Consider the following 161,771-nt stretch of genomic DNA (forward strand, 5'->3'; position numbering starts at 1 on the left):
TAGTCCTATGTAGAACGCACTCTGCCTTTACGGATGATGATTATATCTTGGCAGAGTATGGGTCAACAGTCGTAGCCATGGAAATCCTCCATATGCGGGCGGAAGAGGTTGAGCAGGAGGCAAGAAGCAAGGCAGTGGTTCAAGTTGCCATCGGTTCTTTGTCGTTCAGCGAACTGGAGGCAGTGGAGCATATTTTCGAAGAATTAGAAGGAAAAGAAGGACTTCTCGTTGCAAGCAAGATTGCAGATCGTGTCGGAATAACTCGATCGGTGATCGTAAATGCACTCCGTAAACTGGAAAGCGCGGGTGTCATTGAGACGCGTTCTCTTGGTATGAAAGGAACGTACATTCGCATATTAAATGATCAGTTGATTCAGGCGATTGAACAAGTTAAGTCTAAAATGTAACAAAAATTTCATACTTATGTATGAACCAAACGAAGGCCCATCTTCCTAAAGATAGGGCTTTTTTCTCATTGTCTATTTCCAGACTTTTCTTCATGATAATTTTAGCAACATTATTCTACATAATGTACACACTTTGAATAATCCTTGTGTCGAAGTTAGGAGGAATGTAAAGTTTCATTATGGAATTTAGTTTCATAAAGACATAAAAGGTGGGGTAACCATGTTCTTGCTAAACCAAGCCGGATTTCAGTGGATGGAGAAATCGCTGGATGCATCAGCTCTCCGGCAGCGGGTAATTTCCAACAATGTGGCCAACGCCGACACTCCTCATTTTAAAAGGTCAGACGTTCTGTTCGAGGAATTGCTTCAAGAGAAAATGACCGGAAACCAGCCGGTGTTGGAAGGCAGACGCACGAATTCGAGACACTTGCAAATTCCTTCTAATACCAACTTACCCGGCCAAGCGGTTGTTGAATCAGATCCGAACAGTTTGATGAACAACAATTTAAACAACGTCGACATGGATTACGAGATGTCATTGATGGCCAAAAATCAGCTTAAATACAACACGATGGTACAAGAGATGAATAACGAGTTCCGTAAACTGAAGATTGCGATGGATGGGAGAAGATAAGAGATGAGAATCACGAATAGCTTTGACATCAGCGCATCGGCACTAACGACGCAGCGTTTAAGAATGGATGTCATCTCTTCGAATATCGCGAATGCGGATACGACCCGGGCGTCATTTGTGAACGGGCAGTGGACACCCTATCAGCGCAAAATCGTTTCGGTAGAACCGAAAAACCAGCCAACGTTCGCTCAAATGCTAAACTCAGCAATGACGGACGGTACGGGACAGGGGGTTCGGGTATCCAGCATTTCCGGAGATACGACTCCGTTCAAGCAGGTATACAATCCTTCGCACCCGGACGCCAATCAGCAGGGGTACGTCATGATGCCGAACGTCGATGTCGCCAAGGAAATGGTGGATATGATTTCCGCCACAAGGTCTTATGAAGCAAACGTAACGGCTCTTAACGCAAGCAAAGGCATGATTAGCAAAGCGCTTGAAATCGGCAGATGATAAAAGATAAAAAAGGAGAATGAGTGTGGTAAACCCGACTTATCTAAATGCATTTTCTCCGGTGCAGACAATAAAGCAGCCGGTGGGGAGCGAGCCTGCAAGTGCCTCCCAATTTACAAAGCAGTTTTCCTCTTTTCTCAGCGAGGCCATGAACGGGTTGAATTCGGACCAGCATACGGTAGACGGACTCAATCAGCAATTCGCCAAAGGAGAATTATCGGACGTCCATCAATTGATGATTGCTTCCGAAAAAGCATCGCTCGGTTTAGAGTTCACCGTCCAGGTGCGCAATAAAGTCGTGGAAGCTTATCAGGAAGTCATGAGGATGCAGCTCTAACGGCGGCTGAACCATGATCGACATTGATTGAATCGGATGGGGTGACATTGTGAACGAAAGATTGCTCCAATATTGGGAGAAAGCCAAACAGTATTGGAATCAATATAGCAAAACGACCAAGCTTACTTTTATAGCTGCATTGTTCGTTCTCCTATTGACTATTGGAATCATCAGCTACAATCTCGCGAAAACCGAGTATTCACTGGCATATACGAATCTCCAACCGGCGGATGCCGCTGCGATTAAAGGGTATCTGGACACAGCGAAAATCCCTTATAACCTCAGTTCCGACGGAAAAAGCATTGAAGTGCCGAAGAACGAAGTCGCCAATGTCAAGCTGGGCATTGAATCGCAAGGCTTGAACAAAGGAAGTTCGATCGGTTACGACGCGTTCGCTTCGGACAGTGCCTTCGGAATGACGGACAACGAGTTTAAAGTGAAATATTTAAGCGCGGTGCAGGGAGAGCTTCAACAGCTTATCAATTCCAACGAAGCGGTGGATAAATCGAAGGTTCTGATCTCGATGCCGGATGAAACGGTATTTCTCGCCAACCAGAAGCAAGAAGCCACGGCGTCGGTTGTACTGAACGTAAAGCAGGGCTATTCGCTGGATCAGGGGCAAGTAGACACGATTTATAACCTTGTTTCACACAGCGTTAAAAATTTGCCGCTGCAGAACATAACGATTTCCGATCAGTACGGTCAGTTCCTGGCTTACTCGAAGGAAACGAACGGCGGTCAAAGCACTTCAGGTCTGGTTCAGAACCAATTCGACATCAGACGCAAGTTTGAAACAAGCGTACAGGGAAATATTACAAATCTTCTCAACAAAATGCTCGGTCCCGACAAAGTGGTAGTCAGTGTTTTCTCGACGATGAACTTCGACCAGAAGAAAACGACGGAAAATCTGGTAACGCCTCCTAATTTGGAAGACAAGAAGGGACTTGAAATTTCTACCCAAGAATCCTCCAAAACTTCTACGAGTACGGGAGGAAATCCGGGGGGAGTGGCCGGAACCGGTCAGACGGACGTACCTGGTTATCCGGGAGGAGCCGCATCCGGTAATGCCAACTCCGAAGAAAGCAGCAAAACGGTCAATTACGAAATTAACCGCATCACGAACGACATCATCCAGACGCCTTATGTCGTCAAGGATATCAGCATCAATATCGGATTTGATTCAACGGGGAAAGACCAGGCCGCGGTAGCGGAATTGAAAGGTCTTATCGAAGGGCAAATGGCGAACATTGTTCGTGCGTCGCTTGCCGACAACAAGGTGGAATACACACCGGCTCAAATTCAGGACAAAGTGAAAGTAGTTCCTCAAACATTCGTAACACCATCCGGAATTGCGGGTACGAATTGGCAGCAATATCTTCTGTACGGCGGAATCGGTTTGGCTGCTCTGCTGCTCGGTGCGCTCGGGATGTACGCCATCAGAAGAAAGAAAAAAGCTGGAGAAGAAGAGGATGAGCTTGACCTTCCACCGGCAAAAGTGGAATATCCTACGATCGATATCGAGAATGTCTCCAACGAAAATCAAGTACGCAAGCAATTAGAGACGCTAGCCAAGAAAAAGCCGGACGAATTTGTCAATTTGCTTAGAACCTGGCTGGTGGATGAATAGAGGTGTGGGTGTTTGGCAAGAGGAGCAATACAGCAGGGGTTAACGGGAAGGCAAAAAGCGGCGATTCTGCTTATCAGCCTCGGACCGGAAGTTTCTGCTCAAATTTTCAAGCATTTGCGTGAAGATGAAATTGAGCAGCTTACCCTCGAAATCGCAAATGTACGCAAGGTAGACGCCTTAGAGAAAGAATCGATTTTATCGGAGTTTCACCAAATTTGCCGGGCTCAGGAATACATCTCCCAAGGCGGTATCGCCTATGCGAAAGAAATTCTTGAAAAAGCGCTCGGTTCCAACAAAGCCGTCGATATTATTAACCGGCTGACGGCTAATCTGCAGGTAAGGCCGTTCGATTTTGCCCGAAAAGCGGATCCTGCGCAGATTTTAAACTTTATCCAAAACGAGAATTCGCAAACGATTGCACTCGTCCTGTCTTATCTTCAGGCGGAACAAGCCTCGATCATTTTGTCTTCCCTGCCGCAAGAGAAGCAGGCGGACGTTGCGAAACGGATCGCTCTGATGGACAGCACGTCACCGGAAGTGATTTCTCAAGTGGAGAGAGTGCTCGAACAGAAACTCTCGGCTACCGTTACACAGGACTACACATCGGCCGGCGGTATTTCTTCGATCGTTCAAATCTTGAACGGAGTAGACAGAGGTACGGAGCGTACCATTCTGGATTCGCTCGAAATTCAAGATCCCGAACTCGCCGAAGAAATCAAGAAGCGGATGTTCGTTTTCGAAGATATCGTCAATGTGGACAACCGTTCCATTCAACGCATCGTCCGCGATATCGAAAATGCCGACCTTCAGCTTGCGCTTAAAGTGGCGAGCGAGGAAGTCCGCGAAGCTATTTTCCGCAACATGTCCAAACGGATGGCGGAGACGTTCAAAGAAGAAATGGAATTTATGGGCCCGGTTCGGCTGCGCGATGTGGAAGAAGCGCAAACCCGGATCGTATCAACAATTCGCCGCCTAGAAGAATCCGGAGAAATCATCATCGCACGCGGTGGAGGAGACGATATTATTGTCTAACATCCTAAAGCCTTTCCATTATGCTCCAGCGGATGAGACAAACGCTTACCGGGTACCGGTCAAACCGATTTATACGCCGCAGGCTGAGCTTCCGGAAGATGAACCGCGGTTCACTCCAGAAGAAGAAGCGCAGCTGAGCGAAGCGGAAAGCTTAAAACGGCATATTCTCGAGGACGCTGAATCCTTCGCGCAATCCCATATGCAGCAGGCGATCCAGGAAGTATCCGAACTGAAAGAACAGACGGAAGCCGAGATCGAAGCTTGGTGGATGCAGCGACGCGAAGAAGATGAGCAGCATCAGGAGCAGGCCCGGACAACCGGCTACGAAACGGGTTATCAAGAAGGCTTGGATCAAGCCCGGCAGGATGTCAGCCAGCAGTACGATGAGATGTTATCGGAAGCGCGGCAGGTTCTCGAACAGGCTTACCGGGTGAAACAGCAAGTCATTCAGGAAGCGGAACCTTTTCTCATCGAATTGAGCTGCTCCATTGCGGAGAAAATCATTTCCAAGCAGCTTACCGTATCGCCTGAATGGATGATCGAAACGATTCGCAGCGTACTGGCTCGTCGAAAAGAGAGCGGAACGATCACGCTTTGCATTGCACCACGCCACTTCGCTTACATTCAGGATGCCCGCGAAGAACTGCTGTCGGCAATCGACTCGCAGGCCGAGCTGGAAATTATTCCGGATGCGAGTGTTCAGGACGAAGGCTGTGTAGTCCGTTCCACGTTCGGAAGCATTGACGCCCGCATCGATACGCAGCTTCACGAGATCAAGCTGGCCTTGCAGCGAATTGCCCTTCACGGTGAAGGTGACGAATCATGAGTCAAGGTAGCCCGAATGCAGGCAAATATGTAGATTTTCTAAGGCAGCTGGATCCTGTCCGGGTAAACGGCAAAGTGACGCAAGTGATCGGCTTAACCGTTGAATCGGAAGGTCCGGATGTAAGTATCGGCGAGCTCTGCCACATCTATCCTCATAAATCCAATCAACCGTTGATGGCGGAAGTGGTCGGATTCAGAGGCAATAAGGTCATTCTGATGCCGCTTGGCGAACTTGAAGCGATCGGCCCCGGATGTGATGTGGTCGGAACTGGCAAGCCGTTGACGGTGCAGGTCGGACACGAGCTGCTCGGCAAAGTATTGAACGGTCTTGGTCAACCTTTGGACGGTTCGTTCTTACCGTCAAGAATGGCTCATGTTTCTACGAACAATGTCCCCGGCAATCCTTTGTCGAGACCGCGGGTTCAAGAGCCGCTTGGCGTCGGTGTCCGGGCAATTGACGGACTGCTTACCGTAGGCAAGGGACAACGGGTCGGTATTTTCGCCGGTTCTGGGGTTGGCAAAAGCACTCTGCTCGGCATGGTCGCGAGAAACACGTCAGCGGACGTCAATGTGATCGCGCTTATCGGAGAACGGGGCCGTGAGGTTCTCGAATTCGTCGAGAAAGATCTCGGGCCGGAAGGCTTGGCGCGTTCTGTCGTCATTGTCGCTACGTCGGATCAACCGGCGATGGTTCGGATCAAGGGAGCTTTCATCGCAACGAGCATTGCCGAATATTTCCGTGATCGCGGGATGAACGTCATGCTCATGATGGACTCCGTAACCCGCTTTGCGATGGCTCAGCGCGAGGTCGGTCTGGCGGTCGGAGAGCCTCCGGCGACGAGAGGCTATACGCCTTCGGTTTTCGCCCTTCTGCCCAAGCTGCTTGAACGGTCCGGAACCGGGTTGAAAGGCTCGATTACGGCTTTTTATACGGTGCTGGTGGACGGTGACGATATGAATGAGCCTATCGCGGATGCGGTTCGTGGTATTCTTGACGGTCATATCGTCTTGGACCGGAATATCGCCAACAAAGGCCAGTATCCCGCCATTAATGTTCTTGCCAGCGTAAGCCGGGTGATGAAAGAAATCGTTACCCAGGAGCAGCTCGACGCTGCGGCTCATCTCAAACGAATGCTTTCTGTCTATAAGGATTCGGAAGACTTGATAAATTTGGGGGCGTACCAGAGAGGATCAAATCAAGAAATTGATATTTCGCTTCAGTATATGGATGAGATCCTTGATTTTGTTAAACAAAAAACCAATGAAAAAGTGACGTTGGAAGAAGCCCAACAGCGCTTGATCGATCATTTTTCGTTAGGATGAGGCTAATATGAAATTCCAGTATGCGTTTCAGCAGATCGTAAATTTGAAAAATAATGAGCGTTCGCAGGCGGAGTGGAATCTCTCTACTGCCATCGGCAACCTGAATCACGAAGAAAGCTCTCTTCAGGAGCTGATTCATCTCAAAAACGAAGCCCAGGAGAAAATGCTGGAAACATCCATGCGTCCGGTTTCCATGCTGGAGATTCGTCAGCTGCAGTCTTATGTGGATCACATCGAGCATCTGATTGCGCGCAAACGTCACGACGTCTCCAAAGCCCAGCGCCATGTGAATCACAACAGGGACCTCCTGAACGACAAAATGGTCGATGAGAAAGTCTGGACGAAAGCGCGGGATAAAGCGTTGGAGCAGTTTACCGGTTTTGTTCTGAAAAAGGAACAAGAGGCACTGGACGAAATTGCATCCAACCGGCATATCCGTTTGTCCTATCAGTAAACCCGCACGAAAGGAGGAGGCGTCATGGAAGAAGCAGGCACAGAGTCGTCCTCGGGCGGTAAATTGGAACGTTTTCTGGTCTGGTTTCTGATCCCGTTCGTGTTTACGGCCGTTCTTCTTGGTGTTCTTCTATCCGTTTTTGATTACGATGTGATGAAAACTGTCCAGCGGACGCTGAACAAAATCCCGATCGTGGGGGAAATGATTCCCCTGCCGAAAGAGGATGCGCAAAGCGCTCCCGCAGCTAAAGGGACGGAAGAAGATGCGGTAAAGACGAAAACCAAGGAAATCGAGCAGTTGAACAGCAAGGTGCAGGAGCTTAAAACAGAGCTGGATAAAGCGGATCAGACGAGTGCCCAGAAGGACAAAACGATTCTGGACCTCAAGCAGCAAAAGGCGGAGCTGGAAGATAAAGAGCTGGCCAAACAGGATGAAGAGTACGACAAGAAAGTACGGGAACTCGCTTCGGTTTATGCGAAGATGATGCCGAGTAAGGCCGCTCAAATCATCCAAAACCTGAGTCCGCAGGAAACGATTCTCGTTCTGAATGCGATGAAAACAGACGAACGGGTAAAAGTGCTTGAAAAAATGGATCCGAAGAAAGCGGCGGACGCTTCGATCGCGCTCAAGGATCTGACAACTTCCCAGGATCAAAAAATCGCGGCACTCCAGGATCGTCTCGTTCTCCAGCAAAAGCCGGATTCCGCGCAAAAGAAGATGACTTCGGCTGAGCTGAGCCAGACGTTCGCATCGATGGATGCGTCCAAAGCCGCGAAAGTGTTAACCGATATGTACGGGAAAAACTCGGCTCAGGTGTTAACCATCCTAAGGGAAATGGACACGAGCAAGCGTGCCGCATTGATGGGCGAAATCGCAGGCATCAGCAAGGAAACCGCGGCTTCCATTACCGGTAATCTAGTTCCATAAATCATCCATGAAAGGAGGTGAAAATAGACAATGGAAATGCCAGTAGCAAGTACGACTCCATCCGCGCCGTCAGCAGGATCTACGGCGGTTAAAGCGGGAACGGCAAAGACTGCAGCACCGGCCGCAACGTCAGCGGGAAACGGCAAGGGCGATGCGGGAACTTTTCAACAGGTGATGAACGGCCAGCTTCAGAAGGAAGCGGGTGAGGAGAATGCCAGCCCCGTCGATTCCATCCTGGCCGGTCTGCTTCAAGTGATTCCTTTCCTCCCGGCGCCTGTCCAGGAAGCTCTGAGCGATATGGAAGGGCAAACGGGAACGGACGGAATGGCGGATCTTTTGCTCAGCAGTATTCAGAGCAGTCCGGAGCTGTTCAGCCAGTTGAGCCAGTCCGATGCCATGCAGCAGTGGGCAAACGATGCTTCAGCTTTGCTTCAACTGTTAAGCGGGACGCAGCAAACCGGATTACAGGCCATTCAGCTTGACAGCGGCGACGCTTCGCTGAAACTTCAGAAGACGATTTTGGATTTGACGGCCATGCTTAAGCAGCAGCCGGATCATCCGCTTTTGCAGCAGTTGTCCGCCGAATTTAAGCAGCTTGTAGAATCGGCGCTGCCGTCGCTTGTGAACCAACAGCAAGCAGATGCAGCCGGTAAAGCAGCGGCTAAAGCGGCCGAAATGGAATTGACGCTGCCTGCTAGTGCAACTGACAGCAACCCTGATGCCGCGGCGCCGGTGATGACCGTCACAAAGACAGGAAGCGTCAAAGCTTCATTGGAATTGTTGGCTGCAAGAACCGGAGTCTGGAACTCGGTGAGACAAGCGGCTCATGAATCCGTTGAGGCGGTACAGACCTCCACTACCTCGGCATCCGAAAACGAGCCGGCAGCGAATGGTTTGACAGGACTTCAAGAAGGAATGAAAACAACTCTTCCGGAGCAGGCGGCCAAAGCGGCAGCTCCAACGATTTCAGCTCAAAATTTCGCTCAAGAACTAAGTCAGTTCATGGTGAAGCGCATGAGTCTGAAAATGGGGAACGGTTTCTCGGAAGCAAAACTTTCGCTCCGTCCGCAGCATTTGGGAACCATTGATGTGGTCCTTACGATGCAAAATGGGCAATTGGTTGCCCAGTTTACAGCGGATACGGCACTGGGAAAAGAGCTTCTCGAAAGCCAACTCGCACATTTGAGACAATCTCTACACAGTCAAGGCGTTCAGGTAGACAAGATGGAAGTCGGCCAAAACACCATGTCCTCCACAATGTTCCAAGATTCCAGACAACAGCAGTCTTCGCAGCAGTTTCTTCAGCAGCGCGGCGGCGGAAGCAATCAAGGCAATTCGGAAGAGCTTACGGAATGGAACGAAGAGTTGAAAATTTTGGAGGAAACAAGAAAAGCGGCTTTAGGAAATTCCTTCGAAACCTCGGCTTGATCAAGACTGAAATGACAGACTCAGCTTAGATAGGAGGTGCAGCAATGGCAGAACTTTGGGGAGATTTGACCAAAACGGGCTCTACGACGAACACGGCAAGCGCAGCTTCGAAAGCCAAAGACAAGAAGGACGGCTCGATTCTCGGCAAAGATGACTTTCTTAAAATTCTGATCACCCAGCTTCAAAATCAGGATCCTATGCAGCCTATGCAGGATAAAGAATTTGTGGCGCAAATGGCCCAATTCACTTCGGTCGAGCAGTTGTCAAACATGGCTTCCGAAATGAAATTGCTCCGGTCTTCGCTCGGATTCACTTCGAGTCTGATCGGGAAGGACATCAGTTGGATGGGCAAAACGGACAGCGGAGAAACGGTGATGTCGAATGGAGTCGTCGAATCCATAATCGTCCGGGACGGTGTACAGTACGCGACGGTCGGCGGGAAAGAAGTCAAGCTGGAGGAAGTCCTCAAAATTGAGAATCAGAAGCCGGCGGTTCCTGCACCATGACCGAACGTATAACGGTAGGAAGACTATATCCCACTCCTCCGGCACCTCTTCAGCGAAACGGCGGAGCCAGACCGGCTGCCGGACGCTCCGAATTCGATCAGCTCCTGCAAAGCGAACTGGTCAAGTTCAGTCATCATGCGGAAACCCGGTTGAAACAACGGGGGATTCAAATCGACAACGAGCAGTTGGCTAAGCTTGAAAACGCCATCGACAAAGCGGCCGCCAAGGGTGCCAAAGATACATTGATGGTGCTGGGTGGAACGGCCCTTATCGTGAACGTCCCGAACCGGACGGTGATCACGGCTCTGGACGGAGCCAAGCTGCAGGATCAGGTTTTTACGCAAATAGACAGTGCAGTCATCATTTCATAGAAACATTACCGAACAAAGCGGGCTGGACCCAACAGGAGGCCCTGATAGCTGCGGACCGATAGAAGCGGCTTTAAAGGAAGATGCCCACCCAGGCGGGCGACATAAGAGGAGGAACGACAAATGTTAAGATCCATGTACTCCGGTATTTCGGGCATGCGCGGTTTTCAGACGAAGCTCGATGTGATCGGCAATAACATTTCCAACGTGAATACGGTAGGCTTCAAAAAAGGCCGCGTCATGTTCCAGGACATTCTGAGCCAGACGGTAGCTGGAGAAACAGCCCCGACGTCTACGACGCAAGGGGGAATCAACTCGAAGCAAATCGGTCTCGGTGTAGGTACTGCTGCGATTGACACTGTGCATACGGGCGGAAGTGCTATGACAACAAACGTTCCTACTGACCTAAGAATTGATGGTAATGGATTCTTTGGAGTAACTCAGAACGGACAAGACCCACTATATTTGACACGAGCTGGGAACTTTTATGTCGATGGGGACAATTATATCGTGAACCCGGATGGTATGTACTTGATGTCAACAGATTCCGAGCCTATCCAACTTGATGCTAACGCCACTAAATTTTCAATTTCTCAAGATGGAACGGTGATGCAGGTCATAGGAGGAGTTCCAACTCCTTCAGATTATAAAGTGGCAGTTGTAAAAGTGGCCAATCCGGCTGGTTTGAATAAAGCTGGTGGTAATCTTTACGAATATACTCCTAATGCTGATGTGAATAACACAATTGATGTCGCCTATCTTTCGAACGCATTGCCCGCTGACCCGGTCACCGGCACAGGCTCCATCATCGCCGGACAGCTTGAAATGTCCAACGTGGATCTGACCGAGGAGTTTTCCGAAATGATCGTTTCCCAGCGTGGTTTCCAGGCGAACTCCCGGATTATCACCACGTCGGATGAAATTTTGCAAGAGATCGTTAACCTGAAACGCTAATAATAGGCAAAGGTAAAAGGTAAGGGGGCCTGGTCCCCCTCCTGGAACCTATGGAGGGAACCATGGTACGTTTGACCCGGATGAATGGCAAACCGCTAGTGATCAACGCGCTTATGATTGAAATGATGGAAGAAACACCGGACACCGTGATTACTTTGATTAATGGAAAAAAAATTATGGTCCTTGAACAAGAGGCAGTGGTCACAGAGATGGTGGAACAATTCTTGAAACGGATCGGTGCGGTTCAAGCAACGATCAAGTCGGCGAATACGGAGGGCTTGTAGTGCTTAAAAATCGATTTTTTCTGATGCTGGTTTCCATTCTTGTCGCCATCACATTGGTTCTGACGGCTGCATTTGTGTTATGGACGGTTATGGACAATAAACCGGAGGCCGGTGCGGAAAAGACGCAGACTTCGGCAGAGATCAAAGAAAACACCGTCATTATGAAAGACATTACGACAAATCTGGCCAGTCAGGGCAGTTTCGTTAAAATCAGTCTGGCATTTGAGCTGGAAAACAAAAAAGCAAAAACGGATTTCGAAAATCTGATTGATTCCCGCATCAAAGGAACAATCATCCGGACTCTTTCTGACATGAATTCCGATCAGATTTCAGGCAGCAAAGGGCAGGATAACTTGACCAACACGCTGATCAGCAAGCTTAATCCGCTTCTTAATGAAGGAAAAATAAGGCGCATAAATATTACCGACATTGTACTTGAGTAGCCTTTTACATAGATCGGATACGCACAAAGGGGGTGACTCTTATGGTTGATGTTATGTCACAGAATGAAATCGACGCTCTTCTGGCAGCTCTCTCTTCCGGTGAAATGGACGCAGAGGAACTCAAGAAAGAAGATACGCAGCGAAAAGTTCGATTGTATGATTTCAAACGGGCCGTACGCTTTTCCAAAGATCATATCCGGAGCTTAACGCGGATTCATGAGAACTTTGCCCGGTACTTGACGACTTATTTCTCGGCACAGCTAAGAACGTTTGTCCAGATTAATGTCGTTCAGGTCGAACAACTTCCTTATGATGAGTTTATCCGCTCGATTCCCAAAATGACGATCTTGAACATTTTTGAAGCAGAGCCATTAGAGGGAAGGATGGTTTTGGAAGTTCATCCGAACGTGGCGTACGCGATGCTGGACAGGCTTCTGGGCGGTGTCGGCGTGTCTCCGCAGAAAATCGCGGCTTTGACCGAGATCGAGACGATCGTCATGGAGCGAATTTTCAGCCGGGCGTTTGAGAGCCTCCAGGAAGCATGGAAAACGATCATTGATCTGTCTCCACGGCTCGAAGCTCTTGAAACGAATCCGCAATTTATGCAGATCGTTTCTCCCAATGAAACCATTGCCCTGATTTCGTTAAGCACCAAAATCGGCGACACGACCGGGATGATCAACCTTTGTATCCCGCATGTCGTTATCGAGCCGATTATGCCCCGTCTGTCGGTGCACCACTGGTTTGTATCCCAGAAAAAAAGCCGAGCTCCCGAGGAAGTCGAGATTTTGCAGGACAGGCTGACTCAGGCCAAACTTCCCATTATCGCGGAGCTGGGAGAATCGCAAATCACGATTCACGAGTTTCTGAATCTGCAGCCCGGGGATGTCATTACACTCAACAAGCCGGTAAACGAGCCTCTGAACATCAAAGTCGGTGAGAAGCTTAAATTTACAGGCAGCGCAGGTACAACCAAGAGCAAAATGGCCGTTCAGATCGGCGAAATTGTAAACGAAGGAGCAGAAGTACATGACGAGTAAAGATTATTTGTCGCAGGAGGAAATAGACGCGCTATTGAAGCAGGCGGTTGATGAGCGTTCCGACGATAATCCATCTTCTTCTCATTCTTCGAATATCGATGATTACTTATCTTCGCTGGAGCAGGATGCTCTGGGGGAGATCGGCAACATCACGTTCGGAAGCGCAGCGACCGCACTATCCACTCTGCTCGGTAAGAAAGTGGACATTACGACACCTAAAGTATCGTGCATTCCGCGCGTACAATTGGTCAACGAGTTTCCCCAACCGCACGTTGCCGTTCATGTCAATTATGTAGACGGCTTCGACGGCATCAATCTGCTCGTGATCAAGACTCGCGACGCTCAAGTCATTGCCGACCTGATGATGGGTGGAGACGGCCATGTGGAGGGCGACGAGCTGTCCGAAATTCACGTCAGCGCCGTTCAGGAAGCGATGAATCAGATGATGGGTTCGTCCGCGACTTCGATGTCCACGATATTCAACCGGTTCGTGAATATCTCTCCTCCGGGAATAGATATTTTGAATCTGTCGAATGGAGAAGGAAAACTGCCGAACGAAGACGTATTTATAAAGATATCCTTTAGACTGACTATCGGGGACCTAATCGATTCGACCATCATGCAGCTTCTTCCCGTCGATTTCTCCAAAGAAATGGTACACATTCTGATGGGCGGGGGTTCCGAAGAGGTTTACGAAGAAGCGGCGGCCGCAGTCAGCGAAGAAGTTCCGCCTGCTGGCACGGGCCAGGTGCAAGCGGACACGAACGCTCACGCTTATCAGCAGCCGGTTCCGGAACCGCCTTATACAAACCCGGCAGAAGCACCGTACACGAATCCTTCGATGGGGGGCAACCCGATGCCTATGAATCAACCGCCTGCACAACAGTCATACGCGCAGCAGCCGATGAATCATGCACCACAGGGAGGAAATTACGGAGGAATGAACAGGAATGTAAACGTACAACCGGTACAGTTCTCCAATCTTCAGCAGGGAGGATACAACCAGGCAGACGACACGAACCTGAATCTTCTGCTGGATATTCCTTTGAAAGTAACGGTCGAGCTAGGAAGAACGCAGAAAGTGATCAAGGATATCCTGGAGCTTTCGCAAGGTTCGATCATCGAGCTGGATAAATTGGCCGGTGAACCGGTAGATATTCTGGTTAACAACAAACTGATCGCCAAGGGAGAAGTTGTCGTTATTGATGAGAACTTCGGCGTTCGCGTCACCGATATCGTCAGTCAGTGGGATCGCATTCAAAAAATACAATAACTATCTTTTGGGAGGATTATTTTATCATGGGGAACAGAATTTTGATCGTAGACGATGCAGCATTTATGAGAATGATGATTCGCGATATTTTGACGAAGAACGGGTATGAGGTTGTCGGCGAAGGAAACGACGGCGTGCAAGCCGTAGAGAAATTCAAAGAGCTGCGTCCTGACCTCGTAACGATGGATATCACCATGCCGGAGATGGATGGAATCAATGCACTGAAAGAGATCAAAAAGATTGATCCTAATGCCAAGGTTATCATGTGCTCGGCGATGGGACAGCAGGCGATGGTCATCGATGCGATCCAAGCCGGCGCCAAAGACTTTATCGTGAAACCTTTCCAAGCGGACCGTGTTATCGAAGCCATTAAGAAAACAATGGGCTAAGCGTAAGCTTTTAATAAGGAAAGGAATGTGAAGCTTGAAGAAACAGGCAGGAAAGCTGCTTCTGGCAACGGCAGGACTGATCGTTCAGCTGCCGTTCTGGACTTCCGTTTGTTTTGGGGCACCTGAGCCGGGCGAGAACATAGTGCCCGGTTCGGGAGAGACGGGGAGTATCGATTCGATCGTGATGATCGGAAAGGTGATTTTCTTTCTCCTTCTTATCATCGGTCTTTTTTACGGCATTATGAAGATGTTGTCGAAAAAAAGCGGATTCCGCTTCGGACGTGCCATGCAGTCGCTGGGTGGGGTGCCGCTCGGCCAAAACAAGTCGATCCAAGTCGTCGAAATCGGCGATTCGCTGTACATCGTCGGAGTTGGGGATAACATCCAGCTTCTCGAGAAAATAGCCGATGCGGACGAGGCGGCGAGGTTGAAAGAGCAGATCACGGCACAAACCCGGGCGGCAACGGAATTTATTACAGTCGGCAAATGGCTCGAAAAAATACGCAAAAAGCCGGGTGAAAACAACGTGGTGGAAGAAGAAGAGCTTTCGCCGAATTTTCACCAGGTCTTTCAGGACAAGCTGCAGAATGTCGCCCAGCGCAACAAAAGCGTAGAAGAATGGCTGCAGGAAGAAAACGAACAAGATCGGTTGAAGTCAAATGAGCAAAAATAAAGGAACTCTTATTATTCTGCTTGCTTTACTTATGTTCATCGGATGGGCAGGGAATACGGCTTATGCCGCCCCGGACCCGCAAAATCCGATTCCCGGCATTAGCTTCAACGTGGATTCGGGAAGCGGAGCTTCCGGAGCCTCAAGCACGGTCAGCGTCATTTTGCTGTTAACGGTTCTGAGTCTGGCGCCTTCGTTTCTGATTCTGATGACCAGCTTTACGAGAATCGTCATTGTGCTGGGGTTCGTGCGCACGTCTCTAGGGACGCAGCAGATGCCGCCCAATCAGGTATTGATCGGACTGGCCCTGTTTCTCACCCTGTTTATCATGGCCCCGACCCTTGGGCAGATCAACGATACGGCCGTTCAACCCTACATGAAAGGGGAATTGAATCAGACGCAGGCTCTTCAAAAGGCGTCCGTTCCCATTAAGCAGTTCATGTGGAATCATACCCGGCCTAAAGATTTGAAGCTTTTCCTGGATTACACGAAAGCGGAAGCTCCCAAAGGAGTCGAAGATACACCGCTGACAGCCCTGGTTCCGGCTTATGCCATCAGCGAGCTGAAAACGGCGTTTCAAATGGGTTTCATGATTTTTATCCCTTTCCTGGTTATCGATATGGTGATCGCCAGTACGCTGATGGCTATGGGGATGATGATGCTGCCGCCCGTTATGATATCGCTGCCGTTCAAAATCCTGCTGTTTATTCTGGTGGACGGTTGGTATTTGGTCGTTAAATCGCTGCTCCTCAGTTACAGTACATGAACGCGGAAGCTGGAGGTCACCTAACATGAGTTCGCAATTTATCATTAAGCTGGCCGGCGAAGCGGTCTATACGGTGCTGAAAGCCAGCGCTCCGATGCTGGTGATCGCCCTGGCGGTGGGTCTTATCATCAGTATCTTTCAGGCTACGACTCAAATTCAGGAGCAGACACTTGCATTCGTGCCGAAAATCGTGGCGGTTCTGCTGTCGGTCTTAATTTTTGGACCTTGGATTTTGAACACGCTGGTCGACTTTACCTTCAATCTATTCAACAATCTTCATCAATATATCGGGTAGGCGGCCATGGAGCTTTGGTTTCAACTTTTACCCAACGCTATGCTAATTTTTTGTCGAATGACCTCGTTCCTTGTCGTCGTACCGCTGTTTTCGTCCCGAAATGTGCCGAGCATGTTCAAAATCGGACTCGCTTTATTTCTGACTCTGATCGTGACGGCAGCTCAAGGGACGTCCCAGCTGGTTCCGATGGACGCGCAGTATGTGCTGCTGGTCATTCGGGAAATAATCGTCGGCCTGCTGCTCGGTTTTATCGCCTATCTATTTTTTACGGCCGTACAAATCGCGGGTTCCTTTATCGATATGCAGATCGGACTCGGGATGGCCAACGTCATCGATCCGATGTCGGGAACTACCGTACCCTTGATGGGTAATTTAAAGTACATGCTTGCCATGCTGCTTCTGCTGAGCTTCAACGGTCATCATTTTATGCTGCAGGGCATTATGAACAGCTATGATTGGATTCCGCTGTCCAACAATTTGTTTGCCCAGCTCTACGGAGGACAGATTACCGAATTTCTGGTGAAAACCTTCTCGAGTGTTTTCTCTCTGGCGATGCAGTTGGCGGCTCCCGTAGTCGCAGCAATGTTTTTGACAGACCTCGGTTTGGGTTTACTGACGCGCGTCGCTCCCCAGTTTAACATTTTCGTAGTTGGGGTGCCGCTGAAGATTATCATCGGGTTTCTCCTGATCGCCCTGGTCATGCCCGAGCTGATCGGTCTGTTTCACCAATTGTTCGACCGGATGTTCGAAGCGATGCAAAAGCTGCTTAACATAGTGGCCGGCAAAGCGCTGGAAGCACCGTAGCACTTGTACGGGAAAGGAAAGGATACGTATGGAACCGCTCCGTTTGAAGCTGGACCTGCAGTTGTTCTCGCAAGAGAAGACGGAACCGGCGACACCGAAAAAGAGGCAGGACGCCCGTAAAAAAGGCCAAGTGGCGAAAAGTATGGAGCTGCCTGCTGCTTTTATCCTGTTTTTTTCGTTTCTATCGTTTTACATGATCGGCGGATTTATGAAGGAGCGTTTGATCGACCTGTTTTCGGGCACACTGAGGCACGATTTGCTTATGGATGTAACCATGGCGAATATCCGGATGTTATTTTACCAGCTGTTAATTCAGTTTTTGATTATGCTGGCCCCCATTCTAATCTTGACGATGGTCATTGCGCTGGCGGGAAACTATCTCCAGATCGGAATACTTTTTACAGGCGACCCGCTCAAAATCAAATTAAGCAAACTGAATCCCATCGAGGGGTTCAAAAAAATATTTTCGATGCGTTCGGCCGTTGACTTTTTAAAGTCCATGCTGAAAATGAGCGTGATCGGAATCGTTGTTTATACGACGCTGTGGGACGAGAAAGCGCAGCTTCTCAGCCTCAGTCATGTACCGCTGGAAAAATCGCTTCATTATATATGGTCACTGACGCTAACGTTGGGCCTCAAAATCGCTTTTATTCTGGTCGTGCTTGCCCTGTTCGATTACTTGTACCAGAAGTATGAATTCGAGAAAAGCATACGGATGTCCAAGCAGGACATCAAAGACGAATATAAGAAAATGGAAGGCGATCCCCTTATTAAAGGGAAGATTCGCGAAAAACAACGCCGGATGGCCATGCAGAGGATGATGCAGGAGATTCCGACGGCGGATGTCATTATTACAAACCCGACGCATTTCGCGGTTGCCATCCGGTATGATTCGGCCAATATGCAGGCTCCTAAGGTGGTTGCGAAAGGGACGGATCACGTGGCATTGAAAATACGTGAAATCGCGAAGGAACACGGCATTATGATTATGGAAAACAAGCCGCTTGCACGGGCGCTCTACGCTCAGGTCGATCTGGAAGAGTCGATTCCGGGCGATCTGTTCCAGGCCGTAGCCGAAGTGCTGGCTTATGTATACAAAATTAAGGGCAAAGTGAAGAACGCGTAGAAAGGGGGGCCGTACATGAAACCAAAAGATTTAGTTGTACTGATCGGGGTAATCGGGATTATTTTGATGATGGTGGTGCCGATTCCAACCGCCCTCCTCGATTTTTTGCTCATCATAAACATTACGATCTCGCTGATGATTATTCTGGTCGGGATGAACACGCAGGAAGCTCTGCAATTTTCCATTTTCCCGGCCCTGCTGCTTGTAACGACCTTGTTCCGCTTGGCTCTTAACGTTTCGACGGCCAGAAATATTCTGGCTCATGCCGAAGCGGGGGCCGTGGTCGAGACGTTCGGTAACTTCGTGGCGGCGGGTAATATCGTAGTCGGATTTATCGTGTTTCTTATTCTGGTTATCGTGCAGTTTATCGTGATCACGAAAGGTTCGGAGCGCGTAGCCGAAGTAGCGGCTCGCTTTACCCTGGATGCGATGCCCGGCAAGCAGATGAGTATCGACGCCGATTTGAACGCCGGCATGATCAATGAGCAGCAGGCGCGCGAGCGCCGCAGAAAAGTAGAACGCGAAGCCGACTTCTACGGAGCTATGGACGGAGCGAGTAAATTCGTCAAAGGAGACGCGATTGCCGGAATTATCATCCTGCTGATCAATCTGATCGGCGGACTGATCATCGGGATTTCGATGAAAGGCATGTCGTTCGGAGAAGCCGGACATACGTATTCAATCCTTACCATCGGTGACGGACTGGTCAGTCAGATCCCGGCCCTGCTCATTTCAACCGCTTCCGGCATTATCGTGACGCGCGCCTCTTCGGAAGGAACGTTCAGTAACGATATCGTCGGTCAATTGACCGCTTATCCGAAGCTGTTGTATATCGTGGCGGGAACGATTGCTTTTCTGGGTATTTTCACCCCAATCCATTGGTATACGACCATTCCGATCTCCGTTATTCTTGTGTTCGCGGCACGGAAGATGCAGCAGAACTTGAACCGGAAACAGGTTGAGGAAGAACAGATGGTGGAGGAACAGCAGATTGAAGAAGTACGGAGTCCGGAAAGCGTGATCAGCCTGCTGCAGGTGGATCCGATCGAATTCGAATTCGGTTACGGGCTCATTCCGCTGGCCGATGCCCAGCAGGGAGGAGATTTGCTCGACCGGATTATTCTGATCCGCAGACAATGTGCGCTGGAACTCGGTATCGTGGTTCCGGTTATCCGGATTCGCGATAATATTCAGCTTCGGCCTAATGAGTATATCATCAAAATTAAAGGCAATACGGTCGCGGGCGGCGAATTGCTGCTTAATCACTATCTGGCCATGAGCCCGGGATTCGAGGACGAATCCGTCACGGGAATCGAAACGACCGAACCTGCGTTCGGACTGCCGGCCCTGTGGATCGATGAGATGACCAAGGAGCGGGCGGAACTGTCCGGATATACGGTGGTAGATCCGCCTTCCGTAGTCGCTACGCATCTTACGGAAATCATCAAGAAGCACGCCCACGAGCTGCTGGGACGTCAAGAAACCAAGACGCTCATCGATAATGTCAGAGAAGCGTACCCGGCTCTTGTGGACGATTTGATTCCGAATGTTCTGTCCATCGGCGACGTGCAGAAAGTGCTTGTGAAACTGCTCCGGGAAAAAATTTCCGTACGCGATCTGGTTACCATCCTGGAAACGCTGGCGGATTACGGACCTTACTCCAAAGATCCGGATATTTTGACGGAGTATGTGAGGCAGTCTCTTTCGAGGCAGATCACGCTGCAGTACTCGTCTCCGCAGGATTCGCTCCGCGTCATTACCGTAGGACCGGGGCTGGAGAAAAAAATCGCGGATTCCGTTCAGCAGACGGATCAGGGATCTTATCTGGCTATCGACCCGTCTTCCTCGCAGGTGATTTATCACAAGCTGGGTGAACAGGTGAGTAAAATGGTTCAGTCCGGCCACCAGCCGGTTATCCTGGCTTCACCGACGATCCGTATGTATTTGCGCCAGCTTTTGGAGCGTACCATGCAGGACATTCCGGTTTTGTCTTACAGCGAGCTTGAACCGAGTGTAGAAATTCAGAGCATGGGAGTTGTCAACTTGTGAGAGTGAAACGTTACATTGTCGATTCAATGCCGGACGCTCTTCATAAAATCCGAACCGATCTCGGCAAGGATGCCGTTATTTTAAGCACGAAAGAAGTGAAGACCGGGGGGTTTTTGGGACTCTTCGGAAAAAAACGCATCGAAGTGATTGCAGCTCTGGAAGAAGGTCAGACCGGTTCAGGTAAAAGCGGTCCGGAAGGCGGCGCTCAGGCCCGCCCGTCCTCTAAAGCGGCGGCTGCCGCAGCGGTAACCGCCGTCGCCAAAGCGCGGCAGGAAGAAGCGGAGAAGGCGGCCGAGCAGCCCCGGCCCAATAAAGAGCAGGAGCTGAGGCAGAAAGAATTTGCGGAACTTCTGCTCAGACAATCCGCCTTGCAAAATGAAGCGGTTCCGACTTACGGAACCGGCGCCGCCGAGACGTTGGCTGCAAGGGAGACAAGCCTTCTCAAAAAAGAAGAGACCTCGGACGTTATGTCCGGTTCGGAGCCTTCCGGGGTTACCTCCAACGGGCAGTCGTTAAGCGGAGTGAGGGAGGCAGGATCGGACCAGCGTCAGGCACCGGGCCAGCAGTTCCCGCAGCCATCTCCCGCGGTCACCGACCGTCCGAGCGGCCGCCCGGACGCGGAGGAAGCGCTGCCCGTAATTCCGCAGCGTCCTCCTGCGGCTGCCGCAGCCGCTTACGCGCAGGCAAGGCCGGCCGCCGCCGAACAGCGGCAGAGCCTGTCGGCCCAAGCGGCGCCGCCCGTTCCGCCGCCGGCGGAAGCTCCGGCCGAGCCCGCCGCCGAAGCGCCGCAGAGCAGCGGCTTCGCCGACGAGCAGGCCGAGGCGCTGCGCGCCGCACTGGCCGCCTCCCGAGCGGAGGCGGCGGCAGAAGCGGCCGCTGCGCAGAGCGCGGCCCGCGAGGACCTGATGCTGGCTGAACTCCAGCATCTCAAGGCCATGATGGCCGGCCTAGCCCGGCCATCCGCGCAGCCCCAGCTGCCCCCCGTATGGGGGCGGCTGGAGGAGCATCTGCTGGCGCAGGAAGTGCAGCCGGACCTGGTCCGGCAGCTGATCGAAAGCGCCAGAAGAGATCTTGCCGCCTCGGCCGACGAGGCGGGGGCGCGGCAGGCGGCGGAAGCGGTCCGCAAGCGGATGCTTGCGCTGTTCCCGCCGCCGCAGGGCAAGCCGGTCTCGGCGGACTCCAAGATCGTTCATATCGTCGGACCGACCGGTGTCGGCAAGACGACGACGATCGCAAAGCTGGCCGCCGATCAGGTGTTGAAGCAGCGCCGCAAGGTCGGACTGATCACTTCCGACACTTACCGGATTGCCGCGATCGAGCAGTTGCGCACGTATGCGAATATTTTGGACGTTCCGGTGGAAGTGGTGTTTTCCCCGGCCGATCTGACGAGGGCTCTGCACAATTTGAGAGAGGCCGACGTTATCTTCATGGATACGGCCGGGCGTAATTTCCGCAACGAGATGTACGTATCCGAACTCAATACGCTGATTAGGCACCAGGGGCCGAGCGAAACGATTCTGGTGCTGAGCCTTACATCCAAGTACAGCGACATGAAAGCCATTACCGCTAACTTTTCCAAGTTTAAAGTAGATAAAGTTCTTTTTACCAAGATGGATGAAACGTATTCTTACGGCGCCATGCTGAATTTGCTGGACGAATTTCCGATCCGGCTATCCTACGTGACAGACGGACAGAACGTGCCCGACGACATCATGGTAGCGGACGAGAACCGGATTGTGGATGTGGTGCTGGAGGGTTACTCGTATGAGTGACCAGGCCCAAGAACTGCGTAAACTGATCCGGCTGAGGCATGAGAAGGATACGCCGTCCCCGGGATCCGCGTTAACCGGACAACCGGAGCGAAAGACGCGGATTATTACCGTCACAAGCGGCAAGGGCGGGGTAGGCAAATCGAATTTCACCTTGAATTTTGCTCTTTGCCTTCAGGCCCGGGGATACAAGACACTCATTTTCGATGCCGACATCGGGTTTGCCAACATTGATGTGCTCATGGGGATTTCCTCCAAAGCCAACCTGCTTCATTTAATTAAAGGGGAAAAAACGATCGGGGAGCTCGTTCAGACAGGACCTAAAGGCCTGCAGTTCATCGCAGGGGGATCGGGGCTCTACGATCTGGTGAGGCTGTCGGACTCCGAAGCGGATTCTTTTACCGACCAGATTCAGGAGCTTGGCGGAATGGCCGATTTTATCCTGTTCGATACGGGAGCCGGGCTTTCCAAAGAAACCCAGCGGTTCATAGCCGCTGCTCAGGAAACGCTCGTGGTGACTACGCCGGAGCCCACGTCCATTACGGATGCGTATGCGCTCATTAAAATGGTCCGCAGCGAAGATCCCGACGTAACCTTCAAGCTCGTGGTCAACCGGGCCGCTCACAGTCGGGAGGCAAAGGAAACCGCCGAGAAGATCGCCATGGTGGCCCGCCGCTTTCTGTCCGTCGAACTCCAGACACTCGGATTCGTGGAAGACGATCAGCATGTATCCCGGGCCGTTAAAGAACAGACTCCTTTCACTATTGCTTATCCGAATTCTCCTGCAGCCAAAAGCATGAATGTCCTTGTCGATCAATTTCTGGGCCAGCAGCCCAAAGCAGATTCAACCGGCGGGTTTAAAGGTTTCCTCAGCCGGCTGATCGGCCGCTAATTTATTCACATCTAGAGCCAATTCAGGAGGGACCCTATGGAGCCGTACCGTATTCTGGTAGTCGACGATTCGGTGTTCATGAGGAAGATCATTACGGATCTGATTGAAGAAGACCCCAATTTCCGTGTTATAGCCGTCGCGAAGAACGGTGCGGAAGCCGTAGTCAAGACAAAAGAGCTGAAACCGCACGCGGTTACGATGGATATTGAAATGCCTGAAATGAACGGGCTGGAAGCGCTGGAACGCATTATGGCCGCCACTCCGACTCCCGTTATTATGCTGAGCTCGCTGACGATGTCGGGAGCGGTTGAAACGATTCGGGCTCTTGAACTCGGCGCGATCGATTTTATCCGGAAGCCGTCCGGTTCGATTTCGCTGGATTTATTCAAGGTCAAGCAGCTTTTGCATGAGAAGCTGAGGATTGCGGTCAAAACACGCATGCAGCCGCAGCTTCCGATAGAACCGGCGAAACGGCCCGAACGTTCCGTTCAGCCGTCCGCTCCGTTCGTGAAGCCGCCTTCGGCAGCGGAGATTCCCAAGAGAATCACTGCGGCGGTGCAAGAAACGGGGAAGCCCTTGAGCGGTGTCGGCAGCGGCAGTTCGAAGGGTTTTCGGGATCTCGTGGCGATCGGCACATCGACGGGGGGACCTAGAGCGCTGCAGAAGGTACTGAGCGGCCTGCCGGCGGATTTTCCGGCTCCTGTTCTTATCGTCCAGCATATGCCTCCGAATTTCACCAAATCGCTGTCCCAGCGCCTTAACGATCAATGTGCCGTTCGGGTAGTGGAAGCGGAGGAAGCCCAGGTGCTCGAACCCGGTACGGCTTATGTCGCTCCCGGGGGACTGCACATGACCGTCGTCAAGGCCGACGACAAGAAATACCGGATTTCTTTGAGCAAAAGCGAGCCGGTATCCGGACATCGTCCTTCCGTAGACAAGCTTTTCCAATCCCTGCTTCCCTTAAAAGAGCTGACCCGGCACGCCGTCATTATGACAGGGATGGGCAGCGACGGAGCGAGAACGATCGGAGAACTCCGAAAGGACGGAGCGGCGACCACGATTGCCGAATCCGAAGAGACATGCGTCGTATACGGCATGCCGCGAGTCGCGGTGGAGAACGGAGCCGCCATGTTTGTCCTTCCTTTGGGGGATATCGCTCCGAAGCTTGTCGAACGGGTGACGGATAAAAACGGCAGCCGCTAAAGAAAGTACTCGTTAAATTGACGGAGGTGCAGTTCTGTGGAGTTGAATCAATATTTATCAATGTTCATCGACGAATCGAAAGAACATCTGCAAGCTCTTAATGACAACATGCTCAGTCTGGAAAACAGTCCCGACAATATAGATATCGTTCATAATATTTTCCGCTCGGCCCATACGCTGAAAGGCATGTCCGCGACGATGGGATTCGAAGATCTCGCTTCGTTGACTCACGAAATGGAAAACGTTCTGGACCTGGTCCGTAACTTGAAGCTGAAAATGGACCCGTTCATTTTCGACAGCCTGTTCCAGAGTCTGGACGCTCTCGATTCGATGGTCGAGGATATCGTTCAGGGCGGAACGGGCAAGGCCGATGTTACGGCTATTGTCACCGCTTTGAAATCCATTGTAAGCGGGGATTATCTCAAATCCGCTCCAACCGCCGGAGGCGCCGGAGCGGAAAGCGGGGAAGAAAGCGTTATTGCCCTGGATCAATTCCAGCTCTCGGTTCTCCAGCAATCGATTGACGCCAACATGCAGGTGTTTTATGTCGAAGTCACCGTCCGGGAAGATTGCGTACTGAAAGCGGCCCGTGCTTACATGGTCTTCGAAATTCTGGAGCGTTCCGGCGAAGTCATCAAAGCGACGCCTTCCGTACAGGAAATCGAACAGGAGAAATTCGACCGCACCTTCTCCGTGTATTACATAGCTAACGTCGGAAAAGCCGATCTGGAGAAAGAAATTTCGAATGTCTCCGAAATCGAGCATGTCCAGATCATTGTACTCGACCGCGAAACGCTGGACGAGATGACGGGAAGCGGCGCAGCCCAGGCGGAGGTCAGAGCGGGTGAAGCCCAGGCGGCAGCGGCTGCCGCACCCGCTCCGGCAGCCAAAGCGGCGCCGGCGAAGGAAACCGGCGGAGCTGCCAAACCGGCAGCGGCTGCAGGCGGCGGGCCTGTGGGAACCCGTACGATCCGGGTAGATATCGAGCGCCTCGATTCTCTGATGAATCTCTTCAGCGAACTGCTCATCGACCGTGTCCGCCTGGAGCAGCTGGCAAGCGAGATCAAGCGCAATGAGCTGACGGAGACGGTCGAGCATATGGCCCGCGTCAGCAGCGATCTGCAGAATATCGTTCTCAAGCTGCGGATGGTGCCGGTCGATACGGTCTTTAACCGGTTCCCGCGGATGATCCGGGATATCGCCAAATCGCTGGACAAAAAAGTCGATCTCGTCATAACCGGCGCAGAAACCGAGCTGGACCGCACGGTAATCGACGAAATCGGCGATCCGCTCGTGCATCTGCTTCGCAACGCGGTAGACCACGGACTCGAAACCGTGACCCAGCGTGTGGCGAAGGGCAAAAGCGAGAGCGGAACCGTTCATCTCCGCGCTTATCACAGCGGCAACAATGTCTTTATCGAGATCGAAGACAACGGTAACGGCATTAACCGGGAGAAAGTGCTTGCGACCGCTGTGAAAAAAGGGATTGTCGCGCCTGAAATGGCGGACAAAATGAGCAATTCCGATATCGATCAGCTGCTATTCGCATCCGGTTTCAGTACCGCGGACGTAATCTCGGACATTTCCGGCCGCGGGGTAGGCTTGGACGTTGTAAAAACGAAAATCCACTCGCTCGGGGGACATATTCATGTCGAATCCAATCCGGGCAGCGGTTCGATCTTCTCGATCAAGCTTCCGCTTACGCTCTCGATCATCTCGGCCATGCTGGTCAAAATCGGCAGCGAGAAATATGCGATCCCGCTTTCTTCGATCGTGGAGACGGCCCTTATCCAGCAGGCGCAAATCCGTTCCGTTCAAGGAAACCGGATGGTCGATTTCAGAGGCAGCATGATTCCGCTCGTTTCGCTCAGCTCCGTACTGGATATTCCCGACTACAGCGAAGCCGACGAGACTGAAACCGAAGTTGTGGTTGTGCGCAAAGGCGAGAAAATGGCGGCGCTCATGGTGGAGGAGTTTATCGGTCAACAGGAGATCGTCCTGAAAACACTGGGTAAATACTTTACGAAGCTGTTCGCGATTTCGGGAGCGACCATTCTCGGCGACGGTCAGGTCGCATTGATTCTCGATACGAATGAACTCATTAAATAATTCAGGTAGGGGAGGCCGTTCAAATGGCTGAAGATAAAAAAATTATCGTATTTGCGCTGGCGCATGAGGAATACGGAGTAGAAGTGGATAAGGTCAAAACGATCGAACGGATGCAGCCGATGACCCGCGTTCCGAAAACGCCCGCTTTCGTCAAAGGTGTTATTAACCTCAGAGGCGTGGTCGTGCCGGTTATCGACCTGCGCTCCCGCTTCGGGCTTCCGGAAACCGAGTATTCCGATAATACCCGTGTGATCATTGTAGCGGTTAACGAACTCGAAGTAGGGCTTATTGTAGATTCCGCTAACGACGTTATTGACCTGAACGAAGACAACATTGAGAATCCTCCCGAAGTTGTCGGCGGCATCAAGGCGAAATATCTGCATGGCATTGCCAAAATCGGAGAAGACCGTCTCCTGGTCCTGATGAACCTGGAACAGGTTTTGAACAGGGACGAAATCATCCAACTGGAAAAGATCGAGGCCTAAGCAAGTGGATACGTTCAGGCAGTTGGCGGATTATCAATTGGATGTGCTCAAGGAAATCGGCAACATCGGTGCCGGTCATGCGGCCACTGCTCTGTCCACCCTGCTGGACAAGCCTGTGGATATGCTCGTTCCGAAAGTCATGGTTCTTCCTTTCGAGGAGATTCCCGAAATCGTGGGCGGAGCGGAGGAAGTCGTACTCGCTATTTTTTTGCGGGTGGTCGGGGATGCTCCCGGCAATATGTTTTTTATTCTGAATCTCGAATCCGCCAAACGGATGCTGTTTTCCCTAATCGGGATGGAGCTTTCAGACAGCGGTGAATATACGGAACTGGAAATTTCGGCCTTAAACGAAATCGGGAACATTTTGGCGGGATCGTACTTGTCCTCGCTGGCGGATTTTACTCGGTTGTCTATGTTCCCTACCGTACCTTCCCTGGCCATCGACATGGCGGGAGCCATTTTAAGCTACGGATTGCTGCAGTTCGGGGAGATGGGCGATCAGGCACTGCTGATTGACACGAAGTTCTTGGAAGGAAACGAAGAAGTGCAAGGAAACTTCTTCCTTATTCCGGACCCGGAATCGTTTGGGAAATTATTTGCGGCACTAGGGGTAGAGGCACATGAATCAACAGACGATCATTAAAGTCGGTATGGCGGATCTTAATGTCGGCATGCCGGGGGGCGTGCTTAAAACGACGGGACTCGGTTCCTGCGTCGGGCTTACCTTGTTCGACGACTTTGCCAAAGTCGGCGGAATGGCGCACGTCATGCTGCCGACATCCGAAATCGCCCGAGAAGGCACCGTCAACATTGCCAAATATGCGGATACCGCCATTCCCGAATTGATCGACCGGATGACCCGTCTTGGTGCCTCAATCAATCGGATGGAAGCGAAACTGGCAGGGGGAGCTCAAATGTTCGCTTTTGCCGGAGGGGGCGATACGATGCGAATTGGACCTCGTAATGTAGAGGCATGCAAAGAAATGTTGATCAGATACAAGATTCGAGTCAAAGGTGAAGATACGGGCCAGAACTATGGAAGAACGATTGAACTTAACTGCGATACGGGCGTGCTGACGATTCGAAGCGTACAGCACGGCTTGAAGGATTTGTAGAGATGGCGGGAACGATTCGCTGGAACTTCATAGTCGGTGCCGTCTCCTTCGTCCTCACCTTTCTCCTGTCGTTAAGCAGCAACGTCTGGCTGACCACACTGCTGCGAAGCATTTATAGTTTTATCATTTTATTCGTTGTCACATTCGGCTTTCGGTTTATTATGGGCCTGCTCCTATCCGCTAACAGTACGGCCGTAAATGAAACGGCTGCGGCCGCCGCAGAAGGGCCGTCTCCGAACAAGAATCTCGGCCAGCATCTCGATCTGACTACTCCCGACGAAACCGCGCAGAAAGCGGCGGACGGAGTGGACAGGGAGGAAGCGGAATTTGCGCCGCTGCTTCCCACGAAGCTAGTTACCCGGAAGCAACCTGACACCGAGCAATCGGTCAGAGCCCTTCGTCAAATGTCTGAAGAATAAGGACGGTGTACAGCCATGATTGATAAAAAACCTAATCTGGCGCATTTCGATACGTGGAGACAGTGGAAGCAGGGCGGTTCCAGAGAAGCCAAGCAAACGCTGATTGAAACGTACCTGCCTCTTGTCGAATACGTATCGGGCCGTTTGGCGATTGGTCTCCCCAAGAACGTTTCCAAGGAAGACCTCGGAAGCTTCGGAATCATGGGTCTGATCGACGCCGTCGAGAAGTTTGATTACGAACGCGGTCTGCAGTTCGAAACTTACGCGTCCTGGCGCATACGCGGGGCTATTATCGACGGCCTCAGACAAGGGGACTGGGTTCCCCGTTCCGTACGCGAGAAGGCCAAAAAAATCGAGGAAGCGTATCAGAAGCTGGAGCAGAAATATCTTCGGACCGTGACGGATGAAGAGATCAGCGATTATCTCCAGGTTACGGAGGATGAGTTTCAGCACATGCTTCAGGAAATCGCCGTAACCTCCATTTGTTCCATAGACGAACCGATTCGTGAAGAGGAATCCGAAACCCGGCTTTCGCTTCTGGTGGACGAGCGTGCTAAAAATCCGGAATTTACCGTTAACGAATTTTACCTCAAAGAAACTCTTGCGCGGGCGATAGAGAAATTGACGGAGAAAGAACGGATCGTCGTTTCCCTGTTTTATTTCGAAGAACTTTCCTTGAGCGAGATTGCGGAAGTGATGAGTCTGTCGCCTTCCCGTATTTCTCAGCTTCACTCCAAAGCCATGCTGCGATTAAGAGGAGTTTTGAGTCGATATAAAGTTCAGTTGTTTGAAAAATAGAAGCTGCCGGGAAAGGTTGTCGATACAGGATGGACCGGATTTTGGAGTTGGACCAAATCATTAGGATTTCCGTCACGGACGATAAGTTGACATCCTTACTGAAGTTTGCCGATGTCGGGGATGATTTTACGGTCACGTTTGACGAGCTGCAAGGGTTGGCCAGAGCGAACGGCATCGTTCATGGACTCGATACGGAGGCGCTGCTCCGCATAGCGATAGATCCGCAGCCTTATCTGCTCGCCGAAACCGTGATCGCCCAAGGCACCCGCCCTGTTAACGGAACGGACGGATACGTCGATTATTTGTACGGGCGCAACAACGATACGCATAAGCCTGTCGAGACGGAAGACGGACGCGTTGATCTCAAAGAAGTATCCACCTTGAACAATATCAGAAAGGGCCAAATCATCGGCAAAAAGGTTTCCCCGACCGAAGGAACACCCGGCAAAGCCGTAACCGGAGAGCCGCTGCCGGCGCGCGAAGGCAAGGAGGCCAGGTTTAAACTCGGAAAAAATGTCGTAACGGATAACGAAGAGAAAGCCATTTACGCCGCCATCGACGGGCTCGTCACCTACACGGACCGGAGCAAAGTAAACGTGTTCCCCGTATACGAGGTGAATGGAGACGTGGATTACCGGACGGGTAACATCGATTTCGTCGGGACTGTCGTCATTCGCGGAAACGTGAGCCCTGGTTTTAAGATCAAAGCTTCCGGGGATATCCGCATAGTCGGCGGTGTGGAAGCGGCTGAACTCGAAGCAAGCGGTTCCGTTGAAATAACCGCGGGTATCGTGGGCAGGAACAAAGCCGTAATCCGGGCCGGGCACAATGTGAAATCTTCCTTTATCCAGGATGCGACAGTAGAAGCGGCGGATACGGTTACCGTTTCTCAAAGTATTCTTCATTCGACAATACGTGCGGGTAAAACCGTCGCTTGCAACGGGCCCAAAGGGCTGATTGTGGGCGGAACCGTTCAAGCCGGCGAGAAGGTGATCGCCAGAACGATCGGAAATTCCCTCTCCAACGCGACTGCAATCGAGGTGGGAGTGCTGCCGGAGCTTCGCAATGAATTGATTCAGCTTCGTTCCCAGCTCAAAGCGCTTGCGGAAAATCAGTCCAAGACGGACAAAGCCCTTATTTTGCTGGACCAGTTGGCGGCGTCCGGCCAGCTCGGACCGGACAAAGTAGCGCTGCGAATTAAGCTGAATCATACAAAACGCCAGTCCGGAGAAGAACAGCGTGAGCTCCGTGAACGGATTTTTGAAATGGAGAAATCGCTTGAAGACAGCGACCGCTCCAGTGTAGAAGTGATCTCTACCGTATATGGAGGAGCCAAAATCGTGATCGGCCGATACACGAAGTTCATCAAAGATCCGATGAGCCATGTCGTGTTCCAGCTTGTTGCAGGCGATATCGGGCACAGCGCCTATATGCCTAAGTAAAAGCTCTCTGATCAAGCCAATAACGAGCGAAAATGACGAGGTGGAACTTGTATGGATATGAAACCGGTCGATTTGCAGTTCGCGGTTCACAAGAACGATCAGGCCGGAATCCGGCAGCAGCAGTTGAACCACAAACCCGAGATGGATCAGGTCCTCTTGGGAGCGGAAAATGAGAAGAACGCCGAACATAACCGGAAAGCCAGCGAGAAAATCGGGGAGAGCGAGGAGGCTCAAATCCGCAAAGAGGGCCGGCAGAACGACGGTCAAGGCGGACGGGGCCGGCAGCAGAGGAAGGCCCCTCCTTCTCAAGAAGCAGAGCCGCCCAAGGCGGTTCACCCTTTTAAAGGCTCGCATATCGACTTGAGTCTATAAAGGAAGATTGGAAAGTACAGGTGATGTTAAAATGGAACCTTGGCAGATGATTGTTCTTCTCGGCCTCGTTATTGTGGTGTTTGCGGGAGTGATTCCCCGCTCGGCTGCAAAAAAAGGCGGGCAGGCGCCTTCGGCCCAGCTCGTAAAAGAGCTGGAAGAGAGCATGGCTCACTTTGCGTCCGACCTTGAGCAGCAGAACCAGGCGCTCATTGACCTGTTCAAAGAGACGCAGAGGGAGCACAAGCTCGAGGTCGCCAAATTGACCGCCAGGCTTGAAGTGCTGGAACGCCGCAGCGCGGACGGGAACGGGGCGGCGGTGCATGGAGGCCGCGAGTCCGAGTCGGAGCTTTCCCGGCACGGGTCCCGGAGCACGGAGCCTCGTGTCTACGGGGAACCTGCCGTTCAGACGCACGGGTCCGCCCTGTCAACGCCCCGTCCTTCGCAGACGGAGGAGTTCCCGGCAGAAGCTGCTGCCGCATCTGTCCAGCCGCCGCAGGAAGCTCCCCGAACGGAGCCGGACCTCTCCGTGCGCGCCCGGTATGCCGCCCTTTTTGAGCTGCATGACCAGGGAAGATCGACGGAGCAGATCGCCAAACAGCTCGGGATGAACAAAGGGGAAGTCATGCTGATCATGCAGCTGGCCAAACGGGAGGGACATTCCGATGAAAGTAAATAAAGCGCTGCTGGCCGGAATCGGCATCGGCATGATCGTGGGCTCGGCTCTTCTTCAGTTGATGATAACGGCCGCCCAGCCTGTCCAGCCGTTATCGCAGAATTCCGCTGTTTCCATTGAACAGATGGACATGAACAAGCTGAAAACCGAAGCCGGGAAGTACTATCAGGTTTTTGACAAAAACCAGCCCGTCTTCACGAAAGAGCAGCATGAACAGGAACTGCAAAAGCAGTTGGAGGCGGAGAAAGCGAAAACGCCTTCCACCCAGCCCGCTCCTTCGGCGCAGCCTCAAATAACCGCCCTCTACATCTCACCGGGAATGAGGTCGAGCCAGGTGGCCAAGATCGTTTTCGTGAGCGGGTTAGTCGAAAGTCAGGAGCAATTTGAGCAGGCGATGGCGGCTAAGGTGGCAACGGGAAAGATCAAGTCGGGCGTTCATAAATTTACAGGCAAACCGACGCTGGACGAGATCATTCAGAATCTCACCAGCAAGCCGGAATAAAAATAAGGCTCTTGCATCGCGCGAGGGTCTTATTTTACGTGCGGCCGGGAATAATGATACCGTCTGAAGGTAAGCTTTCACGGATTGAAAATCTTGCCGAAAGTTGTCTCCGAACGCTGTTGCATCCCGCATGCTACTTGTGGTATAGTTATTGACGGTGTTAAAAACACACGATGGTTAATTCGTATAACGGTGCTTGTCCGGGCTTTGCGCGCGGCGAGTTTTATACGGAGATGCGGCCATCGGAGGAGCATTACACTAAAACCATTTTATTGAGGAGGTGTGTGAGGATGGCAGTAATTTCCATGAAGCAGCTTCTAGAAGCTGGGGTACACTTCGGTCACCAAACCCGTCGTTGGAACCCGAAAATGGACAAATACATCTTCACTGAAAGAAACGGCATTTACATTATCGATCTACAAAAAACGGTTAAAAAGGTTGAGGAAGCTTACAACTTCGTTAAATCGGTCTCTGCTGAGAACGGTACGATCATGTTCGTAGGCACCAAAAAACAAGCTCAAGACTCCGTTAAAGAAGAAGCGGAACGTTGCGGCATGTTCTACATCAACCAACGCTGGCTCGGCGGCACGCTGACCAACTTCCAAACGATTCAAAAGCGTATCAACCGTCTTAAAGAGCTTGAAAAAATGGAGCAAGACGGCACGTTCGAACTTCTTCCTAAGAAAGAAGTTATCATCCTGAACAAGGAAAAAGATCGCCTCGATAAATTCCTCGGCGGCATCAAAGGCATGAAAGGCCTGCCTAGCGCCCTGTTCATCATTGATCCACGCAAAGAGCGTATTGCAGTTGCAGAAGCTCGCAAACTTGGTATCCCAATCGTAGGTATCGTTGATACGAACTGCGATCCGGACGAAATCGACTATGTTATCCCAGGTAATGACGACGCGATCCGCGCTGTTAAATTGCTGACTGGTAAAATGGCCGACGCTGTGATCGAAGCTAACCAAGGCGAACAAACAACGGCTTAATCGACATAAACGAACGTAACAGGAAAAGGGTGGTCTGAAGGCACTTGAGCCTATCACCGCCCTTTTTTTAAAATACTTACAATCTTAGGGAGGTCCCTATTATGGCAGTAACAGCTGCAATGGTAAAAGAATTGCGTGAAAAAACAGGCGCAGGCATGCTTGATTGCAAAAAAGCGTTGGACGAAGCAAACGGCGATCTGACGAAAGCAAGCGAAATCCTTCGTGAGAAAGGTCTTGCCGCTGCCGCTAACAAAGCAGGCCGCGCAGCTACCGAAGGCATTGTAGAATCTTACATTCATGCCGGCGGACGCATCGGCGTTCTGGTCGAAGTTAACTGTGAAACTGACTTCGTAGCCAAAACGGACAACTTCCGTGATTTCGTAAAAGGTATCGCCATGCAAATCGCCGCTGCGAACCCTTCCTACGTTCGTCGTGAAGAAGTTCCGACAGAAGAGCTTGATAAAGAAAAAGAAATTCTTCGCAACCAAGCGCTGAACGAAGGCAAACCTGCTAACATCGTGGACAAAATGGTTGAAGGCCGCATCAACAAATACTACGAAGAAATTTGTCTGATGGAACAATCCTACATCAAAGATCCGGACAAAACGGTATCCGTCCTGCTGAACGAAATGATCAGCACGATCGGGGAGAACATCTCCATCCGCCGCTTTGCTCGCTATGAGCTTGGTGAAGGTCTTGAGAAGAAAGTCGACAACTTCGTTGAAGAAGTAATGGCACAAGCTAAAGGCAACGCCTAATACCGAACGGACCAAAAGCGGGAACACATTGTGTTCCTTCTTTTATAAACAGAAACGGTACAAGAAAGATAGAAGCAAGCTGATTTGTCAGAACGGAGGGTACCAAAGTTGGAGCGACCTTTGTATAAAAGAGTAATCTTAAAGCTGAGCGGTGAGGCTCTTGCCGGACAGCAAGGATTCGGGATCGAATCGGACATCATTTCTTCTATCGCCCTGCAGGTGAAAGATGTGGTCGATCTCGGGGTGGAAGTTGCTATCGTCGTGGGCGGAGGCAACATCTGGCGCGGGATTGCAGGCAGTGCCAAAGGCATTGACCGGGCTACGGCAGACTACATGGGCATGCTTGCAACGGTCATGAATTCCCTGGCTATGCAGGACGCGCTGGAGAATATGGGCGTGCCGACCCGTGTGCAAAGCTCCATTTCCATGCAGCAGGTAGCGGAGCCGTACATCCGCAGAAGAGCGATTCGTCATCTGGAGAAGGGCCGAGTCGTCATCTTTGCTGCCGGAACAGGTAACCCTTATTTTTCCACGGATACGACGGCTGCGCTTAGAGCGGCTGAGATTGAAGCGGAAGTTATCTTGATGGCTAAGAACAAAGTAGACGGAGTTTACTCCGCGGATCCTTTCAAAGACGAAACGGCTGAGAAATACGAGACCCTCACTTATCTTGAGGTGCTTAACAAAAATCTCGGCGTGATGGATTCAACCGCTTCCTCGCTGTGTATGGACAACAATATCCCGCTTATCGTATTTTCGATCACAGAAAATGGTAACATTAAACGGGTAGTCCTCGGCGAAAAAATCGGTACCATTGTCAAAGGGAGTGTATAATCGTATGCCGCAATCGATTAAAAAGAATGCAGAAGAGCGGATGAGCAAGGCTATCGACGCACTCAAGCGCGATCTGGCCACTCTGCGTGCAGGCCGCGCAAACCCTGCGCTGCTCGATAAAATCCAAGTGGAATACTATGGCGCGATGACTCCGGTTAACCAGCTGGCTAACATCTCCACGCCGGACTCCCGCACGCTGATCATTCAGCCATGGGATAAAAGCTCCATGGGAGCTATTGAGAAGGCTATTCTCAAGTCCGAACTGGGCTTGACTCCGGCTAACGACGGTACGGTGATCCGACTTGTCATTCCGCCGCTTACGGAAGAACGCCGCAGCGATCTGGTTAAACTGACTCGTAAATACGGGGAAGAGGCCAAAGTTGCGATCCGTAATATCCGCCGCGATGCCAATGATGACATCAAGAAGCAGGAGAAAAACGGTATTTCCGAAGACGAGTCCCGTCGTCACCAGGACGATATTCAGAAATTTACGGACAAATTCACGGCTGAAGTCGAGAAAGTCCTGACAGGTAAAGAAAAAGAAATTATGGAAGTGTAAACGGCTATCGTCGCCCCCTGAAATACCGGGGGCTTTTCATCTTTCCATAGTGGGGGAAAAAAGATGTTCAATCAACTGAAAAAATGGCTTGGAAACGAGTCTGCACAGGACGAGAAGTCTCCCCATTTGGAGTTGGACAACGTTCCGTCTCATATTGCCATTATCATGGACGGAAACGGACGCTGGGCGAAACAGCGCGGACTTCCCCGTGTGGCCGGGCACCATTCCGGTATGAAGAATGTGAAGAAAATCACCATTGCAGCTGACAGCATCGGAGTCAAGGTGCTGACGATGTATGCCTTTTCCACGGAAAACTGGAAGCGTCCTAAAGAGGAAGTCGAATTCCTCATGAAGCTGCCCCAAGAGTTCTTTCCGCTGGAGATTGAGGAACTGATCGAGCGTAATGTGCGGATCCGCATGACCGGCTGGAAAGAAAGCCTGCCGGATTACACACTGAATGCCATTGAAGATGCAATCGAGCGTACAAAGAATAACACAGGCCTCATCCTAAACTTTGCTCTGAATTACGGTGGCCGCAAGGAACTGCTCGCCGGCGTTCAGGATGTGCTGAAGGATGTCCAGGAAGGCAAACTTCGGCCGGAAGAATTGACGGAGGAAACATTTTCTTCGTATATGCTCACTTCCGGGCTTCCTGACCCCGACTTGCTGATCCGGACGAGCGGAGAGCTGAGGCTTAGCAATTTTCTGCTGTGGCAGCTCGCCTATACCGAATTATGGTTTACGGAAGCTTACTGGCCTGAATTCTCGGAAGAGCATTTTTACCGGGCCGTTGCCGAATACCAACGACGGGCAAGACGATACGGAGGCTTGTAAGCATCGGTTTGGAGGAATGAAGCATTGAAGCAGAGGATTCTGACGGGAGCGATAGCCGGAGCCGGATTTCTGGGCCTGCTGGCTGTCGGCGGCAATTGGTTTGCCGCCTTGATCGTACTAATGGCCATTATCGGCTTTGATGAGTATGTGCGAATGAACAAGTTGAAAGACCACCGAATCACATGGCTGGTCGGCATGATCGCCTTGATTCTGCTGACCCTTCCATGGGAAATGCACCGGTTTACCTATGAGCTCAATGAGGTCGGCCTGATCTGGGGAGCCGCCTTCGTGCTGATGGCCGCGACGGTCTTGTCCAAAAACAAAATTACCATCGACATGGTGTCGCTTCTTTTTCTCGGAGTCGTGTACATAGGTGTCGGATTTCATTATATGATCATGACGCGGTGGATACCCGAGCATGGTTTGTTTTGGACGCTTCTGATTTTTGTCTGCATTTGGGCGACGGATTCCGGCGCGTATTTTGTCGGATCGAAATTCGGCAAACACTTGCTGTGGCCGGTAATCAGCCCTAAGAAATCGGTCGAGGGAGCCCTCGGCGGAGTATTGATTGCTATTGTAGCCGGACTCTGTTTTTCCCTGGCCCGTCCCGAACTTCTGTCTCCGGCTCGCGCGGTGCTGATCGGTGTCGTTATTGCCGTGTCGGGGCAGCTCGGCGACCTTATGCAATCCGCCTACAAGCGGGTGAAGGGAATTAAGGATACGGGGACCATTCTGCCGGGTCATGGTGGAATTCTCGACCGTGTGGACAGCTGGCTTATCGTTTTTCCGCTTGTCCACTGGCTAGCGCTGATTCCTTCCTGAATCCAAGTACCCGTCCAATAGACAGAATCGGCTCAGGCTTATTCAACGGGGGAGAATATGAATAAACGAATAGCGATACTTGGCTCGACAGGATCGATCGGCACGCAAACGCTTGATGTCATTGCCCATCATCCGGATCAATTTACCGTAGAGGCCCTTGCCGGCGGACGGAACGTGGAGCTTCTAGCCGAGCAAATCCGCCGGTTCAAGCCGAAACTGGCTTCCGTGGCCACCCGGGAACTGGCGGATCAGTTGTCCGCTTTAATACCCGCAGGTACACGTATTCTGTTCGGTGAAGAGGGGCTCCTGGAGACGGCGGCCGGAACCGATGCGGATTTTGTCGTAACGGCCGTAGTCGGCAACCAGGGGCTGGAACCGACGATCGCCGCGATTGAAGCGGGCAAAACGATCGGCCTTGCGAATAAAGAGCCGCTTGTGAGCGCGGGGCATCTGGTAACGGAAGCCGCGAACCGCAAAGGTGTGAGGCTGCTGCCCATCGACAGCGAACATTCCGCGATTTTCCAGTGTCTGAACGGCGAACGCCGGGAAGAGGTCAGGAAAATTACCATTACGGCTTCCGGCGGTTCTTTCCGGGACCGTACCCGGGCGGAGCTGGAAGGCGTTACGGTCGAGCAGGCGTTGAACCATCCGAACTGGTCCATGGGCGCAAAGATTACGATCGACTCGGCCACGATGGTCAACAAAGGGCTCGAAGTGATAGAAGCCCATTGGCTTTTTGACCTGCCTTACGATCAAATCGGTGTGATTTTGCATCCGGAAAGCATCATCCACTCTTACGTTGAGTTCAAGGATAGCAGCATTATAGCCCAGCTCGGAAACCCGGACATGCGCGTGCCGATCCAATATGCGCTATCCTACCCGAACCGGCTGCTTTCATCAGCGAAATCCCTGGATTTGGCGGAAATCGCTACACTGAATTTCCGGCCCATGGATTTCGACCGGTTCCCTTGCCTCCGGATGGCTTACGAAAGCGGCCGAACCGGGGGTACGGCGCCAACCGTGTTCAACGCGGCTAATGAACAAGCCGTTGCGAAGTTTTTGCAGGGAGAGATTCCTTTTCTCCGCATTGAAACCATCATAGAAGAATGTCTGCAAAGACACTCGGTCATGAGCAGTCCGCAGATCGGTGATATTTTGGAAGCCGACCGGTGGGCGCGTGAAACTGCGTCTCTGCTCGGCTGAGCCTCGATGAAGGATAAACCGACCGCTCCGGAAATTTTCCGGACGGCCGGTTTTTTAGTCTATGAGCTCCATGTTCCCGCGTATACTGACATAGGCGATTGCTTGTATTAGGCCGCTCAATAATGGTACATTAGGAACATACGTAAGCATAAACGAGACGGCTTTCAGGAGAGAAAGCGCCGGAGGAGGCAGATGCGGGTTGGGAAGCATTGAAACAGGACTGAAAATCGTCCTTATGTTCTTCGTCCTCGTTACGATTCACGAGTGGGGACATTTTTATTTTGCGAAACGGGCCGGAATTTTGGTGCGTGAATTCGCTATCGGGTTCGGACCAAAATTGTTCTCATATAAAAAGGGCGAAACTCGTTACACCTTGAGATTGCTCCCGTTCGGCGGATATGTCCGCATGGCCGGCGAGGATCCGGAAATCGTACAAATCCAGGATGGCCAGACGGTTGCCGTGAAGTTAAACAAGGACAATAAAGTAACCAAGCTATATTTGGACCAGCTTGATCAGCGGGCGAACGTCATCCAAGGCTCCGTGCAGCAGATCGATCTGGAAAAAGACCTTTTTGTAAAGCTAGAAGTGGGAGACGAGCAGGTCCGCTATGCCGTTCAGCCGGATGCCCTCATGGTTACCCGCGGCGTGGAAACACAGATCGCACCACTGGACCGACAGTTTGGCAGCAAGACAGTGGGCCAGCGTTTCCTGTCCATTCTGATGGGGCCGGTTATGAACTTTTTGCTGGCCGCGGTACTGTTCCTTACCCTCGTCATTATGCAGGGAGTTCCCACGAACGTTAAAGTCGACAAGCTGGAGCCAGGCCGTCCGTCCGAGAAAGCCGGGCTAATGGCCGGAGACGTCATCGTGTCCGTGAACCAGGAAACGATCGGGGACAATCGCGAGAATTTTATGAAAGTGGTCGGTTCCTCTCCCAACCAGAAAATGAACTGGGTGATCCAGCGGGGCGGCGCGGAGAAGAAAATCGAAATTACTCCGGACGAGAACGGCAAGGTCGGGGTTTATATTACGGGAGACAAGCGTTCGGCTTCCTTCGGCGAAACGTTGAAGGGCACCTGCAACTACGTTTCGACCTCTACGGTAGGGATTCTCGACGGATTCAAGAAGCTCGTGCTGGGGCAGTTCAAAATGGACGACCTGGGCGGTCCGGTGCGTATCGTGCAGGTAACCGGCGAATTCGCCAGCCACGGCAGTGAATCGTACATTTACTGGGTCGCGCTGCTCAGCCTGTATTTAGGGCTGTTTAACCTGCTTCCGTTTCCTGCGCTGGACGGAAGCCGGCTTGTATTCCTCGCCATCGAAGCGGTTCGCGGCAAGCCGGTTGATCCCAACCGCGAAAGCATGGTTCACTTTATCGGCTTTGCCATGCTCATGCTATTGATGGTCGCCGTGACCTACAACGATATTTTACGTTTAATTAAAAGCTAATCTGTATTATGATAGATAGATGTAACCGTTAGGTGAAACGATGCCTGTCCGTCCGACCTGGCAAAACTTGCGTTTGCCCCGCCGGATGGACTTCCGTAGGAGGATCCGTATGTCCAAAGATAAACAATTTGTCCGGGAAATCACACCGCAGGGTGAAGATTTCTCCCAGTGGTACATTGATGTCATCAAAAAAGCCGATCTTATGAGCTATTCCCCGGTTCGCGGGTGTATGGTCTTCAAGCCGGACGGCTACGAGATTTGGGAAAACATCCAGCGCGAGCTGGACAAGCGTTTCAAGGAAACGGGGCACCGCAACGCCTATTTCCCGCTTTTCATCCCGGAGAGCTTTTTCCAGAAGGAGAAAGAACACGTGGAAGGCTTCAATCCGGAACTTCCCTGGGTGACCGAAGCGGGGGGAGAGAAGCTCGAAGAGCGTCTGGCCATCCGTCCGACTTCCGAGACGATGATCGGTCATATGTATGCGGAATGGATCAATTCCTACCGTGATCTGCCGCTCCTAATCAATCAGTGGGCGAACGTAGTCCGCTGGGAGAAACGTACCCTGCCATTCCTTCGCACGACGGAGTTTTTGTGGCAGGAAGGGCATACCGCTCACGAAGACGAAGAAGATGCTCGCCGCGAAACGATGCAAATGCTCGAAATTTACAGAGATTTCGCCGAGAATTTCCTCGCCATGCCGGTCATCATCGGGCAGAAAACACCTTCCGAGAAGTTTGCCGGAGCGGTAGATACTTTCTCGATCGAAGCTATGATGAAAGACGGCAAAGCGGTACAAGCGGGTACTTCGCATTACCTCGGCACCAACTTTGCGGTTGCTTTCGATATTAAATATTTGAACCGGGAAAATCAGCACCAGTTCGTACACACCACCTCCTGGGGAGTAAGCACACGTCTGATCGGCGCGACGATTATGGCGCACGGGGACGACCGCGGACTGGCTCTGCCGCCTAAAGTAGCTCCTACACAAGTGATCATGATCCCGATAGGTCCTCCTAAAACGAGGGAGCAGGTCGTGGCACGCACGGATGAGCTGTTTGCCGAATTGAAGCAGGCGGGTGTCCGGGTAAGAGTGGACGACCGTGCGGACCTAAGCCCGGGCTGGAAATTCAACGAGTACGAAATGCGCGGCGTTCCGATCCGTGTCGAGCTGGGACCGCGCGATATGGAGAACGGGCAGATCGTTCTCGTTTCCCGGATTACCGGAGAGAAGAAAATCGTTCAGCAGGTCAACTTCGTTCAGGAAGTTCAGCAGCTCTTGGAAGAGATACACCAGGAGATGTTCAACCGTGCGAAGCAGCACCTCGAAGAGCATTTGATCACGGTAGACACGCTGGATGAGTTCAAACAATACTTGGAAACGAACCGCGGGTTTGCGCTTGCAGGCTGGTGCGGTTCGGAAGCTTGTGAAGCCCAGGTCAAAGAAGAGGCGGGAGCAACGAGCCGCAACATTCCGTTTTCGCCGCGGGAATCGAAAGAAACCTGTCTGGTTTGCGGGGATAAAGCCAAACACACCGTCGTTTTCGGTAAATCTTATTAAGCACGATTACAATGAAGGGCAAACGAGATTACTTTCTCTCTTTGTCCTTTTCTTTTTCCGGCCGGGTGAGAGCAAGGCGGCAATCGGAGCAAGCCGGAAGCTTGGGGGAGGGAAGACATGAGTCATACACCGGATAAAAGGCAGAGGTTCGAGCTTTTAATGAAGCAGGCGGACATATCGCACGAGATGTCGACGGTCCATTTTGCGGACGGGTATATCGACAAAGTAGAAATCAGCCGGAAAAACCGGGAGTGGACCTTCCACCTGGTAAAGCAGGAGTTGGTTCCGCAGGACGTGTACCGGTCTTTCTGCCGGAACGTTCAAGAAAAGTTCGCTCATATCGCCAAGACGCGATTTGTCATACACATGGAGAATGCCGAGCCGGGCAGGCTCGTGGAAGAATATTGGAGCCTTTTTTTGGAGTGGGTACAGCGCGAAGCCGTTACGGTAAACGGGTGGCTGAGCAAAGCCAAAACCGAAGTGCAGGGAAATCAGCTGACTTTGATTTTGCTGGATCAGATCGGTTTTGAACTCGCGAAGAAAAAGAACATGGATAACTGGGTAAAATCCTTTTTCCAGGATTATTTTAAAACCGAATTTACCGTGAAATATGCGCTCAATGAGAAAAGCACCGAGGAATTCGAACGGTTTGCCCAGCAGATCGTCGAAGAGGAGAAGCTTGTTACACAGGAAATTATGCAGTCCATCGAGCAGGAGCTGCAGGCTTCGGCCATCCCGGATGCGGATGTCCGGCTGATGGTCGGCTACGATATCAAAGATGCGCCTGTACCGATCCAGGATATTGTGGAAGAGGAGAAGAAAGTCACCATTCAAGGGGCTGTCTTCAATCTGGAAGTGAAAGAGCTGCGGAACGGCAGCACCCTTTACTCGTTTAATGTCACCGACTATACCGATTCCATTATGCTGAAATCGTTCGGGAAGACGAAGGAAGATGTGCGCATTCTCAATCTGCTTTCCAACGGCTGCTGGATCCGGGCGCGCGGACGTGTGGAATACGACCGTTTCATGATGGTGCCTGAGCTTGTCATGATCCCATCGGATATCAACGAAGTACTGCCGCCTAAGGGAAGAATGGATGACGCCGAAGAAAAACGCGTGGAATTCCACCTCCACACGACGATGAGTACGATGGACGGAATCACTCCGGTCGACCAGTACATCAAGACGGCTGCAAAATGGGGCCACAAAGCGATCGCCATCACGGATCACAGCGGGGTGCAAAGCTACCCGGATGCGAACAAGGCGGGCAAGAAAAACGGCATCAAGGTCATTTACGGCGTTGAAGCGAATGTGGTGAACGATTCCGTTCCGATCGTCTTGAACCCGATTGATGCGGATTTGAAGCAGGCCACGTACGTCGTTTTTGATATCGAGACCACGGGGCTGTCCGTTCTGAACAATAAAATTATCGAAATTGCCGGCGTGAAGGTACAGGAAGGCAAAGAAATCGACCGTTATTCTACATTTATCCAGCCGCATGAAAAAATTCCTTATCACATCCAGCAGCTTACCAATATCACCGACGAGATGGTAAAAGACGCACCGGAGCTCGCGGACGAGCTTCCCAAGTTCATCGACTTTATCGGCGATTCCGTGCTTGTCGCTCATAACGCGCGGTTCGATATCGGTTTTATCCAGGCCAACTTGAAAAGACTGGGCCACCCACAAATGACGAATGCGGTTCTCGATACGCTGGAAATGGCCAGACTGCTGTTCCCTTCCATGAAAAACCACAGGCTGAACACCTTGTCAGATAAATTTAAAGTAAATCTGGAAAACCATCACAGGGCGATTGACGATACGATTGCACTGGGACATGTTCTCCAGCATTTGATTAACGAGGCCTACGACCGGAATATCACGAATCTTGGACGTATGAATGATTTTGTGGGGAAAGATTTGTCGAACCAGCGTCCGTTCCACTGCTGCATTTATGCGGCGAATTCGGTCGGAAAGAAAAATCTGTTCAAACTGATTTCCATTTCCCATACGGAATACTTCAATAAAGTGGCGACGATTCCGAAAAGCAGGCTCATTGAGCTTAGGGAAGGGCTGCTTATCGCTTCGGGCTGCGAGAAAGGCGAGTTTTTCGAGACGGTTCTTAACAAATCGCAGGAAGAGGCCGAGCATGTTGCCGAGTTTTACGATGTGCTGGAGATCCAGCCCGTCAGTTACAACATGCATCTGGTGGATAAAGGGCTGGTCGGCAGCCGTGCCGATTTGGAAGACGCGGTGAAGCGGATTGTCGCCATCGGCGCAAAACAGGGGAAACCCGTTATTGCGACGGGGAACGTCCATTACTTGGAGCCCCGGGACAAAGTCGCGCGCGATATTACGATCAATGGCATCACCGGCTTTAGTCCCCTCAAAGACATGAAAAAGCCGGACGCTCATTTCCGTACGACGCGCGAGATGCTGGAAGAATTCCGTTTCCTCGGTCAGGAGAAAGCCCATGAAGTCGTGGTGCGCAATACAAACGATCTGGCCGACCGCTTTGAAGAAATCGAGCTGTTTCCGACCAAGCTGTTCACACCGATCATTGAAGGAGCGGACGACGAAATCCGCAACACATGCTATGATACGGCCCGTCAAATTTACGGGGATGAAATTCCTGAAATTGTCGTGCAGCGGCTTGAAAAAGAACTGGTGCCGATCATCAAATACGGGTTCTCGGCCAACTATCTCATTTCGGAACGGCTCGTTAAAAAATCCAACGAAGACGGTTATCTCGTCGGTTCCCGGGGATCGGTCGGCTCCTCCGTAGTCGCCACATTCCTGGGCATTTCGGAGGTTAACCCTCTCCCGCCGCATTATATTTGCCGCTCGTGCAAATTCAGCGAATGGTTTACGGACGGCAGCATTCCGAGCGGGTTCGACCTGCCGGATAAGACCTGCCCGACCTGCGGCGACAAGCTTAAAGGCGAGGGCCAGGACATTCCGTTCGAAACGTTCCTCGGATTTAAAGGGGACAAGGTTCCCGATATCGACTTGAACTTCTCCGGGGAGTACCAACCGGTCGCTCATAACTACACCAAGGTTCTTTTCGGCGAAAAAAGCGTGTTCCGCGCAGGCACCATCGGTACAATTGCGGATAAGACAGCCTTCGGTTATGTGAAAAAGTATGAGGAAGGCCAGGGCAAAAAGTGGCGGAACGCCGAAATTGTAAGGCTGGCCTCAGGCTGTACCGGCGTTAAACGAAGCACCGGACAGCACCCCGGCGGTATTGTCGTCGTGCCGGATTATATGGAAGTGGACGATATCACTCCCGTTCAATTCCCGGCCGACGATAAGAATTCCGAGTGGAAAACGACGCATTTCGACTATCACGCGTTTGACGCTAACCTGCTCAAGCTCGATATCCTGGGGCACGACGATCCGACCATGATGCGTATGCTTCAGGATTTGACCGGCATTGATCCGACGTCGATTCCGATGAACGATCCTAAAGTTATGAGTATTTTTCATTCGACGGATGCGCTTGGAGTTCCGCCTGAAAAAATCCGGACGCCCGTAGCCACCTATGGAGTTCCCGAGATGGGAACGAAGTTTGTCCGGCAGATGCTTCAGGAAACTCATCCGAGCAGCTTTGCCGATTTGCTGCAAATTTCCGGGCTTTCCCACGGAACCGGCGTATGGCTGGGTAACGCGCAGGAACTGATCAAGAAAGGCATTTGTAACATTAAGACCGTAATCGGCTGCCGGGACGATATTATGCTCTATCTCATTTATAAAGCCGGCATGGATGCGGGCCTGGCCTTCAAAATCACGGAGAGCGTACGTAAAGGAAAAGGCCTCACCGATGAGTGGAAGGAAGACATGAAGAAGCACAATGTGCCTGCCTGGTACATTGAATCTTGCGAGCGGATCGAATATATGTTCCCGAAAGCCCACGCCGCCGCTTACGTTATTTCCGCGGTGCGTACCGCTTACTTCAAGGTTTACCATCCTATCGCGTACTATGCGACCTATTTTACGGTCCGTGCGGAGGACTTTGATCTGGAACTGCTCTGCCAGGGCTACGATGCGATCATGAAAAAGCTGATCGAAATCGAGGAAAAAGGGTTCCAGGCTCTTCCGAAGGAAAAAGCGATGATTTCCATTCTCGAAATGGCGCTGGAAATGACCGCACGCGGATTCAGCTTCAAGCCCATCGACTTATACCGCTCCGACGCCACGAAGTTTATTATTGACGGCGATTCGCTTATTCCGCCGTTCTCGGCCGTACCGGGAATCGGGGAGAATGCGGCCCGCAACATTGCCGCTTCCAAGGACAGCGGGGACTTTCTTTCGATTGAAGATTTCCAAAACCGTTCGAAGGCGTCGAAGACGGTCGTCGAACTGTTGAACGGCATGGGTTGTTTCCGGGGACTGCCGGAATCCAATCAGTTGTCCTTGTTTTAGCGGACACGAAGCGCAGGGCTGACAAGGTGAGTAACTTTTTCTTACTATTGTCAACCTTTAGACGGTTATGGTATAATTTTTCTTGGCAATAATGAGGATATCGACTGTGAACCGGAGAGTGGGGAAACCCACTCTTTACATTTTGCTAAGACTTTTTGGCAGGTTCACCGGGAAGGTCATACAGGAGGGTAGAGAGAAAACCTATGAATTCACCAATTAAATCCGTCGTGGAAGATATGCTGCTGGATTATTTGAACGAGCAAGGCTTTGAGCTGGTCGACATCGAATATGTCAAGGAAGGAAGCAACTGGTTTCTCCGCGTATTCGTAGACAAAGAAGGCGGCATCGACATCGACGATTGCGGCCGCATCAGCGAATTCTTAAGCTCGAAGCTTGATGAGAACGATCCGATTCCGACGGCTTATTTCCTGGAAGTCTCTTCACCGGGTGCCGAGAGGCCGCTTAAGAAACCGGAAGACATTAAGAAGGCTGTTGGCAAACATGTATTTGTTACTACATACGAGCCAATTGACAATAGCAAGGAATTCGAAGGTGAGCTTCTGTCGTTTGACGGCGAGGAGCTTGTTGTGCAAACCCCGAAGAAACGCAGCGCCATTCCATACAGCAAAGTGGCCAGCGCGAGGCTTGCCATCGTATTCTGACGCGGTTCTCCGCGTCTGCGAACCATTGAAAGGGGGAACTCGGTTCAAATGAACATGGATTTTATCGAAGCGTTGGCTGAAATCGAAAGAGAGAAAGGCATTTCCAAGGACTTGCTGATTGATGCGATTGAAGCCGCGATGATTTCCAGCTATAAACGCAACTTTAACACAGCGCAGAATGTGCGCGTGGATATTAATCGGCAAACCGGCACGATCCGCGTCTATGCACGCAAAACCGTCGTGGAGGATGTGCTGGACCCGAGACTGGAAATCACGCTGCATGCCGCGCGGGAAATCAACCAGAATTATACGATGGACGATATTGTAGAGATTGAGGTTACACCGCGAGACTTCGGACGCATTGCGGCACAGACCGCCAAGCAGGTTGTGACGCAGCGTATCCGCGAAGCCGAGCGTGGACTTATTTACAATGCTTTTATCGAGAAAGAAGAAGATATCGTTACGGGTATCGTACAGCGTCAGGATCAGCGCCACTATTATATCGATCTAGGCAAGGTGGAAGCGGTTCTGCCTCTCACCGAGGTCATGCCCAACGAGAAATTCAAGCAGGGCGAGCGTGTTAAAGCGTATATTACCAAAGTGGAAAACACGACAAAAGGTCCTCAAATCATTTTGTCCCGTACACATCCGGGGCTTCTCAAGCGCCTTTTCGAGCTGGAAGTTCCAGAAATCTACGAAGGCGTCGTAGAAATCAAGTCCGTTGCCAGGGAGGCCGGCTTCCGTTCCAAGATCGCCGTGCATTCCCGCAATACCGAGGTAGACCCTGTCGGTTCCTGCGTAGGTCCCAAAGGTCTGCGTGTCCAGACGATCGTCGGCGAACTCCGCGGCGAGAAGATCGACATCGTACGCTGGATGGAGAGCGTGGAAGAGTATGTCGCCAACGCACTCAGCCCTTCGAAGGTGCTTGAAGTCAACGTGTTCGAGAACGAGAAAATGGCCCGCGTCATCGTTCCGGATTATCAGCTTTCGCTGGCAATCGGGATCAAGGGTCAGAACGCGCGTTTGGCCGCCAAGCTTACCGGCTGGAAAATCGACATCAAGAGCGAGGCGCAGGCGGAGCAGGAATACGGCCGTCCGAGATCGCAGATCGAGGAAATGCATCAAGATTCCGTCAGCTTTGACTGACGCCGGCGGGGCGAGGTGAGGATGACGTGAAACAGCGGAAAATACCTCTGCGCAAATGTGTGGCCTGCCAGGAAATGATGCCGAAGAAAGAATTGATTCGGGTCGTTCGTACCCCCGAAGGGGAGATCCAAATCGATCTGAAAGGCAAAAAATCGGGCAGGGGCGCTTATTTGTGCGGCAAAGTGGCTTGCTTCAGGCTTGCCAAAAAATCCAAAGCGCTGGACCGTGCGCTGAAGCAACCGGTGGGCGCTCCCATTTATGATCAGCTTGAACAGGATTTTATCCAGGTGGAAGAAGAATTCCACGCGGGCAAAGATGGGATGGACGATGACGAATAAAAATTATTTTTCAAACTTAGGTCTCGCCATGAGGGCCGGCAAGCTTGTCACCGGAGAAGAGAGCGTGCTGAAGGCTATCCGATCGGGTGAAGCGAAGCTGGTCATTCTGGCGGAAGATGCGGCTGACAATACAAGCAAGAAGTTTCAGGACAAATGCCGTTCATACGACGTACCTTTGCTGGTCCTGGGCAACCGTGAGGAACTTGGTTCCAGCATAGGGAAGGAAGCTCGAGTCACGATTGCCGTCGTTGACGACGGCTTCGCCAGGATGCTGAAAAAGTATCGGGTATAACCTCCGGAGGTGAATGGGTTTGACAAATAAACAAGATCCTAAGGATAAACTTCGGGTTTATGAATATGCCAAATCTTTGAATATGAGCAGCAAGGAAATTATAACGATCCTGAAGCGTTTGAATATACCCGTCAACAACCACATGAGCGTTATGGAAAACAATGCGGTCAGCAGCGTAGAAAATTTTTTCCGTGACATTAAAGCGAATGCGGCTGCCAAACGGGCAGGGTCAGATGGAGGTAACGTGAGTCCAAATTCAAATCAACCCAAACCAGACAAACAGTCCAACCCTAAAGCAGAGGTAAGCGCTAAGCAGCCTGTGCAGCAAACGGGTTCCGAGCAAGCGAAGAAAGAGGAGCGTCCGGCTGCGGAAGCACGTCCGCAAGGCTCCCAGGACAACCGTGCACCGCGTCCGAGCGGAGACGGAAGAACGGGCGCGCCGCGCGGCGATCGTCCGCAAGGCCAAGGCGCACCGCGCAGCGGCGGCCAAGGCGGCGGACAGCGTCCGCAAGGCGGCCAGGGCGGATACAACCGCGGGCCGCAAAGCGGCGGTCAAGGCCGTCCGCAGGGCGGTCAGCGTCCGCAAGGCCAAGGCGGCGCTCCACGGAGCGGCGGTCAAGGCGGCGGACCACGTCCGCAAGGCGGCCAGGGCGGCGGTTTCAACCGCGGACCTCAAGGCGGCAGCGGCGGTCAGCGTCCGCAGGGCGGCGGTCAAGGCGGCCAGAACCGCGGCGGATCAGCCGGTGCCGGTGCAAGACCGGGCCAAGCCCCGCGCAGAACAGACGGACGTCCGGCTGGAGGCGCGGATGCAGGCCGCGGCGGTCAACGTACGGGCGACAACAGACAGGGCAACCGCGACGACCGCAGCAAATCCAGCCGTTTCGACGACGGACGCGGCGGACGCGGCGGCGCAGGCAACCGTGGCGGCAACAACCGCGGCGGGCGCAATAACGGACGCGGACGCGGTCAAGAGCCGATGGTTAAGAAAGAAAAGATCGACAACACACCGAAGAAGATTATTGTGCGCGGCGCAATGACGGTCGGTGAACTTGCGAAACTTCTCCACAAGGACGTTTCCGAAGTCATCAAGAAGCTTCTGTTCCTCGGCGTGATGGCTACCATCAACCAGGAACTCGATCTCGACACGATTCAGCTCGTAGCCGGGGAGTACAATGTCGAAGTGGATCTGAAAATCCGCGTCGAAGACGACCGGTTCGAGTTGGAGGAAGAAGTGGACGATCCGGCGGACCTGAAAGAACGTCCTCCTGTCGTTACCATTATGGGTCACGTTGACCACGGTAAAACAACCCTTCTTGACGCAATCCGTCATACTAGCGTAACGGAAGGCGAAGCGGGCGGTATTACCCAGCATATCGGGGCCTACCAGGTTGAAGCGAACGGCAAGAAAATTACGTTCCTCGATACCCCTGGTCACGAAGCCTTTACGACTATGCGTGCACGCGGCGCTCAGGTGACCGACATCACGATTATCGTCGTAGCGGCGGATGACGGCGTTATGCCGCAAACCGTCGAGGCGATTTCCCATGCGAAAGCGGCAGGCGTGCCGATTATCGTGGCGGTCAACAAAATCGATAAGCCGGAAGCCAATGTGGAAAAAATCAAACAAGCTCTTACCGAGTATGAACTCGTACCGGAAGAGTGGGGCGGGGACACGATCTTCTGCGAAGTTTCGGCGAAACAGCGGATCGGCCTGGAAAACCTGCTTGAAATGATTCTTCTCGTGGCTGAGGTTCAGGAATATAAAGCAAATCCGGATAAACGCGCCAGAGGTACGGTAATCGAAGCGGAGCTTGATAAAGGACGCGGTCCTGTAGCCCGTATTCTCGTACAGCACGGTACGCTCAAAGTCGGCGACAGTTTTGTTGCAGGCGTATGTTTCGGCCGTGTCCGCGCAATGGTAAATGATAAAGGCAAACGTCTTAAAGAAGCGGGCCCTTCGACTCCGGTTGAAATCACCGGCCTCACGGAGGTTCCGCAAGCGGGAGATCCGCTGCTTGCCTTCGAAGACGAGCGCAAAGCGCGCGATATTGCCGATAAGCGTGCGATCACGCTCCGCCAGTCCGAGCTTACGGCGAATTCCCGCGTTACGCTGGATGATCTGTATAAGCACATCAAAGACGGTGAAATTAAAGATCTGAACGTCATTATCAAAGCGGACGTTCAAGGCTCTCTCGAAGCGCTGCGCGGTTCCCTCGAGAAAATCGAAGTGGAAGGCGTACGCGTGAAGATGATTCACACGGGCGTAGGTGCGATCACCGAGTCCGACATTATTCTGGCATCGGCTTCCAATGCCATTATCATCGGCTTCAACGTTCGTCCGGAGCCTGCCGCTCAAGTAACTGCGGATCAGGAGAAAGTAGACATTCGTCTGCACCGGATCATCTACAATGTGATTGAAGAAATTGAACAAGCCATGAAGGGTATGCTCGATCCGATTTTCAAAGAAAACATTATCGGGCATGCGGAAGTCCGCAACACCTTCAAAATTACGGGCGTGGGCACCATTGCGGGTTGCATGGTTACCTCCGGTAAAATCGCGCGTAATGCGGAAGTTCGTCTGCTTCGCAGCAACATCGTAGTCTACGAAGGCAAAGTGGACGCGCTGAAACGCTTCAAAGACGACGCCAAAGAAGTGGCGCAAGGCTATGAGTGTGGGATTTCCCTGGAAAAATACAATGATATTAAAGAAGGGGACATCATCGAAGCCTTCGTCATGGAAACAGTAGAGAGGTGATCAGCTATGGCTAGAGTTCGTGTAGGCAGAGTGGGGGAGCAGGTCAAGAAAGAGATCAGCCAAATTTTGCAGAGCGAAATTAAAGACCCCCGCATCGGATTTCTTACGGTAACCGGGGTTGACGTAACGAATGATCTGTCTCAGGCCAAAGTTTATCTCAGTGTGCTTGGTACGGACGAGCAAAAGGAAGGAACTTTAAAAGCCTTAAGCAGTGCGAGCGGGTATATCCGTTCCGAGCTGGGCAAAAGAATCCGATTGCGCAAAGTACCCGAGCTTATCTTTAAATTCGACACATCGATTGATTACGGAAGCCGGATCGAAAGTCTGCTTCATGATCTTAACGATGGGAAATCCGCTGAATGACGGCGGGCCAGTTTATAGGCGGCGGCGCCTCCGGCAGCTATTTGGAGCAGTTGGAGGCGGCAAAGCAATTCATGCACGATCATAATGATTTCCTGGTGGTATCCCATGTCCAGCCGGACGGGGATGCCATTTCCTCTACTTTAGCCATTGCTTGGCTGCTTGACCGGATGGGAAAGCGCTATACGCTTGCTAACGAGGGGGACATACCGGAGAAATTCAGCAGACTCTGGGGATTTGACGGCATTCGGACTTTGTCCCAACTGTCCGATCACCTGTCCTATGATACGGTTATAAGTGTGGATTGCGCCGATTTTTCAAGAATCGGACGGGTCAGCGAGAAATTTACCCAAGGTGCCAAGCTGCTCAATATCGATCATCATGCGACTAACGACCGCTTCGGGGAATGTTCCGTCATACAGGCTTCCGCCGCGGCAACCGTTGAAATTATTTATGATTTATCCAGGCACCTTCAAATGGAAGCGGACGTCGATTTCGGGACCTGTATTTATACGGGACTGCTGACCGATACGGGAGGTTTCCGGTATTCCAGCACGACACCCAAAGTGATGAAGACAGCGGCAGACCTTTTGGAATGGGGAGTAAAAGGATCGGAACTCGCCGAAGCTTTTCTGGAGAGAATGACCTTCCAGCAGATTCGTATTCTTCAGCAGGGGCTCGCTACGCTTGATTTTCATAACAATGGGCGGATATCGACAATTGTGGTATCCACCGAAGTGATTGAAGCGACGGGAGCCTCCAACGAAGATATGGACGGGCTGGTCAATTACGCCCGCAATGTCGAGGGAGTCGAAGTCGGGCTCTTGTTTAAACAAAGAAATGAATCGGCGGTTAAAGTGAGTCTGCGCTCCGCAGGTGCGGTAGATGTGGCTCAGATCGCACAGTCGTTCGGAGGCGGGGGTCATGTCCGCGCCGCCGGCTGTACGATTAACGGCTCCATTGAGGAAGCCCTCCGACGCGTTGTAGAGGAAGTAGGGAATAAACTGTCATGACGATAGAAGGAATACTTCCAATCCTCAAGCCAAAGGGAATGACTTCCCACGATGTCGTAGCGAAAGCGCGCCGTTTTCTTGGGATTAAGCGGATCGGTCATACCGGTACGCTTGATCCTGAGGTAACCGGCGTGCTGCCGCTTTGTATCGGCCGCGCAACCCGCATGGTCGAATACATCCAGGAGCTGCCGAAACAGTATGAGGCAGTCATGGTTTTTGGATTGGCTACCGACACGGAAGACCTGAGCGGGAACGTTCTGGAAGAAATTCCGCACGTTCAGCTTGCGGAGGACAAAGTCCGTTCCGTTATCCAGTCGTTCGTCGGAGAGATCAGCCAGGTTCCCCCGATGTATTCCGCCGTAAAAGTCGACGGAAAGCGGCTCTATGAGCTGGCGAGAGCGGGCGTGGAAGTCGAGCGTAAAGCCCGGAACGTAACCATTTACGAGATCGAGCTGCTCGAACTGGACCTGAACCGGTATCACCCGGAAGTCCGTTTCCGCGTGCTCTGCTCGAAAGGCACCTATATCCGTACCTTGTGTGTGGATATAGGAAGAGCCCTGGGCGTTCCGGCCGCGATGAAAGAGCTGGTCCGCTCTTCCACCGGACGAATCGGACTGGAGCAATGCGTGGCACTGGAAGACCTCCCTCGTTTGCGCGAGGAGGGTCTTCTGGATACAAAGATCATTCAGGCGGACCAGGCTGTCGATTATTTGCCTTCTCTCGTGCTGAATGAGCAGCTGTCCGTTTTTGCCCTGCAGGGACGCAAAGTCAGGCTCCATGAGAAGCCGGCTCTGCATGGTAGTCACGATAGCGAAACCGGAGTAGAACAGACGGGAATTATTCGTGTTTATGATCCTCATAAACGGTTTATCGGTCTTTTTTCCTGGAACGAGACCGAAGGACATCTTGCTCCCGTCAAAGTTTTTAATTAGGATGTAAGTAAGCCGGCCTTCGGCCGGAATCTTCTAACCCCTGGCGGTATAAAGCGGTTCAAGGAATAGTAGGTGAACTCGTACCCATGCAAACCATTCATTTGTCTTATCCCATCGAAAATGCGGAACTTCTTCCGCTGGCCGGTAAAAAGGTCATCGCCATCGGCGATTTCGACGGTGTGCATCTCGGCCACCGAGAAGTTATCCAACGCGCAGTCGAGAATGCCCGCGAGCTGGGAATCCCGGCCGCGATTATGACGTTCGACCCGCATCCGCGGGAGCTGCTTGGCCAGGAGAAGTATGCGCGGCTTCTGACGCCGACCTCCTATAAGATGGAGCTCTTCGAGAAGCTGGGCGTCGACTGCACGTACGTGCTCAAGTTCGATACGGCGCTTATGCAGGCTTCTCCGCAGCAGTTTGTCGATCGCGTCTTGGAGGCGCTTGGCGTTGAAACCGTCGTAGTCGGATTCGACTTTACGTTCGGTTACAAAGGCCGGGGCACGCCGGATACGCTCTGCGAGCTGGGGCACGGCCGCTTTGCGGTGGAGGTGATCCGCCCGTACCGGATGAACGGCGCCAAGGTTAGCTCCACGGCGATCCGTGAGGCGCTGCTCACGGGACATCCGCCGGGAGCCTCCGAACTGCTCGGCAGAGGCTACGGAATACGCGGTGTCGTCGTATCGGGCGATAAGCGCGGGCGTCAGCTCGGATTCCCTACGGCGAATCTGCGGATGTCCGAGAACTTTCTCGTGCCCGCTTCCGGCGTTTACGCCGTCCGTGCGTTTGTGGGAGGAAGCTGGTACCGGGCTGTGATGAACATCGGAACGAAGCCGACCTTCCACAGCGGTGAAGTCATGTCGCTCGAAGTGCATCTGCTTGACTTTGACCAGGACATTTACGGCAGTACCGTGTTTGTCGAGTTTGTCGATTATTTGCGCCCCGAGCGCAAGTTTAACGGCATCGATGAGCTGATTACCCAGCTCAAGAGAGACGTAGCAACGGCTGAAGCGAAGTTTGCGCAGATTCTGTAGGCGTTGGCATTTACTTCTGTCCATCATGTATGCTATACTGATTTACGTTGCTTCGGCATTGCCGTAAGCTTCAATTACGAACCTTGGCGCGGAGCCGCGCTTCACCGACGCACTCTGGGCCATAGGCGATTATATGAATAGGAGGTGATTGGGATGGCATTAACTCAAGAGCGTAAACAGGAACTGATTCAAACGCACAAAACGCATGAAAGCGATACGGGATCTCCCGAAGTGCAAATTGCTATCCTGACGGAAAACATCGTAAACCTTACGAGCCATTTCCGTACACACAAGAAAGACCATCATTCCCGTCGCGGACTTCTTAAAATGGTTGGTCAACGCCGCAAGCTGTTGGCATACCTTAAGAACAAAGACGTTAAACGCTACAGTGCTTTGATTGAAAAGCTCGGTCTGCGTAGATAAAATCCGCATTCAGAAAGCAACCCTGCTGTTCTCTGTGGTGGGCTCCGAGCCGAGCTTCCGCAGCGGCTTCGGGTTGCTTTTTGTGTATTTTAAATCGTTGCAAAGAAGGAAATACTGTACATACGCAGAAGTATTAGGTGATGCAGGAGGCACGAGCTTCCGCAGATCCTGCCGTTTTTACCGAATCGGAAACATTTTGCGCGGTATAGTTCGTTTCCCGCGTGTTTTGAGATAAAATTAGGAGGTTTAGTATGGAAAAACGTGTGCAAATGGATTTGGCCGGACGTCCGCTCATTCTTGAAACCGGTCGTTTAGCCAAGCAAGCCAACGGCGCGGTACTTGCCCGCTATGGCGATACAGTTGTGCTCTGTACCGTGACCGCTTCCAGCGAGCCGAAAGATCTTGATTTCTTCCCGCTGACGGTCAACTATGAAGAGCGCTTATATGCGGCAGGTAAAATTCCGGGCGGATTTATCAAAAGAGAAGGACGTCCGAGCGAGAAAGCGATTCTCTCCAGCCGTCTGACTGACCGTCCGATCCGCCCTCTGTTCCCGGAAGGGTTCCGTAACGACGTACAGATCGTCGCGGTGGTTATGAGCGTGGATCAGGAGTGTCCGCCGGAAATTACCGCTATGATCGGTGTTTCCGCTGCATTGTCGATCTCCGACGTACCGTTCAGCGGTCCGGTCGGCGGCGTCATCGTAGGCCGCATCGACGGTAACTTCGTCGTGAACCCGACGCCGGCGCAGGAAGACAAGAGCGACGTTCATCTCGTTGTAGCAGGTACCAAGGATGCCATCATGATGGTAGAAGCAGGCGCTGCCGAAGTTCCGGAAGACGTTATGCTAGAAGCGATCATGTTCGGACATGACGAGATCAAGAAAGTGATCGCCCTTCAGGAACAGCTCGTTGCCGAAGCCGGTGTTCCTAAAATGGAAGTGAAGCTTCATTCGGTAGACGGCGAAATCAGCACAGCCGTGCGCGAGTTTGCCGAAGCCCGTCTCGTTGAAGCGATTAAGGTTCAAGAGAAGCATGCGCGCCAAGAAGCGATCGACGCAGTCAACGCGGATGCCGTTGCGCATTTTACGGCGCTCTATGAAGAAACGCCGGAGAAGCTGAAAGACGTCAAAGAAGTGCTTCACGATATCGTGAAAGACGAAGTCCGCCGCCTTATCACGCATGACAAGGTAAGACCGGATGGACGCGCACTCGATGAAATCCGTCCGATCGACGTGGACATTAATCTGCTGCCGCGCACGCACGGCTCCGGACTGTTTACACGCGGACAAACGCAAGCACTAAGCGTATGTACGCTCGGAGCGCTCGGCGACGTACAGATCCTCGACGGTTTGGATCTCGAGGAAACCAAACGCTTTATGCACCATTACAACTTCCCGCCGTTCAGCGTAGGGGAAGCAAGACCGCTTCGTCCGCCGGGACGCCGCGAAATCGGACATGGCGCTCTCGGAGAACGCGCGCTTTCGTACGTGATTCCGAGCGAAGCCGAATTCCCGTATACAATCCGTCTCGTTTCGGAAGTTCTGGAATCCAACGGTTCGAGCTCTCAAGCAAGTATTTGCGCGTCCACGCTGGCTATGATGGATGCGGGCGTTCCGATTACGGCTCCGGTTGCCGGTATCGCGATGGGACTTATTAAAGAAGGCGAGCATTTCTCTATTTTGACGGATATTCAAGGGATGGAAGATCATCTCGGAGATATGGACTTTAAAGTGGCAGGTACGTCCAAAGGGGTTACCGCTCTTCAAATGGACATCAAGATTGACGGAATCAATCGCGATATTCTGAAGCAGGCCTTGGATCAGGCTAAAGCAGGCCGTACGTTTATCATGAACAAAATGCTGGAGCGCATCTCGGAACCTAAGAAAGAACTTTCCGCTTACGCGCCTAAGATTGTCGTGATGCAGATCAACCCGGATAAGATCCGTGACGTGATCGGAGCAGGCGGCAAAATCATCAATAAAATTATCGAAGAAACCGGCGTTAAGATTGACATCGAGCAGGACGGCAAAGTCTTTATCGCTTCGTCCAACGCGGAGATGAACGAACGTGCCAAGCAGATTATCGAAGGTATCGTACGCGACGTCGTTGTCGGCGAAACTTACCTCGGTACGGTAAAGCGCGTGGAGAAGTTCGGAGCTTTCGTAGAAGTGCTGCCGGGCAAAGAAGGACTCGTCCACATTTCCCAGCTGTCTACCGAACGGGTTGCCAAAGTGGAGGATGTCGTTAAAGTCGGCGATACGATTACCGTTAAAGTCACGGAAATCGACAATCAAGGGCGCGTTAACCTGTCCCGCAAAGCAACGCTCGTGAACAACGAAGTTTCCACTCAATCCTAATAACCGAATCGCACCAAACATACAAAGAGCCAGATCTATCTGTCTCTTTTTTGCATGTTTAAACCGAATTTTTACGTGCGCGGCTGTATCGTCCAAGTCATAACCCTGTCCGGCTTTGCATAAACTCTGACATAATCTTTACGGAGGAGTCGGAATCTCATGCAAAAAAAGAAGCTGGTACTGCTTGGCGGTATAACGGCCGGGTGCATATGGGTACTGCTGCAAAGCGAAACTGTACATACCTTTGTGGGAGCGATCCAGCAGGGAAAGCAGCCTTCCGTGGAGACACAGACGAAGCTTTCCAATGTTGCGGGAGGGCCGGAGAGTAACGAAAAGACCGCACAGCCGGCAGAGGATGCTTTGCTCGGACGGATCCGGGAAGAAGCGAAAGGCCTGTACATCGCCCCCATTGATGCGAAAGTGGACAGAATATGGAAAGCGGTGCCGGGTTATAACGGGCTGGAAGTCGATATCGACAAGACTTACGAGGCGGCCAAAAAGAATGGGGCGGGAGACAAACTGCCTTTCGTCATGAAGGAAGTCCCGCCTAAGGTTCACTTAAACGACCTTCCGCCGGAGCCTATTTACAAAGGGAACTCCAAAAAACCGATGGTTTCCTTCATGATCAATGTGGCATGGGGAGAGGAGTTTCTTCCGTCCATACTGGAGACACTCCGCAAAGAAAATGTAAGAGCCACGTTCTTTTTCGATGGAAGCTGGCTGAAGAAGCATGTGGACATTGCCAAAGAAATTCAGAAACAGGGACACGAGCTGTCCAATCATGCTTATTCACACAAAAATATGAGCACGCTCAGCCGCTCCAAAGCGTACGAGGAAATTGTGAAAACCGAGGATCTGCTCAAAAAGGAGCTTGGTGTCACCAATGTTCTTTTTGCTCCCCCCTCGGGAGATTTTGATGCCGAAACGGTGAAAATAGCCGCGGAGCTTAAATTAAAGACCGTCATGTGGACGCTCGATACTGTCGACTGGAAAAACCCCGGTGCCCCGGCGATTCTTGCCAAGGTCCGCAAAAACATAGAACCGGGCTCGCTCATCCTGATGCATCCGACCCAGTCTTCCAGCAGCGCGCTGCCCGAAATGATTTCGATTATCAAAGGTAAGGGGCTGCATCTGGGAACGGTAAGCGAAACGCTGTCTCCGCAGCGGATATCGGCCCCTGCTCCGGGAGCGGGCCAAGTGGGTGACGAGCGGTCAGGTTGAGTCACTTCGACATTTTTGTTAAAATCAAAGTTGAACTTAAGGGTTCCTAAGCGGACCCCATTGTGCGTACATTTGAGGAGGAACAGCTTGGTGAATAAAACCCATTTAAATAACGGGCTCAGAGTCGTGACCGAGAAAATTCCGACCTGCCGTTCGGTAGCGATCGGAATCTGGGTAAAAACCGGTTCACGGAACGAAACTCAGCTGAATAACGGAATTTCCCATTTTATCGAACATATGCTCTTTAAAGGCACAGAGCGTCACAGCGCGAAAGACATCGCGGAAGTGTTCGACGGAATCGGAGGGAATGTGAATGCTTTCACATCCAAAGAATATACATGTTATTACGCCAAGGTGCTTGACGAGCATCTCGGCATTGCGGTAGATATTTTATCCGATATGTTTTTCAATTCCGTCTTTAATGAAGAAGAGCTGGAGAAAGAAAAGAACGTCATTTTCGAAGAGATCGCCATGTATGAAGATACTCCGGATGATCTGGTTCACGATCTCGTTGCAAAAGCGGCGTACGGCAGCCATCCGCTGGGGTACACGATTTTGGGCACGCAGGCGCATTTGTCCGGCATGAAGCCAAACGATCTGCGGGCTTATATGAAAGAATGCTACACCATTGAGAATACCGTCATTGCCGTGGCGGGGAACATCGACGATAGCGTGTTCGAACTGCTGGAGAAGCATTTCGGTCATTTCAATGTTTCGGGTACGCAGCAGAACCAGGAAGAGCCGGCGTTTATGAGCGAGCGGGTTTTCCAGGCCAAGACGACGGAACAGAATCATATCTGCCTGTCGCTCCCGGGTCTTTCTCTTCGTGAAGAAAACCTCTACCCGATGGTGCTGCTCAATAACGCGATCGGCGGGGGCATGAGCTCCAGATTGTTCCAAGAAATCCGCGAGAAGCGGGGACTGGCCTATTCGGTGTATTCCTATCATTCTTCTCACATCGACAACGGGGTGTTTACGATCTATACGGGAACGGCTCCGAAACAAACGGAGGAAGTTCTGAAAGTGACGATCGAAATGCTGAACGATATCGCGGAGAAAGGCATGACGGATGCGGAACTAAGAAAAGGCAAGGAACAGCTGAAAGGCAGCCTGATTCTTAGTTTGGAAAGCACCAACAGCCGGATGAACCGGATCGGCAAAAACGAGTTGATGACCGGAAGGCATTACACGCTCGACGAAATGATCAACCGGATCGAAAGCGTTGAAATGGAGCATATTCACGCCTTGACCCGCAAGCTGTTCTCCAAGCCATTCGCCATCGCGATGGTCGGCAGCCGCGACGAGGCTTTGCAGTCAATCAGAGGAGATGAGCTTCTTGGAAAATAACACACCTGCATTCCCCATCCGCATTAAACGCCTGCCCGGCAGCGAAGGTCTTCCGCTGCCGGAGAAAATGTCCGCCGCGGCAAGCGGCTTCGATCTGCACGCGGCGAATATCGAACCCCTGGACCTGGCGCCCGGCGAGCGGGCGCTCGTTCCGACGGGGTTCGCGCTGGCGATGCCCGTGGAGCTTGAGGCCCAGATCCGCCCTCGGAGCGGACTGGCCTACAAGCACGGCATCACCACGCTGAATTCGCCGGGCACGATCGATGCGGACTACCGTGGAGAAGTCAAAGTACTCCTGATCAATCATGGCCAGGAGACATTCACGATCCGCCGCGGCGAAAGAATCGCGCAGATGGTGTTCCAGCTCGTGCCGGCCGTCCTATTGACGGAAGTGGACGAGCTGGATGATACCACGCGCGGCGCCGGCGGCTTCGGGCATACCGGGCTGACCACCGAAGCGCGGAAATAACCTGCGTTCCTGCCGGATTACAGGCGGGAACCGGGAACGGTCCGGGCTTGTCCGCCACAGTTGGCGGACCGCGCCATGCTCTTATCCGTCAAATGGCTGACCTTGCAAGGTGAAGTTTTAATGAAGAAGGGCCTCTATCAGTTTTTGAAGCTGATAGGAGGCCTTTTTTATGTCCGTTTGCCGGATTCGCCTTAAAAAAGGGATGAGCCGTAATGTGCGGATGCCCGGCAAGCGAATGTCACCCTTCGGTAGGCGGCGGCATACTGTATGTTATCGAGACGGATGCACGTAAGGGAGGAACGGAAACAGTATGCTCACCGGAGCGGAAGTAATTTTTATCGGCGGCGATGCCCGTCAGCTTGAAGTGATCGATAAGCTGATTGAGCTCGATGCGTCCGTGACTTTAATCGGATTCGACAATCTGCAGAAGCCATTCGCGGGAGCGGCGGGCAAGCGGCTTTCACCCGAAGCCCTGGAGAAAGCCGACGCGCTCGTTTTGCCGGTTGTGGGAACGGATGAACAAGGGCGTGTGGAAAGCATTTTTTCGGGCAATGAACTGACACTTACGGCGGATTTGCTGGGCGCACTTCCAAAACATGCCGTGATCTATACGGGTATGGCGAAACCTTATTTGAAGCAGCTTTGCGAATCGCAGGGCCTTAAACTGGTTGAGCTTCTCGAGCGGGATGACGTGGCGATCTATAATTCGATTCCGACGGCGGAAGGCGCTTTGATGATCGCCATTCAGAATACGGACATTACGATTCACGGCTCGCAATCAATGGTTTTGGGGTTCGGAAGAACCGGTTTAACGATGGCTCGCACCCTTCAGGGATTGGGAGCAAAAGTGAAGGTCGGAGTGCGAAAACCGGAGCATTTTGCCAGAGCTTTGGAGATGGGTTTTACGCCGTTTTATACCCGCGAACTCTATCAGGAAGTGGCGAATATTGACTTGCTTTTTAACACAATTCCGACTATGATAGTCACAGCGCAAATAATAACGAATATCCCGCATCGCGCGGTATTAATCGACCTAGCTTCCAAGCCGGGCGGAATGGACTTCCGCTTTGCCGAGAAGAGAGGGATTAAGGCGATGCTCGCTCCAGGCCTACCCGGGATCGTCGCACCGAAAACAGCTGGTCGGATTTTGGCGAATACGCTAAGTCAGTTGATGGTGGAAGACATCAGGAATGGGAGTGGTCCGGAATGAACTGGAACGGGGTAACGGTAGGGTTTGCGTTGACAGGTTCTCACTGCACCTTGGAAGAGATTATGCCGCAGATTCAAAGATTCATAGACGCAGGCGCCACGGTTGTACCGATCGTGTCCCAATCCGTTTTGACGACGGATACGAGATTCGGCAAGGCCGTCGATTGGCAGCAGCAGCTCAGAGACATGACGGGCAGCGATCCCATTACGACGATTGTCGAAGCGGAACCGCTCGGGCCTTCCAAGAAGCTCGACGTCATGGTAATCGCCCCCTGCACAGGCAATACGACAAGCAAGCTCGCGAATGCAATGACGGAAAGCCCAGTCCTAATGGCCGCTAAAGCACAGATGCGTAATCAGCGTCCGCTTGTACTGGCCATTTCTACTAATGACGGGCTTGGACTGAATTCCGCGAATATTGCGAAATTGCTCGTTGCGAAGAACATTTATTTTGTCCCGTTCGGCCAGGATGCGCCGGAAGCGAAGCCGAATTCACTTGTCGCCCGAATGGATTTGATTTCGGAGACATGCGAAGCGGCCCTGAACGGCAAACAGCTCCAGCCGATGATTATTGAGCGATTTCAATATTCTTAATTATAGATCATTTAAACAATGGGGGAGCAAACGATATGTCTAATGAAAAAACTTTTAACGTAGCAGTAGTCGGCGCAACCGGCGCCGTCGGAGAACAAATTATCCGCTTACTCGATGAACGCAATTTCCCCATTAAGGAATTAAAATTTCTTTCGTCCCCGCGTTCCGCGGGTACGAAAATTCGTTTCAAAGACAGAGACATCACGGTTGAAGCGGCAACGCCGGACAGCTTTAAAGGGGTAGACATCGCCTTGTTCAGCGCGGGCGGCGACGTGAGTAAAGAACTCGCTCCGATTGCGGCTGCCGGCGGTACGATCTGTATCGACAACACGAATGCCTTCCGCATGGATCCGCAAACACCGCTTGTCGTGCCGGAAGTTAACATTGAAGAGGTTCACAAGCATAAAGGCATTATCGCCAATCCTAACTGCTCCACGATTCAAATGGTGGCTGCACTGAAACCTTTGTATGATCGTTTCGGTATCTCCAAAATCATCGTATCTACATACCAAGCCGTATCCGGAGCAGGCAGCAAAGCGATTGATGAGATGCTTCGCCAATCCCGTGAAGCCTTGGCGGGCAATCCGGTGAATCCGGACATCCTGCCGGTCGGTTCCCTTCCCGTTAAACATCAGATTGCGTTCAATGCGATCCCGCAGATTGATAAGTTTCTGGATAACGGGTTTACAAACGAAGAAATGAAAATGATTAACGAAACGAAGAAGATTATGAACGACGAATCCCTTGAGGTTACGGCAACTTGCGTACGGATTCCGGTCGTATACGGTCACTCCGAATCGGTTTACGTGGAATTGAAGGAAGACTTCGAGCTTGAAGAAGTGCGCAGCCTTCTTGCGGACGCGCCGGGTATCGTACTCGTTGACAACCCGCAGGAGCAGCAGTATCCGCTTGCAACCGAAGCAACCGGTAAATTGGAAACGTTCGTAGGGCGTGTACGCCGTGATCTTCACAACAAACGCGCGCTTAACTTGTGGATCGTATCCGATAACCTGCTGAAGGGCGCTGCCTGGAATGCGGTACAGATCGCGGAATATTTTGCACAGAACAAGTAAACTCACACAATCGGCATCGTCATAAGACGGTGCCGATTGCTCGCATCATGATTAAACATCGACAAGAAAAAGCGAATAGGAAAAGAGGGAAGGACATGCGTATTCGAGTTCAAAAATTTGGTGGCACTTCCCTGTCCACACCTGAAGCCAGAAAACATGTGCTGGAACATATCCAAGCTGCGCGCAGTGAGGATTGTCAGCTTGTCGTGGTTGTATCTGCGATGGGGCGGCAGGGAGAGCCTTATGCTACCGATACTCTGCTCGGTTTGATCCGGCAGAACGGAGACCAGCTTCCTGCAAGGGAGAGGGATTTGTTGATGTGCTGCGGAGAATGGATTTCCGCGGCCAATTTGTGCAATTTGATTCAAGCGGAAGGCATTCCGGCGGTCGTTCTGACAGGCGGCCAGGCGGGTATCGAAACGAATGACGCCTACGGCAATGCCCAGATTGTTTCGGTTCAGCCGAAGCGGATTCTGGAGCATCTGGATCGGGGAGAGGTCGTGATAGTCGCCGGGTTCCAGGGGCAGACGGCCGATCATGAGTTTACGACACTCGGACGCGGAGGAAGCGACACGTCCGCTACGGCGATCGGCGGGGCGCTTAAGGCCGAAGTCGTGGACATTTTTACCGACGTCAACGGAATTCTGACAGCGGATCCGCGCATCGTGGAAGACGCTAGGCCTTTAACGCGCGTAAGTTATGCGGAAATTTGCAATATGGCCCATAACGGCGCCAAAGTGATTCATCCGCGTGCCGTGGAAGTGGCGATGCAGGCGAATGTCCCGGTCCGGGTACGTTCAACTTTCTCCAAAGAGGAAGGCACGCTCGTGACCAATCCCGATTCTTTGTACGGTGCGGAGAAGCGGGTCGAAGACCGCCACGTGACAGGGATTGCCCATTTTGGGAATATTACACAAATTCAAGTGCCCGCGGCGGAAGGCCAATACGACCTTCAGCTTCAAGTGTTTAAAACGATGGCGCAGCACAGTATCAGCGTCGACTTTATTAACGTAAATCCTTCGGGGGTTGTTTATACGGTATTTGATCACGTGGCGGAAAAAGCGCTTGACCTGCTGCGCGGGCTCGGCTATAAACCCACTTCACTGAGTGGATGCGCTAAAGTGTCCGTAATCGGAGGCGGCATGAACGGTGTTCCGGGCGTTATGGCCAAGATTGTCGAGGCGCTTACGGAAGAGAACATCCGAATTCTGCAATCCGCGGATTCCAACACCACTATCTGGTGCCTGGTACACGGGGAAGATATGGTTAGCGCGGTAAGAGCACTTCATAAATCATTCCAACTGCATAAATAGGCAAAAAGGACACGTAGGAGGCGGGAATTTTGGACTTCGGAAGAGTAATTACAGCAATGGTAACTCCCTTAAACGAACAGCTGGAAATCGATTGGGATCAGGTGGGTCCCCTGGTCGATTACCTGATCAACGAGCAGGGCAGCGAAGGGCTGGTCGTTTGCGGAACGACCGGCGAATCGCCGACCCTTACGGACGAAGAGAAGCTGAAGATGATTGAAGCCGTCGTGAAGCATGCGAACGGACGGTGCAAGGTCATTGCGGGAACCGGCAGCAACAACACGCATCACACGATCGAGTTATCGCAGGAAGCGGCAAAACTGGGCGTCGATGCGATTCTGCTCGTCGCTCCTTACTATAACAAGCCCAGCCAGGAAGGCTTGTATCAGCATTTCAAAGCCGTCGCCGAAGCCGTCGACGTGCCGATTATCTTGTACAACGTTCCAGGACGCTCCATTGTCAACATTGATGCGGATACGACCATCAGGCTCTCCCACATACCGAACATCGTAGCTACCAAAGACTGTTCCGGTACCGACCAGTTGACGATTGTAGCCGCCGGAGCGGCCGAGGGATTTACGGTATACAGCGGCGACGACAGTATGACACTTCCCGCGCTGGCCGTCGGCTGTCACGGTATAATCAGCGTGGCGAGCCATGTTGTCGGCAAAGAGATGCAGGAGCTTGTTGAAGCGTATACATCGGGTGATGTAAAACGCGCGGCCCGTCTCAATGCGAAACTGCTCCCGGTATTTACCGGTTTATTCTGCGCCCCGAGTCCCGCTCCGGTTAAGTACGCCCTTAATCTGAAAGGCGTGAACACAGGCAGCGTCCGTCTTCCTCTTATCGATTTAAGTGAGCAGGAGCAGGCTTTCGTGGCGTCGCTGTTCTAATCCAATCGCAAAAATTTCCTTATTACGACCGGTGCCTCCTGGCATCGGTTTTGTCATTTTAGGAGAGACTACAAATCATATACGCACCAACTTGTAATCGGGTAGATCTTTCCTGTATAATGGTGGCAAGTGACTGGTTCGGTTTCATTATAAAAATCGTCGTCAAATGAATTCAAGGAGGTTACTTTTTTGTCTAAGAAAAATAACGATAAAGTTCTGATTTTTGCCCTTGGCGGCGTGGGCGAAATCGGTAAAAATATGTATGTGGTGCAGTATGCGAATGATATTGTGGTTATCGACAGCGGTTTGAAGTTTCCTGAGGAAGATATGCTTGGAATCGACATTGTCATTCCGGATATCAACTACCTGCTCGAGAATAAGGACAAAGTCCGCGGTATTTTGCTGACTCACGGCCATGAAGACCATATCGGAGGGTTGCCTTACGTACTTCGGCACTTGAATGTGCCTGTTTACGGTACGCGACTTACCCTTGGACTTGTGGAAAATAAGCTGAGAGAAGCGAATCTGCTTGGCGAAACCAAGCGGATTCTGATCAATGCGGATTCCGAGCTCAATTTGGGAACGATTACAGCCACGTTCTTCAAAACCAACCACAGCATTCCGGATTCCGTCGGGGTTGCTCTTGAAACTCCCGAAGGAGTCATCGTGCACACCGGAGACTTTAAATTCGACCAGACACCGGTTAATGATCAATATGCTGACCTGCACCGGATGGCCGAAATCGGAAAGAAAGGCGTACTGGCCCTTCTTTCCGACAGCACCAATGCCGAGAAACCCGGATTTACGGGTTCTGAGAAAAGCGTCGGCGTTACTATCGAGGAAGTATTCCGCAAAGCCAAGCAGCGCGTAGTTATCGCGACTTTCGCTTCGAACATTCACCGTGTTCAGCAGGTTATCGACGCGGCTGAGGCTACTCGTCGTAAAGTTACGGTAATCGGGCGGAGTATGGTTAACGTGGTGTCGATCGCTTCGGAACTCGGATATCTTCGTGTTCCGGACGGCATGCTGATTGAACCTGAAGAGGTAAACCGTATGGCGGCCGACCGCGTGGTCGTTCTCTGTACGGGCAGCCAAGGGGAGCCGATGTCGGCTTTGACCCGTATGGCTCGTTCCACACATCGTAAAGTGGACATTCTTCCAGGCGATACGGTAATCATTGCAGCAACTCCTATTCCGGGTAACGAGCGCTACGTCGGCCGTACGGTAGACGAACTGTTCCGTTTGGGTGCGGATGTCATCTACGGACCGGGTTCCAAGACGGGCGTACACGTTTCCGGACACGGAAGCCAGGAAGAGCTCAAGCTTATGCTGAACCTCATGAAGCCGAAATATTTTATTCCGATTCACGGGGAATACCGTATGCTTCGTCTTCACGGTCAACTTGCCGAATCCGTCGGAGTGGACCAAGAAGATATCTTCATTCTGGATAACGGGGACACCGTTGAAATCCAGGGTGGAGTAGCTCGTAAAGGCGCAAGAATTCAGGCAGGCAACATTTTGATCGATGGACTGGGTGTCGGAGATGTAGGTAACATCGTCCTGCGCGACAGAAAGCTTCTTTCCCAAGACGGCATTCTGGTCGTTGTCGTGACACTAAGCAAACAGGATGGGACCATTCTTTCCGGTCCGGACATCATTTCCCGCGGCTTTGTATATGTCCGCGAATCCGAAGGTTTATTGGACGAAGCGAATCGTATCGTAACGAGTACGCTGAATAAGTTAATGAATGATAACGTAAATGAATGGGCGTCTTTAAAAACACATGTGAAAGACGCGCTTGGACGATTTTTATATGAACAAACCAGAAGAAGACCAATGATTCTTCCGATTATCATGGAAGTTTAGTCTCTCAAACTAGTCACTTAACCCAACCGAAACCAAAGCTCTCTCCATAACCGGAGAGGGCTTTTTTTAAATGCTGCCAGAGACCTCATTTATCGCTGCCTGAGAAGAGGGTGAATAAAGGTATAGCGTTCCTGCCCACACTAACCTCGATGATCAATTAGGAGGAATAGCTATGGGAAACGGAAATCGATATAAAGGACAACAGAATAGACCCGCCCACGCGGGAGCAGGTGTATCTTCGGAGCGCTATGCAGGCAGAAACGAATATCCGTTTCAACAAGCGAGTGCGAGCGTTTCAGCGGGCAGCGGCGGCTTTTTGAACAGAGGAAACGGGTACAGCGGTCAACAGGGTGCCGGACAGAATGCTTTTCCGGAAGTCGGCAATGCGAACCAAACCTATACAAGCGGTGCTCCAAGAGGCGCTTACGGGCAGACGACTGCCCATACATTTAACCCGGCACCGTACGGTCTGAGGCAAAACGATTCCTCCTATACAGCGGAAGAAACGGCTAACGATGCCGATGACGTTACGCTGCAGCAGGTGCATTTTGAAGAGTCGGGAGAGGGGACTGCTGCGTTTAGAGCGGACGCTTCCGTTACAAGCGACTACAGCCCGCGTCCCCAGGCGCCGTTTCCGGGTCCGGCTCCTTTCAACCAGCCGCCTTCTTTCAGAAGCGAAGAGCAGCCCTCGGAGGAACAAAAGAAGCTGGCAGCGGTAGAAACAATCCAGCAGCTCGGACAAATCAACACGCCGGCCGGCGAGTCGAACATTTACTGCATGAGCATCATCGGTCAAGTGGAAGGGCATATCGTACTGCCGCCGCAAAACAAAACGACGAAATACGAGCACCTGATTCCTCAACTCGTAGCAGCCGAACAAAATCCGAAAATCGAGGGAATCCTCGTTATTCTGAACACGGTTGGCGGCGATGTGGAGGCGGGGCTTGCTATCGCCGAGATGCTGGCAACGATTTCGAAACCTACGGTTACCCTTGTATTGGGCGGCGGGCACAGCATCGGTGTGCCGATCGCGGTAAGCTCAAACCGTTCTTTCATCGCCGAGACGGCCACAATGACGATTCATCCGATCCGGTTGACGGGACTTGTCATCGGTGTACTTCAAACATTTGAATATTTGGAGAAAATGCAGGAGCGGGTAACCCGTTTTGTCACGAAGCATTCCAAAATCTCCGAAGAGCAGTTCAAGGAGCTTATGTTCAAAACGGGTGAACTCACCAGAGACATCGGAACTACGGTTATCGGCCAAGACGCCGTTAAATACGGATTGATCGACGAAGTGGGAGGGATCGGGCAGGCAATGGCCGAACTGAACCGCAGAATCGAGGAACGCCGTGGTTCCCAGGGAGGCGGAACGGCATGACCCACTACACGATCCTGCCGGATGAAGTCATTTACGAAGGCTTGGATGAACACGAACCCCGCTTCCGGGATGTTGAAATCAGCGGCATCCTGATGCAGGTGGAAGCTGTCGATGAGAGCCGGGTGCGGATTGTGAGGCTTTACAGCCCGGAGCCAAAACATTACTTAAATCCGCTTTTTACGCCAGGAAGTCTGATTAATTACGTGCCCGGCCCGCAAGGGATCTAGGCACTGCCGCCCGTGTTCCGCCTACCGAAACTGTGGTATAATGATTTATCGGAGGTGGAATAGAGTGGCAAAACGCCGTAAGAAAAGCAAGACGGTCAAGACTAATCTCATGTTTGAGCTGTACGGTATTTTAATCCTGATTTTCTCGGTGATTGCGCTGGCCAGAGAAGGTCATGTGGGACGTTCGTTTCATTACGTTTGCCGCTTTTTCATCGGTACGTGGGATTTTCTGATCCCGCTGATCTGCATATACATAGCACTGCATGTTATGGTGAAGCGTTCATGGCCCTCACGATGGACAACCCGCAAAACCGGGGTTTTGTTAATTGTGGCGGGTCTTCTTGTCATGAATCATATTAATTTATTCCAGGCTCTTTTTCCAAAAGGCAACTACGAGGCGACAACGATTCTGTCCGTAACCTGGGACGCTCTGAAGCAGGGGCTGCAGCCCGCGAACGGCAAAATTCTTCTGAACGATGTAGGCGGAGGGATGATCGGAGCGGTCATCTACAGCCTGCTGTATTTTTTGTTCGACACACTGGGCGCCCGTCTCGTGGAATTCGCTTTATTTGCCATCGGGCTCATTCTGGTTACGAACTTGTCTTACGTGGAAGCCATGCAAAAGCTGCGTGCGCGCGGGAAACGCTTTTTTACCTTGTTGGAAAAGAAATTCCAGACCATGCAGCGCGGTAAAGGCAAATCCTCCTCGGCTTCTAAAACAAAAGGGAAGGCTGCCGTTTCCGCGACCAAAAGCGAACGAACCTACAAAGAGCCGGATTTTCCTTATGACGACGAATTCGACGAGGAAGTATACCGACCGGACCCCAAGCGGAAGAAACCCCGTTTTCTGCAGTTGTTGAAACAACCCGATCCGCAGCAGGATGACGACCAGGATGAGGACGACTTGGCGGTTTCCGGCACGGCCGGCGGTTATTCCGAGGAGAAAGTCGTATACAAGGTCGATTCCGGCAGAGATTCTGCGGCGCTGGACATGAACGATGAACCTCAAGCCGACCGGGAGTTTTCCACCGTTTTCCGGGATTTTCAAGAACAGGTGCAGAAGGAAGAAAAGGTCGTACCCTCCTCTCCGGCAGCGGAAGGTACGGTAGGACCCGCAGTTGTGGCTGGGAGCCCTAAAGCGGCCGCTTCCCTGCACGCAGAGAAGATTCCGGCCGATGAGCAGCTTGAAACTTTGGACGACCTTCAGCTGGTCGACACAGCCGTGCCGCCGGTTCTTCCGCCTTACGACCTGCCGTCTTTGACGCTGCTTTCGAAGCCGGCGGCCGGCAAGGGCTCCGAGATGGCGGATTACAAGGCCAACGCCCGCAAGCTCGAAGCCACGCTGGAAAGCTTCGGCGTGCGCGCGAAGGTGCTGGAAGTCGTCCGGGGGCCAGCGGTGACCCGGTATGAAATTCAGCCGGACGTAGGGGTGAAGGTGAGCCGGATCGTCAGTTTGACGGATGACATCGCGCTCGCTCTGGCTGCCAAAGATATCCGGATGGAAGCGCCGATTCCCGGCAAATCCGCGATCGGTATCGAAGTGCCGAATTCCGAAGTATCCGTCGTTACGATGCGCGAGGTGATGGAAACTTCCGCCTTCCAGGAAGCCAGTTCCAGATTGTCCGTCACTTTGGGCAGGGATATTTCCGGACAGCCGATCGTCGGCAATCTGGCGAAGATGCCCCATCTGCTCGTAGCCGGTGCTACAGGCTCGGGTAAATCCGTCTGTATCAACGGAATTATTACGAGCATCCTGTACAAGGCGAAGCCTAACGAAGTGAAGTTCCTGATGGTCGACCCCAAAATGGTCGAACTTAATGTGTATAACGGCATTCCGCATCTCATGGCTCCGGTCGTCACCGATCCGCGAAGGGCATCTCTTGCCCTGAAAAAGGTCGTCGTCGAGATGGAGAAGAGGTACGAGCTTTTCTCCAAGAGCGGTACGCGGAATATCGAGGGCTACAATGCCATGCTGATCGAAAACGGTACGGAAGCGCCCCTTCCGTACATTGTGGTCATCGTGGACGAGCTGGCCGATCTGATGATGGTAGCTGCCAACGATGTGGAAGATGCCATCTGCCGGCTGGCTCAGATGGCGCGCGCAGCAGGCATCCATCTGATTATTGCGACCCAGCGCCCGTCCGTGGATGTCATCACCGGCGTTATTAAAGCGAATATTCCTTCACGGATCGCTTTCGGGGTATCTTCTCAGGTGGACTCGCGGACGATTTTGGACATGGTGGGGGCCGAGAAGCTTCTCGGCCGCGGCGACATGCTGTATCTGCCTGTCGGGGCCTCCAAGCCCGTCCGTGTTCAGGGAGCTTTCCTTTCCGATCAAGAGGTCGAGACGGTAGTCAATTTCGTCCGGACTCAGCAGGAAGCGAATTACCGGGAAGATATGGTGCCTCAGGTGGAAGAGCAGCAGGAGCAGCAGGACGAGTTCGGCGACGAACTTTATGATCAGGCCGTTCAGATCGTCATCGAAGCGAAGCAGGCTTCGGCGTCTCTGCTTCAAAGACGGATGCGCATCGGCTATGCGCGCGCGGGACGGCTCATCGATTCGATGGAATCCAACGGAATCGTCGGGCCGCATGAAGGAAGCAAGCCCCGCGAAGTCCTTATTTCGCTGGAGCAGTTCCAGCACAACCGCATGAGTTCCTGATCCGAATTCAAGGACGCCCTGCCGGGTTTACGGCAGGGCGTTTTTGTTGCATAGAACGTTTCCTCCTTTCTCATAATAATCACTAACAGCCAGTCATCATGAGAGAAAGGTTGATAATGGAGCATGAATAAACGCATGAACAAACGTTTGATCGCTATCACGGTTTGCGTCGTATTTACGCTGTTTGCGGCTCTGCAGATTAAGCAGAACTTCACGACTGAGGCTACTTTCAGCAAGAATCTCATCAGTTATGGAGCCAAAGGCTCCGATGTCAATGAGCTGCAGGGACGTCTCAAGTTTCTCGGATTTTACACGGGGGCTGTAGACGGCGATTACGGCTGGAGAACACTCCGGTCCGTAAAATGGTTTCAAGGCGAGTTCGGTTTGAAAGTGGACGGCCATGTGGGCCCCAAAACCAAGCTTAAGCTGTGGGAAGCCACGAAGGACTGGAAGCCGACCGCGGCTGAAGCCGGCAATACAGGCAAAGCGGCAGGACCGGCTAACCAGGCCAATCAAGGCGGCGCGGCCGCTTCCGGATCGAATCTGACGCCGACGACGCATAAAGGATTTTCCAAATCCGACCTCGATCTGATGGCGAACGCCGTTTACGGCGAATCCCGCGGCGAGCCTTACATCGGTCAGGTGGCCGTTGCGGCGGTCATTCTGAACCGGGTGGATTCGGCCAGCTTCCCGAATACCGTTTCCGGCGTCATTTTCCAGCCGGGTGCGTTTACCGCTGTTGCGGACGGCCAAATCTGGCTTACGCCAAATGAAACCGCCAAAAAAGCGGTCCGGGATGCCATCAACGGCATGGACCCTACCGGCGGCTGCGAATACTATTTTAACCCCGAAACGGCTACGTCCAAATGGATTTGGACACGCCCGCAGGTGAAAACCATCGGCAAGCATATTTTCTGCAAGTAAGCTGAACTGAACAGAACGACAGAGGAAGTGACCGCTCGGTTGCTTCTTCTGTTTATGAAGGAATATAATGGGTATAGCCATTTGTAGAACCGAATAGTTTAGACCCAAGACGGTTGTGAAGGGAGAACGACAGCATTGAGCACCCAACAGTTTGAACGGAGTACACTGCGTCAGATCAGGCTGCATGTACTGCCTACAGACCGCTATAAAACATTCGCCATTTCCGCTTACATAGGACGCCCTCTTTCCGAGGAAGACGTAACGCAGACGGCATTGGTCCCTTTTGTTCTGAGAAGGGGAACGGAAAGTTATCCCGAAACGAAGCAGTTCCGAGAGCATCTCGACGATCTCTACGGAGCGGGCTTCGGTTTTGACATTTACAAGCGCGGAGACTACCAGATCGTTCAATTCCGCATGGATGTAATTAACGACCGGTTTGTGTCGTCCCCGGAGTCTCTTTTGGAGAAAGCCCTTTCGTTTCTGGGTGAAGCCATCACGAAGCCGGCAGCCGAGGGAGACGCTTTTCTCTCCAAATATGTGGAATCCGAGAAGGAAACGCTGCGCAAACGGATCGAATCCATTATTAACGATAAAATCCGCTTCGCCGCCGAACGCTGCATTGCCGAAATGTGCAAAGGGGAGCCGTACCGGCTGCATCCTCTGGGGGAGCTGAAGGATATTCCCGCTTCCACGCCGGAATCCCTTTTTGCCTATTTCAAAAAATGGCTGGCCGAAGCGCCTATCGACCTATACGTAGTCGGCAATACGACCCTCCAGGAAGTCGAGAACATCGTGAGCCGTTCTTTCCGGCTGGAGAGGGAGGAGAATCCCGGCTATACGCGCACCGCGCCTCAGCGCCGGACAGGGGAGACCCATGTCGTGGTGGAACGATTCCCCGTCGCGCAGGGCAAGCTGAACATGGGCCTGCGCACGCCGATTACGTACGGAGACGATGCGTATCCCGCCGCACTTATGTATAACGGCATTCTGGGCGGATATCCCCATTCCAAGCTGTTCTTGAACGTGCGCGAAAGGGCGAGCCTCGCTTACTATGCATCTTCCCGCCTTGACGGGCACAAGGGCATCCTGACGATCCAATCGGGCATCGAGATGCAGAATTACGAGAAAGCGGTTGATATTATCCGCAAACAGCTGGAAGACATGAGAACCGGCTTTATCAGCGATATCGAGCTCAGTCAGACAAGAGCGATGATTGCCAACCAACTGCGGGAAATGCAGGATTCCGCCTTCGAACAGATCGCTTTTGATTTCAATGCCGTTCTTTCGGGCAAAGAGCGCACCGTTCAAGAGCTGATCGACGGAGTGACGAACACGAGCATCGCAGAGATTCAGCAGGCCGCCGAGGGAGTATTCCTGGACACCATCTATTTCTTGAGGGATGAAAAGGAGGAAGCCAAGTGAACGTCATTCCCTATCCCCACTTAAACGAAACTTTGTACGAAGAAAAGCTTCCGAACGGCCTTCACGTATACGTGCTGCCTAAGGAAGGCTTTCAAAAAACGTACGCGACGTTTTCCACCCGCTACGGGTCGATCGATAACCACTTTCAAGTGGAGGGCGGGCCCGAAATCCGCGTGCCGGACGGGATTGCTCATTTTCTGGAGCATAAAATGTTCGAGGAGCCTACCGGCGATGTTTTCGCCACGTTTGCATCCCGCGGAGCTTCCGCGAACGCATTCACGAGCTTCGAGAGAACGGTCTATCTCTTTTCGGCTACGGGCCAGATTATGGAGAACATCACGACTCTGATCGATTTTGTTCAGAATCCTTATTTTACCGAAGAGAACGTCGAGAAGGAAAAGGGCATCATCGGGCAGGAAATCAACATGTACCGCGACAATCCGGACTGGAGAGCGTACTACGGCCTAATCGAAGCTTTGTACAGCAAACACCCGGTTCGGATCGATATTGCGGGCACCATCCCGTCCATTACCGAAATTACCAAGGATATGTTGTACGACTGCTACCACACGTTCTATCACCCGAGCAACATGACGGTCTTTATCGCGGGCGGCGTGAATCCCGAAGAAGTGATTTCGCATATCCGGGCGAATCAGGCGGCCAAAACCTTCAAACCTCAGGGGGAAATACGCCGGTTTTTCGAATCGGAACCGGAAAGCGTCGAGACGGAACACAAGGAAACGCTCCTGCCGGTATCGCTGCCTAAATGCCTGTTCGGTTTTAAAGAAAAAGCTCTGCATGAAGAAGGGGACGCGATCCTCAAACGAGAGCTTACGACGAAGCTTGTGCTGGAAGTCCTGCTGGGCGCAAGCTCCCCGATCTACCAGAAGCTGTACAATGAAGGGCTCATCTCGGACAATTTCAGTCATGAGTACAACTCGTCTCCGGAGTACGCGTTTTCCGCGATGGGCGGAGATACGAAAGATCCGGATCTTCTGCTGAGCAGAATCCGTGAAGAGTTGGACCGTGTGAAAGCTGAAGGGCTGGACGAAGAAGCTTTCGAAAGAAGTCGCAGAAAAAAAATCGGCGGATTTTTGCGGATGCTGAATTCCCCCGAGGCGATCACGAACGAATTTACCCGGTACCTGTTCAAAGGCGCCGATATGTTTGACATTTTAAAAACGTACGAATCCATCACCAAGGATGAGGCGGAGTCCAGGCTCCGGGAACATTTTGACTGGAGCCGCTTTGCCGTTTCGCTCGTGCGAAGCGAGCGTTCGTGACAGGGCTCCGGCCGTTTACCGAGCAGACGGTCCTCGTAACGGGCGGCAGCCGCGGAATCGGAGCGGCCGTCGCCGAACGGTTTGCCAAGCTGGGCATGAACGTGGTGATCCATTACCTGCAGTCCCATGAAGCCGCCAACGAAGTGGCGCGCCGCTGCATGAACCATGGAGCGAAGGTCATGACGGTGTGCGCGGATCTGAATTCGAAGGAACAGATTGTGGCTATGCGCGACAAATTGGAGCAGCGGGGCTTTATTCCCGATGTGCTGGTCAATAATGCGGGGATTTCCCACTACGGTCTGCTTTCCGATGTGACGGAAGAGGAGTGGGACCGGGTTATGGACATTAACCTGAAGGGTACTTTTCTGTGCAGCCAGCTTTTTATGGACCGAATGATCTCCCGGAAATACGGCCGCATTATTAACGTGTCTTCCATCTGGGGAATTTCGGGCGCATCCTGCGAGGTCATCTATTCCACGGCAAAAGGCGGCATCAACGCGTTTACGAAAGCGTTGGCCAAGGAATTGGCTCCTTCGGGCGTCACTGTAAACGCCGTTGCGCCCGGAGCGGTCGATACCGATATGATGTCCGGCTTCGATCCCGCGGAGAAAGAAGCGATCGCGAGCGAAATACCGGCCGGCCGTTTTGCGGCGCCCGACGAAATCGCCTCGCTGGTATATTTTCTGGCTCTGCCCGAGTCCGGCTACATTACCGGCCAGATTATCAGCCCCAACGGGGGCTGGCTGACTTGAACGGCGGCCTGCGGCATTCCCTTAATTACCAAGGGTTTGGATAGCTTCTCGGGAATATTTGATTGTCCGGATGCAGATATTACAGGTGTTCCTCTCATCCTAACAAATCAAAGGAGGCCCGACCCATGTCTACGGTACTTACAGTGTTTGACAGATGGAAAGAATTTTTGGCTGAACGGGTGGACCAAGCCGAGAGAGTAGGCCTGAACGACGAGAAAATTTCTAACCTTGCGTTCCAGATCGGTGAGTTTCTGTCCGATAAAGTGGATCCGGAAAACCGCGAAGAGCGCCTGCTCAAAGAACTCTGGGACGCAGGTGACGAGAACGAACGCAAGGTTATGGCCCGTTTAATGGTCAAACTGGTGAATAAAGAGTAGAATAGATGATGTACATGCGAAAAGCCCCACTTCAATGCGGGGCTTTTCCATGCCATCATTTCAGGAAAGGATTCGGTATCATGAGTTTCTCGCGGGTAAAACTTGCACTTTTCCTGCCAGTCATCACAGTCATGCTTTCTTCATGCGGGACTCGCGGGCTTCCGACGATCACCGAACAGCAGCTGGCGTCCAAACATTCGGTTCTGGTCGTAACGGCCTCGGATGTGACACAGGAAACGAAAACGAGCGTGGCGGCGGCGCTCGCAAAATGGAGAAGCGGCAGCGGGCTCACTTCGGAGTGGAAGCAGGACGCTGCTTTTGACAGCGCCATGGGAACACAGCTGGAATCGAAGCGCTATGATTATGTCGTTGTAATCGGCAGCAGTCTTGTTCCTCAAGCTTCGGCAGAGGCGGTCAGGCTCAAGAATCAGAAATTCGTCGTGCTTGCGGACCGTTTGGAAGATCCCGGTATGCAGGCGGAGAAGACGGCCCCTCCGAATACCGTTCTTCGTGGCGTAGATCATGCGATGATCGAACAGGCGATGAGCGGCTGGGTCAAAGACCAGGCGGACAAAAGAAAATCCATCGAATGGGTAACAAAATCTTCGGTTCCCATACCCTCAGGTTTATCCCCTTCCGGCTTATCCGGTCATACCGTAAATACGGACAACAATCCAGAATGGTTCGACCAGTTGAAAAAACAGGCCGCCGAGCATCGTTCAAGCTGGATTATCCAGTATACGGCTCTTCAGAAAACGGATCAGCAGAAAATCAAATCGCTCGGGATTCCCGTCGTGCCGCTGGATCAATCTTTTGCCGTACAAGTGAATTGGGAAGCCGTTATGGCGCAGGAGCAGAACCGGATGATTCAAGGGGATTGGAAGCCGGGTATACAGACCTATTCTGCGGAAGAAATGAAACAAGTCGAATTTCTAAAAAAGTCGTAGTTACAAAGAAGTTGGCAGGACTTTGTCAAACGTTGTAGAATAATAACTCGGAATGTCTAATTCGTGCCATGGCAAATGAGGTGCTTACGTTTTGGAAATCAAAGAATGGTACATGGAATATCGAATACATAAGAACCGTCCGGGACTTCTGGGGGATATCGCTTCCCTCATGGGGATGCTCGATATTAATATTGTGACGATCAACGGGGTGGAGGACCGCACGCGCGGAATGCTTCTTCAAACCAACGATGATGAAAAAATCGAGTTAATGGGTAAAATGTTAAAAAAGGTGGATAATATCACCATAACCGCCTTTAGAACCCCAAAACTGGTTGATATTCTTGCCGTAAGACACGGCCGGTACATAGAACGCGACTCCGACGACAGGAAAACGTTCCGTTTCACAAGAGACGAACTCGGACTCCTGGTCGATTTTCTGGGTGAAGTATTCAAACGCGAGGGCAATCAGGTGATCGGGCTCCGCGGAATGCCGCGGGTAGGCAAGACCGAGTCCATCATTGCAGGCAGCGTATGTTCGAACAAACGCTGGACGTTTGTTTCGTCCACTTTGTTAAGACAGACCGTTCGAAGCCAACTTTCGGAGGACGAGATGTCCATGAACAACGTTTTTATCATTGACGGAATCGTTTCAACTATCCGTTCCAATGAGAAACACTTCTCGTTGCTGCAGGAGATTATGGCTACGCCGTCTACCAAAGTAATCGAGCATCCGGATATTTTTATCAAAGAGTCCCATTACACGTATAACGATTTCGATTACATTATCGAACTTCGCAACAATCCGGACGAAGAAATCAATTATGACAGTTTTACGTATAACACAGAACCATTTTGAGGTTTTGTTCGTCTAAAAGGGGAAGGACCCGCTGAATTTACGGAGGTGAGAACATGTCGGAACTCGGTCAGCGATTGAAGCAGGCCCGATTGGAAAAGAGAATGTCTCTGGATGATTTACAGGAAGCTACGAAAATCAGAACCAGATACCTTGAAGCAATTGAAGAGGAAAATTATAAAGTTTTGCCCGGCAGTTTTTATGTGAGGGCTTTTATCAAAAGCTATGCGGAAGCGGTCGGTCTCGATCCGAACGAAGTTCTGAACATGTATCAGGGCACGGTACCGGCAGCTCCGCCGGAGCCGACGGTCGAAACGATCCGCACACCGCGCCGGAATTCAGCAAGAAGCACGGACAGACTCAGCAAGTGGGCGTCCACCATTATGGTCGTTTCGTTCGTGCTGTTGATAGCGGCCATTGTGTATTATTTCGTCGTGGTTAACAACAAGGGAGGCAGTTCGGGCGCGATCAATGAGCCCAACAGACTGACGGATACGGCGGATCCCAACGCGACGTCCGTTCCGAGTCCTGCTCCGGGCAGCGGAGGGGGCGCGACAGCCACAACTACGCCAACTCCTACACCGACGCCGAGCGCTACTCCTACACCGACCCCGACGCCTGGGGGAGCCTTGACGCTTGTTAACAGCAGCAACAGTCTGGACAATTACACGGCAGTGGGCGGTAAACTCGACATTACCGTGACGGCGGCAGGAACGCAGTGCTGGTACAGAGTCGACAGTTTCCCGAACAACAGCAAGAAAATGGAGAAACAGGGGACTTTGAAACAGGGCGAAACGGAGACGTTTTCACTGACGACTACCGCACAGATTCGTGTAGGCGCGGCCAACGCCGCTAAAATCACCGTAAACGGGCAAGAGCTCAACGTCGGAGATGCCTCCAACCCTAAGAACATTAAAATTACGCTGCAGCCGCAGCCTTGATCGTAAACTTGTGAGTGTAATTACGCAGGAGAGGACGAAGCCAAAATGAGTTCGGAAAGCTCTTTCGATATCGTATCCAAGCTGGATATGCAGGAATTAAACAACGCTATTACGCAGGCTAAGAGAGAAATCGAAACCCGTTTTGATTTCAAAGGCAGCAAGAGCGAGATCACATTGGAAAAAGAAGAACTCGTTCTTCTTTCGGACGACGATTTTAAGCTTCAGAACGTGATTGACATCCTTCACGCCAAGATGGCTAAACGAGGCATCGCCCTTAAAAATCTCGAATACGGCAAAATCGAGTCGGCTTCTTTGGGAACGGTCCGCCAGCGCGTTAAGCTGAAACAAGGAATCGAAGCGGATATCGCCAAGAAGATTAACATCATGATCCGGGACTCGAAGCTGAAGGTGAAGAGCCAAATTCAAGGAGACTCCATCCGTGTAACCGGCAAAAGCAGAGACGATTTGCAGAAAGTGATTCAAATGCTGAAAGGCGCCGATCTTCCTATCGATCTGCAGTTTGACAATTTCAGATAAGTAAAAGCAGCCCTCCGGTGTCCCGGTTTTCCCGCGGATATCGGAGGGTTTCCCTATTTTGACACTCGGATTAACGTTGTATTATACTTGTAAGGATGGCTTTGCTACGACGTTTGGAGGTTTCAGCATGACGGAGAAGGTAAGAGTAGTAACGCTTGGATGTGAGAAAAACTTGGTGGATTCCGAGATCATGTCCGGACTGGTCGATCAGCGAGGGTACAGCGTGGTCGAGAACAACGAAGAAGCTACCGTGATTATTGTAAATACGTGCGGATTTATCGATGCCGCCAAAGAAGAATCGGTTACTACCATTCTGGATATGGCCGATCTTAAAAGAACCGGGAATTTGAAAGCGCTAATCGTTTCGGGGTGTCTGACACAGAGGTACAAAGAAGAACTGATGAAAGAAATGCCTGAGATTGACGGGATTGTGGGAACGGGCGATTTTCACAACATCAATGCCATTATTGACGAAGCCCTGAAAGGCAAAAAGCCGGTCTATGTCGGGAATCCGGTGTTTAACTATGAGCAAGCGCTTCCGCGTAAGGTTTCTACCCCCCGGTATACCGCATACGTCAAAATCGCGGAAGGCTGCGATAACGCCTGTACGTTCTGCTCCATTCCGATTATGAGGGGGAAATTCCGCAGCCGTTCGATGGAGTCCGTTATTTCGGAAGCGCGGCAATTGGCGTCGCAAGGGGTTAAGGAGGTCAGCCTCATCGCCCAGGATTCCACCAATTACGGAACGGATCTGTACGATAAGTTCATGCTTCCCGAACTGCTCAATCGTGTGAGCGAAGTGGAAGGCATCGAATGGGTCAGGCTGCATTACGCCTATCCCGGATTTTTTACGGATGAGCTGATCGAAACGATGGCGGCCAATCCGAAGATTTGCAAATACATAGATATGCCGCTTCAGCACAGCTCCGACGCTATTCTCAAGCGGATGAGACGGCCCGGAAGAGAGAAGGACGCCCGGGAACTTATTCTCAAAATACGCAAAAGAATGCCGGATGCGGCTTTGCGGACTTCGCTTATCGTCGGATTTCCGGGTGAAACGGAAGAAGATTTCGAACACCTTGTGCAGTTCGTTCAAGATGTCCAGTTCGACCGGCTCGGCGTATTCACTTATTCGATGGAAGAAAACACACCGGCGTCACGCCTTCCCGGCCAGGTGCCGGACGAGGTAAAAGAATACCGCGCGGCCGCTCTGATGGAGCTTCAGCGCGAAATATCCAACCGCCGAGGGGGCCGCAGACTGGGCGAAGCGGTGGATGTGCTTATCGAGCGCTACGACGGCCGCAACGATGTGTATATCGGCCGTTCCCAATACGATGCGCCGGAAATCGACGGGGAAGTTTTCGTAACAGGTACTAATATCGGAATAGGCGGCGTTGTAAAAGTGCGGGTTACCCACTCCTTTGAATTCGACCTCTCCGGGGAGGTTATCGCATAATGAATTTAGCCAACAAGATTACACTTGCCAGGATTTTCCTGGTGCCGATTATTATGTTTTTCCTGCTTGTGAACATTCAGTTTCCACATATTAAAATTCAAACGTTTTCCATCACGTACAACCAGATTATCGCGGCGCTCATCTTCATTATTGCGGCGAGCACCGACAGTCTGGACGGATACATCGCCCGCAAAAACAAACTGGTTACGAACCTCGGAAAGCTGCTGGATCCGCTGGCCGATAAATTGCTTGTAACCGCCGTTCTGGTGTCCCTCGTTGAAATGGATAAACTGGGCGCGTGGATCGTGATCGTGATCATCAGCCGCGAATGGGCCGTGACCGGACTCAGGCAGATCGCTCTGCTGGAGGGGGCCGTCATTCAGGCGAGCAAATGGGGGAAAGCCAAAACAGCTGCACAAATCACGGCGATTATTGCGCTGCTTATCAACAACTTCCCGTTTGCGTTTATCAACGTTCCGTTCGATTTAATCGCAAGCTGGATTGCCGCGATCATCACGGTGTACTCCGGGCTCGATTACTTCATTAAAAATAAGCACGTGATTGATTTTTCCGAGAAAACACAGTAGATACTGTGTTTTCTTCGTCTCCGGGAACAAGCCGGGGGAGGTTAAGGGATAAGTGCGGCAGTGAATGTACTCTGTATGTTCACGCCAACTATATAATGAGCAGGGCTGTACGCCGGACAAGCGTACTGGACCGGACAAGCGGACGGATTTGTCCGGCGTTCATTTTTTCGGAAGTAAGCGGCAACCCGGCCGGCAAATGCAGGTCACACCATGCAGGTTTACATAAGTGAAGGAGGATCTACAGCATGAAAGCAGAATTGATTGCGGTCGGAACTGAGCTTCTGCTGGGGCAGATTTTAAATACGAATGCTCAGTACTTGGCGCAGGAATGTGCGATGCTCGGTATCGACTTGTACTTCCAGACCGTCGTAGGCGACAACCCCGCCCGTATCCGGGAAGCGTTGGAACAGGCCGGGAAACGGGCTGATCTCGTTATCACGACGGGAGGACTCGGTCCGACTCTGGACGATCTGACGAAGGATGTATTGGCCGATATGACCGGCCGCCGGCTCTATATCGACGAGATTTCCATGGCCAAGATCCGCGAGCTGTTCGATTCGCAGGGGCTTCATATGGTCGAGAGCAATTCCAGGCAGGCGAACATGATCGAAGGAGCGGAACCGCTTCCGAACGATACGGGATTGGCCGTGGGGCTCGGCCTGGATCACGAGGGGACCCGTTATCTGCTTCTTCCCGGCCCGCCGAAGGAAATGAAGCCGATGTTTGAGCGCTACGCCAAGGACTGGCTGAGCGGCCTGATGACTGACGAGATGCCTTTGTATTCGAAGATGCTCAAGTTTGCCGGGATAGGCGAGTCCTCCCTCGAGCATAAGCTGTTTGACCTCATCGAGAAACAGACCGATCCGACCATCGCACCTTATGCCAAAGAGGGTGAGGTGACGATCCGCCTGGCGACGAAGGCGCATACGGAAGAGGAAGCTCTCCGCAAGATGGAACAGGTAGAGAAGGAAATCCGCAGCCGCGTAGGGGAACACTTATATGCGGAAGAGGATATTCCGATCGAGGAAGCGGTGCTCGCGATCCTTCAATCCAGAAATCAGACCCTGACGACGGCCGAGAGCTGTTCCGGCGGACTCCTGAGCGATTTGATCACGTCCATACCGGGGCGTTCCTCGGTGTTTCTGGGCGGGGTCGTCTCTTATTCCAACGAAATGAAGCACAGTATGCTCGGCGTTCCTACGGAGCTGCTGGAAGGCGAGGACGCTCCCGGAGCGGTGAGCGCCGAAACGGCCGAGGCAATGGTGCGGGGGCTGCTGGAGCGCACAAATGGGGATTATGCCGTATCCGTAACGGGAGTTGCCGGACCGACTACCTCCGAAGGCAAACCGATCGGGCTTGTGTATGTCGGAGTCGGCTGCAAGGATGGAGATGTTCATGTTCAAAAGCTCCAGCTCCCCGGACTGCGGGAGACGATCAAGCTGCGTGCGGCCAAAACGGCTCTGCACCAGCTTTGGAAACTTATAAAAGCGGACGGCTGATCGGCGTTTTTTGTTGAAAAACCGCAAATTTTAAGCTATAATGAAAGCATGTTAACGGAAGAACCGTAGCGAAGAATTTGTCTTTGCTGCGGTTTTTATTTTTTTGCCGCGCAAGGACCGAAAGGAGCGCCGTTCCCTTTAAATTAAGAGAAGCTTCTGTCCGAATTCCTCACCGGGCGGCGATAGAGGGCTGTCACAAAAAAAACGAATGTATGTTCGAAAAAATGCTTGGCAACGGGTGAAAAAGAAGGTATGATATACCTATAACAGTTAAAGGAAGTGAGTGTATTGTCAGATCGTCGTGCCGCATTAGAAATGGCATTGCGCCAAATTGAGAAACAGTTTGGCAAGGGTTCGATCATGAAACTCGGAGAATCGACACACATGCAGGTGGAGACCATCCCCAGTGGTTCCCTTGCTTTGGATATAGCACTTGGAACCGGAGGTTTTCCTCGCGGTAGAATTATCGAAATCTACGGACCCGAATCTTCCGGTAAAACAACGGTCGCTCTTCACGCAATCGCGGAAGTGCAAAAGTCTGGCGGACAAGCCGCATTTATCGATGCGGAGCATGCTCTTGACCCGCTTTATGCAAGCAAGCTCGGAATCAACATTGACGAATTGCTTCTTTCCCAGCCGGACACAGGCGAGCAGGCGCTTGAAATCGCGGAAGCCCTTGTACGCAGTGGAGCGGTGGATATTATCGTTATCGACTCCGTTGCGGCTTTGGTTCCTAAGGCGGAAATCGAAGGCGAGATGGGGGACTCCCACGTCGGTCTTCAGGCCCGTCTGATGTCGCAAGCGCTGCGCAAACTTTCCGGCGCCATCAACAAATCGAAGGTTATCGCCATCTTTATTAACCAATTGCGTGAGAAAGTCGGCGTTATGTTCGGTAACCCTGAAACAACTCCGGGCGGCCGCGCGTTGAAGTTCTATTCGACCGTGCGTTTGGATGTTCGCCGCGTTGAAACGATTAAGCAGGGCAACGATATGGTCGGTAACCGTACCCGTGTCAAGGTCGTGAAGAACAAGGTTGCGCCTCCGTTCAAACAGGCCGATATTGACATTATGTATGGCGAAGGCATTTCCCGTGAAGGCAGTATCATCGATATCGGAACGGAACTGGATATCGTGAATAAGAGCGGTGCCTGGTACTCCTATAACGGCGACCGTCTCGGCCAGGGACGCGAGAATTCGAAGCAGTTCCTCAAGGAAAACAAGGAAATTGCCGATGTTATTGAACAAAAAATCCGGGAAGCGAGCAATCTCACGAATGTAGTTCCTCCGGCAGGCGTGGATGTAGACGATCCGGACGAAGAACTGGCACTCTTTACGGAAGAAGAAGAATAGGAACAAGGGCCGCCTCTTACGTACAGCGCAGGATGCGGCCTTGTTTTAGCTCCCTGGGGAGCTTTTCTTTGTTTATGGACCCATAGGGTGTCGAAAGGGGAAAAAGCTTATGAAAGACGAAACAGAGACTTCCGTCATTACGGGAATAGAACGGCAAAAGCGCAATAAGAAACGTTACAATGTTTACGTCAACGATGAATATGCCTGTTCCGTGCACGAAGATATCTTGATTAAGAACCGCCTGCTCAAAGGGGAACAGATAGATGCGCAGCGCTTGCGGCAAGCGCTGGAGGAAGACGAGAAGCATGAAGCCTACCTGAAAGCGATCCGTTTCGTGGCGGTCAGGCCGAGATCTGTCCAGGAAGTAAAAATGAAGCTTAAGGATCTGGGCTACGAAGCCGACCTGATTGATTGGACGGTGGGACGTCTACTGGAACAAAAGTACCTGGATGATGCCGATTTCGCAAAGCTTTGGACGGAACAACGTATTCAATACCAGCGTAAAGGCCGCAATGCGGTCCGCTACGAGCTCGCCCAGAAAGGGCTTTCCCGGGACGAAATCTCCAAAGCGCTGTCTGCGGTCGATACGGACGAAGAAATGGAAGGAGCCCTTATTGTGGGCCGTAAAAAATGGAAAACCGTGTCAGGCGAAAAGATGGACCGAAAAAGAAAAACGATGGCTTTTCTGCTTCGGCGGGGGTATCCGTCTTCGCTCGTTAACGATGTGATGCGCCGGCTTTCCGAAGAAGAGCTCGAAAATGAGGAGTAGCTGCCCCGTGAAAGCGCACTCAGTCACGGTTGACGAAGCCAATAGCTTGACAATGTTCTTTGTGAACAGATAAAATACAATTGTATATTTTCATAAAAAATCATCAGATTTTCTATGAGGTAACGGAAGCGATTTCCGCCAAGATTGCTTCTGCTCCATGCTGTTCCGAACAACCCCCGTTGTACGGACAAACAAACCGAACCATTTTCTAGCACGGAATGTGGTCCATACGGCTTGAACAAACGAATATCGGATTAAAAAAACCGAATCATCCCAAGCTAACACCTTGGAGGAACCAACGAGGAGGTGAACATGATGAATCCAATTATCTGGGTCCTGATCATTCTCGTTGTTGGCGTTATTTGCTTAGGGATTGGTTATTTTATCCGCAAGTCTCTTGCAGAAGCGAAAATTTCCAGTGCTGAAACTGCCGCTGCACAAATTGTAGAAAATGCCCGCAAAGAAGCGGAGGCACTGAAAAAAGAAACGGTATTGGAAGCCAAAGATGAAGTTCATAAGCTCCGGGCCGAAGCTGAAAAAGACATTCGTGAACGTCGAAATGAATCTCAACGACATGAAAGACGATTGTTGCAAAAAGAGGAGTCGCTGGATAAAAAATTAGAATCTCTTGAACGCAAAGAAGAGCAAGTCGCCAACAAAGAGAAGAGAATTGAAGAAACGCAGAATCAGATTGATGAGCTCTACCGCAAACAGGTTTCGGAACTCGAACGTATTTCCGGCATGACCATGGAAGAAGCGAAGACCATCATCCTATCCGGCGTTGAACAGGAAGTTCGTCATGAAACCGCACAACTTATTAAAGAAATAGAGCAGCAGGCCAAAGAAGAAGGCGACAAGAAAGCGCGTGAAATCATCACGCTTGCCATTCAGCGCTGCGCTGCCGACCATGTTGCCGAAACGACGGTATCTGTCGTAAGTCTTCCGAATGAAGAAATGAAAGGCCGGATTATCGGTCGCGAAGGCCGTAATATCCGAGCCCTTGAAACCTTGACGGGGATCGATCTTATTATCGACGATACTCCGGAAGCCGTTATTTTGTCCGGCTTTGATCCGATCCGCAGAGAAATCGCGCGGACCTCGCTTGAGAAGCTCGTGGCCGACGGACGTATCCATCCGGCTCGTATCGAAGAGATGGTGGAGAAGTCCCGCAAGGAAGTGGACGAGCGGATTCGCGAGTATGGGGAGCAAGCTACGTTCGAAGTGGGCGTACACGGTTTGCACCCTGATCTGATCAAAATTTTGGGACGTCTCAAATTCCGTACAAGTTACGGACAGAACGTTCTCAAACACTCGATGGAAGTTGCTTATCTTTCCGGTTTGATGGCTGGAGAACTCGGCGAAGACGTGACATTGGCGAAACGTGCCGGGCTTCTGCATGACATCGGTAAAGCGCTTGACCACGAAGTGGAAGGGTCACACGTTGAAATCGGTGTTGAAATCGCCAAAAAGTACAAGGAACATCCTGTCGTTGTGAACAGTATCGCTTCCCACCACGGAGACGTGGAAGCGACCTCGGTTATCGCCATGCTCGTCGGAGCGGCGGACGCATTGTCTGCTGCCAGACCGGGTGCGCGCCGGGAAACGCTGGAAACCTATATCAAGCGTCTCGAGAAGCTTGAGGGCATCTCCGAATCGTTCGAAGGCGTGGAGAAATCGTACGCCATCCAGGCCGGACGCGAGGTTCGCGTCATGGTTCAACCGGAGAAAATCGACGATGCGGAAGCATTCAGACTCGCCCGCGATATTACGAAGAAGATCGAGAACGAGCTTGACTATCCTGGTCATATCAAAGTTACGGTCATTCGTGAAACCCGCGCGGTTGAATACGCCAAATAAAAGAAGTATACTTGTGAAAAGTGGCTGCGTAAGCCACTTTTCCTTTTTTTAGCCGGAAAGAGAAAGAGGCGGGAGTGATGGGTTATTAAGATCGTATTTATCGGAGATATTGTCGGATCAGTCGGCCGGAATGCAGTAAAAACAATGGTGCCTAAACTGAAATTAAAATATGCGAACGCGGTATTTATCGCGAACGGTGAAAATGCGGCCGGAGGCCGAGGGATTACGTCGCAAATTACGAAGGAGCTCTATCAGCTCGGGATTCATGGAATAACGCTCGGAAACCACACCTGGGACCAGAAAGAAATTTTTGATTTCATCGACGATGAAGTTCAGATGGTGCGTCCCGCGAATTTTCCCGAAGGAGCGCCGGGGCGGGGACATACCGTTTTGAAGGTGCGCAACCAGGAAATCCTGCTTATCAATCTGCAGGGGCGGACTTTTCTGCCTCCGATCGACTGTCCGTTCCGTAAGGTAGACGAGATTCTCGAGGCGGCGAAAGGAAAGTACAAGCATATCTTCGTCGATTTCCACGCGGAGACAACGTCGGAGAAAATTGCCATGGGCTGGCATCTGGACGGCCGCGTTTCGGCGGTAGTAGGCACACATACGCATGTCCAGACGAACGATAACCGCGTGCTGCCGCAGGGAACGGCTTACGTAACGGACGTAGGCATGGTAGGCCCCCGGGACGGCGTACTCGGAATGGAACGCACAGCCGTTCTGCGTAAGTTTACGACGCAGCTGCCGGTAAGATTCGTCGTAGACGAGGGGCAGTGGCATTTCCATGCGACCGTTATCGATCTCGACGATACGACAGGCAAAGCGGGCAAGATCGAACTCATTCGGATTAATGAGGAAGATCTTCTTTTCGAATAGGAGCGTTCAACAGCCGGCTTTCTGCCGCAGATTTAACTTGTACCTCCCGGTGATGCCGGTTCAGGAATGTTTGATCACCTGTCCGAATAGGATGGAAAGAGGAAACCTTTATCCTTAATCCTTTATCCATCAACCCAAGGAGGTACTTTTCCATGGAAGTATTAAAAGTTTCAGCAAAATCCAATCCAAACTCCGTAGCAGGGGCGCTTGCAGGCGTGTTACGGGAGCGCGGGGCGGCGGAGCTTCAAGCCATTGGCGCGGGTGCTCTGAATCAGGCAATCAAAGCGGTAGCGATCGCAAGAGGATTTGTGGCGCCCAGTGGAGTCGACTTAATTTGTGTACCCGCCTTTACAGACATCGTCATTGACGGGGAAGACCGCACGGCGATCAAACTCATCGTAGAACCAAGATGATTCACGCGCGCTCCTCGGGTTGTACATACATGAACGGACCTGTTTACATACTCTGTAGACAGGTTTTTTTCGCATCGTGCAACAAAGGCAAGGCCCACTAAAGAGCCTGGAGGTAACCATGATTATCGATGCTCACTGCGATGTTTTGATGAAAATGTACCGGGATCCGCTGCTTGATTTTAACGCGGCCGAACCTCTATTGGACGTAAGCTACCCGCTTATGAAGCAGGGGGGAGTCAAAATCCAGTTTATGGCGGTCTACCTGCCGGAAGAAATCAAGAACCCCGATGTGGGGCACATTCTGGAGTATGTGGATATTTTACACAGAAGAGTGCTCTGCAATCCGGATATCGTCCTGATCCAGAGCCGCTCGGATCTTCAGCATGTGCTGACGACGGGCAAACGGGGTGTGCTGCTGACTTTGGAAGGAGCGGAAGGACTGAGGGGCAGCCTGGCTCAACTGCGCATGCTTCACCGGCTGGGGCTCAGAAGCGTAGGACCCGCCTGGAATTTCGCCAATTGGGCGGTAGACGGGGCCATGGAGACCCGAAACGGGGGCTTTACCCTGCGGGGGCAGCAGCTGATAAAAGAAAGTAATCAGCTCGGGCTGCTGTTCGATGCCTCGCATCTGTCGGAAAAAGCCTTTTGGGAAGCGGCCGACGTGCCCGGCCTGCATTTGTTCGCTTCGCATTCCAATGCCAAATCGGCATGCGACCATCCGCGAAATTTGACCGATGGACAAATCCGCTGCCTTATCGAACGGAAAGGAATGATCGGAATTACATTCGTCCCTTGGTTTGTGAAAAAGACCGGTTCGGTTTTCATTACGGACCTTTTCCGGCATATCGATCACATCTGCTCGCTGGGCGGTGAAGATTTTATCGGCTTCGGATCTGATTTCGACGGGATAGACAACTATATCCGGGGACTGGAGAACGCCGGCATGTACGTGAACCTGGCCAATGAACTGTACAAGCACTACACGCCCGTCCAAGCCCAGAAATTCCTTTGGCAGAATGGATACGCCTTTCTGGAACGCAGTCTGCCGGTGTCCTAGAGAGCGATCTCTTTTTGATATGGGTATGATCTAAAAAAGCTATCTGTTCCTTTTACGGAAAACCCTTGCAATTTACGGGGTCTAGGAATAGAATTTGGATAGCTTGAAAAAATTTTTTTATATCCTACAATCTATCATACAAGCATCGTTCTAAGCAGGGCTCGTTTTGCAAAATGGTTTGCAAGAGGCGGAGCAGCTCACCATCAAAAGGAGTGGACGCAAGGTGATTAGTCAGTTATCGTGGAAGATCGGGGGACAACAAGGGGAGGGTGTAGAAAGTACGGACCGTATTTTCTCGACGGCGCTTAACCGTCTCGGATACTATTTGTACGGCTACCGTCACTTCTCTTCGCGCATCAAGGGAGGACATACGAACAACAAAATCCGCATCAGTACGAAACCGATTCGCTCGATTTCGGACGATTTGGATATTCTGGTCGCTTTCGACCAGGAGACGATTGATCTGAACTCTCATGAGTTGGGAGTCCACGGCGTGATCGTCGCGGACGCGAAATTTAATCCCACCCTGCCGGAAGGCGTTAACGCGCGTCTGTTCCCGGTGCCGATTACGGCGATTGCGGAAGAGCTTGGAACTTCCCTGTTTAAAAATATGGCGGCTTCCGGCGCTTCTTGGGCGCTGTTGGGGCTGCCTTTAGATGTGTTCAACAAAGCGGTCGAAGAGGAATTCGGACGCAAAGGCGCCGCCGTAGTCGAGAAGAATATCGAAGCGGTGCGCAAAGGCGCGGAATCCGTGCTGGAGCTGGCAGGCGGTCCGATCGCGGAACTGCAGCTGGAGCCTGCGGACGGCGAGCAGAAGCTGTTCATGATCGGCAACGACGCCATCGCTCTCGGGGCCGTAGCCGCCGGCTGCCGCTTTATGCCGGCTTATCCGATCACACCGGCTTCGGAAATTATGGAATACTTGACGAAGGTGCTTCCTAAATTCGGCGGAGCCGTTATCCAGACAGAGGACGAGATATCGGCTTGTACGATGGCAATCGGCGCCAGCTACGGCGGCGTACGCGCCATGACGGCATCGGCGGGCCCCGGCCTGTCCCTGATGATGGAAGCGATCGGTCTGGCCGGAATGACGGAAACGCCGGTCGTGATCGTGGATACACAGCGCGGCGGCCCGAGTACGGGACTTCCGACCAAACAGGAACAAAGTGACGTAAACGCCATGATTTACGGCACGCACGGCGAGATACCCAAAGTCGTGCTCGCGCCGAGCACGATCGAAGAATGCTTCTACGATACGATCGAAGCGTTTAACATCGCGGAAAAATTGCAGCTTCCGGTCATTCTGCTGACAGATCTCCAGCTTTCGTTGGGCAAGCAGTCCTCGGAAGTGCTGGATTATAATAAAATCGTTATCGAACGCGGCAGCCTCATCGGGCAACCGGAGGAAGTCGAGGACAGCAAACAGCTGTTCAAGCGTTACGAGTTTACGGAGAACGGCGTATCGCCGCGCGTGCTGCCGGGCGTAAAGTACGGCCTGCACCACGTGACAGGCGTTGAGCATGACCAGGAAGGCCGTCCGTCCGAGAGTCCGGTAAACCGGAAGAAAATGATGGATAAGCGCCTGGAGAAGCTTAAGCATGTGGAAGTGACCAACCCGATTCTCGTCAATGCGCCTCATGAAGAGCCGGATGTTCTGATCATCGGCATGAGCTCGACGGGCGGAACGATCGAGGAGGCAAGAGGCAGACTGGAGAAGGACGGTCTTGCGACGAACCATATTCACGTTCGTCTGCTGCATCCTTTCCCTGCCGAAGAGCTGAAGCCTCATCTGGAGAAAGCAAGAAATGTAATTGTCGTCGAAAATAACGCGACTGCGCAGCTGGCGAATCTGATCAAGCTGAATGCAGGCAGTGCCGATAAAATCATAAACATGCTGAAATACGACGGAACCCCGTTCCTGCCGTCCGAAATTTATCAAGAATGCAAGGAGCTGACTGTAGCATGGCAACGTTAAAAGATTTCCGCAACAATGTAAAGCCTAACTGGTGCCCGGGCTGCGGAGATTTCTCCGTTCAGGCCTCCATTCAGCGCGCTGCCGCGAACGTGGGACTGGAACCGGAGCAGCTTGCGATCGTATCCGGTATCGGCTGCTCCGGCCGTATCTCCGGCTATGTGAACTGCTACGGCTTTCACGGAATTCACGGCCGTTCCCTGCCGATTGCCCAAGGGCTTAAAATGGCGAACCGCGAGCTGACCGTTCTGGCTTCCGGGGGCGACGGCGACGGATTCGCGATCGGTATGGCTCATACGGTCCATGCGATCCGCCGCAACATCGACATGACTTATATCGTCATGGACAACCAGATTTACGGCCTGACTAAAGGCCAGACGTCTCCGCGAAGCGGCGAAGGCTTCAAAACGAAGAGTACGCCGAGCGGCTCCATCGAAACGCCTCTGGCGCCTCTTGAGATGGCGCTGGCTGCCGGTGCGACTTTCGTGGCGCAGTCTTTCTCCAGCAACTTGAAGCAGCTGACGCACATCATCGAGGAAGGCATCAAGCACCAAGGCTTCTCGCTGATTAACGTATTCAGCCCGTGCGTCACGTTCAACAAAGTGAACACGTACGACTGGTTCAAGGAAAATATCGTGGATCTGGAGACGATTCCGGATTACGACCCGAGCAACCGGATCCAGGCGATGACGAAGCTGATGGAAACCGACGGCATGCTGACCGGCATTATTTATCAGAATAAAACGAAGCCAAGCTACGAGAACCTCGTTACCGGCTTCAAAGCAGAAGGTCTTGCCAAGCAGGATATGAAGCTGAGCCAGGCTGATTTTGACAAATTGGTTGCAGAATTCAAATAAGCGGCATAGAAAAGCGTGCAGAGTGCTCTGCGCGCTTTTTTTTTATTCGCGTAGAGGTTAAACTGAGGGGGAGAAGCTGATATAGAGACAGAGAATGGATACAGGAAGGGATGAAGACACAATGAAACAAATACCTATCGGGATTTCCGCCCGCCACATTCATTTGAAGCCGGAGCACATTACCCGCCTGTTTGGCGAGGGCTATGAGTTGACTGTTCTTAAGGACCTGTCCCAGCCGGGACAATTCGCCGCGGGCGAAACCGTAGCGGTCGTCGGTCCCAAAGGCCGGTTTGACAAGGTCCGCATCCTTGGACCGGCTCGGAATATTTCCCAACTGGAAATATCGCGCACGGATGCTTTTGCGCTCGGCGTTAATCCGCCGGTACGCGAATCCGGAAATATTGAAGGAACGCCGGGAATCAAGATTGTGGGTCCCAAAGGCGAAGTGGAGCTGGAAGAGGGCGTTATCGTTGCGGCCCGCCACATCCATTTCCATACGGAGGATGCGAAGAAATGGGGCATCGAGGACAAGCAGCGCCTGCGTGTCCGGGTGGAGACGGATCGTCCCGTAATTTTCGAGGATGTGATTGCCCGTGTATCGGACCAGTTCGCCTTGGATATGCATATCGATACGGATGAAGGCAACGCCGCAGGGCTTAAAACCGGCGATGTCGGAATTATTGTAGATTAGAAAGCGGGCCGGGACAAGTTGTCCGCATGCGCGCAGGGAGCCGGGTACGGGGAGCTGATTTCCTCTGCCCGGCTCTTTCTTCTTTTGTCCGGGGACCAGGCATGGTATAATCAGATTTATGAGTCTAGCATGGAATATTCAGGAGGAATGGCGAAATGACGGTGAAAACCGCTAAATCCGATAAGGATTTTTCGATCTATTTTCAACCTCCTTCTTATAAGGATGCGAAAAAACGCGGCAAGGAAAACATCGAAGTGCTGTATGATTTCAACATTCCGGAAGAGATGAAGGAGTTTGGCCAAGGCAAGCGGTACATGATCCGCACGTATGGCTGTCAAATGAACGAACATGATACTGAAACGATGAAAGGCATGCTCGAGGAGCTCGGCTATACCTCAACGGAAGAGAAGCAGGAAGCGGATGTGATCCTTCTGAACACCTGCGCGATCCGGGAGAACGCGGAGGATAAGGTGTTCGGCGAACTGGGGCACCTGAAGCACCTCAAACTGGAGAAGCCGAATCTGGTGCTCGGAGTCTGCGGGTGCATGTCGCAAGAGGAAGGCGTCGTTAAGCGGATCTTACAAAAACACGGGCATGTCGATCTCATATTCGGCACCCACAACATTCACCGGCTTCCGGCCCTTCTGCAGGATGCATACTTAAGCAAGGAAATGGTCGTGGAAGTGTGGTCCAAGGAAGGCGACATTATCGAGAACCTGCCCAAGAAGCGGGAAGGCATGCGCGCCTGGGTAAACATTATGTACGGCTGCGACAAGTTCTGCACGTACTGCATCGTGCCGTACACCCGCGGCAAGGAGCGGAGCCGCCGTCCGGAGGACGTATTGGCGGAGGTGCGGGATCTGGCCCGTCAAGGGTTTAAGGAAATTACGCTGCTCGGACAGAACGTCAACGCTTACGGCAAAGATTTCGAGGACATCTCGTATTCCTTCGGAGATCTGATGGCGGATATGCGTAAAATTGATGTGCCGAGAATCCGGTTTACCACTTCGCATCCGCGTGACTTTGACGACCATCTGGTCGAGGTGCTCTCGCACAAAGGCAATTTGATGGAGCACATCCATCTGCCGGTCCAATCGGGAAGCACGGAAGTGCTGAAAAGAATGAGCCGCAAATACAGCCGTGAACTGTATCTGGATCTTGTGCGCAAAATCAAGACGGCTATACCCGGCGCGGTGCTCAGCACGGATATTATCGTCGGTTTCCCGGGAGAAACGGATGAGCAGTTTGAAGAGACGTTGTCTCTCGTGAAGGAAGTCCGGTTCGATTTTGCCTACTCTTTCATTTATTCCCCTCGCGAAGGAACGCCGGCTGCCGCAATGGAAGACAATGTTCCCGAGGACGTGAAGAAGGAGCGTCTGTACCGGCTCAATGAGGTACTCGGAGCTTTCAGTAAAGAGAGCAACGAGAAGCTTCGCGGTGAAGTGGTCGAAGTTCTTGTTGAGGGAGAGAGCAGGAAGAATTCGGAGGTCCTCTCCGGACGGACCCGGACGAATAAGCTCGTTCTTTTCAAAGGATCGAAGGATCTGATCGGGTCTTTCGCCCATGTACGCGTGACGGAACCGCAAACCTGGCTTGTAAAAGGCGAGCTTGTCGCGGAGCCTTTGCAAATGTTAAGCTAAGAACGCCATAATGAAGAAGCGGAGTGTGCAGGATGGAGCATTACACGAATACCGAAATGATCGTAAGAGAAGATATTTTGGCGAAAACGAAGGAGCTGGCGGAGCTTCTGACCACCTCTTCCGAGGTGCAGTTTTTTCAACAGGCCGAAAAACAGATCAACCAGAACGAGCATATTCAGTCTCTGATTCAAGCCATGAAGAAAAAGCAGAAAGAAATTGTCGCTTTTGAGAAATTCGACAACGAAATCATGGTTAAGAAGATCGAGAAGGAAATCGAAGACTTGCAGGATGAGCTGGACAATATTCCGATCGTCAGTGAATTTCAGCAATCCCAGGCGGATATCAACTACCTGCTTCAACTCGTTATGGGCGTGATCCGGGATACGATTGCGGACAAAATTACGGTGGAGTCCGGTTCGGCACAACCGCCTTCCAGCTGCAGCGAATAAAGTGTCCCTGTTACAGAAAGGCCGTTTCCGGTTGCGGAGCGGCTTTTTTGGCGTACATTCCTTTTGTTGGTTAGTTGACAAAAAACAAACAATCTTATAGATTGTTTATATAAATATAAACGAAGATTGAAGGTGTTTGGTTTGAAAGATGTTTCAGAACTTTTTTGGAATGCGTCGACGGATGAAATCAAACGGGGATACGTTTTCTCGGATCAGGAAGAAGCTTATGTGTGTCTGGTTTGCGGGAAATCGTTCACTAAAGGGATTATTTACCGTGAAGACGAGACGTTTTACGAAGCCGAAAAGTTCGCGTCCCGGCATATCGCCGCCGAGCATGGGTCCATGTTCCATTATCTGCTCAACTTGAATAAGAAGTTGACGGGATTGACCGACCTGCAGAAGCAGCTGCTCGGATTTTTTCACGACGGATTGTCCGACAAAGACATTGTGGGAGAACTTGGCGGCGGAAGCACTTCAACCATCCGTAATCACCGGTTTACGATGAGGGAGCGGGAGAAGCAGGCTAAAGTGTATTTGGCGCTTATGGGGCTTCTGGACCAGCGGCCTGATACCGGAAAAACGTCTTCTTTTATTGCCGTTCCGAAAAGCGCTACGGTGCTGGATGAAAGATTCGCGATTACGGAACAGGAAAACGAGCAATTTCTGAAGCTGTATTTTCCGTACGGGGTAGACGGACCTCTCAACAAATTTCCGAAAAAAGAGAAGCGGAAGATCGCTATCCTGCGGCAGCTGGCAACAAGATTTGAAGCGGATCGGAAGTACACGGAAAAAGAAGTGAACGAGGTGCTGAAAGAAGCGTGGCACGATTACGTGACTATCCGCAGATACCTGATCGAATACGGCTTTATGAAGCGTCACGACGACGGCAGCGCGTATTGGGTAACCCGTTAAGAGAAACGGCAAGCGCGCCTTGGGTCAAATTCACTAAAAGAGGTTAATATCCGTATAGCAGCAGCTAGAGACAAAGGAGGATATAACCATGCCCCATGATATGACCCATGAAGGCGTTAACGAAGAAATTCAACGTTGTATCGAAGAATGTATAAATTGTATTAAAACTTGCAATTATTGTTTCGATGCTTGTCTGAAGGAAGAAGACGCTTCCCATATGGCCGCGTGCATCAGGCTGACCCGTGAATGCGCGGATATTTGTACTTATGCCGCATCGGCCATGACCCGTCAAAGCCCGTTCATTGTGGAAATCTGCAACCTATGCGCGACGGTTTGCGAAATTTGCGCCAAAGAATGTGCGGAACATGAACACGAGCACTGTAGGGAGTGCGCCAAAGTATGCCGCTCCTGCGCGGAAGCTTGCCGTAGAATGGCTGCGTAAGACATTTTAAATAAACGAGCGGCTTGAGATGCGGCACGTGGAGCAGGCAAAGTACGGCTCGATTAGTAAACGGTTAGAAAACAACGGCTAAAAAGGGAACCCCCACGGGTTCTTTTTTTAGTTTCCGCAAGAGAGGGAAGAAGCAAAACGAGATGTAAAAACTATTAAGGAATTCTAATAATTGGGTGACCGGAATGGGGCCGTTAAGGTTATAATGAGGGAAAGAATGCCCGAAAGTGCAACCTTCCTTCCCGCATTACGTCTATGACTGAAAGCCTGTTTCAATCCGCGCTTATTTGGGTAAATGTTGCTGATGCGCATGAAACCATAGTGAAGACCTAATTTTTGTCGCCTGAGGAGTTATCGTTTATGAAGGAAACTATTATTGTGGGCCTCCCGGCCTACAACGAACAGGATGCCTTGCCTAAACTGCTTCCGAAGATGGAACAATTGTCGGTGCAGTTTGGGGAGGCTTTTCGCGTGGTTGTGGTCAACGACGGAAGCTCGGACGGAACGGCCGAGGTCTTGAAGGAAGCATGCCGAACCTATGCATGGCTCCAAGTTATCGACCATGAGCGCAACCGCGGACTCGGGGAGGCCATGAACACCCTGGTCCGATTTGTAACGAGCGAGTACCAGTCGAGCGATGTGCTTGTGACGCTGGACGCGGACAATACGCATAATCCGAACCTGATCCCGGCGCTCGTCGCGAAGCTGAAGGAGAACAAGCTGGATCTGGTTGTGGCGTCCCGTTTTGCCAGAGGGGGCCAGGAACTGGGCTTGTCGTTTATCCGGAGGCTTTACAGCCGCGGGGCGATGGTGTTTTTTAAGTTGTTTTTTCCTATCGAGGGGGTACATGATTATTCGAGCGGCTTTCGCGCCTACCGGATCGGATATCTCAACCAGGCTATGAACCTTTACAAACAAAGACTGATCACGACCAGCGGTTTCGATTGCATGGCCGAAATGATGGCCCGGTTTAGTAAAATCGGGATTAAAGCGGGGGAGTATCCGCTCGTGTTGGAATACCATTTAAAGGTCGGCCGCAGTAAAATGAATGTAAAGCGGACGATTGCAGGCTATTTCCGTCTGTTGATGAAAGTTAAACCCCCCGTGCAGGGGACGCAAAAGAAAGTGAAGGGTACCGTATGAGCGCACTTTGGGTTATTTTATTATCGGTCGGTATGGGAGCGGTCGGGCAAGTTCTTCTCAAAGCGGGAGCGAACCGCCTGGGCGAACTCTCGCTGGCTCCGGCTACCTTGATTCCGGATTTATTCCGGATGGTCAAAACTCCCGAGATTCTGATCGGACTTATTTTATTCGGCACGAGCTTTCTGCTGTGGGTCAAGGTGCTCACCAAGGTCGAACTGAGCTATGCGTATCCGATGATGAGCTTGAGTTACGTGATCGTGTTCGTCATGTCGTTTCTTTGGTTCCAAGAGACGTTTACGATGCAAAAGCTGGTCGGTATGGCCGTGATTATAATCGGAATCATTATCATTAATAAATAAGGAGAAGCGCATGGAACACAAGACGCGCATTCCTGCGTGGCTCATAACCGCCCTCTTGTTTATTGCGATTGCTGCGCTGAGAATTCCATACATAACTAATTCACCGTATGAAATCGATTCATGGAGACAGTCGGATACGGAATCAATCGCCCGTCATTTTGTGGAAACTAAATTTAATCTTTTCTATCCGCAGTTCAATTATCAGGGGCCGCTTCCCAATTATGTGGAGCTGGAATTTCAGATTACCCCGTTTCTGATTGCGATTTTGTACAAACTGTTCGGGTATCACTACTGGCTGGCCAGGCTCGTGCCTCTGGCATTTTTTATGGGCTCGGCGTGGTTTCTCTACCTGATCGCCCGCACGTTCTATACGAAGCGGACAGCCTGGATCGCGGTTTTGCTGTACGGGATCTTACCGGTTGCGGTGACTTATTCCCGGGCCATTATGCCGGAAGCGGCGTCGCTGTTTTTTTACCTCGGCGCGTTCTATGCGTTCACGGTGTGGATCCGCAAGGGCGGCACGGCTTTTGTGCTTACCGCGGCGCTGTTTACGGCGCTGGCGATTTCGCTCAAGGTGCCGACGATATTCGTAGGCATTCCCATGCTTTTCATGGCGGCGGCGAAGTTTAAGTGGAAAATGCTCGTGAACTGGCGTTTGTGGCTGTTCGCGGCTCTGGCCCTCGGCCTTCCCGCGTTGTATTACGCCTGGGCCTCGTCCATAGCGGAATTCCAATTCGTATCGGGAATAGCGACGAAGCACATTTTCCCGAAAATGGCGACGGCGCTGTTTACTCCCGAGACCTGGGATTTTTTCCTGCGGGAGCTGCCGAAGGCTTTTTCTTGGCCGCTTCTGGCCCTGGCGGCCGCCGGTCTGCTTGCCGGCTTCCGGCAGAAGGATATCCCCATCCGCGTGTGGGGATGGGCGATGCTTCTGGAGCTGGCCACGATCGTGGCGGTGATCAAATTCGATTATTATTTGATCTTCTTTGCTCCGGTTGCGGCCTTGCTCGCCGCGAAAACGATCGGCCGGCTGACGGAGTTCCGGTTCGGCCGGATTTCCGCCGCAGTCGTCGTTGCGGGCATCGGATGGGCCTGCGCCCTTATGATGAATCCTGATTACGGGAAGGAGAAAACGGTCATTCTGGAGCAGGCCCGGGCGGTCGAACGGCTTACAAAGCCGGGCGATCTCATTGTCGTCGGCACCGACGATCCCTCGCTGCTGAACGCCAGTCACCGGGTAGGCTGGAGGGTGCTTAACTCCATCCCGGACGATCCGATCAAAGAGCTCGAATATTTCCGGGCGGGGGGAGCGGCCTATTTTGTTCCTCTCAAAGGGCAAATTGACGGAGATAAGGCCGGGGAACTGCGCCGTTATCTTAACGCGAAGTTCGAGAAAATTCCCGTAGAGGGCGGATATGACATTTACCGGCTGAACTGAAAAAGAAAGCAGGGCCTGCATGCAGGCCCTGCTTTCTTTTTTTGGTTTGCCGCTTAACGCAGCCGTTTATGTACTGCCGGGTGCCGGCGACTACTTGATCACGAGCACCGGAATTTGCGCATGCTGGACGACATAGTGGCTGACGCTTCCGAGCACCCACTCGCGCACTCCGCTAAGGCCGCGGCTGCCGATTACGATCAGATCCCGTCCGGTGCGCTCGGCGTGTTCGAGAATGGCCCTGCCCGGGTTGCCGTTCAGCAGATAAACCTCGGCCGGCTGGGAAAGTGAAACTAAACGCTGCTTAGCATCGTCTTTAATTTGTTCGGCCAATTCGTAATATTCTCCGGACATGCCGGCAGGGGTGGAAATGAGGGCTTCGCCAACGACAAGGTTAGGCATGTTCGCCACATGAACGACTTCCAGCTTGGCGGACGGGTTGCTTTTGGCAAGTCCGACGGCTTTTTCCAACGCTTTCTTTGATACTTCAGAACCATCATACGCGACTAAAATATTCAAGAATTGCATGATCGTCACCTCTTTGGCATAATGAATTAGGGAAGCTGTCGAATTTTTAACTTATTTGTAACTCTTTACTCCGGATTTCTCACTATAATTATACCGTCTACCGAACTATAATGATATCGTCCGCATCATACTCCTGTCTATACAATTCCATGGAACTGTATACCATACTCAAGAATTGAGGTTTTTAATTATGTCCGACCCTATTAATCCGAATTCAACCCCCGTTTCCGGTACTGATTCACGTAAATCCAAACTTAAGAAGAAAGCCAAATGGCCCTTATGGAAAAAAATAGCCGTAACCGGCGGCATTATCGTTTTGCTCCTTGTCATCGGCATCGGCACGTACGCCAGCTTTCTCATCAGTAAAGCCAATAACATCATCGACACGGTAGGAACGAAGGAAGTCGTCGCTCCGAAGGATTCCGCCAAAGTCAAACCGATCAGCATCTTGCTGATGGGCGTGGATTCGCGGAAAGAAACCGGCTCGTTGAACAGTGATGTGATGATGGCCATTTCGATGAATCCCGAGACGAAGTCCGCAACGATCGTTTCTCTGCCGCGCGACCTTGAAATGAAGCTTAAGAAGAACGGCGATTCTCATAAGGCTAACTATTTTTACCCGCATTTCACGTTAACTGAACCGGAAACCGCGATGAAAAAGACGAAGGATTTTTTCGGCAACTTTTTTGAGGTTCCTTTCGACTACATGGTGACCATCGATTTTGAAGGGTTTAAGCAGGTGGTCGATCAGCTCGGCGGCGTAACGGTCGATGTCGACCAGGATATGTATTATGTCGACAACTGGGACGGCACCAGAATCGATCTCAAGAAAGGCGTTCAGAAGCTGGACGGTAAAAAGACGCTCGACTTCGTGCGCTACCGCAAATCGAATCCGGGCTCGAAGTTCGAAACCCAGGAATCGAGCGATCCGGCGCGTAACGCGAGACAGCAGCAGGTCTTGAATGAAATTCTTAAAAACTTGAAAAGCCTGGGCGGGGTCACGAAAGCTTCCGGTATTTTGGAAGCGGTCGGTAACAACCTGAAAACGGATATCCCTGCCAGTCAGATTCACGATATGATTTCCCAATATATCACAATCGATACGCAAAATATTGAACTCATTCATATGGACGGAGATTGGATCAGCCCTTACATCGTCGTGAAGGATGAGGAGATCAGAGAGGCCAAAAATGCACTGAAGCTCCGTCTGGATCCGAATTGGGTGCCGAGCAGCAGCCCGAATTCCACCGATTCGTCTAAAGGTACCGACAGCAGAGGAAACAATACCAATTCGGATGGCAAAATAACGCCGACTCGCACGCCGAAGCCGACGGACGCCCCGACTCATACGCCGAAGTCGACGATCAAGCCGACACCGACGCCGACACCGAAAACGTCTGTACGGCCGAACCCGACTCCGGAAGACGATGATGTTGTACCGGGCTTGACACCGGACCCGACCCGCAAACCGGGGGGAAGCGTCACTCCGCCGCCGAGCGGGAAACCGACGACCCCTCCGAAAAATACGGAGCTCCCTAAACCGACACCGACGCCGACTCCGCAAAACCAGGAAGCGGCGCAAAAAACAGGATAACTTCCTAAATCCCCGCACTTCTCGTTACGAGAGGTGCGGGGATTTCTTTTTGCGGCGCTGGAGATCCTGAACTTTTTCCCCAGAGCTTGAGTTAGAAAAGAAAGTTGCGGGTAATATCAACAGGAGAGAAACTAACAAGGATGAGGTGTTCGTGATGAGCAAACATATTCAAGCCTATTTCCGCACGGAAAACGATGCGGAGGATGTTCGCATCCGGCTCCAAACTTATTCCGTCGAGCAGCTTGAAGTCGGAGAGACTCAGGGACGCGTATCACGGACCGGTTTGATTGCGCCTCCGGCCTTTGCGGGCGGGACGTCCGGAGCCGTCGGTGTGCCAGGTGCGACGATCGGCACCTCTCCGAGTCCGGGTGGCTTCATACCGGTCCGGGCGGCGGAGGATCGCCACGATCCCGACCGAACCATTCGTGGCGAAGACGATGGGCCGCTGAGCGATTTCATCTTAGGCGAAGGCGACGATGACTCCGAAAATCTGCGCTATGTGCTGTCGGCCAAGGTGCCGGATTCCGACTATACGGAAATCGTGGAGATCATCCGCAGCAACAAGGGATACGTTGAATCGATAGATTAAAACCGGATAAACGAAAAGGAGTGGAACAACCATGAGTAAAATCGCATTTTTGCTGGCACCCCAATTCGAGGATTCTGAAATGCAGGAACCTTATGAAGCTTTGAAGACCGACGGACACGAAGTCGTCATTATCGGATTGAAGCAGGGAGAGCTGCTTACCGGAAAAAACAAGAAAGCCGAATACACGGCCGATCAGGGCATCAAAGAAGCCAAAGCGGACGAATATGATGCCGTCGTTATTCCGGGAGGCTCTTCGCCGGAAGGATTGCGTCTGGATGCGGACATTCAAAGTTTCGTGAAAAAGATCCACGAGGCCGGAAAGCCTGTGGCCGCTATTTGCCACGGACCGCAGATTCTGATCAGCGCCGGTCTGATCAAGGGCCGGAAGCTCACCTCCTATCCGCCGCTTCAGGACGACGTGCGCAACGCCGGAGGGGAATTCGCGGATCAGGAAGTCGTGATCGACGGCAACCTGATTACGTCGCGGACTCCGAAGGATGAGCCTGCGTTTATCGCCGCCATCAAAAAGGCGATCTAAAGGGATTTCTTTCATCGGGCAAGAACGTCTGCGGCGCATGCTTGCAGGCGTTCTTGTTTTTCCTATATGATGGGGGTATCTCATCCGAAGGAGAAGGTATCTATTTATGCTGTTCGTCCGTCAAGAAAGCTTCAAGGAATACATACGCCGGTATCCGGTGACGAGTCTTCTTGTCCTAATCCATGTGGTGCTGTTTGTGCTGATGGAGGTAAACGGCTCGTCCACAAGCACGAGAACGCTTATCGAGTATGGAGCCTTATTTTCCGCTCCGGGTTTTGCGCCCGAGTGGTGGCGCTTCTTCACCGCCATGTTCTTACATATCGGCTTGTCCCATCTGCTGTTTAACAGCTTCGCCCTGGTGATTTTCGCACCGCCGCTGGAACGTCTGCTGGGCAGCGTCCGGTACGCGGTCTTCTACTTAGCCAGCGGGGCGCTGGGCAGCGCGTTCTCCTACTGGCTGCATACGGACTCTTATGTCGCGGCGGGGGCCTCCGGAGCCATTTACGGGATTTATGCGGCCTATCTCTACCTGGCCTTGTTCCGCAGGCAGCTTCTGGATCAGCAATCGAGACAGACGGTCATCATCATTTTGGTGAGCGGTCTGCTGTTTTCCGTGATCGTGCCGAATGTGGATCTATACACGCATCTGGGCGGTTTTCTGGCCGGTTTTATCTTGTTTGCCTTGTTCGTGGAATTTATCAAACGAAGCGGCAGAAGATAGAGCGGGCCTGATTCGAAGGCAGTGCCGGTTAACTGAAAAAAGGAAGCGGGAGTTCCGACGCCCCGCTTCCGCTGAAACCGAAAGAAGACTCCTGAGGGTTCCGTAGAACCGGGCAGGAGTCTTTTCTGTTTACTTTTAAAGGATAAAAATTAAGATTTCAGCACATCGTGGTCCACATAACGCTCGCCGTTCAGTTCACTGACGATATTGATGGCCGCCTTGGCGCCGTCGCCCGCCGTTACAATCGTATGTACGCTCATACCGGCAATCGTGCCCGCCGCCCAGATGCCTTCCACGCTTGTTTTGTTGTTCGCGTCCGTCTGAACGATCGTTTTGATCCGCGGCTCTGTGCCCGGAACCGTCGTAACTCCGATTTTGTCGGCAAGATCGGCCAGGACTCCTGTCGCGAGCAGGACGTGTCTGGCTTCGTAGCTGCCCTGATCCGAAGTGACGAGAAAGCCGTCGTTCTGCTTGTCGACCGATTCCACTTTGCCTTCCGCAATTTCCGCGCCGAACTTGGCCGCTTGTTTCTTGCCCAGCTCGACCATGTCGGGACCGCTGATTTCGGCGACTCCGTAATGGTTCTCGATCCAGGCGCGTTTCGTCATGCTCTGTCCGCTGTCGATAAGAAGCGTCTTTTTGCCCGCTCTGGCGGCAATCAGTCCGGCGCTTGCACCCGCAGGGCCCGCTCCGATAATAACAAGATCGTACATGCTCTTCTCTCCTTCGTATGACAAAATAAAAACTCTAGTCCAGTATAGCGGATGGACAGAAGGAAGAAAAGCAGGCGCTTACATCGTCGATCGGACCGAGTTTCCAAGACGAATACCAGCCTGTAGAGGAAGTATAAAGCCCCAGGGTAGAACCCGAGGCGGGCCCGGAATGTGGGTTTTTGTCTCCTTACATGTTATGATAGGAAGAGGATTCATCCACAGTAAACAGCGAAAAACCTTGAAAAGAAAAGGTGATCAAATGAACAATCGGCTCAAACAAATCAGCGATTATATCGAACAAAACAACCTAGATGCCGTTATCATTACGGTTCCGCGGCACGTGTATTATTTGACGGGGTTCGCCTCCGACCCGCACGAGCGCTTCTTGGGGCTCATCCTTCCGAGAGGAGAAGAGCCGTTTCTGCTCGTGCCGGCTCTGGATGCGGAAGCGGCCGCCCAGGCGTCCACGGTACAGCGGATTCATACACACAGCGACACGGACTCGGCTTATGAAGTGCTTCGCGGACTGCTGCCGGCTTCGCTCGGAAGCATCGGCATCGAAACCGAGCATTGGACCGTCAGCCGCTTTGAAGAACTGAAGAGCTGCATTGGCGTAAGCCGGTTTTCTTCGGTAGATGAGCTGCTGCGGGATATGCGGGTCATCAAATCCGAGGACGAAATCGGCCTGATGAAGGATGCCGTGACACTTGTGGAGGAAGTGCTGAGACGCGGCCTGCAGAAGGTGGCTGTCGGTGTGACGGAAATCGAGCTGGTCGCGGAACTGGAGTTCCAGATGAAAAAACTCGGGGCCCAGTCTCCCTCTTTTTCAACGATTGTCCTGACCGGTCCCGCTTCGGCGCTGCCGCACGGCGTTCCCGGAACGCGTAAAATCAGCCGCGGGGATCTGCTTTTATTCGATCTCGGCGTTTATTTGAACGGCTATGCGTCCGATATTACGCGTACCTTCGCGGTGGGAGAAGTGTCGGAGGAACAGCGCCGCATTTACAATGCGGTCCTGGCCGGCAACGAAGCGGCCATTCAAGCCGTCCGGCCGGATGTTACCTGTGCGTCCGTAGACGCGGCCGCAAGAAACCGGATCGAAGCGGGCGGCTACGGCACCTATTTTAACCACCGGCTCGGTCACGGACTCGGAATCGACGTCCACGAGTATCCGTCTGTCCACGGAAGAAACGAGGCGCTTCTGAAGGCCGGCATGACGTTCACCATCGAGCCCGGTGTTTATGTGCCGGGCGTGGGCGGAGTCCGTATCGAAGACGACGTTCTGGTTACGGCCGGAGGAGTCGAAGTGCTGACTTCCTTCCCTAAACAATTGACGGTTCTCGGCGACTGATCTGCTTTGCTTTGGTAAAAGCCTGCCCTGTGTATTCCTGACGGAATATCGGGGCAGGCTTTTTTTTGCATTCGATTAATTCTAAGCCCATAAGGTTAAACATACATAATGACCAAAACGAGAGGATGTGACAGCCATGCATGCACTGCGTAAAATGATGAATATCGTCGGCCTCCTCTTGGTTCTGATCGTGAATACGCTGGCTCAAGTGCTACCTATTAACGGGGTGACCACCGGAGAAATATCGGACCGGCATCATACATATGTTACTCCGGCCGGGTATGTTTTCACGATATGGAGCGTCATTTATTTGGGGCTGATCGGGTTCGTCATTTACCAGGCCCGCAAGGATACGGGGAACCGCCCGGCAGTGGAACGGATCAGCTACTGGTTCGTCGTCAGTTGTCTGCTGAATTCGGCCTGGATCTTTCTGTGGCATTATGAAAAAATCGGCTGGAGCACGCTAGTCATGGCCGCCCTTCTGCTGACGCTTATCGCCATCTATCAGAGAATCCGCTACGGCCGGGAATCGCGGGCGATCGGGGAATACAGCTTCGTGCAAGTGCCCTTCAGCCTGTATCTGGGCTGGATCTGCGTGGCTTCCATCGTAAACGTTACGGTATGGCTGCAGGACTTGGGCTGGAACGGATGGGGGATCGATCCCCGGATGTGGGCCGTCATTCTGCTGACGGCGGCAGGCGTGCTGGCTGTCGCTTTCAGCTACGGGAAGAAAGACGTGCCTTTCGCGCTGGTTTTCGTCTGGGCCTTCATCGGCATCGGCATCGAACAGCAGGCAGACACATGGGTACGCAATGCGGCTTGGTTACTGGCCGCCATCGTCGGAGCGGCAACCTTATGGCTCCTGGCCAAAGTGATCCGGGACCGCAAAAGATGGGATCAGTCCTATATCAGCCGGTAATGAAAACCTATTCGGGAAGCTTCTCTTGAAAAAGAGAGCTTCTTTTTTTGCAATCTGTCGAAAGAAGAAGAAAAAGGAGGTAATATCCAAAATAATGTAACATATAAGAAAAATATTCCAAAACCTCCAAAATGGTGCTACAATACGTGTAATCGGATTGGCAAACAGGGGAGAAAATAACAGGAGGTGATTAGCGGCTCAGCTTAACCTGCTCGGATGTTCTCCGTTTTTGTATGTCTGGAGCTAGTTTACACCTGAAGGAGGAAGATGACGGTGAAAAGATCTCTTCGCTCAAGCGGGCTGCTCCGCAGAACGCTGTTTGCTGTCCTGCTTTTGTCCGTTGCGGCTGCGGGCTGCCTTCCGCTGTACGGGATAGCCGGCGCCGCTCCAGGCTCGGCTGCGACCGAGGGCTATCCGCAGCATTCGGGACCTTACGGAGGCATCGCGGTTCCGCCCGACAGCCCGAAATCCGGGCCTGCCGATCAGGACCCTTTCCGTTCGGCGAACAAGCCCGGAACCCCTCTGCTTCCGCACACGTCTCTTGGCGTGACGGTAAATGAATCCGTTTACGGTCCTCATATCAAACTTCCCGACGGAACTCTGCACCCGGTAGCCGGAATGGATCAGGAGCGCAAAGAAGACGCACTGACCGTGTATACAAGCACGTACGGAACGTATACGCCTCCTTTCGATGACCGGACGATCGAGCTTATTGTGACGGAAGGCATTATCGTGGACAAAATCTCAGACGGCAAGAAAGGAACCTATCTGCCCCCAAACGGATACGTTCTTTCGGGTACCGCCAGTACAAAGGCGCTTCTGCAGCAGTTGAATGTGGGAGACAGCCTTACCGCCGTGAACATAAAAATTCCCGTCCTGCCGACGAAATATGTGAAGGTCGGCGATTTGATTATCCCCGTGGACCGGGTTAACGGGCCGCGGAATCAGGGTGAAGCGGTGCTTTTCGACTCGGGGTACGGAGCTTCCACCCGGACGAATCCTTGGGGAATCGAAGTGATTTTCCAGAACGGCCGGGTCACGGGAGTGAAAGGAATTTTGATGGATTCGGGCGGAAAATTTATCGACAATGACTCGCCGATTCCCAAAGGAGGTTACGTCCTTTCCGTGCAGGCGGCAAGTCCTTATTATGCCGATCTGTTGGCTCTGGCGGCTCCGGGACTTGCCGTATCTATGGAGTTGAATGCGTATCCCATGTATTTTGCGTCCAAAATGGCTTATGACGCGTTTAATCCCCGGACGAGGGAAGACAATCCGGCAGGGTGGGACGATACGAACAACAAGCCGTATCCCGGGCACCGCGGAGCGGAGCAGCTGATCGTATACGACAGCAGCTATGGCGCCGCCACCGGCACGAATCCGTGGGGAGGGGAGGCTGCCGTGAACGCGGACGGCAAAATCATAAGCAGCGGAGGCAACAACCGGCCCATTCCTGAAGGGGGGTACGTCCTTTCCGGACACGGTTCCAAAATGGCTTGGCTCTCGCGCTATGCGGCCATTGGGGCGACCGTAAAGATCAACCGGACGGAGAAGCAGGTGCTGCTTATTTTTACCCCGGAGTCTTATCTGGATAAGGCGCGGTTAACCGCCGCCTCTGCGGAGCAGGCAATGGAAGAGTCCAAACGCCGGTTTATGGATGTTCCTTATGAGGAAATCTCCAAAGAAATTCAGCAGGTGAAGCAGCTGGAGATACAGGCGGGCAAGCATCTGGAGGAAAAAGGCGTTGAAGGGCTGACGGAAGTGCTGGCGGAGCTGGATGGAAAAGCAACGCGCGTTCACTACATGAATGTGGAATCTAGAACCGTTGAAAACCGGGGAATCTGGATCCGGCCCAAAGAGAAGTCTCTTGAGGAAGTTAAACGGGCCCTGGATAAGATTAAGGCGGCTCACCTTAACTCCGTTTATTTGGAAACGTTCTGGAACGGGTACACCATCTATCCGACCAAAAACAACATAACGGCTCATAATCCCATATACGGCGGGTTTGATGTGCTACAGGCTTATTTGGATGAAGGGAAAAAACGGGGCATCGAAATCCATGCCTGGGTCGAAAATTTCTTCGTGGGTGGGCCGGAACCCGGGCCGATCGTGGAGCGCAAGCCCGAATGGTCGCTGCTCAGCCGGAAAGGCCAAAATTATCAGGAAGATGCGACCAGCGGATTCCGTTATTATTTTATCAATCCCGCCTTGGATGAAACGCACGACTTCCTGATCGGCGTCTATAAGGAGCTGCTCTCTAAATATGACGTAGCCGGTCTGCACCTTGACTATGCGCGCTATCCCGGTTCGGGAGATTTTACGAACGATTTCGGATATGACGCCTACACCCGGAGTTTGTTTCAAAAGAAATACGGAACGGATCCGCTCCTGCTGCACCCGGGAGATGCGCTGTGGGCGCAGTGGGTGGATATGCGCGTCGGGTTCGTCGACAAATTCGTATTCCGTCTGGCCAAGGAAGTGAAAAAGTGGAAGCCCCAAGTGAAGCTGACCGCCGCGGTATGGCCCGAATATGAAATTGCACGCGGAGACGTGCTGCAGGATTCGATGAACTGGGTGAAGCATAACCTGATCGACAACGTGTTTCCGATGTCCTATAAACTGGACACTTCACTCGTTGTGGCGGATGCGCGCAAAACGTTCGAGATCGCAAAGGATAAATCGTATGTGACGATCGGTGTCGGCTCTTTTATCGATCTGACCAAGGACGTGTTCATCGATCAGATCATTTCGAGCCATGGGCTTGGAATCAGCGGCAGCGCCGTGTTCGAGTATGAATCGTTTTTCGATCAGGGCTATGACAAAAATACCGTTCTCGGCGTCTACCGGAATGAAGCGGTCGTTCCCGACAGCGATCCTGCCCGGTCGATTGCAGCCATACTTGCGGGACAGAAACGGAAAGTAAAGGAGCTGTATCTCCCTTTTAAAGGGATGGATGTCCGCAAAGCCGCCCGGTATACCGATGAGATCAATGAAATCGTGAAAAAGCTGGGCGGCGAGAAAAATCCCCGGCTGAATCCCGGCCGTCTGAAGCAGGTAAAGAAATCACTGGCGTCTCTGGTTAAGGATATTGGGTCCGATAGCCGTTTGAATGCCGAAGTCAGAGAACGGATGCTGTACGATTTGAAAGGAGCCCTCCGGATTGCCGAAATTACGGCAGCCAAATCGGGGAAGGGCGGGAAAAATGCCGATGAAGCTGATGATTTCAATGAAACCGGGGTGACCCATGCGGAAGATGAGGCCGGCGAGGCAAATGAGTAGGCAAGGACAGTAAGGCGGGGCATGTTGAGCCGATTACAGCGACAAACTGCCGGAAGAACCGGAAGGGTAAACAGACCGTATGTGGTTTCAGCAAAGGCTGCAGACATAAGCTTTTCAATCCTTTAGAGGAAGAGAAGAGGTGCAGATCCATGAAATTTACGTTTGCGGTATTGTCCGATATTCATGTGGTAGCATGGGATCCCGAGTCTCACCGTCGTTTGGAAGTCTGCCTGAAAGATTACGCATCCATGAAGCATCCGCCCGAGTTTATCGTTATAAACGGGGATTTAACCGAGGGATTCGCCGAGGATTATACGGTATTAAAACGTATCTTGTCCGAACATGTCCGCGTTCCCGTCTATGTGACGAACGGAAACCACGAATATTACTGCATGTGGTATAACGACGGGGGTTTTAGCGTGGATACGTTCCCGAACGGATGGTCGACGGCGGAAGCGATGGCAAGGTTTCTCGGCTTTCTGGGAAAGCCTCTGCCTTATTACGACCTGCGTCTGATGGGGCTGCGCTTCGTCTTTATGAGCGCCGAGCGCTACCGCGACACCGATCCGGCAATCCGGGAGGACGCCTGGATCAGCGACGAGCAGTTCGCCTGGCTGGAGCGGATTCTGCGGGAAGAATCCCATCCACGCCATGCCGCAGCGCAAAGCCGTGCCGAAACGGCCTCCGCGTCCGAGGCGGACCCGGCAGCCCTTGAAGCCGCCGGTCCCGTACGCGGCGAAGCGGGGAATGCGGCTTTCCCGGGGGAGGAAGAGGCCGGGCTGCAGCCGGCGGACTCCACGGGGGAAGAAGCATACCGCCCGCATGGCCGGCAGCGGCCGGTGTTCGTCTTCCTGCATCAGCCGCTTCCTCACACGGTGGCGGGAAGCTATGATCCCGCTGAGAAGGGGGTCGTGCAAGATGTGCGGCTTAGAGAGCTGCTGGGGCGGCACCCGAACGTGTGCTTCTTCTCGGGGCACACCCATTACACGCTGGTCAGTCCGGGGATTTATTTCGAGGACGGCTGCTCTCATATGGGGACCTCCTCTGTCCGCAGGCCCATCGGAGACGGCATCGACCCTGCCGCGCCCGTTGAAAGCGAAAGCGTCCTCGTGGAGGTGGCGCCCCATTCGGTAACGATCCGCGGACGCCGGCACAATACGGGAGAGTGGCTGTCTTTGGCACGATTTGTTAAGCGATACTGACTAACAGCGGAGCCGGACCCGAAATTCGGGAACCGGGCCGCCGCCGGGAAAACGGGGAAAGCCGCCTTTAGCAGAGCGTTCTGCATAAAGGCGGCTTTTCGGTTCAAGCCCGGGTATTTCGAGAGGGATTAAAGCGGGGTGATGGTAGGCCATGCGAGTTCTACGCCGTTCCAGGACAAAATATTTTGCAAACCTTCCAGTTTTGTCTTGTCCGCATGAACTTCACGAGGCTGATATCCGTTCTGTACGCAGTAGCCCGCAAGGAATCCCGCCGCTTCTCCGATATTCCATTCCACCGGGTGGAGACGATAGCAGCCGTTCGTAATATGGGTCGTGCCGAGGTTCTTACACGCCGGCAGGAGATTGTTGACCCGGACGGGAATGAGGCTGCCGAGCGGAATCTGGAACGGAAGGGAGGACACGTCCAGATAGTTCCGTCCTGTCATGCTCGGATGGAGATCGATCCGGTAAGCGCCGATCCCGACGGAATCCGGGAACACTTCCGCACCCTTGTCGCCGCGGATCGCCGTGCTGACGTGCTGTTCCTTGACGGTGAATTCCGCCTTGATCCGGCGGGATTCCCGGATATACGGCGCTTGAGCCATACCGTCCTCGGTACCGACGACGTCGGGACGCAGACGCAGGCCGGGATAACCGGCTTTGCCGTCCGGACGGGGCGCTTCGGTCTGGAGCCAGTAGAGCAGGGAATAGCTGAGCTGCTTGGCCTGCTCGAGATTTTTCTTCGCTTCCGCTTCGGGAACGTCATAAATATTGCCGAGCCAGTAGTCATTCTGTGGCCAGTTCACGAGGGAAATATCGCTCGGGAACGTACCGGGCATAAAATTCGCCTTATCGATTACCCGGCGGTAGTTGAACAGCGGATATTTGTCGGTGCCCGGAAACAGGGTATCTTCGGCAGGCTCAAGCGTCACCGGGTTCGGCGAAATCCAGCTGAGCTGCTTGTCCGGCCAGAAGTCGGCCTTATAGTTGCGCCAGAAATTGTAATCCTTCGGTTTGTCGATGACATGATTCTCGCCTTCGAAATAATCCATCGCAAAACAGACGGTAAACGCCTGGATATCCTTCGGATTTGCGACTTCCGGTGCGCTCGGCTCCCCCGTATCTTTGCGGGACTCGGCACCTGTTACATACTCGACCTTGGCGAGAGGAAGAACATCTCCACACTCCGTCGCGTCCAGGAAATACGGAGCGGTTAACGTGTGCTTGTGCCCCAGATCCAAGTGCTTTACTTTGACGGCCCTGATTTTATCCCCGTCCGTCTCGGCCGCTGTAATGCGGTGGCGCGTGAGAATAGTCAGCTTGCCGCTGTTTACGTACGGAGCCAGCATCTGCTCAAGAACCGCAAGCATGGCTCTCGGTTCCGCGCACAGGCGGCTTACTCCGCCGTTGCCCGGATTTAGATTGACGACGGCGCGCGCTTCGGCCGTTAACGGGAAATAATCGCGGTAGTAAGAGCGAACACCGTTGCGGAACTGCCGGAAGCTGCGGGTGCAGCCGAATTGCTCGATCCACTTATGCTCGTCCGGCGGTACCGCCTGGCTGGTCAATTGTCCGCCGATCCAATGGGTTTCTTCCGTCATAATCACTTTCAATCCCATTTTTGCGGAAGCCAGAGCGGCCGCACAGCCCCCGACACCTCCGCCGATAATCACGACATCTGCTTTCAGTTCACGGTTCATAGTCGAATCCCTCCACAGTCTATATATTTTCCTGATATTGGAATCTACTCTATTTTAGCAAACATACGTTCTTATTTTAATACGACCAAAGTCTCATTTTGGAGCCGGGCTTGTGCGAATAAAAAAGAAGGGCCCCCTTTTTTCCGGTGCCTATTTGCGTTTTTCCGAAATTTATTTCAAAAAATTTTCAGCGGTTTTAAAAAAAATAAAAAGACCTTCTAGTTTCTATGCGGGGACAAGAATGGCTATACCTGCATGTTTTTCCGTTTATTAACTGGAGTAAAAATCAGTATTATAACAAGAAATGTATAGGTCTTTATGCCTATATTAATATTAAAATATATTGTTGGAACTGATAAATAATAGTAAATATAAGTTAAAAAGAAGAAGTGCTCTTCATCCAAAAATCGACGTTTCTCAGCATAAAAACTCCTTTGTGTGACAGAAAACTACAGAAAACGACCGTCCGAGCGTACAGGCAAACTTTGAAAAATATGGAGATGCACTAGGCAAATCGCCTAGTTTCAAGTACTATTCATGTAGAGACTAGAAAAGAAAACCGTGAACTGATTGTCTGACCGCGCAGAATGACGAAAAGGAGTCCCATCTATGAGCAAAATCGCCGATTTGAACAATTCGCTGCTGCTCCTCAACAGTATTTATTCCTCACTGACCAAATCCGAGCAGAAAGTGGCCGACACCGTATTAAAGGATCCTGAAGCTACCGTTTTCTATACGATTACGGACTTGGCGGAGAAAGCGGAAGTAGGTGAAACCTCCGTCATCCGTTTGTGCCGCAAGCTGGGCTACAAGGGATATCAGGAATTTAAACTATCGCTCGTCCAGGTGCTGGCTACGCCAAGCGAGCAGGTGCACGGCAAGATTGAGGAAAGCGACGATCTCGACCAGATCATGAAGAAAATGACCTCCCAAAACTCGCAGGCGGTGCAGAACTCGACATCTTTGCTCAACGTCCAGGAGCTGCAGCAAGCGATCGACGCTATTCTGGCGGCACGAAAAATTTTGTTTTTCGGAGTAGGGTCCTCGGGGATTACCGCCCAGGATGCCAAATACCGGTTCATGAGACTCGGATTTAATGTGGACGCCGGTTCCGACGGCCATATTATCGCCATGAACGCGTCTTTGGTGGAGAAAGGCGATGTCGTCGTCGGTATTTCTTCGTCGGGCAGCACCAAAGATCTTGTCGACGCTGTACGCCTGGCCAAGCAGAAAGGCGCTTACATCATCTGCCTGACCAACCACGCACGGTCGCCGATTGCGAATCAGAGCAATGTCGTTCTGCTCGCTACCGCGAAGGAAACGCCTCTGCAGGGCGGAGCCTTCTCCTCGAAGCTGGCGCAGATCCATCTGCTGGATATTCTATCCACGGCCGTTGCTATGCAAATGAAGGATCAGACGTACCGGGCTTTGGAGCACACGGCGAAATCTGTTCTGGATAAACTGTACTAATCGCTACTCCTGCGCGCAGCCGGGGCCTACGGGTCCCGGCTTTTTGCTGCTCCCGGAAGGGTTGAACCGCCGGTCGTCATCCGGGATCGGATCTGTCGGGCGGAAAATAAAGGCGGCAAGCTTACTTCTTCAGTTTATAGCAGGATGGAAGGGGTGGCAAATGTTGTCAGATGAAGATAAGGTAAACCGCCCTTTGTCCTTATCAGACATGTTTCCTGCAAGAAACCCGTATAGTGTTAGCGAAGCCCTAATTCTTAGGCGGGGAGGAAACGGTGTTGCCGTCTGAAAAGCGGAAAGTGGCGGAGAAAAGGTGGAACCGCATGTTTTCTTCACCCCGGTTAGAACAGTTTATGAAAAGCAGGGCGTACCGGACGGCGGTCCCGGTCATTCTGCTGATCGGATTGGCCGAACATGCGTATTGGATCTATCATCTGGGCAAAAACGAGCCGGCGGGTTTTGTTTCCAGGCAGGAGTGGGCTTCGGTTCTTCTTCTGACGGTGATTCTTTTTAGCGGCTGTTTACGTTATATGGGCTATAAACGAGCGGAAGGATTCGCGGAAAGTCTGAAAACGCTCTTGTGCATGCTCTTGTTCGTTCTCTACGCTTTTTACTGCGGAGCGGGTTGTTCTTCGGCAGCAGAAGCCGGTGGAGGACTGGGAGGCGGTCAGTCGTATTTGCTGGAAGCCCGTACAGCTGCATTTGCCGCAGCGGCGGGCACGGCGCTTTATGCGATCTGGAAGTGGCTGGGGGCAAAACTTACGCGTGAGCGCCGTGAATAACGCAAACCCGGTACGACTGGAGCCCGTTGAATTTAAGTGTGAGCAGACTTGATCGTAATAAACGGACCCGTGAGGTCCGTTTTGTTTTTAGTAAGATAGGGGAATGCCGTTTAAAAAACCTCGTAGTATGGTTAATTTTGCTGGTGATACAAACAGAGGGGGTCAACGGCATTTTTACAAAAAAATTTATCGGGGCAAAAGGAATCCAACTCCACACTTTTTACGAAATGAAAGATAAGGGCGATCTTTGGTGGAAAGGAGCTCCAACATGAATGAGTGGCCGGAAGATTCTCAGCTAGTGCGCCGTATCGCTCTTAAGCAGCCCCAGGCGCTGGAGCAATTGTACGACCGTTACGAACGTCCGATGTATTCGTTTGCCTATCGCATTGTGAAAGATTCGATGATGGCGGAAGAGGTTGTTCAGGAGCTTTTCCTGCGCATCTGGAATCATGCCGAACGGTACGAAGACTCCCAGGACGAAGACTCCCAGGGCAAACTGTCAACATGGATGTTCGCGATAGCCCGCAACATTGCCATTGATACGCTTCGCAGGAAGCAGACGCGCACGTCCGGGCAGCTTGCCGAGCCGGATAAGCTGCTGCTGGTGGCGGACCGGAGCAGAGGGACCGAAGAGGAAGTGGAACTCCGTTTTATGGGAGAAGAACTTGCTTCGGCGATGGAAGATCTGAATGAGGATCAGAAGAAAGTGATCGATCTTATTTATTTTAAAGGGTATACTCATCAGGAAGTATCTCAGAAACAGGAGATCCCGCTTGGAACGGTAAAAAGCCGGGTAAGGCTGGCCATGAAGCAGCTTAAGGAGAAGCTCGCGGGCCGAGGAAAGGAGGGAGCGCACATATGAGCAGACAAGAATCTCCTAACATGTGCGAATGGTTGGAACTCTATATGCTCGGGGGGCTGTCTCAGTCCGAAAGAGAACAGATGGAAGAGCATCTGAGTCACTGCGAAGCATGCAAGAAAGAAAGAGAAGAACTGCAGGCTGTAACGGATCTGCTTCCCTATACGGCGGAGCCGGTAGCGGTTCCGGACGGAATGAAACAGCGCGTTCTTGGCCGTATTCTGGGAAGTGAAGCGGATCATTCCGGACAACCCCCTTTGACAGGCGCCGGTGCTCTTCAGGAACAGATACAGGCGCAAAAAGATTATCGCGTAACGGACGCGTCCTCAGCAGCCGAATTACAAAAGCATGCCGGAACGGCGCAGCCCGAACCGGTGCCGGCCGGGGAGCATGAGACGGTGTCCGCGAGAAGACCCGCGGGCAAAAGAAGCCGAACTTTTATCAGACGGGCGGCCGGCTTGGGAATCGCCGCCGCTGCAGTTATCCTCGGATGGGTAAACATGCAGCTGAGGGAGGATGTCCGATCGCTGAAAGGACTTAATGCCTCACTTCAGCAGAGCGTATCTTCGCTTCAGGGACAGCTTACGCTGGCCGGACAGCCTTCACAGGCATCGAAGGCGAACAAAGTGGTGAAGCTGAACCCTGCCGTTGAAGGCATCGTGGCGCAAGGCCTCGCTACAATCGTGATCGACGCCAAGGGCACCCACCTGGTCGTACAGGCCGAGAATCTTCCGGCCCTGCGGGATTCGCAGGCGTTCCAGGTCTGGCTCATCAAAGGCGAGCAGAAGGTAAATGCGGGAACCTTCCTGCCGCAGGGAGGCTCGGGCGCTCTCTACTACACCTTCGAGCCGCAGGATTACGACACGGTCGCCATCACGCTGGAGCCGGATGCGGGGGGAACACAGCCCCGGGGTTCGCTTGTGCTGGCCGCGAAAATCTGAGGGCGGATGCAGGCTTAAACAGCCCGCGAGACAGGAAGCGTCAAACCCGAAAGCGGGTAAGCGCGAAAAAGCCCAAGTATAACGCCGATACACCGGTCATCATGCGAAGCGTTTAAGCCGCAGTGGCGTGAGAGAGCTAAACCACGGACGGGGGCCAGAAGCGAGCCCCGAGAGAAATCGGCCTGGCTGCGTATAACCGCGCAGCGAGGCCGGAACCCCGGCGGCACGCACCCGTCCGCCTGTCAAAAAGCCCCGAGCACGGCCGGATTACCGGCATGTTCGGGGCTTTTTGGGCGCTTATGCGAACGGGCGGAGCAATCGCCGGTCACAGCGCTTTGCGGAATTCTTCCGTCAGCAGCGGCACGACATCGAACAGGTCTCCGACGATCCCGTAGTCGGCGACTTTGAAGATCGGCGCCTCCGGGTCCTTGTTGATCGCGATGATGACCCGCGATCCGCTCATCCCGGCCAGATGCTGGATGGCGCCGCTGATGCCGCATGCGATGTAAATCTCTGGCGTGACCACCTTGCCGGTCTGCCCGATCTGCATCGCATAGTCGCAGTACCCGGCGTCGCAGGCTCCGCGCGACGCACCGACCGCTCCGCCGAGCACGCCGGCAAGCTCCTCGAGCGGCTTGAAGCCGTCGGCGCTCTTGACGCCGCGCCCGCCGGAAATGACGACCTTGGCTTCGGCAAGGTCGATTTGGCCCGAGGTCTTCTGGACGACCTCGCGGATGACGGTACGAAGGGACGGAGCTTCGTACGCCACGTTCTCGACCGCTGCCGAGGCGCCTTCCGCGGCAGCGGGAGCGGCAATGTTGTTGGGCCGGACGGTGACGACCCACGGGAATGAGGTAAACGCTTTCTTTTCAAGCGCTTTACCCGCGTAGATCGGGCGCGTAAACACGGCTTTGCCGCCGTCCGATTCAACGGCCGTCACATCGGAAATCTGTCCGGCCCCGAGCAGGGAAGCGATTTGCGGGGCGAGGTCCTTGCCGATGGCGGTGTGGCCCAGCAAGACCGCGTCGGGCTCCGCTTGCCGGATAATGTCGTGAAGCGCTTTGCCGTAAGCTTCCGGGTTGTAGTCCTTGAGGTCGGCATGATCGGTCACGTAAACTTTCTGGGCGCCATATGCGGCCAGTTCACCGGCCAGGCCGGACACGCCGGAGCCGATCAGGGCGGCGAGAACGGAATCCCCTTCGGCGGCAATCGCCTTCGCCGCTCCGATCGTTTCGAATGAGACCTGGCGCAGAGCGCCGCCTTTAGCTTCAGCTACAATCAGGTATGTGTTGGACATGATTCAGTCGCCTCCTAAATGGACTCATAAAGGGAATAAGTGCGCAAAATGACCGCGGAAAAATCAAAGGACCGATCAGATAGCCTTCGCTTCCGTACGCAAGAGCTGCACAAGCTCCGCAGCCGTCTGCGCGGGTTCGCCTTTGAGTGTTTTTCCGGCCTTGCGCGGAGGCGGCAGGAACAGATCCACGCGTTCGGTGCGGGATTCCACCGTATCGAGACCGATATTGGCCAGTGTGATTTCCCGGAACGGTTTCTTCTTGGCCTTCATGATTCCCTGCAGGGAAGGATAGCGGGGCTCGTTTAATCCCTGCTGGGCCGTGAAGAGCGCCGGAAGCGTCACTTCCGCCACTTCCAGGTCTCCTTCGGCGTCGCGGTGCGCGGTCGCCTTCCCGCCGGCAATCTCAAGTTTCGTAATCGAGCTGACGTGGGGAATACCGAGCAGCGTAGCCAGACGGATGGCCACCTGGCCGGCGCCGTTGTCGACGGAGAAGTTTCCGCCGAGAAGGAGGTCGTACGTTTCCCGGGACAGGAAAGCGTGAAGCGCCTGGGCTACGGCATGCTCATCGCCGCCTATGCGCTCGTCGTTGATCAGGACGGCTTCGTCGGCTCCCATCGCGAGCGCGCTCCGCAGAGCCTCGGCGGAACGCCCCGGACCGGCGGAAACGACGACGACTTTGCCTCCCTGCTCGTCGCGGAGCTGGATAGCCTGCTCGACTGCGTATTCGTCATAGGGATTGATGACAAACTTGACGCCATCCTCCGAAATTTGACCGTTCTCAAGCACGATTTTTTCCTCGGTATCAAACGTTTGTTTCAGCAGCACGATAATGTCCATCGCTGTTGTCCCCTTCCTCTTTTGAAATGAGTATCCTCTATGGATAACCGGCTCTTAAGCCTGAATTCCCTGAAGAAAGAACTGCACGGTGCCGTCCACCTGAGCGGATAACGAATATTTGCGTCCGGAAATGAGCCAGGAGGTGACGACTTCGTCCATCGCCCCGAAAAGCAGCAGACGGGTCAGTTTCACATCGAGGTCGGCCCGGAACAAATTCTCCTCGACGCCCTGCACGAGAAGTTTCTCGATTAATTCAATATACGGCTTAACGGCTTTTCCTATTTCTTTGCGAAGCTCAAGCGAACTTTGCCGAAGCTCGATTTGAGTAACGAAGGCGAGATCGACGTTATTTTCCAGCTCCGTATAATGGATCTCGCAAACTTTGCGAAGCGCTTCCTTAACGCCGGTGGTCTGCTCGATATGCATATGGAACTTGCCTACAAGCTCTCCGAGCTTCTCACGGAACAAGGAGATGAGAATATCCTCCTTTCTTTTGAAGTACAAATAAATCGTACCGTCCGCGACGCCGGCCGCTTTGGCGATCTTGGAAACCTGAGAGCGGTGAAACCCGTGTTCGGCGAATACTTTCAACGCAGCTTCGAGAATTAAATCATATTTTTCTTTTTTTTTGCTTGTCATGGAATCACCTCGGTGCTAAAATACGAATTAAACAGTGAATGAATACTCATTCATTTTCTACAGCCATCATAAAATAGATCCAGGGCAATGTCAATGACTGAATGACCCGCTGTAAAGGCGAAGTTCCGAGGTTGTGGCACCATGAGAAAAGCATGTTTGATCCGAACGTTTGCCAGGAGAACCATGCTTTTATTTGCCGGGGTCATGAAAACGCTTTATATGGTGAAATTAATAAAAAATGTATAGCATCCGAGAAAGGGGTTGTTTTCCGATGCTGGGAGCGATCGTGCAGTTGATTCTGTTTCTGGGCGTGACGGGATTCGGCGTTTACCTGTTCGCCAAAGCTGTGTATCACCGTTATTTGTATGTGCGGCTCGGGCAGCCGGTCGATTGGGGAGGGCAGTTTCAGGAGAGGCTCAAAGACTTTGCCGTTCAAGTGTTCGGCCAGACGAAACTGCTGAAGGACAAGAAAAGCGGCATCATGCACATCGTTATTTTTTACGGATTCATTATCCTTCAGTTCGGCGCGCTGGACATTATCGTAAAGGGACTCTCCGGCCGTGGACTGCCGCTTCCCGGTTACGAAGCTTTCGGTCTGATCCAGGAAATCACGGTCGCGGCTATTCTGATCGCGATGGGATACGCTGCGTACCGCCGGTACGGAGAGAAGCTGAAACGGCTGAAGAGAGGGTGGAAGCCGAGTCTGGTCGTCTACTTTATTTTCAGCCTGATGGTTTCGGTGCTTCTCACGCTCGCTTTCGACCGCATCCGGGAAGAGCTGGAACCTTCCGCCATGGCACCGATTTCGTCCGTGCTTGCCGCCGGGTTCGGGTGGATGCCTTTTGGGGCGGCCGTCGTTCTGTATCACGTGTTCTGGTGGGCGCATCTGCTTATTTTGCTGGCGTTTCTGGTCTATGTGCCCCAGTCCAAGCATTTTCATCTCCTTACGGCGCCGCTTAACATTTTGCTGAAAAGACGGGAACCCGCCGGACGGCTGCGGAAGCTGGATCTGGAAGATGAGGAAGCGGAATCTTTCGGGCTCGGCAAGATCGAAGACTTGACGCAGAAGCAGATGCTTGACCTGTACGCTTGCGTGGAATGCGGACGCTGCACCAACGTGTGTCCAGCCTCGGGTACCGGCAAAATGCTTTCGCCGATGCATATGATCGTGAAGCTGCGCGATCACTTAACGGAGAAGGGGGCGGCGGTTACGAGCAAATCCCCCTGGGTGCCCGCTTTCGCTTTCCCGGGGAGTTCGGTGCACGAGATGAACGCCGAAGGTCATGAGCTGGGCGCTTGGAACGGCTCGGGCATAACCGATATCGCTCCGACGATGAACGCGCAGAAGCACTCCTGGGTGACGACGGACAAAAAGCCGGAGGAGATGGAGCTGGTCGGCGATGTCATGACCGAAGGGGAAATCTGGTCCTGCACGACGTGCCGCAACTGCGAAGACCAGTGTCCGGTAGCCAACGAGCATGTCGACAAAATCGTCGATTTGCGCAGGCATCTCGTTCTTATGCAGGGTTCTATGCCGCATGACGGCCAACGGGCGATGCAAAACATCGAGCGCCAGGGCAACCCGTGGGGAATATCGCGCAACGACCGGGCCAAGTGGGTGCAGGAAATCGATCCCGAAGGCGAACTCCGCGTACCGACGGTCAAAGAAAATCCGGAATTCGACCTCCTGTTCTTCGTCGGTTCGATGGGCTCTTACGACAACCGGAGCCGTAAAATCACGCGTTCGCTCGTCCGCCTTATGAATGAAGCGAACGTCAATTTCGCTATTCTAGGCAACGAAGAGAAAAACTCCGGCGATACCCCGAGGCGGCTGGGGAACGAGTTTTTATTCCAGCAGCTCTGCGAGGAAAATACGAAGATTTTCCAAAAATACGGGGTGCGCAAAATCGTGACGGCCTGCCCGCATACGTACAACACTTTGAAGAACGAATATCCCGAATTCGGACTGGAGGCCGAGGTTCTTCACCATACGCAACTTCTGGATGAACTGGTCCGCAACGGAAAGCTGACTCCGCGCCATAAGGTGAACGAACGGATCACGTATCACGATTCGTGTTACCTCGGCCGTTACAATAACGTCTACGATCAGCCCCGCAGCATCCTCAAAGCGATTCCCGGCGTGGAGCTGGTTGAAATGACCCGCACCCGTGAGAACGGGATGTGCTGCGGCGCGGGCGGAGGCATGATGTGGATGGAGGAAACGGCCGGCAAGAGAGTCAATCTGGCCCGGACCGAGCAGGCGCTGGAGGTTAATCCGACGGTGATTTCATCGGCTTGCCCGTACTGTCTGACTATGATGGAAGACGGCGCGAAAATGAAAGAAGCCGAAGAAACGGTCAAAACCCGGGATATCGCAGAACTACTCGAAGAATCCGTATTTGGTGCGAAGGCACCGGCGCCGTTCCAGACCGTTTCGTAAGATAAAGCGGCCGGACGGCAGACGAAGATCAGGAGGGAATCCGACATGGTGAATCAGATTCAAAAAGCGGCCGTTATCGGCTCCGGCGTGATGGGGGCGGCCATTGCGGCACACTTGGCGGGTGCGGGCATTTCGTGTCTGCTGCTGGATATTGTTCCGACGGTTTTGACGGACGAGGAAACGAAAGCGGGTCTGACTCTGGAACAGCCGAAAGTAAGAAACCGCCTGGCGGCGGGAGCGATCGAGAGGCTGAAGAAAACGAATCCGGCTCCGCTGTACAGCGAAGCGTTTGCGGCACGCATCACACCCGGAAACTTGGAAGACGACCTAGCCCGATTAGCGGGCGTCGACTGGATTATCGAAGTGGTCGTGGAGCGCCTGGACGTGAAGAAGCAGCTCCTGGCCCGGATCGAGCAGGTCTGGAAGCCGGGAACGATTGTGTCCTCCAATACGTCCGGAATCTCGATTCAAGCGATGGCGGAGGACTGCGGCCCGGAATTCAAGCGGCACTTTTTAGGCACTCATTTCTTTAATCCGCCGAGATATATGAAACTGCTTGAAATCATTCCGGGAGAATCTACCGATCCCGAAATCCTCCGCTTCATGGCTGATTTTTGCGAGAAAAGGCTCGGAAAAGGCGTCGTAACGGCCAAGGATACGCCGAACTTTATCGCCAACCGGATCGGCACGTACGGGCTGCTCGTCACCCTCCGGGAAATGCTGGAGAAAGGTTATACCGTTGAAGAAGTCGATGCCGTAACGGGGCCTGCCCTCGGCCGACCGAAAAGCGCCACCTTCCGCACGCTCGATCTCGTAGGACTCGACACTTTCGTACATGTCGCCAGGAACGTATACGACCTGGTCGATAACGAAGCGGAGAAAACGATTTTCGACGTTCCGGCGGCATTGACGGGCATGGTGGAGCAGGGCTGGATCGGCGAGAAGAAAGGTCAGGGCTTTTATAAAAAGGTAAAAACCGAAACCGGAAAAGAAATCCAGGCCCTTCATCTCGGGACCATGGAATATGCGCCGTCGCGGAAAATTTCCTCTGCGTCACTGGAAGCGGCCAAGAACGCCAAAGGCACGGCCGGTAAAATCAAAGCGCTGCTCTCGACCCCGGACAAATATTCCGAGCTGGCCTGGAAAGTGGTCAAACCCGTTCTTCTTTATTCGGCCGGCAAACTGGGAGAAATCGCCGATTCCATCGTGGAAATCGACAACGCGATGAAGTGGGGCTTCAACTGGGATCTGGGGCCTTTCGAACTGTGGGACGTCATCGGTCTGGAGCGCTCGGTGAAAAGAATGGAACAGGAAGGGGATACCGTTCCCGCCTGGGTGAAGGAATGGCTTGCGGCCGGGCATACCGGCTTTTACGAAAAACGCGAAGGCACGACGTTCTATTACAACCGGGGCATGTATAAGGAAGCCGACACGCGTCCGGAGCATATTTCGCTAAAAGCGCTTAAGCAGCAAAATAAAACGATTTTGAGCAACAGCGGCGCGAGCCTGATCGACATCGGAGACGGCGTGGCGTGTCTGGAGTTCCATTCGCCCAACAATGCGATTGGGGCCGATATTTTGACAATGGTGCAGAAAAGCACGGAGGAAGTGAGACGAAACTACCGCGGCATGGTCCTCGCCAATGAAGGCCGTCACTTCTGCGTGGGAGCGAACGTGATGATCCTGCTCATGGAAGCTCAGGACGGGGAGTGGGATGAAGTGGACAGCATCATCCGCCTGTTCCAGAACGCAATGATGACGCTGAAAAAGCTGGAGAAGCCGGTCGTCGCCGCGCCTCACAGCATGACGCTCGGAGGCGGTGTCGAAGCGTGCCTGCCGGCCGACCGGATTATTTTCTCGCCGGAAACTTACTTCGGCCTGGTCGAAGTGGGGGTTGGCGTTATTCCGGCAGGAGGCGGCTGCAAGGAAATGGCGCTGCGGAGCAGCCGGCTTGCCGCGGGCAATCCCGAGGTAGACCTTCAGCCGTATATTAACCATTACTTTGAAACGATCGGAATGGCGAAAGTGTCCGGCAGCGGCTACGATACGAAGCGGCTCGGCTATATGGGCCCTAGAGACTCCGTCGTCCTTAACGGCGATCACCGGATTTATACCGCCAAGCAGGCGGTGTTGGCCATGGATCGTGAAGGTTATGTGCTTCCGCAGGAAGAGAAGATCCGGGTTGTCGGCGACAGCGGCAAAGCGGTGCTGCAAATCGCGTCGTATACGATGAAGCTCGGCGGCTACATCAGTGATCACGACCGGCTTATCGCAAACAAACTGGCCCACGTGCTGGCGGGAGGAGATGTTCCGGCCGGAAGCCTGGTGTCGGAACAGTACATGCTGGATCTGGAGCGCGAGGCGTTCCTGAGCTTGTGCGGCGAACCGAAAACCCAGCAGCGGATGCAGCATATGCTGTCCAAAGGCAAGCCGCTGCGCAACTAATTCAGGACGAAGCGAGGGGAGAACACAATGAAAGAAGCGGTCATTGTATCGATAGTACGCACTCCGGTAGGCAAAGCGAAGAAAGGCAGCCTTGCCCAGACGAGGGCCGAAGATCTCGGGCGGATCGTCCTGGAAGAGGCGGTCGGACGGGCGCCGGGACTGCGCAAGGAAGACGTGGAGGACATCATCATCGGCTGCGCGATGCCGGAAGGCGAGCAGGGGCTGAACTTCGCCAGGACGATGGCCCTGTACGCGGGCTTTCCGGCTGCGGTTCCGGCCGTCACGATCAACCGGTTCTGTTCGTCCGGACTGCAGTCCATCGCTTACGCGGCGGAGCGGATCATGCTCGGGCATGCGGACGTGATCATTGCCGGCGGCGTGGAAAGCATGAGTCATGTGCCCATGACCGGCTTCAAGCTGTCTCCGCATCCGAAGCTGGCCGTGGAGATGCCCGAAGTTTACATGGGCATGGGGCACACGGCGGAGAATGTCGCGCAGCGGTTCGGCATCTCCCGCGAGGACCAGGACGCCTTCGCGGCGGAGAGCCACCGCAAGGCGGCTGCCGCGATTGCCGCAGGTCGGTTCAAGGAGGAGATCGTTCCCGTCGAGACGAGCGTGAGAGGCGTGGACGCCGGCGGCAAGCGCTGGGAGAAGCCGGTCGTGCTCGATACGGACGAAGGCGTCCGTGCCGATACGACAACCGGCGTGCTCGCGAAGCTGCGTCCCTCCTTTGCGCTGAATGGCAGCGTCACGGCCGGCAACGCCTCGCAGACGAGCGACGGCGCGGCGGCGGCCGTGCTGATGAGCCGCGAGCGCGCGGAGGAGCTGGGCCTGAAGCCGCTCGCGGCATTCCGCTCCTTCGCCTTGGCGGGTGTAGCGCCCGAGATCATGGGCGTCGGCCCGGTCGAAGCGATTCCGAAGGCGCTGAAGCAGGCCGGGATCACGCGGGATCAGGTGGATTTGTACGAAATCAACGAAGCGTTCGCTTCCCAGTGCGTGCACATTATCCGCGAGCTGAAGCTGGACGAAGCGAAGGTGAACGTGAACGGCGGCGCGATCGCGCTCGGTCATCCGCTGGGCTGTACGGGCACGAAGCTGACGGCCACGCTGGTTCACGAGCTGCGGCGCAGAGGCGGCGGCTACGGTGTCGTGTCGATGTGCATCGGAGGCGGAATGGGAGCGGCCGGCGTGTTTGAAGTTTACGGAGAATAACGGGTCCCGGTTGTTCGGGCGTCAAAGCACGGTTTGCCGGCTCACGGGTCCGCGGATTGAAGGAGCCGTGAGCTGGTCTTTTCGAACCTTCACGGCTTCGGAGACCGGCTTCTTCCTCGGGCGGATTAACCGGACCATCCAATGTTCTGCCGGAAGCGGCGGAAACATGATTCCGCAAATCGCAAACCGGAAATAAAGCAAGCTTATCTTCGCATATGAATCCAGTAAAGGAGAGATTGCACATGATTGAAACGAGAAAATGGACCAAAGGCGGAAGTTTTGTCATCGAAGATTTGGATGTAAACGCTCTCGTAACCCCGGAGGATTTCACCGAAGAACAGCGAATGATGATGGAGACGACCCGCGACTTCGTAGAAGGAGAAGTGCTGCCGAAAGACGAAGAAATTGAGAAGCTCGATTACGAGCTGACCGTCAAACTGATGCGCAAAGCGGGAGAAATCGGCTTGCTGGGCGCGGATGTGCCGGAGGAATACGGCGGACTCGGGCTCGACAAAATCAGCTCGACCGTCATTAACGAAAACTTGTCCAAGGCTTCCGCTTTTGCCTTGTCTATCGGCGCTCACGTCGGGATCGGTACTTTGCCGATCGTCTTCTTCGGTACGCCGGAGCAGAAGCGGAAATATTTGCCGGAGCTTGCCACGGGCGAAAAAATCGCGGCCTACTGCCTGACGGAGCCTACTTCCGGTTCGGATGCGCTGGGCGCGAAAACGACGGCAAAGCTGTCGGATGACGGACAGCATTATATCCTGAACGGTTCCAAGCTGTATATTACCAACGCGGGCTTCGCGGATATTTTTATCGTGTACGCCAAGGTGGACGGCAAAGATTTTACCGCCTTTATCGTGGAACGCGATCTGAAGGGCTTCTCCGTCGGACCGGAAGAGAAAAAAATGGGCATCAAAGGGTCGTCCACATGCCCGCTCTATTTTGAAGATGTGCAAGTGCCGGTCGAAAACCTTCTCGGGGAAGTCGGACGCGGGCATATTATCGCATTTAATATTTTGAACATTGGTCGATTCAAGCTGGGAGCGGGCTGTCTCGGCGCCAGCAAGGAAGCCATCGAGCTCAGCGCGAAGTACGCCAATACCCGTACGCAGTTCGGGCAGCCGATTTCTTCCTTCCCGCTGATCGGCAAGAAACTTGCGGAAATGAATATCCGCACGTATGTTACGGAAAGCATCGTGTACCGCACATCCGGCATGATCGACACGGCGCTCCAGAATCTCGACCACAACAGCGCGGAAGCGGGACAGCAGTCCGCCAAAGCGATTGCCGAATATGCGCTGGAATGCTCCATTAACAAGGTATTCGCTTCGGAAGCGCTTGATTTCGTGGCCGATGAAGGCGTGCAGATTCATGGGGGTTACGGCTTCATTCAAGAGTATAAAATCGAACGGATTTACCGAGATTCGCGGATCAACCGGATTTTTGAAGGAACGAACGAAATCAATCGCCTTCTCATTCCGGGAACGCTGCTCAAGAAAGCGATGAAGGGCGAGCTTGATCTCATGGGCAAAGCGCAGGCCCTTCAGTCCGAGCTGATGCAGCTTATTCCCGGTCAGACCTTCGACGAAACGCTGGAGCAGGCAGCCCATCTGACCGCTATGGCGAAAAAAGTATTCCTGATGGCGGGCGGCTCCGCCGTACAGAAATACGGCATGAATCTGGAGAAGCAGCAGGAAGTGCTCAGCAACCTGGCGGATATGATGATTCAAATTTACGCCATGGAAACGACGCTGGTGCGTACGCGCAAGCTCATCGCGAAATCCGGCGAAGAGAAGGCGAAGAACGCGATTCAAATGACGGAGGTGTTCATCCAGGAAGCGTTCGCCGAGATCGAGCGTCTTGCCAAGGATACACTGGCCGCGATGGAAACCGGCGATATGCTGCGCACCCAGCTCTCCGTTCTGAAGAAGCTCACACGCAGCACACCGGTCGATGCGGTCGGGCTGAAGCGCGAAATTGCGGCTCGTGTCATAGCTGCTGAGAAATACGTCATCTGACGATATGGCCCGCGAAAGGGATGATCTTGTATGGATTCGGCTAGGCCATGGCTGCATCACTACGAAAGTGAAGTCGCCTCGACTTACGAGTATCCCAGGCACAATTTAGCGTACTTTCTGGTGCAGGCGGCGGGGAAAAACCCGCAGCTGCCTGCCCTTTATTTTATGGGCAAGAAAATCAAGTACGGCCAGCTGATGGAGGCGTGCTACCGGTTCGCCAACGGACTGAGGCAGCTCGGCGTCAAGAAAGGGGAGCGGGTGGCGATTATGCTGCCCAACTGCCCCCAGAGCGTCATCGCTTATTACGGGGCGCTGCTTGCCGGAGCAGTGGTCGTTCAGACGAACCCGCTTTATATGGAGCGGGAGCTGGAGCATCAGCTTCTCGATTCCGGAGCCGTCGCGATCGTTACTCTGGATCTGCTGTACCGGAGAGTCGGCGCGGTTATGCCGAGAACACATTTGAGGCACGTCATCGTTTCTTCGTTGAAAGACTATCTGCCTTTTCCGAAGAACATGCTGTATCCGATCAAAGCGAAGCGGGACGGGGCGGATCTGAGCGTTCCGTGGAGCGAGTCCGTCCGTTCCTTCCGCACCTTGCTTGCCTCGTCTTCGGCGATACCCGTCATGGAGGAAGTGAACGCGGCCGAGGATGTGGCGCTGCTCCAGTATACCGGTGGAACGACGGGACTTTCGAAGGGCGTCATGCTCACGCACATGAACCTTATCGCCAACACGCTGCAGACGAAGCATTGGTTCCATAAGGCGGCAGACGGGCAGGAGATTTACTTGGCAGCGCTTCCATTTTTTCATGTGTTCGGCATGACCGTGCTCATGAATCAGGCGGTCGTCCGCAGCGGCATGATGGTGCTTGTGCCGAAGTTTGAAGTGAGCGAAATACTGAGCCTTATTTCGAAGCTGAGGCCGACGGTATTCCCTGGCGCGCCGACGATGTACATCGCCTTGATCAATCACCCCGACATCCGGGAGTACGATTTGTCTTCGATTAATGTGTGCATCAGCGGCTCCGCTCCGCTGCCTCTGGAAGTCCAGGATAGATTCGAAGAGCTTACGGGCGGCCGTCTGATCGAAGGCTACGGCTTAACGGAAGCGTCTCCGGTGACGCATGCGAATCCCATCTGGGGAAGAAGGAAGATCGGCTCGATCGGCATTCCGTTTCCGGATACGGAAGCCAAAGTCGTGAACCCCGCAACCGGAGAGGAGGCGGGCATCGACGAAATCGGCGAGTTGATCGTGAAGGGGCCGCAGGTCATGAAAGGGTACTGGAACCGTCCGCATGAATCGGAGGCGGTACTCAAGAACGGCTGGCTCTATACCGGCGACATGGCCCGCGTGGACGGAGAAGGCTATTTTTCGATCGTGGACCGGAAAAAAGACATCATTATTGCAGGCGGTTTCAATATTTATCCGCGGGAAATCGAAGAAGTTCTTTTCGAACATCCGTCCGTCAAGGAGGCGGTCGTCATCGGAATACCCGACCCTTATCGGGGAGAGACTGTGAAAGCCTTCGTTATCGTAAGGGAAGGAGAAAACCTTACGGAAGAGGAACTCAATACGTGGTGCCGGGATCGTCTGGCGGCTTTCAAGGTTCCGCGCCGGTACGAATTCCGGACGCAGCTTCCGAAAACGATGGTCGGCAAAGTCCTACGCCGCAGACTGCTTGAGGAAGAGCTCGAGCAAATTTCCGCGGCGAAAGAATAAACACGCCCGCTTTTCCGGCCGGCTTGCTCCATCGCTTAAGCCCCGGAACGGGGCTTTTTCTTTCCGGAACATCCCGGTATAATGGCGCTAATAGAGAAGGGAGGGAACCCGATGGAACAAGAGAATACAGTCAGTCCGCAGTTTCAGCATCTGATGGAACGTGCCCGAAACACGTTTTGGGAGTATCTCGGCTGTGAGATCGTGGAGGCCGCCGCGGACAAAGTCGTGGTTCGGCTTGTCGCCCAGCAGCATCATCTCAATCTGATCGGAATTGTGCATGGGGGAGTCACCTCTTCCATGCTGGATAACGCCATGGGTGTCGTGCTCATGCTCGCAAGACCCGACGACAAGATTGTGACGACGAATTTGAACGTGCAGTTTGTGGCGCCCATGCAGCCCGGCGAATTGTATGTGACGGCGGAAATTGTCCACCAGTCGCGGAAAATGTTGACGGCCATAGGCCGGGTCACGGATGCGGAAGGACGTCTGGGCACTTTGGGAACCGGGACCTTCCGGGTCATTTAAGTGAGCCGGATTTAGTTGAAAAAGAACCTGAAGAGGCGATCTCTTCAGGTTTTTTCCATAAACGGGGCCGCGTCGTTCTTTTACGGGAGTTTAATCCGGTTGTGTACAATTGAATATTTCATTATACTATTTATAATCCTTATAAACAGGAAGAATGGAAGGGAGCGAAATCAATATGGCAAATTGGACTGAAGTAACCACACTGGAACAATGGAACGAGATTTTCGATCAATCCGCCGAGAAGCCTTTCGTCATGCTGAAGCACAGCACGACTTGCCCGGTCAGCGCCAGCGCACTGGAAGAATACGACGAATATTTGGGCAAGAACCCGAATGAAAAGGTGAACTATTACCTCGTTAAGGTGATTGAAACCCGCCCCGTCTCGAACCAAATTGCCGAGGATGTCGGCGTGAAGCATGCTTCTCCGCAAATTATTTACGTGAAGGACAAGTTTGCGGAATGGAACACTTCCCACTGGTCGGTAACGTCCAAGCACATTTCCGCCGTACTGGACTAATCGTATCGGATTGAGGCGCGGATGTATCTGCCTATTTAGTCAGATTGGCAATATATACACGTATATATACGAATTGATATACGATATACTGGTCTTACGGACGGGTATCGTGGAAAGTAGCCGTCCGTCGGATCTTTTTTTCATAACCTTTGCCCTGACGGGCTCAGGTTATTTTTTTGCGCCGGAGGATAGCCGTTCTTTTGCAAATCAGGTATACTGATCCGAGTACATAAATTGACCCTTGGTAAAGGAAAACGGAAATCATGACAACACATTCGAACGACAAACCTCTGTTTCCGGTGCCTCTCGCATTTATCGTCGGCATTATCGGAATCTCTTTCTCTGCCATTTTCGTCCGCTGGAGCGAGGCTCCCGTGGCCGTGACCGCCATGTACCGCCTGCTGCTGACCAATCTGATTATGCTGCCGTTTCTGTTCAAATACACGGCGGAGATCAAAGCGATCCGCTGGAAATCGGTATTCGGCCTGATCGGCTCGGGTTTGTTTCTGGCGCTGCATTTTCTGCTCTGGATGGCGTCTCTCAGCTATACGACCGTCGCTTCTTCAACGGCGCTGCTTACGCTGGAACCGATCTTCGTGATGATCGGGGCGTACTGGCTGTTCCGCCAGAAGAACAGCTGGGGCACGGTGATCGGCATGCTGATCGCGATGATCGGGGCCGCCATGATCGGCTGGGGGGACTTCCGGTTCTCCGGGGAAGCCCTCAAAGGCGATCTGTTGTCCATCGTCAGCGCCGCGGCCGTGGCCGTTCATATGCTGCTCGGCAAAACGATGCGGCAGTCCATGTCCGCGTTCGTATACAGCTTCTTCGTCTTCCTGGCGGCCGCCGCCGCTCTCGGCGTCTACAATCTTGCGCAGGGAACGCCGCTTACAGGCTATTCGCAGAAGGACTGGCTCATGTTCCTGCTGCTCGCTATCGTGCCGACGATGTTCGGCCACTACCTTTTCAACTGGCTGCTGAAATATGTGAAAGCTGCGACCGTATCCATGAGCGTACTCGGCGAACCGCTCGGCTCGACGGTACTCGCCTTCTTCCTGCTCGGCGAAGCGATAACCGGCATCCAAATCGGAGCGGGCTTCCTGCTGCTGTTCGGCATCTGGCTGTTTATCCGCAGTCAGGGCAGGAAGGGGAAGGACGAAATGGTGGCGACTCCCGCTGTGCCCGCGCCCCTGCCTGAAATACCGGAGGAGCGGACGGGCGCTTCCCGGCCTTCTCTGACCGACAGTTGAACGATCAGGATTTCTACTTACTAGATATGAAAAAAGGGAATAACATACGCCCGAGCGCAACCGAAAGCCCCCTCAAAGGGGCTTTTTTTCATATAAAAATGAATTGGGGTCATTTTAATCTCGTTTCGGTCATAAAGATTTCTTATAAAAGTACCTTAATTGGGGTACTCTGCCTGTTTCAAAACTATAAAATTCGTCTAATGAATAGCAAAATACCCATATAAACATAGCGGGTATTGTTAGGCGTTTCTACCAGTTTCTACATTAGAAGAAGGACGCCCATGCTGACAAAGAGGGGGATGCCATGATTAATTTTACGAATGTCAACAAGTATTATGGATCATTTCACGTGCTGCAGAACATCAACCTCGAAGTGCAGAAAGGCGAAGTCGTCGTTGTCATCGGCCCTTCGGGATCGGGCAAAAGCACGATGCTGCGCTGCATTAACCGGCTGGAAACGATCCAGCAGGGGGAGCTTACGGTGGAAGGCGTTCGCGTGAACGACAAGAAAACCGACATTAACAAGCTCCGGCGAGAAATCGGCATGGTATTTCAGCATTTCAATCTCTATCCTCACAAAAAAGTCATCGAGAACATCACGCTGGCTCCCGTTAAAGTGCTGGGGCTCTCCAAACCGGAAGCGGAGAAGCGCGCGATGCTCTATTTGGAAAAGGTAGGAATTCCTGATAAAGCGCAATCTTTTCCATCTCAGCTTTCCGGCGGACAGCAGCAGCGCGTGGCGATTGCCCGCGGGCTTGCCATGGAGCCGAACATCATGCTGTTCGATGAGCCGACTTCCGCGCTCGACCCCGAGATGATCGGAGAAGTTCTCGATGTGATGAAAACGCTGGCGAAGGAAGGAATGACGATGGTCGTCGTCACCCACGAAATGGGCTTTGCGCGTGAAGTGGCGGACAGGGTTGTTTTTATGGACCAGGGCCAAATCGTCGAGGAAGCGCTTCCGAAACAATTTTTCGAGAATCCGCGGGAAGAACGCGCCAAATTGTTCTTGAGCCGCCTGCTTGCGCATTAACTGATTAAGGGATATACGGTTTACCAATACAGAAGCGAGAAAAGGAAGGGGTCTACTTATGAAAGTTTGGAAGCCTTTTAAAATCGGCATGATTCTGCTTACCTTTATTCTGGTACTGGGCGCCTGCGGCAAAACCAAAGATAACGGCGGATCGACTCCGGGCGGCTCCGCCGCGCCGACGACGGATACGAAAACGCTCGATGCGATCAAGCAGCGCGGAAAGTTCGTAGTCGGCGTCAAATTCGATACAAACCTGTTCGGGTTGAAAGATCCGGGAACGGGCCAAGTCAACGGTTTCGATATCGACATCTCCAAAGCGATCGCCAAAAAGCTGCTCGGTGACGAAACGAAAGTCGAATTGAAAGAAGTGACTTCCAAGACGCGGATTCCGATGCTCCAAAAAGGAGATATCGACGCTATCATCGCAACGATGACGATTTCGGAAGAGCGCAAAAAAGAAGTGGATTTCACGGACGTCTATTTCAAGGCGGGCCAATCTCTGCTCGTTAAAAAAGGCAGTGACCTCAAGTCGATCGACGACGTCGTGAAGAAGAAGGGCGTTAAAGTCCTGACCGTAAAAGGCTCCACTTCCGCGAAAAATATCCGTGCCAAAGCCCCGGACGCGCAGGTACTGGAATTTGAAAACTACCAGGAAGCGTTCACGGCTTTGAAATCCGGCAAAGGGGAAGCTTTGACGACGGATAACGCCATTCTCTACGGAATGACGAAGCAGGACCCGGGCTATGAAGTCGTAGGCGGCACGTTCACGGATGAGCCGTACGGCATCGCAGTCCGCAAAGGCGACGCGGAATTCACGAAAGCGGTCAACGACGTTCTGAAAGAACTGAAGGACAGCGGCGAATACGCGAAAATTTACGAGAAATGGATCGGCGAGAAACCGGCCGAGTAAAAAGGTGCGGGATAGGCGGCCAGCCGCTTGTCCCGTTTTCTTCCAGGATATCGTTAATTAGACGGAACAGATCGGGGTGCTGCCGGTGGATTTAAGCATAATTGCAGAGAATTGGGACAGATATATCGAAGGATTCGGCAATACCGTGATGGTCAGCCTTCTCTCGCTCGTACTCAGCTTCCTGCTGGGGACGCTGGTGGCCGTGCTGCGGATCTCGCCTTTTAAAACGCTGCGGGCGATTAGCGGGGTATATGTGGAATTCGTGCGGAACATTCCGCTGCTGCTGATTATTTTTTTCTTTTACTACGGGTCTTCCGAGTTCGGCCTTTCGCTGGACGGGTTTACCGCGGGTACGATCGGTTTGACGATTTATACGTCCGCGTTTATTGCGGAGGCGATCCGAGCTGGCATACTGGCCGTTCCCGCTGGCCAGGCGGAGGCGGCCCGTTCTTCGGGTCTTTCCTACGGGCAGACGATGATTCACGTCGTTCTTCCCCAGGCGATCAAGATTGTGATCCCTCCTCTTGGCAATCAATTTCTGAACTTGATCAAGAACTCATCCATACTTGGCGTTATCGCGGGCATGGATCTCATGTATTTCGGGGATCTGATCAATTCCGATACGCTCGATACGTTTAATGTGTATATCGGGGTCGCGCTTTTCTATCTGGTGCTGACGATACCGCTCAGTCTGCTGGTTCAGTATCTCGAAAGAAGAATGGCGCGCGCCTAATCGGTTCCGGACGGGACAAGATCCGGTGAATGTCAAAGTGGGGTGTCGGAATGGATTTCTCAGGTGCGTACAGCGCGGATAATTTGATGTTTTTGTTAAAAGGGTTTCTCGTAACGCTGGAAATGGCCGTTATCGCCATTATTTTAAGTTTTGTCATCGGCAGTCTGATCGGGGTCATCCGTTACTCGAAAATCCCCGTACTCAGCCAGCTCATGGCGGTTCTCGTCGAAGTGATCCGGAACCTGCCGCTGCTGCTCATTATTTTCTTCGTCTACTTCGCCGTGCCGGAAGTGACCGGTGTGGAAATGAGCATTCTGACGTCCGCGATCATTTCCTTGACGATTTTCGAATCGGCGATGATTGCCGAAATCATCCGCGGGGGTCTCAACTCCATCGACAAGGGGCAAATCGAGGCGTCCCGCTCCTCCGGGCTAACTTATGTGCAGACGCTTTGGCACATCGTGTTCCCGCAGGCGGTGCGCCGGATGGTTCCGCCGATCGTCAGCCAGTTTATTTCACTGCTGAAGGACACGTCGCTTACCGTTATCATTGCGGCGCCGGAGCTGATGCACAACGCGCAGATCATCAACGGTTCTTCCCAGAAGTTCATCGTTCCGATCTTCCTGCTCGCCGCGCTGATGTATTTCGTCGTCAACTACTTCATTTCCCTGTTCGCTCAGCGCTTCGAGCTGAAGAGGACGTGACACCGCGCAGGCCTTATGGCTCGCGGACTCGCATAATTCCGGCTTCGGCCGGACGACAAAGAACCCGCTGTGCCGGTCCCGGACCGGTTTACAGCGGGTTCTTATGTGCAGGAGGACCAACCGCGGAGCTTAACGCGCCGAACGTGTGCGCTCGAATTCGGCTTTGATCTCGGCCAGCAGCGCCGGGTCCGTGATCACGTCATAGGCGGTGGCCGCCAGCATCTTGGCGGCCAGGATCATGCCGTCCAGCGCACGCTGCTTCATCGCGAGATCGCGGAATTCCGGCGTGTGGAGCAGGTGCTTCTCTTCAATGACCTTCATATACGGGTGAATCGTCGGGCAGTGAAGAGAGACGTTCCCGAGGTCGAGGGAGCCGTGGTCTTTGCCCGTCTGGATCATGTCTTCGGTAATGCCTGCCGAAGACAGGTTGCGATTGAACACCGCCGAGAGCGTCTCGTTCGTGTTCAGCTCGTCGTATGAGTACTCGTAGTTCGAGGTGGTGAGGGTGCAGCCGGTTTGCAGAGCGGCCCCCTCCGCGCATTTTAGTACCTTCGCCGCGACTTCGTTCGTGTACGCGCGGGAAGAGGAGCGGACATAGAACTGGGCGACGGCATAGTCGGGAATAATGTTCGCGGCCTGGCCGCCTTCCGTAATAATTCCGTGAATGCGCACATCGCTGCGGAGCTGTTGACGCAGCGCATTGACGGAATTGAAGAGCATCAGTACGGCGTCCAGAGCGTTCACGCCCTCGTAAGGGGAAGCGGCGGCATGGGCGGCCTTGCCGAAGTACTCGAACTGGATGGCATCCAGCGCAAGCGATTCGCCGGAGCGCTCATAGGTATAATAAGGATGCGCCATCAGCGCGAAGTCCACGTCATCGAACAATCCCGCGGCCGCCATGGGGACTTTCGCCCCTTTGGTTTCCTCGGCGGGCGTTCCGTAGACGCGGATCACGCCTCCCGTCTCGTCGATGACGGATTTAAGCCCGACGGCCGCGCCGATGCTCATCATGCAGATGAGATGATGTCCGCAGGCATGGCCCAGCTCGGGGAGGGCGTCGTATTCCGCCAGGAAGGCGACAGTCGGTCCGGGCTTGCCCGAGTCGTACACGCCGATGAAAGCGGTCGGAATGTCGAGCACGGCCCGTTCAACCGTGAAATCGTGCCGCTCCAGCTCTTCGATCAGCCGGGCGCAGGCCAGAAATTCTTCATGGCCAAGCTCGGGATTTTGCCCGATATAAGTTGAGATCGCTTGAAATTCCGGCGTGTGGAAATCGATGGTGTTATAGATACGTTCCTTCATGGCGGTTCTCCTTATGTATGTAAGTGGTAGGGGCGGCGCCCCGTCGTTATCTTTCGGATGTAAGTCTATTGTAATACAAACTCGGACCCGCTACCACTTCCGGCTCCTTTGCGTTACAATAAAGCACGGAAAGCGCAAAGTCTGCGTTTGCTGCAATTAATGCATCTTCCGGAAGGAAATTCCATCGAAGGGAAATTTCATTCGGCGAAGATGTTTACATAGCCCAGAGGAGGATGTTTTATGAATAAATACGGATCGGATAACTGGCAGGATCACCGCTTTACTCTGGCCTGCAAAGAAGTCGAGCGCAGAGGACAGTGGCTGGACATCTATCTGGCGCTTCACCCCGAAGAAGGAGAAACCTTGCCGGAAGAACTGTACGATCCCAGCGTGTACGTCATCTGCAATCTCGAAGGAACGATCGTTCAAATCATCCTGCTGGATGAAGGCTGCGACTGCGAATACCAGTTTACCCCGGGCGAGAAAGAGAAAATTGCCCGTTTTCTCGAAGAGCATTGCTCGGCGGAAATGAATTCTCTCCTACTGCGCTAGAAAAGTAGAGACCGGCAGGCCGGCTCCGGAATATACTGTCTTACAGACGTAAGCGACAGGAGGGGCCGCCATGGGAAGAGCATTACGCTATATCGCGTTCGGAGATTCGCTGACCGTCGGTACGGGCGATCCGACGCGGGAAGGGTTCACCGCAAGATACCGCGGCATGGCAGAAGCGGCGCTGGGACGAAGCGTAGTTCTGCGCAATGCCGGTACGAACGGCGCCACATCGGGCGAGCTGCTGCAGTACTTGCGCAACGAGGGCGATTTGCGGCGGGGGCTGGCGACCTCCGATATCGTGACGATTACGGCCGGAGGGAACGACCTGATCCGCTCGGCCATGCCATATCTGAAGAGCCGCGATACGGGCGTGCTGAAGCGCAGCCTGCGCACATTCGGGGGCAACCTGCGCCAGATCGTGCGCTATACCCAGCTTCCGGTTCCGGCCGGCAAGTCGCCGCTGGTGATTCTCGTCGGATTGTACAATCCGATTTCCATGCTGCCGGAGGCGGAGTTCTGGATCAAGCGCTTCAACCAGCAGATGGAGAGGCTCCAGTCGCGCACGGTCCGGTACGTGGACGTGTATTCGGCTTTCAAGGGAGCGGAGAGCCGCCTGATTTCCGACGATCTTTTTCATCCGAATGCGGAAGGATACAAGCGGATTGCGGAATGCATCGCCCAGAGCGTCCCGCTCACTTCCCTTGCCGGAGGCGGCGGGCATTAAAAAAACAGTGAAGCGGCTGCCTCACTGTTTTTTTTCGGTTTACGCGGGGACGGGCAGGACCTGCATCACGGCGAAGAAGTGACAGACGCTGCCTCCGATGACGAACGAATGCCAGATCGCATGGTGGTAGGGAATGCGCCGCCACAGATAGAACACCGTTCCAACCGTGTAGAGCAGTCCGCCCGCGACGAGCCAGATGATGCCGTATGCCGACAAATGCTCGGCCAGGGGTTTAAAGGCCAGGACGATCAGCCAGCCCATGCCGATGTAACAAACCGTCGAGAGGACGATAAACCTTTTGACGAAGAAAATTTTGAGCACGATTCCGATAAGGGCGAGTCCCCATACGATGCCGAGCAGGGTCCATCCCAGCACTCCCCGCAGCGTAACGAGCATAAAGGGGGTGTAGGAGCCGGCGATCAGTACATAAATAGCGGAATGGTCCATGATTTCGAAAATGTCCTTCAGCCTTCCTCCGGGAGCGCTGTGAACGAGCGTGGAGCACAGATAGAGCAGAATCAGGGAAGTGCCGAAAATGCTGAAGCTGACGATATGCCAAGTGTTTCCGTATGTGGTTGCCTGAATGACGAGAAGAACCAGAGCGGCAATGCTCAGCAGGGTGCCGATTCCATGCGAGACGGCGTTCGCGAATTCTTCGCGCGGTGAATATTCCATAGGGATTACCTCCAAGCTATCCGGGACCGGATGCCCAATTTTCTGGCTAATGACTACTTAGACGCGGTTCCCAGGCAAACCCCTTCAACGCTTTTAGCTGTTTTTGCGCTCATTTTAGATGGAACTTTTAACCAGAGGGGTGTTACAGGTGCGTCTAAAGACTCAGAATCTGCATAAATATGCAGGTTTGAGGCCCTATATACGCTGAAAAAGCATTTTCATAAAGCATCTTGCATAAAAGAAGCGAGTTCGGTATACTAAAGCATGTTCTTTTTCGAATTGACCTTGCGTTAATAAACTACATTGAATAAAGGAGCACTTGCCATGAAAAAATGGGGACTGACACTAATCGCCCTTGTACTGACAATGAGCCTCATTGCTGCATGCGGCAAAAAAACCGAAACACCGAAAGATGCAGCCGGCGGCGCCCAAACAACAGCACCTGCCAAGAAGCTTATCCTCGGGACGAGCGCGGATTATCCGCCGTATGAATTCCACAAATCGACGAACGGTAAAGACGAAATCATCGGTTTCGACATCATGATCGCCAAAGAAATCGCGAAAGACATGGGAGCCGAGCTGGAAATCAAGGACATGAAGTTCGACGGTCTGCTTCCTGCTCTTCAATCCGGCAACGTGGATATGATCCTTTCAGGCATGACCCCGACGGAAGAACGCAAGAAGAACGTTGATTTCTCCAAAACGTATTACACCGCGAAGCAGATGATCGTTGTCCGCGCGGAAGACAAAGACAAGTACAAGACGATGGACAGTTTGGCGGGCAAGCGGATCGTCGTTCAGAAAGCTTCCATTCAAGAGACGGTAGCCAAAGAACAAATCAAGGACGCCAAAATCAAAACACTAAGCAAAATTACCGACATCGTCCTTGAGCTGAAAAACAAGAATGCCGACGCCGCGATTATCGAGCTTCCGGTTGCGACTTCCCACGTAAACCGCGACAAAAGCATCGTGATTGCCGAAGCGACTCCGAAGGTTGAAGAAGCGGGTTCCGCGGTTGCTTTCAAGAAAGGCAGCCAGGACAAGATCGACCTGGTGAACAAGACGATCGACCGTCTGCTCGCCGAGAAGAAGATCGATCAGTTTGTAACCGATGCTTCCTCCCAGGTAGAATCCGAGTAAGCTTGACGTAATCGGACCGGTAACTGCAATAAATGTGAGATAGCGGAGAACCCTCCGCTATTTTCTTTTTTCAGGGATGGTCACACGGGAGTTGGAAATTGTATAATTAGCGGTGTCCATCCGCATTTAAGGAGGAGTTAACAGCCCATGAATTTTTCATTTTTAAACGAATACGGGCATTATTTTGTGGACGGAACGAAGGTTACGCTGCTTCTGTCCGTGATTACTGTCATTTTGGGAGCGATTTTCGGGACGGGCATGAGTCTGCTTCGTTTGTCCGGTATTTGGCCGCTCCGGTGGCTGGCTACGGCGTATATCGAGTTTTTCCGGGGAACGCCGATCATTATTCAAATTTTTCTCGTCTATTATGCGCTGCCTCAGTTTATTCCAGACTTTCATTTTCCTCCGTTTCCGTTTCTCGAAGAGTACGGCGGAGAGTTCACCGCAGCCGTCATTACGCTCGGACTTAACAGCACGGCCTATGTGGCTGAAATTATGCGCGCGGGCATCCAGTCCGTGGACAAGGGGCAGATGGAAGCGGCACGCTCCCTCGGGATGAAGCCATGGATGGCGATGCGTCTTGTCGTGATTCCGCAGGCGTTCCGCACCGTACTGCCGGCGCTCGGAAACGAGCTGGTCGTCGTGATCAAGGAAACGTCGATCGTATCGGTCATCGGCCTCAACGAACTGATGTTCAACGCGGACACAGTCAAAGGAAGCCTGTCGCTTCCGTTCGAACCGCTGATCATCGCCGCTTTTATTTATCTGGTCATTACCCTGACGCTGTCCAAACTCGTCGGAATGCTCGAAAGGAGGCTGACGAAGTCGAATGCTTAAGATTACGAATCTTCATAAACATTTCGGGAAATTAACCGTACTGAACGGAATCGATATCGAGATTGAAAAAGGCGAGGTCGTCGTTGTCATCGGGCCTTCCGGCTCGGGCAAAAGCACGTTCCTGCGCTGTCTCAACCTGTTGGAAGTGCCGACCGACGGCGAAATCCTCTTCGAGGGTATTTCCATTACGAACAAGAAAACGGATATCAATTCCGTCCGTCAGAAGATGGGCATGGTGTTCCAGCAGTTTAATCTGTTCCCCCATCTGTCGGTCAAAGATAATATTACGCTTGCTCCGCGCAAGTTGAAAAAAATGTCGGTAAGCCAGGCGAATGAAACCGCGGCCGATTTGCTTCGTAAAGTAGGATTGGCGGAAAAAGCCGACGCTTATCCGGCCCAATTGTCCGGAGGACAGAAGCAGCGGATCGCGATCGCCCGCGCGCTTGCGATGTCTCCCGACGTTATGCTGTTCGATGAGCCCACCTCCGCGCTCGATCCCGAGATGGTCGGCGAGGTGCTCGATGTCATGAAAAAGCTGGCGAAAGACGGCATGACCATGGTCGTCGTTACGCATGAAATGGGATTTGCCCGCGAAGTAGGCGACCGCGTCGTCTTCATGGACGGGGGCGTCATCGTCGAACAGGGCAGGCCGGAAGAAGTGTTCTCGAACCCGCAGCATGCCCGGACGAAGGAATTCCTGGGTAAGGTGCTGTAAGCGAGATAGAACGCGAAATTGTTACTGCAGAGCAGGGAGGAAGTCTCGTGGCGCCCATTAAAATTTTTACGGACAGCACGAATGATTTAAATCCGCACTATTTGAAGGAAAACGAAATTGGTGTCGTTCCCCTTTATGTCGTCTTCGGCGACGATTCGTACCGGGACGGGGTGGACATTACACCGGAGGTCCTGTACCGGAAAGTCGAACAGTCGGGCAAGCTGCCCAAGACGGCGGCTCCGTCGCCGGCCGACTTCGAGAAAGCGTTCCGGCCTCATATCGAGCAGGGCTGCGATATCGTCTACATCGGGCTTTCTTCCGAAATTTCGTCGACTTATCAGAATGCCGTTTTAACGTCCGATCTCTTTCCGGAAGGACGGGTAACCGTCATCGATTCCCGCAACCTGGCTACGGGCATAGGCATTCTGATCTGCAAAGCCGTGGAAGCGGCCAAACAGGGACGCAGTGCGGCGGAGATCGAAACCCTGGTTAAATCGTTCATTCCGAAAGTGAGTACCGAATTCATTATCGATACGCTGGATTATTTGCATAAAGGCGGCCGTTGTACGAGTGTACAGGCTTTTTTCGGGAGCCTGCTGAAAATCCGCCCGGTTGTGCAGGTCAAGGACGGTTCCATGATTCTAACTTCCAAAGTGCGTGGTAAGAGGGAGAAAGCGCTGGAACAACTGGTGGACAACGCGCTGGCTTTCAAGCACGAGATGGACCCGGATGTCCTGTTCGTCACGCATTCCTTGGCGCAGGAGGAAGCGGAGCTTGTACGTGCCCGTCTTCTGCAGGAAACGGGTGTCAAACGAGTTGAGATTACGGAAACCGGATGCGTGATTTCCAGCCATTGCGGTCCTCAGACAGTGGGCATCGTATTTATTAAATCTTAGAAATGAGGGTACTTCTTGACGATCAAGATTATTACGGACGGAACTTCCGATTTGCCTCAGGAGCTGGCCCGGGAACTAGACATCACGGTCGTTCCCCTGATCGTCCGTTTCGGCGACAAGGAAATGACTTCAGACATGAGCAGAACATTATTCTATGAGCTGATGAGGCAGGAGCCCGCGCTTCCTCAGACGGCGAGTCCCGCCCCGCATGCTTTTATGGAAGAGTACCGCAAGGCTTCACAAAGTGACATTCTGGTAGTCTCTGTTTCGTCTAATCTTAGCAGTACCTATCATCATGCCCTTATGGCGAGGGAACAACTTATGGAGGAAGGCTATTCCGGCCGGATTGAAGTGCTGGATTCCCGCACGGCTTCTCTGGGACAAGGTCTTCTTGCCGTAAAAGCGGCCAAGCACGCGAAAGAAGGCATGCCGTTCGAAGAGCTGACAGCCCGGATGAAGGAAGAAGTCAAAAGCCATCATACGTATTTTTTCCTGGATACGCTTGAAAATGTCATAAAAGGAGGCCGCCTCGACCGCGTCCGCGGTGCGGTGGCTTCGGTGCTGAACATCAAGCAGATCATGAAAGCGAGCGAAGAAGGCACCCTGGAGCCTTTCGAGAAAGTGCGTGGTACCCAGAATGCGATCAAGCGTCTGATCGAACGGGTGAGCGAGAAGGTGAGCGAAACCCGGCACGATCTGGAGCGGTGCATCCTCGGCATTGCGCACAGCAACTGCGAGGACCGCGCCCGGGACGTGAGAGATCAGCTGCTCCGGCTGTTCCCGTTCGGGCAGGTTGTGATCACGGAGATGGGGCCGGTCATCGGCACCTACGCGGGAGAGGGCGGCATTCTTATCAGCTGCTGACAGCTGACGGGACGAGGATGTTTATCCGCCTTGCGGCCCCTGAATGAGCCCGCTTCTCCACATATGCACGGAAATGAAAAAAAGGCTGTTTACCGGTCCATGGGACCTGTAGACAGCCTTTTTTTGTGCGCATGACGCATGACCGGATGTGACGGCGCAACTGTTCGCCTTCGCCACCATGCACGCGAATGCCGCGCCGGCGCCGCAGCGCCGTGGTCGACGTCACCGTGTCACCGTAAAAGACGCCGACCTCGCCGAGCGTACCTTCCTCAAGAACCCGCGTTGTCTTCCCCGGGAAGCTCACGCGTCACGATCTCGGGATCGTCGACGTTGACGAGCGGGGAAGGCTCGCCGTCGTAGAGCACCCACAAATCGTGCAGGGCGCGGGTACAGCCCACATAGAGCAGCTTGGCGTCCTGAGCGTCGGCGCCGTAACGGAGCGGGTCCGCATCCGTCAGGATGGCGGCGTCGAACTCAAGCCCTTTCGTCAGGTAGACGGGCACGACCGAGATCCCGCCGGCGTACTGCTTCTGATCCGCCGTGATTCTGCTGGCCGCAAGGCCCAGCTCTCCAAGCTGCGCGTGCAGCCGCACGGCGTCTTCCTCGGTGCGCGTAATCACGGCCACCGTATCGTAGTTCCGGCGGAGAAGCCGCTCAACCGCGTCGCGAAGGAAGAGGCTTTCCCGCTCCTTCTCTACGCGGAGCACCTTGACCCGTTCGCCGGACCGGAATACGGGAACGGCGAGGAGGCCGGCTCCGACTCCGATGGAGAGGACGTGGTTCGCGAAACGGATAATCTCCATCGTGGAGCGGTAGCTCCGCTCCAGTTCGAAATAAGCGGTTTCGTCTTCCCCGAAGAGCGACGTGAGCTCGGCCCAGTCCTGCGTTCCCCGGTAGGCGTGGATTCCCTGGGACAGGTCGCCCAGAATCGTGAAGGAATGCTGCCGGGTGTACTGGTCGAGCACGGCAATCTGGAACGGCGAAGCGTCCTGCGCTTCGTCGATGACTACGTGGTCGAACCGTTCCGAGCCTTCGATGCCGTGAAGGGAGGCATGGATAAAGACGAGCGCCGGGAGATCCTCGTGGCGCACCTTCTTGCGGCGGAAGGAGGCCAGCGTATCCTTCGCTACGGCTTCGGGAATCCGGCCGCGCAGTTCTTCCGTCATCCAGACGGCCCCGGATTTGGGATCAAACACGGCTTTGTAGAACGACAGCGCATCGAGCTCCGGCCAGCCTTTCAGATATGCTTTCAGCCGCTGGGTCGATTTGGTTTTCCGTTCTTTTTTCTGCTTGGCGTCCCAGACTTTGTCCAGTTCCATCGTTATCCAGCGTTTGATCCGGGCGACGACCCGCTCTCTGCGCTTGGCGGGAGGAAGATGTTTGTATTCTTCGTTGTACCAGACGCCGATCGTTTCGGCCGGGAGCGTTTTTCCGTCCCATGGGTGAAAAGGTTCCTGCGGCAGACAGGTCCGCGCGTAGCCGTCAAAGCAGCTTTCCAGGAAATCCCTGAAGGCGACGGAGCCTTTCCAGCGGCCGGAAACTTCGTCGTTCAGCGGCGGACGCTTGGAACCGAGGGCAAACCAGACGGCACTTTCGTCTGCCGGATTCTCCAGCGCGAAGGAAAGTCCGGTCAGCTCGGTGGCCCAATCCGCAAACGTGCTCTGACGGATATGTCCGACGCCGAGCTCCGGGAGAACCCCGGATATATAATCGAGAAACATGGAGTTCGGTGCGAAAATGATCATATTTTCCGCTTTAACCTGGTCGCGGTATTGATAGAGCAGAAAAGCGAGACGATGGAGAGCGACGGTCGTCTTGCCGCTTCCGGCGACGCCCTGAATAATAAGGGCCGCGTTTTTGGCCGAACGGATAATTTTATCCTGCTCCGCCTGGATCGTGGAGACGATATCGCGCAGTTTATTGTCTTTGTTCTCGCCGAGCCGGTACAGCAAAAACTCGTCTCCGCCCGCTCCGGACAGAAGATCGCTGTCCCGCTCGTACGTATCGACGACCCGTTGGAGAATCTGCTTGCGGATGACCAGGTTTCTTTTTAAATATACCAGGCCTTCGACAAGGCCGTCGGGAGATTCGTACGCCGCTTTCTCGTCCCCGCCCGTGTAGGAATAAAACATACTGGCCACCGGCGCCCGCCAGTCGATGACGTGAGGTTCTCCGCCGTTCTCGTCGTCGACGCCGAACTTGCCGATGTAGAGAGCGGACTTACCGGCAGCGTTTTCAGGCTGAAAGTCGAGACGGCCGAAATAAGGTTCGTCCGATGCCAATGCAAGCGACTGCCGGCTGCTTTCGCGTACGGCTTCCAGTGCCTGTTCCGTGAAATCCGGTCCCCGGTACACGGGAACGGCCTGCAGTTCCGCCAGTCTCCGGTTGACGTCCGCCAGGATGGCATCCAGCCGGTTTTGTTCCTCTTGATAGGCACTTTGATTCTTATCCAAGATCAGTTACCCCCTAAGATCAGATTTTGAACATGAAGAAATAATATATCATATCCGGCAAACAATGGCAACAACGCCGGGCATGGCGGACAGGATCCTGCACAGCATAAACTGAAGGTACGGACAGACGGTCTGCCGGAGGCGGCAAGCCCGAGTTTCTGGCAGGATCATCCTTGTGATATAATGACTGCATATTTTCAGAGAACCACATCATCTAAAGATGAAGCTTAAGTTCTCCGAACCGAATCTGGAGTGAGCAGCCATGAAAAAAGGAAACGAACAACTAGCCGTCATGACCGGTCTTCTTATTGCGGACAAGCCGGGGACGTTTATTACGCGCCATCTCGATTGGGCGGAAATGCAGTTCGGAGGATTAGTCGGAGACCGGCATTTCGGAGTGACCAGCAAGGCCGACGTCCGCCAGCCGATGTATCCGCGCGGAACCGAGATCATGAACCGGCGTCAGATCAGCATCGTGTCCGAGGAGGAATGCGAAGAGATTGCGGCCGCTCTCGGCATTGAACGCGTCGCGCCCGAGTGGCTGGGAGCGAACATGGCGCTCAAGGGGCTGGAACGTCTGACCGCACTGCCGCGGGGAACGAGAATTTTGTTTCCGAGCGGAGCGGGACTCGTGTGCGAGGGAGAGAACGAACCGTGCGTCCATCCCGGTAAGGTGATCGCCGAGCAGACGGGGAATCCCAAGCTTGCGGGCAAGTTCGTCAAAGCCGCCTGGAACCGCAGAGGAATCGTGGCTTCGGTCGAGAGACCCGGCATCGTATCCGCGGGGGACGAGGTAAGGATTCTTTTTCCGGACGAATTGTAAGCTGATACTTGCCGTTTGAAAGGAGTTTTGCAGCATGAAAATAGGAGTATTGTCCGATACGCATATGAGACCAACGGCAGGCAAGCTGCCCGATGCCGTTCTGAAGGGTCTGGAAGGGGTCGACCTTATTCTGCATGCCGGAGACTGGACCAGCCCGGAAATTATCGAGTGGGTGGAGAGGATTGCGCCCGTGGAATCCGTCGCGGGGAACAATGACGGTCCGGACATTGTAAAGAGATTCGGATACAGCAAGCTGATCGAGGCCGGCGGGCTCACCATCGGGCTTGTCCACGGGGACCGCGGCCGGGGAAGATCGACGGAGCAGCGCGCCTTGTTCACTTTTCAGGCCGACAATCCGGATGTGATCGTTTTCGGCCATTCGCATATTCCGTATTCGGAACGGATCGACGGCCTGCTTCTTTTTAACCCCGGCTCGCCTTGGGATAAGCGGTGGCAGCCCCGGTATTCGTTCGGGTTGATCGAGACGGACGGGGAAAAAACCGAAGCGAGGCATATTTTTTTCGATTCCCGGGAATAGCCGGGCAGAGACTGTGAATGACGGCAGAGAGCATGACAAACGGAAGGAAAATAAGGACGGCTGCGGTAGATGTAACGGGTTCCGTTTTGAGGTGCAAAAGTTGTGACTGACAAACATATTGACGTGCCATCTGGCACGTCTTTTGTTTTCTATGGCTTTGATATCTTCCAAAAGGAAAAACCGCCGTAATTAGGCGGTCAGTTGGATTTATCTTGTAGTTTGGTTTTTATCATATATTCATTGTATGCTTCGTCAACTTTATGCTTGCAAACCTTCTGCCATGTATCCTTGAGAGTAGTAACCTCATTCTCATTGTAGGGTTCAGGTTCCATATCTCCACCAAAGCCTATCCAAGCATCGTGGCTTACTTCCCCATTAGCGTGAGAGTAAGCAATTTCATACGGAGCAGGTGCATGTCCCGCAAATTGACAATTGTTTGCTAAACAATGATATCCTGGCTTTTGGGGTCCGCATTTGCAAAATGTAGGAACAACATCCTTTTCTTCTTCGTCACCGATTCCATACAAACAGTGTAGTTCTATTATTAAATGAGAAAAAGCGATTAGACTCCCCTTCTTTCATTAGGTTTTTAAAGTTATTCGTTCTTTTCAAATGAAGCAGACGAGATGGTTTTTGTATAATTAGCCCATTCAAATATGAATGTTCCCAAATGCAATGATTTGGTTTTTTCGCCATCTTCGTAGCTGAAATCTTTCCAAACAATATGTTCTTCTTCGCGCTGAATTGAAACTGTAATTGCTCCACATCCCAAATCAGCACACATAGGACAAACAAATATCATATAGCGCCCGCTCTCTAATCCTGATGGAGCATTTAGCAGAAGTTTATCAAATTCATTACGTTGTAATTCTTCATCTTTATGACTCAACACAGATATAAAATCGTAGGGTTGCAAAGTGTTAAACAGTGAATTTCCATCAATAGAAAAGTCAAAGAACGAGGTATTGTTTTCGCATTTTCTTATTTCACCATCAACATATCTATCTACAAACCCATGTCGTATAGCCATCTTACATTCTAAGTTATTCATTCAAACAACCTCCAAAACTTATTTATTACCTCGCGGATAGTCGACATTTAAAACCCTCATTACTTGAAGTATAAGATATCTTGAATTGAAAATATCTTGTTAGTCAGACCCATTCTTTGGGCTGGCGTTAGTTTTTGCTCATCGTTAGAAGAACGATATGGTAAGCAAAAGATATAAAAAGTACGAAGAATGGTAACAGCATATTGAGCATATTGAGGGTTAAAGTTTGAATAGATATAACTTTTCTTATCACCTCTGGCAGTAACCAAAGGGCGTTCTAATATATTAAGTCTTCTTCGAATCTGTTGAAGAAAAGCATTAGTTGATTTATCAATAACTTGTAAAATCATTTTTGCAATCTGCTTTGGTTCATACGAAGATAAATCTGAGGTGCAATCAACGTTATACCATCCTTGGTCAATAGAAGGTAAGGGATGGGTTATTTTGTTATTTCCCCACTTACGATACGTTTTCCCATTTCTCAAAATTTCTGTGTGAAAAGTGTGATTCTCCAATTGCTTTTTCAACTTTAAATAAGCAACCCTGCTGATTGAACTATCTACGACTCCATTACTGATACCCCAAGCTGTAAGTTCTTTTCGACCTTCTTGATATTCTTTAAATGCCTCTTGAAGACTTTTGCTTTTATCAACAATAGTAATAAAATGATGGGCTTCTCCAAGGCTAACTTCTTTTGAAAAAACTCTAAAAAATGAATTATAGAGTGATGCGTCATCGTCAGTAATCATTCGCCACTCTTTTGCATCAACCATTCTTTATATTAACCAAAGTTGAGCATATGTTGTATAGGACGAATTAACATGTAGTCCATCAATGTACATTTTTCGTTTCTCAAACTTAGCACGTTCGTCATTGTATTCTAAGGTAGATTGAGTATCAGCTAACGTTGGTGGTTGAGGAGCAAATGGAAAACGATAACGTTCATTCTTACGAGAAAAGTTATTTATATGATCATCTTTGTAGTAGACTGTATCTTGTTCCAATTGTTCAAGGGTAATATTCCAATCATACGCCACATCGGAACGTAACACATATCTTGTTTGAACATCTGATGTTACGACAATATGGGTTTGAAGTATTCTTTCTTCAACGTTATCATATCGTTTTCCACCATGACCCTTCTTACGAACGTTATTTAAGTTGTAAACAAGTTTGTCAGTATTAAGCCACATTGTTTCGAATGTTTTTGTGGAAAAGGCTTCTGTTTCATATCGTTCAAGAAACTCTAAACAACGGCGATAAAGCCATTCTAACTTGTTGTAATATGTGCTTGAACCGATTTTTAGCATTTCACATGTTCTTTTGACTGGCGTTCTGTTGATTAATGCTTTTGCAAGATCGTGGAGAATATCATTTCTCTTTTGATGGTATACGAATGACTGATTTCTCATTGGCAATACATTTGTGATTTTTTTGCACTCTTTACATTGCCACTTTTCTGAATTACTACTACTCTTTCCTCTACGATAAAATTCTCTTGGATGATGAAAGGGGGAGGCAATAGAAATTGAACAATTTTCTTTATGAAACTCGTAATCCTTATTGTTAAAACTTTGAGTGCGGTTTAATGTTTCAAGTCGCAATATTTCTTCGGCTAGTGACCAGTTAGATGCGGTTGGGGTAGAGCAATTTAATGTTAACTGTCCTTTGCCATGGTTTATAGGGTCATCATTGCAATTAATTCGTTGCTTCCCATCCTTCGGGCTTCCAATAAAATAACGATGCGGTTTTCCCTTAACATCATCGAACTTCCTTTGCGGAAGACCGAACCATTTGCAATAAGGGTCAAGGCAATGATTAGTGTTAATTTCAAATGGTTTACCTTTGTATGTGATTTTAACAGGCTGAAACAACAAAGAGCGATACTTCTTTGCAAACTGCTGTGGGGGAAGCAATGAGTAGTCGTTTTGACGATTATGGATTTCGTCTTCATGTATGGGGGTTTCAATTTGCACGACTTTATCATCAAACGTTGATAGACGTTTAAGATTACGTTTGCTCATCAGAGACCCCTTCACTTTCTCTGTCTGGATAAAGTTGTTTTAACATTCGTGTATTACGGCGCTTAGTCTGTATCTATTGCTTGAAATCAGGATCTTCAAGAATGTTGACTAAAAAGCGATCTAAAACTTCGTTTTCACTTATGCCTGTATACTCAGAATAGTATTTAACTATTGCCTTTATTCGGTCTGTAACTTGCCATTCCACATTACTACGTTCAACATGAACGGGTTTAATAAATTCCATTGTGGATTCCTCCAATCTTTAACATATTAATATTATAACAATTTTGGCAACAAAACTGACAGTAGAATTGGCATGTAACTTTTCATTTACAATTTTTATTGAACATAGAAAATGCATGGTCAAAATTGATGTCATTTATGCGAAGAAAGTTTAAAAAAACTTTGATATATAAAGAAAAATGACGCTTCAAACTGTTGTCAGTTTGTGCGTCATTTTTAGTGTCAATTAGCTGTTCTGCACCCGAAAACGGAACCCGTTACGGTAGATGCGGCTGTCTTTTTTTTCGAAGAGGCTGTTATTCTTTAGAACGAATTGCGGCGGGGAGATTACCGGTGGCCGGCTGTCTTTTCAAATGGTTAGCCCAGTTCATGTCGTATTTGTTTTTTCCATCTTATGATGTTTGCGATTGCCTGTTGTTCGCCGCCGAGATAAATATCTTCAATTGTCATGGACCAAAATGCGAGCTTGCGTTGTCTGTCTTTATTCGGAAGAGGATTTGTCAGTTTATCTACGTTCTTCATTAACTCCCGATTTCTCTTAAGAATATACGCAGTGTCCCAATCGTGATCATAAGCGTCAATAAATAAACGGACCAGCTGCCGGTAACCTTCTTCCGTATAATTGGAAGGATGCTGGATCATGTAACATGAAACAAGCCAAAAATGTAAATCATATAATTTCGGGTCATTATGTTCCCAAACAAGAGGGAAACCGAATAATTCGTAGCAGGAAAACCCGTCTATCCCCTCAGCTCCGCATTCCATACATCTTCCGGACTCCATAACTGTACGATTATCAACCACTTTGGAATGACCTCCCATCAAAACTCTTCTGTTTACAAGTTAACAAGAAAAAGATGACTTATCATAGACTGCGGGCAGTCTTAACCCATTTAGCTGCGTTACAACCTTCATACACTCTTCTATGACAAATATCAATACAAAGATGAAACGGAGCATGGCGAAAAATGGAGAATGTTCGAAAAAGCGGATGCTTAAAATAGATGAAACGTTTAATCATTGATCCATCAAAACATTCCGGAGTACAATCATTTCGTAAGAAGATGTAAGAAGGATAAACAAAGATGATAGGAACATTTAGATGTAAAACGATTAATCAAATTTCTGACAAATCGGCCGATTTGGGGGAACGATGAACAAAATAACGATTAAAGACATAGCGGCCGAGGCCGGCGTATCCATCGCGACCGTATCGAACGTGATGAACGGAACCGGAAGAGTCTCCGGTGAAACCGCCAAGAGAGTGCTCCGGGTCATCGACCGGCACGATTATGCGCCCAGCACGGCGGCCCGTTATCTGAAAGAAAGGCGCTCCCAGCTCATCGGGATTCTGGTCCCGACCGGCGATAGGGGACGGCTCGAGGACAACCCGTTTTACTGGCAGCTCGTCATGGCCGTCGAAGCGGAAGCGAGGGAAGAGCGCCTGCATGTTATCGTTTCCGGCGTGACGGAAGAGGACCCGCTCACCTTTGTGCAGGAGCGGCAGCTCGACGGCATTATCGCTATCGGGATAACCGGCGATTCCCCGCTGCTGGGGCGCATCGCCCAGCTCGACGTTCCGTGCGTGTATCTGGACTGCTACCTCGCCGGAGGGGAGAACCTCCAGGTCGTCAATATGAACGACCGGATGGGCGGTTACCTCGGGACGAAGCACCTATTGTCGCTCGGGCATGAGCGGATTGCCGTCATCGCGGGCGACATCGTCACTTCGGGCGTCTATGAAGAACGCTGGCTCGGCTATACCCGGGCGCTGGAGGAGAGCGGCATCGCAGCGGACCGCGCTCTGCTCGTCGAGACGCCGGTCTCTCTGCTCGGCGGCTACCACAGCGCCCAGCAGGTTTACATGCTCAGCCCGAAGGTCACCGCCGTTTTCGCTTTTTCCGATGTGGCGGCAATCGGGCTGATGAAAGGGCTGCAAGAACTCGGCGTACGAATTCCCGACGATCTCTCCGTCATGGGGTATGACGATATCGACTACGCGGGCTTTATGACGCCCTCCCTGACCACGATCCGGCAGGATATCGGCACCAAGGGGAAGACGGCGATACGCCGCATTCTCAGCATGATCCGCGGAAGCGTTCCGGCCGAACATTCGGTTACGCTGCCCGTCGAACTTAAACGCCGCCAGAGCACCGCCCGGCGGTTCCAATCCAACTCCATTCAGAAAGAGGAATAGGCCATGCAAACGAGCGAAACCATACATCCCGACAAATCCATCGATACGGTGCTGGAAGTGGCCCCCAAAGCACCCGGACGCGCCGCACGCGTAACGGAGCTGGACGATTCTTATGTGATTCACGGACAGCATGCCAATCTGCTGCTGACTTTTTTGGAATGCGGGCTGTTCCGGATCAAATTGTTCCACGGGAATAAGCCGGAGTTCAAGGCCGCGACCGTCGCTGTATTGTCGGAGGCGTTTCAACCGGTTAAAGCCGACCGGACGGAAAGCCCGGAAGCGTTCGAATTCCGCACTTCCGCGCTGCGCCTGATCGTCGAGAAAGAAACGTTCGCTTTGACGGTTCAAACGCCGGAAGGCGAGCTTTTGATGAAGCAGCCCACGCTTTCGTGGACGACACGAGGCTCGCTGAGCGGCTCCTATGTGATGGGGACGGACTCTCATTTTTACGGCCTCGGGGAGAAAACGAGCTTCCTGGACAAGCGGGGAGAGCGCTACGCGATGTGGAACTCCGACGTGTTCGCGCCGCATGTACCGGAAATCGAAGCGCTGTACGAATCGATCCCTCTGCTCATTCACATGCATCAAACCGGAACTTACGGATTGTTTCTCGACAATCCCGGCCGCACGGATTTCGATATGCGCACGCATCCCGATCTTTTTACGATTCAATGCACGACCGGGGAGTATGACCTGTATTTCATTTTCGGTCCGCAGCCCAAAGACGTCGTCGGCCGTTACACAAAGCTGACGGGCCGCATCTCTATGCCGCCGAAATGGTCCCTTGGCTACCATCAGTCCCGTTACAGCTATATGAACCAGCAGGAAGTACTGGAGCTGGCACGCACGTTCCGCGAGAGAAACATCCCGTGCGACGTCATTCATCTCGATATCCATTACATGGATCAGTACCGCGTCTTTACGTTCGATAAGGACCGTTTTCCGGACCCGGAAGGAATGATGGCGGAGCTGAAAAAGCTTGGCATGCGCATCGTGCCGATTGTCGATCCCGGCGTCAAAAAAGATCCCAAATACCCGATTTACCGGGAAGGGATCGAGAACGGCTATTTCTGCAAAAAGCTGGAAGGCGAGCTGTTTATCGGAGACGTGTGGCCCGGTAAAAGCGCGTTCCCCGATTTCACGGAAGATGCCGTGGGCAAATGGTGGGGGGAGAAGCACAAGTTCTACGTGGACCTCGGAATCACGGGGATTTGGAACGATATGAACGAGCCGGCTGTGTTCAACGAATCCAAAACGATGGATCTCGACGTCATCCATGGCAATAACGGAGACAGCAAGACGCACGAAGAACTGCATAACTTGTACGGCATGATGATGTCCAAAGCGACATTCGAAAGTCTCCGGGAGCAGTTGGGCGGCGAGCGGCCGTTCGTTCTGACCCGCGCGGGCTACAGCGGTGTGCAGCGTTATGCCGCCGTATGGACGGGCGACAACCGCAGCTTCTGGGAGCATATGGCGATGGCGATTCCGATGGTGCTGAACCTGGGGTTGTCCGGGATTCCGTTCACGGGCCCCGATATCGGCGGCTTCGCGCATCACTCCACGGGACAACTGCTTGCCCGCTGGACGCAAATGGGGGCGCTGTTTCCTTTCTGCCGCAACCACAGTGTGATCGACTCCGTCCGCCAGGAGCCGTGGTCGTTCGGCGAAGAGACCGAGGCAATCTGCCGCACTTATATCGAGCTCCGCTACCGCTGGATGCCGGTATTGTACACGCTGTTCCACGAAGCATCCCGGACCGGGATGCCGATTCTGCGGCCGCTTGTGCTGGAATATCCGCACGATCCGCAGGTGACGAACCTCAGCGACCAGTTCCTGTTCGGCAGCAGCGTTCTCGTCGCCCCGGTCTACCGTCCCGATACGGAGCACCGCGCCGTGTATATCCCGGAAGGCGAGTGGATCGACTACTGGAGCGGGGAGAAGCATGCGGGACCGAAACATATTCTCGCCCACGCGCCGCTCCACATTATGCCGATGTATATCAAAGCGGGAGCCATCCTTGCGGAAGAGCCGCTTAAGCAGCATGCGGACGAGAGAACGGCAGCGTCTCTGACGTGGAACATTTATGCTTCCGGCGGCAGTTCCGAAGGAACCGTGTACGAAGACGACGGGATCACTTACGGGTACGAGCAGGGAGCGTACAATGTGATCCGCATGTCCACGGAAGCGGCGGACGGAGGCATGAAGCTGGCCTGGGCTTACGAGCACACCGGGCTGCCCGACGCGGACCGCAGCTTCCTGATCCGCATCAAACTTGCGGGATTCGTTCCTGCGGCGGTCGAAGGCCTCCAGCGTCTGGAAGCCGGGGTGATCGACCGGGAGCAGTCCGCAGCCGGCTGGACCTACGACGAAGCGGCGGGAGAGATTCTGATCCGGACAGCGGACACCCCGCAGCAGATTTTACACATCCGCGCCTGATCGTTCGGCGCGCGGTCAGACCGCTTCCGGCGGTGCGAAAGCTCCGGCCCCTTTCAGGGGTCGGGGCTTTTTAGCGTGCCCGGATGTACGGCCGCTGTGTCACGAATAAGCCGGCGAGGCGGAGAGTAGCCCGGCAGCTGCGCACAACAGTGGAGGATAAGCTCAAATCCGCTCGCTTCTGTCCGATTCGTGCGGACAATCCCGGACAGTCCCAGACAGTCCCAGACAGTCCCGGACAGTCCCAGACAGTCCCTCTGCTCCTTGCTCCGCCTCGTCACCGCTATTTCAGCTTGGTGATCACAAAGCCGCCGACCACGATACCGAGGCCGACCCAGGTTTTCCAGTTCGGAATTTCCTTCAGGAAGATGTACCCCATCAGCACGCAGATAAAAATCTCGATGCCTTTGGATATGCCTAAGGACAAGGTCAAGTTGCCCGTCGTCTTGTAGCAGAACTTCACGCCGTAGCCGATCATGACGTTGGCCGCAAACACCAGCGGGATCATTTTACACTGAAACCACAAGGTTTGCCAGAGCGAAGGATCGATGTGTTTGCTCTGGTACGAGAAGATGCTGTTGATCGTCAGAAGTCCCGCCAGAAGCAGGGCGATTCCGTATACCATAAACATGAGCTAGTCTCCTTTGTCTGTTTCTTCCCGTTTAATGTTTCCGGCGCGCAACAAATTAACCGCTGGAAAACTTATTTGTTCCGGGCGAAATAAACTATTCACACAATGTTAACGAGAATAGCCCTGTTGAGTCATATTAAAAAGGGCAGCCGCGTGTAAGAATAATGGAAGCGAAAGGAAAGGAGGCCTTGCCTTGCTAAAACCGATCAGCCGATTCCTGCTGGCCGTTCTTCTGGTGTTTGCGGTCACGGCTTGCTCGTCCGAACTTAAGGGACAAGACCCGGCCAAAGTCAAAGTCGATCTTGTCACCGAGCCTTCACCGGTCAAGACAGGCGAGAAAGCGGTGGTCACCGCGAAGATTACCGGATTAACCACACAAGAGGGGGCGAGAGTCCAGCTTGACGTCCGCCTGGCGGACAACAGCGGGCTTCCGGAACTGCTGGATGCGAAATCAAGCGGGGACGGAAATTACTCGATAGAGAAAACGTTCGATCAGCCCGGCAAATATGCCATTTACGTGCATCTCTACCAGGGAGTGCTGCACATCACCAAGAAAAAGGTGCTTGACGTTTCATGAAGCTCCGTCTGATTCCCCTGTGGCTGTGCGTCTGTGCCGCGGCGGCCGCCGTGCTATGGCTGCCTCACCAGCGGGCGGAAGCGGCTCCGCCGGACGCGGGTGCGGCCCGGCCCGCCGAGCTGCAGCAGCTCATCGACCGTACGCCGTCCGGCGGTCTGCTCCGGCTCCCGGCAGGCTCCTACGAGGGCCCGGCCGTTATTACCCGTCCCATCGTGATCGAGGGGCAGAGCGGTGCCGTCGTCAGGAACAAGGACGGCAGCGGAAAGCCCGCTATTACCGTCCGGGCGGACGATGTTTCCCTGAAAGGCCTGCAGATTGAGCAGGACGGGGAAGGGGCGTCTTCCGACACGTCCGCGGTGCTGGTCCAGGGAAGCGGAGCCTTGCTTCATTCGCTGGATATCCGCACGGATGCTTTCGGCATTCTGCTGCGGGATACGGGGCACAACCGGATCGAGAATAATTCCGTCGTCCGGACCGGAAGCGGAGCGGCCAAGCTGTCCGAAAGACGCAATGGCATCGATCTTTTCAACGCGCACGATAACGTGATCTCAGGCAACCGGGTAAGCTCCATGAACGACGGCATTTATCTGGAAAGCAGCCATCGGAACAAGGTGGAAGCCAATGCCGTCGAACATTCCCGGTACGGGATTCACTGCATGTACACGAAGGGGACGGTCGTCCGGGGCAACACCGGCATGTACAACATCACGGGCGCCATGATCATGGGCGTCAAAGAAGCCGAGGTATCGGGCAATTCCTTTACGAAACAGAGCGAGAGCGTGAACTCTCAGGGATTGCTGTTCTTCGACGTACATAATTCGAAAGTAACCGGCAACAAAGTGGAGGGCAACCGGGTCGGCCTTTATGTCGAGCAATCGGGCTCCAACGAGTTCACTAACAACGACGTGCTGCAAAATTTCGTGGGCGTCCAGTTTCTGGAATCGGAAAATAACCGCTTCACCGGCAACCGTTTTATCGGCAACGTAATCGAGGCGGAAGCGAATGAGAGCGAGAGCAACGCATTCAGCGGCAACTTCTGGGAGGCGTTCCGCGGTCTGGACAGCGACGGGGACGGGAGCAGCGAGTTGTCGTATGCGCTGAATCCTTTTTTTCAAAGATTGACGGGGGCGGTTCCCGCTTACCAGTTGTTTTTTCAGTCGCCGGGGATGCAGTTTCTCGAAGGGATGTACGCCTCGGACCGTGAAGGCTGGACCAAGGATGAAGCGCCTTTGATGAAGCCGGGAACGGGGCCGGAACAAAAGCCGTTAAGCGGATCGGCGGGGAATACGACGCTAGTATTCGGGCTCCTGCTGCTGCTGGCGTCCGTCAGTACAATTTATTATGTGGGGGTAAGAAGAGGATGAAAAAAACTGGGTTGTTTTTGCTGAGTGTACTGCTGATTATGACAATTTTGTCCGCTTGCGGGAAAGCGAAGGATCAGGCGGAACCCATCAACGAAGAAACGGATAAATGCGCGATCTGCAACATGCAGATCAAAGACGACGCGTTTGCCGTCCAGCTCAAAACGAAAGACGGAAAAACCTACAAATTCGACGATCTCGGCTGTATGAACGAATGGAAAGGGAAAAATGCGGCGGACTCCATCCAAGTCCAGTTTGTCCGGGATTATAACAACAAAGAATGGATCAAGTATGAGGATGCGACTTACGTGTACGATCCTTCCTTCAAATCCCCGATGGCTTACGGCATCTATTCGTTTAAGGATAAAGCGGAAGCCCAGAAGTTCGCGGACAGCCAGAAAAAAGGCAAAGTGATGACGGCTGCGGATCTCGGCAAGCACACGTGGGAGCAGAGTAAAAGCATGATGAACATGGGCGGAAGCCATGACCACAGCGTCACGCCGGAAGCCGGCGGGGATAAGGACGCTCACGGCGGCAAAGCCGGCGACCAGGGAACGCACGGCAAATGAACGTGCTGACGATCGCACTGCGAGAAGTAAAAGTCGGGTTTAGAAACCCGTGGGCCTATTCGTTTATGGCCCTCTTTTCTTTATTCAGCCTCTCTTTGCTTCTCATTAACGCTCAAAGCTTCGTAGAGGGCTATTCAAGCTCTACCTCTTCCATGCTAAATCTGATCTTATATCTACTTCCGCTAATGACGCTTCTGCTGGGTTCGTTTTCGTTAACGGCGGAGAAGGAAGAAGGAAGCTGGCAGCTTCTTTCAACGTATCCGCTCGCTACATTTGCGTTTATTGCCGGGAAATATACCGGTTTGACCGTGGTTATGCTGACCATCGTCGCCTTCGGATACGGCCTGACGGGCATAGTCGGGGCGTTGACTGGAAGGGGGCTGCAGCCGGCTACGCTCGGGTTGTTTTTTGCCTTCTCCACGGGGCTCGTTCTGCTGTTTCTTGCGATCGCGCTCGTACTGGGCACGTTTGCCAAGAACCGCTGGCAGGCACTGACCGCAGGTGTGGCGGTGTGGTTTTTCGCGGTGATCGGCTGGCCGACGCTGCTGATAGCCGTTCTCGGCCAGCTTCCTTACGTCTGGATCAAAAGCGCGCTTGTGGCGCTCACATTCCTGAACCCGGCGGAGCTTGTCCGGCTGTTCGTCGTCGTGAAGCTCGGAGGCGGTGCGGCGCTGGGGCCCGAATATTACGAGTGGGTCCGCTGGATCGGCCGTCCGGAAGGAACTCTGGTATTTATGGGCTTGTGCCTGGTCTGGATCGCCGTATGCGCAGGCTTGGCCAACTGGATCTGGGAAAGGGGGCGTTCCCGTGGCTGAGAATGTCCTGCAAGTGTCTGACTTGCATAAAAAAATCGGCAAACAGCCGATTATTCACTCGGTCAACCTCCGGATAAGCAGGGGACAGGTGCTGACCCTCTGCGGCGGGAACGGTGCCGGGAAAAGCACCATTCTGCGGATGATAGCAGGTATTACGCAGCCCACTTCGGGGGTTATCGAGGTAAACGGCCGGAAGTGGAAAGAAAATCGCACGGCGTATGCGCAGCAGATCGGGTACATGCCGGATGATTATTTGTTCGGCCAAGGGTTGTCGGCGGAGGAAACGCTTGTGTTCTGGGCTTCGCTGCGCAAGGTTTCCAAAGCGAGAGTGCTGGAAACCTTGGAGCTGGTCGGACTGGCCGATGTGAGGCGCAAGCCGGTCAGCTCCTTCTCCAAAGGCATGCGGCAGCGGCTGCTGTTCGCCCAGGCTCTGCTGGCCAAGCCGGCGCTGCTCATCATGGACGAACCGACCAACGGACTTGATCCTTACTGGATGGATTCGTTCGTCGAGCTTGTCCGCTACGCGAAACGGGAAGGTCATGCCGTTCTGTTCTCCACGCACCAGCTTGGCGTGGCGGAGTCGGCCGCCGATCATGTCGTGTTCCTGAAAGAAGGGCGCATAGCTGAGGAGGGGACGGCCGAGTCTTTCCGGGAAGCCTACGGTCCCGGGGGGCTGCAGGCGGCCTTCTCCAAGCTGTTCGGCTATCGTACCGGCGGAGACGGCGGGATTTAGAGGGAGGCGGAAGATTTGACACATAAGCTGCGGCGAGGAGCCGTCCTGCTTATCGCAGGGCTGATCGCGGCCGCCCTGGCGTACACCCTGCTCCATGCGGATTCGAAGGAGCCGGCCGTGGCGGTCCGGACCGGTGCGATGGCGCCGGATTTTACCGTTACCGGATTGGACGGCCGTTCCGCAGCGCTTTCCGACTACCGGGGGAAGGGCGTGCTGCTTAATTTCTGGGCCTCCTGGTGCGGCCCTTGTACGCATGAGATGCCCCGTATGAATGAAGCTTACCTAGAAGGAATTCCGGACGTGGAAATTGTCGCTGTCAACGTAGGCGAATCGAGAGGAACGGCGAACGAATTCGCTATGCGGGAAAACCTTGCATTTCCCGTCCTGCTTGATCCGAGCGGCGAGGCCGCCCAAAAATACCGGGTCGTCGGCCTTCCGGCCACGTTCCTGATTGATCCCGACGGCAAAATCGCGGCGATTCGTCCGGGTGAGCTGACCAGCTCTTCGGAAGTGAAGAAGCTGCTGCAAAGCCTGAGCAGATGAATGAAGGCTGGCTTCGGGTAGAACCGGAAGCCGTCCGTATCTTTTCACTGCCGCCGCTAAAAAACTCCGGACCGCCGAAGGTCCGGAGTTTTTCGTTCATTCGCGGTAAACGCCCGTCGATGACGACCGGCCGGCGAGTATCAGCCTCCGCAGGCGGGATGCCGCCGAAGATTATCCGGCACCTCCTCCGTCAGGGGGATACCGAGGCTCCGGCAACCCACCAGGAGAGCACCGGCCGCAGGCAAGAAACGGGTGGCTGCCAGCAGTAGGTCTTGTGGTTGCCGACACTTAATTTTTCCGTAAGTTTTTTTTTGATATAGGCGCTGTTCACGACGCTTCCGGCGACCGCCGCGGAAACCGTCTCTCCGTTAAAACGGGAACCCAGGACCTGCCGCACACCGCGATTTCGGAGAAATTTTCCTGCCGAACATCTTTCTATCCCGTCTTCCGTCCCTTGCAGGGATACTCCCGGGCCGATATACTGAAGTGTACGAGAAACAAGAACCTGGCGCCGGAACGACAAAAAGATGGATGTCTTGCACTGCGGAAAACGCAGCGAGATACATAGATAGGAAGATAGCCTTTGAAAACACTTGTGATTGCCGAAAAACCGGATATGGGCCGGACGATTGCCGCTGTCATCGAACCGAAAGCGGCGAACAAACGCACGTATATCGAGGGATCGGATTATATCATCACCTGGGCCATTGGACACTTAATAGAGCTGGCAGAACCCGATAAATACGATGAAAAATACAAGAAATGGCGCTTCGAGCATCTGCCGATCATTCCCGACGAATTCAAGCTGCTGCCGAATCCCCGGACGAAAGATCAGCTCAAAGTGATCAAGGAAGTCGCCAAACAGTGCGACAAAATCGTCAACGCGTGCGACGCGGGGCGCGAGGGCCAGCATATTTTCTCGCTCATTCAGCGTCACTTGAAATTAAAGCAGCCCGTCAAGCGTTTGTGGATCTCCGATTTGACCGCGGAAACGATCCGCAGCGGCTTTCAGCAGTTGAAGGACGGCTCCGATTTCGATAATCTGACCAGAGCCGCAAGGGCGCGGAGCGAAGCGGACTGGATCATCGGAATGAACGGCTCCCGGGCTTTTACGACCAAGCATAATGTGCTCTTATCCGTCGGGCGGGTTCAGACTCCCGTGCTGGCGCTCATTTACGACCGTCAGAAGCTTATCGAAGATTTTTCCTCCTTGAAGTTTTACGAGGTGGAGGCGTTCTTCACTCAGGAGCAGACGGAATACCGCGGATTGTGGCAGGGAGAACGAATTACGGACCCGGCCAAGGCCGAGGGCATTGCAGCCAAAGTCAAAGGAAAACCGGCTCGCATCGCGTCTTACGAAGTCAAAGATACGAAGGAATATCCGTTCAAACTGTATGATTTGACGCTTCTTCAGCGGGAATCCAATGCCAAGCTCGGCTTTTCGGCGAAAAAAACGCTGGACGTGGCCCAGGCGCTCTACGAGAAGCACAAAGTCATTTCGTATCCGAGAACGAACTCCAACTATGTGACGGAGCAGAACATCCCGGAAATGCACAAAACGCTCTCGGCCCTCCAGGGAACGGCCTACGACGAGTGGGTCCGCCAAGCCAACCGGAATCTGGTTCACAAAAACAATAAAGCGATTTGCAACCCGGCCAAAGTGGAAGACCATCACGCGATCCTCCCGACCGGCAAACGGGCAAACGGATTGTCGGCCGATGAGCAGAAGGTGTACGATCTGATCGTGCGCCGGTTTTTGTCGCAGTTTTATCCGGCCGCCGAGTATAAGGTGCACACCGTCCTGACGGAAGTGGAGAAAGAAACGTTCAAGACGACCGTCAAGGAGCTGCTGCAGCTCGGCTGGAAGGTGCTGTACCCCGAATCCAAGAAAGACGGCAAACGCGCGAAAGCGAAGGACGACAAGGGAAAGGAAGAGGACGAGGCCGAGGAAGAAGAAACGTCCGAGCCGTTTTCGCTGAACGCTTCTCTCGGCGCTCACTGCAGGGATGCGGCGGCCAAGGAGAAGGAGACCCAGCCGCCTAAAGCTTTTACGGAAGGCACGCTGCTGAAAGCGATGGAAAGCGCGGGCAAGCAGATCGAGGATGAGGAGCTGCGCGACGCGATGAAAGACTCCGGTCTCGGAACTCCGGCTACCCGAGCGGCGACCATCGAGCGCCTGAAACATGTCGGCTACGTCACGATGCAGGGCAAGCGCATCACGCTGACGCCCAAAGGCCGGACGGCCGTAGAACTGATCCGCGCGGCGGGCGTGGAACTGCTCACTTCGCCGGAGATGACGGGCCAGTGGGAGCGCCGGCTCAATGAAATTTCACGCGGACAAGCGTCCGATGAGACGTTTATGCGAAATGTCAAAAAGTTCGCCACGCTCATCGTTGACAAAGTCCGCGTCCAAAACCGCGCGGCAAGAACCGCCTTCGAGGGCGATGAGCCCGCCGGGAAAGCGGGCGGACGGGCCGCGACCGGCAAGACGCGCCGGAGCGCCAAAGCCTCCGGCACGGACGGCGCGGCTGCGGGAACGGCGCCCGGGGCGCGCGCAGCCGCAGGGACTGCAGCCCGCGAGAGCGGCGCACCGGCAGGCCTGGCGGTTTCGG

157 protein-coding genes (1 of these 157 only partly in view) are annotated in these 161,771 nt (G+C 52.7%); 141 read left to right on the forward strand and 16 right to left on the reverse strand.

The window, feature by feature from the left end:
• The 99 genes from codY to PCH01S_RS22135 form a co-directional block, all read left to right on the forward strand.
• Window positions 1-407, forward strand: the 3' portion of a protein-coding gene (gene codY / locus PCH01S_RS21645; protein WP_042232971.1) for a GTP-sensing pleiotropic transcriptional regulator CodY. 379 nt of this gene lie to the left of the window's left edge; 407 of the gene's 786 nt are visible here — the last part of the coding sequence; its start codon lies beyond the left edge, outside the window; its stop codon occupies window positions 405-407.
• 220 nt (window positions 408-627) lie between these two features.
• Window positions 628-1,041 (forward strand): flagellar basal body rod protein FlgB, encoded by a 414-nt coding sequence (flgB, locus tag PCH01S_RS21650; protein ID WP_016423454.1) that lies wholly within the window; start codon window positions 628-630, stop codon window positions 1,039-1,041.
• 3 nt (window positions 1,042-1,044) lie between these two features.
• Window positions 1,045-1,494 (forward strand): flagellar basal body rod protein FlgC, encoded by a 450-nt coding sequence (gene flgC / locus PCH01S_RS21655; RefSeq protein ID WP_042232974.1) that lies wholly within the window; start codon window positions 1,045-1,047, stop codon window positions 1,492-1,494.
• 25 nt (window positions 1,495-1,519) lie between these two features.
• A complete protein-coding gene (gene fliE, locus PCH01S_RS21660) occupies window positions 1,520-1,831 on the forward strand; it encodes a flagellar hook-basal body complex protein FliE (RefSeq protein WP_009674468.1) in 312 nt (103 codons plus the stop codon).
• Window positions 1,832-1,880: 49 nt separating this feature from the next.
• Entirely contained in the window at window positions 1,881-3,458 is a 1,578-nt protein-coding gene (gene fliF / locus PCH01S_RS21665) for a flagellar basal-body MS-ring/collar protein FliF (RefSeq protein ID WP_042232976.1), read from the forward strand.
• Window positions 3,459-3,470: 12 nt separating this feature from the next.
• Window positions 3,471-4,490 carry a flagellar motor switch protein FliG gene (fliG, locus tag PCH01S_RS21670; protein WP_042232979.1) on the forward strand — a complete coding sequence of 340 codons (1,020 nt, stop codon included), beginning with the start codon at window positions 3,471-3,473 and terminating at the stop codon, window positions 4,488-4,490.
• Entirely contained in the window at window positions 4,483-5,316 is an 834-nt protein-coding gene (gene fliH / locus PCH01S_RS21675) for a flagellar assembly protein FliH (protein WP_042232981.1), read from the forward strand. Before fliG ends, fliH begins: the two co-directional genes overlap by 8 nt.
• Complete coding sequence (gene fliI / locus PCH01S_RS21680) at window positions 5,313-6,638, forward strand: flagellar protein export ATPase FliI (protein ID WP_042232983.1); 1,326 nt, start codon at window positions 5,313-5,315, stop codon at window positions 6,636-6,638. The genes fliH and fliI overlap by 4 nt, the downstream gene beginning before the upstream one ends.
• 7 nt (window positions 6,639-6,645) lie before the next feature.
• On the forward strand, window positions 6,646-7,092 hold the full coding sequence (gene fliJ / locus PCH01S_RS21685) for a flagellar export protein FliJ (RefSeq protein ID WP_042232985.1): 447 nt from the start codon (window positions 6,646-6,648) through the stop codon (window positions 7,090-7,092).
• 24 nt (window positions 7,093-7,116) lie between these two features.
• Window positions 7,117-8,019 carry a MotE family protein gene (locus tag PCH01S_RS21690; RefSeq protein WP_042232987.1) on the forward strand — a complete coding sequence of 301 codons (903 nt, stop codon included), beginning with the start codon at window positions 7,117-7,119 and terminating at the stop codon, window positions 8,017-8,019.
• A gap of 30 nt (window positions 8,020-8,049) precedes the next feature.
• A complete protein-coding gene (locus tag PCH01S_RS21695) occupies window positions 8,050-9,447 on the forward strand; it encodes a flagellar hook-length control protein FliK (RefSeq protein ID WP_042232990.1) in 1,398 nt (465 codons plus the stop codon).
• Between the two features lie 44 nt (window positions 9,448-9,491).
• The gene (locus PCH01S_RS21700; RefSeq protein ID WP_042232992.1) at window positions 9,492-9,953 is read left to right on the forward strand and encodes a flagellar hook capping FlgD N-terminal domain-containing protein; all 462 of its coding nucleotides are present in this window, start codon (window positions 9,492-9,494) and stop codon (window positions 9,951-9,953) included.
• On the forward strand, window positions 9,950-10,324 hold the full coding sequence (locus tag PCH01S_RS21705) for a TIGR02530 family flagellar biosynthesis protein (protein ID WP_009676749.1): 375 nt from the start codon (window positions 9,950-9,952) through the stop codon (window positions 10,322-10,324). Before PCH01S_RS21700 ends, PCH01S_RS21705 begins: the two co-directional genes overlap by 4 nt.
• Window positions 10,325-10,444: 120 nt before the next feature.
• The gene (gene flgG / locus PCH01S_RS21710; protein ID WP_042232996.1) at window positions 10,445-11,275 is read left to right on the forward strand and encodes a flagellar basal body rod protein FlgG; all 831 of its coding nucleotides are present in this window, start codon (window positions 10,445-10,447) and stop codon (window positions 11,273-11,275) included.
• Between the two features lie 62 nt (window positions 11,276-11,337).
• A complete protein-coding gene (locus PCH01S_RS21715; RefSeq protein WP_009676773.1) occupies window positions 11,338-11,559 on the forward strand; it encodes a flagellar FlbD family protein in 222 nt (73 codons plus the stop codon).
• Window positions 11,559-12,002, forward strand: coding sequence for a flagellar basal body-associated FliL family protein (locus PCH01S_RS21720; protein ID WP_042232998.1), 444 nt, complete (start codon window positions 11,559-11,561; stop codon window positions 12,000-12,002). Before PCH01S_RS21715 ends, PCH01S_RS21720 begins: the two co-directional genes overlap by 1 nt.
• 41 nt (window positions 12,003-12,043) lie before the next feature.
• Window positions 12,044-13,042 (forward strand): flagellar motor switch protein FliM, encoded by a 999-nt coding sequence (fliM, locus tag PCH01S_RS21725; protein ID WP_042233000.1) that lies wholly within the window; start codon window positions 12,044-12,046, stop codon window positions 13,040-13,042.
• Entirely contained in the window at window positions 13,032-14,315 is a 1,284-nt protein-coding gene (fliY, locus tag PCH01S_RS21730; protein WP_042233003.1) for a flagellar motor switch phosphatase FliY, read from the forward strand. The genes fliM and fliY overlap by 11 nt, the downstream gene beginning before the upstream one ends.
• 26 nt (window positions 14,316-14,341) lie before the next feature.
• On the forward strand, window positions 14,342-14,704 hold the full coding sequence (locus tag PCH01S_RS21735; RefSeq protein WP_009676759.1) for a response regulator: 363 nt from the start codon (window positions 14,342-14,344) through the stop codon (window positions 14,702-14,704).
• 34 nt (window positions 14,705-14,738) lie between these two features.
• On the forward strand, window positions 14,739-15,377 hold the full coding sequence (gene fliO, locus PCH01S_RS21740; RefSeq protein ID WP_042233005.1) for a flagellar biosynthetic protein FliO: 639 nt from the start codon (window positions 14,739-14,741) through the stop codon (window positions 15,375-15,377).
• Window positions 15,364-16,140, forward strand: a complete 777-nt coding sequence (fliP, locus tag PCH01S_RS21745) for a flagellar type III secretion system pore protein FliP (protein WP_042233007.1) — start codon at window positions 15,364-15,366, stop codon at window positions 16,138-16,140. The genes fliO and fliP overlap by 14 nt, the downstream gene beginning before the upstream one ends.
• 25 nt (window positions 16,141-16,165) lie before the next feature.
• Window positions 16,166-16,435, forward strand: a complete 270-nt coding sequence (fliQ, locus tag PCH01S_RS21750) for a flagellar biosynthesis protein FliQ (protein WP_009676755.1) — start codon at window positions 16,166-16,168, stop codon at window positions 16,433-16,435.
• A gap of 6 nt (window positions 16,436-16,441) precedes the next feature.
• Window positions 16,442-17,239 (forward strand): flagellar biosynthetic protein FliR, encoded by a 798-nt coding sequence (fliR, locus tag PCH01S_RS21755; RefSeq protein ID WP_042233009.1) that lies wholly within the window; start codon window positions 16,442-16,444, stop codon window positions 17,237-17,239.
• Between the two features lie 28 nt (window positions 17,240-17,267).
• The gene (gene flhB / locus PCH01S_RS21760; protein ID WP_042233011.1) at window positions 17,268-18,365 is read left to right on the forward strand and encodes a flagellar biosynthesis protein FlhB; all 1,098 of its coding nucleotides are present in this window, start codon (window positions 17,268-17,270) and stop codon (window positions 18,363-18,365) included.
• A gap of 15 nt (window positions 18,366-18,380) precedes the next feature.
• Window positions 18,381-20,414, forward strand: coding sequence for a flagellar biosynthesis protein FlhA (gene flhA / locus PCH01S_RS21765; protein WP_042233013.1), 2,034 nt, complete (start codon window positions 18,381-18,383; stop codon window positions 20,412-20,414).
• The gene (gene flhF / locus PCH01S_RS21770; RefSeq protein ID WP_042233015.1) at window positions 20,411-22,186 is read left to right on the forward strand and encodes a flagellar biosynthesis protein FlhF; all 1,776 of its coding nucleotides are present in this window, start codon (window positions 20,411-20,413) and stop codon (window positions 22,184-22,186) included. Before flhA ends, flhF begins: the two co-directional genes overlap by 4 nt.
• Window positions 22,179-23,075, forward strand: a complete 897-nt coding sequence (locus PCH01S_RS21775; RefSeq protein WP_042233016.1) for a MinD/ParA family protein — start codon at window positions 22,179-22,181, stop codon at window positions 23,073-23,075. Before flhF ends, PCH01S_RS21775 begins: the two co-directional genes overlap by 8 nt.
• Window positions 23,076-23,111: 36 nt before the next feature.
• Window positions 23,112-24,278 carry a protein-glutamate methylesterase/protein-glutamine glutaminase gene (locus PCH01S_RS21780; protein WP_042233018.1) on the forward strand — a complete coding sequence of 389 codons (1,167 nt, stop codon included), beginning with the start codon at window positions 23,112-23,114 and terminating at the stop codon, window positions 24,276-24,278.
• 36 nt (window positions 24,279-24,314) lie between these two features.
• Complete coding sequence (locus PCH01S_RS21785) at window positions 24,315-26,387, forward strand: chemotaxis protein CheA (RefSeq protein ID WP_042233020.1); 2,073 nt, start codon at window positions 24,315-24,317, stop codon at window positions 26,385-26,387.
• 23 nt (window positions 26,388-26,410) lie between these two features.
• Entirely contained in the window at window positions 26,411-26,872 is a 462-nt protein-coding gene (locus PCH01S_RS21790) for a chemotaxis protein CheW (protein ID WP_042233023.1), read from the forward strand.
• 4 nt (window positions 26,873-26,876) lie between these two features.
• Window positions 26,877-27,515: a chemotaxis protein CheC gene (locus tag PCH01S_RS21795; protein WP_042233025.1), complete on the forward strand. Its 639-nt coding sequence runs from the start codon at window positions 26,877-26,879 to the stop codon at window positions 27,513-27,515.
• Window positions 27,493-27,987, forward strand: coding sequence for a chemotaxis protein CheD (locus tag PCH01S_RS21800; RefSeq protein WP_042233027.1), 495 nt, complete (start codon window positions 27,493-27,495; stop codon window positions 27,985-27,987). The genes PCH01S_RS21795 and PCH01S_RS21800 overlap by 23 nt, the downstream gene beginning before the upstream one ends.
• Window positions 27,988-27,989: 2 nt before the next feature.
• Complete coding sequence (locus PCH01S_RS21805) at window positions 27,990-28,406, forward strand: hypothetical protein (protein WP_042233029.1); 417 nt, start codon at window positions 27,990-27,992, stop codon at window positions 28,404-28,406.
• 15 nt (window positions 28,407-28,421) lie between these two features.
• Entirely contained in the window at window positions 28,422-29,204 is a 783-nt protein-coding gene (locus PCH01S_RS21810; protein WP_009676771.1) for a FliA/WhiG family RNA polymerase sigma factor, read from the forward strand.
• A 29-nt stretch (window positions 29,205-29,233) separates the two neighbouring features.
• Window positions 29,234-30,646, forward strand: a complete 1,413-nt coding sequence (locus PCH01S_RS21815) for a DUF342 domain-containing protein (RefSeq protein ID WP_042233032.1) — start codon at window positions 29,234-29,236, stop codon at window positions 30,644-30,646.
• Window positions 30,647-30,697: 51 nt separating this feature from the next.
• Window positions 30,698-31,018, forward strand: a complete 321-nt coding sequence (locus PCH01S_RS21820; RefSeq protein WP_042233033.1) for a hypothetical protein — start codon at window positions 30,698-30,700, stop codon at window positions 31,016-31,018.
• A 31-nt stretch (window positions 31,019-31,049) separates the two neighbouring features.
• Window positions 31,050-31,694, forward strand: coding sequence for a hypothetical protein (locus PCH01S_RS21825; RefSeq protein ID WP_042233035.1), 645 nt, complete (start codon window positions 31,050-31,052; stop codon window positions 31,692-31,694).
• A complete protein-coding gene (locus tag PCH01S_RS21830) occupies window positions 31,681-32,193 on the forward strand; it encodes a hypothetical protein (RefSeq protein ID WP_042233037.1) in 513 nt (170 codons plus the stop codon). The genes PCH01S_RS21825 and PCH01S_RS21830 overlap by 14 nt, the downstream gene beginning before the upstream one ends.
• 290 nt (window positions 32,194-32,483) lie before the next feature.
• Window positions 32,484-33,182: a 30S ribosomal protein S2 gene (gene rpsB, locus PCH01S_RS21835; RefSeq protein ID WP_009676777.1), complete on the forward strand. Its 699-nt coding sequence runs from the start codon at window positions 32,484-32,486 to the stop codon at window positions 33,180-33,182.
• Between the two features lie 101 nt (window positions 33,183-33,283).
• Window positions 33,284-33,940, forward strand: a complete 657-nt coding sequence (gene tsf, locus PCH01S_RS21840) for a translation elongation factor Ts (protein ID WP_042233039.1) — start codon at window positions 33,284-33,286, stop codon at window positions 33,938-33,940.
• Window positions 33,941-34,048: 108 nt separating this feature from the next.
• The gene (gene pyrH, locus PCH01S_RS21845) at window positions 34,049-34,774 is read left to right on the forward strand and encodes a UMP kinase (RefSeq protein ID WP_042233041.1); all 726 of its coding nucleotides are present in this window, start codon (window positions 34,049-34,051) and stop codon (window positions 34,772-34,774) included.
• A 4-nt stretch (window positions 34,775-34,778) separates the two neighbouring features.
• Window positions 34,779-35,333, forward strand: coding sequence for a ribosome recycling factor (gene frr, locus PCH01S_RS21850; protein ID WP_042233043.1), 555 nt, complete (start codon window positions 34,779-34,781; stop codon window positions 35,331-35,333).
• Window positions 35,334-35,396: 63 nt separating this feature from the next.
• Window positions 35,397-36,167, forward strand: coding sequence for an isoprenyl transferase (locus PCH01S_RS21855; protein WP_042233045.1), 771 nt, complete (start codon window positions 35,397-35,399; stop codon window positions 36,165-36,167).
• Between the two features lie 24 nt (window positions 36,168-36,191).
• On the forward strand, window positions 36,192-36,989 hold the full coding sequence (locus tag PCH01S_RS21860) for a phosphatidate cytidylyltransferase (protein ID WP_009676789.1): 798 nt from the start codon (window positions 36,192-36,194) through the stop codon (window positions 36,987-36,989).
• A 57-nt stretch (window positions 36,990-37,046) separates the two neighbouring features.
• Window positions 37,047-38,192, forward strand: a complete 1,146-nt coding sequence (locus PCH01S_RS21865; RefSeq protein ID WP_042233047.1) for a 1-deoxy-D-xylulose-5-phosphate reductoisomerase — start codon at window positions 37,047-37,049, stop codon at window positions 38,190-38,192.
• Between the two features lie 199 nt (window positions 38,193-38,391).
• Window positions 38,392-39,642, forward strand: a complete 1,251-nt coding sequence (gene rseP, locus PCH01S_RS21870) for an RIP metalloprotease RseP (RefSeq protein WP_042233050.1) — start codon at window positions 38,392-38,394, stop codon at window positions 39,640-39,642.
• Between the two features lie 109 nt (window positions 39,643-39,751).
• Window positions 39,752-41,200, forward strand: a complete 1,449-nt coding sequence (gene proS / locus PCH01S_RS21875) for a proline--tRNA ligase (RefSeq protein ID WP_042233052.1) — start codon at window positions 39,752-39,754, stop codon at window positions 41,198-41,200.
• Window positions 41,201-41,317: 117 nt separating this feature from the next.
• Window positions 41,318-45,622: a PolC-type DNA polymerase III gene (locus PCH01S_RS21880; RefSeq protein WP_042233053.1), complete on the forward strand. Its 4,305-nt coding sequence runs from the start codon at window positions 41,318-41,320 to the stop codon at window positions 45,620-45,622.
• Between the two features lie 203 nt (window positions 45,623-45,825).
• Window positions 45,826-46,284 carry a ribosome maturation factor RimP gene (gene rimP, locus PCH01S_RS21885; RefSeq protein WP_042233055.1) on the forward strand — a complete coding sequence of 153 codons (459 nt, stop codon included), beginning with the start codon at window positions 45,826-45,828 and terminating at the stop codon, window positions 46,282-46,284.
• 48 nt (window positions 46,285-46,332) lie between these two features.
• The gene (gene nusA / locus PCH01S_RS21890; RefSeq protein ID WP_009672008.1) at window positions 46,333-47,430 is read left to right on the forward strand and encodes a transcription termination factor NusA; all 1,098 of its coding nucleotides are present in this window, start codon (window positions 46,333-46,335) and stop codon (window positions 47,428-47,430) included.
• 26 nt (window positions 47,431-47,456) lie between these two features.
• Window positions 47,457-47,768, forward strand: coding sequence for an RNase P modulator RnpM (rnpM, locus tag PCH01S_RS21895; protein WP_042233058.1), 312 nt, complete (start codon window positions 47,457-47,459; stop codon window positions 47,766-47,768).
• Entirely contained in the window at window positions 47,758-48,060 is a 303-nt protein-coding gene (locus tag PCH01S_RS21900; protein WP_042233061.1) for a YlxQ family RNA-binding protein, read from the forward strand. Before rnpM ends, PCH01S_RS21900 begins: the two co-directional genes overlap by 11 nt.
• Before the next feature lie 13 nt (window positions 48,061-48,073).
• Window positions 48,074-50,815, forward strand: a complete 2,742-nt coding sequence (infB, locus tag PCH01S_RS21905; RefSeq protein WP_042233063.1) for a translation initiation factor IF-2 — start codon at window positions 48,074-48,076, stop codon at window positions 50,813-50,815.
• A gap of 6 nt (window positions 50,816-50,821) precedes the next feature.
• Window positions 50,822-51,178, forward strand: coding sequence for a 30S ribosome-binding factor RbfA (gene rbfA / locus PCH01S_RS21910; RefSeq protein WP_009672009.1), 357 nt, complete (start codon window positions 50,822-50,824; stop codon window positions 51,176-51,178).
• Window positions 51,175-52,188 carry a DHH family phosphoesterase gene (locus PCH01S_RS21915; protein WP_042233067.1) on the forward strand — a complete coding sequence of 338 codons (1,014 nt, stop codon included), beginning with the start codon at window positions 51,175-51,177 and terminating at the stop codon, window positions 52,186-52,188. Before rbfA ends, PCH01S_RS21915 begins: the two co-directional genes overlap by 4 nt.
• On the forward strand, window positions 52,185-53,120 hold the full coding sequence (truB, locus tag PCH01S_RS21920; protein ID WP_042233069.1) for a tRNA pseudouridine(55) synthase TruB: 936 nt from the start codon (window positions 52,185-52,187) through the stop codon (window positions 53,118-53,120). Before PCH01S_RS21915 ends, truB begins: the two co-directional genes overlap by 4 nt.
• An 86-nt stretch (window positions 53,121-53,206) precedes the next feature.
• The gene (locus tag PCH01S_RS21925) at window positions 53,207-54,151 is read left to right on the forward strand and encodes a bifunctional riboflavin kinase/FAD synthetase (protein WP_042233071.1); all 945 of its coding nucleotides are present in this window, start codon (window positions 53,207-53,209) and stop codon (window positions 54,149-54,151) included.
• Between the two features lie 153 nt (window positions 54,152-54,304).
• Window positions 54,305-54,574 carry a 30S ribosomal protein S15 gene (gene rpsO / locus PCH01S_RS21930; protein WP_009674959.1) on the forward strand — a complete coding sequence of 90 codons (270 nt, stop codon included), beginning with the start codon at window positions 54,305-54,307 and terminating at the stop codon, window positions 54,572-54,574.
• Between the two features lie 251 nt (window positions 54,575-54,825).
• Entirely contained in the window at window positions 54,826-56,931 is a 2,106-nt protein-coding gene (pnp, locus tag PCH01S_RS21935; protein ID WP_042233073.1) for a polyribonucleotide nucleotidyltransferase, read from the forward strand.
• Between the two features lie 159 nt (window positions 56,932-57,090).
• Window positions 57,091-58,152 carry a polysaccharide deacetylase family protein gene (locus PCH01S_RS21940; RefSeq protein ID WP_042233076.1) on the forward strand — a complete coding sequence of 354 codons (1,062 nt, stop codon included), beginning with the start codon at window positions 57,091-57,093 and terminating at the stop codon, window positions 58,150-58,152.
• Between the two features lie 90 nt (window positions 58,153-58,242).
• Entirely contained in the window at window positions 58,243-59,499 is a 1,257-nt protein-coding gene (locus PCH01S_RS21945) for a M16 family metallopeptidase (RefSeq protein WP_042233291.1), read from the forward strand.
• Complete coding sequence (gene dut, locus PCH01S_RS21950; RefSeq protein WP_042233078.1) at window positions 59,480-59,968, forward strand: dUTP diphosphatase; 489 nt, start codon at window positions 59,480-59,482, stop codon at window positions 59,966-59,968. Before PCH01S_RS21945 ends, dut begins: the two co-directional genes overlap by 20 nt.
• A gap of 310 nt (window positions 59,969-60,278) precedes the next feature.
• Window positions 60,279-61,178, forward strand: coding sequence for a dipicolinate synthase subunit DpsA (dpsA, locus tag PCH01S_RS21955; protein ID WP_042233080.1), 900 nt, complete (start codon window positions 60,279-60,281; stop codon window positions 61,176-61,178).
• Entirely contained in the window at window positions 61,175-61,771 is a 597-nt protein-coding gene (locus PCH01S_RS21960) for a dipicolinate synthase subunit B (protein WP_042233081.1), read from the forward strand. Before dpsA ends, PCH01S_RS21960 begins: the two co-directional genes overlap by 4 nt.
• Window positions 61,772-61,806: 35 nt before the next feature.
• Window positions 61,807-62,844 carry an aspartate-semialdehyde dehydrogenase gene (locus tag PCH01S_RS21965; protein ID WP_042233083.1) on the forward strand — a complete coding sequence of 346 codons (1,038 nt, stop codon included), beginning with the start codon at window positions 61,807-61,809 and terminating at the stop codon, window positions 62,842-62,844.
• A gap of 95 nt (window positions 62,845-62,939) precedes the next feature.
• Window positions 62,940-64,157: an aspartate kinase gene (gene dapG, locus PCH01S_RS21970; RefSeq protein WP_042233085.1), complete on the forward strand. Its 1,218-nt coding sequence runs from the start codon at window positions 62,940-62,942 to the stop codon at window positions 64,155-64,157.
• A 29-nt stretch (window positions 64,158-64,186) separates the two neighbouring features.
• The gene (dapA, locus tag PCH01S_RS21975) at window positions 64,187-65,047 is read left to right on the forward strand and encodes a 4-hydroxy-tetrahydrodipicolinate synthase (RefSeq protein WP_042233088.1); all 861 of its coding nucleotides are present in this window, start codon (window positions 64,187-64,189) and stop codon (window positions 65,045-65,047) included.
• A 189-nt stretch (window positions 65,048-65,236) separates the two neighbouring features.
• Window positions 65,237-66,913 (forward strand): ribonuclease J, encoded by a 1,677-nt coding sequence (locus PCH01S_RS21980; RefSeq protein WP_042233090.1) that lies wholly within the window; start codon window positions 65,237-65,239, stop codon window positions 66,911-66,913.
• Between the two features lie 706 nt (window positions 66,914-67,619).
• Window positions 67,620-68,294 carry a ClpP family protease gene (locus tag PCH01S_RS31050; RefSeq protein ID WP_174446841.1) on the forward strand — a complete coding sequence of 225 codons (675 nt, stop codon included), beginning with the start codon at window positions 67,620-67,622 and terminating at the stop codon, window positions 68,292-68,294.
• Window positions 68,291-68,521: a YlzJ-like family protein gene (locus PCH01S_RS21990; protein WP_042233094.1), complete on the forward strand. Its 231-nt coding sequence runs from the start codon at window positions 68,291-68,293 to the stop codon at window positions 68,519-68,521. Before PCH01S_RS31050 ends, PCH01S_RS21990 begins: the two co-directional genes overlap by 4 nt.
• Before the next feature lie 64 nt (window positions 68,522-68,585).
• Window positions 68,586-71,183: an FtsK/SpoIIIE family DNA translocase gene (locus PCH01S_RS21995; protein ID WP_042233096.1), complete on the forward strand. Its 2,598-nt coding sequence runs from the start codon at window positions 68,586-68,588 to the stop codon at window positions 71,181-71,183.
• A gap of 135 nt (window positions 71,184-71,318) precedes the next feature.
• Window positions 71,319-72,107: a spore cortex-lytic enzyme gene (gene sleB, locus PCH01S_RS22000; protein WP_042233294.1), complete on the forward strand. Its 789-nt coding sequence runs from the start codon at window positions 71,319-71,321 to the stop codon at window positions 72,105-72,107.
• Window positions 72,108-72,242: 135 nt separating this feature from the next.
• Window positions 72,243-73,529: an EF-P 5-aminopentanol modification-associated protein YfmF gene (gene yfmF / locus PCH01S_RS22005; protein ID WP_042233098.1), complete on the forward strand. Its 1,287-nt coding sequence runs from the start codon at window positions 72,243-72,245 to the stop codon at window positions 73,527-73,529.
• A complete protein-coding gene (yfmH, locus tag PCH01S_RS22010; protein WP_042233099.1) occupies window positions 73,526-74,812 on the forward strand; it encodes an EF-P 5-aminopentanol modification-associated protein YfmH in 1,287 nt (428 codons plus the stop codon). The genes yfmF and yfmH overlap by 4 nt, the downstream gene beginning before the upstream one ends.
• The gene (ymfI, locus tag PCH01S_RS22015; RefSeq protein ID WP_042233101.1) at window positions 74,809-75,564 is read left to right on the forward strand and encodes an elongation factor P 5-aminopentanone reductase; all 756 of its coding nucleotides are present in this window, start codon (window positions 74,809-74,811) and stop codon (window positions 75,562-75,564) included. Before yfmH ends, ymfI begins: the two co-directional genes overlap by 4 nt.
• A 125-nt stretch (window positions 75,565-75,689) precedes the next feature.
• Window positions 75,690-75,941 (forward strand): DUF3243 domain-containing protein, encoded by a 252-nt coding sequence (locus tag PCH01S_RS22020; protein WP_042233104.1) that lies wholly within the window; start codon window positions 75,690-75,692, stop codon window positions 75,939-75,941.
• A gap of 80 nt (window positions 75,942-76,021) precedes the next feature.
• Window positions 76,022-76,888 carry a hypothetical protein gene (locus tag PCH01S_RS22025; protein WP_042233106.1) on the forward strand — a complete coding sequence of 289 codons (867 nt, stop codon included), beginning with the start codon at window positions 76,022-76,024 and terminating at the stop codon, window positions 76,886-76,888.
• A 91-nt stretch (window positions 76,889-76,979) separates the two neighbouring features.
• Window positions 76,980-77,744 (forward strand): DUF3388 domain-containing protein, encoded by a 765-nt coding sequence (locus tag PCH01S_RS22030; protein WP_042233108.1) that lies wholly within the window; start codon window positions 76,980-76,982, stop codon window positions 77,742-77,744.
• A gap of 53 nt (window positions 77,745-77,797) precedes the next feature.
• Window positions 77,798-78,682 (forward strand): helix-turn-helix domain-containing protein, encoded by an 885-nt coding sequence (locus tag PCH01S_RS22035; protein ID WP_042233110.1) that lies wholly within the window; start codon window positions 77,798-77,800, stop codon window positions 78,680-78,682.
• Window positions 78,683-78,727: 45 nt separating this feature from the next.
• Window positions 78,728-79,219 (forward strand): YajQ family cyclic di-GMP-binding protein, encoded by a 492-nt coding sequence (locus PCH01S_RS22040; RefSeq protein WP_042233112.1) that lies wholly within the window; start codon window positions 78,728-78,730, stop codon window positions 79,217-79,219.
• Window positions 79,220-79,346: 127 nt separating this feature from the next.
• Complete coding sequence (rimO, locus tag PCH01S_RS22045; protein WP_042233114.1) at window positions 79,347-80,675, forward strand: 30S ribosomal protein S12 methylthiotransferase RimO; 1,329 nt, start codon at window positions 79,347-79,349, stop codon at window positions 80,673-80,675.
• Window positions 80,675-81,262 carry a CDP-diacylglycerol--glycerol-3-phosphate 3-phosphatidyltransferase gene (pgsA, locus tag PCH01S_RS22050; RefSeq protein WP_009674945.1) on the forward strand — a complete coding sequence of 196 codons (588 nt, stop codon included), beginning with the start codon at window positions 80,675-80,677 and terminating at the stop codon, window positions 81,260-81,262. The genes rimO and pgsA overlap by 1 nt, the downstream gene beginning before the upstream one ends.
• Before the next feature lie 245 nt (window positions 81,263-81,507).
• Complete coding sequence (locus tag PCH01S_RS22055) at window positions 81,508-82,761, forward strand: competence/damage-inducible protein A (protein WP_042233116.1); 1,254 nt, start codon at window positions 81,508-81,510, stop codon at window positions 82,759-82,761.
• 288 nt (window positions 82,762-83,049) lie between these two features.
• Window positions 83,050-84,111: a recombinase RecA gene (gene recA, locus PCH01S_RS22060; RefSeq protein WP_042233118.1), complete on the forward strand. Its 1,062-nt coding sequence runs from the start codon at window positions 83,050-83,052 to the stop codon at window positions 84,109-84,111.
• 109 nt (window positions 84,112-84,220) lie between these two features.
• A complete protein-coding gene (locus PCH01S_RS22065) occupies window positions 84,221-84,880 on the forward strand; it encodes a RecX family transcriptional regulator (protein ID WP_042233120.1) in 660 nt (219 codons plus the stop codon).
• A gap of 312 nt (window positions 84,881-85,192) precedes the next feature.
• Window positions 85,193-86,737: a ribonuclease Y gene (gene rny / locus PCH01S_RS22070; protein ID WP_009674960.1), complete on the forward strand. Its 1,545-nt coding sequence runs from the start codon at window positions 85,193-85,195 to the stop codon at window positions 86,735-86,737.
• Window positions 86,738-86,821: 84 nt separating this feature from the next.
• Window positions 86,822-87,616, forward strand: coding sequence for a TIGR00282 family metallophosphoesterase (locus PCH01S_RS22075; RefSeq protein WP_042233122.1), 795 nt, complete (start codon window positions 86,822-86,824; stop codon window positions 87,614-87,616).
• Window positions 87,617-87,768: 152 nt separating this feature from the next.
• On the forward strand, window positions 87,769-88,029 hold the full coding sequence (locus PCH01S_RS22080; protein WP_005550495.1) for a stage V sporulation protein S: 261 nt from the start codon (window positions 87,769-87,771) through the stop codon (window positions 88,027-88,029).
• Between the two features lie 118 nt (window positions 88,030-88,147).
• Window positions 88,148-89,086: a dipeptidase gene (locus PCH01S_RS22085; protein ID WP_042233125.1), complete on the forward strand. Its 939-nt coding sequence runs from the start codon at window positions 88,148-88,150 to the stop codon at window positions 89,084-89,086.
• A 223-nt stretch (window positions 89,087-89,309) separates the two neighbouring features.
• The gene (locus tag PCH01S_RS22090) at window positions 89,310-91,061 is read left to right on the forward strand and encodes a 2-oxoacid:acceptor oxidoreductase subunit alpha (protein WP_042233127.1); all 1,752 of its coding nucleotides are present in this window, start codon (window positions 89,310-89,312) and stop codon (window positions 91,059-91,061) included.
• Window positions 91,049-91,915 carry a 2-oxoacid:ferredoxin oxidoreductase subunit beta gene (locus PCH01S_RS22095; RefSeq protein ID WP_042233129.1) on the forward strand — a complete coding sequence of 289 codons (867 nt, stop codon included), beginning with the start codon at window positions 91,049-91,051 and terminating at the stop codon, window positions 91,913-91,915. Before PCH01S_RS22090 ends, PCH01S_RS22095 begins: the two co-directional genes overlap by 13 nt.
• A 121-nt stretch (window positions 91,916-92,036) precedes the next feature.
• On the forward strand, window positions 92,037-92,606 hold the full coding sequence (gene pduL, locus PCH01S_RS22100; RefSeq protein WP_042233131.1) for a phosphate propanoyltransferase: 570 nt from the start codon (window positions 92,037-92,039) through the stop codon (window positions 92,604-92,606).
• Window positions 92,607-92,761: 155 nt separating this feature from the next.
• Window positions 92,762-94,246 (forward strand): tRNA (N6-isopentenyl adenosine(37)-C2)-methylthiotransferase MiaB, encoded by a 1,485-nt coding sequence (gene miaB, locus PCH01S_RS22105; RefSeq protein ID WP_042233133.1) that lies wholly within the window; start codon window positions 92,762-92,764, stop codon window positions 94,244-94,246.
• 32 nt (window positions 94,247-94,278) lie between these two features.
• Window positions 94,279-94,695, forward strand: a complete 417-nt coding sequence (locus PCH01S_RS22110; protein WP_009674934.1) for a RicAFT regulatory complex protein RicA family protein — start codon at window positions 94,279-94,281, stop codon at window positions 94,693-94,695.
• A 141-nt stretch (window positions 94,696-94,836) separates the two neighbouring features.
• Window positions 94,837-95,607 carry a DUF2087 domain-containing protein gene (locus tag PCH01S_RS22115; RefSeq protein WP_042233135.1) on the forward strand — a complete coding sequence of 257 codons (771 nt, stop codon included), beginning with the start codon at window positions 94,837-94,839 and terminating at the stop codon, window positions 95,605-95,607.
• Between the two features lie 88 nt (window positions 95,608-95,695).
• Window positions 95,696-96,049 (forward strand): four-helix bundle copper-binding protein, encoded by a 354-nt coding sequence (locus PCH01S_RS22120; RefSeq protein ID WP_042233137.1) that lies wholly within the window; start codon window positions 95,696-95,698, stop codon window positions 96,047-96,049.
• 369 nt (window positions 96,050-96,418) lie between these two features.
• Window positions 96,419-97,201, forward strand: coding sequence for a glycosyltransferase family 2 protein (locus tag PCH01S_RS22125; RefSeq protein WP_042233139.1), 783 nt, complete (start codon window positions 96,419-96,421; stop codon window positions 97,199-97,201).
• Window positions 97,198-97,560 carry an SMR family transporter gene (locus tag PCH01S_RS22130; RefSeq protein ID WP_042233142.1) on the forward strand — a complete coding sequence of 121 codons (363 nt, stop codon included), beginning with the start codon at window positions 97,198-97,200 and terminating at the stop codon, window positions 97,558-97,560. The genes PCH01S_RS22125 and PCH01S_RS22130 overlap by 4 nt, the downstream gene beginning before the upstream one ends.
• Before the next feature lie 10 nt (window positions 97,561-97,570).
• Entirely contained in the window at window positions 97,571-98,998 is a 1,428-nt protein-coding gene (locus tag PCH01S_RS22135; protein WP_042233145.1) for an ArnT family glycosyltransferase, read from the forward strand.
• 90 nt (window positions 98,999-99,088) lie between these two features.
• On the opposite strand, the gene PCH01S_RS22140 is transcribed toward PCH01S_RS22135, so the two are convergent.
• Window positions 99,089-99,523 carry a universal stress protein gene (locus tag PCH01S_RS22140; protein ID WP_009672820.1) on the reverse strand — a complete coding sequence of 145 codons (435 nt, stop codon included), beginning with the start codon at window positions 99,521-99,523 and terminating at the stop codon, window positions 99,089-99,091.
• A 190-nt stretch (window positions 99,524-99,713) separates the two neighbouring features.
• Between PCH01S_RS22140 and PCH01S_RS22145 the strand changes: the two genes are divergently transcribed.
• The 4 genes from PCH01S_RS22145 to PCH01S_RS22160 all read left to right on the forward strand — a co-directional run bounded on the left by PCH01S_RS22145 (window position 99,714) and on the right by PCH01S_RS22160 (window position 102,965).
• Window positions 99,714-101,117 (forward strand): LCP family protein, encoded by a 1,404-nt coding sequence (locus PCH01S_RS22145; RefSeq protein ID WP_042233149.1) that lies wholly within the window; start codon window positions 99,714-99,716, stop codon window positions 101,115-101,117.
• A gap of 154 nt (window positions 101,118-101,271) precedes the next feature.
• Window positions 101,272-101,706: a hypothetical protein gene (locus tag PCH01S_RS22150; protein ID WP_042233152.1), complete on the forward strand. Its 435-nt coding sequence runs from the start codon at window positions 101,272-101,274 to the stop codon at window positions 101,704-101,706.
• A gap of 31 nt (window positions 101,707-101,737) precedes the next feature.
• Window positions 101,738-102,244: a type 1 glutamine amidotransferase domain-containing protein gene (locus PCH01S_RS22155; protein ID WP_042233155.1), complete on the forward strand. Its 507-nt coding sequence runs from the start codon at window positions 101,738-101,740 to the stop codon at window positions 102,242-102,244.
• Between the two features lie 106 nt (window positions 102,245-102,350).
• A complete protein-coding gene (locus PCH01S_RS22160) occupies window positions 102,351-102,965 on the forward strand; it encodes a rhomboid family intramembrane serine protease (protein WP_042233157.1) in 615 nt (204 codons plus the stop codon).
• Window positions 102,966-103,114: 149 nt separating this feature from the next.
• Here the strand turns inward: PCH01S_RS22160 and PCH01S_RS22165 are convergent, their stop codons facing one another.
• Complete coding sequence (locus PCH01S_RS22165) at window positions 103,115-103,678, reverse strand: NAD(P)/FAD-dependent oxidoreductase (RefSeq protein WP_042233159.1); 564 nt, start codon at window positions 103,676-103,678, stop codon at window positions 103,115-103,117.
• Between the two features lie 259 nt (window positions 103,679-103,937).
• On the opposite strand from PCH01S_RS22165, the gene PCH01S_RS22170 reads away from it, so the two are divergent.
• The 4 genes from PCH01S_RS22170 to PCH01S_RS22185 all read left to right on the forward strand — a co-directional run bounded on the left by PCH01S_RS22170 (window position 103,938) and on the right by PCH01S_RS22185 (window position 110,426).
• The gene (locus PCH01S_RS22170; RefSeq protein WP_042233161.1) at window positions 103,938-105,029 is read left to right on the forward strand and encodes a M24 family metallopeptidase; all 1,092 of its coding nucleotides are present in this window, start codon (window positions 103,938-103,940) and stop codon (window positions 105,027-105,029) included.
• 136 nt (window positions 105,030-105,165) lie between these two features.
• Window positions 105,166-105,948 (forward strand): TspO/MBR family protein, encoded by a 783-nt coding sequence (locus PCH01S_RS22175; protein ID WP_241688713.1) that lies wholly within the window; start codon window positions 105,166-105,168, stop codon window positions 105,946-105,948.
• Window positions 105,949-106,215: 267 nt separating this feature from the next.
• Entirely contained in the window at window positions 106,216-109,224 is a 3,009-nt protein-coding gene (locus PCH01S_RS22180; RefSeq protein WP_042233166.1) for a glycoside hydrolase family 10 protein, read from the forward strand.
• A 149-nt stretch (window positions 109,225-109,373) separates the two neighbouring features.
• Window positions 109,374-110,426, forward strand: coding sequence for a metallophosphoesterase family protein (locus tag PCH01S_RS22185; protein WP_042233169.1), 1,053 nt, complete (start codon window positions 109,374-109,376; stop codon window positions 110,424-110,426).
• Between the two features lie 128 nt (window positions 110,427-110,554).
• Here the strand turns inward: PCH01S_RS22185 and PCH01S_RS22190 are convergent, their stop codons facing one another.
• Window positions 110,555-112,126, reverse strand: coding sequence for an FAD-dependent oxidoreductase (locus PCH01S_RS22190; RefSeq protein WP_042233171.1), 1,572 nt, complete (start codon window positions 112,124-112,126; stop codon window positions 110,555-110,557).
• Window positions 112,127-112,735: 609 nt separating this feature from the next.
• Here PCH01S_RS22190 and PCH01S_RS22195 point away from each other — a divergent pair.
• The 4 genes from PCH01S_RS22195 to PCH01S_RS22210 all read left to right on the forward strand — a co-directional run bounded on the left by PCH01S_RS22195 (window position 112,736) and on the right by PCH01S_RS22210 (window position 116,175).
• Window positions 112,736-113,596 (forward strand): MurR/RpiR family transcriptional regulator, encoded by an 861-nt coding sequence (locus PCH01S_RS22195; protein ID WP_042233173.1) that lies wholly within the window; start codon window positions 112,736-112,738, stop codon window positions 113,594-113,596.
• A gap of 272 nt (window positions 113,597-113,868) precedes the next feature.
• The gene (locus tag PCH01S_RS22200; protein WP_042233175.1) at window positions 113,869-114,375 is read left to right on the forward strand and encodes a hypothetical protein; all 507 of its coding nucleotides are present in this window, start codon (window positions 113,869-113,871) and stop codon (window positions 114,373-114,375) included.
• Window positions 114,376-114,643: 268 nt separating this feature from the next.
• Window positions 114,644-115,237 carry an RNA polymerase sigma factor gene (locus PCH01S_RS22205; protein WP_042233177.1) on the forward strand — a complete coding sequence of 198 codons (594 nt, stop codon included), beginning with the start codon at window positions 114,644-114,646 and terminating at the stop codon, window positions 115,235-115,237.
• Window positions 115,234-116,175 carry an anti-sigma factor domain-containing protein gene (locus tag PCH01S_RS22210; RefSeq protein ID WP_042233179.1) on the forward strand — a complete coding sequence of 314 codons (942 nt, stop codon included), beginning with the start codon at window positions 115,234-115,236 and terminating at the stop codon, window positions 116,173-116,175. The genes PCH01S_RS22205 and PCH01S_RS22210 overlap by 4 nt, the downstream gene beginning before the upstream one ends.
• Before the next feature lie 325 nt (window positions 116,176-116,500).
• On the opposite strand, the gene PCH01S_RS22215 is transcribed toward PCH01S_RS22210, so the two are convergent.
• From PCH01S_RS22215 to PCH01S_RS22225, 3 genes are all read right to left on the reverse strand, one after another.
• Entirely contained in the window at window positions 116,501-117,472 is a 972-nt protein-coding gene (locus tag PCH01S_RS22215) for an electron transfer flavoprotein subunit alpha/FixB family protein (protein ID WP_042233181.1), read from the reverse strand.
• A 75-nt stretch (window positions 117,473-117,547) separates the two neighbouring features.
• Complete coding sequence (locus PCH01S_RS22220; protein WP_042233183.1) at window positions 117,548-118,309, reverse strand: electron transfer flavoprotein subunit beta/FixA family protein; 762 nt, start codon at window positions 118,307-118,309, stop codon at window positions 117,548-117,550.
• Between the two features lie 54 nt (window positions 118,310-118,363).
• Window positions 118,364-118,948, reverse strand: coding sequence for a TetR/AcrR family transcriptional regulator (locus PCH01S_RS22225; RefSeq protein ID WP_042233185.1), 585 nt, complete (start codon window positions 118,946-118,948; stop codon window positions 118,364-118,366).
• A 271-nt stretch (window positions 118,949-119,219) separates the two neighbouring features.
• On the opposite strand from PCH01S_RS22225, the gene PCH01S_RS22230 reads away from it, so the two are divergent.
• The 12 genes from PCH01S_RS22230 to PCH01S_RS22295 all read left to right on the forward strand — a co-directional run bounded on the left by PCH01S_RS22230 (window position 119,220) and on the right by PCH01S_RS22295 (window position 134,460).
• Window positions 119,220-121,388, forward strand: a complete 2,169-nt coding sequence (locus PCH01S_RS22230; protein WP_042233187.1) for a 4Fe-4S dicluster domain-containing protein — start codon at window positions 119,220-119,222, stop codon at window positions 121,386-121,388.
• Between the two features lie 45 nt (window positions 121,389-121,433).
• Window positions 121,434-123,833, forward strand: coding sequence for a 3-hydroxyacyl-CoA dehydrogenase/enoyl-CoA hydratase family protein (locus tag PCH01S_RS22235; protein WP_042233189.1), 2,400 nt, complete (start codon window positions 121,434-121,436; stop codon window positions 123,831-123,833).
• Window positions 123,834-123,860: 27 nt separating this feature from the next.
• Complete coding sequence (locus tag PCH01S_RS22240; RefSeq protein WP_042233190.1) at window positions 123,861-125,045, forward strand: acetyl-CoA C-acyltransferase; 1,185 nt, start codon at window positions 123,861-123,863, stop codon at window positions 125,043-125,045.
• A gap of 242 nt (window positions 125,046-125,287) precedes the next feature.
• On the forward strand, window positions 125,288-127,069 hold the full coding sequence (locus PCH01S_RS22250) for an acyl-CoA dehydrogenase family protein (RefSeq protein WP_042233194.1): 1,782 nt from the start codon (window positions 125,288-125,290) through the stop codon (window positions 127,067-127,069).
• A gap of 30 nt (window positions 127,070-127,099) precedes the next feature.
• Entirely contained in the window at window positions 127,100-128,788 is a 1,689-nt protein-coding gene (locus PCH01S_RS22255; protein WP_042233196.1) for a long-chain-fatty-acid--CoA ligase, read from the forward strand.
• Window positions 128,789-128,899: 111 nt separating this feature from the next.
• Window positions 128,900-129,313: a PaaI family thioesterase gene (locus PCH01S_RS22260; protein WP_042233198.1), complete on the forward strand. Its 414-nt coding sequence runs from the start codon at window positions 128,900-128,902 to the stop codon at window positions 129,311-129,313.
• A gap of 175 nt (window positions 129,314-129,488) precedes the next feature.
• The gene (ytxJ, locus tag PCH01S_RS22265; RefSeq protein WP_042233296.1) at window positions 129,489-129,830 is read left to right on the forward strand and encodes a bacillithiol system redox-active protein YtxJ; all 342 of its coding nucleotides are present in this window, start codon (window positions 129,489-129,491) and stop codon (window positions 129,828-129,830) included.
• 263 nt (window positions 129,831-130,093) lie between these two features.
• Window positions 130,094-131,080, forward strand: coding sequence for a DMT family transporter (locus PCH01S_RS22270; protein ID WP_042233200.1), 987 nt, complete (start codon window positions 130,094-130,096; stop codon window positions 131,078-131,080).
• 304 nt (window positions 131,081-131,384) lie between these two features.
• A complete protein-coding gene (locus PCH01S_RS22280; protein ID WP_042233203.1) occupies window positions 131,385-132,113 on the forward strand; it encodes an amino acid ABC transporter ATP-binding protein in 729 nt (242 codons plus the stop codon).
• Between the two features lie 58 nt (window positions 132,114-132,171).
• Window positions 132,172-133,023 (forward strand): transporter substrate-binding domain-containing protein, encoded by an 852-nt coding sequence (locus PCH01S_RS22285; RefSeq protein ID WP_042233205.1) that lies wholly within the window; start codon window positions 132,172-132,174, stop codon window positions 133,021-133,023.
• 76 nt (window positions 133,024-133,099) lie between these two features.
• Window positions 133,100-133,756 (forward strand): amino acid ABC transporter permease, encoded by a 657-nt coding sequence (locus PCH01S_RS22290; RefSeq protein ID WP_042233207.1) that lies wholly within the window; start codon window positions 133,100-133,102, stop codon window positions 133,754-133,756.
• A gap of 50 nt (window positions 133,757-133,806) precedes the next feature.
• Window positions 133,807-134,460, forward strand: coding sequence for an amino acid ABC transporter permease (locus tag PCH01S_RS22295; RefSeq protein WP_042233210.1), 654 nt, complete (start codon window positions 133,807-133,809; stop codon window positions 134,458-134,460).
• Window positions 134,461-134,589: 129 nt separating this feature from the next.
• On the opposite strand, the gene PCH01S_RS22300 is transcribed toward PCH01S_RS22295, so the two are convergent.
• A complete protein-coding gene (locus PCH01S_RS22300) occupies window positions 134,590-135,762 on the reverse strand; it encodes a M20 family metallopeptidase (RefSeq protein ID WP_042233212.1) in 1,173 nt (390 codons plus the stop codon).
• A 240-nt stretch (window positions 135,763-136,002) separates the two neighbouring features.
• On the opposite strand from PCH01S_RS22300, the gene PCH01S_RS22305 reads away from it, so the two are divergent.
• Window positions 136,003-136,314 (forward strand): hypothetical protein, encoded by a 312-nt coding sequence (locus PCH01S_RS22305; protein ID WP_042233213.1) that lies wholly within the window; start codon window positions 136,003-136,005, stop codon window positions 136,312-136,314.
• A 70-nt stretch (window positions 136,315-136,384) separates the two neighbouring features.
• The gene (locus PCH01S_RS22310) at window positions 136,385-137,038 is read left to right on the forward strand and encodes an SGNH/GDSL hydrolase family protein (protein WP_042233215.1); all 654 of its coding nucleotides are present in this window, start codon (window positions 136,385-136,387) and stop codon (window positions 137,036-137,038) included.
• 39 nt (window positions 137,039-137,077) lie between these two features.
• Here PCH01S_RS22310 and trhA read toward each other — a convergent pair whose 3' ends face one another.
• Window positions 137,078-137,713: a PAQR family membrane homeostasis protein TrhA gene (gene trhA / locus PCH01S_RS22315; protein ID WP_042233218.1), complete on the reverse strand. Its 636-nt coding sequence runs from the start codon at window positions 137,711-137,713 to the stop codon at window positions 137,078-137,080.
• Window positions 137,714-138,037: 324 nt separating this feature from the next.
• Between trhA and PCH01S_RS22320 the strand changes: the two genes are divergently transcribed.
• The 5 genes from PCH01S_RS22320 to PCH01S_RS22340 all read left to right on the forward strand — a co-directional run bounded on the left by PCH01S_RS22320 (window position 138,038) and on the right by PCH01S_RS22340 (window position 142,165).
• Window positions 138,038-138,853, forward strand: a complete 816-nt coding sequence (locus PCH01S_RS22320) for a transporter substrate-binding domain-containing protein (protein ID WP_042233220.1) — start codon at window positions 138,038-138,040, stop codon at window positions 138,851-138,853.
• Between the two features lie 147 nt (window positions 138,854-139,000).
• Window positions 139,001-139,690, forward strand: a complete 690-nt coding sequence (locus PCH01S_RS22325; protein WP_009672909.1) for an amino acid ABC transporter permease — start codon at window positions 139,001-139,003, stop codon at window positions 139,688-139,690.
• The gene (locus PCH01S_RS22330; RefSeq protein WP_042233222.1) at window positions 139,683-140,405 is read left to right on the forward strand and encodes an amino acid ABC transporter ATP-binding protein; all 723 of its coding nucleotides are present in this window, start codon (window positions 139,683-139,685) and stop codon (window positions 140,403-140,405) included. Before PCH01S_RS22325 ends, PCH01S_RS22330 begins: the two co-directional genes overlap by 8 nt.
• A 47-nt stretch (window positions 140,406-140,452) precedes the next feature.
• The gene (locus PCH01S_RS22335) at window positions 140,453-141,301 is read left to right on the forward strand and encodes a DegV family protein (RefSeq protein ID WP_042233224.1); all 849 of its coding nucleotides are present in this window, start codon (window positions 140,453-140,455) and stop codon (window positions 141,299-141,301) included.
• A gap of 15 nt (window positions 141,302-141,316) precedes the next feature.
• Complete coding sequence (locus tag PCH01S_RS22340) at window positions 141,317-142,165, forward strand: DegV family protein (RefSeq protein WP_042233226.1); 849 nt, start codon at window positions 141,317-141,319, stop codon at window positions 142,163-142,165.
• A 269-nt stretch (window positions 142,166-142,434) separates the two neighbouring features.
• Here PCH01S_RS22340 and PCH01S_RS22345 read toward each other — a convergent pair whose 3' ends face one another.
• The gene (locus PCH01S_RS22345) at window positions 142,435-144,618 is read right to left on the reverse strand and encodes a HelD family protein (RefSeq protein WP_042233228.1); all 2,184 of its coding nucleotides are present in this window, start codon (window positions 144,616-144,618) and stop codon (window positions 142,435-142,437) included.
• A gap of 262 nt (window positions 144,619-144,880) precedes the next feature.
• Here PCH01S_RS22345 and PCH01S_RS22350 point away from each other — a divergent pair, with 262 nt between their 5' ends.
• On the forward strand, window positions 144,881-145,441 hold the full coding sequence (locus PCH01S_RS22350) for an MOSC domain-containing protein (protein ID WP_042233230.1): 561 nt from the start codon (window positions 144,881-144,883) through the stop codon (window positions 145,439-145,441).
• Window positions 145,442-145,475: 34 nt separating this feature from the next.
• Window positions 145,476-145,979, forward strand: a complete 504-nt coding sequence (locus PCH01S_RS22355; RefSeq protein WP_042233232.1) for a metallophosphoesterase family protein — start codon at window positions 145,476-145,478, stop codon at window positions 145,977-145,979.
• Window positions 145,980-146,176: 197 nt separating this feature from the next.
• Here PCH01S_RS22355 and PCH01S_RS30640 read toward each other — a convergent pair whose 3' ends face one another.
• The 6 genes from PCH01S_RS30640 to PCH01S_RS22375 form a co-directional block, all read right to left on the reverse strand.
• Window positions 146,177-146,506: a hypothetical protein gene (locus PCH01S_RS30640; RefSeq protein WP_129112519.1), complete on the reverse strand. Its 330-nt coding sequence runs from the start codon at window positions 146,504-146,506 to the stop codon at window positions 146,177-146,179.
• A gap of 68 nt (window positions 146,507-146,574) precedes the next feature.
• Complete coding sequence (locus PCH01S_RS22365) at window positions 146,575-147,030, reverse strand: hypothetical protein (protein WP_053228772.1); 456 nt, start codon at window positions 147,028-147,030, stop codon at window positions 146,575-146,577.
• 59 nt (window positions 147,031-147,089) lie between these two features.
• Window positions 147,090-147,779, reverse strand: a complete 690-nt coding sequence (locus PCH01S_RS31485; protein ID WP_241688712.1) for a hypothetical protein — start codon at window positions 147,777-147,779, stop codon at window positions 147,090-147,092.
• A gap of 27 nt (window positions 147,780-147,806) precedes the next feature.
• On the reverse strand, window positions 147,807-149,054 hold the full coding sequence (locus PCH01S_RS31490) for a hypothetical protein (RefSeq protein WP_241688711.1): 1,248 nt from the start codon (window positions 149,052-149,054) through the stop codon (window positions 147,807-147,809).
• Between the two features lie 73 nt (window positions 149,055-149,127).
• The gene (locus tag PCH01S_RS30645; RefSeq protein ID WP_156972859.1) at window positions 149,128-149,298 is read right to left on the reverse strand and encodes a hypothetical protein; all 171 of its coding nucleotides are present in this window, start codon (window positions 149,296-149,298) and stop codon (window positions 149,128-149,130) included.
• A gap of 356 nt (window positions 149,299-149,654) precedes the next feature.
• Window positions 149,655-150,101 (reverse strand): DUF5946 family protein, encoded by a 447-nt coding sequence (locus PCH01S_RS22375; RefSeq protein WP_042233236.1) that lies wholly within the window; start codon window positions 150,099-150,101, stop codon window positions 149,655-149,657.
• A gap of 349 nt (window positions 150,102-150,450) precedes the next feature.
• Between PCH01S_RS22375 and PCH01S_RS22380 the strand changes: the two genes are divergently transcribed.
• Window positions 150,451-151,494, forward strand: a complete 1,044-nt coding sequence (locus PCH01S_RS22380; protein ID WP_042233238.1) for a LacI family DNA-binding transcriptional regulator — start codon at window positions 150,451-150,453, stop codon at window positions 151,492-151,494.
• 3 nt (window positions 151,495-151,497) lie between these two features.
• Window positions 151,498-153,933, forward strand: a complete 2,436-nt coding sequence (locus PCH01S_RS22385; protein ID WP_042233241.1) for a glycoside hydrolase family 31 protein — start codon at window positions 151,498-151,500, stop codon at window positions 153,931-153,933.
• 280 nt (window positions 153,934-154,213) lie between these two features.
• Here PCH01S_RS22385 and PCH01S_RS22390 read toward each other — a convergent pair whose 3' ends face one another.
• Entirely contained in the window at window positions 154,214-154,561 is a 348-nt protein-coding gene (locus tag PCH01S_RS22390; RefSeq protein WP_009672845.1) for a hypothetical protein, read from the reverse strand.
• Window positions 154,562-154,754: 193 nt separating this feature from the next.
• Between PCH01S_RS22390 and PCH01S_RS22395 the strand changes: the two genes are divergently transcribed.
• The 7 genes from PCH01S_RS22395 to PCH01S_RS22430 form a co-directional block, all read left to right on the forward strand.
• Window positions 154,755-155,138: a FixH family protein gene (locus PCH01S_RS22395; RefSeq protein WP_042233244.1), complete on the forward strand. Its 384-nt coding sequence runs from the start codon at window positions 154,755-154,757 to the stop codon at window positions 155,136-155,138.
• Window positions 155,135-156,502, forward strand: a complete 1,368-nt coding sequence (locus PCH01S_RS22400) for a right-handed parallel beta-helix repeat-containing protein (RefSeq protein ID WP_042233246.1) — start codon at window positions 155,135-155,137, stop codon at window positions 156,500-156,502. Before PCH01S_RS22395 ends, PCH01S_RS22400 begins: the two co-directional genes overlap by 4 nt.
• Complete coding sequence (locus PCH01S_RS22405) at window positions 156,499-157,068, forward strand: nitrous oxide reductase accessory protein NosL (protein WP_042233248.1); 570 nt, start codon at window positions 156,499-156,501, stop codon at window positions 157,066-157,068. The genes PCH01S_RS22400 and PCH01S_RS22405 overlap by 4 nt, the downstream gene beginning before the upstream one ends.
• Window positions 157,065-157,883, forward strand: a complete 819-nt coding sequence (locus PCH01S_RS22410) for an ABC transporter permease (protein WP_042233250.1) — start codon at window positions 157,065-157,067, stop codon at window positions 157,881-157,883. Before PCH01S_RS22405 ends, PCH01S_RS22410 begins: the two co-directional genes overlap by 4 nt.
• Complete coding sequence (locus PCH01S_RS22415; protein ID WP_042233252.1) at window positions 157,876-158,616, forward strand: ABC transporter ATP-binding protein; 741 nt, start codon at window positions 157,876-157,878, stop codon at window positions 158,614-158,616. The genes PCH01S_RS22410 and PCH01S_RS22415 overlap by 8 nt, the downstream gene beginning before the upstream one ends.
• Window positions 158,617-158,631: 15 nt before the next feature.
• Entirely contained in the window at window positions 158,632-159,159 is a 528-nt protein-coding gene (locus PCH01S_RS22420; protein ID WP_042233254.1) for a peroxiredoxin family protein, read from the forward strand.
• 583 nt (window positions 159,160-159,742) lie between these two features.
• A partial coding sequence (locus PCH01S_RS22430) for a DNA topoisomerase 3 (RefSeq protein ID WP_042233258.1) occupies window positions 159,743-161,771 on the forward strand: 2,029 nt, incomplete at its 3' end.

Origin of the sequence: Paenibacillus chitinolyticus NBRC 15660, assembly GCF_000739915.1 — a bacterium.
Taxonomy (GTDB): domain Bacteria; phylum Bacillota; class Bacilli; order Paenibacillales; family NBRC-103111; genus Paenibacillus_F; species Paenibacillus_F chitinolyticus.

What these genes read in the sequence shown, in the direction of transcription:
- flgB (WP_016423454.1), top strand. Translation starts at nt 628, where the DNA reads ATGTTCTTGCTAAACCAAGCCGGATTTCAGTGGATGGAGAAATCGCTG.
- flgC (WP_042232974.1), top strand. Translation starts at nt 1,045, where the DNA reads ATGAGAATCACGAATAGCTTTGACATCAGCGCATCGGCACTAACGACG.
- fliI (WP_042232983.1), top strand. Translation starts at nt 5,313, where the DNA reads ATGAGTCAAGGTAGCCCGAATGCAGGCAAATATGTAGATTTTCTAAGG.
- fliJ (WP_042232985.1), top strand. Translation starts at nt 6,646, where the DNA reads ATGAAATTCCAGTATGCGTTTCAGCAGATCGTAAATTTGAAAAATAAT.
- PCH01S_RS21690 (WP_042232987.1), top strand. Translation starts at nt 7,117, where the DNA reads ATGGAAGAAGCAGGCACAGAGTCGTCCTCGGGCGGTAAATTGGAACGT.
- PCH01S_RS21695 (WP_042232990.1), top strand. Translation starts at nt 8,050, where the DNA reads ATGGAAATGCCAGTAGCAAGTACGACTCCATCCGCGCCGTCAGCAGGA.
- PCH01S_RS21700 (WP_042232992.1), top strand. Translation starts at nt 9,492, where the DNA reads ATGGCAGAACTTTGGGGAGATTTGACCAAAACGGGCTCTACGACGAAC.
- PCH01S_RS21705 (WP_009676749.1), top strand. Translation starts at nt 9,950, where the DNA reads ATGACCGAACGTATAACGGTAGGAAGACTATATCCCACTCCTCCGGCA.
- flgG (WP_042232996.1), top strand. Translation starts at nt 10,445, where the DNA reads ATGTTAAGATCCATGTACTCCGGTATTTCGGGCATGCGCGGTTTTCAG.
- PCH01S_RS21715 (WP_009676773.1), top strand. Translation starts at nt 11,338, where the DNA reads ATGGTACGTTTGACCCGGATGAATGGCAAACCGCTAGTGATCAACGCG.
- fliM (WP_042233000.1), top strand. Translation starts at nt 12,044, where the DNA reads ATGGTTGATGTTATGTCACAGAATGAAATCGACGCTCTTCTGGCAGCT.
- fliY (WP_042233003.1), top strand. Translation starts at nt 13,032, where the DNA reads ATGACGAGTAAAGATTATTTGTCGCAGGAGGAAATAGACGCGCTATTG.
- PCH01S_RS21735 (WP_009676759.1), top strand. Translation starts at nt 14,342, where the DNA reads ATGGGGAACAGAATTTTGATCGTAGACGATGCAGCATTTATGAGAATG.
- fliP (WP_042233007.1), top strand. Translation starts at nt 15,364, where the DNA reads ATGAGCAAAAATAAAGGAACTCTTATTATTCTGCTTGCTTTACTTATG.
- fliQ (WP_009676755.1), top strand. Translation starts at nt 16,166, where the DNA reads ATGAGTTCGCAATTTATCATTAAGCTGGCCGGCGAAGCGGTCTATACG.
- fliR (WP_042233009.1), top strand. Translation starts at nt 16,442, where the DNA reads ATGGAGCTTTGGTTTCAACTTTTACCCAACGCTATGCTAATTTTTTGT.
- flhB (WP_042233011.1), top strand. Translation starts at nt 17,268, where the DNA reads ATGGAACCGCTCCGTTTGAAGCTGGACCTGCAGTTGTTCTCGCAAGAG.
- flhA (WP_042233013.1), top strand. Translation starts at nt 18,381, where the DNA reads ATGAAACCAAAAGATTTAGTTGTACTGATCGGGGTAATCGGGATTATT.
- PCH01S_RS21775 (WP_042233016.1), top strand. Translation starts at nt 22,179, where the DNA reads ATGAGTGACCAGGCCCAAGAACTGCGTAAACTGATCCGGCTGAGGCAT.
- PCH01S_RS21780 (WP_042233018.1), top strand. Translation starts at nt 23,112, where the DNA reads ATGGAGCCGTACCGTATTCTGGTAGTCGACGATTCGGTGTTCATGAGG.
- PCH01S_RS21790 (WP_042233023.1), top strand. Translation starts at nt 26,411, where the DNA reads ATGGCTGAAGATAAAAAAATTATCGTATTTGCGCTGGCGCATGAGGAA.
- PCH01S_RS21800 (WP_042233027.1), top strand. Translation starts at nt 27,493, where the DNA reads ATGAATCAACAGACGATCATTAAAGTCGGTATGGCGGATCTTAATGTC.
- PCH01S_RS21805 (WP_042233029.1), top strand. Translation starts at nt 27,990, where the DNA reads ATGGCGGGAACGATTCGCTGGAACTTCATAGTCGGTGCCGTCTCCTTC.
- PCH01S_RS21810 (WP_009676771.1), top strand. Translation starts at nt 28,422, where the DNA reads ATGATTGATAAAAAACCTAATCTGGCGCATTTCGATACGTGGAGACAG.
- PCH01S_RS21815 (WP_042233032.1), top strand. Translation starts at nt 29,234, where the DNA reads ATGGACCGGATTTTGGAGTTGGACCAAATCATTAGGATTTCCGTCACG.
- PCH01S_RS21820 (WP_042233033.1), top strand. Translation starts at nt 30,698, where the DNA reads ATGGATATGAAACCGGTCGATTTGCAGTTCGCGGTTCACAAGAACGAT.
- PCH01S_RS21825 (WP_042233035.1), top strand. Translation starts at nt 31,050, where the DNA reads ATGGAACCTTGGCAGATGATTGTTCTTCTCGGCCTCGTTATTGTGGTG.
- PCH01S_RS21830 (WP_042233037.1), top strand. Translation starts at nt 31,681, where the DNA reads ATGAAAGTAAATAAAGCGCTGCTGGCCGGAATCGGCATCGGCATGATC.
- rpsB (WP_009676777.1), top strand. Translation starts at nt 32,484, where the DNA reads ATGGCAGTAATTTCCATGAAGCAGCTTCTAGAAGCTGGGGTACACTTC.
- tsf (WP_042233039.1), top strand. Translation starts at nt 33,284, where the DNA reads ATGGCAGTAACAGCTGCAATGGTAAAAGAATTGCGTGAAAAAACAGGC.
- frr (WP_042233043.1), top strand. Translation starts at nt 34,779, where the DNA reads ATGCCGCAATCGATTAAAAAGAATGCAGAAGAGCGGATGAGCAAGGCT.
- PCH01S_RS21855 (WP_042233045.1), top strand. Translation starts at nt 35,397, where the DNA reads ATGTTCAATCAACTGAAAAAATGGCTTGGAAACGAGTCTGCACAGGAC.
- PCH01S_RS21865 (WP_042233047.1), top strand. Translation starts at nt 37,047, where the DNA reads ATGAATAAACGAATAGCGATACTTGGCTCGACAGGATCGATCGGCACG.
- proS (WP_042233052.1), top strand. Translation starts at nt 39,752, where the DNA reads ATGTCCAAAGATAAACAATTTGTCCGGGAAATCACACCGCAGGGTGAA.
- PCH01S_RS21880 (WP_042233053.1), top strand. Translation starts at nt 41,318, where the DNA reads ATGAGTCATACACCGGATAAAAGGCAGAGGTTCGAGCTTTTAATGAAG.
- rimP (WP_042233055.1), top strand. Translation starts at nt 45,826, where the DNA reads ATGAATTCACCAATTAAATCCGTCGTGGAAGATATGCTGCTGGATTAT.
- nusA (WP_009672008.1), top strand. Translation starts at nt 46,333, where the DNA reads ATGAACATGGATTTTATCGAAGCGTTGGCTGAAATCGAAAGAGAGAAA.
- PCH01S_RS21900 (WP_042233061.1), top strand. Translation starts at nt 47,758, where the DNA reads ATGACGAATAAAAATTATTTTTCAAACTTAGGTCTCGCCATGAGGGCC.
- infB (WP_042233063.1), top strand. Translation starts at nt 48,074, where the DNA reads ATGGGTTTGACAAATAAACAAGATCCTAAGGATAAACTTCGGGTTTAT.
- rbfA (WP_009672009.1), top strand. Translation starts at nt 50,822, where the DNA reads ATGGCTAGAGTTCGTGTAGGCAGAGTGGGGGAGCAGGTCAAGAAAGAG.
- PCH01S_RS21915 (WP_042233067.1), top strand. Translation starts at nt 51,175, where the DNA reads ATGACGGCGGGCCAGTTTATAGGCGGCGGCGCCTCCGGCAGCTATTTG.
- truB (WP_042233069.1), top strand. Translation starts at nt 52,185, where the DNA reads ATGACGATAGAAGGAATACTTCCAATCCTCAAGCCAAAGGGAATGACT.
- PCH01S_RS21925 (WP_042233071.1), top strand. Translation starts at nt 53,207, where the DNA reads ATGCAAACCATTCATTTGTCTTATCCCATCGAAAATGCGGAACTTCTT.
- rpsO (WP_009674959.1), top strand. Translation starts at nt 54,305, where the DNA reads ATGGCATTAACTCAAGAGCGTAAACAGGAACTGATTCAAACGCACAAA.
- pnp (WP_042233073.1), top strand. Translation starts at nt 54,826, where the DNA reads ATGGAAAAACGTGTGCAAATGGATTTGGCCGGACGTCCGCTCATTCTT.
- PCH01S_RS21940 (WP_042233076.1), top strand. Translation starts at nt 57,091, where the DNA reads ATGCAAAAAAAGAAGCTGGTACTGCTTGGCGGTATAACGGCCGGGTGC.
- dut (WP_042233078.1), top strand. Translation starts at nt 59,480, where the DNA reads ATGAGCTTCTTGGAAAATAACACACCTGCATTCCCCATCCGCATTAAA.
- dpsA (WP_042233080.1), top strand. Translation starts at nt 60,279, where the DNA reads ATGCTCACCGGAGCGGAAGTAATTTTTATCGGCGGCGATGCCCGTCAG.
- PCH01S_RS21960 (WP_042233081.1), top strand. Translation starts at nt 61,175, where the DNA reads ATGAACTGGAACGGGGTAACGGTAGGGTTTGCGTTGACAGGTTCTCAC.
- PCH01S_RS21965 (WP_042233083.1), top strand. Translation starts at nt 61,807, where the DNA reads ATGTCTAATGAAAAAACTTTTAACGTAGCAGTAGTCGGCGCAACCGGC.
- dapG (WP_042233085.1), top strand. Translation starts at nt 62,940, where the DNA reads ATGCGTATTCGAGTTCAAAAATTTGGTGGCACTTCCCTGTCCACACCT.
- PCH01S_RS21990 (WP_042233094.1), top strand. Translation starts at nt 68,291, where the DNA reads ATGACCCACTACACGATCCTGCCGGATGAAGTCATTTACGAAGGCTTG.
- sleB (WP_042233294.1), top strand. Translation starts at nt 71,319, where the DNA reads ATGAACAAACGTTTGATCGCTATCACGGTTTGCGTCGTATTTACGCTG.
- PCH01S_RS22020 (WP_042233104.1), top strand. Translation starts at nt 75,690, where the DNA reads ATGTCTACGGTACTTACAGTGTTTGACAGATGGAAAGAATTTTTGGCT.
- PCH01S_RS22025 (WP_042233106.1), top strand. Translation starts at nt 76,022, where the DNA reads ATGAGTTTCTCGCGGGTAAAACTTGCACTTTTCCTGCCAGTCATCACA.
- PCH01S_RS22035 (WP_042233110.1), top strand. Translation starts at nt 77,798, where the DNA reads ATGTCGGAACTCGGTCAGCGATTGAAGCAGGCCCGATTGGAAAAGAGA.
- PCH01S_RS22040 (WP_042233112.1), top strand. Translation starts at nt 78,728, where the DNA reads ATGAGTTCGGAAAGCTCTTTCGATATCGTATCCAAGCTGGATATGCAG.
- rimO (WP_042233114.1), top strand. Translation starts at nt 79,347, where the DNA reads ATGACGGAGAAGGTAAGAGTAGTAACGCTTGGATGTGAGAAAAACTTG.
- pgsA (WP_009674945.1), top strand. Translation starts at nt 80,675, where the DNA reads ATGAATTTAGCCAACAAGATTACACTTGCCAGGATTTTCCTGGTGCCG.
- PCH01S_RS22055 (WP_042233116.1), top strand. Translation starts at nt 81,508, where the DNA reads ATGAAAGCAGAATTGATTGCGGTCGGAACTGAGCTTCTGCTGGGGCAG.
- PCH01S_RS22065 (WP_042233120.1), top strand. Translation starts at nt 84,221, where the DNA reads ATGAAAGACGAAACAGAGACTTCCGTCATTACGGGAATAGAACGGCAA.
- rny (WP_009674960.1), top strand. Translation starts at nt 85,193, where the DNA reads ATGATGAATCCAATTATCTGGGTCCTGATCATTCTCGTTGTTGGCGTT.
- PCH01S_RS22080 (WP_005550495.1), top strand. Translation starts at nt 87,769, where the DNA reads ATGGAAGTATTAAAAGTTTCAGCAAAATCCAATCCAAACTCCGTAGCA.
- PCH01S_RS22085 (WP_042233125.1), top strand. Translation starts at nt 88,148, where the DNA reads ATGATTATCGATGCTCACTGCGATGTTTTGATGAAAATGTACCGGGAT.
- PCH01S_RS22095 (WP_042233129.1), top strand. Translation starts at nt 91,049, where the DNA reads ATGGCAACGTTAAAAGATTTCCGCAACAATGTAAAGCCTAACTGGTGC.
- pduL (WP_042233131.1), top strand. Translation starts at nt 92,037, where the DNA reads ATGAAACAAATACCTATCGGGATTTCCGCCCGCCACATTCATTTGAAG.
- miaB (WP_042233133.1), top strand. Translation starts at nt 92,762, where the DNA reads ATGACGGTGAAAACCGCTAAATCCGATAAGGATTTTTCGATCTATTTT.
- PCH01S_RS22110 (WP_009674934.1), top strand. Translation starts at nt 94,279, where the DNA reads ATGGAGCATTACACGAATACCGAAATGATCGTAAGAGAAGATATTTTG.
- PCH01S_RS22120 (WP_042233137.1), top strand. Translation starts at nt 95,696, where the DNA reads ATGCCCCATGATATGACCCATGAAGGCGTTAACGAAGAAATTCAACGT.
- PCH01S_RS22125 (WP_042233139.1), top strand. Translation starts at nt 96,419, where the DNA reads ATGAAGGAAACTATTATTGTGGGCCTCCCGGCCTACAACGAACAGGAT.
- PCH01S_RS22130 (WP_042233142.1), top strand. Translation starts at nt 97,198, where the DNA reads ATGAGCGCACTTTGGGTTATTTTATTATCGGTCGGTATGGGAGCGGTC.
- PCH01S_RS22135 (WP_042233145.1), top strand. Translation starts at nt 97,571, where the DNA reads ATGGAACACAAGACGCGCATTCCTGCGTGGCTCATAACCGCCCTCTTG.
- PCH01S_RS22140 (WP_009672820.1), bottom strand. Translation starts at nt 99,523, where the DNA reads ATGCAATTCTTGAATATTTTAGTCGCGTATGATGGTTCTGAAGTATCA.
- PCH01S_RS22145 (WP_042233149.1), top strand. Translation starts at nt 99,714, where the DNA reads ATGTCCGACCCTATTAATCCGAATTCAACCCCCGTTTCCGGTACTGAT.
- PCH01S_RS22150 (WP_042233152.1), top strand. Translation starts at nt 101,272, where the DNA reads ATGAGCAAACATATTCAAGCCTATTTCCGCACGGAAAACGATGCGGAG.
- PCH01S_RS22155 (WP_042233155.1), top strand. Translation starts at nt 101,738, where the DNA reads ATGAGTAAAATCGCATTTTTGCTGGCACCCCAATTCGAGGATTCTGAA.
- PCH01S_RS22160 (WP_042233157.1), top strand. Translation starts at nt 102,351, where the DNA reads ATGCTGTTCGTCCGTCAAGAAAGCTTCAAGGAATACATACGCCGGTAT.
- PCH01S_RS22165 (WP_042233159.1), bottom strand. Translation starts at nt 103,678, where the DNA reads ATGTACGATCTTGTTATTATCGGAGCGGGCCCTGCGGGTGCAAGCGCC.
- PCH01S_RS22170 (WP_042233161.1), top strand. Translation starts at nt 103,938, where the DNA reads ATGAACAATCGGCTCAAACAAATCAGCGATTATATCGAACAAAACAAC.
- PCH01S_RS22175 (WP_241688713.1), top strand. Translation starts at nt 105,166, where the DNA reads ATGCATGCACTGCGTAAAATGATGAATATCGTCGGCCTCCTCTTGGTT.
- PCH01S_RS22180 (WP_042233166.1), top strand. Translation starts at nt 106,216, where the DNA reads ATGACGGTGAAAAGATCTCTTCGCTCAAGCGGGCTGCTCCGCAGAACG.
- PCH01S_RS22185 (WP_042233169.1), top strand. Translation starts at nt 109,374, where the DNA reads ATGAAATTTACGTTTGCGGTATTGTCCGATATTCATGTGGTAGCATGG.
- PCH01S_RS22190 (WP_042233171.1), bottom strand. Translation starts at nt 112,126, where the DNA reads ATGAACCGTGAACTGAAAGCAGATGTCGTGATTATCGGCGGAGGTGTC.
- PCH01S_RS22195 (WP_042233173.1), top strand. Translation starts at nt 112,736, where the DNA reads ATGAGCAAAATCGCCGATTTGAACAATTCGCTGCTGCTCCTCAACAGT.
- PCH01S_RS22205 (WP_042233177.1), top strand. Translation starts at nt 114,644, where the DNA reads ATGAATGAGTGGCCGGAAGATTCTCAGCTAGTGCGCCGTATCGCTCTT.
- PCH01S_RS22210 (WP_042233179.1), top strand. Translation starts at nt 115,234, where the DNA reads ATGAGCAGACAAGAATCTCCTAACATGTGCGAATGGTTGGAACTCTAT.
- PCH01S_RS22215 (WP_042233181.1), bottom strand. Translation starts at nt 117,472, where the DNA reads ATGTCCAACACATACCTGATTGTAGCTGAAGCTAAAGGCGGCGCTCTG.
- PCH01S_RS22220 (WP_042233183.1), bottom strand. Translation starts at nt 118,309, where the DNA reads ATGGACATTATCGTGCTGCTGAAACAAACGTTTGATACCGAGGAAAAA.
- PCH01S_RS22225 (WP_042233185.1), bottom strand. Translation starts at nt 118,948, where the DNA reads ATGACAAGCAAAAAAAAAGAAAAATATGATTTAATTCTCGAAGCTGCG.
- PCH01S_RS22230 (WP_042233187.1), top strand. Translation starts at nt 119,220, where the DNA reads ATGCTGGGAGCGATCGTGCAGTTGATTCTGTTTCTGGGCGTGACGGGA.
- PCH01S_RS22235 (WP_042233189.1), top strand. Translation starts at nt 121,434, where the DNA reads ATGGTGAATCAGATTCAAAAAGCGGCCGTTATCGGCTCCGGCGTGATG.
- PCH01S_RS22240 (WP_042233190.1), top strand. Translation starts at nt 123,861, where the DNA reads ATGAAAGAAGCGGTCATTGTATCGATAGTACGCACTCCGGTAGGCAAA.
- PCH01S_RS22250 (WP_042233194.1), top strand. Translation starts at nt 125,288, where the DNA reads ATGATTGAAACGAGAAAATGGACCAAAGGCGGAAGTTTTGTCATCGAA.
- PCH01S_RS22255 (WP_042233196.1), top strand. Translation starts at nt 127,100, where the DNA reads ATGGATTCGGCTAGGCCATGGCTGCATCACTACGAAAGTGAAGTCGCC.
- PCH01S_RS22260 (WP_042233198.1), top strand. Translation starts at nt 128,900, where the DNA reads ATGGAACAAGAGAATACAGTCAGTCCGCAGTTTCAGCATCTGATGGAA.
- ytxJ (WP_042233296.1), top strand. Translation starts at nt 129,489, where the DNA reads ATGGCAAATTGGACTGAAGTAACCACACTGGAACAATGGAACGAGATT.
- PCH01S_RS22270 (WP_042233200.1), top strand. Translation starts at nt 130,094, where the DNA reads ATGACAACACATTCGAACGACAAACCTCTGTTTCCGGTGCCTCTCGCA.
- PCH01S_RS22280 (WP_042233203.1), top strand. Translation starts at nt 131,385, where the DNA reads ATGATTAATTTTACGAATGTCAACAAGTATTATGGATCATTTCACGTG.
- PCH01S_RS22285 (WP_042233205.1), top strand. Translation starts at nt 132,172, where the DNA reads ATGAAAGTTTGGAAGCCTTTTAAAATCGGCATGATTCTGCTTACCTTT.
- PCH01S_RS22295 (WP_042233210.1), top strand. Translation starts at nt 133,807, where the DNA reads ATGGATTTCTCAGGTGCGTACAGCGCGGATAATTTGATGTTTTTGTTA.
- PCH01S_RS22300 (WP_042233212.1), bottom strand. Translation starts at nt 135,762, where the DNA reads ATGAAGGAACGTATCTATAACACCATCGATTTCCACACGCCGGAATTT.
- PCH01S_RS22305 (WP_042233213.1), top strand. Translation starts at nt 136,003, where the DNA reads ATGAATAAATACGGATCGGATAACTGGCAGGATCACCGCTTTACTCTG.
- PCH01S_RS22310 (WP_042233215.1), top strand. Translation starts at nt 136,385, where the DNA reads ATGGGAAGAGCATTACGCTATATCGCGTTCGGAGATTCGCTGACCGTC.
- trhA (WP_042233218.1), bottom strand. Translation starts at nt 137,713, where the DNA reads ATGGAATATTCACCGCGCGAAGAATTCGCGAACGCCGTCTCGCATGGA.
- PCH01S_RS22320 (WP_042233220.1), top strand. Translation starts at nt 138,038, where the DNA reads ATGAAAAAATGGGGACTGACACTAATCGCCCTTGTACTGACAATGAGC.
- PCH01S_RS22325 (WP_009672909.1), top strand. Translation starts at nt 139,001, where the DNA reads ATGAATTTTTCATTTTTAAACGAATACGGGCATTATTTTGTGGACGGA.
- PCH01S_RS22330 (WP_042233222.1), top strand. Translation starts at nt 139,683, where the DNA reads ATGCTTAAGATTACGAATCTTCATAAACATTTCGGGAAATTAACCGTA.
- PCH01S_RS22350 (WP_042233230.1), top strand. Translation starts at nt 144,881, where the DNA reads ATGAAAAAAGGAAACGAACAACTAGCCGTCATGACCGGTCTTCTTATT.
- PCH01S_RS22355 (WP_042233232.1), top strand. Translation starts at nt 145,476, where the DNA reads ATGAAAATAGGAGTATTGTCCGATACGCATATGAGACCAACGGCAGGC.
- PCH01S_RS22365 (WP_053228772.1), bottom strand. Translation starts at nt 147,030, where the DNA reads ATGAATAACTTAGAATGTAAGATGGCTATACGACATGGGTTTGTAGAT.
- PCH01S_RS31485 (WP_241688712.1), bottom strand. Translation starts at nt 147,779, where the DNA reads ATGATTACTGACGATGACGCATCACTCTATAATTCATTTTTTAGAGTT.
- PCH01S_RS31490 (WP_241688711.1), bottom strand. Translation starts at nt 149,054, where the DNA reads ATGAGCAAACGTAATCTTAAACGTCTATCAACGTTTGATGATAAAGTC.
- PCH01S_RS30645 (WP_156972859.1), bottom strand. Translation starts at nt 149,298, where the DNA reads ATGGAATTTATTAAACCCGTTCATGTTGAACGTAGTAATGTGGAATGG.
- PCH01S_RS22380 (WP_042233238.1), top strand. Translation starts at nt 150,451, where the DNA reads ATGAACAAAATAACGATTAAAGACATAGCGGCCGAGGCCGGCGTATCC.
- PCH01S_RS22385 (WP_042233241.1), top strand. Translation starts at nt 151,498, where the DNA reads ATGCAAACGAGCGAAACCATACATCCCGACAAATCCATCGATACGGTG.
- PCH01S_RS22390 (WP_009672845.1), bottom strand. Translation starts at nt 154,561, where the DNA reads ATGTTTATGGTATACGGAATCGCCCTGCTTCTGGCGGGACTTCTGACG.
- PCH01S_RS22400 (WP_042233246.1), top strand. Translation starts at nt 155,135, where the DNA reads ATGAAGCTCCGTCTGATTCCCCTGTGGCTGTGCGTCTGTGCCGCGGCG.
- PCH01S_RS22405 (WP_042233248.1), top strand. Translation starts at nt 156,499, where the DNA reads ATGAAAAAAACTGGGTTGTTTTTGCTGAGTGTACTGCTGATTATGACA.
- PCH01S_RS22410 (WP_042233250.1), top strand. Translation starts at nt 157,065, where the DNA reads ATGAACGTGCTGACGATCGCACTGCGAGAAGTAAAAGTCGGGTTTAGA.